At 60.9% G+C, this 207,284-nt stretch carries 193 protein-coding genes, 1 tRNA gene and 3 pseudogenes (1 of these 197 running past the window's edge); 83 read left to right on the top strand and 114 right to left on the bottom strand.

Going from position 1 to position 207,284, the window contains the following annotated elements:
- Positions 1-48 precede the first annotated feature (48 nt).
- Both HU762_RS14270 and HU762_RS14265 read right to left on the bottom strand, forming a co-directional pair.
- Entirely contained in the window at positions 49-192 is a 144-nt protein-coding gene (locus HU762_RS14270; protein WP_186637924.1) for a hypothetical protein, read from the bottom strand.
- Positions 193-569: 377 nt separating this feature from the next.
- A complete protein-coding gene (locus HU762_RS14265; RefSeq protein WP_186637921.1) occupies positions 570-1,511 on the bottom strand; it encodes an alpha/beta hydrolase in 942 nt (313 codons plus the stop codon).
- A gap of 239 nt (positions 1,512-1,750) precedes the next feature.
- Between HU762_RS14265 and HU762_RS14260 the strand changes: the two genes are divergently transcribed.
- Positions 1,751-1,978, top strand: coding sequence for a hypothetical protein (locus tag HU762_RS14260; RefSeq protein ID WP_186637919.1), 228 nt, complete (start codon positions 1,751-1,753; stop codon positions 1,976-1,978).
- Between the two features lie 30 nt (positions 1,979-2,008).
- On the opposite strand, the pseudogene HU762_RS26735 reads toward HU762_RS14260, so the two are convergent.
- The 16 genes and pseudogenes from HU762_RS26735 to HU762_RS14185 all read right to left on the bottom strand — a co-directional run.
- A pseudogene (locus HU762_RS26735) lies at positions 2,009-2,157 on the bottom strand (ChbG/HpnK family deacetylase); the annotation flags it as partial.
- 10 nt (positions 2,158-2,167) lie between these two features.
- The gene (locus tag HU762_RS14255) at positions 2,168-3,304 is read right to left on the bottom strand and encodes a GNAT family N-acetyltransferase (RefSeq protein ID WP_186637916.1); all 1,137 of its coding nucleotides are present in this window, start codon (positions 3,302-3,304) and stop codon (positions 2,168-2,170) included.
- A gap of 5 nt (positions 3,305-3,309) precedes the next feature.
- Positions 3,310-3,999: an N-acetyltransferase gene (locus HU762_RS14250; protein ID WP_186637913.1), complete on the bottom strand. Its 690-nt coding sequence runs from the start codon at positions 3,997-3,999 to the stop codon at positions 3,310-3,312.
- On the bottom strand, positions 3,996-5,891 hold the full coding sequence (locus tag HU762_RS14245) for a hypothetical protein (protein ID WP_238340384.1): 1,896 nt from the start codon (positions 5,889-5,891) through the stop codon (positions 3,996-3,998). The genes HU762_RS14250 and HU762_RS14245 overlap by 4 nt, the downstream gene beginning before the upstream one ends.
- A gap of 107 nt (positions 5,892-5,998) precedes the next feature.
- Positions 5,999-7,303, bottom strand: a complete 1,305-nt coding sequence (locus HU762_RS14240) for an oligosaccharide flippase family protein (RefSeq protein WP_186637907.1) — start codon at positions 7,301-7,303, stop codon at positions 5,999-6,001.
- Positions 7,300-8,316 carry a polysaccharide deacetylase family protein gene (locus HU762_RS14235; protein ID WP_186637903.1) on the bottom strand — a complete coding sequence of 339 codons (1,017 nt, stop codon included), beginning with the start codon at positions 8,314-8,316 and terminating at the stop codon, positions 7,300-7,302. The genes HU762_RS14240 and HU762_RS14235 overlap by 4 nt, the downstream gene beginning before the upstream one ends.
- 9 nt (positions 8,317-8,325) lie before the next feature.
- Entirely contained in the window at positions 8,326-9,462 is a 1,137-nt protein-coding gene (locus HU762_RS14230) for a glycosyltransferase family 2 protein (protein WP_186637901.1), read from the bottom strand.
- Positions 9,455-10,423, bottom strand: coding sequence for a glycosyltransferase (locus tag HU762_RS14225; protein ID WP_186637898.1), 969 nt, complete (start codon positions 10,421-10,423; stop codon positions 9,455-9,457). Before HU762_RS14225 ends, HU762_RS14230 begins: the two co-directional genes overlap by 8 nt.
- The gene (locus HU762_RS14220) at positions 10,420-11,790 is read right to left on the bottom strand and encodes an O-antigen ligase family protein (protein WP_186637895.1); all 1,371 of its coding nucleotides are present in this window, start codon (positions 11,788-11,790) and stop codon (positions 10,420-10,422) included. Before HU762_RS14220 ends, HU762_RS14225 begins: the two co-directional genes overlap by 4 nt.
- Entirely contained in the window at positions 11,787-12,890 is a 1,104-nt protein-coding gene (locus HU762_RS14215) for a glycosyltransferase family 4 protein (protein WP_186637892.1), read from the bottom strand. The genes HU762_RS14220 and HU762_RS14215 overlap by 4 nt, the downstream gene beginning before the upstream one ends.
- Positions 12,887-14,479 (bottom strand): Wzz/FepE/Etk N-terminal domain-containing protein, encoded by a 1,593-nt coding sequence (locus tag HU762_RS14210; protein WP_186637889.1) that lies wholly within the window; start codon positions 14,477-14,479, stop codon positions 12,887-12,889. Before HU762_RS14210 ends, HU762_RS14215 begins: the two co-directional genes overlap by 4 nt.
- Positions 14,480-14,494: 15 nt before the next feature.
- Positions 14,495-15,520: a polysaccharide biosynthesis/export family protein gene (locus tag HU762_RS14205; RefSeq protein WP_186637888.1), complete on the bottom strand. Its 1,026-nt coding sequence runs from the start codon at positions 15,518-15,520 to the stop codon at positions 14,495-14,497.
- Positions 15,521-15,540: 20 nt separating this feature from the next.
- Positions 15,541-16,185, bottom strand: a complete 645-nt coding sequence (locus tag HU762_RS14200; protein WP_186637887.1) for a CpsD/CapB family tyrosine-protein kinase — start codon at positions 16,183-16,185, stop codon at positions 15,541-15,543.
- On the bottom strand, positions 16,186-16,932 hold the full coding sequence (locus tag HU762_RS14195) for a sugar transferase (RefSeq protein WP_186637886.1): 747 nt from the start codon (positions 16,930-16,932) through the stop codon (positions 16,186-16,188).
- On the bottom strand, positions 16,929-17,987 hold the full coding sequence (locus tag HU762_RS14190) for an NAD-dependent epimerase (RefSeq protein ID WP_186637885.1): 1,059 nt from the start codon (positions 17,985-17,987) through the stop codon (positions 16,929-16,931). Before HU762_RS14190 ends, HU762_RS14195 begins: the two co-directional genes overlap by 4 nt.
- Positions 17,984-19,348 (bottom strand): UDP-glucose/GDP-mannose dehydrogenase family protein, encoded by a 1,365-nt coding sequence (locus HU762_RS14185; RefSeq protein WP_186637884.1) that lies wholly within the window; start codon positions 19,346-19,348, stop codon positions 17,984-17,986. Before HU762_RS14185 ends, HU762_RS14190 begins: the two co-directional genes overlap by 4 nt.
- A gap of 377 nt (positions 19,349-19,725) precedes the next feature.
- Here HU762_RS14185 and HU762_RS14180 point away from each other — a divergent pair, with 377 nt between their 5' ends.
- The 6 genes from HU762_RS14180 (at position 19,726) to HU762_RS14155 (ending at position 26,246) form a co-directional block, all read left to right on the top strand.
- A complete protein-coding gene (locus tag HU762_RS14180) occupies positions 19,726-21,420 on the top strand; it encodes a sulfatase-like hydrolase/transferase (RefSeq protein ID WP_186637883.1) in 1,695 nt (564 codons plus the stop codon).
- A 117-nt stretch (positions 21,421-21,537) separates the two neighbouring features.
- Positions 21,538-22,206 (top strand): ABC transporter ATP-binding protein, encoded by a 669-nt coding sequence (locus tag HU762_RS14175; protein ID WP_186637881.1) that lies wholly within the window; start codon positions 21,538-21,540, stop codon positions 22,204-22,206.
- Complete coding sequence (locus HU762_RS14170; RefSeq protein ID WP_186637879.1) at positions 22,206-24,674, top strand: FtsX-like permease family protein; 2,469 nt, start codon at positions 22,206-22,208, stop codon at positions 24,672-24,674. Before HU762_RS14175 ends, HU762_RS14170 begins: the two co-directional genes overlap by 1 nt.
- The gene (locus HU762_RS14165) at positions 24,664-25,734 is read left to right on the top strand and encodes a lipocalin-like domain-containing protein (RefSeq protein ID WP_186637877.1); all 1,071 of its coding nucleotides are present in this window, start codon (positions 24,664-24,666) and stop codon (positions 25,732-25,734) included. Before HU762_RS14170 ends, HU762_RS14165 begins: the two co-directional genes overlap by 11 nt.
- Positions 25,735-25,799: 65 nt before the next feature.
- Positions 25,800-26,042 carry a hypothetical protein gene (locus tag HU762_RS14160; protein WP_186637875.1) on the top strand — a complete coding sequence of 81 codons (243 nt, stop codon included), beginning with the start codon at positions 25,800-25,802 and terminating at the stop codon, positions 26,040-26,042.
- 30 nt (positions 26,043-26,072) lie between these two features.
- Positions 26,073-26,246 carry a hypothetical protein gene (locus HU762_RS14155; protein ID WP_186637873.1) on the top strand — a complete coding sequence of 58 codons (174 nt, stop codon included), beginning with the start codon at positions 26,073-26,075 and terminating at the stop codon, positions 26,244-26,246.
- Between the two features lie 175 nt (positions 26,247-26,421).
- Here HU762_RS14155 and HU762_RS14150 read toward each other — a convergent pair whose 3' ends face one another.
- From HU762_RS14150 to HU762_RS14125, 6 genes are all read right to left on the bottom strand, one after another.
- Positions 26,422-26,940, bottom strand: coding sequence for an Hcp family type VI secretion system effector (locus HU762_RS14150; protein ID WP_186609502.1), 519 nt, complete (start codon positions 26,938-26,940; stop codon positions 26,422-26,424).
- Positions 26,941-27,236: 296 nt separating this feature from the next.
- Positions 27,237-28,613 (bottom strand): VOC family protein, encoded by a 1,377-nt coding sequence (locus HU762_RS14145; protein ID WP_186637872.1) that lies wholly within the window; start codon positions 28,611-28,613, stop codon positions 27,237-27,239.
- Positions 28,614-28,701: 88 nt separating this feature from the next.
- Positions 28,702-29,922 carry a glycolate oxidase subunit GlcF gene (gene glcF, locus HU762_RS14140; protein ID WP_186637870.1) on the bottom strand — a complete coding sequence of 407 codons (1,221 nt, stop codon included), beginning with the start codon at positions 29,920-29,922 and terminating at the stop codon, positions 28,702-28,704.
- Positions 29,923-30,981: a glycolate oxidase subunit GlcE gene (gene glcE / locus HU762_RS14135; RefSeq protein ID WP_186637868.1), complete on the bottom strand. Its 1,059-nt coding sequence runs from the start codon at positions 30,979-30,981 to the stop codon at positions 29,923-29,925.
- Positions 30,981-32,480 (bottom strand): glycolate oxidase subunit GlcD, encoded by a 1,500-nt coding sequence (gene glcD / locus HU762_RS14130; RefSeq protein WP_186637865.1) that lies wholly within the window; start codon positions 32,478-32,480, stop codon positions 30,981-30,983. The genes glcE and glcD overlap by 1 nt, the downstream gene beginning before the upstream one ends.
- A 31-nt stretch (positions 32,481-32,511) precedes the next feature.
- Positions 32,512-33,441 carry an alpha/beta fold hydrolase gene (locus HU762_RS14125; protein WP_186637863.1) on the bottom strand — a complete coding sequence of 310 codons (930 nt, stop codon included), beginning with the start codon at positions 33,439-33,441 and terminating at the stop codon, positions 32,512-32,514.
- A 294-nt stretch (positions 33,442-33,735) separates the two neighbouring features.
- Between HU762_RS14125 and HU762_RS14120 the strand changes: the two genes are divergently transcribed.
- Complete coding sequence (locus HU762_RS14120) at positions 33,736-34,812, top strand: diguanylate cyclase (protein WP_186637861.1); 1,077 nt, start codon at positions 33,736-33,738, stop codon at positions 34,810-34,812.
- A gap of 62 nt (positions 34,813-34,874) precedes the next feature.
- Entirely contained in the window at positions 34,875-36,113 is a 1,239-nt protein-coding gene (locus HU762_RS14115) for a M20/M25/M40 family metallo-hydrolase (protein WP_186637854.1), read from the top strand.
- A gap of 187 nt (positions 36,114-36,300) precedes the next feature.
- Here the strand turns inward: HU762_RS14115 and HU762_RS14110 are convergent.
- From HU762_RS14110 to xthA, 4 genes and pseudogenes are all read right to left on the bottom strand, one after another.
- A pseudogene (locus tag HU762_RS14110) lies at positions 36,301-36,519 on the bottom strand (DUF6124 family protein); the annotation flags it as partial.
- Positions 36,520-36,918: 399 nt separating this feature from the next.
- Positions 36,919-37,269, bottom strand: coding sequence for a DUF6124 family protein (locus HU762_RS14105; protein ID WP_186637852.1), 351 nt, complete (start codon positions 37,267-37,269; stop codon positions 36,919-36,921).
- A 384-nt stretch (positions 37,270-37,653) separates the two neighbouring features.
- Positions 37,654-38,988, bottom strand: a complete 1,335-nt coding sequence (locus HU762_RS14100; RefSeq protein WP_186637851.1) for a phosphate ABC transporter substrate-binding/OmpA family protein — start codon at positions 38,986-38,988, stop codon at positions 37,654-37,656.
- An 85-nt stretch (positions 38,989-39,073) separates the two neighbouring features.
- Positions 39,074-39,886, bottom strand: coding sequence for an exodeoxyribonuclease III (gene xthA / locus HU762_RS14095; protein ID WP_186637849.1), 813 nt, complete (start codon positions 39,884-39,886; stop codon positions 39,074-39,076).
- Positions 39,887-40,062: 176 nt separating this feature from the next.
- Here xthA and HU762_RS14090 point away from each other — a divergent pair, with 176 nt between their 5' ends.
- The 7 genes from HU762_RS14090 to HU762_RS14060 all read left to right on the top strand — a co-directional run bounded on the left by HU762_RS14090 (position 40,063) and on the right by HU762_RS14060 (position 51,261).
- Positions 40,063-40,707, top strand: coding sequence for a GNAT family N-acetyltransferase (locus HU762_RS14090; RefSeq protein ID WP_186637847.1), 645 nt, complete (start codon positions 40,063-40,065; stop codon positions 40,705-40,707).
- 65 nt (positions 40,708-40,772) lie between these two features.
- Positions 40,773-42,500, top strand: coding sequence for an autotransporter assembly complex family protein (locus tag HU762_RS14085; RefSeq protein ID WP_186637844.1), 1,728 nt, complete (start codon positions 40,773-40,775; stop codon positions 42,498-42,500).
- Positions 42,497-46,171 (top strand): translocation/assembly module TamB domain-containing protein, encoded by a 3,675-nt coding sequence (locus tag HU762_RS14080; RefSeq protein ID WP_186637841.1) that lies wholly within the window; start codon positions 42,497-42,499, stop codon positions 46,169-46,171. The genes HU762_RS14085 and HU762_RS14080 overlap by 4 nt, the downstream gene beginning before the upstream one ends.
- A 171-nt stretch (positions 46,172-46,342) precedes the next feature.
- Positions 46,343-46,816 (top strand): MarR family transcriptional regulator, encoded by a 474-nt coding sequence (locus tag HU762_RS14075; protein WP_186609469.1) that lies wholly within the window; start codon positions 46,343-46,345, stop codon positions 46,814-46,816.
- Positions 46,813-48,282 carry an efflux transporter outer membrane subunit gene (locus HU762_RS14070; RefSeq protein ID WP_186637839.1) on the top strand — a complete coding sequence of 490 codons (1,470 nt, stop codon included), beginning with the start codon at positions 46,813-46,815 and terminating at the stop codon, positions 48,280-48,282. Before HU762_RS14075 ends, HU762_RS14070 begins: the two co-directional genes overlap by 4 nt.
- Before the next feature lie 15 nt (positions 48,283-48,297).
- Positions 48,298-49,494 carry an efflux RND transporter periplasmic adaptor subunit gene (locus HU762_RS14065; protein WP_186637837.1) on the top strand — a complete coding sequence of 399 codons (1,197 nt, stop codon included), beginning with the start codon at positions 48,298-48,300 and terminating at the stop codon, positions 49,492-49,494.
- Positions 49,495-49,731: 237 nt separating this feature from the next.
- Positions 49,732-51,261, top strand: coding sequence for a DHA2 family efflux MFS transporter permease subunit (locus HU762_RS14060; protein ID WP_238340383.1), 1,530 nt, complete (start codon positions 49,732-49,734; stop codon positions 51,259-51,261).
- 26 nt (positions 51,262-51,287) lie between these two features.
- Here the strand turns inward: HU762_RS14060 and HU762_RS14055 are convergent, their stop codons facing one another.
- Together HU762_RS14055 and HU762_RS14050 are read right to left on the bottom strand one after the other, a co-directional pair.
- Entirely contained in the window at positions 51,288-52,067 is a 780-nt protein-coding gene (locus HU762_RS14055; protein WP_186637836.1) for a UDP-2,3-diacylglucosamine diphosphatase, read from the bottom strand.
- Positions 52,064-52,567 carry a peptidylprolyl isomerase gene (locus HU762_RS14050; RefSeq protein ID WP_186637835.1) on the bottom strand — a complete coding sequence of 168 codons (504 nt, stop codon included), beginning with the start codon at positions 52,565-52,567 and terminating at the stop codon, positions 52,064-52,066. The genes HU762_RS14055 and HU762_RS14050 overlap by 4 nt, the downstream gene beginning before the upstream one ends.
- 249 nt (positions 52,568-52,816) lie before the next feature.
- Between HU762_RS14050 and HU762_RS14045 the strand changes: the two genes are divergently transcribed.
- Complete coding sequence (locus HU762_RS14045) at positions 52,817-54,514, top strand: glutamine--tRNA ligase/YqeY domain fusion protein (RefSeq protein ID WP_186637834.1); 1,698 nt, start codon at positions 52,817-52,819, stop codon at positions 54,512-54,514.
- A 21-nt stretch (positions 54,515-54,535) separates the two neighbouring features.
- Complete coding sequence (cysS, locus tag HU762_RS14040; protein WP_186637833.1) at positions 54,536-55,918, top strand: cysteine--tRNA ligase; 1,383 nt, start codon at positions 54,536-54,538, stop codon at positions 55,916-55,918.
- A gap of 365 nt (positions 55,919-56,283) precedes the next feature.
- Here cysS and csrA read toward each other — a convergent pair whose 3' ends face one another.
- The gene (gene csrA, locus HU762_RS14035; protein WP_003179932.1) at positions 56,284-56,478 is read right to left on the bottom strand and encodes a carbon storage regulator CsrA; all 195 of its coding nucleotides are present in this window, start codon (positions 56,476-56,478) and stop codon (positions 56,284-56,286) included.
- Positions 56,479-56,725: 247 nt separating this feature from the next.
- Here csrA and HU762_RS14030 point away from each other — a divergent pair, with 247 nt between their 5' ends.
- The gene (locus tag HU762_RS14030; protein WP_186637832.1) at positions 56,726-57,091 is read left to right on the top strand and encodes an SPOR domain-containing protein; all 366 of its coding nucleotides are present in this window, start codon (positions 56,726-56,728) and stop codon (positions 57,089-57,091) included.
- Positions 57,092-57,154: 63 nt separating this feature from the next.
- On the opposite strand, the gene HU762_RS14025 is transcribed toward HU762_RS14030, so the two are convergent.
- From HU762_RS14025 to HU762_RS14015, 3 genes are all read right to left on the bottom strand, one after another.
- Positions 57,155-57,844, bottom strand: coding sequence for an endonuclease I family protein (locus tag HU762_RS14025; RefSeq protein WP_186637830.1), 690 nt, complete (start codon positions 57,842-57,844; stop codon positions 57,155-57,157).
- Positions 57,845-57,849: 5 nt separating this feature from the next.
- The gene (locus HU762_RS14020; RefSeq protein WP_176689649.1) at positions 57,850-58,149 is read right to left on the bottom strand and encodes a DUF1654 domain-containing protein; all 300 of its coding nucleotides are present in this window, start codon (positions 58,147-58,149) and stop codon (positions 57,850-57,852) included.
- 165 nt (positions 58,150-58,314) lie between these two features.
- Positions 58,315-59,403: an asparaginase gene (locus tag HU762_RS14015; protein ID WP_186637827.1), complete on the bottom strand. Its 1,089-nt coding sequence runs from the start codon at positions 59,401-59,403 to the stop codon at positions 58,315-58,317.
- A gap of 319 nt (positions 59,404-59,722) precedes the next feature.
- Here HU762_RS14015 and HU762_RS14010 point away from each other — a divergent pair, with 319 nt between their 5' ends.
- The 8 genes from HU762_RS14010 to HU762_RS13975 all read left to right on the top strand — a co-directional run bounded on the left by HU762_RS14010 (position 59,723) and on the right by HU762_RS13975 (position 67,268).
- A complete protein-coding gene (locus tag HU762_RS14010) occupies positions 59,723-60,169 on the top strand; it encodes a hypothetical protein (protein ID WP_186637958.1) in 447 nt (148 codons plus the stop codon).
- Between the two features lie 133 nt (positions 60,170-60,302).
- Complete coding sequence (locus HU762_RS14005) at positions 60,303-61,262, top strand: sugar ABC transporter substrate-binding protein (RefSeq protein ID WP_186637824.1); 960 nt, start codon at positions 60,303-60,305, stop codon at positions 61,260-61,262.
- 55 nt (positions 61,263-61,317) lie between these two features.
- Positions 61,318-62,871, top strand: coding sequence for a sugar ABC transporter ATP-binding protein (locus HU762_RS14000; RefSeq protein WP_186637821.1), 1,554 nt, complete (start codon positions 61,318-61,320; stop codon positions 62,869-62,871).
- Positions 62,868-63,845, top strand: coding sequence for an ABC transporter permease (locus HU762_RS13995; RefSeq protein WP_186637818.1), 978 nt, complete (start codon positions 62,868-62,870; stop codon positions 63,843-63,845). Before HU762_RS14000 ends, HU762_RS13995 begins: the two co-directional genes overlap by 4 nt.
- Positions 63,846-63,848: 3 nt before the next feature.
- A complete protein-coding gene (locus tag HU762_RS13990) occupies positions 63,849-64,868 on the top strand; it encodes a LacI family DNA-binding transcriptional regulator (RefSeq protein WP_186637815.1) in 1,020 nt (339 codons plus the stop codon).
- Positions 64,869-64,893: 25 nt separating this feature from the next.
- Complete coding sequence (rbsK, locus tag HU762_RS13985) at positions 64,894-65,808, top strand: ribokinase (protein WP_186637813.1); 915 nt, start codon at positions 64,894-64,896, stop codon at positions 65,806-65,808.
- Positions 65,805-66,209, top strand: coding sequence for a D-ribose pyranase (rbsD, locus tag HU762_RS13980; protein ID WP_186637811.1), 405 nt, complete (start codon positions 65,805-65,807; stop codon positions 66,207-66,209). The genes rbsK and rbsD overlap by 4 nt, the downstream gene beginning before the upstream one ends.
- 30 nt (positions 66,210-66,239) lie before the next feature.
- Positions 66,240-67,268 carry a nucleoside hydrolase gene (locus tag HU762_RS13975; RefSeq protein ID WP_186637809.1) on the top strand — a complete coding sequence of 343 codons (1,029 nt, stop codon included), beginning with the start codon at positions 66,240-66,242 and terminating at the stop codon, positions 67,266-67,268.
- A 41-nt stretch (positions 67,269-67,309) separates the two neighbouring features.
- Here HU762_RS13975 and HU762_RS13970 read toward each other — a convergent pair whose 3' ends face one another.
- The gene (locus tag HU762_RS13970; RefSeq protein WP_186637806.1) at positions 67,310-67,507 is read right to left on the bottom strand and encodes a hypothetical protein; all 198 of its coding nucleotides are present in this window, start codon (positions 67,505-67,507) and stop codon (positions 67,310-67,312) included.
- Positions 67,508-67,638: 131 nt separating this feature from the next.
- Here HU762_RS13970 and HU762_RS13965 point away from each other — a divergent pair, with 131 nt between their 5' ends.
- Positions 67,639-67,944 (top strand): hypothetical protein, encoded by a 306-nt coding sequence (locus tag HU762_RS13965; RefSeq protein ID WP_186637804.1) that lies wholly within the window; start codon positions 67,639-67,641, stop codon positions 67,942-67,944.
- Positions 67,945-68,106: 162 nt separating this feature from the next.
- Complete coding sequence (locus HU762_RS13960) at positions 68,107-68,421, top strand: I78 family peptidase inhibitor (protein ID WP_186637801.1); 315 nt, start codon at positions 68,107-68,109, stop codon at positions 68,419-68,421.
- Positions 68,422-68,486: 65 nt separating this feature from the next.
- On the opposite strand, the gene HU762_RS13955 is transcribed toward HU762_RS13960, so the two are convergent.
- Together HU762_RS13955 and HU762_RS13950 are read right to left on the bottom strand one after the other, a co-directional pair.
- Positions 68,487-68,699 carry a cold-shock protein gene (locus HU762_RS13955; protein ID WP_047229330.1) on the bottom strand — a complete coding sequence of 71 codons (213 nt, stop codon included), beginning with the start codon at positions 68,697-68,699 and terminating at the stop codon, positions 68,487-68,489.
- A 289-nt stretch (positions 68,700-68,988) separates the two neighbouring features.
- The gene (locus HU762_RS13950; protein ID WP_186637798.1) at positions 68,989-69,291 is read right to left on the bottom strand and encodes a hypothetical protein; all 303 of its coding nucleotides are present in this window, start codon (positions 69,289-69,291) and stop codon (positions 68,989-68,991) included.
- Positions 69,292-69,665: 374 nt separating this feature from the next.
- Here HU762_RS13950 and thrS point away from each other — a divergent pair, with 374 nt between their 5' ends.
- The 9 genes from thrS to HU762_RS13905 all read left to right on the top strand — a co-directional run bounded on the left by thrS (position 69,666) and on the right by HU762_RS13905 (position 77,130).
- Positions 69,666-71,588: a threonine--tRNA ligase gene (thrS, locus tag HU762_RS13945; protein ID WP_186637795.1), complete on the top strand. Its 1,923-nt coding sequence runs from the start codon at positions 69,666-69,668 to the stop codon at positions 71,586-71,588.
- Positions 71,588-72,139 carry a translation initiation factor IF-3 gene (gene infC / locus HU762_RS13940; protein WP_186637946.1) on the top strand — a complete coding sequence of 184 codons (552 nt, stop codon included), beginning with the start codon at positions 71,588-71,590 and terminating at the stop codon, positions 72,137-72,139. Before thrS ends, infC begins: the two co-directional genes overlap by 1 nt.
- A 60-nt stretch (positions 72,140-72,199) precedes the next feature.
- A complete protein-coding gene (rpmI, locus tag HU762_RS13935; protein WP_003442181.1) occupies positions 72,200-72,394 on the top strand; it encodes a 50S ribosomal protein L35 in 195 nt (64 codons plus the stop codon).
- Between the two features lie 29 nt (positions 72,395-72,423).
- Entirely contained in the window at positions 72,424-72,780 is a 357-nt protein-coding gene (rplT, locus tag HU762_RS13930) for a 50S ribosomal protein L20 (RefSeq protein ID WP_002553161.1), read from the top strand.
- Between the two features lie 109 nt (positions 72,781-72,889).
- Complete coding sequence (pheS, locus tag HU762_RS13925) at positions 72,890-73,906, top strand: phenylalanine--tRNA ligase subunit alpha (protein ID WP_030142134.1); 1,017 nt, start codon at positions 72,890-72,892, stop codon at positions 73,904-73,906.
- A gap of 35 nt (positions 73,907-73,941) precedes the next feature.
- Positions 73,942-76,320, top strand: coding sequence for a phenylalanine--tRNA ligase subunit beta (gene pheT / locus HU762_RS13920; RefSeq protein ID WP_186637793.1), 2,379 nt, complete (start codon positions 73,942-73,944; stop codon positions 76,318-76,320).
- Between the two features lie 3 nt (positions 76,321-76,323).
- On the top strand, positions 76,324-76,626 hold the full coding sequence (gene ihfA, locus HU762_RS13915; RefSeq protein WP_002553164.1) for an integration host factor subunit alpha: 303 nt from the start codon (positions 76,324-76,326) through the stop codon (positions 76,624-76,626).
- Positions 76,607-76,963 carry a MerR family transcriptional regulator gene (locus HU762_RS13910; protein WP_003179985.1) on the top strand — a complete coding sequence of 119 codons (357 nt, stop codon included), beginning with the start codon at positions 76,607-76,609 and terminating at the stop codon, positions 76,961-76,963. Before ihfA ends, HU762_RS13910 begins: the two co-directional genes overlap by 20 nt.
- Positions 76,964-77,053: 90 nt before the next feature.
- Positions 77,054-77,130, top strand: a tRNA-Pro gene (locus tag HU762_RS13905).
- Between the two features lie 100 nt (positions 77,131-77,230).
- Here the strand turns inward: HU762_RS13905 and HU762_RS13900 are convergent.
- The 6 genes and pseudogenes from HU762_RS13900 to HU762_RS13875 all read right to left on the bottom strand — a co-directional run bounded on the left by HU762_RS13900 (position 77,231) and on the right by HU762_RS13875 (position 83,233).
- The gene (locus HU762_RS13900) at positions 77,231-79,234 is read right to left on the bottom strand and encodes a DKNYY domain-containing protein (protein ID WP_186637791.1); all 2,004 of its coding nucleotides are present in this window, start codon (positions 79,232-79,234) and stop codon (positions 77,231-77,233) included.
- Positions 79,235-79,313: 79 nt separating this feature from the next.
- The gene (locus tag HU762_RS13895; protein ID WP_186637789.1) at positions 79,314-80,075 is read right to left on the bottom strand and encodes an SDR family oxidoreductase; all 762 of its coding nucleotides are present in this window, start codon (positions 80,073-80,075) and stop codon (positions 79,314-79,316) included.
- 29 nt (positions 80,076-80,104) lie between these two features.
- Positions 80,105-80,932, bottom strand: coding sequence for a DMT family transporter (locus HU762_RS13890; protein WP_186637787.1), 828 nt, complete (start codon positions 80,930-80,932; stop codon positions 80,105-80,107).
- Positions 80,933-81,007: 75 nt separating this feature from the next.
- Entirely contained in the window at positions 81,008-81,913 is a 906-nt protein-coding gene (gene gcvA, locus HU762_RS13885; protein WP_186637784.1) for a transcriptional regulator GcvA, read from the bottom strand.
- A gap of 71 nt (positions 81,914-81,984) precedes the next feature.
- A pseudogene (locus HU762_RS13880) lies at positions 81,985-82,359 on the bottom strand (LysE family translocator); the annotation flags it as partial.
- A gap of 85 nt (positions 82,360-82,444) precedes the next feature.
- A complete protein-coding gene (locus tag HU762_RS13875; protein WP_186637781.1) occupies positions 82,445-83,233 on the bottom strand; it encodes an SDR family oxidoreductase in 789 nt (262 codons plus the stop codon).
- Between the two features lie 146 nt (positions 83,234-83,379).
- Between HU762_RS13875 and HU762_RS13870 the strand changes: the two genes are divergently transcribed.
- Positions 83,380-83,964 carry a TetR family transcriptional regulator gene (locus HU762_RS13870; RefSeq protein WP_186637779.1) on the top strand — a complete coding sequence of 195 codons (585 nt, stop codon included), beginning with the start codon at positions 83,380-83,382 and terminating at the stop codon, positions 83,962-83,964.
- 222 nt (positions 83,965-84,186) lie between these two features.
- On the opposite strand, the gene HU762_RS13865 is transcribed toward HU762_RS13870, so the two are convergent.
- The 6 genes from HU762_RS13865 to choW form a co-directional block, all read right to left on the bottom strand.
- Positions 84,187-84,450: a hypothetical protein gene (locus tag HU762_RS13865; RefSeq protein WP_186637777.1), complete on the bottom strand. Its 264-nt coding sequence runs from the start codon at positions 84,448-84,450 to the stop codon at positions 84,187-84,189.
- Positions 84,451-84,531: 81 nt separating this feature from the next.
- On the bottom strand, positions 84,532-85,668 hold the full coding sequence (locus tag HU762_RS13860) for a hybrid-cluster NAD(P)-dependent oxidoreductase (RefSeq protein ID WP_186637775.1): 1,137 nt from the start codon (positions 85,666-85,668) through the stop codon (positions 84,532-84,534).
- A 9-nt stretch (positions 85,669-85,677) separates the two neighbouring features.
- A complete protein-coding gene (locus HU762_RS13855; RefSeq protein ID WP_186637773.1) occupies positions 85,678-86,934 on the bottom strand; it encodes an aromatic ring-hydroxylating dioxygenase subunit alpha in 1,257 nt (418 codons plus the stop codon).
- A 139-nt stretch (positions 86,935-87,073) separates the two neighbouring features.
- Positions 87,074-88,012, bottom strand: coding sequence for a LysR substrate-binding domain-containing protein (locus HU762_RS13850; RefSeq protein WP_186637771.1), 939 nt, complete (start codon positions 88,010-88,012; stop codon positions 87,074-87,076).
- Between the two features lie 27 nt (positions 88,013-88,039).
- Complete coding sequence (choV, locus tag HU762_RS13845) at positions 88,040-89,263, bottom strand: choline ABC transporter ATP-binding protein (protein ID WP_186637769.1); 1,224 nt, start codon at positions 89,261-89,263, stop codon at positions 88,040-88,042.
- On the bottom strand, positions 89,260-90,108 hold the full coding sequence (gene choW / locus HU762_RS13840; protein WP_186637767.1) for a choline ABC transporter permease subunit: 849 nt from the start codon (positions 90,106-90,108) through the stop codon (positions 89,260-89,262). Before choW ends, choV begins: the two co-directional genes overlap by 4 nt.
- 241 nt (positions 90,109-90,349) lie before the next feature.
- Here choW and HU762_RS13835 point away from each other — a divergent pair, with 241 nt between their 5' ends.
- Positions 90,350-91,057 carry a TetR/AcrR family transcriptional regulator gene (locus HU762_RS13835; RefSeq protein WP_186637764.1) on the top strand — a complete coding sequence of 236 codons (708 nt, stop codon included), beginning with the start codon at positions 90,350-90,352 and terminating at the stop codon, positions 91,055-91,057.
- The gene (locus HU762_RS13830) at positions 91,047-91,832 is read left to right on the top strand and encodes a pyrroline-5-carboxylate reductase dimerization domain-containing protein (protein ID WP_186637762.1); all 786 of its coding nucleotides are present in this window, start codon (positions 91,047-91,049) and stop codon (positions 91,830-91,832) included. The genes HU762_RS13835 and HU762_RS13830 overlap by 11 nt, the downstream gene beginning before the upstream one ends.
- Positions 91,833-91,986: 154 nt before the next feature.
- Here HU762_RS13830 and HU762_RS13825 read toward each other — a convergent pair whose 3' ends face one another.
- On the bottom strand, positions 91,987-94,023 hold the full coding sequence (locus HU762_RS13825) for an NADH:flavin oxidoreductase (RefSeq protein WP_186637759.1): 2,037 nt from the start codon (positions 94,021-94,023) through the stop codon (positions 91,987-91,989).
- A 200-nt stretch (positions 94,024-94,223) separates the two neighbouring features.
- On the opposite strand from HU762_RS13825, the gene HU762_RS13820 reads away from it, so the two are divergent.
- From HU762_RS13820 to HU762_RS13805, 4 genes are all read left to right on the top strand, one after another.
- Positions 94,224-94,973 (top strand): electron transfer flavoprotein subunit beta/FixA family protein, encoded by a 750-nt coding sequence (locus HU762_RS13820; protein WP_186637756.1) that lies wholly within the window; start codon positions 94,224-94,226, stop codon positions 94,971-94,973.
- The gene (locus tag HU762_RS13815; protein WP_186637754.1) at positions 94,973-95,908 is read left to right on the top strand and encodes an FAD-binding protein; all 936 of its coding nucleotides are present in this window, start codon (positions 94,973-94,975) and stop codon (positions 95,906-95,908) included. The genes HU762_RS13820 and HU762_RS13815 overlap by 1 nt, the downstream gene beginning before the upstream one ends.
- A gap of 211 nt (positions 95,909-96,119) precedes the next feature.
- Positions 96,120-97,019: a glycine betaine ABC transporter substrate-binding protein gene (locus HU762_RS13810; RefSeq protein ID WP_186637751.1), complete on the top strand. Its 900-nt coding sequence runs from the start codon at positions 96,120-96,122 to the stop codon at positions 97,017-97,019.
- Positions 97,020-97,074: 55 nt separating this feature from the next.
- The gene (locus HU762_RS13805) at positions 97,075-98,103 is read left to right on the top strand and encodes an Ldh family oxidoreductase (RefSeq protein WP_186637748.1); all 1,029 of its coding nucleotides are present in this window, start codon (positions 97,075-97,077) and stop codon (positions 98,101-98,103) included.
- Between the two features lie 139 nt (positions 98,104-98,242).
- Here HU762_RS13805 and HU762_RS13800 read toward each other — a convergent pair whose 3' ends face one another.
- From HU762_RS13800 to HU762_RS13765, 8 genes are all read right to left on the bottom strand, one after another.
- Positions 98,243-99,196, bottom strand: a complete 954-nt coding sequence (locus HU762_RS13800; RefSeq protein ID WP_186637745.1) for a helix-turn-helix domain-containing protein — start codon at positions 99,194-99,196, stop codon at positions 98,243-98,245.
- On the bottom strand, positions 99,193-100,554 hold the full coding sequence (gene dddP, locus HU762_RS13795) for a dimethylsulfonioproprionate lyase DddP (protein ID WP_186637742.1): 1,362 nt from the start codon (positions 100,552-100,554) through the stop codon (positions 99,193-99,195). Before dddP ends, HU762_RS13800 begins: the two co-directional genes overlap by 4 nt.
- Positions 100,555-100,653: 99 nt before the next feature.
- The gene (locus HU762_RS13790; RefSeq protein ID WP_186637739.1) at positions 100,654-102,144 is read right to left on the bottom strand and encodes an aldehyde dehydrogenase; all 1,491 of its coding nucleotides are present in this window, start codon (positions 102,142-102,144) and stop codon (positions 100,654-100,656) included.
- 1 nt (position 102,145) lies between these two features.
- A complete protein-coding gene (locus HU762_RS13785) occupies positions 102,146-103,048 on the bottom strand; it encodes a dihydrodipicolinate synthase family protein (protein WP_186637736.1) in 903 nt (300 codons plus the stop codon).
- A 141-nt stretch (positions 103,049-103,189) separates the two neighbouring features.
- Entirely contained in the window at positions 103,190-104,509 is a 1,320-nt protein-coding gene (locus tag HU762_RS13780; RefSeq protein WP_186637943.1) for an FAD-binding oxidoreductase, read from the bottom strand.
- Between the two features lie 205 nt (positions 104,510-104,714).
- Positions 104,715-105,743 carry a glycine betaine/L-proline ABC transporter substrate-binding protein ProX gene (proX, locus tag HU762_RS13775; protein ID WP_186637733.1) on the bottom strand — a complete coding sequence of 343 codons (1,029 nt, stop codon included), beginning with the start codon at positions 105,741-105,743 and terminating at the stop codon, positions 104,715-104,717.
- Positions 105,744-105,799: 56 nt separating this feature from the next.
- Entirely contained in the window at positions 105,800-106,753 is a 954-nt protein-coding gene (proW, locus tag HU762_RS13770; RefSeq protein WP_186637730.1) for a glycine betaine/L-proline ABC transporter permease ProW, read from the bottom strand.
- A 92-nt stretch (positions 106,754-106,845) separates the two neighbouring features.
- A complete protein-coding gene (locus tag HU762_RS13765; protein WP_186637727.1) occupies positions 106,846-108,006 on the bottom strand; it encodes a glycine betaine/L-proline ABC transporter ATP-binding protein in 1,161 nt (386 codons plus the stop codon).
- 332 nt (positions 108,007-108,338) lie between these two features.
- Here HU762_RS13765 and HU762_RS13760 point away from each other — a divergent pair, with 332 nt between their 5' ends.
- The 4 genes from HU762_RS13760 to HU762_RS13745 all read left to right on the top strand — a co-directional run bounded on the left by HU762_RS13760 (position 108,339) and on the right by HU762_RS13745 (position 112,809).
- Positions 108,339-109,307 carry a LysR family transcriptional regulator gene (locus HU762_RS13760; protein ID WP_186637724.1) on the top strand — a complete coding sequence of 323 codons (969 nt, stop codon included), beginning with the start codon at positions 108,339-108,341 and terminating at the stop codon, positions 109,305-109,307.
- A 274-nt stretch (positions 109,308-109,581) separates the two neighbouring features.
- A complete protein-coding gene (locus HU762_RS13755; protein WP_186637722.1) occupies positions 109,582-110,817 on the top strand; it encodes an aromatic ring-hydroxylating dioxygenase subunit alpha in 1,236 nt (411 codons plus the stop codon).
- A 114-nt stretch (positions 110,818-110,931) separates the two neighbouring features.
- Entirely contained in the window at positions 110,932-111,825 is an 894-nt protein-coding gene (locus tag HU762_RS13750; protein ID WP_186637720.1) for a dihydrodipicolinate synthase family protein, read from the top strand.
- 96 nt (positions 111,826-111,921) lie between these two features.
- Positions 111,922-112,809: a DMT family transporter gene (locus tag HU762_RS13745; RefSeq protein ID WP_186637718.1), complete on the top strand. Its 888-nt coding sequence runs from the start codon at positions 111,922-111,924 to the stop codon at positions 112,807-112,809.
- Between the two features lie 49 nt (positions 112,810-112,858).
- Here HU762_RS13745 and HU762_RS13740 read toward each other — a convergent pair whose 3' ends face one another.
- Positions 112,859-114,802, bottom strand: a complete 1,944-nt coding sequence (locus HU762_RS13740; protein ID WP_186637715.1) for a methyl-accepting chemotaxis protein — start codon at positions 114,800-114,802, stop codon at positions 112,859-112,861.
- A 265-nt stretch (positions 114,803-115,067) separates the two neighbouring features.
- On the opposite strand from HU762_RS13740, the gene HU762_RS13735 reads away from it, so the two are divergent.
- Complete coding sequence (locus HU762_RS13735) at positions 115,068-116,111, top strand: GlxA family transcriptional regulator (RefSeq protein ID WP_186637713.1); 1,044 nt, start codon at positions 115,068-115,070, stop codon at positions 116,109-116,111.
- 7 nt (positions 116,112-116,118) lie between these two features.
- On the opposite strand, the gene HU762_RS13730 is transcribed toward HU762_RS13735, so the two are convergent.
- The 3 genes from HU762_RS13730 to HU762_RS13720 form a co-directional block, all read right to left on the bottom strand.
- Positions 116,119-116,325 (bottom strand): hypothetical protein, encoded by a 207-nt coding sequence (locus tag HU762_RS13730; RefSeq protein WP_186637711.1) that lies wholly within the window; start codon positions 116,323-116,325, stop codon positions 116,119-116,121.
- A gap of 232 nt (positions 116,326-116,557) precedes the next feature.
- Complete coding sequence (locus HU762_RS13725) at positions 116,558-116,959, bottom strand: hypothetical protein (protein WP_186637709.1); 402 nt, start codon at positions 116,957-116,959, stop codon at positions 116,558-116,560.
- A 282-nt stretch (positions 116,960-117,241) separates the two neighbouring features.
- A complete protein-coding gene (locus HU762_RS13720; protein WP_186637707.1) occupies positions 117,242-117,964 on the bottom strand; it encodes a pirin family protein in 723 nt (240 codons plus the stop codon).
- 232 nt (positions 117,965-118,196) lie between these two features.
- On the opposite strand from HU762_RS13720, the gene HU762_RS13715 reads away from it, so the two are divergent.
- Complete coding sequence (locus tag HU762_RS13715) at positions 118,197-119,147, top strand: GlxA family transcriptional regulator (protein WP_186637705.1); 951 nt, start codon at positions 118,197-118,199, stop codon at positions 119,145-119,147.
- 182 nt (positions 119,148-119,329) lie between these two features.
- A complete protein-coding gene (locus HU762_RS13710; protein WP_186637704.1) occupies positions 119,330-120,820 on the top strand; it encodes a winged helix-turn-helix domain-containing protein in 1,491 nt (496 codons plus the stop codon).
- Here the strand turns inward: HU762_RS13710 and HU762_RS13705 are convergent.
- Entirely contained in the window at positions 120,767-123,571 is a 2,805-nt protein-coding gene (locus tag HU762_RS13705; RefSeq protein WP_186637702.1) for a winged helix-turn-helix domain-containing protein, read from the bottom strand. The two genes, HU762_RS13710 and HU762_RS13705, sit on opposite strands and share 54 nt — an antisense overlap.
- A 348-nt stretch (positions 123,572-123,919) precedes the next feature.
- Between HU762_RS13705 and HU762_RS13700 the strand changes: the two genes are divergently transcribed.
- The 7 genes from HU762_RS13700 (at position 123,920) to HU762_RS13670 (ending at position 130,426) form a co-directional block, all read left to right on the top strand.
- The gene (locus HU762_RS13700) at positions 123,920-124,741 is read left to right on the top strand and encodes an alpha/beta hydrolase (protein ID WP_186637700.1); all 822 of its coding nucleotides are present in this window, start codon (positions 123,920-123,922) and stop codon (positions 124,739-124,741) included.
- A 60-nt stretch (positions 124,742-124,801) separates the two neighbouring features.
- Positions 124,802-125,749, top strand: a complete 948-nt coding sequence (locus tag HU762_RS13695) for a LysR substrate-binding domain-containing protein (RefSeq protein ID WP_186609342.1) — start codon at positions 124,802-124,804, stop codon at positions 125,747-125,749.
- Positions 125,746-126,159, top strand: a complete 414-nt coding sequence (locus tag HU762_RS13690; RefSeq protein ID WP_186637698.1) for a DoxX family protein — start codon at positions 125,746-125,748, stop codon at positions 126,157-126,159. Before HU762_RS13695 ends, HU762_RS13690 begins: the two co-directional genes overlap by 4 nt.
- Complete coding sequence (locus HU762_RS13685) at positions 126,152-126,790, top strand: antibiotic biosynthesis monooxygenase (RefSeq protein ID WP_186637696.1); 639 nt, start codon at positions 126,152-126,154, stop codon at positions 126,788-126,790. The genes HU762_RS13690 and HU762_RS13685 overlap by 8 nt, the downstream gene beginning before the upstream one ends.
- 118 nt (positions 126,791-126,908) lie before the next feature.
- Positions 126,909-128,747 carry an amidohydrolase gene (locus tag HU762_RS13680; RefSeq protein ID WP_186637940.1) on the top strand — a complete coding sequence of 613 codons (1,839 nt, stop codon included), beginning with the start codon at positions 126,909-126,911 and terminating at the stop codon, positions 128,745-128,747.
- Between the two features lie 43 nt (positions 128,748-128,790).
- On the top strand, positions 128,791-129,420 hold the full coding sequence (gene ycaC, locus HU762_RS13675) for an isochorismate family cysteine hydrolase YcaC (RefSeq protein WP_030141308.1): 630 nt from the start codon (positions 128,791-128,793) through the stop codon (positions 129,418-129,420).
- A 127-nt stretch (positions 129,421-129,547) separates the two neighbouring features.
- Positions 129,548-130,426 (top strand): LysR family transcriptional regulator, encoded by an 879-nt coding sequence (locus HU762_RS13670; RefSeq protein WP_186637694.1) that lies wholly within the window; start codon positions 129,548-129,550, stop codon positions 130,424-130,426.
- A gap of 53 nt (positions 130,427-130,479) precedes the next feature.
- On the opposite strand, the gene HU762_RS13665 is transcribed toward HU762_RS13670, so the two are convergent.
- The 24 genes from HU762_RS13665 to HU762_RS13550 all read right to left on the bottom strand — a co-directional run bounded on the left by HU762_RS13665 (position 130,480) and on the right by HU762_RS13550 (position 158,786).
- Positions 130,480-130,953, bottom strand: a complete 474-nt coding sequence (locus HU762_RS13665) for a hemerythrin domain-containing protein (protein ID WP_186637692.1) — start codon at positions 130,951-130,953, stop codon at positions 130,480-130,482.
- 307 nt (positions 130,954-131,260) lie between these two features.
- On the bottom strand, positions 131,261-132,724 hold the full coding sequence (gene nuoN, locus HU762_RS13660; RefSeq protein ID WP_186637690.1) for an NADH-quinone oxidoreductase subunit NuoN: 1,464 nt from the start codon (positions 132,722-132,724) through the stop codon (positions 131,261-131,263).
- Positions 132,725-132,731: 7 nt separating this feature from the next.
- Positions 132,732-134,264: an NADH-quinone oxidoreductase subunit M gene (gene nuoM, locus HU762_RS13655; RefSeq protein WP_186637688.1), complete on the bottom strand. Its 1,533-nt coding sequence runs from the start codon at positions 134,262-134,264 to the stop codon at positions 132,732-132,734.
- A 39-nt stretch (positions 134,265-134,303) separates the two neighbouring features.
- Complete coding sequence (gene nuoL / locus HU762_RS13650) at positions 134,304-136,157, bottom strand: NADH-quinone oxidoreductase subunit L (RefSeq protein ID WP_186637687.1); 1,854 nt, start codon at positions 136,155-136,157, stop codon at positions 134,304-134,306.
- Complete coding sequence (nuoK, locus tag HU762_RS13645) at positions 136,154-136,462, bottom strand: NADH-quinone oxidoreductase subunit NuoK (RefSeq protein ID WP_003180046.1); 309 nt, start codon at positions 136,460-136,462, stop codon at positions 136,154-136,156. Before nuoK ends, nuoL begins: the two co-directional genes overlap by 4 nt.
- Before the next feature lie 4 nt (positions 136,463-136,466).
- Positions 136,467-136,967, bottom strand: a complete 501-nt coding sequence (gene nuoJ / locus HU762_RS13640; protein ID WP_186609331.1) for an NADH-quinone oxidoreductase subunit J — start codon at positions 136,965-136,967, stop codon at positions 136,467-136,469.
- A 9-nt stretch (positions 136,968-136,976) separates the two neighbouring features.
- The gene (nuoI, locus tag HU762_RS13635) at positions 136,977-137,525 is read right to left on the bottom strand and encodes an NADH-quinone oxidoreductase subunit NuoI (protein ID WP_072392816.1); all 549 of its coding nucleotides are present in this window, start codon (positions 137,523-137,525) and stop codon (positions 136,977-136,979) included.
- 11 nt (positions 137,526-137,536) lie between these two features.
- A complete protein-coding gene (nuoH, locus tag HU762_RS13630) occupies positions 137,537-138,544 on the bottom strand; it encodes an NADH-quinone oxidoreductase subunit NuoH (protein WP_186609329.1) in 1,008 nt (335 codons plus the stop codon).
- Positions 138,541-141,255 (bottom strand): NADH-quinone oxidoreductase subunit NuoG, encoded by a 2,715-nt coding sequence (gene nuoG / locus HU762_RS13625; RefSeq protein WP_186637686.1) that lies wholly within the window; start codon positions 141,253-141,255, stop codon positions 138,541-138,543. The genes nuoH and nuoG overlap by 4 nt, the downstream gene beginning before the upstream one ends.
- 141 nt (positions 141,256-141,396) lie before the next feature.
- Complete coding sequence (gene nuoF / locus HU762_RS13620; RefSeq protein ID WP_186637685.1) at positions 141,397-142,755, bottom strand: NADH-quinone oxidoreductase subunit NuoF; 1,359 nt, start codon at positions 142,753-142,755, stop codon at positions 141,397-141,399.
- The gene (gene nuoE / locus HU762_RS13615; protein WP_186637683.1) at positions 142,752-143,249 is read right to left on the bottom strand and encodes an NADH-quinone oxidoreductase subunit NuoE; all 498 of its coding nucleotides are present in this window, start codon (positions 143,247-143,249) and stop codon (positions 142,752-142,754) included. The genes nuoF and nuoE overlap by 4 nt, the downstream gene beginning before the upstream one ends.
- Before the next feature lie 2 nt (positions 143,250-143,251).
- Positions 143,252-145,036, bottom strand: coding sequence for an NADH-quinone oxidoreductase subunit C/D (gene nuoC, locus HU762_RS13610; protein WP_186637681.1), 1,785 nt, complete (start codon positions 145,034-145,036; stop codon positions 143,252-143,254).
- Between the two features lie 72 nt (positions 145,037-145,108).
- Positions 145,109-145,783: an NADH-quinone oxidoreductase subunit B gene (locus HU762_RS13605; protein ID WP_186609323.1), complete on the bottom strand. Its 675-nt coding sequence runs from the start codon at positions 145,781-145,783 to the stop codon at positions 145,109-145,111.
- Between the two features lie 10 nt (positions 145,784-145,793).
- Entirely contained in the window at positions 145,794-146,207 is a 414-nt protein-coding gene (locus tag HU762_RS13600) for an NADH-quinone oxidoreductase subunit A (RefSeq protein WP_030141323.1), read from the bottom strand.
- A 538-nt stretch (positions 146,208-146,745) separates the two neighbouring features.
- The gene (gene aceA, locus HU762_RS13595; protein ID WP_186637679.1) at positions 146,746-148,071 is read right to left on the bottom strand and encodes an isocitrate lyase; all 1,326 of its coding nucleotides are present in this window, start codon (positions 148,069-148,071) and stop codon (positions 146,746-146,748) included.
- A gap of 457 nt (positions 148,072-148,528) precedes the next feature.
- On the bottom strand, positions 148,529-149,290 hold the full coding sequence (locus tag HU762_RS13590) for a secretin N-terminal domain-containing protein (protein ID WP_186637677.1): 762 nt from the start codon (positions 149,288-149,290) through the stop codon (positions 148,529-148,531).
- Positions 149,291-149,561: 271 nt separating this feature from the next.
- Positions 149,562-149,987, bottom strand: coding sequence for a GNAT family N-acetyltransferase (locus HU762_RS13585; RefSeq protein WP_186637675.1), 426 nt, complete (start codon positions 149,985-149,987; stop codon positions 149,562-149,564).
- Positions 149,980-151,146: a cupin domain-containing protein gene (locus HU762_RS13580; protein ID WP_186637673.1), complete on the bottom strand. Its 1,167-nt coding sequence runs from the start codon at positions 151,144-151,146 to the stop codon at positions 149,980-149,982. Before HU762_RS13580 ends, HU762_RS13585 begins: the two co-directional genes overlap by 8 nt.
- An 84-nt stretch (positions 151,147-151,230) precedes the next feature.
- Positions 151,231-152,601 (bottom strand): adenylosuccinate lyase, encoded by a 1,371-nt coding sequence (gene purB / locus HU762_RS13575; protein ID WP_186609306.1) that lies wholly within the window; start codon positions 152,599-152,601, stop codon positions 151,231-151,233.
- Positions 152,602-152,724: 123 nt separating this feature from the next.
- Positions 152,725-153,348 carry a high frequency lysogenization protein HflD gene (hflD, locus tag HU762_RS13570; protein WP_186637671.1) on the bottom strand — a complete coding sequence of 208 codons (624 nt, stop codon included), beginning with the start codon at positions 153,346-153,348 and terminating at the stop codon, positions 152,725-152,727.
- Positions 153,345-154,469 (bottom strand): tRNA 2-thiouridine(34) synthase MnmA, encoded by a 1,125-nt coding sequence (gene mnmA / locus HU762_RS13565; RefSeq protein WP_186637669.1) that lies wholly within the window; start codon positions 154,467-154,469, stop codon positions 153,345-153,347. The genes hflD and mnmA overlap by 4 nt, the downstream gene beginning before the upstream one ends.
- Before the next feature lie 59 nt (positions 154,470-154,528).
- A complete protein-coding gene (locus HU762_RS13560; RefSeq protein ID WP_186637667.1) occupies positions 154,529-154,975 on the bottom strand; it encodes an NUDIX hydrolase in 447 nt (148 codons plus the stop codon).
- Between the two features lie 204 nt (positions 154,976-155,179).
- Positions 155,180-156,067 carry a hypothetical protein gene (locus tag HU762_RS13555; protein ID WP_186637660.1) on the bottom strand — a complete coding sequence of 296 codons (888 nt, stop codon included), beginning with the start codon at positions 156,065-156,067 and terminating at the stop codon, positions 155,180-155,182.
- A gap of 493 nt (positions 156,068-156,560) precedes the next feature.
- The gene (locus HU762_RS13550) at positions 156,561-158,786 is read right to left on the bottom strand and encodes an NADP-dependent isocitrate dehydrogenase (RefSeq protein ID WP_186637657.1); all 2,226 of its coding nucleotides are present in this window, start codon (positions 158,784-158,786) and stop codon (positions 156,561-156,563) included.
- Between the two features lie 481 nt (positions 158,787-159,267).
- On the opposite strand from HU762_RS13550, the gene icd reads away from it, so the two are divergent.
- Positions 159,268-160,524 carry an NADP-dependent isocitrate dehydrogenase gene (gene icd, locus HU762_RS13545; RefSeq protein ID WP_186609296.1) on the top strand — a complete coding sequence of 419 codons (1,257 nt, stop codon included), beginning with the start codon at positions 159,268-159,270 and terminating at the stop codon, positions 160,522-160,524.
- A 76-nt stretch (positions 160,525-160,600) separates the two neighbouring features.
- Here the strand turns inward: icd and cspD are convergent, their stop codons facing one another.
- Positions 160,601-160,879 (bottom strand): cold shock domain-containing protein CspD, encoded by a 279-nt coding sequence (gene cspD, locus HU762_RS13540; protein WP_272976019.1) that lies wholly within the window; start codon positions 160,877-160,879, stop codon positions 160,601-160,603.
- Positions 160,880-161,104: 225 nt separating this feature from the next.
- On the opposite strand from cspD, the gene clpS reads away from it, so the two are divergent.
- Complete coding sequence (clpS, locus tag HU762_RS13535; RefSeq protein ID WP_053157775.1) at positions 161,105-161,467, top strand: ATP-dependent Clp protease adapter ClpS; 363 nt, start codon at positions 161,105-161,107, stop codon at positions 161,465-161,467.
- Positions 161,468-161,496: 29 nt separating this feature from the next.
- Positions 161,497-163,767 carry an ATP-dependent Clp protease ATP-binding subunit ClpA gene (clpA, locus tag HU762_RS13530; RefSeq protein ID WP_186637654.1) on the top strand — a complete coding sequence of 757 codons (2,271 nt, stop codon included), beginning with the start codon at positions 161,497-161,499 and terminating at the stop codon, positions 163,765-163,767.
- A 210-nt stretch (positions 163,768-163,977) separates the two neighbouring features.
- Here clpA and infA read toward each other — a convergent pair whose 3' ends face one another.
- From infA to trxB, 4 genes are all read right to left on the bottom strand, one after another.
- A complete protein-coding gene (gene infA, locus HU762_RS13525) occupies positions 163,978-164,196 on the bottom strand; it encodes a translation initiation factor IF-1 (RefSeq protein WP_002553999.1) in 219 nt (72 codons plus the stop codon).
- A 158-nt stretch (positions 164,197-164,354) separates the two neighbouring features.
- The gene (locus tag HU762_RS13520; protein ID WP_186609286.1) at positions 164,355-165,062 is read right to left on the bottom strand and encodes an arginyltransferase; all 708 of its coding nucleotides are present in this window, start codon (positions 165,060-165,062) and stop codon (positions 164,355-164,357) included.
- A gap of 57 nt (positions 165,063-165,119) precedes the next feature.
- Positions 165,120-165,800: a leucyl/phenylalanyl-tRNA--protein transferase gene (aat, locus tag HU762_RS13515; protein WP_186637651.1), complete on the bottom strand. Its 681-nt coding sequence runs from the start codon at positions 165,798-165,800 to the stop codon at positions 165,120-165,122.
- Positions 165,801-165,873: 73 nt separating this feature from the next.
- Positions 165,874-166,833, bottom strand: coding sequence for a thioredoxin-disulfide reductase (gene trxB, locus HU762_RS13510; RefSeq protein WP_186637648.1), 960 nt, complete (start codon positions 166,831-166,833; stop codon positions 165,874-165,876).
- A gap of 318 nt (positions 166,834-167,151) precedes the next feature.
- Here trxB and HU762_RS13505 point away from each other — a divergent pair, with 318 nt between their 5' ends.
- From HU762_RS13505 to cysG, 6 genes are read left to right on the top strand one after another with little or no spacing between them, the layout of a single operon-like run.
- Entirely contained in the window at positions 167,152-169,557 is a 2,406-nt protein-coding gene (locus HU762_RS13505) for a DNA translocase FtsK (protein WP_186637646.1), read from the top strand.
- A gap of 57 nt (positions 169,558-169,614) precedes the next feature.
- Entirely contained in the window at positions 169,615-170,238 is a 624-nt protein-coding gene (lolA, locus tag HU762_RS13500; RefSeq protein WP_186637636.1) for an outer membrane lipoprotein chaperone LolA, read from the top strand.
- Between the two features lie 29 nt (positions 170,239-170,267).
- Complete coding sequence (locus HU762_RS13495; protein WP_186637633.1) at positions 170,268-171,593, top strand: replication-associated recombination protein A; 1,326 nt, start codon at positions 170,268-170,270, stop codon at positions 171,591-171,593.
- The gene (gene crcB, locus HU762_RS13490) at positions 171,590-171,964 is read left to right on the top strand and encodes a fluoride efflux transporter CrcB (protein WP_018608522.1); all 375 of its coding nucleotides are present in this window, start codon (positions 171,590-171,592) and stop codon (positions 171,962-171,964) included. Before HU762_RS13495 ends, crcB begins: the two co-directional genes overlap by 4 nt.
- Before the next feature lie 15 nt (positions 171,965-171,979).
- Entirely contained in the window at positions 171,980-173,260 is a 1,281-nt protein-coding gene (gene serS, locus HU762_RS13485) for a serine--tRNA ligase (protein ID WP_186637630.1), read from the top strand.
- Positions 173,261-174,655, top strand: coding sequence for a siroheme synthase CysG (gene cysG / locus HU762_RS13480; RefSeq protein ID WP_186609273.1), 1,395 nt, complete (start codon positions 173,261-173,263; stop codon positions 174,653-174,655).
- A 79-nt stretch (positions 174,656-174,734) separates the two neighbouring features.
- Here the strand turns inward: cysG and HU762_RS13475 are convergent, their stop codons facing one another.
- From HU762_RS13475 to HU762_RS13440, 8 genes are all read right to left on the bottom strand, one after another.
- The gene (locus HU762_RS13475; RefSeq protein WP_186637627.1) at positions 174,735-175,721 is read right to left on the bottom strand and encodes a glutathione S-transferase family protein; all 987 of its coding nucleotides are present in this window, start codon (positions 175,719-175,721) and stop codon (positions 174,735-174,737) included.
- Positions 175,722-175,809: 88 nt separating this feature from the next.
- Positions 175,810-176,811 (bottom strand): glycosyl transferase family protein, encoded by a 1,002-nt coding sequence (locus tag HU762_RS13470; protein ID WP_186637624.1) that lies wholly within the window; start codon positions 176,809-176,811, stop codon positions 175,810-175,812.
- Complete coding sequence (locus HU762_RS13465) at positions 176,808-177,143, bottom strand: TusE/DsrC/DsvC family sulfur relay protein (RefSeq protein ID WP_186637621.1); 336 nt, start codon at positions 177,141-177,143, stop codon at positions 176,808-176,810. The genes HU762_RS13470 and HU762_RS13465 overlap by 4 nt, the downstream gene beginning before the upstream one ends.
- A complete protein-coding gene (gene tusB, locus HU762_RS13460) occupies positions 177,140-177,433 on the bottom strand; it encodes a sulfurtransferase complex subunit TusB (RefSeq protein ID WP_186637618.1) in 294 nt (97 codons plus the stop codon). The genes HU762_RS13465 and tusB overlap by 4 nt, the downstream gene beginning before the upstream one ends.
- Positions 177,433-177,795 carry a sulfurtransferase complex subunit TusC gene (tusC, locus tag HU762_RS13455; RefSeq protein ID WP_186637616.1) on the bottom strand — a complete coding sequence of 121 codons (363 nt, stop codon included), beginning with the start codon at positions 177,793-177,795 and terminating at the stop codon, positions 177,433-177,435. Before tusC ends, tusB begins: the two co-directional genes overlap by 1 nt.
- The gene (gene tusD, locus HU762_RS13450) at positions 177,795-178,187 is read right to left on the bottom strand and encodes a sulfurtransferase complex subunit TusD (protein ID WP_186637614.1); all 393 of its coding nucleotides are present in this window, start codon (positions 178,185-178,187) and stop codon (positions 177,795-177,797) included. The genes tusC and tusD overlap by 1 nt, the downstream gene beginning before the upstream one ends.
- A gap of 101 nt (positions 178,188-178,288) precedes the next feature.
- Positions 178,289-178,624 carry a DUF6388 family protein gene (locus HU762_RS13445; protein ID WP_186637612.1) on the bottom strand — a complete coding sequence of 112 codons (336 nt, stop codon included), beginning with the start codon at positions 178,622-178,624 and terminating at the stop codon, positions 178,289-178,291.
- Positions 178,625-178,626: 2 nt separating this feature from the next.
- A complete protein-coding gene (locus HU762_RS13440) occupies positions 178,627-178,887 on the bottom strand; it encodes a hypothetical protein (RefSeq protein WP_109755533.1) in 261 nt (86 codons plus the stop codon).
- A gap of 142 nt (positions 178,888-179,029) precedes the next feature.
- Here HU762_RS13440 and HU762_RS13435 point away from each other — a divergent pair, with 142 nt between their 5' ends.
- On the top strand, positions 179,030-179,380 hold the full coding sequence (locus HU762_RS13435; RefSeq protein ID WP_186637610.1) for a hypothetical protein: 351 nt from the start codon (positions 179,030-179,032) through the stop codon (positions 179,378-179,380).
- On the opposite strand, the gene HU762_RS13430 is transcribed toward HU762_RS13435, so the two are convergent.
- A complete protein-coding gene (locus HU762_RS13430) occupies positions 179,377-179,805 on the bottom strand; it encodes a GNAT family N-acetyltransferase (RefSeq protein ID WP_186637608.1) in 429 nt (142 codons plus the stop codon). The genes HU762_RS13435 and HU762_RS13430 overlap by 4 nt on opposite strands.
- A 161-nt stretch (positions 179,806-179,966) precedes the next feature.
- Here HU762_RS13430 and ggt point away from each other — a divergent pair, with 161 nt between their 5' ends.
- From ggt to HU762_RS13410, 4 genes are all read left to right on the top strand, one after another.
- Positions 179,967-181,694 carry a gamma-glutamyltransferase gene (ggt, locus tag HU762_RS13425; protein WP_186637607.1) on the top strand — a complete coding sequence of 576 codons (1,728 nt, stop codon included), beginning with the start codon at positions 179,967-179,969 and terminating at the stop codon, positions 181,692-181,694.
- 18 nt (positions 181,695-181,712) lie between these two features.
- On the top strand, positions 181,713-182,246 hold the full coding sequence (locus tag HU762_RS13420; RefSeq protein WP_186637603.1) for a cysteine hydrolase family protein: 534 nt from the start codon (positions 181,713-181,715) through the stop codon (positions 182,244-182,246).
- 179 nt (positions 182,247-182,425) lie between these two features.
- Positions 182,426-183,646: a helix-turn-helix domain-containing protein gene (locus HU762_RS13415; protein ID WP_186637601.1), complete on the top strand. Its 1,221-nt coding sequence runs from the start codon at positions 182,426-182,428 to the stop codon at positions 183,644-183,646.
- Between the two features lie 33 nt (positions 183,647-183,679).
- Entirely contained in the window at positions 183,680-184,312 is a 633-nt protein-coding gene (locus tag HU762_RS13410) for a DUF5074 domain-containing protein (RefSeq protein ID WP_186637600.1), read from the top strand.
- Positions 184,313-184,395: 83 nt separating this feature from the next.
- Here HU762_RS13410 and HU762_RS13405 read toward each other — a convergent pair whose 3' ends face one another.
- Positions 184,396-185,358: a DMT family transporter gene (locus HU762_RS13405; protein ID WP_186637598.1), complete on the bottom strand. Its 963-nt coding sequence runs from the start codon at positions 185,356-185,358 to the stop codon at positions 184,396-184,398.
- Positions 185,359-185,666: 308 nt separating this feature from the next.
- Between HU762_RS13405 and HU762_RS13400 the strand changes: the two genes are divergently transcribed.
- A complete protein-coding gene (locus HU762_RS13400) occupies positions 185,667-186,797 on the top strand; it encodes a HAMP domain-containing sensor histidine kinase (RefSeq protein ID WP_186637596.1) in 1,131 nt (376 codons plus the stop codon).
- Between the two features lie 95 nt (positions 186,798-186,892).
- Positions 186,893-187,981 carry an SMP-30/gluconolactonase/LRE family protein gene (locus HU762_RS13395; RefSeq protein ID WP_186637593.1) on the top strand — a complete coding sequence of 363 codons (1,089 nt, stop codon included), beginning with the start codon at positions 186,893-186,895 and terminating at the stop codon, positions 187,979-187,981.
- A 47-nt stretch (positions 187,982-188,028) separates the two neighbouring features.
- Here HU762_RS13395 and HU762_RS13390 read toward each other — a convergent pair whose 3' ends face one another.
- Complete coding sequence (locus HU762_RS13390) at positions 188,029-188,469, bottom strand: hotdog fold domain-containing protein (RefSeq protein ID WP_186637591.1); 441 nt, start codon at positions 188,467-188,469, stop codon at positions 188,029-188,031.
- A gap of 161 nt (positions 188,470-188,630) precedes the next feature.
- On the opposite strand from HU762_RS13390, the gene HU762_RS13385 reads away from it, so the two are divergent.
- The gene (locus HU762_RS13385; protein WP_186637589.1) at positions 188,631-189,248 is read left to right on the top strand and encodes a TetR/AcrR family transcriptional regulator; all 618 of its coding nucleotides are present in this window, start codon (positions 188,631-188,633) and stop codon (positions 189,246-189,248) included.
- Positions 189,249-189,251: 3 nt separating this feature from the next.
- Here HU762_RS13385 and HU762_RS13380 read toward each other — a convergent pair whose 3' ends face one another.
- The 4 genes from HU762_RS13380 to HU762_RS13365 form a co-directional block, all read right to left on the bottom strand.
- Positions 189,252-189,635 carry a DUF1850 domain-containing protein gene (locus tag HU762_RS13380; RefSeq protein WP_186637587.1) on the bottom strand — a complete coding sequence of 128 codons (384 nt, stop codon included), beginning with the start codon at positions 189,633-189,635 and terminating at the stop codon, positions 189,252-189,254.
- Positions 189,632-191,659, bottom strand: a complete 2,028-nt coding sequence (locus tag HU762_RS13375) for a TRAP transporter permease (RefSeq protein ID WP_186637585.1) — start codon at positions 191,657-191,659, stop codon at positions 189,632-189,634. Before HU762_RS13375 ends, HU762_RS13380 begins: the two co-directional genes overlap by 4 nt.
- A gap of 79 nt (positions 191,660-191,738) precedes the next feature.
- Positions 191,739-192,689 carry a TAXI family TRAP transporter solute-binding subunit gene (locus tag HU762_RS13370; RefSeq protein ID WP_186637583.1) on the bottom strand — a complete coding sequence of 317 codons (951 nt, stop codon included), beginning with the start codon at positions 192,687-192,689 and terminating at the stop codon, positions 191,739-191,741.
- 91 nt (positions 192,690-192,780) lie between these two features.
- The gene (locus HU762_RS13365; RefSeq protein WP_186637581.1) at positions 192,781-193,791 is read right to left on the bottom strand and encodes a LacI family DNA-binding transcriptional regulator; all 1,011 of its coding nucleotides are present in this window, start codon (positions 193,789-193,791) and stop codon (positions 192,781-192,783) included.
- Positions 193,792-193,966: 175 nt separating this feature from the next.
- On the opposite strand from HU762_RS13365, the gene HU762_RS13360 reads away from it, so the two are divergent.
- The 3 genes from HU762_RS13360 (at position 193,967) to HU762_RS13350 (ending at position 197,513) form a co-directional block, all read left to right on the top strand.
- The gene (locus HU762_RS13360; RefSeq protein ID WP_186637579.1) at positions 193,967-195,142 is read left to right on the top strand and encodes a Gfo/Idh/MocA family oxidoreductase; all 1,176 of its coding nucleotides are present in this window, start codon (positions 193,967-193,969) and stop codon (positions 195,140-195,142) included.
- Entirely contained in the window at positions 195,139-196,218 is a 1,080-nt protein-coding gene (locus HU762_RS13355; protein ID WP_186637576.1) for a TIM barrel protein, read from the top strand. The genes HU762_RS13360 and HU762_RS13355 overlap by 4 nt, the downstream gene beginning before the upstream one ends.
- Before the next feature lie 62 nt (positions 196,219-196,280).
- On the top strand, positions 196,281-197,513 hold the full coding sequence (locus HU762_RS13350) for a nucleoside permease (RefSeq protein WP_186637574.1): 1,233 nt from the start codon (positions 196,281-196,283) through the stop codon (positions 197,511-197,513).
- An 18-nt stretch (positions 197,514-197,531) separates the two neighbouring features.
- Here HU762_RS13350 and HU762_RS13345 read toward each other — a convergent pair whose 3' ends face one another.
- Positions 197,532-198,188, bottom strand: a complete 657-nt coding sequence (locus tag HU762_RS13345) for a polysaccharide lyase family 7 protein (protein ID WP_186637571.1) — start codon at positions 198,186-198,188, stop codon at positions 197,532-197,534.
- Between the two features lie 246 nt (positions 198,189-198,434).
- Here HU762_RS13345 and HU762_RS13340 point away from each other — a divergent pair, with 246 nt between their 5' ends.
- Entirely contained in the window at positions 198,435-198,770 is a 336-nt protein-coding gene (locus HU762_RS13340; RefSeq protein ID WP_186609217.1) for a hypothetical protein, read from the top strand.
- 72 nt (positions 198,771-198,842) lie between these two features.
- Here the strand turns inward: HU762_RS13340 and HU762_RS13335 are convergent, their stop codons facing one another.
- From HU762_RS13335 to HU762_RS13315, 5 genes are all read right to left on the bottom strand, one after another.
- Positions 198,843-200,606, bottom strand: coding sequence for an L-lactate permease (locus tag HU762_RS13335; RefSeq protein ID WP_186637567.1), 1,764 nt, complete (start codon positions 200,604-200,606; stop codon positions 198,843-198,845).
- Between the two features lie 230 nt (positions 200,607-200,836).
- Positions 200,837-201,172, bottom strand: coding sequence for a DUF6124 family protein (locus HU762_RS13330; RefSeq protein WP_186637564.1), 336 nt, complete (start codon positions 201,170-201,172; stop codon positions 200,837-200,839).
- A 511-nt stretch (positions 201,173-201,683) separates the two neighbouring features.
- Entirely contained in the window at positions 201,684-202,019 is a 336-nt protein-coding gene (locus HU762_RS13325; protein WP_186637561.1) for a DUF6124 family protein, read from the bottom strand.
- A gap of 564 nt (positions 202,020-202,583) precedes the next feature.
- On the bottom strand, positions 202,584-202,964 hold the full coding sequence (locus HU762_RS13320; protein ID WP_186637557.1) for a RidA family protein: 381 nt from the start codon (positions 202,962-202,964) through the stop codon (positions 202,584-202,586).
- Positions 202,965-203,074: 110 nt separating this feature from the next.
- On the bottom strand, positions 203,075-203,758 hold the full coding sequence (locus tag HU762_RS13315; RefSeq protein WP_186637554.1) for an SOS response-associated peptidase family protein: 684 nt from the start codon (positions 203,756-203,758) through the stop codon (positions 203,075-203,077).
- A gap of 292 nt (positions 203,759-204,050) precedes the next feature.
- Between HU762_RS13315 and HU762_RS13310 the strand changes: the two genes are divergently transcribed.
- The 3 genes from HU762_RS13310 to HU762_RS13300 all read left to right on the top strand — a co-directional run bounded on the left by HU762_RS13310 (position 204,051) and on the right by HU762_RS13300 (position 206,307).
- Positions 204,051-205,226 carry a hypothetical protein gene (locus tag HU762_RS13310; protein ID WP_186637551.1) on the top strand — a complete coding sequence of 392 codons (1,176 nt, stop codon included), beginning with the start codon at positions 204,051-204,053 and terminating at the stop codon, positions 205,224-205,226.
- On the top strand, positions 205,223-205,948 hold the full coding sequence (locus HU762_RS13305) for a ferritin-like domain-containing protein (RefSeq protein ID WP_186637549.1): 726 nt from the start codon (positions 205,223-205,225) through the stop codon (positions 205,946-205,948). The genes HU762_RS13310 and HU762_RS13305 overlap by 4 nt, the downstream gene beginning before the upstream one ends.
- A gap of 71 nt (positions 205,949-206,019) precedes the next feature.
- Positions 206,020-206,307, top strand: a complete 288-nt coding sequence (locus HU762_RS13300; RefSeq protein WP_186637547.1) for a hypothetical protein — start codon at positions 206,020-206,022, stop codon at positions 206,305-206,307.
- Positions 206,308-206,318: 11 nt separating this feature from the next.
- On the opposite strand, the gene galE is transcribed toward HU762_RS13300, so the two are convergent.
- A protein-coding gene (galE, locus tag HU762_RS13295) for a UDP-glucose 4-epimerase GalE (protein WP_186637545.1) crosses the window boundary here: on the bottom strand, positions 206,319-207,284 show its 3' portion. 81 nt of this gene lie beyond the right edge of the window; 966 of the gene's 1,047 nt are visible here — the last part of the coding sequence; the start codon falls outside the window, past its right edge — the gene reads right to left on this strand; its stop codon occupies positions 206,319-206,321.

Raw genomic sequence — 207,284 nt, 5'->3', positions numbered from 1 at the left:
GGGTGGTGTGGGGGTGGTATGGGGGCACGGCGTGCCCCCATTTTTCATTTACTCGGCGTCAAGCTCGGCTTGTTCCGTCGGGCTCAGTTGCAGGCCCTCCAGTAATTGCTCCGGGGCGAGAACATCTGGATTGTCTCGGTCGTTACACAGCTCAGACAGATCGTTAACCATCATGCTGGCGGAATAGCCCATGGGTTCAGTCCCTTTTTCTAAAGTTGATCGAAGGCAATTTGGAAGCGCCAATGCTGCGGCGCGGAGGAACGTTATGAAGCTCACGGAGCCAGGTCAAACATGACGATTTGTAAGCGGGGCCGGTGGCGACCATGGCCAACGCATTCGCTTTCACTGTCGTGCTTGAAAGCCCTGATCCCATGAACTCGGGGCTGGGGCGAGGGCGATTCGGATAAGGATGTGAGACCTAGGCGCGTTCAAAGTGGGAAAAAGCGTAATGAACGGCGAGGTATTTCCTAAAGCGCTGTGATCCACCATTTGGAGGATTGCGCTTGCCGGGATATCAGAGGGGGGAGCTGATGCTTTTTCCTACAAGATTTTGAACGATCCAGCAGGCGTCAACCGGCCTTGGCCGGACTGGCGCCAGCGCGTCCTGCGACTGGCGACGCTGTGGTTTTAATCAATGTATCCAGTGCCTGCCGATAAGTCCGACCCGCCAGGCTCATGCTGTTGTTATGCGTGGCCCCCGGCACCAGCAACAAGTGCTTGGGTTCGCGGGCGGCATTGAACAATTGCTCGCTGAAGCGAGGCGGTACATAGCGGTCGGCGGCGCCATGGACAACCAGCAACGGCATGTTGATCTCGCCGATCTTGTCGATGGAGTCGAACTTCTGCGACAGCAACCAGCGCACCGGCAAGGAGGTGTTCGCCATCGCGGTGGCGACATCGCCAAGGGATGTGAAGGTGGATTCGATGACCAAGCCCCGGGCCGGCACGACGCTGCCATTGCTGGCGGCTTCCTGGCCCAGTTCCGCCGCTAGGTCGACGGCGACCGCGCCGCCCAGGGAGTGACCGTAGATCAACCGCAGCGCCGGGTCCGGTTGCAGCACTTCGAGACGCTCCCAAGCGATTCGCGCGTCCTCATAGACGCTGGCTTCCGACGGCAGGTCGCCCTGGCTCTTGCCGAAACCGCGGTAATCGATCGCCAGCACCGAATAGCCCAGCGCCCTCAGTTGCTGGATGCGAAACAACTGGCCAGTCAGGTTCCAGCGCACACCATGCAGGTACAGGATGGCCGGGGCATTCTTGCGTTCGGCCGGCCACCACCAGCCGTGGAGATTTTCCCCGGCCTTGAAGCTTTTCGGCTTGAGATCGAACTCCTGCACCCCGCTGGGGAGCCCGCTGAACCAGCTCGCCGTCCCCGGCTCGATGCGAAACACCAATTCGCGCTCCTTGTGCTGCAACACGGCGCAGCCCACCGGCAGGCCGACGACCAGCGCAGCCATGAAAGACCAGGCCAGCCAACGTTGCTTTAGGCGAGAGAGAAAAGATGAGGACATCGACGCGATTCGCTACTTGGGGCGGAAGGTGCGTTTTAGCAGATTCCTTCCAGGGTACGCTGGAATTTCGGACGGTGTGCTTGCCACCGTTGCGCAGCCCAGCGGGGCGGTGCGACGTTTCGATAAACCCCCTCACCACAGGGCCTCGTTGTGCCTCCAGACGGTAGGCAACCCGATCGAACTCTCACCGTTTCGCCCGACTCGAAAACTCGACACCCATCAATATCGAGGACGAAGCCATGACGCTTGAGCATTCCAAAGGGCAAACACCTGTCGGCAACGCTGCACCCGCGAAGGACGCCGTCGGCGAGCCGGTGCCGGTGGTGGAGCGCGACGTGCAGCGCCCCGATCCGGCGACCGACAAGGTAGATAAAACGATCACGCCGAAGTCGATCAAGAGCCACGAGCAGGACGCTGAAAAACTGCAGGACAAGGTCAGGCAAGTTGAGAAAAAGCTCGACCGATAAAGAGGGTCAATCAAGCAGGGGGGCAGGGCCAGCCCGCTCGCATGCCTGATCGAAAGCGGGCATGTTGGCCATCGCCGTAACGGAGCTGATCACGCCTGCTTCGAAGGCCCGCGGGATCAGTTCGTTTCACTGAGGCTGAGCCCGAAGTCGTCTGCGTTGATGATCGTTTGGTGAGGCATGGGTGTTCTCCTAGGGCTTGCTGGAAGGCGATGCCGTCGTCGCGGCAGGCTTGGCCTTGCGCTTGCCCAGCCACGGTTTCAGGCTTTTCCAAAGCCGCAAGGCGAAACCCAGGAACAAACCATCAGGTTGCCAGGAATAAAAACTCCAACGCCAATGCTCCAGTTGTCCGGTCATGCGTTCGTGCAATTGATGACTGGAGTTATTGAGACTGACCCGTGACGCATCGATCCACCGCCAGTTTTCTTCCAGCCCCCAACGAATCCACTCTTCGAGCAACACCCGACCACTGCCGAGGTCGGCATGCTGCGGCAGGAAGGCCAGGTTGTAGTCGTACAATCGGCCTTGATCCAACAGGCCGAGGCGATAACTGATGCACTCGCCGTTTAGCTCCAGCGTCACCACCCGCACCAGCCCTTGGGCGGCGAGAGCGGTGAAGGCGTGGTTCATCCACTGCCTGCGCCTGGGGTCGGCAAAGATCCCGACGCCTTCCTCGCCTTTCCAGCTGGCGGCTTCGACATCGGCAAGGGCCCGCAACAATTGCCCCATGCTGATGGCGTCTGGCGTTATCCGGCGGATCTCGGCGCCGCAAGCGGCGATCCGCTTGCGCGCCCGACGCAGCTTGTAGCGTGGGTCGCCAGAGATCTCCTGATGGTCGCTGTCGCTGATCAGGTGCACCGGAACCCGGCAACTGAGTCGCCGCTCTCCGGTGGAACTCAGCGCCATCCAGGCGCTGAGGACGCTTTGTTCACCGACCGGCTCGATCACTTCATTGAGTTGCAGCAACGCGTGGGGCAAGTGCTGACGGATCTGCATCAGCGCCTGGCCCATGCCTTCGGCGTCCACGCGCGCCAGCAGGGCGATGCGGTCGGCCATTGGAAAACCCAAGTGATGCAACACCCGGAACCGCAGCCCGCCGAATCGTTCACGTCCTGATACCAGGGGCAGGCAAAGGCATAAGGTCTGGTCCTCCCAGCCCAGCAACACATGCAATTGCTGCTCGGGCAACAAGGCGAATTCCGCCGCTTGCAGCCAGGCCAGAGTGTTGAACGGTGTGGTGTCGGCCACCTGGGTTCGCAGTTGCTCATAAGCAGAGACCGGAAAGTCCTCCGCGCCCAGGGAACGACACCATTGGAACCGGATCGCCATGGGGATCAGGCCGCCGAAGTCGAGGCAGCCGGCTGGGCCGGTTTACGAAAGGCGTCCAGTGCCGTGCCGGTATAAGACGTGTTGCGCAGGAACCGCCAATGGCCGAGCAAACGGTATAGGTGGGTGATCTGCCCGCGCTCCTGGAAGCCCATGCGGATGTGCATCTTGATCGCCTGGATGTTCTGCAAATCGCAGACATCGACCATGGTGCTGCAACCATGCTCCGCCATGACTTTCCACACCTCCAGCTGCATGTCCGCCGAGATACTGGTACCCCAGTATTTGCGAATCGCTTCACCACCGAACTGAAAATACTCGCCAGGCTTGACCGGAAAGTTGCAGCGGTAGAAATGGCGGTCGAAATAGTCCCGTGTACTGGCCCAGGCGAAGCCCACGGTATCGCCCCGATCATCCAGGTACATCAAGCCTGTGTAGCCTTCGGCCGCCAACTCGCGCATGGTTTCGACGCGGTCGCCGAAGTGCCGGGCAAACGCATCGGCGTTGGCGATTGTGATGAACTCCAGGCGCATCGGTGGGTAGGGCTTGAGGTTATGTGGGGGGAGCGGGGTCCGTATGTCATGCTCCAGCCACACCAGTCTGGTGTGGGCAAATACGTAGCGTCTGCATAGCTGTTTTAGAACGGCGCGCAGACCTTTTTTCTGGATGCGATCACGCAATGTTTGCAGAGCGTTCATGGTGCCTCCTGACGGGTGGCAGGGTTGGGGGAGAGGGGAACTGCCCAATTGAGGGCGAATATGGTTTCCCCTGGCAGGAGAAACCCGACCTGGCCGGTCTTGCAATCAAACGCAACGCTGTGGCTGCGGTTGTCCGGGCCGAAATACATCAGTGTCATGCCTGGCTGAGGGCAGACCGTGCCGTCGAGGCTGACCTGATGGGTTCGCGTGCTTTTGTTCACGCCCAGCAGACCGCGTTGCTTGCCGGTGGCCATGGCCAGTACGTCGACTTCAAAAGCGTCATTGTCCAGGCGCAGCACCTGGTCGAGCCAATGCTGTTGAATGAACTGCTGGGCCAGGCCCACGGGCTTGAGCTCGAAGCGCTCGTTGTCCAATACCCGCACCATGCCCTTGGGGTACTCCGGTTCGTCGGCGGCCATGAACCAGTTGAGCATGTCCAGCCAACCGTCTGCCGAGGCGTTAATGACCACCGACGTCCACCATAGGGCGGCGTAGTGAGTTTCCTGGTCGTAAGGGCTCAGACTCGAGCCGGCGGACATGTTGGTCTGATCCAACAGCAAGGCCTTACGCGGCCGACCCTGACTGTCCAGGCCCACCAGGTGGGCGGCCTGACGGACACTGTCGCGGTAGACCCGGGTTGCCAGCAGATCGCGGATCATCCATTCATGCCAGGCCAGCGCGTCGATCTGATCGTTGGACGTTGCAAGCAGGCGCCGTGCCCAGTCGATCCCGCGCCTGTCAGCGGCATTTTCGGTGAAGGGGCCGTTGGTGAACTGGGAGCTGGCCGGCATGGCGATGCGGATACCGGCACGTGCGTTGGCAGGATCGGCGCGGACCTGGGCAGCCATGCTCTGGAACAGTTGCTGGAAACTGGCGAAGTCTGGGTAATTGAGGTTCGGCTCATCGGCAAAACTAAGGTAATGGAGGCCTTTGCCGCCCAACGCGCGGGTCGACGTGAGCCAGGCTTGCAAGCCGCTGTGACTGGTCCGGTCGGCCTTTAGCTCTACCTCGCGCTGGCTGCCGGCCAAAAGGGTGATGTTTTGGCTGACGGCGAAGCGCTCCTGATATAAACGTCGGAAGGCATCTTCATAAGTACCTCTGGCCGCCGTGATATCGACGAAGCTGTAAAGGCTTGCCGCTTGGGGCTTGAGCGCATCGAGCACGGCGTAGGTGGACGGCGGCAATAACTCGTAGGGCAGGGCGATGCCCAGCTTGGGGGTCGTGCCGAGCGCCTCGTCGTACAATTTCAGGTGGGTCTGGCCTGGATCTTCGCGCAGTGGCAGCAGGTGTGCCGGGTCCTGGGCGAACAGGTTGGCGGTGCCGTCCAGCCAAAACGCGGCCTTGCCGTTGCCCTGCAGATGCAAGCGCCAGACTTGTTCGACGTCAGCTATCGGCAGGGCGACCTGATCGAACTGCCAATAGGCCCGGTATGGCTTGAGGTTCAGTTGCAACTGCTTTCCGTCGTCGACGCGCCGGGCTTGCAGCGCACGTACGCCGCCGTGGAACTTGCCTGCCAGCACCGCCTGTTCGCCAGCCGCTACTTTGAAATACAGCTCGTCGCCGTCATGGGTTTCGGCATTGAAATGCACCTTTGTCGGGGCAAACAAGGCGCGGGTGCGCGCGTCGTGCTCAACGGTGTAGCGACGGAAGCTGTAGCCAGGAATTTCCAGGCGATAACTGGCTGCACCCGGCGGCAGCGGCCACTGGTGTTCGCCACGAGGCTGATCCGCCCTGACCAGGCGCTCACCCGCCAATCGTCCCTGGCCGTCGAGCAGATAAAGGTGTTCGGTATTGGCCTCGGCCTGCCAGGCGGGCACCCAGCGCACGGTGACGGTGTCTTGGCGGTCGGTTTGCAGGTACAGGCTGCCGTCACGGATGCCGGTCCATTGCATGGACGCGCCATGGACCGAGGCCGCCATGAGGAAAAGACATACACCCGCGCCCACCTTCCCTTGGGGGAGGCAGCCTGCTCGCGAAGCGGTCCGACTGGCGACAGTATTCAAGCGGATTTCCCCAGTAGCATCTGACGCATTGGCAGCAAATCGCTGGGCAGGATAATCAGCGTTCGCCACGGCGCCACGCCGCTGAGGCGGCAATACATCAGCAGCAGCCCCAGGGTCACGCTCAGATAGGCAATAGAGGAAGCCGCCGCGGCGCCGACGATGCCGTAGCGCGGGATCAAAACCAGGTTGAGCGCCAGGTTCAACAGCGCCCCTGCGCCCATCAGCAGCGAAACAGTGCCAGGGCGGTTCTTACCCAGCAGGTCCAGGCGCAGGATGCTCGCATAGCACAACCCGAACACCCCCGGCAGCAGCGCAAGCAGGGCCGGGTACGCCGGTTGATAGGCGATGCCGAACAGGGTAACGATCAGCCATTCGCCGACCAGGACCATGCCCAGGCAGGCGCCGAGCATGGCCGTGGCGGTCAGGCGCAAGGCCAGCGGGGTCAGGCGCTTCATGTCGCTGTCCTGCTGCAGCAGACGTTTCATCAGTGGCGTGGTGACCGCTTCCGGCACGATATGCAGCAGTTCGGCCGCCGCGCTGGCCATGGCGTAATGCCCCAGCGCGGTGCTGCCGAGCAGCGCGCCGATGAACAGGTAATCCGAGCGCGTCATCAGTTGCTGGAACAAAAGGTCTGGATGACTGCGGACACCGTAACGCAACAGTTCGACCTGGCCGGTGCGATCCCAATGCAGGGTGAACGCATGATCGCGGCGCAACCACATCCAGCCGGCCAGCACTACCAGGCCCAGGCCCGCCAGCCAGCTGATCAGCGCGGCTTCCAGCGCCGTGTCTTTCCACATCCAGAACAGCGCCACGAACAGCAACAGCGGGACTAGGGATTCCAGCAGCCGCAGGGCGTTGAACGTGCCGACGCCGCCGGAGGCGTTGTGCAGCGTCAGCAGGCTGGTCTTGAGTACCGCCAGCGGCACGGCCAGCAACAGCAGCCAGGCCAGCAGCCCCAGTTGCATGGTGATGTCCAGTTCGGCGCCGAACTCACGCACCAACGTCACCACCAGCAGCGTCAGCAACCCCGCCAGCAGACAGCCGAAGACCAGCACGTGGCTGAGCAACAGGCTCATCGAGCGATGCTGCGCCGCCTGATAACCCACGGCGGAATTCAAGCCCCCACTGGTGATGGCGCTGATCAGGTCCGGCAGGGTGCTGAGCAGCGCCAACAGCCCGCGTTCGCTAGGCCCGAGGATGCGTGCCAGCAACACGTTGCGCAACAGGCGCAGGCCGATCATCGCCAGACTCGTGCCCATGCTCATCACCAAGAGCCTGAGGTAACGTGCACGGTTCATGAACGGGCTCCTCGGCGAATACGCCAGGCCAATAACTCAGGGTGACAGGCGTTGCGCTGGCTGACGCCGAAACGTGGCAGGTTCAGAGGGTCTCGGTCATGGCGGTACAGTCCGGCCTCGGTGCCCAGCGCGAACGGAAAACCGTGGGCCGCCACCTGCTCGCGCACACGGGCGTCATTGTCACCGTTGGGGTAGCAATACACCGGCAGGGGTTGAGCGCAGCCGTTTTCCAAGGCCGTCCAGCTGCGGGTCAGTTCTTCGTGCAGGCGCTGGTCATCCAGCCCGGTCAGAATCGCGTGGCTGGCGCCATGGGGGCCGAAGCGGATCAGGCCGGAATCTTCGAGCATGCGCACTTGGGTCCAGTCCAGCGCCTGAGGTTGGGAACCTTGTGGGCAGACGTCGGTGACGTCGCTCAATATTTTTGGATCGAGGCTCTTGAGGCTTTGCAGGAAGTGCAGCAGTGCCAGGCTGCGGCGCTCGTCGTCGATATCATCGAGCAGCACCGGCAACGGTCGACCGACATGCTGCAAGTGCTCGATCAGCGAGCGCCGCGCCACCTGCCCATGGCTGCCCCACAAGGTTTCACCGATGCTTTCCCACCAGAAGTGCTGGCGGCTGCCGACGAAATCGGTGGATAGGAAAATGCTCGCCGGGACCTGGTACTGGCGCAGCAGCGGAAAGGCGTTCATAGCGTTATCGCGCCAGCCGTCGTCAAACGTCAGTGCCACCCGTGGACGGTTTGGAACGCTTTCCGGGTCGGCCAGCAACAAGCTCATCAATGGCACGCATTCAAAATGCTGCTGCAGCCAGATCAACAAGTGTTCGAACGCTTCGGGTCCCACACACAGCTCGTTGCGATGAGGCAATTCGGCGGCGCGGTCGTTGTTCAGTACCCGGTGCAACATCAGAATGACGCCGGCGCCGCGTAATGCATGGCGACCCAGGGACGTGTTCAGGTACAGCCAGCCGCCGGTGCGCTTGATTGTGGTCTTGATGCGGGTATTGATCGGCATGTAAGGCACTCATCGAGTCTGATCGGGATTCCATTGGTTGTAGCTGTGCCCGCGCACGAACTGCCACAGGCCGGCGACCATGCCGGCCAGGGTCACCAACACGAACGCGGCGAGGCGAAACGGTCTGGGCAAACGATGATGCACATCCAGCAGGCCGGCCACGGCGAAGGCGTAGCCCAGTAGCTGGGCAGACAGGGCCAGGCGATAGAAACCTTGCTCATCGAGCAGCCAGAGGTTGGCCACCAGCAGGGGCAGCAACAGCACCGGCGCCAACCGGCGGATCAGTTTGTGGCTGATCAACGCGATGGCGTACAGGCCATGGCACAGCGGGTTGAGTAGTTCACGTCGGGCCGCCAGACTGATCAGGCCGCCGACGGTGACGCGCTGGCGGCGGCTGAATTGTCGACCGGCCTCGTCCACGCCTTGATCGAGCACCTTGGCGTCGTCGACATAGACGACGCGTTTGCCGGTGACCGGTGCGCAGGTGTTGATAAAAAAGTCGTCGTTGACCAGGGCTGGAATCGGTTGGTACAGCTCACGGCGCAGCGCCTGCAGCGCACCGTCGGCCGAGACCGTGCAACCGGCGCGACTTTCCACCCGGCGCAGCCAGGCTTCATAGTGGCGGTACAAGCTTTCGCCCACGCTCAGGCCTGAGCCCGGGACGGGAATGTTCATATTGCCGACAGTTCCGCCGACTTCAGGATCGGCAAACGGCGCCAGCAGGCGGTCAAGCGTGCCGTCGAGCCAGTGAACATCAGCATCGGTAAACACCAGGATGTCGCCCGTGCAATGACTGACCGCGGCGTTGAGCACGCTGTTCTTGCCTTGGCGCGGCAGGTCGAGCACCTCGATGTGCGGGTCCTCGAAGCTGCGCGCCAGGGCCACGGTCTGATCGGTGGAGCCGTCGCTGGCGACAACGATCTGCAGGCTGGCGGCCTGATAGTCCTGGGCCAGCAGATTGCGCAGTTTGTTCTCGATATGCCGTTGTTCGTTGTGCGCGGCAACGATCACACTGACCCGTTGCGCAGGCAGGGGCTCAGGCCTGAACCTGGGAAAAAATGGCCCGGCAAGTGTCAGCAGCAACGGGTAGCCCAGGTAGGCGTATACCGGCAGTAACAGGCACAACCAGAAAATGAACTCAGCCACGGGCGGGTCTCCTTGCTTTCCAATGACAAAGACTGAGGACGAGCGCGGCGCCGGCCAGGTGCAGGCGCACCCAGTGCAGGCCCCAGAGTTGCAGGGTCAGCCACGGGTTACGGTGCTTGTGGCTCTGGTGCCAGCTCAGCGCCAACCCCGGCACGGTCGTCAACAGCCCCATCATGAGTGCATGTTGAGGCGCGCCAGTGACCAGCGCGAAGATCGCCAGCAAGTCCAGCAGCCAGACAAGCACAGCCAACATCGGGAAGCGCAACAGGCGCAGGCTCAAGCCGTTGGTACGCAGCAATTGCACCAGGCTGCCCTGGCGCCACAGTTCCTTGCCCATCCACTCGCGCCAGTTCATTTCGTAGCCCCAGTGCAGGGCGGTGTATTCATTGACCGACAGTAACCGTGCGCCCTTGGCCGTCAGGCGCAGGGTCAAGTCCTTGTCCTCACCGGTGCGCAGCGTCTCGTTGAACCCGCCGGCCCTGTCGAACCATTGGCGGCGCATCAGCAGGTTGGCGGTGGGCAGCCAATCCACGCGCTGCATGGTATGTCGCAAGGGGAGCGAGGTCCGCCGATGCCAGGCCGTGGCGTACCAGGGCGCCTGCGCGGGGGTGTACAGGTCCAGGCCGAATACGTCGGCGATGTCTGCGGTCTCCAACTCCAGCAAATGCGTCAGCCAGTCCTCGGGCATTTCGATGTCCGCGTCGATGAAGGCCAGCCATTCACCGCTGGCAACCTGTGCGCCGCGATTGCGCAGGGCACCGATCAGCACGCCTGGAACCACCAGCACCTGCGCACCGAACTGCCGGGCAATCTCCGGACCCTGATCCTGCGAGCCGTTGTCGACCACGATCAACTCGCACGCAAGACCGGCGGCATTGGCGGCGCGTTGTGCGGCAAGCAGCGTGCGGCCGATGTGCCGGGCCTCGTTGTACATCGGAATGACGATACTGATGCGGCTCATGAACGGGCCTCCTGCGGCGCGACCTGTTCGGCGTCGTGGCGCAATATGCTGGTCAAGGCGAGCATGATCCACAGCAGCTTGTGGTTCGGCGCGCTGAGGAACATCAGGAACAACGCCAGCGACAGGAAACTCATGCCCAGGTGCGTCAGCAGGTCCGCCTGGGCCCATTCCCGGCGCTGAAGCCAGAGTTGGCGCGTGCGCATCAGGTTGTAGAGGCCCAGCCCAATCATGCCGACAAACATCAGGCCGCCTGGTATGCCGATTTCGCTGAATATTTCCAGGTAGGTGTTATGGGCCTGGCGGTAAAGATCGCCCCGTTTGCGATTGGCCGAGAACGCCTTGGCGTAGCCGGTGGGGGCATAGTGCTCCGGAAACGTCCCGGGGCCTGAACCGAGTATCGGCTTCTCGCGGATCATCTGGCTGCCCACCACAATGTACGAGGCGCGGCGACCCAAGGAGCCGTCCTTGTGGTCGTTGGTGCCGGAGCTGAGGATGCTCAAGGACTGGATGCGCGCCACGTAGCTGGCAGGCATCAAGGTGACTGCCGCCGGCACCATGAGTGCCAGGCCGAGCATCGCGAACCCCAGGTGCCGAGGACGCACGCGTGGGAGCTGCGCCCGATAGTGATACAACCCGATCATCAGGGTCAGCAACAGCACGACCAGTCCTGAACGCGACTCGGTCTTGGTCATCCCCCCCAGCAACAGCATGACCCCGCCACCCCAGAACAACCGGTGCAGCAGTTTCTGGCTGCGTAGGGTCAACAACAATGCCAGCGGTACGGTAAACGCAATCAACAGCGCAAAGCCGTTCGGGTCTTCCAGCAAACCCAAGGCGCGGCCCTGTTCCTGGTATTTGGCTGAAAATATCGCGAGCACGCAGGTCGCGGCGACGCTCACGGTCATCAGCCGGGCGAACATCTCCAGGTTCAGCTCGCGACCGATCAACAAGGTAATCACGAACAGGATCAGCCCTACTGCGAGTTCACGCAGACTGGTCAGGGACAGGCCCATGTTTTCCGAGGTCAACAGGCTCAAGCCATACAACACCATGAAGCCGAGCAACGGTTTCCAGATGTTGCTACGCAGGCGCGTCGCAGGGATCTGGTGCAAGGCCAACTGCAACATCAGGATCAGGATCAGCGCCACGCCGAGGAATTTGCTGCCGGAAAACGCGTTGTCCTTGAACAGGCCTTCGAGCGGCAGCAGGGCGGCAATGCCCAGCAAGCCCCAGCCGGGCTTGCGGTACAGCATGGCGACGCCCACCAGCCCAAGCACCGCGCCCGGTGCGAGAAACGGATAAGGACTGGCCAGCAATGCCAGGCACACCAGCCCCAGCAGACTGACGATCGAGAGCGGGACAATCATGGCCGAGCCTCCCCCGCGGTGCGGATATAGAGTTGCGACCAGCGTTCGGCCAGCGTGCGCAGGTCGTAGCGGTCGCGTTGGGTGCGGCGTGCGTTGTCGGCGAGGATCTGCGCCAGGGGCGGTTCGCTGAACAGCGTTTCGATCTGGCGTGCCAGCTCCTCGCTGTCGGCCGGCGTGGCGAGCAGGCCGTTATGACGGTCCTGCAGGACATCGGGAATGCCGCCGACGCCGAACGCCACCACGGGCACGCCGGCCTGCATGGCTTCGAGCAGGATCATCGGCGTGCCTTCGGTGCGTGAACTGATCACCAGAGCATCGAGTCGGCTCCACCACTCGTTCATGTCCGTCTGGTAACCGGGCAATTCGATGCGCGTGGGCAGCCCTGCCTCGGCGATGCGCTTGAGTAACGGCTGGCGTTCCGGGCCGTCGCCGAGCATGACCGCGTGCAGCGCCGCATGCCGCTGGCACAGCGGGATCATCGCGTCGAGGAACAGGTCCGGGCCTTTCTCGCTGCTCAATCGGCCGACGTAGCCGACCCGCCAGCGTTGCCTGTCGTCGCGATGAAGCAGCGGCGTTGTGACGGCCGGCAGTCCGTTGGGGATCACATCGAGCTTTTCCGCGCTCACGCTGGCCTGGCGGTGCTGCGCCGCGATGCTTTCAGCCACGCACACCACTCGCTTGACCGGCGCGGTGCGGCACAGTTGCAGACTCAACCACGTATAGAACCGCTGCTTGGGGCTGTGTGGTGTAAAGCCGTGCTGCGTGATCACCAGCGGCAGGCGCAACAGGGTCGCCGCGGCCCAGCCGAACAACAGGCCCTTGAAGTTGTGCGTATTGATCAGCGGGCGCTCGGCGCGCCGTTGCCGCAGATGCTGCAACAGTTCGGGCCAACTGGCGCAGTGGTGACAGTCGATCCCGGCCTGGCGGAACCGCGTGATCAAGGTCGGCGGCGCCGCCAGGAACAACACTTGGTGTTGTCCGGGCGTGGCCAGGCAATGATCGAACAGCATCCGCTCGGCCCCATAGAAGCCACCGCTGCCGAGCAGATGAATGATCGACAGGGGGAGGCTGCGGTGGGACGGGCTGAACGGCGCGTTCAATTTTTCACCCAATGGACAAGGCTGGGCAGGCTCCAGTTGCGATGCGGGTTGAGTTGCTCGGGCGACTGCTCGTTGATCACCAGCAGCACCGGTAGATCCAATTGGTGGCCGATTTGCGCCGGATGCTTGAAGCGATGGTCGAAGAACTCACGTACATAGACCAGGGCGATCGCCAACAACAGGCCGCTGAACAAGCCGAACGCGATGATCAGCACCGGCTTGGGAAACGCCGCCGCGGTGGGTTCGAATGGCGGGCTCAAGACTCGGGCGTTGGACAGGTCGTTGTCCAGCGAACGAGCAGAGCTGGCTTCGGCGAACCGCTGGGCATAGGTGGAGAATGCCGCATGCAGCGCGTTGATCTCGGTGTCCATCTGCCGCAGCTTGCTCTGGGTTTCCTGCAACTGGTGGATGCGCTCCTTGAAGGTGGCGATACGTTCGACTTTCTGATTGATCACCGAACTCACCACCGCCAGGTCGGTGGTGCGTTCCTGGATGCGGTTGTTCACCACTTTGAGGAATTGCTGGCGGGTGCGCATGATCTGTTCGCGGGCTAGCAACATCGGTTCGCTGCTGGGCTGGAAGATCGCCAGATCGTTCATGTAGCGGCCGACCTGGCTGGTCAATTGCTCGCCCATTTGCCTGATTTCCCGATCGTCGAAGGCAACGTTATCCACGGTGGTGGTGAAGGTGAACGGGAAGGTGTAGTCGTTGAATCGCGAGCTGTTCGCCGCCGCCAGGGCGGTCTTGAGGTAATCCAGCCAGCGTTGGCCTTGCAGCAGGCGATCCTGGTACTGGTTCAGGGCTTGCTCTTCGGTGTTGATCGCATTCAAGCGGAAAGTGATTTCTTCCTTGGGATCGGAAGAGCCGACGCCTTCAAGCAGCGTCAGGCGGTTGCCCTCCAAGCCGTCAAGGCGGGTCTGGTACTGGACTTTTTTCTGCTCGTAGAACGTCTGGGGCAATTCGATCGATTGCAGGTCCTGCCGACCGGTGAGGTAGTTCTGCAGCAATTGCGCCACGAACCGGGTGCCCTGGGCCGGGTCGCCGAAGCTGTAGACGATGGAGATGACGTTGGAGCCGGGCAGGGTCTCGATCTTGAGGTTTTCGATGGCCTCGTCGGTCAGCGTATCCAGCACGGTGTCGCGTACCGGATCGACCTCAAGCCCCAGGCCGTCGCGCAGCGGGTTGATGACGTACTCACGCAATGGCTGGGTGATGTAGCGCTTGAGCGGTTCGCTCACCCACTTGTTGAGGGCACCCGGGCTTGGGGTGTATTCACCCTGGTCGCGCAGGGTCTGGATGGTTTCGCGAATCAACGCCGGCGAGCGCAGGATGTTGGTCTCGGTTTCCATGTCCGCCAAGGACGGTGGAACGAACGTCGCGCTTTCCTGGTTCAGCGAAGTCGTGGCGTCGCCTTGGGAGAGCTTTTTCGACTGGACGATCACTTGGGCGGTGATATCGAAGCTCTGCTTGAGCATCAACGGCAGCACCAGGGCGATCACGGCGAAAATCAGGAAGACGCGCTTCACCCACTGCTTGTTGGCGAAGAAGATCCTGAAGAACTCGTGCAGATAGTTTTCCTTGGGGTTCATGATCGGTCACCTGGGTCAGTTGCTATCGCTGCTTGAGTTGTCGAGGTCGTAGCCGAAGCTGACGCCAATGCCCTGGAAGAGCACTACGTCGGCCAGTTGCCGGGCCATTTCGCCGGCTTTGGCCAGGCCGGTCTTGGGCACGAACAGCATGTCTTCCGGTTGCAGGTAGGCGATCTGCGAAGCGTCTCCGCTCAGGGCCTTCTCCACGTCATAGTGGCGGGCTTCAACCTGATTGCCGTTGCGGCGCATGATCACCACCGAGTCGAGCCTGGCCTTGACGTTGGTGCCACGGGCGAGGGTCAGGGCCTCGAGTACCGAGATCGGCCGGCGGATCGGATAGGAACCGGGTTGCGCTACTTCGCCCAGGACGTAGATCTCGTTGCCGGCAGTGGACTTGAGCAACACGTCCACAGTCATGTGGCCGGGCAGCTGGGCATAGCGCTCGTTGAGGAAGGTTTCCAACTGGGTGACGGTCATGCCTTGCAACGGCACCGCGCCGATTTCCGGGAAGCTTGCGTAGCCATCGCGGCCCACGATGATTTCCCGGCTCATACCGGTGCTCGGGTGGGTCAAGGTGTTCCTGAGTGCCGTTTCGCCGGCCAGGGGGCTGGTCACCAATACGGTCAATTGGTTGCGATTGGGCTGGAACAGCATTTTCTGGTCATAGGCCCGCTGCACCGCCAGGCGCGCTTCGTCGGTGGTCAGGCCGGAGACTTTCACCGAGGTGTTGGCGCCCGGCAGTTCGATACTGCCGTCGGGCATCACCTGTTGCGTGCCGTTGAGTTGGCTGGCGGCGGTGAAGTTCAAGGCAATCTGGTCGCCTGGCTGCACGCGGTAAGCCTGGGAAGAGGTGGTGTCGATGTGAAAAATCACATCCAGCACGTCCTGGGGCCTCAGGGTCTGTTCGACCCTGGGCATATCGGTGGCCTGGGCGTTCGCCGGCGCGGCCGTGAGAATATGCACCGGCATCGAGCGGGTATCGGTGGTGCTGGAGCAACCGGCAAGCGGCAGCAACAGCAGGACAAGCAGTCTGGCGTTCATCTCGTCATCCTTTTGCAGGCTTACAGGTTGTTGTAGAGCCACTTGGGCATGTAGTACTTGCGGCGGTTGAAGACGCTGCCGACCACTTTCGCGCCGGCTTGGGACAAGCGCTGGCGGGCGGCCTGGGCCACTTCCCAGCGCGTGTCTTCGCCGCGCACCACCAACACCACGCCGTCCACCTGGGTGCTGAGCACCAGCGTGTCGCTGGCCGAATACACGGCGTCGGCGTCGATCACCACGAAGCGGTACTGCGCCGCCAGTTGCCTGAACAGTGGGCGCAGTCGCTCGGGTGTCAGGCGTTCGGCGTTGTGTCCCAGGCGGCCGTTGGGCAGCAGGTCGAAGGGCAGGCTGGAAACCCGCACCACGCAGTCCTGCAACAACGGCGGGGTAAGGCTGTTGAAGAGCAGGTCGCTGAAGCCGCGCTCTTTTTGCAGCGACAGTTGCTGGCTGAGGTTGCGCGGCGATTGGCTGGCGTCGACCAGCAGCACGCGGCCGCTGCTCATTTGCGCCAGTTGCGCGGCCAGTGCCATGGCGCTGGTGCTGGTGCCGGTGCCGGTATTGGCGGCTGTCAGAAGAAGGATCCGCAGATCCGGGTCGAGCACGGTCGAGGTCAGGTTGGTCTCGCTCGGGCTTGCTATGGTCAGGATATTCGTCGAACCGTCCATTTAACTCGCTCCGTGGCCGCTGAAGACTTTGAAGGGGGTGATCATCAGGATCTTCAAATCCAGCAACAGGCTCTGCTCGGCGATATAGCTGAGGTCCAGTTCCACGCGCTGATCGAAGTCGATATTGCTGCGCCCGGAGATCTGCCAAAGGCCGGTCATGCCGGGGTAGATGCTCAGGCGCACGAGATGGCTGTCCTTGTAGCGGTAGGCGTTGAACGAGGTCGGGCGGGGGCCCACCAGGCGCATGTCGCCGATCACCACGTTGATCAGGTTCGGCAGTTCGTCGAGGCTGCTGCGTCGCAGGAACCGGCCAATAGGGGTGATGCGCGGGTCGTTATCGATCTTGAAATCGATGGCGTCGGCGCCGTGTTTGTTGAGGTGGCGCAGCGACTCTTTCAACGCCTCGGCTTCGGCGACCATGGTGCGGAACTTGTACATGCCGAAGACGCGACCGCGGTAACCGGTGCGTTTCTGCACGAACAACACCGGCCCGGGGCTGGAGAATTTCACCAGCAATGCCAGGCCCAGCAACAGCGGGCACAGCAGCACCAGGATCGCCAATGCGCCCAGGCAGGCCACCACGCGGTTGGTGCGCGAGACGGTCCAGGGCCGACCGCTGTCGCGACCGGTCAACCAGCCACGCCCTTGGCGATGGATGGCCGCGTCCAGGCGCCTGCGGTGCTCGGGGTCGACACGCTTGTCGCGTCCGGAGGCGCTGATAGGTATCTGTTGCTCATGTCGGGTCATAGACGCCTCCGCTGAAGTTCTGCCGCACCCAGCACGTGGGCGGGTTGTTGTGGGTAGTAATCGAGGAACCAGTCAACGAAGCGTCCGAGCCCGTCTTCGAGTTCGACGCAAGGCTGGAAACCGGTGGCCCGGGCCAGGTCGCTGGCATCGGCGCAGGTGTTGAGCACGTCGCCTGGTTGCAGGGGCAGCAGCTCGATCCGGGCGGCGCGACCCAGGTGCTTTTCCAACAGCGCCACGTAGCTGCGCAGCGCCACCGGGTGCTGCCCGCCGATGTTGTAGATGCGCCACGGCGCCAGGCTGCTGGCCGGGTCCGGTTGTTCGCGATCCCGGTGCACGGTCGGGTAGGGCGCGCGTTCGAGCAGCCGGGCGATGCTCTCGATGATGTCGTCGATGTAGGTGAAGTCGCGTTCGTGTTCGCCATGGTTGAACAGTTGCAGCACCTGTTCTTCGGCGATGGCTTTGGCGAACTGGATCGGCGACATGTCCGGCCGGCCCCAGGGACCGTACACGGTGAAAAAGCGCAGGCCGGTGCACGGGATGCCGAACAGGTGGCTGTAGCTGTGGGCCATCAGCTCATTGGCTTTTTTGGTCGCCGCGTACAGCGACAATGGATGATCCACGCCGTCCTGGACCGAATACGGAGTGCGCGGGTTGGCGCCGTACACCGAACTGGAAGAGGCGTAGATCAGGTGCTTGACCGGGTGACGGCGGCAACTTTCCAGAATGTTCAGGAACCCGGTGAGATTGCTGTCGACATAGGCATGGGGGTTGTGCAGCGAATAGCGCACGCCGGCCTGGGCGGCGAGGTGAATCACCACGTCCGGGCGATGGGACTGGAACAACTCATCGATCGACGCCGCGTCGGTCAGGTCAATGCGCGCCAAGGGGAACTCGCCGGCCTGGGCTTTCACCCACGCCACGCGGTCGTGCTTGAGCTGCGGGTCGTAGTAGTCGTTGAAGTTGTCCAGGCCGCACACATCATGGCCGTCGCGCAGCAGTCGCAGCACGCAATGGGCTCCGATGAAGCCGGCCGCGCCGGTCACCAGCACGTTCATGCCTGTGGCCCCTGGCCGAGCGTGCTGGGCACGGTGTGCCGCAAGCCGATGCCGCGATACAACAGCCCGGCGGCGGCCAGGTGTTCCGGGTTGTACAGGTTGCGGCCATCAATGATGACTCGGGCGCGCAGCTTACTGGCCAGCAGGTCGAAATCCACCACGCGAAAATTCTTCCACTCGGTACAGATCACCAGCGCGTCGGCGTCCTCCAGGGTGTCGTCGCGGGTGGCGCACAGGTTCAGGTCTTTGCGATAGCCATAGAGGCGCCGACATTCGGACATGGCCTCCGGATCGTAGGCGTGGACGCGTGCGCCTTCGCGCCACAGTGCTTCCATGAGATAGCGGCTGGGAGCTTCGCGCATGTCGTCGGTGTTGGGCTTGAAAGCCAGGCCCCAAATGGCAATGGATTTGCCGGCCAGTCCGTCCGGGAACTGCTGGGTCAATTTTTCGAAAAGGATGTGCCGTTGGCTGTCGTTCACATCGGTGACGCTGCGCAGCAGGCGCAGCGGCATACCGCTTTGCTCGGCAGTGTGCAGCAAGGCGCGCAGGTCCTTGGGAAAGCACGAGCCGCCGAAGCCGCAGCCCGGGTAGATGAAGTGATAACCGATGCGCGGATCGGAGCCGATACCTTTGCGCACGGCCTCGATGTCGGCGCCCAGGCGCTCGGTGAGGTTGGCCAGTTCGTTCATGAAGCTGATGCGCGTGGCGAGCATGGCGTTGGCGGCGTACTTGGTCAGTTCCGCGCTGCGGTTGTCCATGAACATCAGTTTTTCGTGGTTGCGGCAGAACGGCGCGTAGAGCTCACTCATCTGATCCCGTGCCAGCGGATCGGCGGTGCCAATGATGATCCGATCCGGACGCATGCAATCGGCGAGGGCGCTGCCTTCCTTGAGAAATTCGGGGTTGGACACCACGCGCACGTTCAACTGCTTCAGGCCCCGGCGAGCCAGCACCTGGCGGGCGCATTCGGCGACTTTGTCGGCCGTGCCCACCGGTACCGTCGACTTGATGATCAAGGTGCGGTCGCTGTCCATGAAATCGGCGATCTGCCGGGTCACTGCCAGTACATGGGTCAGGTCTGCCGAGCCGTCTTCGTCGGCGGGGGTGCCGACGGCGATGAAAATCAGCTCGCCGTGATTGACCGCATCGCTGGCCTGGCAACTGAACGACAGTCGCCCGGTCTTGATGTTGTCTTCGAGCAGCCCGGACAGCCCCGGCTCGCTGATCGGCGGCACGGCTTGCTGCAGTTGCCGGATCTTGTTCGGGTCGATGTCGACGCACAGAACACGGTGCCCGACATCGGCCAGTGCCGCCGCCTGAATCAGCCCAACGTACCCCGTACCAAATACGCTCACGTCCATTTTTGGCGCGCCTCGTCAACCGTTTGATGTAACTCGGATGAAACTGTTTAGAGGGGTATAGCGCAGCTTCAGAAAAGCGTGTCAGCAAAATGACAGTTGTCAGTGTTGGCAAACTCGACGGATTAGGGCTTTTTGATATCAAGTCATTGACAGACTTGGAAAAGCGCCGATTTTAAAGGGCTAAATCGAAGTGTAAGTAAGCGATGAACGGTATATATCCATAGATTTTCATATTTTACGAGCGTCAAAGGTGTCACTTTTGGGCTAACTTTTTTTTGACGGTCCGATCGTTCATCGTCTTTCTTGCGCTTTGGAAACCCGCTGCTAGTGTGCAGAAAACAAACCTCGTTCCACGCCGCGATTGCGCCGAGAAAGACATGACCCGATACCTCAAGGAACTGCTGCTGGTGCTGTACTTGTTCAGGGGGCATGACTATTACCTTGAGCGTCTGGCGGCGCTGGGTTTTGGTTTTGCGACGGTGCTGTTTGGCGCAATGTTCGTTGCGCTGGTGATTGCGTTGTGGATGACTGCGTACATTCGCCAGGCATTGCTGCGGCATCTGTTTGCCTTGGCGATGTTTGTCTCGGCGGTGTTCTTTGAGGTGTATACCCGGGTCACCGACAGCTACCTGACCTATAGCCAGTTCGTGTCGCTGGTCTATTCGGGAGGGTTCATCGAGGAGGCGGCCTATCAATATCGCGACGTAATCATCAGCGCGGCGGCGGGCGGTTTGTTGCTGCTGTTGGGAATCGGCCTGAAGCCTCGGCGTAGCTTGCCATTGCCCGGTTATGTACCGATCGCCGCACCCTTGCTTGGGGTGCTGTTGCTCAGTGGGGTGCTGTTCGCAAGGGCGGGCGAGGGGGCACGCGGTCTGCCGGTCATGTACACGCCGCTCGCCTATCTGAATCTGTTCGGCTACGAAGCCTTGTACGACACCGTCGGACCCCGCGAACCGGTCAGTCTGGCTCGGCAATCGTCGTCGATCGACCACGATATCGTGCTAATAATCGATGAAAGCGTCGGCGGCAATTACCTCGATATCAACACGCCGTCTGGTGTGCTCAGCGGGCTCAAGACGCCGCCGCCCGGCGTGGATATTTTCAATTATGGCTATGCGGCGTCCGTCGCCAATTGCAGCGCCGACACTAACGTTACCCTGCGTTATGGCGGCACCCGCGCCGACTACATGCGCATCAACAATACGCAGCCGTCGATCTGGCAATACGCTCGCCATGCGGGGTTGCGCACGGTCTATATCGATGCCCAGCGCACCGGTGGAAACTTGCAGAACCTGATGACGAAACTGGAAAAACAGGACATCGATGAGTTCGTCCAATTCGATGCGGCGCGGGTGCGCGACCGTGACATGGCGGCAGCGGCGAAACTGGTGGAGCTGCTGGGCAACGACCGGGCCGAACTGGTTATCGTGAACAAGGTCGGAGCGCATTTCCCGGTTCACGACAAATACCCAGATGACTTCATGAGCTATCGCCCGGCCTTGCCGCGAGGGCAATTTCAGGACGTGTCCGACACCGGCAGCCGGGAGGGTTTCAACGGCCAGCAGGATGACTGGTTGCTGTATCGCAATGCCTACCAGAACACTTTGCTGTGGAATGTCGGTGAGTTTTTCCGCCGGGTCCTCCAGGCCGACTTGAGCCATGCCGTGTTGATCTATACCTCCGACCATGGCCAGGATCTGCACGAACGTGGCAACCCCGGGCTCAACACTCATTGCGGTGGTGACCCGGTGGACGAGGAAGGGCTGGTGCCGTTGGTGGTGATCCAGGGCAGCCAATTGCACACGCTGGATTGGCCCGGTGCCTGGGCGCAGAACAAGGATCGCTCCAGCCACTACAACGTCTTCCCGACGTTGCTGCAATTGATGGGCTACGATGCTGCGGGGATTGTCGCCCGCTATGGAAAATCCCTCAGCCAACCGACTGAAGACGAGTTCACCTTCAACTACCGCTTCAATGCGCGGTTGGGAGCCAAGCCTGCGTGGAAGCACATCGACCTGAGCAACATCGTTACACCGGGGCCAACGAAGGCTGAGGTGGCGGCGGGACGGTGATCGGCGGTTCCTGAGGCACGGCAGTCGCAACAGGTTTGCAGCTACATGTTTATGGAACTCTCGCCGTCGCTCAACCTCCGCTATCCTGACGCCTCTGTCGGTTTGCCGAGTATCTTCATGCTTGAGGTCCGTAACGTCTTCAAAAGCTACGCCACGCCCCAAGGCTCCCTGCCGGTGCTGCAAGGCGTCGACCTGACGCTGGCGCCCGGCAGCAGCCTGGCGCTGATGGGCGAATCAGGTAGCGGCAAAAGCACCTTGCTGCATTTGGTCGCCGGGCTGGACAAAGTGGATCGGGGCAGCATTCGCAGCGGCGAATATCGCCTCGATGGCATGAGCGAACACCAATTGGCGAATTGGCGACGCACGGAAATCGGCCTGGTGTTCCAGCAGTTCAACCTGATCAGCAGTTTGTCGGTGGAGGACAACCTTGCATTCCAGGCGCGTCTGTGCGGCCGTTTCAACGCCGAGTGGCAAACGCATCTGGTGCAACGGCTCGGCCTTGCAGACCTGTTGCGGCGCTATCCCGAGCAGCTTTCCGGTGGGCAGCAGCAGCGGGTGGCCTTGGGCCGGGCGCTGGCTTCCCGACCGCCGTTGCTGCTGGCCGACGAACCCACCGGCAGCCTCGACGAAGCCACCAGCGACGAGGTGCTGCAACTGTTGCTGGAACTGCTGGACGGCACGCCCACCAGTCTATTGATGGTCACGCACAGCCAGCGGGTGGCGGCGCGCCTGGCGCATCGCGTGGTGTTGCAAGGCGGACGCCTGGCGCAGGTGGCCCAGGGGTGATGATCTTTCGCCAAACCCTCAAGGCCTTGCTCAGCCATTGGCGCCGGCACCCGGTGCAATTTTTCAGTGTGTTGACCGGGCTTTGGCTCGCCACCAGTCTGCTCACCGGCGTGCAGGCGCTGAACAGTCAGGCCCGCGACAGCTACGCCCGGGCCAGCCAGCTCATCGGCGGCGAACCCCAGGCCAGCCTCACCGCACCCGGCGGCGGTACGTTTACCCAGCAATGGTTTATCGACCTGCGGCGCCACGGCTGGCCGGTGTCGCCGGTGTTGCAGGCCCGAGTGACGCTCCAGGGCCATGAGGACCAGCGCTTGCAACTGATGGGCATCGACCCGGTGTCGCTGCCTCCCGGTACGGCAGTGGCGGGGCAGGCGCGCGAGATGAGCGAAGTGGTGGCGTTTTTCACCGACCCCGGTCGTACCTGGATCGCTGCGCAAACGTTGCAGGCGTTGGGATTGAGCGAGGGCTCACGCCCGCGGACGGTTGAGGGGCAACTGCTGCCGCCGCTGCATGTGCAGGCGGACATGGCCCCGGGAATGCTGCTGATGGACATCGGTTACGCCCAACAAACCTTGGGACTGGCGGACCAATTATCCCGGTTGCTGCTGCCCGCCACGTTCAACGCGGTCTTGCCTGAGGCGCTCAACGGACGGTTGCAATTCAAGCGCGCCGATGAAGAAAACAACCTGTCGCGCCTGACCGAAAGCTTTCACCTCAATCTCGACGCCCTCGGTTTCCTGTCGTTCGTGGTGGGGCTGTTCATCGTTCATGCCGCCATCGGCCTGGCCCTGGAGCAGCGCCGCGGTCTGCTGCGAACCCTGCGCGCCTGTGGCGTCAGTGCCCGCATGCTGGTCACTGGCCTGGCCTTCGAACTGGGCATGCTGGCCTTGCTCGGTGGGATCGCCGGGGTGCTCAGTGGTTATTGGCTGGCGAGCCTGCTGTTGCCCGATGTCGCGGCCAGCCTGCGTGGTTTGTACGGCGCCGAAGTGGCCGGGCAATTGAGTCTCAGCCCAGGGTGGTGGCTCAGTGGCGTAGGCCTGGGCCTGCTCGGCGCGTTGCTGGCCGGCGCCGACAGTTTGTTGCGTGCGGCGCGCTTGCCCTTGTTGGCCCTGGCCAACCCGCAGGCCTGGCACCAGGCCCATGCACGTTGGCTGCGGCGCCAGGGTTGGGTGGCAATGTTGGCGGCGCTGATTGCGCTTTCGGCGCTGACGTGGGGTAACAGCCTCGGCAGCGGTTTTGTCCTGATGACGGCTTTGTTGCTCGGCGCGGCGCTGGCGCTACCGGTGTTGCTCAATGGTGCGCTGAACGTTTTATTGCGCCGCAGCCGTTCGGTGCTGGGCCAATGGTTTCTTGCCGACTGCCGCCAACAGTTGCCGACATTGAGCCTGGCGTTGATGGCGCTGCTGCTGGCGCTGGCCGCCAACATCGGCGCGGGCAGCATGACCTCGGGGTTCCGGCAGACCTTCAGCGACTGGCTCGAACAACGCTTGAGCGCCGAGCTTTACATCAACCCGCAAACCCCGGCCCAGGCGGGCGAGCTGCACGCCTGGCTCAAGCAACAGTCCGTCGTTGGCGCGGTGCTGCCCAACTGGCAGGTCTCGATTCCTTTGCAGGGCTGGCCCACCGATGTGTATGGGGTGGTTGATCATCCGACCTATCGCCAGCACTGGCCGTTGCTCGAATCGGCTGGCGATCAACCTTGGTCGCAACTGGCCGGCGGCGACACGCTGATGCTCAGTGAACAGCTGGCCCGGCGCCTGAATGTACGGGTCGGCGATGCCGTAACTTTGCCGACCCCGGAAGGGCCTTGGTCGCCGCGCGTCGTTGGGATCTACGCCGACTACGGCAACCCCAAGGGGCATGTGCTGGTCAACGCCCAACACCTGTTGGCGCATTGGCCTGAACTGTCACCGAATCGTTTCAACCTGCGCATCGAGCCCTCGGCGATCCCCTCGTTACTGGCGGCATTGCAGGCCCGATTCCATCTGGACGACAATCACATTGTCGAACAGGCGCGGCTCAAGGGCTGGTCGACCCAGGTATTCGAACGCACCTTTGCCGCCACCGCCGCGCTGAACAGCCTGACCCTGGCGGTGGCCGGGGTGGCGCTGTTCATCAGCCTGCTGACCCAGAGCCAGAGCCGTCTCAGCCAGTTGGCGCCCCTTTGGGCGTTGGGCATAACGCGGCGGCAACTGATGCTGCTCAACCTCGGCCAGACCTGGTTGCTGGCATTGCTGACCTTGGTATTGGCCTTGCCGTTGGGCATCGCCCTGGCCTGGTGCCTGGACGCGGTCATCAACGTCCAGGCGTTTGGCTGGCGACTGCCTTTACGGATATTCCCGTTGCAACTGGCGCAACTGCTGGGCCTTGCCATGCTCGCCACGCTGCTGGCGTCGGCTTGGCCGTTGTATGCGCTTTACCGCACGCAACCGGCGGATTTGTTGAGGACCTTCGCTCATGAAAATTAGAGTCGGCCTGCTGCTGTTGGCGCTGCTCAGTGGCTGCGATGACTCCCAAACCACACAAAAAGGCTTCGCCGGGCTGGGGGATACGGCCATCGCCTACGCGCCGGTGGTGCCGGGGCGGGTCTTCAGTTTTCCGGCTGATCACGGCGTTCATGAGGGGTTTCGCATCGAGTGGTGGTACGTGACCGCCAACCTCAAGGACGCCCAGGGCCGGGATTTTGGCGTGCAATGGACGCTGTTTCGCAGCGCCCTGGACGCCGCGCCCGCCGCCAGCGGCTGGCGCAACCAGACGATCTGGCTCGGTCATGCCGCAGTCACGTCCGCCACCGCGCATCACGCCGCCGAGCGCTACGCCCGGGGCGGGGTGGGGCAGGCCGGCGTGCAGGCGACGCCTTTCGATGCCTGGATCGACGACTGGCAGTTCAGCACGAAAGCCGCAGGGGCCGATCCGCTGGCGGACATGCAACTGGAGGCCGCTGACGCGCGCTTTCGCTACGACCTGCGGCTGACCTCAAGCCGCCCGCTGGTGTTACAGGGCGACCAGGGTTTCAGCCAGAAATCCGAGCAGGGCCAGGCTTCGTATTACTACAGCCAGCCGTTTTTCCAGGCCAGCGGCGAACTCGAAATCGACGGCCAGCGCTACACGGTCAGCGGCCCGGCCTGGCTTGACCGTGAGTGGAGCAGCCAGCCGTTGACGGCGAACCAGACCGGCTGGGACTGGTTTTCCCTGCACCTGGGCACCGGCGAACACGTCATGCTCTACCGCATGCGGCACAAGGACGGTGCGCCATACCTCACGGGTACGTGGATTGACGCCCAGGGCCAGGCGACAACCCTCAACGCTGGTGAAATCAGCCTCACGCCACAAGACACCGTCGAGGTCGCCGGCCGTTCAATGCCGGTGCGCTGGTCCATCAGCATTCCCGGAAAACAGCTCGACATCACCACCCGAGCCCTCAACCCCAACGCCTGGATGGACCTGCGCATTCCCTATTGGGAAGGGCCGGTGCAACTGAGCGGCAGCCATGGCGGCAACGGCTATCTGGAAATGACCGGCTATTGACAATCGCCGGAACTCCCCGCGTAGCTCGCCCCTCATACCTTATGAATGCCTCGCGGGAGCCCGTCATGAGCGATGATCTCAAACCTCCGTCACTGGCCGACTGGCAGCGGCGGTTCGACGACAAGACTAACTTTCAACAGTCGCCGGATGCTCATATCGCCGAGCTGGTGCGCCTGGCCGATGATCTGTTAGGCCAAGGGGCGATTGATCTGAAATGTTGGCAAGACCTCAAGGCCAAGGCCGAGGAACTCCACCAACGCTCGCCGGATGCCAACGTCGCGCAGGAAGTGGCAGACCCTGATGCCTGATTCCAAGGCTGACAACCCAAGGAGTTCACGATGAAGTCCAGCCCCGATCAACCGCAACACAACCCCGACGCCCCGGCCTTGCCCGGCGAAGTGGAACGTGACAACGACGCGCTGCGGCCCAACGACCCGGCCAAGCGCAAACAGCAGCAAGGCGACGCCGAAGCGCAGGAAACCGATGCGCAGAAAACGGCGCGGCGCGATTAAGTTTTTACAGTGAGCGGGTAAGTTGGCTCGCCACGTATTGTGAATAATTATTTAAGCGGCGCTCGGGGAAATACCGTGGAAGCTCCACTATCATTGTCCCCGTTCGCCCAGTGCCTGGCTCTTTACCAGCGCATGGAATGCCGAGGCCGTCGCACTGGGCGAACACCTGCATGGCTTAGCCCGCGACCGGGGAGCGCCAGTCATCGGAGCCTGAGGTGCCACTGACTTCGTGGGTCCAGGTGATCTTGCGGTAGGTGAAGTGGACGTCCTCCAAATGGGTGAAGTGGCTGTTGCCCGGATCCTGGCAATTGAGCATGTAGTCTTTCATGTCGACGATGATCGCGTCCTCCAGGGTGGTGGTGTAGTAGTGCTCCTGGGTGCCCGCCGCCGAGGTGCGGTACCACTGGATTTCAACCTTGGTCAGCCGCTCACCGCTGGTCAGGGCTGCGAGCAGCAGCGGCGAGGCTTTGTCGTAGACCTTGGTGATGACCAAAGGCTTGTGTATGCGCTGGCCGGTTGGCTGGCCGGACTGAGGGTCGCGGGGGATGGTGACCTGGTGCTGGAAGCCCTGCACCATGACTTGGTCTTCATGGCCTTCCTGGTAGGTATTACCCACCGAGTCGGCGGTAAATGCGCCGGCTGTGATCAGGCCTTGTTTGGTACCTTCGATGGACATGTAAGCGGGGGTAGCCAATGGATGCTCTCCTTCCTGGATAACTGAAGCCCGGGGCGCGAATCGCCTCGAGGCGGCTGAGCGTTATCAAGAGCTATGCCATTTATAAAAATATTAGAAAAATCAAAAGCCTACATAGATTTATGATTCAGGCATCAGGCCAGAAGCAGTAAATATGCGTAACGGACTGCGCCGTGCAGGACGATCCATTGCCCAAGCAGCACCGGGGGCCTTATTGCCTGGGCAAAACGGCAAAGTCCGAGGAGTTTTGATGACCCGGTGCGCAGTTTCTTACGCCTTCGTCCTTCGGCCGTTTCCTACGCTTTCAAGGCAAGCAGGCATTCGCCGATGGAGCGCTGTTGCGTCTCGGCATACAACCCCAACTCGTCGATAGTCGCTTGTCCCAGCGCGGCTTCGAACGCGTGTCGATTGGATTGTCCGGCGTAGTGGCTCTGGGCTGTGTCACCCAGGTTCGACTGGAAGATGCCGGCGGCGCTGACCGGCAGGAAATCTTCGTAGACCAAGGGTTCGGCGCGCAGGTATTGCTGCTCCAGCAGGTGTTCCAGGGAGGCCGACTGTTCGATAGTGCCTTTGGCGGCGAGCCCCAGCGGCGTCACGAAATAGCGGAAGTAGGCCAGTGCCTGCCGGCGCAGGTCATCGTGGTTGTCGGGGAACTGGATGAAATGCTCAGCCATCAGCGTGTTGTAGCGTTCGGCATTGGCTTCGTTGGGAAACGCCCCGAGGGCATCGCGCGCGGCGTTCAGCAACTGGTCGTAGAGCGCGCGGCCCTTGGGGGTAAGGGCGGCGCCACGTTGTTCGATCTCGCCAAACCGTGCGCTATGGCTGCCTTGGGACGCGGGCTGGTCGGTGAACGCGACGGGCTCCTCGAGCGCCTTGAAACTGGTCTGGCGCAGCAGGATCGGGCACTGGCGACGGGGCGGTCCTTCGATCACGGCTTTGGGCGTGATGCCATGCACCGGCATCTGGTCCTGGACAATGTCGATGTCCAGGGTGCGCGGCGTCAGATGATTGATATGGGGCCCCTTGAACGCCACCACGTCGGCGATCAGGCGGTGCTGGGCGCTGAGCTGTCGATACTGTTCGGCGGTGACGGTGGCGCTGTGGTGCCAGCGAAAGGTTTCCAAGGCCTGTAGGACGAAGTCCTCAGCCTGGGGTTCGGTCAGGCCACCCTGGCGTTCGGCGAGGTCGATGAGCTCCAGGGCGCTTGGGGTGAAGATTTGCCGTTTAGCCAGCACCGACTCGGCAAAGGCTCGAAGTTCGGTGTTCTCGATCAGCTCCAGGCGCAACAGCGAAGTAAACACTCGGAAGGGGCTGATCTGCAGCGATGTTTCATGCACGGCGCGAAACGCCGTGGAATGCACCGGCACCCCGGCCGGCGTGAGGTCGTAGTAGCCCACCGGCTGCATGCCCATGACCGCGAACAAGCGGCCCAGGGTCGCCAGTTCGGCGGCGGTGCCGACGCGGATGGCGCCGTGGCGCTCCAGGTCCAGGCGCTGCAGTTCGCCGGTATTGCGTAGATGTTCGGCCAGCAGCGGGTCGTCCGCCAGCACCCGGGCGTTGGTGTGCTCCACCAGGTTCATCAATGCGCCGTAGAGCGGCACCTCGTCGCGGTACATGTCGGACATCGCCCTGGAGAAGCGTTGGCGGATCAAGTCGGGGCTGACGAAGCTCATCGTAAGAATTCCTGGCGAAGGCTGTGGGAAAGTTGGACGAAAGATCGCAGCCTTCGCCAGCGCCGACAAACGAAGAATCTTCAGGACTTCATTCTGCCAGGGACTGATCCACCAGCTCGATCCAATGTCGCACGGGCGTGCGACCTGCGCTGTCGAGGTGACTCTGGCAACCGACGTTGGCGGTGACGATCAGCTCCGGGCGGCCGCTTTCCAGCGCGTTCAGGCGGTTGTCGCGCAGCTGTCGGGCCAGGGTCGGTTGGGTCAGCGAATAGGTGCCGGCCGAACCGCAACACAAATGCCCGTCGGGCACCTCGGTCAGGTTGAACCCCAGCCGTGCGAGCAGGGCTTCAACGGTGCCGCCGAGTTTCTGCGCGTGCTGCAAGGTGCAGGGACAATGCACGGCGATGCGCTGGCTCCTGGCGGCGCAGATTTCTTCCAGCGGTTCGTTGCCGAGCACTTGCACCAGGTCCAATGCCCGCTCGCTGACCTGTCGGGCTTTGGCTGCATAGGCGTGGTCGTGTTCCAGCAAATGCCCGTAGTCCTTGATGAACGCCCCACAGCCGCTGGCGGTCTGGACGATCGCTTCGGCACCGTTTTGCAGGTGCGGCCACCAGGCGTCGATGTTGCGGCGGGCGCGGTCCAGTCCGGTTGATTGGGCGTCAAGGTGATAGTCCAGCGCGCCGCAACAGCCGGCTTCTACGCTGGGAATGACGCTGATGCCGAGGCGGTCCAGCACCCGTGCGGCGGCCGCGTTGGTGTTGGGTGACAGGCCCGGCTGCACGCAGCCTTCGAGCATCAGCACCGCGCGAGCGTGTCGCACCGCCGGGCGTTCGCCATGCGGTGCCGCGCCCCGGGGCAACTTGGCAACCAGGTTTGCCGGCAACACCGGACGGAACACTGCGCCCAGGCGCAGCAGCGTCTTGAACCGCTCGGGGCTGCCGGCCAACCCCCGCAGGCCGAGGCGCAGTGCGCGTTGGCTGGGCGGACGAGGCACGGCCGCGTCGACCACGGCGCGGCCGATGTCCAGCAAGTTGTGGTAATCGACGCCGGACGGGCAGGTGGTTTCGCAGTTACGGCACGACAGGCAACGATCCAGGTGCAGTTGGGTGCTCGCGGTGGCAGGCTGGCCTTCGAGCACCTGCTTGATCAGGTAGATGCGTCCGCGCGGACCGTCGAGTTCATCCCCCAGCAACTGATAGGTCGGGCAGGTGGCGTTGCAGAAACCGCAATGCACGCAACTGCGCAGGATCCGCTCGGCTTCTTCGGCACGGGGCAGGCGCTTGCTTTCGTCACTGAACCGAGTCTGCATCTAGAACTCCGCGTACATCCGGCCAGGATTGAACAAACCCTGGGGATCGAGTTGTGCCTTGAGCTGACGGTGATAGCGCAGCAGCGCCGGGGCCAGCGGCTGGAACGGCGTGTTAGTGGCACCTGGACAATAACAGGTGGCATGCCCGCCCAACTCTCGCGCCAGTGTCTGTACCGTGTCGGCATCGGTTTTCAGCCAGCGCTGCGCACCCGCCCAATCGATCAGCTGCGCGCCGGGCAGGGCGAGGGGACCGATATGGTTGGGCAACGACAGGCGCCACAGCGGCAAACCTTCATCGAAGAACGGTAGGCGATGTTCGTTCAGCGCTGTCCAGTATTGATCATCAATGACTTCACCGCCCAGGCGCTGATGCGCCGCGCTGACCGAACCTTCGCCGCCCTCCAGGCGCAAATTCAGACAACCATCCTCATGGCTGGCCGCGCTGAGGGGCAAAGGTTGTCGGCCCCACTCGGCGAGCTTTTCCAGGGCTTCGGCGCTGTCCATCTCCAGGCGAATGCTCAGGTGGTGGCGAGGTTTTGGCAGTACTTTCAGCGAGACTTCGGTGATCACGCCCAGGCAACCGAAACTGCCAGCCAGCAGGCGCGACAGGTCGTAGCCGGCGACGTTTTTCATCACCTCACCGCCAAAACGCAACAACGTGCCATGGCCGCTGATCAGGCGTGTGCCCAGCACATAGTCGCGCACCGAACCGGCCCACGGGCGGCGCGGTCCCGACAGCCCGGCGGCGACCATGCCACCCACCGTGGCTTCTTCGCCGAATCCCGGTGGTTCGCACGGCAGCCGTTGCCCGGCTGCGTCCAAGGCGGCGAGCAGTTCCCGCAACGGGGTTCCGGCCCGGGCGGTGACGACCAGTTCGGTGGGGTCATAGACAACAATGCCGCGATGCACTCGGGTATCGAGCACTTCGCCAGCCACGTCCTGTCCCAGGAAAGCCTTGCTGTTCGAGCCCTGGATGCGCAGCGGCGTGGCATTGGAACGGGCGCGGTTGACCTGCTCCAAGAGCAGGTCGCTGGCGTCACGGTCGACTTCGCCGATCATCAGAAACGCTCCAGTTCAGGAAACGGCAACTGCCCGCCGTGGATGTGCATGGCGCCGAATTCAGCGCAGCGGTGCAGGGTGGGGATGTTCTTGCCAGGGTTGAGCAGGCCGAGGGGATCAAACGCCACTTTCACGGCATGGAACAGGTTCAGTTCGTCGCTGTTGAACTGCGCGCACATCTGGTTGATTTTTTCCCGGCCGACGCCGTGCTCACCGGTGATGCTGCCGCCAACCTGGACGCACAGTTCGAGAATTTTTCCGCCCAAGGCTTCGGCGCGCTCCAGTTCGCCCGGCTGGTTGGCGTCGAAAAGAATCAACGGGTGCATATTGCCGTCGCCGGCATGGAAGACGTTGGCGACCCGCAAACCATACTCGACGCCAAGGCTGGCGATGCGCTGTAGCACTTCGGGCAGGGCGCGTCGGGGAATCGTACCGTCCATGCAGTAATAGTCCGGTGCCAGGCGGCCCACCGCCGGAAACGCATTCTTGCGTCCGGCCCAGAACCGCAGGCGCTCGGCTTCGTCCCGAGCCTGGCGCACCTCGGTCGCCCCGGCCTGTTGCAGGACGTGGCGCACCCGTTCGCAATCGTCCTGGACATCGGCCTCGACCCCGTCCAGTTCGCACAGCAGGATCGCGTCGGCATCCACCGGGTAACCGGCGTGGATGAAATCCTCGGCGGCGCGGATCGCCAGGTTGTCCATCATCTCCAGGCCGCCGGGAATAATGCCGGTGCCGATGATATCCGCCACCGCCCGCCCGGCCTTGTCCACCGAATCGAAACTGGCCATCAACACCTTGGCGACCTGGGGCCGGGGCAGCAACTTGACAGTCACCTCGGTGATGATTCCTAACAATCCTTCGGAACCGGTGAACAACGCCAGCAGGTCCAGGCCCGGCGAGTCCAGGGCTTCGCTGCCCAAGGTCAGGTGTTCGCCTTCGATGGTGAGGATTTCCAGCTTCAACAGGTTGTGCACCGTCAGGCCGTACTTCAGGCAATGCACGCCGCCGGCGTTTTCCGCGACATTGCCACCGATGGAACAGGCGATCTGCGACGAGGGATCCGGCGCGTAGTACAGGCCGAACGGTGCCGCCGCCTGGGAAATCGCCAGGTTGCGTACACCTGGTTGAAGTCGCGCGGTGCGGGCATCGGGGTCGATATGCAGGATCTGATTGAAGCGCGCCATCACCAGTAGCACGCCGCTCTCCAGGGGCAGGGCGCCACCGGACAAACCAGTCCCGGCCCCTCGGGCGACCACCGGGACGTTTTGCCCGTGGCACACCTTGAGCAGGGCCTGTACTTGCTCGACTCGCCGTGGCAACACCACCAGCATCGGCGTGGCGCGATAGGCCGACAATCCGTCGCATTCGTAGGGCCTGAGGTCTTCGTCGCGATGGAGGATTTCCAGGTCCGGGACCTGTGACTGCAAGGTGTGCAGCAGGGCCTGTTTGTCCACTTTGGGCAATGGGCCGTCGAGGTGTTCGTCGTAGAGGATGTTCATTTGGATCGATTCCTCAGATCTTGCAGGGTGCTCATTGCCCCAATCCCTTCAAGAAATCCCGGTACAACGCCGCGGTTTTGCCTGGTCGTTCAACCATCGGCATGTGGCCGACCCCGTCCCAGATCTCCACGCGAAGGTCGGCAATGCCCTTGCTCCAGACCGGTACGCTGCTGACGTCGATCAGTCGGTCCTTGCGTCCCCAGAGCAGCAACGATGGCGCGCGGATGCCAGCCAGGTGTGGCTCCATCGGCGGGCTGGCGCGAAGGTCGACGAAGATTTCCGCCAATTCCTCCCGGCGCTGTTCGTAACGCTGGGCGATCGCTGCCAACACCACGCTGGGCAACCAGGGGGGCGAGGCCATGGTCATGGCGTAGAACGGCGCGAAATCATCCCGCGAATAGACCAGGAACGGGTTGTGCCCGGCAGCCAGGTGACGCTCCATGTCGCTGGGCTCGGGAGCGGTGACGCCGGACGGATCGATCAACGCCAGGGTCAGCACCCGTTCCGGCGAAGTCGCCGCCAGCCATGCCGCGAGATAGCCCCCCATGGAATTGCCGATCACGTGGACCTTGTCCAGGCCACAAGCGTCGAGCAGTTCGATCACCCGTCGGGCCTGGGTCGGGATGTCGTAGCCGCCGCCGGCCTTGAAGCCGGTTTCGCCATGGCCGGCCAGGTCGGGAATCACCACCCGGTATTGGCTGACAAAATGCCGGGCAAAGCGTAGCCAGAGATTCTTGTCGGCGCTGTAGCCGTGCAGCATCAAGATGCTGCCGGACGCTTCATAGGGACCACCCTGCCAGGTCGATACCGTCATTTCACTGATGGGCACGGTGATCTTGTGCAATCGATAGAGGCGTGCTTCCAGGGCCATGCCCAAGTCATACAGCACGTGGCCGATGCCTGGATACGTCAGCCAGCTCCAGGCGATAAACACGGCGAGGACCACCCACAACACCAGCATCTCTTGCCCTCCATGGGTCACGTTAGCGTTTGACCAGCCAGCCTCAGCGACCGATCAGCCTATATAAGTGAAGCTCAAACCTGGGATATAGCGACGACAGGGACGCGTCTGCTTTGATACCCGCTGTGTCGGCCAATGAATTCCCTTTCTCATGTATAGCCAAAATCCGCGGCGAGCCACGTTCGCCGGTAAGAATAAATACCCCTTCTTCAGTGATGGCTATTTGACGGCACCCTGATAGACTCCAGTCATCCCATCCCGGCGCTCCGGGAGTCCTGCGGTGCAGAGGCCTCTATGCAAAAAACGGGAAGAAAGGGACTCTCGCTGGCCAGGAGGCTTTACACGTCGCGCATCCTCGGCCTGGCGCTCGGGTTGTTGGTAGTGAGCGCCGCCGTTTATCCCCTCGATCCGGCGCCTTGGGTTTGGGGCTTCATGCTGTTCAATGGCTTGCTCTGGCCACACGTGTCCTATCAATGGGCCCGCCGTGCGGCGGTGCCGTACCACGCCGAACACCGCAATCTGTTGATCGACGCCTTCCTTGGCGGCTTCTGGGTCGCCGCAATGCAATTCAATCCGCTGCCCACGGCTGTCACGCTGGCGATGATGGCGATGAACAATGTCGCCATCGGTGGCCTGCGTTTCCTGCTGGTCGGCGCCGCAGCCCAAGTGAGCGGCATCGCGCTGGGTGTCTTGATATTCCCGTTAGCCAGCGTGCCCATGACCAGCCCGGCGCAGCTCTACGCCTGTCTGCCGCTGCTGTGCCTTTATCCGCTGGCGCTGGGCTGGATCTGCTTTCGCCAGGCCCACACCCTGGGCCGGCAAAAGCGTGAGCTATTGGCCCTGAGCCGTACCGACAGCCTGACCGGCTTGCTCAACCATGGCGCCTGGAAGGACCGACTCAACGAAGAGTTCCAGCGGCACCTGCGTCATCCAACGGACGCAACCCACGGCGCGATTGCGCTGATCGACATCGATCATTTCAAGGCCATCAACGACACCTACGGCCACGGCGCTGGCGACGTGGTGCTGCGCCAGCTCGGCAAGTTGCTCAGGCAAAACCTGCGGGCCACAGACGTGATCGGGCGTTACGGTGGCGACGAATTTTGCGTGATCCTGCCGGACCTGACCCTGCACAACGCCGTTCAGGCCATGGACGGTTTGCGCGAACGTTTTGCAACGCTTGGCTACGACCAGGATCCGACGTTGAAAGTCAGCCTGAGTATTGGCCTGGCGGCATTCAACCCGGCGTATGGCGACGCGACCGCGTGGCTCAACGACGCTGACCAGATGCTTTATGAGGCCAAGACAGGTGGGCGCAACCGGGTTGTCTGTCAGCGACATCGGCTGATGTTGGAGGCGTCGGCGGTCTAGAGCCTTTGGATATTCTCGGGTAGGGTGCCAAATGACTTCCCCGATGAAACAAGGATGAACTCATGACCGTTACCGCTCTTCGCTCCCGTCTGGCCATCAGTCTCGGCCTGAGCCTGGCCCTTGGCGCCTTCGCCCCCGCTGCCTTCGCGCAGCCCCATCAGCAAGTGCTGGCCGATGCCGAGCAGTACAAGGGCGAGGCCCTGAAACTGTTGGAACGGCTGGTCAATATTGACTCCGGTTCCGGCTATGTGCCGGGTTTGACCCAAGTCGGCGACATTGCGATCGATGAGTTGCAGAAGCTCGGCGCGATCATCGAAAAAGTACCCAATTCGGATGGTACCCAGCATGTCCTGGCGACCTTCAAGGGTACCGGCAAGGCCAGGATCCTCCTGATGGCCCACATGGACACGGTGTTCAAGGAGGGCTCGGCCGCCGAACGCCCGTTCCATATCAAGGATGGCCGGGCCTACGGGCCGGGGGTGATGGACGACAAGGGCGGCATCGTCGCCGGGATTTATGCGTTGAAGGTGCTGAAGAACCTCGACTTCAAGAACTACGCGCAGATTACCTTTCTGCTCGACGCCAGCGAAGAGACCGGCTCGGACGTCGCCACCGACCTGATCAAAAAAACCGCCAAGGCCCATGATGTGACCCTCAACCTTGAACCGGGTCGTCCGGCTGACGGCCTCGTGGTGTGGCGCAAGGGCAGCGCGACGGCGCTGGTGGAGGTCAAGGGCAAGGCGGCGCACGCCGGTGTCGCGCCGGAACTGGGGCGCAATGCGGCGATGGAAGCGGCACACCAGATTCTGCAACTGGGCAAGCTGGGCGACGCGGAAAAGAAGACCACCATCAACTTCACCGTGCTCAAGGCTGGCGACCGGACCAACGTGATTCCTGACCAGGCCACCGCCAAGGCCGACGTACGCGCAGCGGTGCCGGAAGAATTCGACCGTATCGAAAAAGACCTGGCACGGGTTTCCAAGGACAAGCTGATCGCCGACACCGAAGTGACCACCAGCCTGCAACGCGGCTTGCCACCGATGCCGCAGACGGCCGAGTCGGACCGGTTGATGGCGATGGCGCAGGGTATTTATGGCGAACTGGGGCGCAAACTTACCGAGGAAGGCAGTGGCGGGGCGGCGGACGCCAGCCTTTCCGCCGGTGTGGGCACGCCGACGCTGGATGGCTTTGGCATCGTTGGCGGCAACATCCACACACCGGAGGAGTACGCCGAAGTCGAGAGCGTGGTGCCGCGGATCTATTTGTTGTCGCGGATGATCATGGAGTTGGCGGGGCGGTAGCAGATAGCTGTTCTGAAAGGGTAATGCGGTCTGTTGTGGCGAGGGGATTTATCCCCGCTGGGCTGCGCAGCAGCCCCAAAACCAGGCGTGGCGGTGCAACAGACGAACCGTGCCAGCCGGGTTTACGACTGCTTCGCAGCCGAGCGGGGATAAATCCCCTCGCCACAATAGGGATGCGCTATGGCGGCTAGCGTGCTTCGACGTTATCCAGCGCTCGATTCGCCAGCATTGCGCTCAGTTCGATCAGTTGCAGAATGCCCAGGGCGATGTGGCGCCTTGAACCATCCAGGTCGAACGCCAGGTCGCTGGCCATGGCGTTGGCCGAGGCGAGGGTTTCGCTGAGGTTGGCAAGCAGGGATTCGGTTTCGACGCCGTTGATGACGGTGAAGAGTGCGCTTGGATTGGCGCCCGGTGGGTTTGGGGTCGCTTTGAACATAGATGAACTCCTTGGTAATTGGAGCTGCAACCCTTTGCTACCAAACATTGGGTGGCGGCTATACGCAGGTTGGTAGACCGGGTACCAAGGCAAACCCAGCGCGCCATAAGGCGCCCCGCGCACAGCCGCCATAAAAAACATGCGGAGCTGTGCGCCTTAGTTTTACCCGGGCTACCAAACCCGATCGCTGATTCTTCAGCGACCGAGCAACAGTAAAGCCCGACCCCAAGGCGCACAAGCCGGCGGATTCTGGCGTAGTTGTAGGCAATGGCGCAAGACGCGGTGGTTCGGTCTTACGCGGTGGTTGGTGCGATAAACATCCAGGCTTTTGTGGCGAGGGAGCAAGCTCCCTCGCCACGAGGTAAGCGTTTATGCCGACGGGCGTGCTTCGACGTTATCCAGCGCTCGATTCGCCAGCATTGCGCTCAGTTCGATCAGTTGCAGAATGCCCAGGGCAACGTGCCGGCGCGAGCCGTCGAGGTCGAAGGCCAGGTCATTGATCATCGCGTTGGCCGAGGCGAGGGTTTCGCTGAGGTTGGCGAGCAGGGACTCGGTGTCGACGCCGTGGATGATGGTGAAGAGTTGGCTTGGGTCAGCTTCCGGTATGCCGGATTTGGGCTTGAGGTAATAGTCGAGAGCGCGGTCGGCGGCTTTGTCGAATTCTTTTTTGTCGGCGGCGGACGGGTCGGCGTCCGGTGGGTTTGGGGTTACTTTGAACATAATGAAACTCCGATGCGTTGGCTGGAGCCATTACCCTCTCGCTACCAAACGAAGGGTGGTGGCCATACGAAGGTTGGTAGACCGGGCATCGGAGCCGGCGTCTCCGGAGAGACCCTGCGCAGGGCCACCATAAAACGAAGTGCATGATTGCACTTGCAAGAGGTGACGCTATGCACCGACGACCCGGGCTACCAAACCCGATCGCTGATTCTTCAGCGACCGAGCAACAGTAAAGCCCGGCCCCAAGGCGCACAAGCCGGCGGATTCTGGCGTAGTTGTAGGCAATGGCGCAAGACACGGTAGCCCGATCCCACACCGAGGGTAATGCAATAAACATGAGGCTCTTGTAGGGAGGGATTTGTGTTGTGCCGCTGGGCCACACACTCAGTAAACCCAAACCTCTACCCGCCGATTGCGAACCCGTCCTTCGTCTTCATTGTTGGCCGCCACCGGCATCAACGCGCCGAACCCGCGGACCTCGCGCAACGCCACGCCATATTTGACCAGTTCCCGGCGCACTGCCATGGCGCGCAGTTTCGACAGCAGGTCCGCTCGCGCCGGATCGTCCTTGGCGTCGCCAAAACCGACCAGGGTCACGCGCCGGTCGGCTTTGCCGTGCTGCTTTATATAGTCGAGCACGCGCCCCAGGTCTTGATGGGCCTTGTTGTCCAGGCTGGCGCTGCCTTCTTCGAAGCGAAAATTCACGGTCAGGCGTTGGGCATGGCGGCTCAAGGCCTGGTAGCCCTCTGGCATCAGCGCATTCGGGGTGACGGACATGGCGTGGACAGTCTGGGCAATGAAGCCGTTGGCCGCGACGATGGCCTGGCCTTGTTCACTTTGGGTGAAATCGACCAGGGCCTCGGCCCATGGATTGGCTTGCAGCGGCGGCAGATAAAAGAACAAACGCCGGGACAAGGGATAGTCCTCGGTGGCGATCAGGTTGTTCAGCGGCAACATGGGCTGGGAGTCGCCGTCGACAATCGCCAGAGGCTTGGCTTGGCGCACGTAGGGCAAACCGATGAAGCCGATGCCTTGCGGGTCTTGGCTGACAGCGTCCGACAACTGCTCACTGGATTCGAAGCGCTGGGCCGTAGGATCCAGCCTCTTGCCCTGTCGGCTAAGCACCAGCTCCTTGAAGGTGTCATAGGTGCCGGACTGCTCGTCCCGCGCATACAGATGTATCGGCCCGCCAACGCCGCCTACGGCTTCCCAGGTTTTCGCCTCGCCGCTGAAAATGCGCGCCAGTTGAAAGGTGTCGAGCTGACGCAGCGGATTCTGTGGATGGAGAATAATCGCCAGCCCATCGATGGCGATAACCTGCTCGGCCGTCGGACTTTTCAGATCGCCGAGGGCCGACAGGTCCTTCAGCTCGCTGTCCTTGATCGGCCTGGAGGAGGCCGCAAGGTCGGCGCTGGCCTGCTTGAGCGCAGCAAACCCGGTGCTTGAGCCGTGGGCCGCGATGTCGATTTCCACGCGCCGGCCATCCGCGGTTTGCCCGACAATTCGCTGCTCGTTGTCACGGCCGGTTATTTCGGTACTGACATTGAGCAGCCCTTGGGTTTCCATCAGCCCCTTGACCAGGGCTGGCCCCAAGGCCGCGCCGATAGTATTGGAGCCCTGGAGGCGCAGGGCAGGGCCGTGTTCGGGAATGGGCAACTGACCGGCCCATACCAGCAACGGCAGCCAGAGTCCCATGAAAAACACAACGTGCAGCCGCATGCCGGCACCTTCTGAGGCGAGGGAAGTGCCGGAAGATTAAGTCAGTCAGGTTACTGAAACATGACAGGGTTGCGACGCGCCCGGCTCAGCTCAACTGCAACCAGATCGGCGCATGGTCCGAGGGTTTTTCCATGCCCCGCAGTTCGTAGTCCACGCCAGCATCCTGAACCCTTGGCAGCAGGCCCTGGGATGCCAGGATCACGTCGATACGCAGGCCGCGCTTGGGCTCGTCCTCGAAGCCGCGGCTGCGATAGTCGAACCAGCTGAAGCGGTCGGTGACGTCCGGGTTCAGGTGGCGAAAACTGTCCACCAGGCCCCAGTTCTTCAGGCGGGCCATCCATTCGCGCTCTTCAGGCAGGAAGCTGCATTTGCCGGTCTTCAGCCAGCGCTTCATGTTGTCCGGGCCGATGCCGATGTCACAGTCTTCCGGGGAAATGTTCACGTCGCCCATTACCACCAGCGGCTGGTCGTTGCTGAAGCGCGTTTCCAGCAGTTGCTGCAGATCGTTGTAGAAACGCTCCTTGGCCGGGAATTTGGTGGGGTGGTCGCGGCTTTCACCTTGTGGGAAATAACCGTTCATGATGGTCACCGGCACACCGTTGGCATCGGCGAACGTGCCCCAGATGAACCGCCGCTGGGCGTCTTCGTCGTCGCCTTCGAAGCCTTTGTGCAAAGTCAGCGGCGCCTGGCGCGAGAGCAGGGCAACACCGTAATGGCCCTTTTGCCCGTGGTAGTGCACGTGATAACCGAGGGCCTGCACGTCGGCCAGGGGAAACTGTTCATCGTGGACTTTGGTTTCCTGCAACCCGATCACGTCCGGCTGGTGTTTGTCGATCAGTGCCGCCAGCTGATGTGGGCGGGCGCGCAGGCCGTTGATGTTGAAGGAGACGATCTTCATGGTCGGCTGTCCTGGCAAAACTGCGATGCTAGCTGACATGTGGGAGCGGAGCCAGCGTGGCGGTAGGACAAATGCGCTGCTAATGTCCTTGGCTTGTAGGAACGATCGCAACCCTATCGGGTTCGTACCCAATAAGAGCTGGGCCTCACCGAGCCCCGCCCCGGAGATCCAACGCCATGCCTGACACCGCCACCGCTGATGTTCACATGCTCGACAGCGGCTATTCCCGCGAAGCGCGTTCCTTGCTGTACCAGGCCTATCGCCATGAGCCAACCTTCAGCTACCTGTTCGAGTCCGAACGCCCCGGTTACGAACAGCGGGTAAGGGCGACCGTGCGTGAGCTGGTCAAGCAGCATTTCCTCCAGGATCTGCCGGCGATCGGCCTGTTGGTGAACGACCGCCTGGTCGGCATCGCATTGATTGCCCCACCGCAGCGGCGCCTGGGCATTACCGAAAGTTGGGCCTGGCGCCTGCGCATGGTCTTGAGCACGGGGTTTCGCTGCACTCGGCGTTACCTGGAATATCACGCGGCCGTGCTGGCCTGCCTACCGTCGGACTCGGTTCATGTCTTGCCGCTGCTGGGGGTTCATCCGCAGTTCCAAGGCAAACACTACGGCGAACAGTTGCTCGAGGCGGTTCATAACTGGTGCGCGGTGGACGAGCATTCCCAAGGCGTGGTGCTGGACACCGGCAACCCCCGTTACCTGGAATTTTATAAACGCCAGGGTTATGAAGAAATCGGCGAAGTGGCGGTAGGACCGATCCGAGAGCATGTGTTCTTTCATGCAAACCCGCAGGTTCTGCAGAGCGCGACGGCTTAATCGGACGAACTTTTGGGAATCGTCCGGCTCTATCAGGCTCCCCACCTCGTGTTAGCATCCGCGCCATGAATTTCCCAGGACGAATGACCAGTGGCGCGCTCTTGCTGTCCCTCAGCTGCGCGGCGCTGGCCCAAAGTGAATTGGACGTACGGGTCAAACCGTCCAATGACGCACTCAAGGCCAACATAGAAGGTTATATCGGTGGCCTGGGCGATCGTGACGAAGATGCATTACTGCGCTTCAGTCGCGGCGCCGAGGAGCAGGCGCGCAAAGCGGCCCAGGCGCTGGGCTACTACCAACCGCAAATCGACAGCGAGGTGCAGGCTGGCAAGGCCCCGCGCCTGATCCTCACCATCGACCCCGGCGAGCCGGTGCATCTGCGCAACGTCACGATCCGCATTGACGGCCCGGCGGCGTCCCTCAAGGCTTTTCGCGTGCCTGACAACGCGGGCCTCAAGTCGGGCGCGGTGCTCAATCACGGACGCTATGAAGACGCCAAGCGGACGATCCAGAACCAGGCTTCGCGGTATGGTTTTTTCAGTGGGCGATTCGTCAGCCAGGCATTGCGCGTGGACCCGCAAGCCGGCATCGCCGATATCGAACTGATCTATGACAGCGGCCCGCGTTATGCCCTCGGCCCGGTCAGCTTCGAGGGCGACACGCCGTTCGACGAAGACCTGCTGCGGCGCATGGTGCCGTTCAAGGCCGGCGCGCCGTACGATTCCGAACTCATTGCCGAACTCAACCAGGCGCTGCAATCGAGCGGTTATTTCGAGGGCGTCCGCGTGGACGCGGCGCCCACCGCCGCCACCGATAACGTGATCCCAGTGGCGGTCAAGCTCGAGACTCGCAAGCCGCGGACCATGGGGCTGGGCTTGGGTTTTTCCACCGACGTCGGCCCTCGGGCCAAGGCCAACTGGACGCGGCACTGGGTCAATCCCCAGGGCCACAGCTACGGCTGGGAAGCGGAAGTGTCGGCGCCCCGGCAGAATATCGGCCTGTGGTATGACGTGCCGCTGGACCCGCCGCTGACCGACAAGCTGCGCTACGCCGGCGGCTATCAATATGAAGAATTGTCCGGCACCGACACCCTCAGCAAATTACTGACCGTGGGGCCGGAATGGCACAGCAAGTTGCCCAGCGGTTGGCAGCGGGTGGTGTCGCTCAAGTGGCAGCGCGAGGAATATCGCCTTGGCGACGATTCGGGCCTGAGCACGCTGCTGATGCCAGGCGTCAGCTATTCGTACCTGCGCAGTGATAACCGCATCGACCCCCATCACGGCTACCGCCTGCAATTCGACACCAAGGTCGCCAAGGAAGGGCTGGGCTCGGACAACAACCTTTTGTATGGCACCGCCATGGTCAAGGGCCTGACCACCGTGTTCGACAAGCACCGCCTGCTGGCGCGGGCCCAGATCGGCGGCAGCGCCACCAATGGCTACAAGTCCATTCCGCCGTCGCTGCGCTTTTTCGCCGGTGGCGATCAGAGCGTGCGGGGCTACGACTACCAGAGCCTGTCGCCGGAAAACTCCGAGGGTGATCGCATCGGTGGCCGCTACATGGTGGCGGGCAGCCTCGAGTATCAGTATTCCGTTGCGGAAAAATGGCGGGTGGCAACGTTTGTCGACCAGGGCAACTCTTTTAACAGTCTCGATCTGCCCAGCCTCAAGACCGGCGTGGGCGTCGGTGTACGCTGGGTGTCACCGGTCGGCCCGATCCGCCTCGACCTGGCCCATGCGCTGGACGACGACGGCGGCATTCGATTGCACTTTTCCATGGGGCCTGAGCTGTGAAGCGCGGTTTGAAGATAACGCTGCTGGCACTCGTCGGGTTGCTCGCGACGATCGTACTGGCCCTGGGCATCTTGCTCGGTACGGCGTTCGGCAGTCGTTGGGCTATCGGCCTGGTACCCGGGCTGACAGTGGAGAATTTCCAGGGGCGACTGGGCGGGCAGTGGAGCGCCGACCATGTGCTGTGGCAGCAGGACGCCAGCCGGGTAGAGCTGGATCGGCCGGTTTTGGCCTGGTCGCCGTTGTGCCTGCTGCGCATGACGTTGTGTATCGAACAACTCAAGGCCGAGCGGATCGCCCTGCAATTGCCGGCCTCCGCCGATGAACCGAGCGCAGGTCCGATCAGCTTGCCGGATCTGGACTTGCCGTTGGCGATCGAACTGGGTGACGTGCAGATTGGCAGTGTGACGTTCAACGGCAGCGAACAGCTCAAGGGCCTGAAACTGGCGGCTCATTGGACCGCCGAGGGTTTGCAGATCGATTCGCTGCAATTGCAGCGCGACGAACTGAGCCTGAATCTGTCCGGCCTGTTGCAGCCGCGTGGCGATTGGCCGTTGAGCGCTGCTGGCCGGTTGACCTTGCCGGCACCGGGCGCGACGCCGTGGTCGCTGGAGCTGAAAGTCAGTGGCGATCTGCTCAAGACCCTCGACCTCAGCGCCGACAGCCTTGGTTATCTGCAAGGCCATCTGGCCGGCGAGCTGCAACCACTGGCGGACAACCTGCCGGCGAAGGTGCGCATCACCGCCGACGGGTTCAAGGCCAGCGCCGAGCTGCCGGACACGCTGGTGCTCAATCAGCTGGAGCTGACCGGCGAAGGCAATCTGGAAGACGGCTACCAACTCCTCGGCAAGGCGACCCTGCCTGCCGAAAAAGGGCCCGTGGCGTTGGTGCTCCAAGGCAAGGTGGACGCCAACGGTGCACAAATCGCCGGCTTGGATCTAGATGCTGGCGAGCAGCAAAGCGTCAAGCTCTCCGGGCAATTGGATTGGCGCGAAGGCCTGAGCGCCGATGCGAAAGTCGCCTGGCTGGATTTCCCCTGGCATCGCCTCTATCCGCTGATCGACGAGCCGCAAGTCACGTTGCGTCGTTTCAACGGCGAAATCTCCTACACCGACGGCCAATACTTGGGCAATTTCCAGGCAGCGCTGGACGGGCCCGCCGGGGCGTTCAACCTGAGCAGTCCATTCAGCGGCAATCTGGCGCAAATTCATTTGCCGCAGCTCAAGCTCGACGCGGGGCAGGGCAAAGCCGAAGGGCATCTGAACCTGCAGTTTGCCGACGGTATCGCCTGGGACACCGCGTTGCAATTGTCATCCCTCAATCCGGCGTATTGGCTCGCGGAGCTGCCTGGCACCTTGGCCGGACCTCTACGCAGCCAGGGCTCAATCAAAGACGATGCCCTCAGCTTGGACGCCAACCTGGACCTGAAGGGAAAACTGCGCGGCCAACCGGCGCTGTTCCAGGCCACCGCGGCAGGGTCAGGCGAGCAATGGAACCTAAGTGCGCTGGATATCCGCCTGGGCGATAACCGCATCAACGGCAGCGCCAACCTGCAACAGAAACTGACCGGCCAGATCGATATCAAACTCTCGCGGCTGGCCCAACTCTGGCCGCGATTGCGCGGGCAGGTCATGGGGCGTCTCGACTTGGCGGGGACACTCAAGGCCCCTCAAGGCAAGCTCGGCGTACAAGGCACCCAGCTGGGATTCCAGGACAATCATCTGCAAAACCTGAGGGTAGACGCGACGCTCGACAACACCCAACGGGGCAAAGTCGATCTCAAGGCCAGCGGCATCCGGGCCGGTGAAACGTCGCTGGGTGCCTTGACGGTCAGCGGACAAGGCGACATCAAACAGCAAAGACTCAACCTGGATCTACAAGGGCCGCAGCTTGAAACCACCTTGGCCCTGGATGGCGCGCTCGACCAAGGCAACTGGCGTGGACGCCTGTCCAATGGCGACATACAGGCGGGCGGCCAAGCCTGGCGCTTGCAGGCTCCGGCCAAGCTGGAACGTTTGGCCAACGGTACGCTGAACTTCGGCGCCCATTGCTGGCGTTCCGGCCAGGCCAGCTTGTGTGGCGAAGACCAGCGGCTGATGCCGGAGCCGAAGCTGCGCTATCACCTCAAGCAGTTCCCGATTGAAAGCCTGGCCCAGTGGATGCCCAAGGACTTTGCCTGGCAAGGGCGGCTCAACGCCGATCTGCAACTGGACTTGCCGGCCAGCGGCCCGAACGGCCGCGTGCTGGTGGATGCCAGCGGCGGTACCTTACGGATTCGAGACAAAGAGCAGTGGCTGGATTTCCCGTACCAGACCCTGACGCTGAACAGCCGCCTGACACCCACGCGCATCGATACGGACCTGGTTTTTGCCGGGGCGAGGCTCGGCGAATTGACGCTCCAGGCGCGGATCAACCCGTTGCCGGCCAATAAACCCTTGAGCGGTTCGTTTCGACTCAGTGGCCTGGATCTGTCGGTCGCCCGGCCATTCGTGCCGATGGTGGAAACCCTGACCGGTCACCTGAACGGCAGCGGCACCTTATCCGGCGGATTGCTCGCGCCGCAGGTCAACGGCAGTTTGCTGCTCAGCGACGGCGAAGTGTCCGGCCCGGAACTGCCGATCAGCCTCGAAGCCCTGCAACTGCGCGCAATGATCGCCGGCGAAACGGTCAGGCTCGACGGCGGCTGGAAAAGTGGCAAGAACGGGCAGGGCAGCTTGACGGGCACCCTTGGCTGGGGCGAGGCCTTGTCCATGGACCTTGCCCTCAAGGGCTCGCAACTGCCGGTCACCGTGGAACCCTACGCGGTGCTCGATGTGGCGCCGGACCTGAATATCACGATGCAGGGCGAGCGACTTTCGATTGCCGGCAAGGTCCTGGTGCCCAAGGGCGACATCACCATTCGCGAATTGCCGCCATCCACCGTCAAGGTTTCGGATGACACGATCATCGTCGGCCGCCAGACCGAAGAGGGCAAGGCACCGATCGCCATGGCGATGGACATCGACGTGATCGTCGGCCAGGAAAAGCTCGCCTTCTCGGGCTTCGGCCTGACAGCCAACGTGCAGGGCCAGGTGCACATCGGTGACAACCTGGACACTCGCGGCGAACTCTGGCTCAACGACGGTCGCTATCGAGCCTATGGGCAACGGTTGACGGTGCGCCGGGCGCGCTTGTTGTTCGCCGGGCCCATCGACCAGCCCTACCTCGACATCGAGGCGATTCGCCAGACCGATGACGTGATTGCCGGCATTCGCTTGAGCGGCAGCGCCGAGCAACCGACCACGCAGATCTTCTCGGAGCCGGCCATGAGCCAGGAGCAAGCGTTGTCCTATCTGGTACTGGGCCGACCCTTGAGCACCACGGGCGAGGACAACAACATGCTTGCCCAGGCGGCCTTGGGCCTGGGCTTGATGGGCAGCTCCGGCGTGACCACCAGCCTGGCGAACAACCTTGGGATCGAAGATTTCCAACTCGACACCCAGGGCAGCGGCAACGAAACCAGCGTGGTCGCCAGCGGCAACCTGTCGGAAAAACTCAGCCTGCGCTACGGCGTCGGGGTGTTTGAACCTGCCAATACCATTGCCCTGCGCTACAAGCTGAGCAAGAAGGTCTACCTCGAAGCCGCCAGCGGCGTCGCCAGTTCGCTGGATATCTTCTACAAACGCGATTTCTAAAGCCTTTGCGCAAGAACTTCCTGTGGCAGCTCGCTACCACGGATGCGTTCGCGTTGGTCCGGCTATGTATAGGTAGCTAACTATTTGTTTGACATTTGCTGCCTAAGCAGTAATATCTCGACATACATTCACTGCCTAGGCAGCAAACCGTCTTCAGATAACGGTATTCAGATGAAGCATTTCACCCCGGACGAATTCCACAATTGCCATCTCGGCATGCTCCTCGGTCGCGCCGCGTTGCTCAAGGACCGGATCATCGACACCCACATGGAGCCCGTCGGCATCACCGCCGCGCAGTTCAAGGTGCTGATCATCATGGCCCAGCACGGCATCGATACGCCGGTCGAGCTGTGCCGATACCTGTCGCTGGACAGTGGCTCGATGACCCGGATGCTCGATCGCCTGGAGCAGAAGGGCTTTCTGGTTCGGCAGCGCTCGGCAGAGGATCGTCGCCAAGTCCGGCTGGTGTTGACCGACGCCGGCCAGGCCCTCGCCGATCGCCTGCCGTTTATCGGTGCCGACGCCATGAATCAATTGGCGTGCGCCATCAGCCGCGAGGAGCTGCAAACCCTCGAAGACATCCTCAAGAAAATACTGCTCGCCGCCGGTGATCCCATCACCGTCCTGCGATTGGGGGAAAAATGAAACGTCAAACCTTGCGTGCCCGCTTGGGCCTGGTGCTGCTGGCCATGAGCCTCGCCGGGTGCGCCAGCTACAGCGGCCTGGAAACCGAAGGGGTGAGCCTGGAGGCCAAGAGCCTCCAGGCTGGTCAATCGCTGACGGGCGTCACCTTGTCGCCGGCCTCGTGGCCAAAAAGCGATTGGTGGAAAAGCCTCGGCGACCCGCAACTCGACGGCCTGATCCGTGAAGCCCTGCGCGACAGCCCGGACATGCAAATCGCCAGCGCCCGGGCCCACCAGGCCAGCGCTGCTGCCTATGCCGCCAACGCCGCGCGCATGCCGACCCTGGATGCCAGCGGCAGTGTCAGCCGTTCGCGCCTGGCCCGTGACCAAGACCCGCAAGGGCAGGGCGGGGCCTACAGCACGCTGCGTTCGCTGAGCGTGGATTTCAACTACAACTTCGACCTCTGGGGCGGCCAGCGGGCTGCCTGGGAAGCTGCCCTCGGCCAGGCCCGCGCCGCCGAAATCGACCGCCAGGCCGCGCAACTGACCCTGGCCGCCGACGTGGCCCGTGCCTACAGCGACTTGGGACAGGCCCACATCATTTATGACTTGGCCAACGAAGACCTCAAGCGCACGCGACAGATGCTCGACCTGGGCAAGCGCCGTCTCGGGGCGGGGATCGACAGCGAATATCAATTCCAGCAGACCGAAAGCCTGGAAGCCAGCGCCGACGCAACTCTGATTGACGCGGAAAAACGCCTGCAAAGCGCGAAAATCGCCCTGGCCGTGCTGCTGGGCAAAGGGCCTGATCGCGGCAACGAAATCGCCCGGCCCAACGTCCTCCAAGCCAGTGCGGTGGCCTTGCCGTCGAACCTGCCGGCCGAGTTGCTGGGCCGCCGTCCGGACCTGGTCGCGGCGCGCTGGCGGGTCGAGGCAGCGAGCAAGAATATCGAGGCCGGCAAGACCAACTTCTACCCCAACCTCAACCTGAGCGCGGCGGCGGGTGTGCAATCGCTGCTGGGCGACGCCATGTTCGGCTCGGCCAGCCGTTTCTTCAACGTCGCGCCAACCGTGTCGCTGCCGATTTTCGACGGCGGTCGCTTGCGGGCGGACCTCGATGCCCGGGATGCCGACTACGACCTGGCGGTGGCGCAGTACAACAAGAGCCTGGTCGCGGCCCTTGGCGATGTCAGCGACACCATCAACCAGTTGCGCGATATCGGGCGACAGATCGGTGCCCAGCAACATGCCGTCGATATCGCCCAGAACTCTTACGACACCGTGGTCCAGCGCTACGGCTCAGGCATCGGCAATTACCTGGACGTGTTGAGCATCGAGCAGCAATTGCTCCAGGCCCAGCGCCAACTGGCGACCCTCAATGCCGAGCAGATCGATTTGTCGATCCAACTGATGCAGGCCCTGGGCGGTGGTTTCGAGACCCAAACCGTGGCCTCGGCCACACCGGCCACCACCGCGCCGACCCACTGATTCGAGGTACTTGTCATGGCAACTGCCGAAACTACTCAAGAAACTCAACAGGACAGCGGCAACCCGCGCAAGCGCAAGGTGATGCTGCTGGGCCTGGCCCTGATTGTCGTTCTCGCCGGCGTAGGTGTCTGGGCTTGGCATGAACTGTACGGGCGCTGGAACGAAAGCACTGACGATGCCTACGTCAACGGCAACGTCGTGGAAATCACCCCGCAAGTCACGGGCACGGTGGTGAGCATCGGCGCCGACGACGGCGACTTGGTGCGTGAGGGCCAAGTGCTGGTGCAATTCGATCCGAACGATGCCGAAGTCGGGCTGCAAAGTGCCCAGGCCAACCTCGCCCGCACCGTGCGCCAGGTGCGGGGTCTGTACAGCAACGTCGACGGCATGAAGGCGCAGGTGCATGCCCAGGAAGCCGAAGTGCAGAAGGCCCAGGAGAACTATAACCGGCGCCGGAACCTGGCGGCCGGCGGGGCGATCTCCCAGGAAGAACTGTCCCACGCCCGGGACGACCTGACCTCGGCGCAGAACGCCCTGGCCAATGCCCGGCAACAGCTCAAGACCACCAGCGCCCTGGTGGACGATACCGTGGTGTCGTCGCATCCCGACGTGCAAGCCGCCGCCGCGCAATTGCGCCAGGCTTTCCTGACCAATGCCCGTAGTACCTTGATCGCTCCGGTGACCGGTTATGTCGCCAAGCGCACCGTGCAACTGGGCCAACGGGTGCAACCGGGCACGGCGTTGATGGCGGTGATCCCGCTGGATCAGTTGTGGATCGACGCCAACTTCAAGGAAACCCAACTGCGCGACATGCGCATCGGCCAACCGGTGGACATCGAAGCCGACCTCTACGGCAGTGATGTGAAGTTCAGCGGCACGGTCGACAGTCTTGGCGCCGGGACCGGTAGTGCGTTTGCCCTGTTGCCGGCGCAGAACGCCACCGGTAACTGGATCAAGATCGTCCAGCGGGTGCCGGTGCGCATTCATATCAATGCCCAAGAGCTGGCCAAGCATCCGTTGCGGGTCGGTCTGTCGACGCTGGTCAACGTCAACTTGCACGACCAGAGCGGCCCGGTATTGGCCCAGCAGCCGCCGCAGAAAGCTTCGTTCAGCACCCAGGTCTATGACCGGCAGCTGGCCGATGCCGACGCGATGATCACGCGCCTGATCCACGAAAACAGCGCCGCGGCGAGCAAGACCGCGCAGCGCTAACACAGCGCTGCGCAACCCTGTGGCGAGGGAGCTTGCTCCCGCTCGGCTGCGAAGCAGTCGTAAACCGGCGGATGCGGTGTGTCTGATGCTACGCGTTCTACCGATGTTGGGGCCGCTTCGCGGCCCAGCGGGAGCAAGCTCCCTCGCCACGTGTTTGTCGCAGGCCGTAAGGATAGCGTCGCGGTCCTGGCGGGCTTGCTTCGGTTTCACCACCTCTGCTTCATAGGATTTCTTGCAATGAGCAATAACGCGTCCTTCACGCCGCCCAGCCTGTTGCTCAGCACCATCGGGTTGTCGCTGGCGACGTTCATGCAAGTGCTCGACACGACCATCGCCAACGTCGCCTTGCCGACCATTTCCGGAAACCTGGGCGTCAGTTCGGAGCAGGGCACTTGGGTCATTACTTCGTTCGCGGTGAGCAACGCCATTGCGCTGCCGCTCACGGGCTGGCTGAGCCGCCGGTTTGGCGAGGTGAAACTGTTTTTGTGGGCGACCGTGCTGTTCGTCGTCGCCTCGTTCCTGTGCGGAATCTCCACCTCGATGCCAGAGCTGATCGGCTTTCGCGTGGTCCAGGGGCTGGTGGCCGGCCCTTTGTACCCGATGACCCAGACCTTGCTGATTGCGGTGTACCCGCCGGCCAGGCGTGGCATGGCCCTGGCGTTGCTGGCGATGGTCACGGTAGTCGCGCCGATTGCCGGGCCGATCCTTGGTGGTTGGATCACCGACAGTTACAGCTGGCCGTGGATTTTCTTCATTAACGTGCCTATCGGGATTTTCGCGGTGCTGGTGGTGCGCCAGCAGCTCAAGGCGCGGCCGGTGGTGACCAGTCGCCAGCCGATGGACTATGTCGGCTTGATTACGTTGATCATCGGTGTCGGTGCATTGCAGGTCATCCTCGACAAGGGCAACGACCTGGATTGGTTCGAGTCGAATTTCATCATTGTTGGCGCGCTGATTTCGGTCATCGCCCTGGCCGTGTTCGTCATCTGGGAAATGACCGACCGCCATCCGGTGGTGAATCTGCGGCTGTTTGCTTATCGCAATTTTCGTATCGGCACCATCGTGCTGGTGGGCGGTTACGCCGGTTTTTTCGGCATCAACCTGATCCTGCCACAATGGTTGCAGACCCAGATGGGCTATACCGCCACCTGGGCCGGCCTGGCGGTGGCGCCTATCGGTATCCTGCCGGTCCTGATGTCGCCCTTCGTCGGCAAGTACGCGCACAAGTTCGACCTGCGCCTGTTGGCCGGGCTGGCCTTCCTGGCGATTGGCCTGAGTTGCTTCATGCGCGCCGGGTTCACCAACGAAGTGGATTTCCAGCACATCGCCTTGGTGCAGTTGTTCATGGGCATCGGTGTGGCGTTGTTCTTCATGCCGACCCTGAGCATCCTCATGTCGGACCTGCCGCCCCACCAGATTGCCGATGGCGCGGGACTGGCGACATTCCTGCGTACCCTCGGTGGCAGTTTCGCCGCGTCGCTGACGACTTGGATCTGGATTCGCCGGGCCGACCAGCATCATGCCTACCTGAGCGAAAGCATCAGTACCTTCGAGCCGGCCACGCGCGAGACGATCAATCAGCTCGGCGGGGCGAGCACGCCGGTCTACGCCCAGCTCGAGCAGATCCTCAACAGCCAGGCGTACATGCTCTCCACCGTGGATTACTTCACGCTGCTGGGGTGGGCGTTCATGGGGTTGATCCTGCTGGTGTGGCTGGCGAAGCCGCCGTTCGCGGCGAAGGCCGGGCCTGCCGCCAGCGGCCATTGAAACTGAATAGCCGGCCCCGCTAGGGACTACTTGTGGCTGGGGGTGTGGCTGGGGATTGGGTCAGGTGCCGGCAGTTGTGGCGGCGGGGCAAAACCGAACGGCGCCAACGCAAACCCTTGCTCATCGACCTGCAACGCCCAGCCTTGTTTGTCCCAATCCCCCAATACGATGCGCCGGGCGGCCTGTTCGCCCAGTTGCAGCTTGTGGATGGCGGGGCGGTGGGTGTGGCCATGGATCAGGGTCTTCACGCCGTACTGCTGCATGATCCGCGGGATCTCTTCGGGCGTGACGTCGACGATGTCATTGGCTTTCATGCGTGTCTGCGTGCGGCTTTCGCTGCGCAACTTGCGCGCCAGTTGCTGGCGGCTGCCCAGCGGCAGGTGACGCAGGATGAACAGCGTAAGCGGGTTGCGCAGCCAGCGCCGCAGCTTCATATAGCCGACGTCTCGCGTGCAGAGGCTGTCGCCGTGCATCAGCAACACCGATTCGCCGTTGAACTGCACGACACTCGGGTCCTCGAGCAGGGTGCAGCCGGCCGCTTTGCAGAAAGCCTGCCCCAGCATGAAGTCACGGTTGCCGTGCATCAGGAAAATCGCCGTGCCGCTGTCGCTCAGTTCGCGCAGGGCCTGGCAGATGGAACGCTGGAACGGCGTCATGGCATCGTCGCCGATCCAGGCTTCGAAGAAGTCGCCCAGAATGTACAACGCTTGCGCCGAGCGGGCGCGGGTGGCGAGTAAATCCAGAAACGCCCGGGTGATGTCCGGGCGCTCCTCTTCCAGATGCAAATCTGAAATCAGCAATATCACTCAATGATCTCGGCTTTCTCGATGATCACGTCTTCTGCCGGGACGTCCTGGTGGCCGGCCTTGGAAGTGGTGGATACGCCCTTGATCTTGTCGACCACGTCAGTGCCTTCGGTGACTTTACCGAATACGGCATAGCCCCAGCCCTGGACGTTCTTGCCGCTGTGGTTCAGGAAGCTGTTGTCGGCGACATTGATGAAGAACTGCGCGGAGGCCGAATGCGGCTCCATGGTGCGGGCCATGGCAACGGTGTACTTGTCGTTGGAAAGGCCGTTGTCGGCTTCGTTCTGGATGCTTGGGCGCTTGTCTTTCTTTTCCTTCATGCCCGGCTCGAAACCGCCGCCCTGGATCATGAAGTTACCGATGACACGGTGGAAAACGGTGTTTTCGTAATGGCCGGCCTTGACGTACTCGACGAAGTTGGCAACGGTCAGCGGTGCCTTTTCGGCGTTCAGTTCCAGGACGATGTCGCCGTGGTTGGTGGTCAGTTTGACTTGGGTCATGATCGCTACTCTTTCAAGGAATTCGTGGGTTTCGGGGCACAAACGCCCGCAACCGGTCTGGCTGCAATCGGCCAGGTTGGGCAGTTTAGCGTGCCATGCGCGAATTTCGAGGCTGTTTTTCACCTGGCCGTCGATTAAATTCAATCCTTTGCCGGCCTGGCCTGTCAGGTGCTTGACAGCATCGGCTATGATACGGGCTTTGATTTATCAGGCCGCACCCGGCCGCGCACTTGTACGTTCAAGGATCCTATGAGCAAGCCCACTGTCGACCCTACCTCGAATTCCAAGACCGGCCCGGCCGTGCCGGTCAACTTCCTGCGCCCGATCGTCCAGGCGGACCTGGATTCGGGTAAGCACACGCAGATCGTCACTCGCTTCCCGCCGGAGCCCAACGGCTACCTGCACATCGGCCATGCCAAATCCATTTGCGTGAACTTCGGCCTGGCCGAGGAATTTGGCGGCGTCACGCACTTGCGTTTCGATGACACCAACCCGGCCAAGGAAGACCAGGAATACATCGACGCGATCAAGAGCGACGTCCAGTGGCTGGGTTTCCAATGGGCCGGCGAAGTGCGCTACGCCTCGCAGTATTTCGACCAGTTGCACGATTGGGCGGTAGAGCTGATCAAGTCCGGCGACGCCTACGTGTGCGACCTGACGCCGGAGCAGGCCAAGGAATATCGCGGCAGCCTGACCGAGCCGGGCAAGAACAGCCCGTTCCGTGACCGCAGCGTAAAAGAGAACCTGGACCTGTTCGCCCGCATGCGCGCTGGCGAGTTCCCGGACGGCGCCCGTGTGCTGCGCGCCAAGATCGACATGGCTTCGCCGAACATGAACCTGCGCGACCCGATCATGTACCGCATCCGCCATGCCCATCACCACCAGACCGGCGACAAGTGGTGCATCTACCCGAACTATGACTTCACCCACGGTCAGTCGGACGCCATCGAAGGCATCACCCATTCGATCTGCACGCTGGAATTCGAAAGCCATCGGCCTTTGTACGAGTGGTTCCTGGAGAAGCTGCCGGTGCCGGCCAATCCGCGCCAGTACGAATTCAGCCGCCTGAACCTGAACTACACCATCACCAGCAAGCGCAAGCTCAAGCAGCTGGTGGACGAAAAGCACGTCAACGGTTGGGATGATCCACGCATGTCGACGCTGTCGGGTTTCCGCCGTCGTGGCTACACGCCGAAGTCGATCCGCAATTTCTGCGAGATGATCGGCACCAACCGTTCCGACGGCGTGGTGGATTTCGGCATGCTGGAATTCAGCATCCGTGACGACCTGGACCACAGCGCCCCGCGCGCCATGTGCGTGCTGCGACCGCTGAAAGTCGTCATCACCAATTACCCGGAAGGCCAGGTCGAGAACCTCGAGCTGCCGCGCCACCCGAAAGAAGACATGGGCGTGCGCGTCCTGCCGTTCGCGCGGGAAATCTACATCGACCGCGAAGACTTCATGGAAGAGCCGCCAAAAGGCTACAAGCGCCTGGAGCCAGCCGGTGAAGTGCGCCTGCGTGGCAGCTACGTGATCCGCGCCGACGAGGCCATCAAGGATGCCGAGGGCAACATCGTCGAGCTGCGCTGCTCGTACGATCCCGAAACCCTGGGCAAGAACCCGGAAGGTCGCAAGGTCAAGGGCGTGATCCACTGGGTACCGGCTGCCGCCAGCGTCGAGTGCGAAGTGCGCCTTTACGATCGCCTGTTCCGTTCGCCGAACCCGGAAAAGGCCGAGGACAGCGCCAGTTTCCTGGACAACATCAACCCTGACTCCCTGCAGGTTCTCACAGGTTGTCGTGCCGAGCCGTCGTTGGGCAACGCACTGCCGGAAGACCGTTTCCAGTTCGAGCGCGAAGGCTACTTCTGCGCGGATATCAAGGACTCGAAACCCGGTGCTCCGGTGTTCAACCGTACCGTGACCTTGCGCGACTCCTGGGGTCAGTGATCAAGTCTTAAGGGAAACCCTGTGCTTACGATCTACAACACGCTCACCAAGAGCAAAGAAGTCTTCAAGCCGCTGGATGGCAACAAGGTCCGCATGTACGTGTGCGGCATGACCGTCTATGACTATTGCCACTTGGGTCATGGCCGCAGCATGGTTGCCTTCGACCTGGTGACTCGTTGGTTGCGCTTTAGCGGTTACGACCTGACCTATGTGCGCAACATCACCGACATCGACGACAAGATCATCAATCGGGCCAACGAGAACGGCGAATCGTTCGATGCGTTGACCGAGCGCATGATCAAGGCCATGCACGAGGACGAGGCGCGTCTCAACATCCAGAAACCCGACTTGGAGCCGCGCGCCACCGACCACATTCCCGGCATGCGGGCGATGATCCAGACCTTGATCGACAAAGGTTATGCCTACGCACCGGGCAATGGCGACGTGTACTACCGCGTCGCCAAGTTCATGGGCTATGGCAAGTTGTCGCGCAAGAAGATCGAAGACCTGCGCATCGGCGCGCGCATCGAAGTCGATGAGTCAAAAGAAGACCCATTGGACTTCGTACTGTGGAAAGGCGCCAAGCCGGGCGAGCCGAGCTGGGATTCGCCGTGGGGCGCCGGGCGTCCGGGCTGGCACATCGAATGCTCGGTGATGTCCACCTGCTGCCTGGGCGAGACCTTCGACATTCATGGCGGCGGCAGCGACCTGGAATTCCCGCACCACGAAAACGAGATTGCCCAGAGTGAAGCGGCCACCGGTAAGACCTACGCCAACGCGTGGATGCATTGCGGCATGATCCGGATCAATGGCGAGAAGATGTCCAAGTCCTTGAACAACTTCTTCACCATCCGCGACGTGCTCGATAAATACCATCCGGAAGTTGTGCGTTACCTGTTGGTATCGAGCCACTACCGCAGCGCCATCAACTATTCGGAAGACAACCTCAAGGACGCCAAGGGCGCCCTGGAGCGTTTCTATCATGCGTTGAAAGGCTTGCCTGCGGCGGCACCTGCTGGTGGCGAAGCGTTCGTAGCGCGGTTTACCGAAGTGATGAACGACGACTTCGGCACGCCGGAAGCGTGCGCAGTGCTGTTCGAAATGGTGCGTGAGATCAATCGCCTGCGCGAAAGCGATCTCGATGCGGCAGCGGGCCTCGCAGCGCGTCTGAAGGAATTGGCCAGCGTGCTCGGTGTGTTGCAGCTCGAAGCCGACGATTTCCTCCAGGCCGGTGCCGAAGGCCGCGTCGACGCCGCCGAAGTCGAGGCGCTGATCCAGGCACGCCTGGCTGCGCGAACCAACAAGGACTGGGCCGAATCCGACCGCATCCGCGACCAGCTCACCGCTATGGGCGTGGTGCTGGAAGACGGGAAGGGCGGGACGACCTGGCGATTGGCGGACTGATTCCAAAAACACGCAATACCCTATGGGAGCTCGCCAGCTCCCATTTTTTTTGTGTACTGAGTGACAGTCATTTCTTTACGAGCCAGTACTGTCAGGTCGTTTCGACGTTCTCTCTGAGCGCAATCTTCATGCGGGGACTTGATGGTGGTGGCGTGAGCTTGAGCTGATTGGCCACGTACGGCGGCTTCCCCGCCATTAAAACGAAACGTCTGACAGCCATGCTACGAGACATGCCAGTAGTATCGGTTTCACGAGCTGGACGGACATCTAAGGCGGGGGAGGGACGCAGGGTGAGGCACCCGGCCTGAATCTATAGCCAGCCATTGCGACGATGCAAACGGGCTGGCTGCGGACTGCGGCAAGGCTCAGGGCGTTTGCGGCTTGTCAGGGGCGGTGAGGCCGGCCTGGATGCGCTGATAAATTTCCTCGCGATGCACCGCCACGTTTTTCGGGGCGTTGATGCCGATCCGGACTTGTTGGCCACTTACGCCCAGAATGGTGATCGTGATGTCGTCACCAATGTTTATGCTTTCACCGACTTTGCGGGTGAGTATCAGCATGGTGTTCTCCTTGATTGCTTTATAGGGCACCTGATTCAGACAGTGCAGATGTCGGTACTGCTTATAGATTAGTGCTAAGTGTCACAATGTGGGTGCCTCTTTCTGACGTGCAGATACAGCATTAATTCCCAGGGTGCGACTATACAGAGACGCCGGACAGGATTCTCGTGTTTTGCGCACTGTTTAGGGCGTTATTGGCGAGTGTGGGTGCTAAAATCCCCTCTTCATGTCTTCCGGGGGAATCGTTGTGCGTAAATTGGCTTGGGTAATCGCGGTATTGGCGCTGGCGGGATGTGGAGAGGGGCGCGACGTCGAAGCCCCCAAGCCGAAACCGGCGGCGACCTCCACCCCGTCAGCCGCTGCCGCGCCGCAGTGGGCAGTCGAGGTTCGAGGCGAAACCCCCCAGGCCGTGAGCGACCTCACCGGATGGTTGATCGAGCATAGCTTCATGTCCACGGTCGTCAGGGAGGATGGCAAGGACCGGGTCCTGGTCGGACCGCTCAGCTCCAAGGCTGAAGCCGAAGCGAAGCAGGAGCAAGTCACTGCCGCCTTGGTACGCGCGAAGAAGCGCAACATCGAGGCCTTGGTTGTGGATTTCCCGCCAGCACGATAACCCGGCGGATAAACAAAAGGCCCCGGGCGCGTGACGTCCGGGGCCTTTTGGCTGGTGGCTTGGTCAACCGCAGGTTTTCATATCCACCGGGCCGACAAATTCGTTTCCGCGCCCCATGACACACGCCACGCTCTGGTTGCGCTGGCGTTCCCAGGCCTGCACGGGATAAGTCTTGTCCCAGGCTTCGTACAGCCGCCGATCCTGTTTGGAGAGGCGTAGGCCGTACTGTTTGCTCATGTAGAAATACGTCCTGGCAATCATTCCTCGAATCGAAGGGCGGGGCATGACCTTCTTGGCCTTGAAATCCACCTGGGTCAGGCATGAGCCATATTGACCTTTCTGCACCGGTAGCCAGCCAAAGCTGAAGTTGCTGCGATCACCATTGACCTCGCCAATGCTTGGGACCAGGTTGTGAAGATCAGCCTCGGCCCGTTGATAGACCGGGTCGTAGCGGGTGCAATGCTTGCGTCCGCCCTGTTGCCAGCATTGGCGCTGATGGCCGATCTGCCAGGCCGGGACGATGTGCTCCCACTCGATGCGTGCGGCGCGCTTCGCGTTTTTACGCGGTACATAACCGCAAGCCGAGAGGTTCACGCGGTTGCCGGTGTATTTGCAGCCACAATAAAACTCGGTGGATTGTGGTGCATAAAGTTTCCAGGCGACTTTCTTCGCTTCGTTGAAAGTGCGGGGAGCTCCGGCGTGTGCGCCCACGGCGACGAACATGAGCAATAAAGCTAAACAGCGAACACTCATCAGGCTCAATCTTCCTTCGGCACAACCCAGAAAACCTGCACACCACCGTCGTCGCGATAGGCAAGGGTGACGTTGTCGTTCTCGTCGATTTCTTCCAGCAAGCGTTCCCATTCATCTACCGGCTCGTCGGGAAGGCGGAAGATCAGCGCGGCCTTGGCTTTTTGTGCGGTAGGCGAATTGATGATTTTCGAGACCCGCAAGCCGAGCCGTGTATAGGAATCTAAGGGGGTAGTTGCAGCGGAGGGCGTGGCCACAGGATTATCCTTATTAAGCTGTACGTGCATACAGTATTTAACTGTAGGCATTTACGCAACTGCTTAAAATTCAAGAAAATCGTCTGACAGCGCTTTTCGGGTTTTGGTGTAGGAGAACTACATTTTTTTAGCGAGCCAAGTAGGCGCAGGTGCCACCTGCTCGAAGGAAGCGGGTGGCGAAGGGAGGCCCGACCGGAATCGGTCGGGCGGGAACGATCAATATTCCCAGAACATCCGCTGCAATTCCTTGCTGTCCTGGGTCTTGGTCAGGGCGACCATCGCCAAGATGCGCGCCTTCTGAGGGTTCAGGTCGTGAGCCACGACCCAGTCGTACTTGTCGTCAGGCTGTTCGGCGTTACGCAGTACGAACCCACCGGCATTGACGTGGGACGACCGAATGATCTGCACGCCGTCCTTGCGCAGGGCCTGCAGGGAAGGCGCCACGCGCGAAGACACCGAACCGTTGCCGGTGCCGGCGTGAATGATCGCCTTGGCGCCGGATTGAGCCAGGGCCTTGTAGGCCGTGTCGCTGACGTTGCCGTAGGAATAGGCGATTTCCACGTCCGGCAGACTCTTGATGGTCTTGATGTCGAATTCCGAGTCCATGGTGTGACGCTTGGCAGGCAGGCGGAACCAGTAGGACTTGCCTTCCACCACCATGCCGAGCGGACCCCAAGGGCTCTTGAAGGCTTCAGTCTTGATGTTGATCATTTTGCTGACATCGCGGCCCGACTGGATTTCATCGTTCATCGTCACGAGGACACCCTTGCCGCGGGCCTCCTTGCTGCTGGCGACGGCCACGGCGTTGTAGAGATTGAGCATGCCATCCGCCGACATCGCCGTGCCGGGACGCATCGAACCGACGACGATTATCGGTTTGTCAGTTTTTTCCACCAGGTTCAGGAAGTACGCGGTTTCTTCCAGTGTGTCGGTGCCATGGGTGATGACAATGCCATCGACGTCCTTGCTGTCGGCCAGTTCGGCGACACGCCGACCCAGTTGCAACAGGTTTTCGTTGGTAATGCTTTCCGAGGCGATTTGCATCACTTGTTCGCCGCGGACGTTGGCCAGTTGGCTGAGCTCCGGTACGCCAGCGATCAGTTTTTCAATGCCGACCTTGGCCGCCTGATACGTGGCGCTGTTGGCCGAGCTGGCACCGGCGCCGGCAATGGTGCCGCCAGTGGCGAGGATGACCACGTTGGCGAGCTTTTGCTCAGTCTGGGTTTCTTTCGCCTGGACGGCGTTGGGCAGCAACAGCAGAAGGGCCAAGGCGCCCGGAACGAAAGTCTTTAAGGCAGATGTCATTATTCTTCTCTCTAGTCATGATGGATTCATCTAGATGCTCCGGCAGACCTGAATGCCGGGAGCCCAACTGCCAGAGCATGATCCGTACCAGTGCGGCCATGGCGTGTGAGCTGCTGTTAAGCGGTTGATATTTATAACGATGCGTATTGGAGGAGGCGCCTGCGTAAAAAACCGGTGGACGGGTTTCCGAATATTCAACGTGTTTATCGTTCGGTTACCCGAAGGGAGGTTGTCTGAAGGAAAGAGATTTGTTGGTCGCGCTAAAGAAAATGCCCCAGCGGACGATCTTCCTTGTAGGAATTCATTCATGGAGCGACACATGTCCTTTTCAATCGGCTTCCCAAATGCCGCAGCCCTGACCATTGGCGGCAAGTCTGCGAGCACGTTGAAAGCTTTGAGCGAGGCGAGCGCCGATGCAGCCGACAAGGCCCTTGGCGAAACTGAAGAGTCTGGCAAAGTCCGCGCGAACCTGGCTACCGAAGCCGAAAGCAAGACTGAAAAAAGCGCCAGTACCCAAAGCGTCGCGACACAAACGCTGCTCAAGCGTATGCAAGAACTTCAGCAACAACTGCGTGAACAACAGCAACAATTGGCTGCTGCGCAGGCGCGTGCGTATTCGACGCCTGAAGCCAAAACTACCGCTATCATGGCTATTCAGGGGCAGATCGCCGATACCACCGGCGCGCTGCAGCAGGTGACCGGCAGCTTGATCAAGGAATTGGCGAAGGAGTCCAGTTCCGGAGCGCTGGTCAATACCACCGCCTGACGCCCGACATTCCGGCCCCAACCGGAACGTTGACAAAACCGCGATGCTTTACCATAGTTCATTCCACGCAAACGTTTGCGCGGTTGTCGTGCGACGATTTTGCTCACAATAATCATAAAATCGGAGTGAACCCATGAAGCTGCCATTCGCTGGACGCCTTCTCGCCGTTGCCATGCTCGCGGCCGCATCCGCAGCGCTGCCTTTCTCCTCGGCGCTCGCCCAGACCCCCGAAAAACCCAAGGTCGCCCTGGTCATGAAATCCCTGGCCAACGAGTTCTTCCTGACCATGGAAGACGGTGCCAAGGCATACCAGAAGGAACACTCCGCCGATTTCGAGCTGATCTCCAACGGGATCAAGGATGAAACCGACACCGCCAACCAGATTCGCATCGTCGAGCAGATGATCGTATCCAAGGTCGATGCGTTGATTATTGCGCCCGCCGACTCCAAGGCCATGGTGCCGGTGATCAAGAAAGCCGTCGACGCCGGCATCACCGTGATCAACATCGATAACCAGCTCGACCCGGCAGTGGTCAAGAGCAAAAACATCACTGTGCCGTTCGTAGGCCCGGACAACCGCAAGGGCGCTCGCCTGGTGGGTGACTACCTGGCCAAGCAGCTCAAGGCCGGTGACGAGGTGGGCATTATCGAAGGCGTGTCGACCACCACCAACGCCCAGGCGCGTACCGCAGGCTTCAAGGATGCGATGGAAGCGGCGCAGATCAAGGTCGTCTCCCTGCAATCCGGTGATTGGGAGATCGATAAGGGCAATAAGGTTGCCGCGTCGATGCTCAGCGAATACCCGAACATCAAGGCACTGCTGGCCGGTAACGACAGCATGGCGGTCGGTGCCGTATCAGCCGTGCGCGCGGCGGGCAAGGCGGGCAAGGTGCAGGTGGTCGGCTACGACAACATCAATGCCATCAAGCCGATGCTCAAGGACGGTCGCGTTCTCGCGACGGCCGACCAGTTCGCCGCCAAGCAGGCAGTGTTCGGCATCGAAACAGCGCTGAAGATGCTCAAGGGCGAAAAAGTCGACAGCGGCACCAACGGCGTTATCGAAACTCCGGTCGAGCTGGTGACCAAGCCGTAATTCTGGCGACACAACGGCGCTCGCCCGTCCGGGCGGGCGCATTGGAGAGTTTGTTATGTCCGTTCGCGATCCGAACGCTGTCCTTTGCGTCAGCGGTATCGGCAAGACCTATGCGCAGCCGGTACTGAGCGATATCAGCCTGAGCTTGATGCGCGGCGAAGTGTTGGCGCTGACCGGCGAAAATGGCGCTGGTAAAAGTACCTTGTCCAAGATCATCGGCGGGCTGGTCACGCCGACCACCGGGCAGATGCAATTCCAGGGGCAGGATTACCGTCCCGGCAGTCGGGCCCAGGCCGAATCGCTGGGCGTGCGCATGGTGATGCAGGAGCTCAACCTGCTGCCGACCCTTTCCGTGGCCGAAAACCTGTTCCTCGACAATCTGCCCAGCCACGGCGGCTGGATCAGCCGCAAGCAATTGCGCGCGGCGGCAGTCGAGGCCATGGCGCAAGTGGGGCTCGATGCAATCGACCCCGATACGTTGGTCGGTGAGCTGGGAATCGGTCACCAGCAGATGGTCGAGATCGCCCGCAACCTGATCGGCGACTGCCACGTGCTGATCCTCGACGAACCGACCGCCATGCTGACGGCCCGTGAAGTCGAGATGCTGTTCGAGCAGATCTTGCGCCTGCAGGCCCGGGGCGTATCGATCATCTATATTTCCCATCGCCTCGAAGAACTGGCGCGGGTGGCCCAGCGCATTGCGGTATTGCGCGACGGCAACCTGGTCTGCGTCGAGCCGATGGCCAACTACAACAGCGAGCAGTTGGTGACGCTGATGGTCGGCCGGGAGCTGGGCGAGCACATCGACCTGGGCCCGCGCCAGATTGGCGCACCGGCGCTGACCGTCGCGGGCTTGACCCGTTCCGACAAGGTTCGTGATGTGTCCTTCGAGGTTCGCAGCGGCGAAATCTTTGGCATTTCCGGGCTGATCGGGGCAGGGCGCACCGAGCTTTTGCGGCTGATCTTCGGCGCTGACGCGGCGGATAGCGGCACCGTGGCGCTGGGTTCACCGGCCAAGGTCGTCAGCATTCGTTCACCGGCCGATGCGGTGGCCCACGGCATTGCGCTGATCACCGAGGACCGCAAGGGTGAAGGCCTGCTGCTGACCCAATCCATCGCGGCGAATATCGCGCTCGGCAACATGCCGGAGATCTCCAGCGCCGGCCTGGTCAATGGCGGCGCGGAACTGGCGTTGGCGCAGCGGCAGATCGATGCCATGCGCATCCGCAGCTCCAGTCCGACTCAATTGGTCTCCGAGCTGTCGGGCGGCAACCAGCAGAAAGTCGTGATCGGCCGCTGGCTCGAACGCGATTGCTCGGTGCTGTTGTTCGACGAGCCGACCCGCGGCATCGACGTCGGTGCCAAATTCGACATTTATGCGCTGCTGGGTGAGTTGACTCGCCAGGGCAAGGCGTTGGTCGTGGTGTCCAGTGACTTGCGCGAGCTGATGCTGATCTGTGACCGGATCGGCGTACTGTCTGCCGGCCGCCTCATCGATACCTTCGAACGTGACAGCTGGACCCAGGATGATTTGCTTGCCGCGGCGTTCGCCGGCTACCAAAAACGTGATGCGTTGCTCAACGAAGCAGCGCCTAGGGAACTCTCATGAAAACCGCACCTGCCATCGGCAAATCCAATGGCAACTTCTTTGGCCTGGGGACTTACCTGGGCCTGGCCGGTGCCTTGCTGGCCATGATCGCGCTGTTCTCGGTCCTGAGCAGCCATTTCCTGTCCTATGACACTTTCAGCACCCTCGCCAACCAGATCCCGGACCTGATGGTTCTGGCGGTCGGCATGACGTTTATCCTGATCATTGGCGGCATCGACTTGTCGGTGGGCTCGGTGTTGGCGCTGGCCGCATCGACCGTCAGCGTGGCGATCCTCGGCTGGGGCTGGAGCGTTTGGCCGTCGGCCTTGCTCGGCATGGCCGTTGCGGCGCTGGCGGGTACGGTCACCGGTTCGATCACCGTGGCGTGGCGCATTCCATCATTCATCGTTTCGCTGGGTGTGCTGGAAATGGCCCGTGGCCTGGCGTACCAGATGACCGGCTCGCGCACCGCCTATATCGGCGACTCTTTTGCTTGGCTGTCCAATCCGTTCGCCTTTGGTATTTCACCGTCGTTCATCATTGCCTTGCTGGTGATCTTCATTGCCCAGGCGGTGCTGACCCGCACCGTGTTCGGTCGCTACCTGATCGGCATCGGTACCAATGAAGAAGCCGTGCGCCTGGCTGGCATCAATCCGAAACCCTACAAGATCCTGGTGTTCAGCCTGATGGGGCTGTTGGCCGGACTCGCGGCGCTGTTCCAGATTTCGCGCCTGGAAGCGGCGGATCCGAACGCGGGCTCAGGGCTTGAGTTGCAAGTGATTGCCGCCGTGGTCATTGGCGGGACCAGCCTGATGGGCGGCCGGGGTTCGGTCATCAGCACCTTCTTTGGTGTGTTGATCATCTCGGTGCTGGCGGCTGGCCTGGCCCAGATCGGTGCCACCGAGCCGACCAAGCGCATCATCACCGGCGCAGTGATCGTGGTGGCGGTGGTGCTCGATACGTACCGCAGCCAGCGCGCCAGTCGGCGGGCTTGAGCCATGGCAACCATCAAGGATGTGGCGGCACTCGCGGGGATCTCCTACACGACCGTCTCGCACGTAGTGAACAAGACGCGGCCGGTCAGTGACGAGGTGCGGCGCAAGGTCGAGGCGGCGATCGAGCGGTTGGACTACGTGCCGAGTGCCGTGGCGCGCTCGCTCAAGGCCAAGACCACGGCAACCATCGGTTTGCTGGTGCCCAATAGCCTCAACCCGTACTTTGCCGAGCTGGCCCGAGGAATCGAGGACTACTGCGAGCGCAATGGCTATTGCGTGATCCTGTGCAACTCCGATGACAATCCGGACAAGCAGCGCAGCTATCTGCGGGTGCTGCTGGAAAAGCGTATCGATGGATTGATCGTGGCCTCGGCCGGAGGTGATGTCGGCCTCGCCGAGGGGCTGGCCAACGTGCGCACGCCCATGGTGATCGTCGACCGTGGGCTCGATGGCGTCGACGCCGACCTGGTGCGCATCGATCATGAGTACGGCGCGTACCTGGCGACCCGGCACCTGCTGGAATTGGGGCATCGCGACATTGCCTTCATCGGCGGTCCGGCAGATACCAGCGTGGCGCAAATGCGCCTGGCGGGGTACTGCCGTGCGTTGAAAGAGGCGGGGATCGAGTTGCCTGTCGAGCGCATGCTTGAAAGCGATTTCACCAGCACCGGTGGCTACCGTGCCGCGGCCCAGTTGCTTGAGCACCGGCCGCCCAGCGCGATCTTCGCGGCCAACGACATGATCGGCATCGGTGCGCTGCGTGCCGCCGCCGAGCGTAATGTGCGAGTGCCCAGCGAACTGTCGATCATCGGCTTCGATGACATCCAGATGAGCCGCTATGTCTACCCGGCGCTGACAACGGTGGGGCAGTCGATCCTGCAGCTCGGCGAGATGGCGGCGGAAGTGCTGCTGCGACGCATCGCGACGCCGACGCTCGCCACGGACCAGCGGATCGTCACACCCAGCATTGTCTTGCGAGAGTCGACTGCACCGTTGTCCGGTACATTCGCCCAATACCGCTGAAAATCGAATTGATGAGTAATGATGTATGCCAGCAAAAGTAGTGGTGATAGGCAGCCTGAACATGGACCTGGTGACCCGGGCGCCGCGTCTGCCTCGTGGTGGTGAAACGCTGATCGGAGAATCGTTCTCCACTATCCCGGGTGGCAAGGGCGCCAACCAGGCGGTGGCCGCCGCGCGCCTGGGGGCGCAAGTGTCCATGGTCGGTTGCGTGGGCGGCGATGCCTATGGCGAGCAATTGCGCGGCGCGCTGTTGGCCGAGGGTATTGATTGCCAGGCAGTCCGCGTGGTGGAAGGTTCCAGCGGTGTTGCGCTGATCGTGGTCGATGACAACAGCCAGAATGCGATTGTTATCGTCGCCGGTGCCAACGGTGCGCTTACCGCCGAAGTCCTGGACGGTGTCGATGAAGTATTGCAGCACGCCGACGTGATCATCTGCCAGCTTGAAGTGCCGGATGCCACGGTGGGCCACGCCCTCAAGCGCGCCCGTGAGTTGGGCAAGATCGTCATCCTCAACCCCGCGCCGGCTTCCCATACATTGCCGGCGGACTGGTACGCCTGCGTCGATTACCTGATTCCCAACGAAAGCGAGGCAGCGGTGCTGAGCGGATTAGCGGTGGATTCCCTGGAAACCGCCGAAGCCGCCGCGACACAGTTGATCGCCGCTGGCGCCTGCAAGGTGATCGTGACCCTGGGTGCCCAAGGATTGATGTTTGCCAACGGCACGAGCTTCGAACACTTCCCCGCACCGCGGGTCAAGGCGGTCGATACCACGGCGGCCGGCGATACGTTTGTCGGTGGGTTCGCGGCTGCCTTGGCCAGTGGCAAGAATGAGCTCGAGGCCATTCGTTTCGGCCAGGTCGCCGCTGCGTTGTCGGTTACCCGCGCTGGCGCGCAACCCTCCATACCGTCACTGCAGGAAGTACAGGCGTTCGAATCATGAAAAAGACTCCGTTGCTGAACATCGCCTTGTCGCGGCTGATCGCCTCCCTCGGTCATGGCGACAAGGTAGTCATCGGTGACGCCGGGCTTCCCGTGCCGCCAGGGGTCGAATTGATCGACCTGGCGCTGACCCATGGCGTCCCAGACTTCGTCAGTACCTTGAAGGTGGTGCTCAGCGAGATGCAGGTCGAAAGCCACGTACTGGCTGAGGAGATCCTTGATAAACAACCGTCGGCCCTGGCCACGCTGGAGGCGCTGCATGCCGAAGGCGCGTTGGGCGCACGGGAACTGGTCCGCCACGAGCAGTTCAAGATCCTTAGCCGACAGGCGCGGGCGATTATTCGCACGGGAGAATGTTCTCCGTACTGCAACGTGGTGCTGATCGCCGGCGTCACGTTCTAAGTTTTATCCACCCTGCACAAGGAGTGCGCCATGCACCGCTATGCTCAGAAAATGCATCAACTGTTGCGGAGTCTGCTGCTTTTGTCATTGATCACGGCTACAAGCGCCCAGGCGGCGGAGAAAATCGATCTGATCATCGACACCGATCCTGGTGCCGACGACGTCGTTGCGTTGTTGTTTGCCCTGGCGTCTCCCGAAGAGCTGCATATCCGTGCCCTGACCACCGTGGCGGGCAACGTGCGGCTGGACAAGACTTCCCGCAACGCGCGCCTGGCCCGGGAATGGGCGGGGCGCGAGGAAGTACCGGTCTATGCGGGCGCGCCCAAGCCGATGATGCGCACGCCCATCTATGCGGAAAACATCCACGGTAAGGAAGGCCTGTCCGGCGTGACCGTGCATGAGCCGAAGAAGGGACTGGCCCAGGGCAACGCCGTCAATTACCTGATCGATACCCTCAAGGCCGCCAAGCCGCACAGCATCACCATCGCCATGCTCGGTCCGCAAACGAACCTGGCCCTGGCGTTGATCCAGGAGCCGGACATCGTCCAGGGCATCAAGGAAGTGGTGATCATGGGCGGTGCGCATTTCAATGGCGGCAACATCACCCCGGTGGCCGAATTCAATCTGTACGCCGATCCCCAGGCGGCGGAAGTGGTCGCCAAGAGTGGCCTGAAGCTGACCTATCTGCCGTTGGACGTGACCCATAAGATACTCACCAGCGAGGCGCGCCTGAAGCAGATCGCCGCGCTGAACAACAACGCCAGCAAGTTGGTCGGCGATATCCTCAACGAGTACGTGAAGGGCGACATGGAGCACTACGGCATGACAGGCGGGCCGGTGCATGACGCGACGGTGATTGCCTACCTGCTGAAGCCGCAATTGTTTACCGGCCGCTCGGTCAACCTGGTGGTGGACAGCCGCGAAGGTCCGACTTTCGGGCAGACCGTGGTCGACTGGTATGACGGCTTGAAGGCACCCAAGAATGCTTTCTGGGTGAAGGAGGGCGATGCCCAGGGTTTCTTCGACTTGTTGACCGAGCGATTGGCGCGTCTCAAGTAGCCTAGTTTGCAGCGAGCCCGCAGGCAAAGCCTGCGGTGGCCTCAGTCAATCGCTTCGATGACGCTGGGGTAGCGTTCGAAGGCCTGCTGGATGAAGTTCTGCGCCGCTTGCGTGCCCAATTCCTTCACCAGCAGCTCGATGCCGATGATCGCCAACTCTTCCGGGCTGCCCGGGCTGTATGAGCTGTGGCCCTGCGCCCATTTGGCATTGATGGTGGCTTCGATGCTGACGGTGCTCATGTCGGGGCTCGCAGGGTTGTAAGGTCTGTAGGTTGAGTTAACCATTTTTGCGTCGGGTTGGGCAGTGCGACTTAGGCATCAAGAGGGCGCTGTGCGACACTTGTTTTTTTGACTTTTGCGGGAGCCCAGTCGTGCAGATCGACCTGAACGATCCAGATGGACTGACAGTTGAAGCGGTTCGGCAATTGTTGGCTTCTGCCAGTGACGACGAGCACACCCAGCTACGTGTGACCAAGGATGGAATCGCCTATCTTTCGTCGGGCGTCGTGGGTGGCGCCGACATCGACGGGTTGCTGTTTCGGCTGGAAACCTGGGCGAAGGGGTCGGGATATGTCGGAAGGGTCGCGGCCAGCGATGAGGTCTGGGTCACGCAGATCTACAACGCACTCAAGGAAAACTGGCCGAACCCAGCCTTCGATTACATCGACATCTACTGAGCGCATTCATATTCAGTCACGATTGAGCCATGAACAGAAAAGGGAGCTCAGGCAAACTGCCGGTTTTGCGGGTGAGGGCACGATGATGGCCTTGGTGTTGAAACCAAGTTTCGTCTGGGTTGTCGCACGCTCTCTGGTTAATTCATCCTAATAGGAGGCTTCATGCCTTGGAAGCTTGCGTCATTGAGTACTTTGCTGGCCGCTGCGCTCTTGAGCGGTTGCAGCAGCACCTCTGAGTCGACCCCTGAGCCTGTGGCGTCCGATACCGGCGATAGCCGCTGTGAAGCAAAGGCAGCCGAGTTCGCAATCGGCAAGCAGGCTTCGCCCCAATTGCTGGACCAGGCAAGGTCCCGTGCAGGCGCGCAGTATGCGCGTATCCTCAAGCCCAACGACATGGTCACGCTTGAGTACCGTTCCGATCGCCTGAACCTCAATACCGATGCCGGCCTGGTGGTCAATCGAGTGAGCTGCGGCTGAGCGGTTTTCAATAGACCATAAAAAACCCCGTCACATGGACGGGGTTTTTTTAGTCCACCGAGAAATTACTCTGGGCGAACCTGTGCAGCTTGCATACCCTTTTGGCCTTTCTCAGCCACGAAGGAAACGGTCTGGCCTTCTTTCAGGCTTTTGAAACCGTCGCTTTCGATAGCTTTGAAGTGTACGAACAGGTCGTCACCGCCACCTGTAGGAGTGATGAAGCCGAAGCCTTTTTCATCGTTGAACCATTTAACGGTGCCGGTTTGGCGATTAGACATGGTGTATCTCCAAGAAACATATATTTTCAGTGTACTGTGCTGCTCAGGCCAACTGGGCACACCGGGGTATCATAGTCGAAATGTTCGATTTGGGAGCCCCCCGCAGGCGCTGTTTGCCAATCAGTCGTGTTTTCTTTACCGCCTGAACCGCCTGAAAGGCCCGGTTTCAAAGGCTTTCAGTCGAACGTAAAGACGATAAAAAAAGCTGTAAAACCTGTAGAAATCGTTCAAAAAAGGAGCTAATCAGCCCTTTTTATCGCTGCCGAGCCAAATTCAAGCGCTTGTCTTCTCATTTTTTTGCGGGGGGATTGGCCTTGCATTTGGCGATCTGGCCGAGCGCTTTCTGCTGCAATTCGGGGCTGGCCTTATTGTCCATCAGCGCCTGGATATCGCTCGCCGGGTAGGATTTGATCGCGTCGGCGCCACAAGCACAGTGGGCCTTGGCCGCGGCCGCGCCGATCTGCGGGGTCGCCGCTTGAGTGCACTGGGCCATGTATTTTTCGCGCTCGCCCTTGGGCCACTCGGCATGGGCGGTCAATGGAAGCAGCAGGGCGAAGGGGGCGACGACTGCCAGTAGTGTGTTCAGACGCATGCGAAGATGCTCCTTTAGGGTCGGTGTCTTGTTATCTGAGGCGTTGCAAGCGTTTCGGTTCAGCACTCTGGCATAAAAACAGCCAGTTTACGCCCGCTTCAATCCGGACGCGGCGATGACCGTTCATCTGTGCTAGCATGCCGGGCTCGGGTATTTTTCAGGCTCCGCAGGACGACAGGTCCCGGTGGCGGTAAATGTTCGATTAACCCTGATTTGAATCCCAGTCACTCTGGTTCGGTTTTCCCGGTTGGCCGCAAGGCTCCTGCCGCTGTAAGGCAGGCGTTCGTCATTGAATGGCCTGGACTGGATCTTGTACTGGCTCATCCCAACCCACGTGACCTTTGGTAGGGGTCACCACTAGGAGAGGAGGCGCCATGCCAACTATTACTCTTCCCGACGGCAGTCAACGTTCGTTCGATCATCCGGTTTCCGTAGCCGAAGTCGCCGCATCCATCGGCGCGGGCCTGGCCAAGGCCACCCTGGCCGGCAAGGTCAACGGCAAACTGGTCGATGCCAGCGACGTCATTGACAGCGATGCCACGCTGCAAATCATTACGCCCAAGGATGCAGAGGGGCTGGAGATCATTCGCCACTCTTGCGCGCACCTGGTCGGTCATGCGGTCAAGCAGCTGTACCCGAGCGCGAAGATGGTCATCGGGCCGGTCATCGATGAAGGCTTCTATTATGACATCGCCTTCGAGCGTCCTTTTACCCCGGACGACATGGCCGCCATCGAACAGCGCATGCAACAGCTGATCGAGAAAGATTACGACGTCATCAAGAAAGTCACCCCGCGCGCCGAAGTCATCGAGGTCTTCAAGGCCCGTGGCGAGGACTACAAGTTGCGTCTGGTGGAAGACATGCCGGACGAGCAGGCCATGGGTCTGTACTACCACGAAGAATACGTCGACATGTGCCGCGGCCCGCACGTGCCGAACACGCGTTTCCTGAAATCCTTCAAGCTGACCAAGCTGTCCGGCGCCTACTGGCGTGGCGATGCGAAGAACGAGCAGTTGCAGCGCGTCTACGGCACGGCCTGGGCCGACAAGAAGCAACTGGCGGCCTACATCCAGCGAATCGAGGAGGCCGAAAAACGCGATCACCGCAAGATCGGCAAGCGCCTGGGCCTGTTCCACACCCAGGAAGAGTCCCCGGGCATGGTGTTCTGGCACCCGAACGGCTGGACCCTGTACCAGGTGCTCGAGCAGTACATGCGCCAGGTCCAGCGTGAGAACGGCTACCTTGAGATCAAGACGCCGCAGGTGGTCGACCGCAGCCTGTGGGAGAAATCCGGGCACTGGGCCAACTACGCCGACAACATGTTCACCACCCAGTCGGAAAACCGCGACTACGCCATCAAGCCGATGAACTGCCCTTGCCACGTGCAGGTGTTCAACCAGGGCTTGAAAAGCTACCGCGAGCTGCCGATGCGCCTGGCCGAGTTCGGTGCCTGCCATCGCAACGAGCCGTCGGGTGCACTGCACGGCATCATGCGTGTACGCGCATTTACCCAGGATGACGCGCACATTTTCTGCACCGAAGAGCAGATGCAGGCCGAATCCGCCGCCTTCATCAAGCTGACCATGGACGTTTATCGAGACTTCGGCTTCACCGAAGTAGAGATGAAGCTGTCCACTCGTCCGGAAAAGCGCGTTGGCTCCGACGAGCTGTGGGATCGCGCCGAAGCGGCCCTGGCCGCCGCCCTCGACAGCGCGGGCCTTGCGTACGATCTGCAACCGGGCGAGGGGGCTTTCTACGGTCCGAAGATTGAGTTCTCGCTGAAAGATTGCCTTGGTCGCGTCTGGCAGTGTGGTACCCTGCAGCTCGATTTTAACCTGCCGATCCGTCTGGGCGCCGAATACGTGTCCGAAGACAACAGCCGCAAGCACCCGGTCATGCTTCACCGCGCGATTCTCGGTTCCTTCGAGCGTTTCGTCGGGATCCTGATCGAACACTACGAGGGCGCGTTCCCCGCGTGGCTGGCGCCGACCCAGGCAGTGATCATGAATATCACTGATAAACAGGCAGATTTTGCCGCTGAAGTCGAAAAAACTCTCAACCAAAGCGGATTTCGTGCCAAGTCCGACTTGAGAAATGAAAAGATCGGCTTTAAAATCCGCGAGCATACTTTGCTCAAGGTTCCCTTTCTCTTGGTTATCGGAGATCGGGAGGTCGAGATGCAGACTGTCGCTGTGCGTACTCGTGAAGGTGCTGACCTGGGCTCGATGCCCGTCGCCGAATTCGCTGAGTTCCTCGCGCAAGCGGTTTCCCGGCGTGGTCGCCCAGATTTGGAGTAATTATTATTAAGCGTGAAATGAGACAAGATAAACGAGCTGCACCGAAAGCCCCGATCAACGAGAATATCTCGGCACGCGAGGTTCGGTTAATTGGTGCTGAAGGTGAACAGCTTGGGATTGTGTCAATTGAAGACGCGCTTCTTAAGGCTGAAGAGGCCAAACTGGATCTGGTGGAAATTTCCGCCGATGCAGTACCCCCTGTTTGCAAACTGATGGACTACGGCAAATCGATCTTCGAAAAGAAGAAGCAGGTTGCCGCTGCAAAGAAAAACCAGAAGCAGATTCAGGTAAAAGAAATCAAGTTTCGTCCAGGGACGGAGGAAGGGGATTACCAGGTAAAACTGCGCAACCTGGTACGTTTCCTGAGTGACGGGGACAGGGCCAAGGTATCCTTGCGATTCCGCGGCCGTGAGATGGCCCACCAGGAGCTGGGGATGGAACTCCTCAAGCGGGTTGAACAAGACCTGCTCGAGTACGGTTCGGTCGAACAGCATCCTAAGATGGAAGGACGCCAGCTGATCATGGTCATCGCCCCGAAAAAGAAGAAGTAATCAACAGGGCACGGCAGGCCTTCTGATTATGTTTATCAACTGAATGCGGAGTATCCGAACATGCCAAAGATGAAAACGAAAAGTGGTGCTGCTAAGCGGTTTCTGAAAACTGCTAACGGTATCAAGCATAAACACGCTTTCAAGAGCCACATCCTGACCAAAATGTCGACCAAGCGTAAGCGTCAGCTGCGCGGTAGCAGCTTGCTGCACCCGTCCGACGTTGCAAAAGTCAAGCGTATGCTGCGCCTTTGCTAATTTTTGGTTAAGAATAGAGGAAGTAACTCATGGCTCGTGTAAAGCGTGGCGTCATTGCCCGTAAGCGTCACAAAAAAATTCTGAAACTTGCTAAAGGCTACTACGGCGCGCGTTCCCGCGTATTCCGTGTTGCCAAGCAAGCGGTAATCAAGGCAGGCCAATACGCCTACCGTGACCGTCGTCAGAAAAAACGTCAGTTCCGCGCTCTGTGGATCGCTCGTATCAACGCTGGTGCTCGTGTTAACGGCCTGTCCTACAGCCGTTTCATCGCTGGCCTGAAAAAAGCGTCCATCGAGATCGACCGTAAGGTTCTGGCTGATCTGGCAGTGAACGAAAAAGCGGCGTTTGCTGCGATTGTCGAGAAAGCTAAAGCCACCTTGGCTTAAGTACCCCCGGCAGTCACCCGGGCTCACCTCTGTGGGTCCAGGTGCCAAACGTCATAAATAGGGGAAGAGCCTTAAAGCTCTTCCCCTATTTTGTATCTGGAGTCTGTACATGGAAAACCTGGACGCGCTGGTCGCTCAAGCACTAGAGGCTGTGCAAAGCGCTGAAGATATCAATGCCCTGGAGCAAATCCGGGTTCACTACCTTGGCAAGAAAGGCGAGTTGACTCAGGTGATGAAGACCCTGGGGAACCTGCCGGCCGAAGAGCGTCCGCAGGTCGGTGCGCTGATCAACGTCGCCAAGGAACGTGTCACAGAGGTTCTCAATGCACGCAAGGCGCTGTTCGAGGAGGCCGGTCTGGCCGCCAAGCTCGCCGCCGAATCCATTGACGTGACCCTGCCTGGCCGTGGCCAGACTTCCGGTGGGCTGCATCCGGTTACCCGGACCCTGGAACGCATCGAGCAATTCTTCACCCACATTGGCTACGGCATCGCCGAAGGCCCCGAGGTCGAAGACGATTATCATAACTTCGAGGCGCTCAACATCCCTGGCCACCACCCGGCCCGGTCGATGCACGACACCTTCTATTTCAACGCGAACATGCTGTTGCGCACCCATACCTCGCCGGTACAGGTCCGCACCATGGAATCGCAGCAGCCGCCGATCCGCATCGTCTGCCCAGGCCGTGTGTACCGCAGCGACTCCGATATCACCCACTCGCCGATGTTCCACCAGGTCGAAGGCCTGCTGGTTGATCGCGACATCAATTTCGCCGACCTGAAAGGCACCATCGAGGAGTTCCTGCGGGTGTTCTTCGAGAAAGAGCTGGCCGTGCGTTTCCGCCCTTCATACTTCCCGTTCACCGAGCCATCGGCCGAAGTCGATATGGAGTGCGTGATGTGCAGCGGCAAAGGCTGCCGTGTCTGCAAGCAGACTGGCTGGCTGGAAGTCATGGGCTGCGGCATGGTTCATCCGAACGTGTTGCGCATGTCCGGGATCGATCCGGAAGAATTCTCGGGCTTTGCCTTCGGCATGGGCGTCGAACGCCTGGCCATGCTCCGTTACGGTGTGAATGACTTGCGCCTGTTCTTCGACAACGACTTGCGGTTCCTTGCGCAATTTCGCTAGGTCGCAACCCGTAACGAATCTATTAGGAGAGCAGGATGAAATTCAGTGAACAGTGGCTGCGCGGCTGGGTAAGCCCGCAGGTAAGCCAGGACGAGCTGGTTGCTCGCCTGTCGATGGCCGGTCTTGAGGTCGATAGCGTCACGTCGGCCGCCGGTGCATTCAGCGGTGTGGTCGTGGGCGAGGTGCTGAGCACCGAGCAGCACCCTGACGCTGACAAGCTGCGGGTTTGCCAGGTCAGCAACGGCGCGCAAACGTTCCAGGTGGTTTGTGGTGCGCCAAACGTGCGCCCCGGCTTGAAAATTCCGTTCGCGATGATCGGTGCCGAACTGCCGGGCGACTTCAAGATCAAGAAAGCCAAGCTGCGCGGCGTCGAGTCCAACGGCATGTTGTGCTCCCAGGCTGAACTGCAGGTTGGCGAAGGCAATGATGGCTTGATGGAGCTTCCGGCCGATGCGCCGGTTGGCCAGGACATCCGCCAATACCTGGGCCTGGACGATGCGAGCATCGAGGTCGACCTGACACCGAACCGTGGCGACTGCCTGTCGGTGGCCGGCCTGGCCCGTGAAGTCGGCGCCTTGTATGCCGCGTCGGTCACGCGTCCCGTGGTCGCGCCGGTCCCCGCCGTGCATGACGAAGTGCGTCCGGTCGAAGTCCTGGCGCCAGCGGCGTGCCCGCGCTACCTGGGTCGAGTGATCCGTAACGTCGACCTGTCCAAGCCGACGCCGCTGTGGATGGTCGAGCGCCTGCGTCGCTCCGACGTGCGCAGCATCGACGCGGCTGTCGACATCACCAACTACGTGATGCTTGAGTTGGGCCAACCGCTGCACGCCTTCGATCTTGCCGAAATCAACGGCGGCATTCGCGTGCGCATGGCCGACGAAGGCGAGAAGCTGGTGCTGCTCGACGGTCAGGAAGTGACCCTGCGCAGCGATACGCTGGTGATTGCCGACCATACCCGCGCCCTGGCGATTGCCGGCGTGATGGGTGGCGAGCACAGTGGCGTCTCCACGACCACCCGCGACGTGTTCCTTGAAAGCGCGTTCTTCGACCAGATCGCCGTTGCTGGCAAGGCTCGCTCGTACGGCCTGCACACCGATGCCTCGCACCGTTACGAGCGTGGCGTGGACTGGCAGCTCGCCCGTGAAGCCATGGAGCGTGCCACTGGCCTGCTGCTGGAAATCACCGGTGGCGAAGCCGGCCCGATCATCGAGACCGTCAGCGAACAGCACCTGCCCAAGATTGCACCGGTCACCCTGCGTGCCCAGCGCATCACCCAGATGCTGGGCATGGCAATGGACCCGACTGAAGTCGAGCGCCTGCTCAGCGCCCTGGGCCTGACCATCCGCGCGGACGGGGAAGGGCAGTGGCGCGTCGAAGTGCCAAGTCATCGTTTCGATATCAGCCTGGAAGTCGACCTGATCGAGGAGCTGGCTCGCCTGTACGGCTACAACCGCCTGCCGGTTCGCTATCCGCAAGCCCGCTTGGCCCCGCAAGCCAAGGCTGAAGCCCGTAGCGACCTGCCGGAACTGCGTCGCCTGCTGGTAGCTCGTGGGTATCAGGAAGCGATCACCTACAGCTTCATCGATCCACGCCAGTTCGAGCTGTTCAATCCGGGTGTCGCGCCGTTGTTGTTGGCGAACCCGATTTCCAACGACATGGCGGCTATGCGCTCATCCCTTTGGCCAGGCCTGGTCAAGTCGCTGCAGCACAACCTGAATCGTCAGCAGGATCGCGTACGCCTGTTCGAAAGCGGCCTGCGCTTCGTGGGTCAGCTGGACGGCTTGAAGCAAGAATCGATGCTCGCCGGTGTGGTCTGTGGCAGTCGCCTGCCGGAAGGCTGGGCGCAAGGTCGCGACGTCGTGGACTTCTTCGACATCAAGGCCGACGTGGAAGCAGTGCTGGGCTTCGCCGGCGCACTCGACGCGTTCACTTTCGTTCCGGGCAAGCATCCGGCGCTGCACCCTGGGCAAACCGCGCGCATCGAGCGGGACGGGCGTGAAGTTGGCTACGTGGGTGCCATTCATCCTGAACTGTCGAAAACCTTGGGCCTGGATCGTCCGGTCTTTGTTTTCGAGCTGGTCCTGGCTGAAGTCGCCCAAGGAAAAATGCCGAAATTCCAAGAGTTATCGCGCTTTCCTGAAGTGCGCCGTGACCTGGCCCTGGTGGCTGATGTGGGTGTCGCGTCCAGCGCTGTATTGGCGGTAATTCGTGAAAATGCAGGTGAATGGCTGACGGACCTCAGGCTATTTGACGTGTATCAGGGTAAAGGTATTGATCCGCATAGAAAAAGCCTTGCAGTCGGCTTGACCTGGCAGCATCCATCGCGCACTCTTAATGACGATGAGGTGAATACCGCAACGCAGAATATCCTCACCTCGCTCGAACACAGGTTGAACGCCACGTTAAGGAAGTGACGTATGGGGGCTCTGACGAAAGCTGAGATGGCGGAACGTCTGTATGAGGAGTTGGGCCTGAATAAACGGGAGGCCAAAGAATTGGTCGAACTGTTTTTCGAAGAAATCAGGCACGCTCTCGAAGACAACGAACAGGTCAAATTGTCCGGTTTCGGCAATTTCGACCTTCGGGACAAACGTCAGCGGCCTGGCCGCAATCCGAAAACGGGAGAAGAAATCCCGATCACGGCTCGCCGTGTGGTCACCTTTCGTCCAGGGCAGAAGTTGAAAGCCCGAGTTGAGGCTTATGCTGGAACCAAGTCATAACGACGAACTACCCGTCATCCCGGGCAAACGCTACTTCACCATCGGTGAAGTCAGCGAGCTGTGTGCGGTAAAGCCGCACGTGCTGCGCTATTGGGAGCAGGAGTTTCCTCAACTCAACCCGGTCAAGCGCCGCGGAAACCGCCGGTATTATCAGCGACAAGACGTTCTGATGATCCGGCAGATCCGCGCGCTGCTATACGACCAGGGGTTCACCATCGGCGGCGCACGCCTGCGCCTCTCCGGTGATGAGGCCAAAGACGATACAACCCAGTACAAACAAATGATCCGCCAGATGATCGCCGAGCTCGAAGATGTGCTGGTGGTGCTCAAGAAATAAATTTCTGCTTTTAAATACTTCCAGTTTTCAAAAGCTTGCGATATATTCCTGAGCGTTCCGTTGAGAAGCGGAACAAGATACACGCCTAGTCGGGGCGTAGCGCAGTCCGGTAGCGCACTAGCATGGGGTGCTAGGGGTCGAGTGTTCGAATCACTCCGTCCCGACCATATTATTCAATGACTTAGGCCAATGTTCATAGCATTGGCCTTTTTCATGTGCGTGGCTTTTGCGGGACTGTTCATTTCATTGTCAAACCTGCATTGGCCACTACCCCAGAGTTTCCCGATACTGCGCTTCATCAACCTCGGTCAAGGTCGCATAGCCGTCGTAGTGGTAGATTCGATGCCTGTCCCGGGCATAGCGCTCAGTCAGGAATTGGAAGGTGGTCAGGTCGATACGCTTGGTGCTCAGTGGGCGTCGGTGGCAGAACAACTTGCGCGTGCCCAGTTGCAGGAAGTCGGGATGCGGTACGCGGACTTCATCAGGGTCGAATGCCACGTCCAGCGGCTTGCCTTCCGAGAGGATCAGATCAGGGCCGACGGCATAGGTACCTAGAAAGCGCGTATCGCAAGGACATAGCTTTTTCTTCGCCTCGCCGTAGTAATACACCAAGTCCCGGTCCTTGGCCCAACCGTGCCCGCAGGACTCGAAAGTGGCAACTTGCGCCTTACGAATCGGTTCGGGAGGATGATAGAAAACACGGTGGCAGAACACGGTTTTCCCATCCGTCAGGTAGGGTCCACCAAGTGAGCGGAAGTGCTCCACCGGTTCCTGGGAAAACCGTTCTGGCACTTCCGTTTGCGCGTTATGGAACGGGATCAGATACAAGCCCTGGGCATCGCCGCACAGGTGCGTGTCGAGCAATTTGAAACTTGCCGCGTCCAGTCCGTTGATAACGCGCCCGTGGAAATAGACCTGGCGGCCCCGTTCAAAACCGAGACCGATGGTCTCCAGCGGCAGCGTTTCTGCCTGTATCTGCGGTTTTTCAGGCTGCGCCTGCAAGCGGTGCCACCAGTAATCTTTCAGTTGCGGATGGGCCTCGAAGTAGGGTGCCCATTCCTGCTGCATCGCTGCATCGATGATTCCGCCAGAGCCTAGCGGGCCACGCTTGTCACCTGCCAGCACGGGCGAGTAATCCTGATCATTGCGACAGAGCTGGGTCACGACAAAGCTTTCCACGTCGACATCCAGGCGTTTCTGGTGCCGGTAGACGTGCCGGTGATCATGGTAATAATCGAACCCCAAGTGTCGAAAACTCGGGCCATGGGCGTCACGCATGCGCGTGCCGGCGGCGTAGACGTACAGGTCGTCCACGGCAAAATACTCATCCTCGTATTCTCTGGCGCTGACCACGCGACCGTACTCATCGTACGTTGGCTGGCAGCACTTGAGCAGTTGGAAATCGCCAACGTAGCGAATGCTCTTGCCGGTCAGGTAATAGGCGCGGTGCCGGTCCTTGGCGTAGCGTTCGTTGAGCACAGTGAAGGTTGCCAGGTCGGCATTGTCGATGCGGTAGAAGTATTCATAGGAAATGCTCGAGCCTTGCTGCGCTTGGACGATGATCGATTGTCCATCGGTTCCCCAGCGCTGAGCGAGCATCCGAAAGTTGCCAGGGTTTCTGATTGGCAGCGGCGTGCCGTCTTTCTGGTGCAGAGGTTTGTAACCCTTGTAGACCTGATCGTCGATCACTCGATAGGACGGGTGATTGCAATACCGCACCCGCGTCGTGGCGCTGGCGATGAACTGCCCCTGCAGAAAGATATTCACCCCGTCGCTGAACAGGGCGGAAGCTGACGTCACCGAGGCTGGCGACGATGCCAACAGGGCCAGGCTTTCGGGGCGTGCCTCCGGGATTGGGGTGATCGCGTACTCGCCGAACCAATAGGCGCCGGTTTCGTCACGCCAGTACTGATAGCCGAGGCTTTCCAGGCCCTTGTCGAACCGAAACGCCAAGGCTTGGAGCGCATGGTAGCTGTGGCGTTCCCGGTAGGCTGGAAGCAGGTAGTAATCGCGCAGCGCGTTGCGCAAGACCCAACGGTTGCGGCGGTGCCGCCAGGTCGGCTGGCCGGCCAGCAAGGGCGAGGGCGGATAATGTCCATCATTGGCGCATCGCGCCAACTCGCCTGGGCGTGCACCTTCAGGGTTGAGCATGATGTACACGTCGGGTACTTGCCCGTCGCCCAGCAGCACGCCTTCCATGAACGCGAAGCCTTGGTGCCATTCAAGTTCCAGCAGCTCCCAGTCAGCGAAGGGTGCCTCGATGCCTGTCATATCGTTGGGGCCTGAACGCCGTAAGTATTGGCCCGAGAACTAACATTTTTGCGGCGATCTCGCCAGCTTGGCCATCCATTCATTTGCCGCCCGTCACATCAAGGAATGTACCGGTCACGAACGATGCCTCCGCGCTGGCCAGCCACAGAATGGCCCGTGCCACTTCCTCCGGCTGGCCGCCCCGGCCCATGGGAATCGAGTCCTTGACGCGATCGACCCGCCCTGGTTCGCCGCCGCTGGCATGCATGTCGGTATAGATGTGCCCGGGGCGAATGCAGTTGACGCGTATTCCTTCCCGCGCAACCTCTTTGGCAAAGCCGATGGTGAACGTCTCCAACGCGCCCTTTGACGCCGCATAGTCGACATATTCATTGGGGCTGCCGAGGCGCGCCGATGCCGAAGAGATGTTGATCACCACGCCGCCCGGACCGTTGTGCCGATAGGACATGCGCTTCACCGCCTGCTGGGCGCAGAGAATCGGGCCAATGGAGTTGACTGCGAAAATGCGCTGCATGCGCTCGAAGCCGAGGTCCTCCAGGCGTGACTGGGCCGACAGTACCCCAGCGTTATTGACCAGAACGTCGATGCGTCCGAACGCGCGGTCGATAGCCGCGAACAGGTCGGCAACCTGCTTGGGGTCAGCACTGTCGGCCCGCATGGCCAGCGCTCGGCGTCCTAGCGCCTGCACATCCGCCACCACCGCCAACGCCGCGGTCTCGTTGGCGACGTAGCTGATCGCGACGTCGTAGCCTTGTGCAGCGGCTAGCCGCGCAGTGGCGGCACCCACGCCGCGACTGCCGCCGGTTATCAGAATCAGCGGTGCTTGCGAGACGTCAACCATTGAAAATACTCCAGGGCAGATGACTGTAATCAGCCGATGATGAGGATGCCGCTGGCGATCACGGCGCACGCCAGGAGGCGTCGGGTGGTAAGTTTCTCGCCGAGGAACAGGTAGCCGATCAATGCTGCGAACAGCACGCTGGTTTCGCGCAACGCCGATACCGCGCCCAAGGGCGCTGCGTTCATGGCGTAGATGACGATCCCATAGGCCAGCAAAGAAACCAGCCCGCCAGCCAGGGCGGTCAACATGCCGGGCCGCACGGAGAATAAGCTGCGAGCGTCGCGAAGACCGATGTACACCACAGGCATCAGCACGCCCCACAACGCGCACATCCAGACGGTGTAGGAGAGCGGCGCGCCGGAAAGCCTGGCGCCAATACCGTCGGTGACGCTGTAGGCGGCAATGAAGCAGCCGGTCCCCAGCGCATAGGGAAGGCTGGGAACCGACAGTTTGCGTCCCCTGAAAGCCAGCGAGATGATCCCGCCCGACACCAGTGCAATACCGAATAACGTACCGGGGGCGATGGTTTCTCCGGCGAAGATGGCGGCGCCCAGAGTGATCAACACCGGTGACGATCCACGGGATATCGGATAGACCTGCCCCAGGTCGCCGACCCGGTAGCTGCGCACCAGAAACAGGTTGTAGCCGACGTGCAGCAGCGCCGAAAGCAGCGCATAGCCCCAACTGGCAGACGACGGTGGCGGCATGAACGCCGCGGCGATGACACTGGCGATGGCGACAGCGATGCACATTACCGTCATCGACCATAGGCGATCTGCGCCACCGCGCAGCAGTGCATTCCAGCTGGCATGCAGGAGCGCGGCGAAAAGAACCAGGAGAACGATGTGGATAGGCATGCGCCGATGTTAAGCAAACCAGCGACCGGCCTACAGCGAAGTCTCCTCATTGCTTCATGAGTGGATGTTCATGCCCTACTCATAACAGCGTTGGACTTTCAGCGCCTCACTCATCAACCACTGGCGAAAACTCACGATGTGTGGCTGCGATTCGATGCCTTTTGGACAGACGAAATAGTAGGCAAGCGGCGAGGGGAACGACACATCGAACAGCCGCACCAGACGGCCATCGCTGATTTCGGTTTCAACATGCCCGCTGCGCACCAAGGCAACGCCCTGGCCGAGCAAGGCTGCCTCGACCGTCATGTTGGTGTCGCCAAACCTGACGCTTTCCTTGAGCGGCAAAAATTCCAGCCCGACCTTTTCGAACCAAGCCTCCCATTTCGGCACGAGCTCGGCACCGTCTCGAGTCAGCAGCGGGTAATGCAACAATTCGGCGGGGCTGCGCGGTGTCCCGAAGCGCTGCAGCAGATCGGGGCTCGCCACCGGGAACACCTGCTCGCCGAACAGGTACTCCGAATAGAGCCCGGGGTAACTGCCCTTGCCCAGCCGGATCGCGACGTCGGCCTGGGCGTTGGAGAAATGGATGATCTTGTCCGTGGTGTCCAGCGAAACCAACAGCTCGGGGTGCTGGCGGGAAAGATTCGGCAAACGCGGCAGCAGCCATTTCAGCGCGAAGGAATACGTGGTGCTGACTTCGAGTCGGACCCGACCTTTCTGCTCGCGAAGATCGGCCAGGGATGCCTCAAGACTCATGAAGAACTCCCGGACGATGGGCGCCAGCGTAGCCCCCGCCGCCGTGAGGCTTAGTGATTTGCCACGCTCGAACAACTGTAATCCCCAAAGCGCTTCCAGATGCTTGAGCTGGTGACTCACGGCGCTTTGGGTAACGTGCAGCTCGTCGGCGGCAGCGGTAAAGGTCGCGTGCCGGGTGGCTGCTTCAAAGGCACGCAATGTAGCGGTTGGCGGCAGATCTCTCATGTGTACGGTGTCCCGGCGCTGCGTCAGAAATGCGCATCATGAGCGCACGCTCATGATAGTGCATCCTGTCTTCAGCTGTGGATGGGCAGGGACAATCCAAACAGTACAAAAAATCCGCCACAGACTTTATTGAAACGGCGACCGGTGCGAGCCAGCCAAGGTCTGACTCGGTGCGCTGCGCTAGCCACCAGATACTCAACGACGAACTCGACGACGGCGTAGGTCAGCGCGATGGCGATCGTCTGCACGATAATATTTCTGTGCGGATCCAGGAATGGCGGGATGAATGCGGTGAACAGCAGCAGGGCCTTGGGATTGGAAATGGCTGACACCAACCCTTGGCGGAACAGCGACCAAGGTCGGAAGCTGTCTGTGCCGGTTGCCTCGAGACTGACCGGTGGAGATCGCCACAGCCCGAAGCCCAACCAAATCAAATAGAGCCCGCCAGGCTTCAGGCCTAGTTGCGTTGAGGCGGTAGCAGAATCGAAGATCAGTTGGGGAGCCGTTGATTCGGCCCCCGCGACGCAACTGTCAGCCCTGGACCCGATACCGCTCGGCCACCGTCGACTGCTTGATTTGCGCCAACAACCCTTGCCGCGCAGCCTGCAAGGCGTCCCATTGAGCGCCGTCCTGCAAGGGCGGAATGGTCACTGGTTCGCGGCGATCGAATCCGACCAATGCGGCATCGACCAGGTCGCCGACTTCCATGATTTCGCTGAGGCTATTGATGTCGATGCCCGCGCGGTCCCAGATTTCGGTGCGGGTGGCGGCGGGTAGAACGGCTTGTACGTAGACGCCCTTGGGCGAAAGCTCCAGGCTGAGCCCTTGGGAGAGAAACAGCACGAATGCCTTGGTCGCACCGTAGACCGTCATGCCAAACTCCGGTGCCAGGCCTACCACTGAGCCAATGTTGACGATCGCGCCGTCGCCGGCGTGCGCCAAGCGTGGGGCGATGGCGCTGGCCAGTCGAACCAGTGCGGTGGTGTTGAGCGAAACGAGGTGCGCGACGCTGTCGGTGGTCTGTTCGATGAAACTGCCGGATTGGGCGGCTCCGGCGTTGTTGATCAGAATCCCGATGCTGGCGTCGTCACGCAGGCGCGCCTCGACGGTGTGCAGATCGCCGGTTTGGGTCAGGTCGGCCTGGAGCACATCGACGCTGACGCTGTGTTCGCTGCGCAGCTCGGCCGCCAAGGCTTGCAGTCGCGCTTTGTCGCGGGCAACCAGCACCAGGTTGTGCCCGCGTTGCGCAAAGCGCTTGGCATAGACAGCACCGATACCGGTGGAAGCGCCGGTGATGAGAACGGTTGTGGGAGTGGTCATGAGATGAGTCTCTTCAAGGATTCGAGGACAGCGTTGCGTTGGTGGCCTTAGGATGATGATCAGAATCTAAACTGTCAATGAATATGATTACGACCGGCATCTATGTATGATGCAGGCATGATTCGAACGGCTACGAGGTAATAAAGATGAGAGTGACCAAGGCCCAGGCCCAGGCAAACCGGGAGCATATCGTCGAGACGGCTTCGGTGTTGTTTCGCGAGCGAGGCTTTGACGGCATAGGCGTGGCGGATTTGATGGCTGCCGCCGGCTTCACCCATGGCGGTTTCTACAAACATTTCGGTTCGAAAACCGATCTGATGGCTGAAGCGGCCGCGAACAGTCTTTCGCGATCGCTGGCAGGCGCTGGCGAGATGGAAGTGGCTGACTTCTTCCAGATGTATGTCTCCAAGGAGCACCGTGATGCGCGGGGCAATGGTTGCACCCTGGCGGCGCTGTGCGGCGATGCGGCGCGTCAATCCGACGGGTTGAAGGCCACGTTCGCCAGCGGCGTGGAAAGCACCCTGGCTTCACTTGAAGAAAAGCACGACGCCGGGCCGCAAGCGGCCGACGGAGAAGGGCGGGCGGACATGATCAGTCTTTTCGCACAGGCCGTCGGCGCGCTGATGCTGTCGCGGGCCTGCCCGGACGACGCTCCGTTGGCAAATGAAATACTTGAGGTCTGCCGTGCCCGGATCCTGGCGTCCTTGCCAGTGTCAGAAGACAAGCGGTAGGGCCAACGCCTACCGCACTCCAATCAGAAGATGAACTTGAACAGGGCGATGACCACGATCAGGCCGATCAGGAAGATGATCCCAACGGTACCACCAAGAAACTTCAACATAAGAACGCTCTCATCAGATGGGCTTAATTTTCTAGACCCCTGGCGAGCGTGCTCGGTTCGGTAAATTTTCTGGCGTCAATCGCTACGAAGACGTGAAAGGGGAAGGCTTCGTTCAGTGAAGCGCCAGGGACCTAGGAACAGAGACATATTCGAATTTTGATATGGTCTTGATCCAATAACGCCGGTATTCGGTCTTGTCCGGCGCCAGCGGTTTATAGCTTGACCAGGGATGCTCCGCCTTCAAGCGGGCCCGATAAGCCTCCCATTCTTTCTGCTCGGCCACTTCCCTGGCTTTGTTTCTGTCATCGAACCAACCCAGGACATAGGGCTCGCCCTGCTCCGAGCCGTTCGCTATCAGCAGATAAATTTCAGTCATTACGATCCCCATCGTCATCCAGCCACCCAGGTCACTGGGGTCTTGTCATGGGTATCGGCCGCCGGTTCTGGTTTTTGAGGGTTAAAGATCAAGGACCAGGTCGGAAGTGGGCTTGCTGCAGCACAGTAAACGCAGGCCTTTGTCGATTTCCCGTTGCCTGATGCCGCCGTTGTGGTTCATGTCCACCGTGCCCTGGAGCAGGGTGGTCTTGCAGGTGCCACAAACGCCCTGGCTGCAGGAGGAGGGCACGATCGCGCCGGCTTTCTTGGCGGCAGACAGCACGGTCTGATTGGCCGGCATGCTGAACGTCTTGCCTGAACGCGACAGGGTCACGGTGAAGACGTCCTGCTGATTGAGCGAAGCAGCCTGTTCGATCAACGGTTCGTCATTCAGTACGGCAATGTCAAAGCTTTCCTGATGGTAGTGGGCGAAATCGAACGCCGCTTCCCTGAGCAGCGACTTGACCGCGTCCATGTAGCCCTGGGGGCCGCAGGTAAAGATTTCCCGTTCCTTGTAGTCCGGCACGTGCTGGCTCAACAACGATAAGTCGAGCCGGCCTATCGGTTGTTGCCATTGAGTGGTGTCGCCCAGTCCTTCGCAAACACTGATGACCCGCAGCCCCGGCATGGCGGCCTGCATGCGCGTCAACTCTGCGTGGAAGATGATGTCGGTGGGCGTGCGGGCGCTGTGTACAAACACGATGTCGAGGTTGCCGGCCATGTCGCAGGCAGCCCGGGTCATCGACATCAGGGGCGTTACGCCGGAACCGGCGGACAGGTACAACAACTTGGTCGCCGGATGGCCGACCGGCGTAAAGCTGCCCGCCGGGCCGGAGGCCTTCAGGCTGTCGCCGGGCTTGAGATGGTCATGCAGCCAGTTCGACACCGTTCCCCCCGGCACGCGCTTGACGGTAATGGAAAACGCAAACGGCCGGGTCGGGGAGGACGACAGGGTGTAGCAGCGGGCAATGGTCTGCCCACCAATAACTGGCGAGATGGTGATGAATTGACCGGGCTCGAAGCTCAGCGCGCTGAAGTCCACACAGCGAAAAATGAAGGTTTTTACGTCATGTGTTTCCGGGCGCACGGCGCAGCATTGCAGGGTTTTCTGTTCTCCGCTGTGCCATTGCGCGCCGAACGTGCCCCAGGTGGCCGGGTCGGTAAAACGCTGGACCATGCTGGCGCTTGCCGGGCGTGTCGGGTTTTCGTAAGTCGTCATGTTCATTCCTCACACGCCATGGGCGGCCAGACGCGCCGCGTACCAGCGCGAGAACTGGTCGACATAGGTTTCGGTAAAGGCCGAGAACGGCCCGGGCGTGTAGGCAGGGTCCTGAGTGCCGCTATGGGTGATACCGACGAGGTTGGCGTCCTGCAGGTTTGTCGCCGCCCAGACTTCGGTCAGCTTATCCACTTGGTAATCGACGCCTTCGATGGCATCGGCATGGACCAGCCATTTGGTGCGCACCAGGGTCTTATCGGGCGCCAACGGGATGATGTAGGAGACCACGGCATGGTCGCTCATGATGTGGGTCCACGAGTTGTGCGTCCAAAGATGCACGTCGCCCAAGTCGCGGCGCGTGAGGTCGCCAAACAGCCGGGTGCACGCCACGCGGGTGTCCAGGGTCTGGGATTCGCCGTTGCCGGCAATGGCCAGTCGCTGCGAGCGGAACTGGGTCACGGCGTCTTCACCCAGGTGTTCGACGGCCTCGCAGATATAACCTTCGTGCTCCCAGTTGGCCTTGGTCTCGGCATTGCGGCGGTGATACTCCGCCAGCGCCTGGAGTGAATCCTCCCCCAGCCCGTCGGTGCAGAAACCGAAATCTTCGGGCAGGAAAGAGGCGGTCAATTCCGGGTGGGTGGCGGCGCAGTGATAACACTCGCGGTTATTCTCGATCACCAGTTTCCAATTGCCGTTCTCGATGATTTCCGATTCGTAGGCAATCTTGGAGTGGGCAATGTCGTATTGGGCGAAGCGCGGTGTCATGACCTGATCAAGGTACAAGATGTCTTCTGGCGGTTCGTCGCCCAGGCAGACGAAGACATGGGTGCCGATCACCCGAGTGTGCACCGGGATCAGGCTTTTGCATTTGGGGTCGAAAGCCTGGCCCATGTGTGCCGCATGTTTCAGGCTGCCGTCCAGGTCGTAGGTCCACTGGTGATAAGGGCAGACCAGCATGCCCACCGTCGACTTGCCGGCCGGTTTCAAGCGAGCCCCGCGGTGCCGGCAGACATTGCGAAACGCCTGCACATGCTCGTCATCGTCGCGCACCAGGAGGATGGAGGATTTGCCAATGTCGATGGTCGAGACATCACCGGGTTCGGGGACGTCGCTGGTGACTCCCACCAGAATCCAATGCTGGGTGAAAAAGATATCGACGTCGGTTTCAAAAATATCCTGGCGACCAAACAAACCGCCTGGCATGCCATGGCCGGGCGTGCGGTCGGTCAGGAGTTCACGATGGGTCTTCACGGTATTAATTGTCATTATGGGTCTCGCTCAAACGCAAAGTTGATCAGGCGGCGAGTACAGTTTGGAAAGGTGGGATAAGGCCGTCAACGCGCTTTATTTTCACGCTCGCATAACTTTGCGTTATGCGTAAAAATCGCCATAAAAATCCATGTAATCAAGGGTTTAGGTAACTTTCATCGCGCAGCCAATCGATCAGCGCCTGGGTGATGGGCTCCAGTTTCCGACCGCTCGGAATAACCAGGTAATAAGCGTCCTTTGGCTTGACCACGTAAGGCGTAATTCTGATCAGTTCACCACTGTTGAGCCGATGCGCGATCAGTCGACTCCATCCCAGTGCAATGCCGTGGCCTTGGATAGCCGCCTCGATCGCATCGTTATAGGAACTGCAGCGAAATGAATAGGTGAGCTTGGGACGCCCATCGCCGAGTTCCCGGCACCAACGGTTCCAGGTCATCCAGCCTTCCAGGGTGGAATCGGAGTCAATCAGCGCCGTGTCCAAAAAATCGGTGACGGATGAGGGCGCCGCGTTGGCGGCCAGCCAGGCCGGCGAGCAAACGGGAAATACTTCTTCATCGAACAGGAAAAGCGAACTTCCATCCTCCCATTTCCCATTGCCGAAACGGATGGCCAGGTCGACGTCATCCCGGTATGAACTGGGGGAGACCTGTTGGGTCAACAAGCGCAACTTCAGCTTCGGTTGCAGGGTGCGCAGTGCAATCAACCGGGGGAGTATTCTCGAGTGGGAAAACGCTTGCGTGCAGGCGATGGTGATCTCTTGCTCACCAATGCCCTCGGCAATTTTGTCGAAGACACTGGCCATGCGATGAATGGACTCCGCGACGACCAGATGCAACACATAGCCTTCGTGGGTCAGCTTGATCGACCGATGAAGCCGATGGAACAGCTTGGTCTCCAGGGTATCTTCCAACAACCGGATCTGTTTGCTGACGGCCGCCTGGGTCACGCCCAGCTCTTGGGCGGCCAGGGTGAAACTGGCCAGCCGCGCCACGGCTTCGAATTCCAGCAACGCCGTCATCGACGGTATCAGCCGCCGATAGCCCTTGACCTTTTTATCGATATCGCTGGGTTGCATAGGTGTTCCAACGCCGTGCCGGGTGACTCACGCCACCGAAGATTCTCGTGCGGGCTCAGCGGGCACAGGGTGCGACAGGTTGTGCCCCAGCAGTGCCCGATACAGTTCACCGTCGCCCAAGATACCCAGGACGGTACCGGCCTCATCCCGCACGATCAAGGGATGGCCCGTTTCGTAGCGAATCTGCAGGGCGTCGCGCATGGTGGTGATCGGCGGCACGCAAGTCGGTTGTCGCGCCAAGCTGTCGATTCGCTCGGTCGGATTCCATGATTGGACGTGTGCGGCGGTTGCACCTTTTCGAACGTTGGTCAGATGACGCTGCGAATTCACCGCCATCCACAGGTTTTGAGCCGTTTCCAGGCAATATTCGTCGCGGGCGAAAACGCATTGGTCCAGTGGGGTCATCAAGCTTTTCGCGCACAGCACATTCAACGGGTTGGTGTGGGCGACGAAGTTGCGCACGTAGTCGTCGGCCGGGTTGAGTACGATCTCTTCGGGCTTGCTGTACTGGATGATCTTGCCGTCTTTCATGATGGCGATGCGCGTGCCCAGCTTCAAGGCTTCGTCCAGGTCATGGCTGACGAAGACGATGGTCTTGTGCAGTTTGCGCTGCAGATCGAGCAACTCGTCCTGCAGGCCTTGGCGAATCAGCGGGTCGAGGGCCGAAAACGGTTCGTCCATCAACAGGATGTCGGCGTCCATCGCCAATGCCCGGGCCAGGCCGACCCGTTGCTGCATGCCGCCGGACAGTTCGTCGGGCTTCTTGTTGCGCCACTGGGTCAGGCCCACCAACTCAAGCTTCTCATTCACCAGCTTCTTGCGTTCCTTCTCCGCTCGACCCTGCATTTCCAGGCCGAAGCTGATGTTCTCGCGCACCGTCAGCCAGGGCATCAGGGCGAACTTCTGGAACACCATGGCGATGCGCTGGGTGCGCATCATCTTCAGTTCGGCGGGGGTGCAGGAGGCGATGTCGATCTGCCGGCCTTCGTGTTCGACGAACAGCTTGCCGCGACTGACCGTGTTCAAGCCGTTGATGCAGCGCAGCAGGCTGGATTTGCCGGAGCCGGACAGGCCCATGAGCACGCAGATCTCACCTTTGTTGATCTCCAGGTTGGCTTTCTCCACACCGACGATCAAACCGGTTTGCTGCAGAATCTCGGGCCGCGAAAAGCCTTTGTCGAGCAGGTCCAGGGCGGGCTTCGGACGGGCAGCGAAGATGACGTCGACGTCTTCAAAACGGATGATGCTCATACGTCACCTCTTTTCACGGCTTCGCGTTGTTTGCAGATTCGGTCGAGAATAATGGCCAGCAGCACGATCGCCAGGCCGGCTTCAAAACCCATGGCGATATCGGCGGTGTTCAGTGCGTTGACCACCGGTTTGCCCAGGCCATCGGCACCCACCAGCGCGGCGATCACCACCATCGACAACGACAGCATGATGCACTGGGTGATACCGGCGGCGATGCTCGGCATCGCATGGGGCAGTTCAATGCGCGACAGGAGCTGGCGACGGGAGCAGCCGAAGGCTTTGCCGGCGTCCATCAGTTCGGTCGGTACGTCGCGGATACCCAGGTAGGTCAGACGGATGGGCGCGGCAATCGCGAACACCACGGTGGAGATCAGGCCCGGAACCACACCCAGGCCGAAGAGGGTCAGGGTAGGAATGAGGTAGACGAAGGTCGGTACGGTCTGCATCAGATCGAGCACCGGACGCATCATGGTGTAGAACATCGGCTTGTGCGCGGCAACGATGCCCAGCGGTACGCCGATGATCACGCACACGAGAGTGGCGAACGTCACTTGCGCCAGGGTCTCCATGGTTTCCTGCCAGTAGCCGAGGTTGAATATCAGCAAGAATGAGAAGGCGACGAACAGTGTCAGGCTGACCTTGCGCTGGATGTAGTAAGCGAGGAGCGCAAATATCGCGATCAAAGCCAGGGGGTTGAACCAAAGAAGGGCGTGGGTCAGCGCTGTGATGGTCCCGGACAACGCCAGCGATATCGCGTCAAATACGTCTGCGCCATGCTGCGTCAACCAATCGACATACCGGGCAATGATCTCGCCCAAGGGGAGTTTCTCTTGTGTAATCCACATGATGGCGGCTCGTTGTTGTTGTTTTAGAGTCCTTACCTCTTGGAGATATCAACCAGGCGAGCCTCACGGACATGTTGTTTCATGCCTGGGCTTGGCTTGTTTGATTGGAGCGCTGGTTGGATCATCCACGATGCTGGACTCTAAGTGCTCAAGACGGTCAAGTCAACAAAATGTACTCATGTGTACATTAAGAGATCATCAGAGTACATTTCTATCACGTATTTGAAGAAGGAGGCGCACGATGCCGCAGGTAGGGAAGGCCCGTAGTAAGGCCCAGGACGCAGGCTGGCGGGGCTCGCCGGAGGGCTGGCTGGAAGCGGCCTACGAGGCTCTGAAGGAGTCGGGCATCGATGCTGTCCGGGTCATGCCGCTGGCCAAGCGCCTGGGCTTGTCACGCACCAGCTTCTACTGGTTCTTCGAAGACCGCGAGCAACTGCTGGCTGCGTTGCTATCGCGTTGGCGGGAGACCAATACGGGAGGCTTGGTCCGGCAAAGTGAAAGCTATGCCGAAAGCATCTCCGAGGCGATCCTGAATGTGTTCGAGTGCTGGCTTAACCCTCAGCTGTTCGACTCGCAGTTCGAGTTTGCCGTGCGCAGTTGGGCGCTTCAGTCCGCTGAAGTGGCTCAAGAGGTCGCGGTGGTAGATGAGCAGCGAATGAACGCCCTGGCAAGCATGTTCAAGCGCTTTGGCTATGACAGCCAAGGCGCTGATAGCCGGGCCCGAACGATCTATCTGACGCAGATTGGCTACATCACCATGAACACGACTGAGCTGATCACCGTGCGCTTCCAGCGCATTCCTCATTACGTGAGCATCTTCACCGGTAAAGTCCCCAAGCAGCGCGAACTGGATCGTTTCTACGGGAAGTTCGGCTATGCCGAAAAAGAGCCGGGGGTTTTCGTTCCCTTGACCGACACATTCGACGAAGGCACCGCCGATGATCAATGAAACCCTGGGGATCATTGGCGGAACCGGTTGGTTGGGCGGCGCGATCGCCAAGGCAGTGTTGGCGAAGGCACTGCTGCCGGCAGGCAACCTGGTCATTTCCAACCGTTCGGGCAGTCACCCATTGGCACAACAAGGCGCCTGCCTGGTCACGGATAACCAGGACCTGGTCGATCGCAGCGACGTCATCATCATTGCGGTTCGCCCCGAGCATTTCACCAGTCTGAATATCAACGCGACTGGCAAGACTGTTATCTCCCTGATGGCCGGGATCAAGGCACAAGCGATCATCGCGCAGACCTCGGCTGCGGCGGTCGTGCGGGCGATGCCCAACGCGGCGGTGGAAATCGAGCAGTCCTTCACGCCTTGGTATTGTGCTGGAGAGGTAGAGGCGACAACGAGAAGCTTTGTGCAGCGCGTGTTCGAATGCGTGGGTACGGCGGCTGAGGTCCAGGAAGAGGACTTCATTGATTACTTGTCCGCACTCTCGGGCACCGGTCCGGCCTTTCCGGCCTTGTTGATGACTGCGTTGGCCAATCAGGCGATGGCAGCCGGCATCCCTGGCGATATCGCGCAGCTTGCCGCGAAAAATGTCGTGGTCAACAGCAGTCAATTGCTGGCGAGCCGCGACGCCCAGCAAATGATCGATGCTTTGGTCGCCTACCGTGGTGTAACGGCCGCTGCCTTGCTGGCGATGAGTCAGGGGTGTTTCGAAGAACAGATTGGAAGGGCGTTGCAGGAAGGCGCCGCGGTTGCTCGCAAGGGGCTTCAAGCCTGATTCGTGAGTTCTATCTGCATAGAAGACTTTGCGAGCGAGCCTGCTCGCGAAGAGGCCAGCACATCCAACATCTCTGTCGACTGTGAAACCGCTATCGCGAACAAGCTCGCGCACATTTTTGATTTTCATCAGGCACCGATAAAGGACATTGACTTCAGATGTCCTTGACCAGCCGCAACGCATCGTAGATCGCCGCATGGGTATTGCGCGCCGACACCGCATCGCCGATCCGGAACAACTGGAAACGGCCTTCGGGGTTGGTCACGATATTCTGGGTTTTCCCGGCAATCAGATCGTGTTGTTCGACCGCACCGTTGTTGCTCGAATGCGGGCGCAATTCGAAATACAGGTCGTCCAGGGGCAGGGTGCCGTGGTTGACCACTACCTGATCGACCACGCGCTGCTTGTGCACCTGGCCGTAGTCGCTGCCGAAGTTGACCACCAGGCGACCGTCGCGTTTTTCCACGGAGTCAACCCGATAGGTGACAGTGAAAGTGACGTCCAGGTCCTGCAGGCTGCGCATGTACGGCACCAGGTTCATCGCCATCACCTCCGGCGCAAATGACCGGTCTGGCGTGACGATCTCCAGTTTTGCGCCGCTGTTGGCAATCACTTCCGCCGCTTGCAGCGCCGCGTGGTCACCCGCGTCGTCGAAGATCAGCACGTTCTGGCCAGGCTTGACGTCGCCGGAAATGATGTCCCAGGTCGACACCACCAGTTCGTTGCCGTGCTTGAGCACCTCGGTGTGGGGCAGGCCGCCCGTGGCGACGATTACCACGTGAGGTTCCTCGGCCATGACCGTGTCGGTTTCGGCCCAGGTATTGAACTGGAACTTCACACCCAGCCGCTCGCATTGCGCCATGCGCCAGTCGATGATGCTGATCATCTCGCGCCGCCGCTCGCTCTGCGCGGTCAAGCGGATCTGTCCACCGGGCTGATCCGCCACTTCGAATACCGTGACCTCGTGGCCACGTTCGCCAGCCACCCGTGCCGCTTCCAGGCCCGCCGGGCCGGTGCCGATCACCACCACCTTGCGTTTGACTGTCGCCTTGGGGATGTCGTGGGGCATGGTGGTTTCGCGACCGGTGGCGGCGTTGTGAATGCAATACGCGGCGCCGCCCTGGTAGATGCGGTCCAGGCAGTAGTTCGCGCCCACGCATGGGCGGATTTCCTCTTCACGTTTTTCGATGATCTTGCGCACGATGTGCGGGTCGGTCATGTGCGCGCGGGTCATGCCGATCATGTCGACCTTGCCGGAGGCGATGGCGTGCCGCGCCGTGGCAACGTCCGGAATCTTGGCCGCATGGAATGTCGGGAAGCCTGTGGCGGAGCGAATCTCGCCGGCGAAATCCAGGTGCGGCGAGTTGCGCATGCCCTGGATCGGAATCACGTCGGTGAGGCCGGCATCGGTATCGATGTGCCCGCGAACGACGTTGAGGAAGTCCACCAGGCCGCTGTCCTTGAGCATATGGGAAATCTGCAGGCCGTCGCTGGCGCCAAAGCCACCGGGCAGGTCTTCATCGCCGGTGTAGCGCACCCCGAGCAGGAAATCCTCACCGCAGCGCTGGCGGATACCGCGCAACACCTCGAAGGTGAAGCGCATGCGGTTTTCCAGAGAGCCACCGTAAGGGCCATCGAGATCGTTGGTCAGTGGCGACCAGAATTGATCCATGAGGTGCCCGTACGCCTGCAGTTCCAAGCCATCGAGACCGGCGGCCTTCATGCGTTCGGCGGCGTCCACGTAATCCTTGACGATCCGATCGATGTCCCAGTCTTCCATCTTTTTCGGGAAGGCCCGGTGGGACGCTTCCCGGCGATGGGACGGTGAGACGACCGGCAGCCAGTCTGCCTTGTCCCAGCGCGTGCGCCGTCCCAGGTGGGTCAGTTGGATCATCACCGCCGCGCCGTGTTCGTGGCATTCGTCGGTCAGGTCCTTCATCCATTTGACCACTTCGTCCTTGTACGCCAGCACGTTGTTGAACACCGGCGGGCTGTCCCGTGAAACCGCGGCGGAGCCCGCGGTCATGGTCAGCGCAACGCCGGCCTTGGCGCGTTCGACGTGATAAGCGCGGTACAGATCCTTCGGCATGCCGTCGACAGGATACGCCGGCTCATGGGACGTGGTCATGATCCGATTCTTGAGGGTCAGGTGCTTGATCTTGTAGGGCTGCAGCAGAGGATCGCTGGACATGGTGTTGCTCCGGGAACAGAACATCAGGCTTGGTTTTGACATAACGGTAGGTTGAATGTTCATGTGTGTCAACGATTGAGACACAGGTGTACATTTTTCTTGCGTGGCGGAAAAACCAGGATTACCATCCAGTCGAAACAGGGGTGCTCCAGGTCGTCCAGCCGGTCACCCCAGGCATACATCCAGAGTGCGAGGCGGCCATGAAAGTGCTCGTTGCGGTAAAGCGTGCCATCGACCCGAATGTGAAAGTCCGGGTGAAAGCTGACGGTTCAGACGTCGAGCTCAATGGCGTGAAGATGGCCTTGAACCCGTTCTGCGAGATCGCGGTGGAAGAGGCGATTCGCCTCAAGGAGAAAGGGCTGGCATCCGAAGTGGTGGTGGTCTCGGTGGGCACTTCGGCCGCCCAGGAACAACTGCGCACGGCATTGGCACTGGGTGCGGACCGGGCGCTGCTGGTCGAGACGAATGCGCTACTCGAGCCACTCAACGTCGCCAAGTACCTGAGCAAAGTGATCGATCAAGAGAAGCCGCAACTGATCCTGTTCGGCAAACAGGCCATCGACCAGGAAAACAACCAGGTCGGCCAAATGGTCGCGCAGTTGATCGGCAGCGGTCAGGCCACTTACGCCTCTGCAATCAATCAGGTCGACGGGCAATGGGTCGTCGAGCGTGAAGTCGACGGTGGCAGCCAAATGGTCGCGCTTGAAATGCCGGCCGTGGTGACCTGCGACTTGCGCCTGAATCAGCCGCGCTACGCGTCGTTGCCGAACATCATGAAAGCCAAAAAAAAACCGCTTGAAATCGTTTCCGCCGACACCTTGGGCGCGAGCGTGAAGGAACACGCTCGATTATTAGGGGTGGTCCCGCCTGCGGTGCGCAAAGCGGGGATCAACGTCAGTTCGGTGGCCGAGCTGGTGGATAAATTGAAGAACGTAGCGGGGGTGATTTGATGCGCACATTGGTGATCGCCGAGCACAGCGCAGGTCAGTTGACGGCAGGTACATGGAGTGCCGTGACCGCCGCCATCGCCTTGGGTGCCGAGACGGATTTGCTGGTGATGGGCGGGGCGGATGCGGCGACGGTGGTGCAACAGGCGGCACTGGCCCAGGGCCTGGACCGGGTGCTGCTCGCACAAGGGACGATGTTCGAAAACCCCCTGGCGGAAAATGTCCAACCGCTGATCACTTCGCTGGTGGCCGAGGGGTATACGCACGTCGTTGCCGACGCCAGCAGCATGGGTCGCAATCTGCTGCCGAGGGTGGCTGCCAGCCTGGATGTCGGCATGCTGTCCGACGTCACCTACATCGTTTCGGCGGACACCTTCCAGCGACCCATTTACGCCGGCAATGCGATCGCCACGGTTCAGTCCCTCGACCCGATCAAGTTGCTCACCGTCCGCGCCTCGGCGTTCGCCCAAGCCTTGGCCCATGAGCATCCCTGTGAAGTGCTGGCGGTGAAGGGCGGGCAAAGCGCAAGCAACGTGCGCTTCGTCAGTGAACAACTGACCGCCAGCGAAAGGCCCGACCTGGCGAGCGCCCGCGTCGTCGTGTCCGGTGGCCGCGGCATGCAGAGCAAAGAGAATTTCGCCCTGATCGAGCGCGTGGCCGACAAGCTCGGCGGTGCCGTAGGGGCCTCCCGCGCTGCTGTGGATTCGGGATTTGCGCCCAACGATTTGCAGGTCGGGCAGACCGGGAAAATCGTCGCGCCAGAACTTTATATCGCCGCAGGTATCAGCGGGGCCATTCAGCATCTGGCGGGCATGAGTGGTTCAAAAGTCATCGTCGCGATCAACCAGGACGCTGAGGCGCCGATTGCGCAAGTGGCGGATTACATGCTGGTGGCGGACCTGTTCGAAGTACTGCCGGCGCTCGAAAAGGCGTTGTGAACGGGGCTTGAGTGAATCTATTAGCGCATCAACTCCGCCAAAAGGCGGGGGAGGGCCGACCGACCTGGAAACTCGACTGATCTGCCATAACTACAACTGTCCGCGCATCAAATGAAGTCTGCTGCAAGGCGATGCCATTTGGCGCTCCTGATGGGAATGAATGCTTCTACTGCCCTGCCAATAACTACTAATACAGTCTGCGGAGATGCACATGATGACGTTATCCAATAAAACTTTTGTCGGCTGGTTTACGGGCCTTGCATTGGCCTGTGGCAGTCTGATCGCCCACGCCGAGGAACCCACGCCCATTCGTATCGGTTGGGTGAACTGGTCGGATACGGAAATAGCGGTAAAGCTGGCCGATACAGCATTGCGCGACCACTTGAAGCAACCGGTCAAATTGGTGCTCGCCGATATTGGCATTCAGTTCCAGGCCTTGGCCAACGGCAATATCGACCTGATCCCGATGGTTTGGCTGCCGAGCACTCACAAGTCGTTCTACGACAAATACCAGGATAAGCTCGAAGACCTCGGCGTGTTGTATGAAGGTCGGATCGGCATGGCGGTGCCAACGTCCATTCCCACCAGCGAACTGGCCAGTGTCGAAGACCTGAACAAGCCTGAAGTGCGGGAAAAACTCGGAGGCAAGATCCTGACGTCGGAAGTGGGCAACGGGCAGTACAAGCTGACGGAGAAGGCCATCAAGGAGTACAAGCTCGATGGCTACAAGATGGTCGCCTCTTCAGAGTCCGGCATGTTGAGCGAGCTGGATCGCAACCTCAAGCGTGACAAGTGGGCATTGGTCAACGCCTGGAGCCCGCACTGGATGTTCGCCAAGTGGCCACTGCGTTACTTGGATGATCCGAAGCAGGTGTTCGGCGGCGCCGAGCAAATTCACGCGATTGCCCGCAAAGGCTTCAGCGCCGAGCATCCCGATGTCGCCCGGTTCTTCGCCAACTTCAAGATTCCCAAGGCCGACCTTGAGAAGTTGATGGCGAGCGCCCGTGACAGTTCGGCAGACAAGGTCGTTGCAGAGTACTACGCCGCCAACAAGCCTCGTTTCGAAGCGATGTTCGGCAGCCAGACGGCTTCCGCGACACCGGCCCAGTAATGGCCGCTGTCCGATAGTTGTGTTGCCATCCGATGCCCTTGGTGAAGGGTATCGGATGTATCGATCGATTAGTCAGGCGATACCCTTGAAGACCACAACTTATCGTCGCTTAACCCTTAATGAAGCGATCGACTGGGTGGCGCATCTCTGCGAAGCGAAGGGCTGCTCATCAGCGGTTGCGCTCTCATTGGCCCATGCCACCGTGGCTGCGCAAGCGCGCGGTAACCACGCCGTGGGGTTTCGGCACCTCGCCGATTACTTGCCGGGGTTTTCCTCCGGACGTATCAATCCGCGTGCCGAGCCACGCGTCTCCCGCGCCGGCGCGATTATCTTCAAGTCTGATGCCCAAGGCGGAATTGCCCAGCTTGGTGTCGATCGCTGTTTCGATTCGTTGTGCCATGCCGCGCAGGCCAATGGCATGGCCGCGCTCAGCCAATGGAATAGCTTCACCAGCGGCGAGCTGGGCGACTACACGCTGCGGTTTGCCCAGGCCGGGCTGATTGCCTTGGCAGTCGCAAACGGACCGGCGCTGGTGGCCGTTCCTGGCGCCAAGGGCAAGACTTACTCGACCAATCCACTCTCATTTGCCGCGCCCTCGGCCGATGGTATCCCCCTGCAGTTCGACCAGGCCTGCAGTGCTGCGGCGTTCGTGAACATCGCCCACGCCGCTTCGACGGGCAGCGATATTCCCGAGGGCTGGGCGGTGGACCAGCAAGGGCACGGCACACGCAACGCCTTGGCGGCGCTGGGCGGTGCGCTGCTGCCTTTTGGTGGTCACCGAGGGGCCAATCTGATGCTCATGGTCGAGGTTCTGGCGGCGGGGCTCACGGGGGCCAATTGGTCGTTGGATGCGCCGGATTTCAACCAGGGAAACCAGACGCCCGGCTGTGGCCTGTTGCTCCTGCTTCTGGCGCCGGATTTCTTTTCGCCGGGATTCGAGCAGCGGCTTGCCAGTCAACTGGCCCGCCTGACGCAGATGCATGTCCACAGGCCGGGATGGGAACGGCAACACGCAACGGTCGCCGCGCAGGATGATGGGATCAGTGTTCCCGTTGATTTGCTGGAACAGTTGAGCCGTCTGTAGCCTAGTTCGATACGTCGCTCGGAAATGGGAGGCGAAACGAGATGAACAGCACTGAAGGTCCAGCCTCTGGTTGGAAATCGGTAGCCTTCGTGCAACAGGCGAGATTGCGCCGTGAAGCCTGGCGCCTCATCGGCCGACGCTATATTTCATAACGACTTTCCTTTGATGGCGGACAACCGAAGAGCGTGCTGTAGCACTTGCTGAAATGAGGGGTGGAGACGAAACCGCAGGCAATGGCGACGTCAGTGACGGTCAACCTGGAGTTCTGTAGCAGGCGCCGTGCTTCGGTCAGCCGAAGTTCCAGATAATACCGTTGGGGGGACATATTGATTTGTTTTCGAAACAGACGTTGGATCTGGCGCTTGGAAAGTTGAACGCATTGGGCGAGCAGATCCAGGCCCAGTGGTTCTTCAAGATTGCACTCCATCAATGCAATGACTTCTCGCAGGGACGCGCTGACTTTGCGGTCCAGCACCTTGGCCGAGGTACGGAATCGAGATTCATGGTCCAGCAGATCAAACACCGCATCCGCGACTTTCTGGTCGAGGGCAGCGTAAAGCCACTTCATCATGATTTGAAAGGCACCGGCTGGGTTTGATGCCGTGAACCGGTCCCTGTCGAACACTACTGTGTCGAGCGTCACGGTGGTCTTCGGCGAACACTCTGACAGGGCCATTCGTTGTTCGGCATGAATAGCGCATCGGTAACCATCCAGCAGTCCGGCCTTGCCCAAGTACCAGGCGCCGTTCCATAACCCGCCGAGCGCAATGGGCAGGTTCGCCAGCTTGGTCAGCAGCGTTACCAGCCCGCCGGAAAGTACCCTCGGCGTGCGTAGCCCGCCGCAGACAATCATCAAGTCCAGCGCCGCGATCCTGATATCGGTCAACGGTGTGTCTGGCCTGATGGGGATTGCCAGGTCGCTGATCACTTCAGAGTCGTTGCGACTGAAGGTATGGATTCTTATCGACCCGGGCTGGATGAGGTTGGCGGTCACCAGCACGTCCAGGCAATGAGTGAAACAGGTCAGGGAAAAGTTATCGAGCAACAGGAATCCCACGCTCGATGTTTTCTGGGCTTCAGTCAGCTGGTTCATGAGTTGTGCTTCGTATCCCGCAGGAAACTCTCATCGAAAGGGTAGTGGGTGAGTAATTCATAACCGGTCTGAGTCACCAGCAATTGGTTCTCCAGTTTGATGCCATCCCGTCCGCCCACCTCACCCACGTACGCTTCGACGCAAAGAGTCATGCCCGGCTGCAGTTCGCCCTCGTATCCGTAGGATTCCGAGTCCTCTGGGTAGCGAATGCTCGGGTATTCGTCACACAGGCCGACGCCGTGATAAAGCACGCCATAGCGTTGGGCCCGGCACGGTTCGGGCAACCGGTGCGCCCTGGCGGTCAGCTCGGTGAAGCGTACGCCTGGCTTGATCAACTCGGTGTTATGGACGATATGGTCGTGGGCGATCCGGTACAGGCGCTTCTGTTCGGCCGTAGGTTCCAGTGCCCCACAGATCCAGCTGCGGGACATGTCCACGCACATGCCGTAGGTGCCGATCAGATCCGTGTCGAAGGACAGCAAGTCACCGTCGCTTAACACCCGTGGGCCTGACTCTTGGAACCAGGGGTTGGTGCGAGGACCGGAACTGAGGATACGCGTCTCGATCCATTCGCCACCGCGGCGGATATTGCCGGAGTGCAAGGCGGCCCAGACATCGTTTTCGGTCGCGCCGGCACGCATTGCCCGGTGCATTTCGGCCACTGAGGCTTCGCACGAAGCCACCGCGCAGCGCATCGCCTTGATTTCATCCGGGCCCTTGATCATGCGCGCGAATTCGGTGACTTCCTGGCCGCTGCAAAGCTCGATCGCCAGGGCATCCAATGCGCGCACGCCGGCGACTTCGACTCGATCGACCGCAAGGCGGCGGTTGGCTCCGGCGTGTTGGCGCAGCAATTCGTCGATTTGCGCGGCGAAATGCCTGGCGTGCCGATCCGTGTGCTCACCGGTCTCGAAAAAGAAAAACGATGCGCCGCTGCGCAACTCCGTAACCAGTGGCAGGTGGGCGGAAAGGTGATCGCAACCATGAAAGTCCCACAGGACGACATGCCCGCTGGCGGCGACAAAGCATGCTCGTGCGGGGTTATGGGTCGTCCACAGCTGCATGTTGGTGGTATCGGTCGCATAGCGGATATTCAGTGGGTCGAATAACAGAATGCCGCCCAGGTCACGGGCGACCAATTGATCCACGATCCGTTGCAATCGGTACGTACGCAAGGTAGGTAAATGGGGCGGCTCCAGGCCCAAGCTCTCCCACTCGGCAAAAGCCAGCGGAGTAGGGCCGATTTCGACACGGTCGTTGTCATTGACGGAGCCGTCTTTTTTTAATGCAGTTGCGCGCTGCCTGGCGGGGTCGATGCGCCGAGCATTGGCTGGAACTGAAAAAGGTGAAGTGGTCATGAAGGGATCCATACGCTTTAACACCTAATCCGATCACCGCTTGCGTGGAGCGGTGACCGGTGTGCTGAACGCTGTCAGTACAGCCCGTGCTCGATCAGGTTACGAAGCATCGATCCAGATGGTTTTCAGCTCGGTGTACTGATCGTGTGCCCAGACGGATTTGTCGCGTCCGCCAAAGCCAGACTCCTTGTAGCCGCCGAACGGCGTGGAGGCGTCGCCTTCACCGAAACAGTTGACCGTGACCACGCCCGCACGAATCTCCCGCGACAGGCGCAAGGCGTTACGCAGGCTGCCGGTATAGGCGGATGCCGCCAGGCCGTAGACCGTGTCATTGGCAAGTTCGATGGCTTCGTCGATCGTGCTGAAGCTGGTGACGCTCAATACCGGCCCGAAGATCTCCTCGATAAACAGGCGACTGTCACGTTCGACGCCATCGATGATGGTCGGCTGCACGAACACGCCGGACTCGGTTTCGCCACCTTGCAGCACATTGAGTTTGTGCTCGGCTGCGTATTCCAGATACGAACGTACCTTGTCGAAATGGGTTTTGCTGATCATGGCGCCAAGGCGATTTTCAGGATCCAGCGGGTCACCCATTTTCCAATCGCGCAGATGCTTGCCGATCAGTTGCAGCAGTTCATCCTTGACGTCTTTATGGACGATCAGCCGTGAGGAGGCCGAGCAGTTTTCACCCATGTTCCAGAAAGCGCCGGCCGTCACATACTGGGCAACCTGATCAAGGTCTTCGCAGTCATTCATCACCACGGCAGGGTTTTTACCCCCTAGTTCCAGCACGACGCGCTTGAGGTTCGACTCGGACGCGTACTTGAGGAACAACCGGCCCGTGTCGGTAGAACCGGTGAAGCTGACCATCGCCACATCCATATGCCGACCGATTGCCTCGCCAGCCTCCCGGCCGCCGCCAGGGGTAATGTTGAATACGCCTGCCGGAATACCGGCCTGATGGGCCAGCTCGGCAACACGCAGCGCGGTCAGGGTGGTTTCCTTGGCCGGTTTGACCACGATGGAACAGCCAGCGGTCAAGGACGGACCAATCTTCCAGGCCAGCATCAACAAGGGGAAGTTCCACGGCAGGACCAGGCCGACGACACCGATCGCTTCGCGCACCACCAGGGTGACCGCACCGTGGCCGGTCGGCGCGGTGCTGTCGTATACCTTGTCGATCAACTCCGCATGCCAGCGCAGGGTATGGATCGTGTCGGGTACATCGACGTTCTGGCATTCGCTGACCGGCTTGCCGCTGTCCAGGCTTTCCAGCACGGCGAGCTCGTGGGCGTTGTCTTCCAGTAATTGGGCGAAACGCAGGAGCACCTGCTTACGTGCGCCGGGTGACAGCTTATGCCAGCGACCATCCTCGAAGGCTTGCTTGGCGGCGGCTACGGCAACATCGACGTCACGGGTATCGCACGCCGCGATCTCCGCAAGCTGTTCACCCGTGGCAGGGTTCGTCGTGATAAAGGTTTTTCCAGAGAGGGCATCGCGGAACTCGCCGTTGATGAACGCCTGGGTAGGAAATTTCAACTGGGCGGCGATGGCCGCGTACTGTTCTTTGCTCAGTAAATCAGCCATTTCAGACACCTCCAGTGATCTGCGCGATGTTGCGCTTGAGCTCGGTGACGACGCCTTGCAGCGCCTGCTTTTCCTCAAGGTCCAGGCCGTGCAGGGGCGCGCGCAGGCCACCGGTGCTCAAGCCGTTCAGTTCACACCCGTACTTGATGGACTGGACAAACTTTCCGCCTTCCAGAAAGTCCATCAGCGGCATCATCGCCGCCATGATGCGGCGGCCTTTGTCGAAGTCTTTCTCGACAACGCAGGCCTCGTACAGCGCGACGTGTTCGTGGGGAATGAAGTTGGATCCGGCACACACCCAACTGCGGGCGCCCCAGGCGAAAAACTCCAGGGCTTGATCGTCCCAGCCACAAGACAGGGCGATGTGTGGGTATTTGCAGGCCAAACGGTGCATCTGGGCCGTGTCACCGGAGCTTTCCTTGATGGCGACGATGTTCTTCACATCGCGGACCTCATCAAAGAACTCCTCGCCCATGCTCACGCTCATGCGGCCTGGATAGTTGTAAAGCATGATGGGGAGGTCGGCGGCGCGGTCCACGGCCTTGACATGCAGGGCGATCTCTTTTTGTGTCGGCAGTGCATAGGGTGGCGAGCCAACCAACAACGCATCGGCCTTGATGGCCTTCGCTGCTTCGGCGTAGGCGACCGAGTCTTCAGTGCGGATGGCGCCGGTACCGACGATCAGCGGCAGACGACCGCGCAGGACATCCTTGGCCTGGGCGGCCAGGTCGAAACGCTCCTGGGCGGTGTGGGCATAATATTCGCCGGTTGAGCCGCCGATTATGATGCCGTGCACCTTGGAGTCGACCAGATACTCCAAAACTTCGGCGAAGGCTGTCTTATCGATACTGCCATCAGAGGTCAGAGGCGTAACGGCCGGTGTGTAAATGCCTTCAAATTTCATCAATCTCGCTCCAATTAGTGTCACTGCCTATCAAGCGGCGCTAGCTCGATAGAGTCAGCGCAGCCAATTTTTAAACCAAGGGAGGCCGCTTGCTGAAAGTCGAACGAACGACTTCAACTTCTTTAAATTTGGCGGCCCAGGTCAACTTTCTTTACCCGCTCGGTACTGCCCCCATCGCAAACTTATATTGACGCCTGCGGAAACTAGCGGCGCGGGTGGGTTAGGGCAGGGGCCGGGTGATTTCAAGACGAAATCAATGAGCTCGGATTGTTCTCCAGCCAGCCAATCAGCCAAGAGTTTGCCGGTCGCCGTCCCTCGGGTAACACCTAATCCGTTGCAGCACAGCGCCCCATAGACGTTGGGTGAAAGTTCGCCGAAATAACCCATATGGTTCCGTGAAAGAGCCAGTGCACCGCCCCAGGTATATTCGAAGTTCATTTCAGGCAGCATGGGAAAGCGTCGTTCGAAAGAGGCCTGATGCCTGGCGACAAAGCGTTTCAGATATTTTGAGTCGCTGCGGCCATCCGGGTTAAAGCTGAAACTGTTACGGATCAAAAGACGGTTATCCGGTGTGCGACGTACCGTGGTACCGAATGGATCCGCGGGAATGACACCCCAATAAGGCCGGCCACCGAGGCGAGCTTGTTCTTGCTCGGTCATGGGGCGGGTCAGGCTGGCATAGGTAAACACCGGTAGCATGCGGCCCTTCAGGAAGCCGAAACTCATGCCAAAGGCATTATTGGTCAGGATCAGTTTGTCGGCGGTGATTGAACCCGCAGCGTGCGTGAGCACGGTCTTCGTGCCGTACTCCACATGGGTGACCGCGGTGTTTTCATACAGCGTCACGTTACTGGGGAGACTGTCGGCCAAACCTTTGACCAGCGCCGAAGGCTGAAGCAAAGAAGTCCCCGGCGTAAATAACGCTTTGCGGTAAAAATGCGTGCCGATATGTTCGGGCAGTTCGCTAGCCTCGATCATCTGGTAGGGCTGATCGAGTTTATCGAGTCCGCGGCGGTAGGCCTCCAGGACGGCGATGCCTCTGGGTTCAACGGCCGCCTGATATTTGCCGCAATGCTTCATTTGGCAATCGATGCCGTGGCGTTCAACCAACTCTTTTAAATAACTCAAACCACTGAGATTAAGTTTCAGCGTTGTTTTGGCCGTGGCGATATCGCCAATGTAGTCCTCAGCGGCGATGTCATGTGGCAGGTCGATAGCGAACCCGGCATTACGACCGGAAGTTCCAAAGCCCACTTCCTGAGCGTCGATCAACACGATCTGATCGTCGGGGAAGTGAGTGGCGAGTTGACGGGCGGCGGCAAGCCCTGTGAAGCCGGCACCGACAATGACCCAACGGGCGCTGCTATGACCTTGATGGGCGGGCCTGATCTGGCGCCCCCTGCTCAAGTGATACCACCCGCAAGATTGATCATCGGCAGGTAACGAAGAGACTTTTAACATTTCAAGATCCTGTTCATTCAACCGATCCGACGCCAGTCATGCAAAAAAGGGTGCTCGATAATTTCACGTGAGCTGAGTAATCAACGGACGTAAGTGTCAAGACTTGCAGTTTCAATTAACTGTGTTGTGAGGCGAAGTGCTGCGACGAACGCAATGTCATTAAAGGACGGGGCAGTCAGCGACGTGCCCCACCTCGATAGGCTTATTATTTGCTAGCTTGTGTCGCCGCGGCGCGAGCTGATTGCAACCATGCGTCAAACTGCTGCCGATGGGCGGCTACCCAGTCTTTGGCATGACGACGGATATCAGCCGGCTTTTTCTCGCCCTGTTGCATTTTCAAGTTCTGGGCACTTTCGTCGGCGGTGGTAATTTGCATCACCGAGAGGAACTTCAAGGCCGCCGGATTTTTCGCGGCGAAGTCTTTGTTCAACACGGCCTCGACTTTATCTACCGCAAAGCCGAGGTTCTTGCCGTTGTACATCGTGTTGACATCGTTATTGCCATCAGGCAAGTCGGTTTTCGGTACTTCCAGCCATACCACATCCTTGTCTTCGACCAAAACAGTGGCGATCCACTGTGGGACCCAAGTGAAGTAAAGAATCGGCTGCCCTTCCTTATAACGAGTAATGGTGTCGGCCATCAGTGCGAAATAAGAACCCTGGTTGACGTTTATCGATTTTTCCAGGCCGTAAGCCTTCATGTGATGAGCGATAACCAGCTCGCAGCCCCAGCCAGGATTGCATCCCGTCATGTCCGCTTTGCCGTCGCCGTTGGTGTCGAACAGTTTGGCGATTTCCGGTTTTTTCAGGTCGGTGATGTATTTGATGCCATGGGCTTCAGCGGTCTTTTTGTCAATCAAATAGCCTTGGAGTACGCCGGGCATAATGTCGCCCGCCTTGACCATGGCCTTATCGCCCCCGGCCTGCTGGTAGAACTTATCGTGCAATTTGTCCCACAAGTGCACCGTAAAGTCCGCATCACCACTACCCAGGGCCATCATCATGACGCCGTACTCGGTCTCCTTGGGTTCCTGCACCTTGTAACCCAGCTCTCGAAGACCTTCCATTGCCACTTCACCGCGGAATCGTTCCTCAGCGATAGAAGGGAAGATGGGGGTAACCTTTACACCGTCGCCCGGTTGGTTGGCCGAGGCGTTCGCGCACAGGGACGTAGCCACAATGGCGAGGGCTGTAGCGCAATTGAGAATGCTGCGGGAAAGCTTGAATTCAGACATTTTCGCGTACCTTTTTTTGGTTTTATCTTCGTGTGCGGCAGATCGAATACGAGGGTTTAAGCTGTCTTGCCCCTTCCCACCGGTTGTTTCGCCCCAAACAAGCGCAGAACAACGCCGACAGGACCTGTGTGATACCAGCGCAGGCTTGGGTCGGCCCCGGTGCGAGCGCCCATGGCCTGGGTCAGTCGGTCAAGGAAGATGGCGAGCAGCACCAAGCCAGTCCCGCCGACCGTAGCCAAGCCCATGTCCAGGCGACCGATGCCGCGCAGGACCATTTGGCCAAGGCCGCCCACCGAGATCATCGAAGCGATGACCACCATCGACAGCGAGAGCATCAGGGTCTGATTGAGTCCGGCCATGATGGTGGGGGTCGCCAGTGGCAACTGAACGCGGGTCAGCATCTGCCGAGGCGTGCAGCCAAAAGCGCGGGCTGCTTCTATTTTGTCTTCCGGTACCTGGCGGATGCCCAGGTTCGTCAGGCGCACTAACGGGGGGAGGGCGAAGACAATGGTCACAAGGATGCCCGGCACGTTGCCGATGCCGAACAGCATGACGACAGGGACCAGATAAACGAACGCCGGCAAGGTCTGCATGGCATCGAGTACGGGGCGCAAGATCCTCTCCAGGTTGTCGCTACGGGCGCAGAGAATACCCAGGGGTATACCTAGCAAGGCGCAAAAGAATACTGAAGTCAGTACCAGCGCCAGCGTGGTCATCGACTCGGACCAGACACCGATAAGGCCCAGCAGTGTGAGCGTCACAAAACACAGCAAAGCCATGCGTTTACCGGCCAGCTGCCATCCCAGCAAGGAAGACAGAATGATCCCAATGCTGGGTGGGATGCTTTGCAACGTGTATTCGACGCCGTTCAGTACTTGGTCAATCGGCCAGCGGATGGCGCGGAACACATCGCGAAAGTTGTGCACCAGAAAATTCAGGGTGCTTTCCACCCAGTCACCCAATGGAATGGTCGCGACTTGGAACGGATCGAGAAAACTGAACTCGGACATCAGGCTTACCTCTTCATCATCACCGCAGCGGCGTTATGAAGGCCGCAGGTACTTCAGGTCAGGGACGCGCCAGCGTAGAGGGCGCGCCTGTATTAATGGCGGCTCAGCGTTTGCAGTAACTCACTCTTTGACAGGGTCCCGGCGAGCGCCCCCGAACGGTTGAGTACAGGGACCGGATAGGGCAGGTTGGCTGCGATTTCCAGGACTTCGTGCAGGGGGGTATCGGTAAATACGGGATGCTGTTGGTGCTGGGTGTAATGCGTGCTGCCACCTGCGCCACTGGCATCGATATCCACGACCCCGAGCAGTTGCCCGCCTTCATCGATCAAGTAACCAAACGGTAGGCCGGCCTTGAACTGTGGCGCTTGGCCGTTCAGCTTGCGAACCCATTCAGGATCGAGCTTGGCCACGTCGCCTGCCTTGAGAATCCGGGAGCTGTCGAATCCTTTGAAGAACGTGCGTACATAGTCATTGGCCGGTTGACTGATCAACTCTTGAGGTGTGCCGATCTGTACCACTTGGCCGCCCTCCATGATCGCGATGCGATGACCGATACGAACGGCTTCCTCAATGTCGTGGGAAATGAAGATGATGGTCCGCTTTTGCTCGGCTTGCAGGCGAATGAGCTCTCCCTGCATCTCGCTGCGGATAAGCGGGTCCAAGGCGGAAAAGGCTTCGTCCATCAGCAGGATGGTCGGGTCGTTGGCAAGCGCGCGGGCCAGGCCTACCCTTTGCTGCATACCACCGGAAAGTTGATGCGGATAACTGTGCTCCTGTCCGGCAAGACCGACTTGACTGAGGGCCTCCCTGGCGCGGCTATGGCGTTCCTCTTCAGCGATGCCGGAAATCGCCAGGCCGAAGGCGGTGTTTTCCAAGACGCTCATGTGCGGCATCAAGGCAAAGGATTGGAACACCATGCCCATCTCTTTACGGCGGACATCCAGAAGGGCTTTATCAGCCAGCCCGGTAATTTCGCGACCGTTCAGATAAATGCTGCCGGAGGTGGGCTCGATAAGGCGGTTGAACAAGCGCACCATCGTCGACTTGCCAGAACCCGAGAGCCCCATGATCACAAAGATTTCGCCACGCTTGACGGCAAAGCTGGCGTCGAAAACACCAATAACCTGGCCGGTTTTCTCAAAGACATCTTGTTTGCAGGCGCCGGCGGCAAGCATTTTCATCGCCACGTCGGGTTGTGCGCCAAATATTTTAAAAACGTTCTTAACAGAAATGATTTCGTCTGAACTAGTCATCGCGTCCCTCCTTTGCGTGTAACGCTACAAGCGCGCGAAATCGAATTGAGTTCGAGCGTTGATAATTTAGGCGGGCAGGAATAAATGATAGATGTGCGCATGACATTGACCTTGTTTTTATTGTTTGCCCTTGGGCTCGGGCTTTTTTTCAATTTATAAGTATCCCGGTCTTAAATCCAACAACATTTACAGGGCTTTATGGATAACCTAACGTTATCGAGGCCTGTCGAAACGACCGCCTTGGCGCGATCACGACGCTTTGTATGGCCTGGGCCAGGCTATTGAGTTACGCTCCGCGGCTTTCGCGGAGGAAAGGAGTGTGAGGGCTTACCATGCTCAGCAGACACGTTGACCCCGATACATTACTGCTCAGAATGCCTTCCCTCAGGGCTGTCAGGGCATTCGTCGCCGCCGCTAAATATGAAAGCTTCACGCGGGCAGCGGAGGCACTCTGTGTATCGCAAGCCGCGATCAGTCGGCAGATTCGCGAGCTTGAGGAGTCGTTGGGTGCTCAACTGTTCATGCGTGCCGGGCGCACGGTAGAACTAACCGCCGAGGGAAAGATCTTTTTTGAGGCAGCGCAACTGTCGTTCGTTAATATTGCACAGGCGGCTGAAAGGATTCGTACCGCGCCGACGCAGAAACATATCCTGACGGTTTGTTGCTCTCCCGCGTTCTCTGCATTGTGGCTATCGGAACACCTTCCAGAGTTTCGGGCGACTAATCCGGATATTGAGTTCAATCTGATCACGACGCAGAACTTTGTGAATATGGAGCCTGGCATAGAACCGGACATCATCATCTCGAAGATTAGCAAGGTGGGGGATGGGTATAAGAGTTATCAGTTGTGCCACGATATTATCTATCCTGTGTGCTCTCCAACGTTTTTGGACGCGCATCCCGAACTGACCTCACTTGAAGGAGTGCGTGATTCTTCGCTACTCAATCTAAGTCCCTACGGACGGTCGGGTGTGGCTGAGCATGTGGACTGGGGGGTGTGGTTGGCGTTTCTGAACGTCGATATCGATGAGCGTCCTGGCGACTGCCCGCCTATTTTTCATGCCAATGATTACAACCTGATCATGAGCATGGTCATGACCCACCAAGGCGTCGCACTGGGCTGGAACCAGCTTGTCGGGGCAATGGTCGAGAGAGGGCAGCTCGTTCGCCCCGTCGAGCATCAGGTGACGCTTCGAAACAGTCTTCATTATGTTGCCTGTAATGAAAGGACTGAATATGAAGATGCCTGTCGGAGAGTGCGAGACTGGATCCTTTCGAAGTTTTCCAGATTGGCCGTATGAGTTTTCTCCCATGTAGGCTCCTCTTGGCCGGTAGCGAAATGTAAACAGGGTATTGTCTGGGGTCGCTGGGTCATAACGTCAAGTTATCAGTTGAACAACGAAAATGTAGTTTTGCCGACCGGATTGGCTATCGTACCCTTCGTGTTAAACATGGCTGATACATGCGTGTTCAGCGGCTGCGTTGGGCGATTTTCAGCGCAGGATCCGTTGGCCATGACAGCGTTTTCTGGGCGTACTTGCCGTTAACCGCCAGGTTGATGTGCAGAGGATAATAATGAATATCAAAGCATCCGTGATCGACCTGATTAAAAAGCGCAAGGCCCGCCACGCGCTTCCCCGTGAACTGTATATTGAGCCCGATGTTTTTCGTCAGGATCTTGAGCAGATCTGGCACAAGGATTGGATTTTTGCCGGGCATACCTTTGAGCTTGAAAAACCCGGCCAATACTTGACATTGCAGATCGGCGACTATCCAGTCTTGGTCATCAGGGATAAGAGCGGCCAGGTTCGGGCTTTTCACAACGCTTGTCGTCATCGTGGCTCTAAAGTTTGTGAGCACGCCCAGGGCAAAGTGGCCAAGCTTGTTTGTCCTTATCATAAGTGGACTTTCGAACTGGACGGCAGTCTTTTGTTTGCCGGTAATATGGGTGCCGATTTCGACAGGACGCAATACAACCTGAAACCTGTTCATTGTGAAATTGTTCATACGTACATTTATGTCTGCGTCGCTGACGAGGCGCCCGAGTTCGAAAGTTTCAGGCGCTCGGTAAGTCCTTTCATAGCCCCGCATTTCCTCGATAACTGCAAGGTGGCTTTCGAGTCAAACCTCATAGAAAAGGGTAACTGGAAGCTCGTGTTTGAAAACAACCGCGAGTGTTTCCACTGTGACGGTACGCATCCCGAGTTGATGAACTCTTTTGTCGAGAACCTTTCGGTGGCAGGCGTCGGCGGCGAAGATGATCCCGAACTGACCGCACACTGGAATCGCTGCGAAATCGCCGGTATGCCCAGCAAGCTGGTCATGGACCCGAATGGCCGTTTTCGTATGACACGCATCCCACTTTCCGCGGGCGCGGTGAGTTACACCATGGATGGTAAACCGGCTGTGGCGGGACGCCTGGATAAAAGCGGCGAGCCGGATATTGGCGCCTTGCTCTACTTTAACTACCCGTCCACCTGGAACCACTTTCTCGGCGATCATGCATTGAGCTTCCGGGTATTGCCGATCGGCCCCGGCGAAACGCTTGTGACGACCAAATGGCTCGTACCCAATACCGCCGTTGAAGGTGTTGACTACGAGATTGATCGGCTGACGAAGGTTTGGCTTGCCACCAACGATCAAGACCGTCGTTTGGTGGAAGGAACGCAGGCCGGTGTGACCTCACCGACTTACGAGCCGGGACCCTTCTCGGACATTGCGGAAAATGGTGTATGCCAGTTTGACGATTGGTACTGCGAAACCATGCTGACGCGCCTCCAGACCCAGATTCCACTTAAATCGGTGGGTTGATTTCCCGGCGACGATGGGCGGCGCTTTCTGCGTCGGCCATTGCTATTGCATGCAAACAGCCCGAAAGGGCTGTTGGTGCGTCTGATCAAGAAGAATAATAAGGGGCTCGATTCAATGTCCGCATTCGCTTTTTCCGGCCTCAACCTGGCCGTTACCACGCCGTTCGATGCCCAAGGCAAGATTGACTATCCACGCTTCGAGACGTTGCTCGAAAGCTATCTGGCTGCTGGCATACAAGGCTTTGTCCTGAGTTCCGGGACGGGCATGCACGTTTACCTGAGCCAGGACGAGTCCAGGCAACTGGTTGCCTTTGGTGCCAAGGTCATCAATGGGCGTGCGCGTGTCATCGTGCAAACCTCTGCCTTGTTGGCGGAGGAAGTGGTGCAGCGCACCCGCCATGCCGCTGAATGTGGCGCCGATGGCGTCATGGTGCTGCCACCGTTTTTCGAAGGCCCCACCGACGACCAGGGCATCGTCGATTTCTACTCGACGGTGTCCGAAGCCGGGTTGCCGATCATTGGTTACAACGTGCCTCAGGCGGTGGGCGTGGAAGTGACCCCGTCGCTGTTTCGCCAGTTGAGCCAGATTCCAAACTTCGTCTCGGTCAAGGACAGCAGTGGTGATCTTGCCGCCCAGGCCTCGCTGATCCGCACGGGCTTGCCGACGATGAATGGCGCCGACGCGCTGGTGCCTTACGCACTCTTCGCCGGTGCCGCGGGCCTGATCTGGGGTGGGGCGAACATGGCTCCGCGATCTTGTGTTGCGGTGGTGAAGGCTGCCCTGGAACAGGATTGGGCGCGAGCCCGGGAGATCTGGCGGTCGATCGAGCCGATAATGTCGTTGATCTGGAAGGGTGATTATGTACAGTCGGTCTATGCCGCTGCCGAGATCACTGGTTATGGGGCGGGGAATCCTCGTCGTCCCTTGGCGCGTTTGTCTGCTGGTAAAGTCGACGTGCTCAAAGTTGCTCTTGAGCCCTTGATCGCGCTCGAGTCTGACCTCGCCTGACGATGGCGCCCGGGCTTACGACTAGGCGAATGGCGTGTCGGGCGTGAATGATGCCTGTCGTCACGAAGCCGCAGTCTCCTCGAAATGGAATGGTCTATGAGCAGTCAGTTGGACACCGCGGCACGTGCTTACGAGGTACCCAGGCCTGGGCTTGGCATCATCTTGTGTTTGTTGTCCATGCTGATCTTCGCGGGCCAGGATGGCGTAACTAAAGTGCTGGTCAAAGACCTGCCGGTCGCGCAGCTGGTCATGGTGCGTTATTGGGTGTTCCTGGCATTTGCGGTGGGCTATAGCGTCTATCAGGGCACTCTGCGCACAGCCTGTCGAAGCCGGCACCCTTACCTGCAGATCATTCGTGCGCTGATCGGGGTGGGTGAAATCGCGTTGTTTGGCCTGGGGCTGCGCTACCTCGGGTTGGCTGAGATGCATGCGCTGTATGCGGTGTTTCCCTTGATGACCTTGGCGCTGGCCGGCGCGTTGCTGGGCGAGTTCATTGGCGTGCGTCGATGGATTGCCGCTGCCACCGGCTTCATGGGAACGTTGATTATCCTTCGACCCGGTAGCGGAGTTTTCGAACTGGCGGCACTGATCCCTTTGGTGGCGGCCCTGGGGTTCGCGCTGTTCAACGTACTGACACGCCGTATCAGCCGGGACGATTCGTTTGCGACGAACCTGCTTTACATGGGCTCCATCGGCGCCTTCGTCATGACGGTATCAGGCCTTCCAGGATGGGTGGCGCCGACGTCGATGCAATGGGGCCTTATCGCGGTGCTTGCCACCACCGGTGTCGTGGCCCAGCTGCTGCTTATCCAAGCGCTCAGATACGCAACGGCCGCGACGCTGCAACCGTTCAATTACACGCTGCTGGTGTTTGCCACGTTGATCGGCTTGTTCGTATTCGGCGAACTTCCGGATACCTGGACCATCGTAGGGGCGTGCACGGTGATTGCCGCTGGTCTGTACGCGATCCGGGCGAAAGGGTAGTGCGCAGGAATGATCGGGGCTTGAGCCGTCCTTGGCTCAGCGATGTCGATTAGAACTTGAAGCGCCCAACCAAGCCCTTGAGCTGCGCGGAAATATCCGTCAAACGCCCCGAGCCGGTTTGCGCCGTGTGGGCGAACTCCTCGACCAGCTGCGCGTCGGAATGGATCTGCGCGATGTGCCGGTTGATGTCTTCGGCCACTTGGTGCTGTTCTTCCGCGGCCGTGGCGATCTGGGTGTTCTGGTCGCGAATCGAGTCCACCGACGTGCGGATCTTGTCGAAGCTGTCGCGGGCCTGCTGGATGCGTTCGACGCTGGTTTGTGACACTTGCAGACTGTTCTGCATCTGTTGGGTCACTTCCTGGGTGCGCCGCGCGAGGTTGCCGAGCAGGCTGTCGATCTCACCGGTGGAGTCGGCGGTGCGCCGTGCCAAGGCCCGCACTTCGTCGGCCACGACGGCAAAGCCGCGACCCTGATCGCCTGCACGCGCCGCCTCGATGGCCGCGTTGAGGGCCAGCAGGTTGGTCTGCTCGGCGATCGAGCGAATAGTGTCGAGGATGGTGTTGATGTTCTTGCTGTCCTGTTCCAGTGCCTGCATGGTCTGGGTCGACTTCTGCAGGTCCTCGCTCAGTTTCAATACGCTGCCGGTGGCTTCGCCAATGTGATGCTGGCCGTCGTGCACGTCGCGGTAGCCGGTGTCCGCGCTGACGGCGGCCTGGCTGCAAGAGCGGGCCACTTCGTTGGCGGTGGCGACCATTTCGTTGAACGCGGTGCTTACCAACTCCACGGCCTGGCGCTGGCGCCCGGCGGCATCGTTCATGTTCTGGGCGACGTGGCTGGTATCGGCTGCGGCAGTTTGCAGGTCGGAAGAGGCGCTGCCGATGCGCTGCATCAGTTGCGCGATCATGCCCAGGAACTGGTTGAACCAACCCGCCAGGGTGGCCGTTTCGTCCTTGCCCTGCACCGATAGTTTGCGAGTGAGGTCACCTTCACCTTCGGCGATTTCCTGCAGGCCATTGGCAACACCGCGAATCGGCCGGACGATGACGCTGGCGAAACTGGCGCCAACGATGGCGAAGATCACGGCCAGCGCGGCGGCGATGGCGGCGATCAACCAGGTCAGGCTCGAGGCCTCGGCCATCACTTCGTCGCGCTTGATCAGGCCGATGAAGCGCCAGCCCAGGCTTTTGGAGGTCACGATGTTAGCCATGTAAGGCACGCCATCGATTTCGATCTCGGTGGCGCCATCGCTGCTCTTGGCCAGCGCGGCGTAATTGGGACCGAGATCGGCCAGCGGCTTGAAGTTATGTTTGGCCTCGGCGGGGTCGACCAGCACGTTGCCGCTGGCTTCCACTAGCATCAGGTAGCCGCTGTCGCCCAGCTTGATGTTCTTGACCAGTTCGGTCAGCTGCTTGAGCGATACGTCGAGGCCGACCACGCCGACCAGTTTGCCGCTGGTGTCGGCGACGGTGTGCACGATGCCGATCAACGACACGTCGTCCGGCGCCCAGTAATAGGCGTCGGTCTTCACGGTGGTGCCAGGCGCCGCAATGGCTGCCTTGTACCAAGGGCGCGCGCGCGGGTCGTAATTGGAAATCTTCGGATCATCCGGCCAACTGGCGTAGCCGCCGTCCGCAAGGCCCAGGGACAGGTAGGCGGTGGTTGGATGGCTCTTGGCGAACTGGTCGAAAATCTCCAGCAGTTGTTTGTTGTTTTCGGTAAGCGGGATCTGCGCGGCGTCAGCGCCGGAGTAGTTCTTCAGGTCCTTGGTCGCGACGATCCGCGGGTCCTTGGCGAAGAATTCGACGTTCTGCATGATGCCGTCGAAGAACTGCTTCATGCCGTTGTCGATCTGGCGGATTTCGCGGCCGCTGCTGTCCAGGAAGTTGGCTTGTGCCGCGTCGCGCAGGTTCAACACCACGAGCACCGCCACCAGGATAACCGGGAGGCAGGCAATGGTCGCGAACGCCCATGTCAGCTTCTGTTTGATATTCATGACTTCTCCCGCAGGTATTTATCGGTATTGGAGCGGCGGAAACATTAGCGAGCGTTGCGAACGTGGAAGGAAAAGCGCCCATGCCTACTCTCAGGCTATCGACCAATGTCGTATTCCCTTGAGGTCGCCACCTGTCGGAGGTCGTTAACACTGACAGTGATGTCGCGCAGGCGATGGTTGCCTTGGCGGTTAATCGGGAAGATGGCTTGGCTCGGGCAATCCGCCCGGGTCCGGTCCAGATCGCCTTCCTGTCTCACGAGGCCCCATGCCCAGCGCATTCGAAAGCGTACTCAAGAACAAGAACATGGCCTATCGCCCTCAAGGGGCTGCGCCTGTCGGACAAGCGCCGGTGCGCGTCGCGTTTGTGCTGATGGACAACTTTTCCATGATGTCGTTTACCGGCGCGGTGGACGCATTGGTCACCGCCAACCTGATGAGCGACATGCCGCTTTATGAAGTGCTGACGGCGGGCGCTTCGGGCGGGCAGGTGACGAGTGACCTGGGCATCGTCATTTCCACCGACATCGAACTGGCTCAGTTACCCGATAACCTCGACGTGCTGATTGTCGCCGGGGGCTTTCGCGTGAAGTTGCAAGGCACGCCGCTGTTGCGGCGCAAGCTGCGCGCCCATGCAACGTCCGGGGCCATAGTGGGTGGGTTGTGGAACGGCGTGTTTTTTGTGGCGGAGGCGAACCTGCTCGACGGTTTCGAATGCGCGGTCCATCCGGAAAGTCGGGCGACGATGGCCGAGATGTTCCCCCATGTGAAAGTCACCAGCCGCGCCTATGTGGTGGACCGCGAGCGGGTCAGTTGCGCGGGCGCCAACAGTTCGCTGCGCATGATGCTCCAGCTGATCCGTCGCACGGGCGGGGAGGCGTTGGTGGGGGCAATCGAGGAGATTCTTCGTTGCGACGAATCAGGCGATGACGCCACGGACCTGCCGCCGATCTTCGTCGAGACGGATCCGACGCTGCCGGAAAGTCTCAAGCTGGCGTTGGAGCTGATGTGGCAGAACGTCGAGGAGCCGTTGACGATCGATGAGCTGGCGGCTTGCGTCAAGGTTTCCAAGCGCCAGTTGGAGCGGCGGTTCTGCCGGTTCCTCGGTGCGACGCCAACACGCTATTACTTGGAGCTGCGCCTGACTCGGGCGCGCCAGCTCATCCAGCAAACCAATCGATCGGTGACCGAAATCGCCGTCGCAACGGGCTTCGTCAGCTCCCCACATTTTCAACGACGCTTCCGGGATTTTTTTGGCGTTCCGCCCGGCAGCTACCGCACGGCATTCGGGCGAAAGCAAGTATCGCAGTGAGCGGCCTTCAGGCCGGGCGCGACTTCTGAACGAGGTACAACGCTATACAGCCCGTGGCACACAGCCAGATGATCGAGCCGCAGGCGGCCGCTATCAAGGAAAAATCAGAATCCAATTCGAGCATCCCTGGCACCGCGTAGGCGAACCAAAGGAGCGAGATCAAGACATAGGCCAGCGACGACATCAGGAGTTCGAATATCTTTTTAGCGTGCATCAAAGTTCCCCGCCCGCCGACAAGGGCAGGTGTTTCAGGCTATCAGTCAGGTTGGCTTTTTTTCTGTCTGGGCAGAAATAAAAGAGGTCTCAAGTCGTTGATGGCGCATCGCTGCAAGGCTTGCCGATCAACTACGCAGACATTCCATGTCAGAGAGCTTGCAGGAAACTTCGCTCTGTAATGACATCCGCACATGTGCGAATGGCGACGCCGCAGGCTAGTGGCGTTGGGTTCAGCTTTTATCGTCCGACGGTTGGTCGGCCGGCACTTCTTCCGTCTGTGTGGCGGTCAGGGTTGTGCCTTTGCAGAGTATTTTCCCCACTTCATCAGCGATCGAACCCTCGACGATTCGTCCTTGCATCTGATCGAATTCGGCTTTTTCCAAACCTTCGAGACTGCTGTACATGCCCATATGGCGGACGTTTCCATCGGTGCAATCGAGTTCCAGCTTGGTGTAATTGGTGAAATAGGCACCGGTTCTTTTTACAGTCGCCTGGACAGCCGTCCCACTTTCAACAAACGAGACGATGGCGTACTCGGCATTCGAGTCATCGTAGGCGTATTGAATTTTCTGTACGTCTGCATTCGCTTGGCATACTGCGAAAGCAATGCCCATCGAAATAACCTTTTTCATTTCTTTTCTTCCGTGAAATGAGCTGTACTCAAGCGCTGATGGCCAAGTGCAATCATTTTGCTTGGCTTGTGACAGCGAGTCAATATGGCAGTGTGATGACAAATCCTGGGCCGTTGGTCGGGCAGGGTAAGTGCCTCGGAACTTTAAGCCTTCGCCGTAGACGCCGCAATACGGGAAGCGAAATCATATCGCGGCGTGTGCGCTGGAGAACGAGTGAGGCGATGAGTCCCAGCGGGAGCGAGCGGCTCCCACCGGTTCATCGATAGCGTCACGACGTGGGCCTCATGGCATTTGCGGCAGTTCCTGCGGGCGCAGGTCAAACACCAGCACCTCGGCGTCGTCGCCATTGGCCAGCGTCAACACCTGCTCATTGCGCACTCGTACGCCATCGCCTTCTTGCAACGCCACGCCATTGAGCTCGACGCTGCCTCGGGCCACGTGCACATAGGCGTAGCGATCAGTGGCCAACGTCAGTGTGGCGCTTTCCTCGCCATCGAACAGCCCGGCATACACCCGTGCGTCCTGACGAACATGCAGCGAACCTTCGGCGCCGTCGGGGGAGATGATCAGTTGCAGGCGGCCGCGTTTCTGTTCGGTACTGAAATGTTCCTGCTGGTAGCGCGGCGTGGCACCCACGACATTGGGCACGATCCAGATTTGCAGGAAGTGCACCGGTTCGTCGGCGCTGTGATTGAACTCACTGTGGGCCACGCCACTGCCGGCGCTCATCAGTTGCACATCGCCCGGGCGAATCACCGAGCCTGTCCCCAAGGTGTCCTTGTGCTCCAGCGCGCCTTCGAGCACATAGGAGAAGATTTCCATGTCCCGATGCGGGTGTTGGCCGAAGCCTTTGGCCGCGGCGACGCGGTCGTCGTTGATCACCAGCAGGTCGGAAAAACCCTGTTGGTTGATGTCGCGGTAGTTGGCGAACGAAAAGGTGTGGAACGAAGTCAGCCAGCCGTGACGGGCGATACCACGTTCAGTCGCTTTGCGAAGGGTCAGCATGAGGATTCTCCTGGTTTCAGTGGGCGGTGGCCGTGGCCGTTCGCCGGGTACAGAAGAAGGTTAATGGTTATCCGGCGGTTCAATAAGCGGTTGAATGGCGAAATACTGTCCGTTCTGAGTGGACAATCTCGCCGACGGTGCTTCGCTTCGTCATAATGCCAGCCGTCCCGTTGTTCCCCTGTGGCCCAGTGTCAGCTGGCAGCAGTGTCCTCTCGATTCTGGCGTCTTATCCATGAAAACCGTTGCGATGGTGTTATTCCCCGATTTCCTGCTGCTCGACATGGCCGGGCCTCTCGAAGTGTTTTCCATCGCCAATCGTTTTCTCGGGCCGGATCAACGCTATCAGTTGCTGACCCTGGGCACCGAGCGAGGCCCGCTGCGGGCCTCCAATGGCGTGACGGTCCAGGCCGACATCCATATCGACCAGGCTTGGGCTGCCTACGACATATTGTTGGTGCCGGGCGGCCCTGGCGCCTACAACGATCGGCATCCAGGCTTGCACACCTGGTTGCGGGCCTCGGCCCAACGGGCCACTCGCTACGGTTCGATCTGTACCGGCGCCTTTGTGCTCGGTGAAGCGGGCCTGCTGGACGGGCACCGCGTCACCACCCATTGGCACTACACCGAGCGGCTGATCCAGCGCTTCCCCCAGGCATTGGTCGAGACCGACAAGATCTTTTTGCAAGACCGGCGCCTGATCACGTCGGGCGGCGTCACGGCCGGCATCGATATGGCCTTGTCCATCGTCGCCCAGGACCATGGGCGCAAAGCCGCGCTGGATATCGCCAAGGTATTGTTGGTGGTGATGCAGCGTCAGGGTGGGCAGGCGCAGTTCAGTCCGTCGGTAGCGGTGATCGCGACCCAGGATTCGCCGGTGACACGCGTACAGAACTACGTGATGGAGCATCTGGAAGAACCCTTCACCGTCGAACGCATGGCGGCCCTGGCCGCCATGAGCGCCCGGCATTTTGCCCGGGTATTCGTCCGGGAAGTCAAGATGACGCCCATGGAGTTCCTGCAGGGCGCGCGGATCGATCGGGCGCGGCAGTTGCTTGAGTCCACCGACTTGCCGCTCAAGACCGTGGCCTTTCGCAGCGGGTTCGGCAGTGTCCGGCACATGCGCCTGCTGTTCAGTGAAAAATTCGGCCTGACCCCGGTCCAGTACCGACAGCAGTTCAGTTGAGCCTCCAGTGTCCGTCCTGGGCACCGTCATGTCCGTGATGAGTCCTGTGCCAGCATTGTTCTCTCGCCGATGACTGCCAAGATAACGCGAACCCTCTGGAAAGGATGCGCAAGAGCCAGGGCAGACGTGTGCGGTGTTGTGCAACGACCTGCCTGGACCGGTCATCTGGCGCAGGATCGCTTATGAACAGTTTCGTCAAACCCTGCACCGAGCCGACGGTGTGCTTCGGTCCGTTTGTCTTCCATCGCCAGCAGCGACTGGTTACCCGTGACGCAAGTCCCTTGGCGCTGGGCGGTCGCGCGCTGGATATTCTGCAAGTGTTGGTAGCGCACGCCGGTGCCTTCGTCAGCAAGCAAACGCTGATTGCCCGCGTCTGGCCCGACAGCGTGGTTGAAGACATCAATCTGCGGGTGCATATCGCGGCGCTGCGGCGAGCGTTTGGCGAGGGCCGTGACGGCCAACGCTACATCCTCAATCACCCCCGCCAGGGCTACTGTTTTGCCGTGCCGCTGGCGTTGGAGTCAGTTGCGCAACCACCCGGCACGCCGCCGTCCGCGCGGCACAATCTGCCCGCGCGCCTGAGTCCGGTGATCGGTCGCGACAAAGTCCTGGGCCGCTTGCTGGTCGAAGTGCCCCGCCAGCCGCTGACCACCGTCGTCGGCCCGGGTGGTATCGGCAAGACCACCGTGGTGCTGCGCGCAGCAGAGCTGTTGCTGGAGCACTTTGCCGACGGCGCCTGGTTCATTGATATGGCTACCATCAACGACGCGGCGCAGGTCCCGATGCGGATTGCCCAAGCCCTTGGCCTGGCCGGCTGCGCCTTGGCCCAGCAACTGCAACCCTGCCGGATGTTGCTGGTGCTCGATGGTTGCGAACACCTGATCGGCGCCTGCCGGGAACTGGCCGCGACGCTGCGGGCAGCGGCGCCGGGCGTATCGCTGCTATTGAGCAGCCGCGAAGCCCTCGATCTCGCTGACGAAAATGTCCTGCAATTGCCCGGCCTGGCGGCGGCCTCGTCCCGCGAGCCTGGGCATCAGATACTGGCCTGTCCGGCGGTGCAGTTGTTGATCGATCGAGTCGGCGCCCGCCAGCAGGATTTCAAGCCGAGTGAGCGCGACCTGATCCCCCTGGCGCGGATCTGTCGGCGCCTGGACGGGTTGCCGCTGGCGCTGGAATTGGCAGCGGCGCAAGTGGACGTGCTGGGCGTGGCCGGGGTTCTCGAGCAGTTGGACCACGGTCTGTCGCTGCTGAGCCATGGGCGTCGCACCGCCGAGGCGCGTCACCGAAGCCTGGAAGCGGCCCTGGATTGGAGTTTCGAACGCTTGAGTGACGATGAACGAACGGTTTTCCAACGCCTCGCGGTGTTCGAAGCGCCGTTCACGCTCAAGGCGGTGATGGCCGTGGCCAGTTGCGTGGACGTGAAAACCGCTCGATTGCCCTGGCTGTTGTCACGGCTGGTCGCCCAGTCGCTGGTGATGGTCGAGCAACGTGCCGAAGGGACTCGTTACCATCTGCTGCGCACCACCCGCGCCTATGCCTCGGAAAAGCTGCGCGGCAGTGGGCAATGGCAGCTCGTGCATCGGCGCTACGCGCTGCAACAAGCGTTGCAGGTGCGCCGGTCACGACCCGAGGCGCCGGGCCAGCGACTGGAGCAGCGCGTCGGCTTCTTTTAGATCGGGCGTGTCGAAACCTTCGGAGAAGCGCCGATAGACGCGGGCGAGCACATCCTCGGCGGCCTCGTCCTGGCCCTGGCGCTGCCACAGTCGGGCCAGCGACAGGGCGCTGCGCAATTCCCAGGCGAGCGCGCCTTGACGCCTGGCCACGTCCAGCGCGGCCAGCAGCAGCGCTTCGGCTTGGCTTTCGACAGGCGGGTCATTCTGCGCCAGCAAGACGTGAGCGGTGGCCCGCAGGATCTCCGCCGAGCACCAGCCTGCGGCGCCGCTGTGGGCGCGCTCGATCTGCCGCGGGCTGACGGCCTCTGGCCGCAGCGTCACGACGATGTCCTCGATCAGGCTGGTGTTGTACGTCGCCAGGGGCGCGTCATCGAATGCGCGTTCGTAATGGCAGGCCCAGTCATGGAACAGCATCACCGAATGCTTCCTGGCCTGGCACTTCAAGAGATCGAGCCGTTCCCGGGCGATCAAGTGATCGCCAGCGTAATGGGCGATCACGCAACCGGCTGTCGCCAGGGTGTAGCAGATCGAGGTTCCGTGGTTGATCTGCAGGGCGATTTGCAGCGCCAGGTCGGCGGTGCGCCGGGCTTTTTCGGCGAACCCTTGCAGCCAGAGAATGCGCGCCAGGATGGTCAGCGCCGCCACGCTCTGTTCGTATTGCACGCCGAAACCGTGGGTGAAGCGGCTCGGGTGGCCGTTTTGGGCCAGGCGCTGGATGACCTGCTCGGCGTGGTGCCGCGCCGCGCCCTGATCGCCGGTGAAATGCAACGCCAGCACCCGCAACCGTTGGGCGCTCAAGGACAGGACCGGATCGCCCGGCAGCCCCAGCCGGTCGAAGGCCAGCCATTGTTCCAGCGCCTCCTGGTAGCGACCGCGGCTGAGGTTGACCGTCATTTGGCCCGACACTGCCCGCAGCTCGCCGGGTAAATCGTGGCATTGCCAGGCCAATTGCCGGGCCGCGACGAACGCCTCGACGGTGGCAGGTGTGCCGCCCTCGGTGTGGTAGTTGAAACTGGCGTGGGCCAGCTCCAGGGCGAGGGTCAATTTCGGGCACGGCGAGGGACCGGCCCTGAGCAATTGCCGGGCCTTGCTGACGTAAAGGCCATGCTCTCTGAGCAGCGACAGCTCTTGCCAGAGGGGCAGGGTGCGGGCGGTCAGGCGGATCGCCACGCTGTGGGAACCGTGCGGGCCCAGCCCTCGGTCCAACGCCGCGCGAATGTCGTCACGGTAGGCCGCGTAGCGTTCGATCCAAAGCCGCGTGGGCGTGGTGTCCCAATCTTTCTCGGCCTGCTCCATGAGCGTCAGGCAGCGCTCGGCGTGGCGCTCCTGGCTGGCGGCGAGTTCGCCTGCGTCGATCAGCTTCTCCAGGGCGTAGCTGCGGGTGGTGTCCAGCAGGCGATAACGCACCTCTTCGTCGCCGATCTCGACATTCAGCAGGGATTTGGCGACCAACTGACTGACCGACACCAGTACCTGGCTGGGCGCGACATGCTGGCCGACAATGACCGCCGCGGCCGAGGCGAGATTGAAGCTGCCCATGAACACGGCCAGGCGTCGCAAACAGGTCTGCTCGCAAGCGGTCAACAGCGCGAAGCTCCAATCCAGCGTGGCGCGCAGCGTCTGCTGGCGCGGTGCGCTGGCGTGAATGTCATGGTCGAGCAGGGCGACATTGTCCTGCAATTGCCGGCAAAGCTCTTGCAGTCCAAAGCGCCCCACCTGAGCCGCGGCAAGTTCGATCGCCAGGGGAATGCCATCCAGCCGCTGGCAGATGTCCACCACCATCGGCACTTCATGATCGGTCAGCTCGAAATCGTCCTGGCTGGCTATCGCCCGCTCGGCGAACAGTTGCAGCGCCGGGTAAGCCAGGGCTGGATAACCTTCAATGGCCATGCCCCGTGGCGGCAGCGCCAGTGAGTCGAGGCGTTGCACGTGTTCGCCTTCGGCGCGCAGGCCTTCGCGGCTGGTGGCCAGGATATGCAAATGCGGTGCGCCACGCAGCAAGGTCTCGCAGATCAGGGCAACGGCGTCGATCAGGTGTTCGCAGGTGTCGATCACCAGCAACAAGTGGCGCTCCTTGAGGGGCCGGATGACGGTCTCAAGCGGCTCGCCGTCTTGCAGCGATAGATCGAGCAGGGCGCAAAGGTTGGGCGCGATCATGGCCGGGTCGTTGAGCGAGGCCAGGTCCAGCAGATAAGTGCCGTCACGGTAATGGCCGATCAGCCGTTCGGCGACCCGCAGGGCGACGGTGGTCTTGCCAATGCCGCCACTGCCCACCAGGGTGATGAAGCGTTTTCGCGGCAGTTGCGCCACCAGCGCCTCGACCATGCCCTGGCGGCCGATCATGCGGGTGCGGCGCGGCGGCAGATTGCGCGCCAGCGAAGGGTGCGGGATATGCGCCAGTTGCTCGGGCGATTCGAACGTCACCGGCGCGACAAAACTGTAGCCGCGCTGCGCCACGGTGACGATGTAGCGCTGGCCGGCCTGCCCATCGCCCAGGGCCTTGCGCAGTGCCGCCACGTGAACCCGCAGATTGGTGTCCTCCACCACGCTCTTGGGCCAGACACGAGCGATCAGTTGCTGCTTGCTCACCACTTGGCCGGCGTGTTCGAGCAGCACTAGCAGAATCTCCACCGCCCGCCGCCCCAGGCGCAACGGTTGCCCGCCCTCCAGCACCAGGCGCTGGCGCGGATGGACCCGATAAGGGCCGAAATGCAGCGTCTGTTCGACGGGCAGGCTGAGGTATTGGCTCATGGTGTGCTCAATTGTTCTGTTCCCCTGGTCATGGGCTGTACCTGAGCATATTCCTCAGGTTTTGCGCCCAGCGCAACGGTAAGGAGCTTCCATGGACCGATGGGTAAACGCCGATTCCCGTGGCGAGGGAGCTTGCTCCCGCTGGGTCGCGAAGCGGCCCCAAAAGCCCGTTTCCCCATAAATCTGGCACACCGAGGTGACAGTTCGGGGGCTGCTACGCAGCCCAGCGGGAGCAAGCTCCCTCGCCACAAAAGCGCCTCGATTGCGGAAAAATTAACAACGTTTAACTCACGCCAACGCCCCCTGTGACCGGACCATGAGCCTCCACCCACCTCAAGGAGTCATGTCATGAGCACGTTCATCACCCGCGACGGCACAGAGATCTACTACAAGGACTGGGGCAGTGGCCAACCGGTGGTCTTCAGTCATGGCTGGCCATTGAACTCCGACAGTTGGGAGGCACAGATGATGTTCCTGGCCTCCAACGGCTATCGGGTGATCGCCCATGACCGTCGGGGCCACGGACGTTCCAGCCAGCCGTGGGACGGCAATGACATGGACACCTACGCCGATGACCTGGCGGAGCTGATCGAGCGCCTGGACCTGAAGGACGCGGTGCTGCTCGGTTTCTCCACCGGCGGTGGTGAAGTGGCGCGCTACATTGGTCGTCACGGCGCCGCCCGAGTCGCCAAGCTTGGCCTGATCTCGGCGGTTACACCGCTGATGCTCAAGACCCCGGCCAACCCCGGCGGATTGCCCATCGAGGTGTTCGACGGCTTCCGCCAGGCCTCACTGGCCGATCGTTCTCAGCTATACAAAGATGTGGCCAGCGCGTTTTTCGGCGCCAACCGTCCGGGCGCCAAAGTCTCCCAGGGCATGATCGACTGGTTCTGGATGCAGGGCATGCTCGCCGGCCACAAGAACACCTACGACTGCATCAAGGCGTTCTCGGAAACCGACCTTTCCGAAGACCTGCGCAACATCGACGTGCCGACTCTCGTGGTGCATGGCGATGACGACCAGGTGGTGCCGATCGAAACCGCCGGCATCGCGGCCGCCAAGCTGCTCAAGAACGCGCAGTTGCTGGTCTACCCAGGTGCGCCCCACGGCCTGACCGACACCCACAAGGACCGCTTGAACGCGGACCTGCTGGCGTTCATCCAGGGCTGAGGCGTACCGGCGCAGACCTGCGCCTGCGCCGGTACTCGGCATCCAACAGGAACGACACCCATGAACCGCAACGATTTACGCCGCCTCGACATGAACCTGCTGGTGATCTTCGAGGCGCTGATGTTCGAGAAGAACCTGACCCGCGTCGCCGAAAAGCTGTTCATGGGCCAGCCGGCGGTGAGCGCGGCGCTGGGGCGCCTGCGGGATCTGTTCGATGACCCGCTGTTGATCCGCCATGGCCGCGGCATGGAGCCCACGCCGCGAGCCCTGGCGATCCTGCAGGAGCTGCAACCGGCCATGGACACGATCTCCGGCGCGGTCAGCCGGGCCAAGGCGTTCGACCCGTCCACCAGTTGCGACGTGTTTCGCATCGGTCTGTCCGACGATGCCGAATTCGGCCTGTTCCCGCCCTTGCTGAGCCAACTGCGCGAAGAGGCCCCAGGCATCATCGTGGTGGTGCGGCGGGCCAATTTCCTGTTGATGTCGTCGCTGCTGGCCAGCGGCGAAATCAGCGTCGGCGTCAGTTACACCACCGACCTGCCGGCCAATGCCAAGCGCAAGAAACTGCGGGACATCCCCTGCAAGGTCTTGCGTGGCGACAAGCGTCCGGAGCCGCTGACGCTGGATGAATACTGTTCGCGTCCCCACGCCATGGTTTCGTTCTCGGGCGACCTGAGCGGCAACATCGACCTGGACCTGGCGCGCATCGGCCGGGCCCGCAAAGTCGTGCTCGCGGTGCCGCAATTCAGCGGCTTGCGCGCACTGCTGGCCGGCACCGAGCTGATCGCCACCGTGCCGGACTACGCCGCCTGCGCGCTGGTGGAAGGTTGCGCCTTGCGCGCCGAAGACCCGCCGTTCGAGATCAATGCCGCCGAGTTGTCGATGGTCTGGAGCGGTGTGCATGACAACGACCCTGCCGAACGCTGGTTGCGCTCGCGCATCGCCACGCATATGTCCCAACCGCTGCCGGCAGCCGCCTCGACGGACCCGGCCGGAGCTCACCGATGAACACCTTTGACGAACGCCGCATGCAGGACCTGGGCTTGCTGTTCCTGCGCCTGAGTGGCGCGCTGTTTCTGCTGTGGGTCCATGGCCTGCCAAAACTTTTGAATTACAGCACCGAGCTGAGCCGCATCGAAGACCCGTTCCACCTTGGCGCCGCCCCGACACTGATATTGGCGATCTTTGCCGAAGTGCTCTGCCCGTTGCTGATCATGGCCGGCGTGCTGGTGCGCCTGGCGTGCCTGCCCATCCTGTTTCTGCTGGCGGTCGCGCTGCTGGTGGTGCACCCGCAGTGGAGCCTGGAGGAAGGGCAGTTCGGCTGGTTGCTGCTGATTGTATTTACCAGCGTGTTCATTGCCGGCCCCGGACGCCTGGCATTGAACACGCGTCTTGATGGAGTGCTTCGCCATGTCTGAATCCCGAACGCTGGAATCCACCGCGAGCCCGGCGGTGCCCGGTTTCGATGAAATCGTCACCTTGGTGGTCAAGCACCGCATCAAGGCTGGGCAGAACGATGCCTATGAGGCCTGGTTGCGGCGCATCGTCACCGTGGCTGGTCAGTGGCCGGGGCACTTGGGCGTCGATGTGGTCCGGGGCAAGCAGGATGGGTTATCGCTGTTTACCTGCGTGCTGCGTTTTCGCTCCACCGAGGCCATGCAGCGCTGGCTGGACTCTCCTGAGCGCCGTGAATTGGTGGCCGAGGCTGCGCCACTGTTGGCCGACGGCGATCAGATCGAGGTCGGTTCCCACAAGGAATTCTGGTTCGCCCCGCTGGCCGATGCCTCGATGCCGCCGCCGCGCTGGAAGCAATCGGTGGTGACGCTGCTGGTCATCCTGCCGCATACCTTGCTGGTGCCGTTGCTCTGGGGCCCGTTGCTGCAACTCAACGCCTTCCTGTCCAACTACGTGGTCGCGACGTTCCTGATCACCGTGACCATCGTGCTCTCGGTGGTGTACGTGTGCATGCCGCTGGCGACCCGTCTGTTCGCGCCGTGGCTGGAAGCGTCCAAGACCCACGAGCACCTGGAGCCCGGCCATGGCCAATAAAGACGACCCGACCGATCCGCTGCGCCGCCAATTACTGGCCGCCGGATCCTTGCTCAGCGCGGCGGCGGCTTTCTGGCCACGCCTGTCTCTTTCATCTTCCCATTCAGAAGGAAATCCAATGAACGCCGATCTGATTCTGTTCAATGGCCAGTTCCACACCGTCGACCGCGAGAAACCTCGTGCCAGCGCGGTTGCCATCAGCCAGGGGCGCTTCGTTGCCGTGGGCACCGACGCCGAGGCCATGGCCTTGCGCGGCAGCGGCACGCAGGTCATCGACCTCAAGGGTCGCACCGTCATTCCCGGGCTCAACGACTCGCACTTGCACTTGATCCGGGGCGGCTTGAACTACAACCTGGAGCTGCGTTGGGAAGGTGTGCCTTCCCTGGCCGACGCCTTGCGCATGCTCAAGGACCAGGCCGATCGCACGCCGACGCCGCAATGGGTACGGGTGGTGGGGGGCTGGAATGAATTCCAGTTCGCCGAAAAGCGCATGCCGACCCTGGAAGAACTCAACCAGGCGGCGCCCGATACGCCAGTGTTCGTCCTGCACCTGTATGACCGCGCCTTGCTCAATCGCGCCGCGCTGCGCGTCGCCGGTTATACCCGCGACACGCCGAACCCGCCCGGCGGCGAGATCGTTCGCGATGCCAACGGGAATCCGACCGGCATGCTGGTGGCGCGGCCCAACGCGATGATCCTGTACTCGACGCTGGCGAAAGGGCCGAAGTTGCCGCTGGAATATCAGGTCAACTCCACTCGCCAGTTCATGCGCGAACTCAATCGCCTGGGCCTGACCAGCGCCATCGACGCCGGCGGCGGTTACCAGAACTACCCGGACGACTACGAAGTCATCGAACAATTGGCCCGCGAACAGCAGTTGACGGTGCGCATCGCCTACAACCTGTTCACCCAGAAGCCCAAGGAAGAGCTCACCGACTTCAAGAACTGGACCGGCAGCGTCAAGCTGCACCAGGGCGATGACTTCCTGCGGCACAACGGCGCCGGGGAAATGCTGGTGTTCTCGGCGGCGGATTTCGAGGACTTCCTCGAACCGCGTCCGGACCTGCCGCCAGGCATGGAGCAGGACCTGGAGCCGGTGGTCCGCCATCTGGTCGAGCAACGCTGGCCGTTCCGCCTGCACGCCACGTATGACGAATCCATCAGCCGCATGCTCGACGTGTTCGAGAAGGTCAACCGCGACATTCCGTTCAACGGCCTGCCCTGGTTCTTCGACCATGCCGAGACCATCACGCCGAAAAACATCGAGCGTGTACGGGCGCTGGGCGGCGGTATTGCGATCCAGGATCGCATGGCCTTCCAGGGCGAATATTTTGTCGACCGCTACGGCGCCAAGGCCGCCGAAGCCACGCCGCCGATCAAGCGCATGCTCGCCGAAGGCGTACCAGTGGGCGCCGGCACCGACGCCACCCGCGTATCGAGCTACAACCCGTGGACCTCGCTGTACTGGATGGTCAGCGGTCGTACGGTTGGCGGTCTTTCCTTGCACGAAGAGGGCCTGCCACGCCTCACCGCGCTGGAACTGTTCACCCACGGTAGCGCCTGGTTCTCGTCGGAGCAGGGCAAGAAGGGCCAGATCAAGGTCGGCCAACTGGCGGACCTGGCGGCCCTGAGTGCGGACTTCTTCAGCGTCGAAGAAGAAGCCATCAAATGGATCGAGTCGGTGCTGACCGTGGTAGACGGCAAGGTGGTCTACGCCGCTGGCGACTTCGAAAAACTCGGCCCGGCCAGCGTCCCGGTGCTGCCGGACTGGTCGCCGGTGGTCAAGGTCCCCGGCCATTGGCGCCCGACCTCGCCGTTGCAGGCGCAAGTGCACCAGTGCAGCGGCCCGTGCAAGGTGCATTCCCACAGCCATGAACGGGCGCGGTTGTCGAACGTGCCGGTCAGCGACTTCCAGGGTTTCTGGGGCGCGTTTGGCTGTTCGTGCTTTGCGTTCTGAGTGACATACCCGCTTCCCTCTATTCATCCAAAGGAGTCATCCCATGAGCAACGTTCCCGCCTACAACCGCCTGAACAAAGACGACGCGGTGGTCCTGCTGGTCGATCACCAGACTGGCCTGATTTCCCTGGTCCAGGATTTTTCGCCCAACGAGTTCAAGAACAACGTACTGGCGCTGGCTGACCTGGCGAAGTTCTTCGGCCTGCCGACCATCCTCACCACCAGCTTCGAACAAGGCCCCAACGGCCCGATCGTGCCGGAGCTCAAGGAAATGTTCCCGGACGCGCCGTACATTCCGCGCCCAGGCCAGATCAATGCCTGGGACAACGAAGACTTCGTCAAGGCGATCAAGGCCACCGGCCGCAAGCAACTGATCATCGCCGGCGTAGTGACCGATGTCTGCGTGGCGTTCCCGACCTTGTCGGCACTGGCTGAAGGTTTCGACGTATTTGTCGTCACCGATGCCTCGGGCACCTTCAACGAAACCGTGCAGCAAGCCGCCTGGGTGCGCATGACCGCTGCTGGCGCGCAGATGATGAACTGGTTCTCGGTGGCGTGTGAGCTGCATCGCGACTGGCGCAACGACATCGAAGGCCTGGGCAACCTGTTGTCCCAGCGCATTCCGAACTACCGCAACCTGATGAACAGCTACTCGGCGCTGACTGCCAAGTAAGTTGTCGACTGGCTGAAGGATGCCCGCCGATGTGCGGGCATTTTTCTTTCTGGCCGACAACCGCAGGTTTTGTATTCGGTTTGAAATCTCCCTATAAAGGCGGTGACTGTCCACCCCTGGAATGACAATGAACCCCTTCGAAGAAATGCGCATCTTTGCCCAGGTCATGGAGTCCGGCAGTTTCACCGCCGCGGCGGACAAGCTCGGGCTTTCCAAGCAGTTCGTCAGCCGCAAGCTCATGGAACTGGAGCAGCGGCTCGGGGTGCGCCTGCTCAATCGTTCGACGCGCCGGCTAGACGTCACCCCCTTGGGCCAGCGTTACTACGAGGCGGCTCTGCGCCTGCTCAGTGAAGTCGAACAGGTGGAGCAGGGCATCAGCGGCCAGACCAGCGAGCCGCGCGGGACCATTCGGCTCAGCGCGCCGTTGTCCTTCGCCGTGGCGCACTTGGGCAGTCTGCTGCCGCTGTTTTTGCAACGCTATCCGGGCGTCAGCGTCGAGGTGGACCTGAGCGACCGTTCGGTGGATCTGCTGGGGGAGGGCTATGACCTGGCGCTGCGCATCGGCGTGCTGGAGGATTCGACATTGATTGCCCGGCGTATCGCCACCGTCGAGCGGGTGTACTGCGCGAGCCCGGCTTATCTGGCGCAGCGCGGGAAGCCGACGCACCCTGAAGACCTGCGCAATCACGACTGCTTGCCCTACGGTCACAGCCGTCAGGTGCAATGGCGATTCGAAAGCGGTGCAAAACCGATGGCGTTGGAAGTAGCGGGGCGGATGCGGGCCAATAACGGCGACTTGCTCAGGGATGCGGCCATCGCCGGAATGGGCATTACCTACCTGCCGACGTTTATTCTCGCCGACGCGCTGAAGGATGGCCGCCTGGTCAAGGTGCTGGAGGGTTTCGAAACCGAGCCGTTGGCGCTGTCGGCGGTGTATCCGCAACATCGCCAGGGCTCCCGCCCAGTACAGGCGTTGGTTGAGTTCCTGCGCGAGCAGATGCAATAAAGGCGTGGACGCATTCAGCCGTCCTGGGACGGCTGAAGCTTAAAGGCGCTTGATCAAGCGGCCAGGTTGGCGCTGAACTCTTTCTTGTACTGGGCTTTCACGGCTTCCATCTGATTGCCCAGCTCATCGAGCTTGGCCTTGCCGAGGATTTTCTTGGCTTTAGGAAACATCTCGGTTTCTTCTTCCTCGATGTGATGCTCAAGCAGCTCCTTGACCACTTTCACGCGACCGGCAAATTCTGGCTGGGAAGGGTCGGTGTTCTTCAGGTCTGGCAGCACCAGCGAGTCCACGGTGCGGTGTTCTTCCTTGGCCTCGTAATACATCTCGGCCTCTTCCTTGTCACCCGCCGCTTTGAAGGCCGGATAGAGAATTTCTTCTTCCAGGCGTGTATGGATAGACACTTCCATTTCAAGCTTGGCCAACAGTTCGGTGCGTTTCTTGAGCGCGCGGTCGGTGGACTCGCTCAATTGGGACAGGATGCCCTTTACGCGTTCATGGTCGGCTTTCAACAGGTCGATGGCGTTCATATGTAGCTCCTGGCAATTCACGGATGCGGGCAGGCTTCAAGCGCCGACGCCGCGTACCAGGTAGATTGCATCGGCCGTGCCAGCCGAGACGCTTTAAAAAAGCTTTTATAAACAGTGAGTTAACTTCCCGTTGATTTTCGCCGTCGTGCAGGCTGCATGAGACGGGGTGAAACGGCGTTGCACTTTGCGCTGCGGTGATCGCCAAGGGCAAAAACCGTCGCAGGAGATCCTCACTGCCGATTCAAAAGACAAAAAAAATGCCCGTATCTCAGGATACGGGCATTTTTGTTCGGTGACGCTCAGGCAATCAGCCCGTCAACCCAGCCTGCTGAACCAAAGTCAGCAACGGCTGCGGGTACACGCCGAGGAAGAACGCCAGCACGGCGATGGCCAGCAGCATCACGCCGCCTGCCTTTTGTTCCCAGTGCAGCTCGGCGTCGTGGCGACGCAGGTTCGGTTCCATCAGGTACAGGGTGACCATCACGCGCAGGTAGTAGAACACGCCGATGGCACTGCCCAGCACCAGGGAGCCGACCAGCCACCATTGGTGGGCTTCGACGCCGGTGGCGATGATGTAGAACTTGCCGATGAAGCCGGCGGTCAGCGGGATGCCGGCCAGGGACAGCATCATCACGGTCAGCACGGCGGTCAGGTACGGACGGCGCCAGAACAGGCCGCGGTATTCGTACAGGGCGTCGGCGTCGCGGCCGTTGTACGGCGAGGACATCAGGGTGATCACGCCGAAGGCGCCGAGGCTGGTGATCACGTAGGTGACCAGGTACACGCCGATGGCTTCCACGGCCAGGCCTTTGCTGGCGATCAGGGCGATCAGCAGGTAGCCGAAGTGGGCGATGGACGAGTAACCCAGCAAACGCTTGAGGTTGCTCTGGGTCAGCGCCAGCAGGTTACCGAACAGGATCGACGCGATGGCGATGATGGTCAGCACGTTGCTCAGCACACCGCTGCTGGCCACTGGCGAGATCTGGAACAGCCGCACCATCACTGCGAACACGGCCACTTTCGACGCGGTGGCCAGGAACGCCGCCACGGGAGCCGGGGCGCCTTCGTAGACGTCCGGGGTCCAGAGGTGGAAGGGCACCAGCGACAGCTTGAACGACAGGCCGATCAGCATCATGCCCAGGCCCAGTTGCGCGAGCGGGCTTGGCAGGCCGGTGGCCGCCAAGGCCTGGCCGATGCCGACAAAGCTCAGGGTGCCGGCTTCGGCGTAGAGCAGGGCCATGCCGAACAACAGGAACGCGGAACCGGCCGCCGACAGCACCATGTACTTGATGCCGGCTTCCAGGGAGCGCTTGTTGAAGAAGGCGTAGGCCACCAAGCCGTAGACCGGCACCGACAACAGCTCCAGGCCAATGAACAGGCTGGCCAGGTGCTGCGCGCTGACCAGGACCAGGCCACCGGCGGCGGCCATCAGGATCAGCAGGTACAGTTCTTCGCGGTTGCCTGGGTAACCCGAACCGCCATCACCCAGGTAGGCATGGGCGAGCGTAACGCAGGCGAGGGTGGCGACCAGGATCAGCGCCATGTAGAGGCAGGCGAAACTGTCGATCTGGATCAGCGGCGTGACCGCTAATGGCGCGACTTTCAGGGCCGGCAGAATCGACAGCAGGGCCAGGTTCAGCCCCGCCACCGACAGCAGGAAGGTCTGCGAGTGATTGCGCCGCCAGGCGATCGCCAGCATCACCACGATGATCGTGGCGCTGGTGATCAACAGCGGCGCAAGCGCGATAAAGTGTTGAATCGTGAATTCCATAGCGCTCTTACCGGGCCGAAGCGAGTTGAGAGAAGGCGGTGCCGAGCCACTGCTGCACGCCATGCATCGTGGCGGCAGAGGTGTCGAGGAACGGTTGCGGGTAGACGCCGAGGTAAACCAGCAGCACCGCAAGGCCGAGCACCATGATCAGTTCGCGACCGTCCATGCCACGCAGCACTTCATCCGACTTGGCCGGGCCGAAGTAGGCGCGGTGGATCATGATCAGCGAGTAGACCGAACCGAACACCAGGCCGGACGTGGCGATAGCCGTGATCCATGGGGCGCTGACGAACGAGCCGATCAGGATCAGGAACTCGCCGACGAAGTTGCCGGTGCCCGGCAGGCCCAGGGAAGCGGCCGCGAAGAACAGGCTGATGGCCGGCAGGTAGGCGATGCGCGACCAGATGCCACCCATTTCACGCATGTCGCGGGTATGCAGGCGCTCGTACAACTGACCGCTGAGGATAAACAGTGCCGCCGCCGACAGGCCGTGGGCCAGCATCTGGATCACCGCGCCTTGCAGGGCGAGCTGGCTGCCGGAGTAGATCCCGATCAGCACGAAGCCCATGTGCGAGACGCTGGAGAAGGCGATCAGGCGCTTGATGTCGCTCTGGGCAAACGCCAGGAACGCACCGTAGAAAATCCCGATCAGGCCCAGGGTCATGGCAATCGGCGCGAACTCGGCCGAGGCATTCGGGAACAGCGGCAGGGCGAAGCGCAGCAGGCCGTAAGCTGCCGTTTTCAGCAGGATACCGGCCAGGTCCACGGAACCTGCGGTCGGTGCCTGGGCGTGGGCGTCGGGCAGCCAGGAGTGGAATGGAACCACTGGCAGCTTCACCGCAAACGCGATGAAGAAGCCCAGCATCAGCACGTACTCGGTGGTGCGCGACATCTGCACTTTCAACAGGTCGGCGTAGTTGAAGGTAATCACGCCGGTGTTGTTGAAGTTCACCAGCACCAGGCCAAGGATCGCCACCAACATGATCAGGCCGGAAGCCTGGGTGAAGATGAAGAACTTGGTCGCCGCGTAGATCCGGGTTTTCTTGCCGTCCGAAGAACTGTGACCCCAGAGCGCGATGAGGAAGTACATCGGCACCAGCATCATTTCCCAGAAGAAGAAGAACATGAACAGGTCCAGCGCCAGGAACACGCCGACGACACCGCCCAGGATCCACATCAGGTTCAGGTGGAAGAAGCCGACGTGACGCTGGATCTCTTTCCAGGAGCAGAGTACCGAGAGGATACCCAGCAGGCCGGTCAGCAGGATCATCAGCAGCGACAGGCCGTCGAGGGCCAGGTGCACGCTGATGCCAAAGCGCGCGATCCAGACATGCTTGAATTCAAGCGCCCAGGTCGGGTCGGCGCCAGGGGCCGGTGCAAATGAATAGTCGCCGGTCGCCCACAGCCAGAGGCCGAGCGCGAGTTCCAGGGACATGGTCAGCAGCGCAATCCAGCGCGGGAGGGTGGAGCTGGAACGCTCCGCCATCCAGCACAGCAGGCCGCCGATGAAGGGGATCAGGATTAGCCAGGGCAGAATCATGACGGGCTCGTTTCCTTTCGCAAGTTCGCAAGGTTCATATCAGACCGCTACCAGCACGATGGCGCCGATAACCAGCACGGCGCCAGCCGCCATGGAAGCCGCATACCAACGCAGTTGACCGGTCTCGGTACGGCTCAGGGCGGTGTGGCCGCCCTTGGCCATGCGCGGGATCAGGCCAATGGTCTGGTCGAGCGGGTCTTTGCGCAGAATGTGGCTGATCGCAAGGTATGGCTTGACGAACAGTTTGTCGTAGATCCAATCGAAGCCCCAGGCAGCGAACCACCAGGCCGACAGGAAACGCCCGATGCCGCTGTTGGCGATCGCGGTGACGAAGCGGCGCTTGCCGAGGAACAGCAGGGCGGCCAGCAGGATACCCGCCAGGGCGATGGCGCCCGAGGCGATTTCCAGGCTGTGCTTGGCCTCGCCGCCGGCATGGCCGACGCTTTGCGGCAGCACATCGGCCAGCGGTGGGGTGATCATGGCGCCGACGAAAGTCGACAGCACGATCAGTACCGACAGTGGCAGCCAGTGGGCGATGCCGTGGCCAGCGTGGGCTTCGGTCTTGGCTTCGCCGTGGAACGCGATGAAGATCAGGCGGAAGGTGTAGAGCGAGGTCATGAACGCACCCACCAGGCCGGCATAGAGCAGACCCTGGTTACCGCTGGCGAATGCTTCCCAGAGGATCTCGTCCTTGGAATAGAAACCTGCGGTGACCAGTGGCAGGGCCGCCAAGGCCGCGCCGCCGACGATAAAGCTGGCGTAGGCCAACGGCAGTTTCTTCCACAGGCCGCCCATCTTGAAGATGTTCTGCTCGTGGTGGCACGCAACAATCACCGCACCCGATGCCAGGAACAACAGCGCCTTGAAGAAGGCGTGGGTCATCAGGTGGAAGATCGCGCCTTCCCAGGCACCGACGCCCAGGGCCAGGAACATGTAGCCAATCTGGCTCATGGTCGAGTAGGCGAGGATGCGCTTGATGTCCGTCTGGACCAGGGCGGCAAAACCAGCCAGTACCAGGGTCACGCCGCCGACGACGCCGACCAGGTGCAGGATGTCCGGCGCCAGGGCGAACAGGCCGTGGGTACGGGCGATCAGGTAGACACCGGCGGTCACCATGGTCGCGGCGTGGATCAGTGCCGAAACCGGGGTAGGACCCGCCATCGCGTCAGCCAACCAGGTCTGCAGCGGCAGTTGCGCGGATTTACCAACAGCGCCGCCCAGCAGCATCAGGGTCGCCAGGACGATCCAGAAGTCGCCGGCCTTGAAGTGCTCCGGCGCACGTACCAGCAGTTCCTGGATGTTCAGCGTGCCCAGTTGCTGGAACAGGATGAACAGGCCGATGGCCATGAACACGTCGCCGATCCGGGTCACGATGAATGCCTTGAGCGCGGCGTTACCGTTGTTGCGGTTGCTGTAGTAGAAACCGATCAACAGGTACGAGCACAGGCCCACGCCTTCCCAGCCGAAGTACAGGAACAACAGGTTATCGCCGAGCACCAGGAACAGCATGCTGGCGATGAACAGGTTGGTGTAGGCGAAGAAGCGCGAGTAACCGGCTTCACCACGCATGTACCAGGAGGCGAACAGGTGGATCAGGAAACCCACGCCGACCACCACGCCAAGCATGGTCACCGACAGGCCGTCCAGGTAGAGGGCGAAGTTCGGCGTAAAGCCTTCCACCGCCATCCACTGCCACAGCACCTGCACGTACCGGCCACCTTCCGGTGGGGCGACGTTGAACTGCCAGATCACGTAGGCCGCGACGATGGCGGACAGGCCGATGGAGCCCACGCCAACCAGCGCCGACAGGTTTTCCGACCAGCGTCCACGGGAGAACGACAGCAGCAGGAAACCGATGAGGGGAAATACGAAAGTCAGGAAGAGAAGGTTCATCCGCGCATCTCGCTGGCAGCGTCAATATCGAGAGTGTGGAAGCGGCGGTACAGCTGCAACAGGATCGCCAGGCCGATACTGGCCTCGGCGGCCGCCAGGCTGATCACCAGGATGAACATGATCTGTCCATCCGGTTGCGCCCAGCGAGCGCCCGCGACAATGAACGCCAGGGCGGAGGCATTCATCATGACCTCCAGGCTCATCAGCACGAACAGAATGTTGCGGCGGACCATCAGGCCGACCAGACCGAGACAGAACAGGATGCCGGCAACCGCCAGACCATGCTCGAGAGGGATAGCAGGCATGTAATTACTCCTTCGCCTCGTTACGGCCCAAATGGAACGCCGTGACGACTGCGGCAAGCAGCAGCATCGAGGCGAGTTCGACCACCAGCAGGTACGGACCGAACAGGCTGATGCCCACGGCCTTGGCGTCTACGGTGGTGTGGCCGATGGCCTGGCCGCTCTGGTGGGCGAACAGCACATACAGCAGTTCACCCAGCAGCAGGGCGGCGAGAATCACCGGCCCTGCCCAGATGCCGGGCTTGAGCCAGGCGCGTTCCTGCTGGATTGCCGCAGGGCCGAGGTTGAGCATCATCACCACGAACACGAACAGCACCATGATGGCGCCGGCGTAGGCGATTACTTCCAGGGCACCGGCAAACGGTGCACCCAGGGCGAAGAAGGTCATGGCCACGGCGATCAGCGAAATGATCAGGTAGAGCAGGGCGTGCACGGGGTTGGTGTTGGTGACCACACGAAGTGTGGAGACCACCGCGATACCCGATGCGAAATAGAAAGCGAATTCCATCTTTCTTCCTTAAGGCAGCAAGCTCTTCACGTTGATCGGTTCGGCTTCGTTCTGCGCGGCGCCTTTCGGCTTACCGGCAATGGCCATACCTGCAACACGATAGAAGTTGTAATCAGGGTTTTTACCGGGACCGGAAATCAGCAAGTCTTCTTTCTCGTACACCAGGTCCTGACGCTTGAAGTCGGCCATTTCGAAATCCGGCGTGAGCTGGATCGCGGTGGTCGGGCACGCTTCCTCGCACAACCCGCAGAAAATGCAGCGCGAGAAGTTGATACGGAAGAAGTCCGGGTACCAGCGACCGTCTTCGGTCTCGGCTTTCTGCAGCGAGATGCAACCGACCGGGCACGCCACGGCGCACAGGTTGCAGGCCACGCAGCGCTCTTCGCCGTCGGGGTCGCGGGTCAGGACAATGCGCCCGCGATAACGCGGCGCCAGGTAGACCGCTTCTTCCGGGTACTGCAGGGTGTCGCGCTTGCGAAAGCCATGGCCGAAGATCATGACCAGGCTTCGCAGTTGGGTACCGGTACCCTTAACGATGTCGCCAATATATTTGAACATGGGTCAAATCCTCACTGAACCGCGGCCGCAGGCGCGTTCATCAAAACGATCGCAGCGGTCACCAGCATGTTGATCAGGGTCAGCGGCAGGCAGAACTTCCAGCTGAAATCCATCACCTGGTCGTAGCGCGGACGCGGGATCGAGGCGCGCAGCAGGACGAACAACATGATGAAGAACGCAGTTTTCAAGGCGAACCAGACGAAGGACAGTTGCGGCAGGATGCCGAACGGACCGTGCCAGCCACCGAAGAACAGCGTCACCAGCAGCGCCGAGATCAGGATGATGCCGATGTACTCACCGACGAAGAACATGCCCCATTTCATGCCGGCATATTCAATGTGGTAACCGTCGGCCAGTTCCTGTTCCGCTTCCGGCTGGTCGAAGGGGTGACGGTGAGTCACGGCCACGCCAGCGATGAAGAAGGTACAGAAACCGAAGAACTGCGGAATGATGAACCACAGGTTCTGGGCCTGGTACTCGACAATGTCGCGCATGTTGAACGAGCCGGCCTGGATCACGATGCCCATCAGCGACAGGCCCATGAACACTTCATAGGACACGGTCTGGGCCGAGGCCCGCAGGCTGCCGAGCAGGGCGAACTTGTTGTTGCTCGACCAACCGGCGAACAACACCGCATACACCGACAGGCCAGCCATGGCGAAGAAGAACAGCAGGCCGATGTTCAGGTCCGCCACGCCCCAGGTCGGGGTGATCGGGATGACCGCGAAAGCGATCAGCAAGGCGCTCATGGCCACGACCGGTGCCAGGGTGAAGATCACCTTGTCGGCAAACGGCGGGGTCCAGTCTTCCTTGAAGAACATCTTGATCATGTCGGCGGCGATCTGGAACATGCCGAACGGGCCGACGCGGTTAGGACCGTAGCGGTCCTGCCACCAGCCCAGCAGGCGACGTTCGACGAAGCTCAGCAACGCGCCGCAGACCACCACGGCCAGCAGGATCACGATGGCCTTGAGGACCGTCAGGATCACCGCGATCACTTCAGGGGTGAACCAGCTCATTGCGCTGCCTCCTGCAGACCGTCGACGGTTTTACCGAAAATCGCCGGTGGAATACCCGCCAGGCCGGCCGGCAGTGCCACCAGGCCGGCGCCCAGTTCTTCATTGATGCGCAGCGGCAGACGCAGGGTCTGGCCGGCCACGTTCAGGCTCAGCAGGGCGCCGTCATTGACGCCCAGGCGATCGGCTTCGGACTTGGCCAACGACACGTAGGCCGCCGGGATGCGTTCCTTGACCGGCTCGGCCTTGGAAGAGTTTTCTTCGCTGCCGAACAGATGATGGAACGGCACGACCTGCCAAGTACCAGGTGCCGGGTTGAAGGCGCGCGGCACGCTGGCGAACCAGCCGAGGCCATCGCCCTGGGTTTCGATCAGGCGGGTGCCCGGATCACCGGCGCGCAGGTGACCACCGACTTCGTCCTGGAACTTGTTCCAGGCTTGCGGCGAGTTCCATCCTGGCGACCAGGCGAACGGCACTTGCGAGCGCGGTTCGGCGGAGCCCGAGTAACCTTCCATGGAGAAGGCGAACGCGGTGTCCTTGTCTTGGGAAGTACGCGGTTCGTGAACGCTGATGTTGGCGCGCATCGCGGTGCGGCCGGAATAGCGCAGCGGTTCACGGGCCAGTTTCAACCCCTTGATGCGGAACGCGGCGGACGGCGCGGCGTCGACGATGCGGTTCAGCTGCGGGCTGCTCGAGGCAACAGCGGCGGTGACGTGGTCCAGTTGCGTCCAGTCGATCGGCTGGTTCAGCAGGGTGGCGCGCAGGGCGTGCAGCCAGCGCCAGCCTTCGTGGATCAGGATGCTGGCGTCCAGGTAAGTCGGGTCGAACACCTGGAAGAAGCGCTGGGCGCGACCTTCCTGGCTGACCAGCGTACCGTCGCCTTCGGCGAAGCTCGCCGCCGGCAGCACGAGGTCGGCGCGGTCGGTGGTGGCGGTCTTCTGATGGTCAGCGACGATCACGACCTTGGCGGCGTTCAACGCGGCATCGACCTTGGCCGTGTCAGTGCGGGTGAACAGGTCGTTCTCCAGCACCACAATGGCGTCGGCGTTGCCGTCGATCACGGCTTGCAGGGCTGCGTCAACCGATTCGCCACCGAGCATGGCCAGGCCAAGGCTGTTGGCTTCCGGCACGATCAGGCTGATGGAGCCGTTCTTCTCACGCAGCTTCAGGGCCTTGGCGATGTTGGCCGCGGCTTCGATCAGCGCTTTGGAACCCAGGGAGGTGCCGGCGATGATCAGTGGGCGCTTGGCCGCCAGCAGGGCGTCGGCAATGCGTTGGGCGAGGGCGACTGCTTCGCTGTCCAGGCCGTCGACGGCCGGGGCGCTGGTGTCCAAGGCGTGGGCCACGGCGAAACCGATGCGGGCCAGGTCGTCCGGGGCGGCGTGGACGCATTCTTCGGCCACGTCGTCGAGCTTGGTTTCAGCGAGGCTGGCGATGAACAACGGGTTCAGCGCGTCCTGGCCGATGTTCTTCACGGCGGCGTCGAGCCACGGCTGCACGCGCATGGCGTCGGCCATGTCCTCGGCCTTGCCCTTGACCGACTGGCGCAGGGCCAGGGCCATGCGGGCGGCGGTCTGGGTCAGGTCTTCGCCAAGGACGAACACCGCGTCGTGGTCTTCTATGTCGCGCATCGTCGGCACGGGCAGCGGGCTGTCCTTGAGCACTTGCAGCACCAGGCGAATACGTTCCAGCTCGCCGGCTTCGATGCCGCTGTAGAAGTGCTCGGTGCCAACCAGCTCACGCAGGGCGTAGTTGCTTTCCAGGCTGGCCCGTGGCGAACCGATGCCGACGATGTTGCGACCGCGCAGCAGTTCGGCGGCCTTGTCCAGGGCTTCGTCCAGGCTCAGCTTGGCGCCGCCCGCGAGCAGCGGCTGGCGTGGGCGATCCTTGCGATTGACGTAGCCATAGCCGAAACGGCCACGGTCGCACAGGAAATATTGGTTCACCGAACCGTTGTAGCGGTTTTCGATGCGACGCAGTTCGCCGTAGCGTTCGCCGGGGCTGATGTTGCAACCGCTGGAGCAGCCATGGCAGATGCTCGGCGAGAACTGCATGTCCCACTTGCGGTTGTAGCGCTCGGAGTGCGTCTTGTCGGTGAACACACCGGTCGGGCAGACCTCGGTGAGGTTGCCGGAGAACTCGCTTTCCAGGGTGCCGTCTTCAACGCGACCGAAATACACGTTGTCGTGGGCGCCGAACACGCCCAGGTCGGTGCCGCCGGCGTAGTCCTTGTAGAAACGCACGCAACGGTAGCAGGCGATGCAGCGGTTCATTTCGTGGGAAATGAACGGGCCGAGGTCCTGGTTCTGGTGCGTGCGCTTGGTGAAGCGATAACGGCGCTCGTTGTGGCCGGTCATCACGGTCATGTCTTGCAGGTGGCAATGACCGCCTTCTTCACAGACCGGGCAGTCGTGAGGGTGGTTGGTCATCAGCCATTCGACGACGCTGGCGCGAAACACTTTCGCTTCTTCGTCGTCGATGGAGATCCAGCTGCCGTCGGTGGCAGGGGTCATGCAGGACATGACGATCCGACCACGCTTGTCGTTTTCGTCGGTGTACTGCTTGACCGCGCACTGGCGACAAGCGCCAACGCTGCCAAGGGCGGGGTGCCAGCAGAAATAAGGAATGTCGAGGCCCAGCGACAGACACGCCTGTAACAGGTTGTCTGCGCCATCGACTTCGAGCTCTTTGCCGTCTACGTGGATAGTGGCCATGGTTCAAAGTTCTTCGTTGGCCCGGTGTCAGCGGGCGTGGCTAATGGAATCTTGTTATTCGTCCGAATCCAAACAGCCTGGGTAAAAGGCGTCATCGGACGAAAGGCGCAGGGCACGGACCCTGCGCCTTTTAAAGCGTCGTTACGCGCCGACCATGGTCGGCGTGACCACCTGGTTGAGATCGCCCGCGCGGGTGGGCGCGATGCCGGCCTCGAATTCAGGGCGGAAGTATTTGATTGCGCTGCCCAACGGCTCCACGGCACCCGGTGCGTGAGCACAGAAGGTCTTGCCTGGGCCGAGGAAACCCACCAGACCCAGCAGGGTCTCGATGTCGCCGGGCTGGCCTTCGCCGTTTTCAATGGCTCGCAGCAGCTTGACGCTCCACGGCAGGCCGTCGCGGCAAGGGGTGCAAAAACCGCACGACTCACGGGAGAAGAACTCTTCCATGTTGCGCAGCAGCGAGACCATGTTGACGCTGTCGTCCACCGCCATGGCCAGGCCGGTACCCATCCGGGTGCCGACCTTGGCGATGCCGCCGGCGTACATTTGGGCGTCCAGGTGCTCCGGCAACAGGAAGCCGGTGCCGGCGCCGCCAGGCTGCCAGCACTTGAGCTTGTAGCCGTCGCGCATGCCGCCGGCGTAGTCCTCGAACAACTCGCGACCGGTGACGCCGAATGGCAATTCCCACAGGCCAGGGTTCTTGACCTTGCCGGAGAAGCCCATGAGCTTGGTGCCCATGTCTTCACTGCCGTCGCGGGCCAGGGATTTGTACCAGTCCACGCCGTCGGCAATGATTGCCGGCACGTTGCACAGGGTCTCGACGTTGTTCACGCAGGTTGGCTTGCCCCACACGCCGACGGCGGCGGGGAAGGGCGGCTTGGAGCGTGGGTTGGCGCGGCGGCCTTCCAGGGAGTTGATCAGCGCGGTTTCTTCACCGCAGATGTAGCGCCCGGCACCGGTGTGGACGAACAGCTCGAAGTCGAAGCCGCTGCCCAGGATGTTCTTGCCCAGCAGGCCCGCGGCCTTGGCTTCTTCCACCGCACGGTTCAGGTGCTTGGCGGCGGTGGTGTATTCGCCGCGCAGGAAGATATAGCCACGGTAGGTCTTCAGGGCACGGGCGCTGATCAGCATGCCTTCGATCAGCAGATGGGGCAGTTGCTCCATCAGCATGCGGTCTTTCCAGGTGTTGGGTTCCATCTCGTCCGCGTTGCACAGCAGGTAGCGGATGTTGATGGACTCGTCCTTGGGCATCAGGCCCCACTTCACCCCAGTGGGGAAGCCCGCACCGCCGCGGCCCTTGAGGCCGGCGTCTTTCACGGTCTGGACGATGTCGTCGGCGGCCATGTCGGCAAACGCTTTGCGCGCGGCGGCGTAGCCATTCTTCGCCTGGTATTCGTCCAGCCACACCGCTTCGCCGTCGTCACGTAGACGCCAGGTCAGGGGATGGGTTTCGGCCGAACGCTGGATGCGGTTGGCGGGCCCGAAGGAAGTCAGGGTCATACGTAGCCCTCCAGCAGTTTGGCGACGCCGTCAGGCTTAACGTCACCAAAGGTGTCGTCGTCGATCATCAGCGCCGGTGCCTTGTCACAGTTGCCCAGGCAGCACACCGGCAGCAGCGTGAAGCGGCCGTCGGCGGTGGTCTGGCCCAGGCCGATGCCCAGCTTGCTCTGGATCTCGTCGACCACCGACTCATGGCCGCCGATGTAGCAGACCATGCTGTCGCAGACGCGAATGATGTGGCGGCCTACTGGCTGGCGGAAAATCTGGCTATAGAAAGTAGCCACGCCTTCGACGTCGCTGGCCGGGATGCCGAGGATCTCGCCGATGGCGTAGAGCGCGCCATCAGGCACCCAGCCACGTTCCTTCTGGACGATCTTCAGGGCTTCGATCGACGCCGCGCGCGGGTCTTCGTAGTGATGCAGCTCGTGCTCGATGGCCGAGCGCTCGGTTTCGCTCAGGGCGAAACGGTCAGTCTGGATAAGCGTGCTGTTCATGCTTAGCGGTCCACGTCGGCCATAACGAAATCGATACTACCCAGGTACGCAATCAAGTCCGCGACCATGCTGCCTTTGATCACCGAAGGGATCTGCTGCAGGTGAGGGTAGCTTGGGGTGCGAATCCGGGTGCGGTAGCTCATGGTGCCGCCGTCGCTCGTCAGGTAATAACTGTTGATGCCCTTGGTCGCTTCGATCATCTGGAAGGATTCGTTGGCCGGCATGACCGGGCCCCACGAAACCTGCAGGAAGTGCGTGATCAAGGTCTCGATGTGTTGCAGCGTGCGCTCTTTTGGCGGCGGCGTGGTCAGCGGGTGATCCGCCTTGTACGGGCCTTCCGGCATGTTGCGCATGCACTGGTCGATGATCTTGATGCTCTGGCGCATTTCCTCGACGCGAACCATGCAGCGGTCATAGGCATCGCCATTGGCCGCCAGCGGCACTTCGAACTCGAAGTTCTCGTAGCCGGAGTAGGGGCGCGCCTTGCGCAGGTCGAAATCCAGGCCGGTGGAGCGCAGGTTCGGGCCGGTGACGCCCCATTCCAGCGCTTCCTTGGTGTTGTAGGCGGCAACGCCGACGGTACGGCCCTTGAGGATGCTGTTCTGCAACGCAGCCTTGGTGTATTCGTCCAGGCGCTTGGGCATCCACTCGACGAAGTCCTTGACCAGCTTTTCCCAACCGCGTGGCAGGTCGTGCGCAACACCACCGATGCGGTACCAGGCCGGGTGCAGGCGGAAACCGGTGATGGCTTCGATCACGGTGTAGGCTTTCTGGCGGTCGGTGAAGGTGAAGAACACCGGCGTCATGGCGCCCACGTCCTGGATATAGGTACCCAGGAATAGCAGGTGGCTGGTGATACGGAAGAACTCGGCCATCATGATGCGAATCACGTTGACCCGGTCCGGCACCGTGATACCCGCCAGTTTTTCCACCGACAGGACGTACGGCAGGTTGTTCATCACGCCGCCGAGGTAATCGATGCGGTCGGTGTACGGGATGTAGCTGTGCCAGGACTGGCGCTCGCCCATCTTCTCGGCGCCACGGTGGTGGTAGCCGATGTCCGGGACGCAATCGACGATTTCTTCACCGTCCAGTTGCAGGATGATGCGGAACGCACCGTGGGCCGAAGGGTGGTTCGGACCCAGGTTGAGAAACATATAGTCCTCGTTGGCGCCCGAACGCTTCATGCCCCAATCTTCGGGCTTGAACCGCGCCGACTCTTCCTCGAGCTGTTGCTTGGCCAGCGTCAGGCTGTAGGGGTCGAACTCGGTGGCGCGGGCCGGGAAGTCCTTGCGCAGCGGGTGACCTTCCCAGGTCGGCGGCATCATGATGCGGGTCAGGTGCGGATGGCCGGGGAAGTCGATGCCGAACATGTCCCAGACTTCACGCTCGTACCAATTGGCATTCGGCCAGATGCCGGTCACGGTCGGCACGCTGAGGTCGCTTTCGGACAAGGCGACTTTGATCATCACGTCACTATTACGCTCCACCGACAGCAGGTGGTAGAACACGGTGAAGTCGACGCCGCCCGGCAACCCTTGGCGCTTGGTGCGCAGGCGCTCGTCCACGCCGTGCAGGTCATAGAGCATGACGTACGGCTTGGGCAGGTTACGCAGGAATGTCAGGACTTCGATGAGTTTGGCGCGGGCAACCCAAAGCACCGGCATGCCGGTGCGGGTGGCCTGGGCGGTGAACGCCTCGGCGCCAAAGCGGTTGTTCAGTTCGACGACCACATCCTGGTCGTCTGCCTTGTAAGGCGGGATGTACAGAGCACTGCCTGTAGTCATGGTTATTTATCGCTTTCGGTCAACGTAAAGAATGAAGCCAGGTTCTCGTTTCTTCTACAGAACAGAGCTGGATCAGACTTCGTCGGGGCTGCGCAGGTTGGTGACTGCGATTCGCTGTTCGCGGCGCTGTTCCTTTTGCGACGGCATGTCGGCGCGGTAGACGCCTTGATCACCGACGACCCAGGACAGTGGGCGACGCTCCTGGCCGATCGATTCCTGCAGCAGCATCAAGCCTTGCAGGAACGCTTCGGGGCGGGGCGGGCAGCCGGGCACATAGACATCCACCGGGAGGAATTTATCGACTCCCTGGACCACGGAATAAATGTCGTACATGCCGCCGGAGTTGGCACAGGCGCCCATGGAAATGACCCACTTGGGTTCCAGCATCTGTTCATACAGGCGCTGGATGATGGGGGCCATTTTCAGGAACGGCGTACCGGCGATAACCATGAAATCCGCCTGGCGCGGCGATGCCCGGATCACCTCGGCGCCAAAGCGCGCGATGTCGTGGGGCGCCGTGAAGGCAGTGGTCATTTCCACGTAGCAGCACGAAAGGCCGAAGTTGTACGGCCACAGGGAGTTCTTGCGACCCCAGTTGACCGTGCTGTTCAGCACGTCTTCGAGCTTGCCCATGAAGATGTTCTTGTGGACTTGATCTTCTAACGGATCGGAGACGGTTTCCCGCTTGCCGATCGGATATTGCTCGTTAGGAGCATCGGGGTCGATCCTGGTGAGATTGTATTGCATTGCCAAAGCCTCATTGTTTCAGCTTCGCCTGCCGCTTACGCCGAGCTTCCGGAGCCCAATCAAGCGCCCCCACCCGGTAAAGGTAGACAAGACCTGCCAACAGAATTGCTATGAAAACGAGAGCTTCGACGAATCCGGTCCAGCCGCTTTCGCGGACGGACACAGACCATGCAAAGAGAAAAAGGGCTTCGATATCGAAGATCACGAACAGCATCGCGACCAGATAGAATTTGGCTGAGAGCCGCAAGCGGGCGCCACCGGTAGGCAGCATGCCGGACTCGAACGGTTCATTCTTGCTGCGGCCCCAGGCTTTTGACCCGAGCAGGCTCGATACGCCGAGCATGAAGGCACACAGGCCGACAACGCCCAGAAGGAAAATGGCAAAGCCCCAGTTGTGGGCCATGAGTCCTGTCGCTTCGGGCATGCTGGAAATCCTTAACAGAGAGCAAAGGTCTCTGAGCTTGAAAAGAAATAACGCAGTGACGATATGTCGCAGCAATCAATCGCGGTGATTTTATGGCTAAACACCGGGCAAGTAAAATTCCAATGGCGAAATTATTTATTGGAATAAGGACATAGCGTGCCTCCGTGACCCCGCAGCCCCGACGGGGCGGGGATTGGCTGTTGTTCGGTGATGAGTATTTTGTTCGGGATGTAACAATGAAAACGCCTTTCAAATGATAATTATTATTGTTTGGACGGTCTTTGTCCTGTGCAGTCCGTTCAACGACTGAGAACTTGTCTTATATAGCAGCGACAGCAATTGTCAGCGCCGGCCGTTTCACTCTTTTTCAGACTGTCCGATACTGCGTTCGATCAATTTTTTGCTCGATGCGCGCCCAGGGGGTGATGTTTATCCTCCAAGCGTAGGCGAAAAAAAGCCCCGAACCAGTCGGGGCTTCAAATCGTCGGCTTTGCGGTTAGCTTTTATTCGGTCCGCAAGGGCCGTTTACACGTTTTGATCAGTGGAACTGCTCTTCTTCGGTCGACCCGGTCAGTGCGGTCACCGACGAGGTGCCGCCCTGGATCACGGTGGTCATGTCGTCGAAGTAGCCGGTGCCGACTTCCTGCTGGTGGGCCACGAAGGTGTAGCCTTTGGAAGCGTCAGCGAACTCTTGTTCTTGCAGTTTCACGTAGGCAGTCATGTCGTTGCGGGCGTAGTCGTGCGCCAGGTTGAACATGCTGTGCCACATGTTGTGAATGCCGGCCAGGGTGATGAACTGGTGCTTGTAGCCCATGGCGGACAGCTCGCGCTGGAACTTGGCGATGGTCGCGTCGTCCAGGTTTTTCTTCCAGTTGAAGGAAGGCGAGCAGTTGTACGACAGCAGTTGGTCCGGGTATTCCTTCTTGATCGCTTCGGCGAAGCGACGGGCTTCGTCCAGGTCCGGCTTGGCGGTTTCGCACCAGATCAGGTCGGCGTACGGGGCGTAGGCCAGGCCGCGGGCGATGGCCTGGTCAAGACCGGCGCGCACCTTGTAGAAGCCTTCCTGGGTACGTTCGCCAGTCACGAATGGCTGGTCGTACGGGTCGCAATCGGACGTCAGCAGGTCGGCCGCGTTAGCGTCGGTGCGCGCCAGGATGATGGTCGGCGTACCGGCAACGTCGGCAGCCAGACGGGCAGCGGTCAGCTTCTGCACGGCTTCCTGGGTTGGCACCAATACTTTGCCGCCCATATGGCCGCATTTTTTCACCGAGGCCAGCTGGTCTTCGAAGTGAACGCCGGCGGCGCCTGCTTCGATCATGCTTTTCATCAGCTCGTAGGCGTTCAGTACGCCGCCGAAACCGGCTTCGGCGTCAGCCACGATCGGCGCGAAGTAATCGATGTAGCCTTCGTCGCCCGGGTTCTTGCCGGCTTTCCACTGGATCTGGTCGGCGCGACGGAACGAGTTGTTGATGCGCTTGACCACGGTTGGAACCGAATCCACCGGGTACAGCGACTGGTCGGGGTACATGGATTCGGCGGAGTTGTTGTCCGCCGCCACTTGCCAGCCCGACAGGTAGATCGCCTGGATACCGGCTTTGACTTGCTGCACAGCCTGGCCGCCAGTCAGGGCGCCCATGCAGTTGACGAAATCTTTTTCGGGGCGGAAGGCTGGCTTGGCGCCCTGGGTGACCAGGTTCCACAGCTTCTCGGCGCCCATTTTCGCAAAGGTGTGCTCAGGTTGAACCGAACCACGCAGACGGACGACGTCAGCAGCGGAGTAATTGCGCTTCACGCCTTTCCAGCGCGGGTTTTCAGCCCAGTCTTTTTCAAGGGCTGCAATTTGCTGTTCGCGTGTCAGTGCCATGGAGATAAACCTCGTCGCATAGGTCTGGGGTGGAAAATTCCTGCTCCTGCCGACCAGGGGGTTGGCGTACAAGTCGGTTCAGGCGGGGAGGCGACGGGATGAACGATGGGCTCGAGGGGAAAGTGAGCAGGTAGAGGCGAACTGCGGGCGCATTCGGGCGTCGTGGGCCTTGATACGAACTCAGAGTGATGCCGGGTTACCTAGTTACGCTTCCGTCCCTCGGGACAACTTCGTTCCAGTCGCAACCTCGTCAAACACACCTTGTGGGCGGTACAGACACGAATCGGCTCGCAGGGTAGTTGCAAGCGTCGACCCGAAGGCCCTTGCCAGGGCCCCTGATTAGCGGGAGCGAGGCCATCATGCCTTCGGTTTTTTGGCTCGTCAAACGTTTTGTAGTGCTTTTTTTCAAGCACTACATCTTTGGTCTAATACGACTCATCAGTCAGTTTTTGGTGCTTTAGTTCAGGGTGTCGACCTTGACCCGCAAAATCATGTCGTCCCGGCCTTGGGTCGAGTAGCTGCGGGTCAGGCCCTGTTTATCGGCTTGCGTCTGGCGATTTACGCCGGCCAGGGTGATCCATTCGCCCAGGCGACCGCTGACGGTTGTGTCGGTACTTTGTACGTTCACTACATCGGGACGTTCCTGGCTCATGCGGTCACGGTTGGTACTGATGTTCAGATGAACGGTCTCGCCAGTGACGCTGGCCGTCACATAAAAACCTTGGGTGACGTTGCGGTATTCGGTCTGGCTTTGCAGGCGGCCGTAACTGTCGGTCTGGTTGCTGGTGAACGGCACGCTCTGGCCGACCTGGATCAACGCCGGCTGGCCTTCGCTGGCCTGGATCTGTTGCACGCCACCGTCACGGCTGGCCGTGCCGCGGTTGATGATGCGGGTCTGGCTGGGGGCGGCGCCGTTGATGGAATAGCCCTGGTCGCCCTGCAGATTGTTCTCGTTGGTGTCCACGGTGATCAGCAAGCGCTTGGGGGCGGTGTCCAGTTGGGCCAGGAATTGCCGAAGCTCGGCGATCTTGCCGGGCTCGGCGTTGACGATCAACTGGTTGCCGTAGGCGCTGACCTGACCGTCCTTGCCGATGAAATTCTGCGCCACCGGCAGCAGATCCGCGCTGGTTCGGTAGTTCAGCGGCACGATTTCGGTGGCGGCCATGACTGACAGGCTGCAACCGAGCAGCAAGGTGGTCAGCAGGGTACGTAGGGACATGTCCATTTCTCCGCGAGACAAAGGCTAGATATTGCCAGTTTGTCGGCCCCGGATGGGGCAAGTTGAATGGTAGACGGCAAAACGCCCCGGCATCGATGGATGGCGGGGCGTTTTTGGGCGTTGCATCATGTTGTTGCATGCTGCCTTTGTGGCGAGGGAGCTTGCTCCCGTTGGGCTGCGCAGCGGCCCTCGTTTTTTTGGGGTCGCTGCGCGACCCAGCGGGAGCAAGCTCCCTCGCCACAGAGTATTGTGTTGCTGCTTCCAGCGGTGTTCAGGCCGAATGACGGACCATGTCCACATGAGGAATTCCGGCCTCCAGAAACTCCTCGCTCACCACCGTAAACCCCAGTCGCTCATAGAACGGCGTGGCATGCACCTGCGCGCTGAGCATCTGTTGCTGGAGACCGCGTTTCTCGGCCTCGGCGATCACCGCGTGCATCAGCGCATCGCCCACCTTCAGGCCGCGCCAATCCTTGAGGACCGAAACGCGTCCGATGTGGCCGTCGACCAGGAGGCGTGCGGTGCCGATGGGAAAGTCGCCTTCGTAGGCCAGAAAATGTACCGCTTCCTGGTCATCCGAATCCCACTCCAGCTCCGGTGGCACGGATTGCTCGGCAATGAACACCGTTTCACGAATGCGCCGGATCTCGGCGTTATCCTTTTGCCAGTCTGCGACACGAACGTGAATTTTATTCATCGGCGAACCCCAGGCTGCCTTGTTTGACCAATTCGCAGATCAGGCCGCGACCGTCTTCATCGGCCAGCCATGGCCCGAGGTTCTCGATGTGCAGCGCGTCGGCGGCGCAAATCATCTTCAACAGGTCACGCAGCTTGCCCGGCAGGTAACGGCTCTGGCCGCTGGCGAACAACAGCAGGTCATCATCGACTTCCGACCAGGCGAGGCGGGCGCTCGGGTTGCGGATGATCACCGCGCCCTGTTCCAGGCCGGCCAGCAGGTCGTCCTCTTCCATCTCCGGACCGACCACCAGTTCCGGGTAGCGCGGCTCGGTCATGAACTGGCCAAACCAGGTCAGCAACAGGCGTTCGTCGCTCATGTGCTCGGCCAGCAGACCCTTGAGTCGGTCGAGGGCGTCGTGCTGGATCTGATGCGGATCGGCGACAGGGCGCGCATCGGCGTCGGTGTAGCGCTCTTCGTCAGGCAGGAACTGGCTGAGGAAGTCGGTGAAATGTGTCAGGACCTCGGCCGCGCTCGGCGCGCGGAAACCCACCGAGTAAGTCATGCAATCATCCACGGCGACGCCGCAATGGGCCAGGCGTGGCGGCAGGTAGAGCATGTCCCCCGGTTCCAGGACCCACTCGTCGGTGGCTTCGAAATCGGCGAGGATGCGCAAGTCCGCGTGCGGCAGCAGCGGGCTCTCGGAGTCGCACATCTGGCCGATTTTCCAGTTGCGCTTGCCATGGCCTTGCAGCAGGAACACGTCGTAGTTGTCGAAATGCGGGCCTACGCCGCCACCGGGGGCGGCGAAGCTGATCATCACATCATCGATGCGCCAGCTCGGCAGGAAGCGGAAATGTTCAAGCAGTTCGCTGACTTCCGGGACGAACTGATCGACAGCCTGTACCAGCAGGGTCCACTCGCGCTCCGGCAGCTTGCTGAATTCGTCCTCGGCGAACGGGCCGCGACGAAGCTCCCACGGACGCTCGCCGTGCTCGATCACCAGGCGCGACTCGACCTCTTCTTCAAGCGCCAGGCCAGCCAACTCGTCGGCGTCGATCGGGCTTTCGAAGTCAGGGATTGCCTGACGGATCAGCAGCGGTTTTTTCTGCCAGTAGTCGCGCAGGAACTCCCGTGCCGTGATGCCGCCCAGGAGTTGCAGTGGAATATCAGGATTCATGTGTAACCTATTGAAAAAATATACTTTTCAGACGCGAATAAAAACGCCCGGCGCGGCCGGGCGTCTCAAAGATGAAGCGGTGTATCAGATGCGCTTGGCTTGTGCCGCTGCGTTGCCGATGTAACTGGCCGGTGTCAGCTTCTTCAGCTCAGCCTTGGCCTCGGCAGGCATGTCCAGGCCATCGATGAAAGTCTGCAGCGCTTCAGGGCTGATGCCCTTGCCACGGGTCAGTTCTTTGAGCTTTTCATACGGGTTTTCGATGTTGTAGCGACGCATGACGGTCTGGATCGGCTCGGCCAGGACTTCCCAGCAGGCGTCCAGGTCAGCGGCGATTTTCTGCTCGTTCAGTTCCAGCTTGCTGATGCCCTTGAGGCTGGCCTCGTAGGCGATGACGCTGTGGGCAAAACCCACGCCCAGGTTGCGCAGCACGGTGGAGTCGGTCAGGTCGCGCTGCCAGCGGGAAATCGGCAGCTTGCTCGCCAGGTGTTGAAACAGCGCGTTGGCGATGCCCAGGTTGCCTTCGGAGTTTTCGAAGTCGATCGGGTTGACCTTATGCGGCATGGTCGAGGAACCGATTTCGCCGGCAATGGTGCGCTGCTTGAAATAACCCAGGGAGATGTAGCCCCAGATATCACGGTCGAAGTCGATCAGGATGGTGTTGAAGCGGGCGATCGCATCGAACAGCTCGGCGATGTAGTCGTGCGGCTCGATCTGCGTGGTGTACGGGTTGAAGCTCAGACCCAGTTCGTCTTCGATGAAGGCGCGGGCGTTGGCTTCCCAGTCGATGTCCGGGTAGGCCGAGAGGTGGGCGTTGTAGTTGCCCACGGCACCGTTGATCTTGCCCAGCAATGGCACGGCAGCAACCTGGGCGATCTGGCGCTCCAGGCGGTACACCACGTTCGCCAGCTCCTTGCCCAAGGTGGTCGGCGAGGCCGGTTGACCATGGGTGCGCGAGAGCATCGGCACGTCGGCGAAGCGGATTGCCAGCTCGCGGATGGCCTGGGCGGTCTGGCGCATCAGCGGCAGCAGCACGTCGTCACGACCTTCGCGCAGCATCAGGGCGTGGGACAGGTTGTTGATGTCCTCGCTGGTGCAGGCAAAGTGAATGAACTCGCTGACGTTGGCCAGCTCCGGCAGCTTGGCGGCCTGCTCCTTGAGCAGGTATTCGATGGCCTTGACGTCGTGGTTGGTGGTGCGCTCGATTTCTTTGACGCGCTCGGCGTGCTCCAGCGCGAAATTGTCGGCCAGGGTGTTCAATACCGCGTTGGCTTCGGCGGAAAAGGCCGGGACTTCGCCAATGCCAGGGTGGGCGGCCAGGCGCTGGAGCCAGCGCACTTCAACCAGGACGCGGGCACGAATCAGGCCGTACTCGCTGAAAATCGGGCGCAGGGCCTGGGTTTTGCCGGCGTAGCGGCCGTCTACAGGGGAAACCGCAGTGAGCGAAGAGAGCTGCATGGGGTGTTCTCGGACAGTCGGGCAACGAAATGGGGCGCGTATCATACATGAAAACCAGCGCCGGTCCGTCGCCAACTGACCGGCGTGTTACGCGTAATAAGCTAAAAAACAGGTTGAGGCGACTTATTCGTTGCGCATCAACGGGTAAAGCTCTTTCAACAATTTGCGTCGGCTGATCACCAGTTGCCAGCGATGACCACCGAGCTGTCGCCATAGCCGTGCCGAGCGAATCCCGGCCAACAGCAGGGCGCGAATCTTCGAGGCGTTGTTCGGTTGCTGCAGGTTGCGCATGTCGCCATGGACCTGGATGCGCTGGCGCAAGGTGCTCAGGGTGTCCTGGTACAGCGCACCGCAGGCGGCGATGACGTTTTCGTGGGACGGCCCGAAGTGCTCGACCTGGGACTGGATCTGCGGCAGGCGCTTGCCAATGGTTTCGAGCAGATCGTCGCGCTTGGCCAACTGGCGTTCCAGGCCCAGCATCGACAGGGCGTAGCGCAGCGGTTCGCGTTGCAGGGTGCTGGGGTCGCGCTCCAGGGCGCCGATCAAGGCGCGATAGCCTTCGCGCAGGTTCAGGTCGTCGCCGCCGTAGACTTCCAGCGTGTCCTTGGGATCGCGCACCAGCAAGCTGCCGAGCATGCAGCCCAGGCCGGCTTCGGTGGCCTGGCCGGTCTTGGCAATCCGGTCCACCAGCACGGCGGCGAGAAACACGCCGCCCAGTGCCGTCAATTGCTCCTGGGTCGGCGTCATGCCTTGTTGCTCCAAGGCTCGGCGACTTCGATCACGCCGCCGCCCAGGCAGATGTCGTCGTCATAGAACACCACGGACTGGCCGGGTGTGACCGCGCGCTGCGGATCATCGAACGTGGCGCGATAACCGCTGGCGGTTTTTTCCAGGGTGCAGGGCTGGTCGCTCTGGCGGTAGCGAACCTTGGCCGTCAGGCGGCGCGGCTCGCTGAGGTCGATCGGGTTGACCCAATAGATGTCGGAGGCGAGCAGGGCGCGGGAGAACAGCCACGGATGGTCGTTGCCCTGGCCGACGATCAGCTCGTTGTGCTCCAGGTCCTTGACCAGCACGTACCACGGCTCTTCGCCGGCATCTTTCAGCCCGCCGATGCCCAGGCCCTGGCGCTGGCCGATGGTGTGGTACATCAAGCCATGGTGACGACCGATGACTTCGCCTTCCGTCGTCTTGATCTCGCCCGGCTGGGCTGGCAGGTATTGCTTGAGGAAATCGCTGAAGCGACGCTCGCCGATGAAGCAGATCCCGGTCGAATCCTTTTTCTTGGCGGTGGCGAGCTGGTGTTTCTCGGCGATCGCGCGCACTTCGGGCTTTTCCAGTTCCCCCACCGGGAACAGGGTCTTGGCGATCTGCTCGCCGCCGACGGCATGCAGGAAGTAGCTCTGGTCCTTGTTCGGGTCCAGGCCCTTGAGCAGTTCGGTGCGGCCGTCGATATCGCGGCGGCGCACGTAGTGGCCGGTGGCGATCAGGTCGGCACCGAGCATCATGGCGTAATCGAGGAACGCCTTGAACTTGATTTCGCGGTTGCAGAGGATGTCCGGGTTCGGCGTGCGCCCAGCCTTGTATTCGGCCAGGAAATGCTCAAACACGTTGTCCCAGTATTCGGCGGCGAAGTTGGCGGTGTGCAGCTTGATGCCGATCTTGTCGCAGACGGCCTGGGCGTCTGCGAGGTCGTCCATGGCGGTGCAGTATTCGGTTCCGTCGTCTTCTTCCCAGTTCTTCATGAACAGGCCTTCCACCTCGTAACCCTGCTCGATCAGCAGAAGGGCGGAAACGGAAGAGTCCACGCCGCCGGACATGCCGACTATGACGCGCTGTTTAGGGGTATTCGAAGAGGCTGGATCACGCATAGGAATTCAATGTGTGTCTTGAAAAAGGACGCGATTCTATCAGGCCCGGGCGCGCAAGGCTAAAGAGAAGGGCGGATCAGCGACAGGCTGTGGCGGTGGCCGGCCAGAAAATCGTCGATACAGCGGATAATCAGCTCGCTACGCCAGCGGTCGCGCTGTTCGAGCAGTTCGTCGCGGGTCAACCAATGGGCGCCGAGGATGCCGTCGTCCAGTTGATATTCCGGGTGGTGTTTCAAGGCCTTGGCGGCGAAGCAGACTCGCTGGTAGGTCACGCCGTTGCTCGGGGCTGTGTAGAGGTAGATGCCGGTGACGCTGGTGGGCTCGACGTCCCAGCCGGTTTCTTCGAGGGTTTCGCGTATGGCGGCTTCGATGAGGGTTTCGTTGGGGTCCAGGTGGCCGGCGGGTTGGTTGAGTACCGCGCGTCCGCCTTTGGATTCTTCCACCATCAGGAAGCGGCCGTTGTCTTCGACGAGGGTGGCGACGGTGACGTGGGGGTGCCAGTTCATAAGGTTCTTCTTTTCTCAGATTGGGTGCCGACCCGGTGGAAGTAAGCTTGTTCGTGATAGCGGTGGGTCGGTCAATATTAAATGAACGACGGATCGCAGTCCCGAACAAACTCCCACACGGGTGCTTACGTTCTCCTTGTTAACGACGCGGGTCTTAGATGTAAATACCAGTACCCCTTCGATGGCCTATGGTCCGGGCGCTCCTTAAAGAGCCATGCATATCGCATTCGGAAAGGATCTGTCGAGGTATTCAAAATCTCGGATGTCACAAAGTTTGCTCGTGAATGATTCGATGGTGATGGTTACCTGCTTCCTTGATGTGTCGTGGTCGAATTTGACGACGGCGGTTGCTTCCGAGAAGCCGTCCTTTATAGTCAGGGTTGTTACGCCAGGTGGATAACCCTTGTCCGGCGTGAGGTAGAAGTCGGTGCCCGGTCCTGGAAAACCCCTGCCGTGTCGGTCAACTTTATTCATTTGTCCTGGAGGCGATTCTTGATATACGTCACCCCCCGAAAAATAGAGGTTGACGTTGGATAAGAAAGAGAATTTATCCGTGGTTCCGATAACAACTTGGGAGGCTTTTTCTTTGGGAGCAGGATGTACGGGGTCGTTTGAAGGATGTTGAATGACCGGGTGGCCAATCAGATGCTCGAGCTGCCTGTTGGCCTTATCTGTCTTTTGGCTGGCTTCTGTACCTGGTTCTAGCATTTCCAACTGAATGAGCATTGAAAAGTCATCGAAGATGAAAGGGGGAGTGCTAATGCGGGCACCTGGAGAGCTGGTTGAGTAGATGACTTGATTTCCGAACTTATTTAAGTTGAATCTGTACACGGTGTGGGGGCTTTTAAATATTAGCTCTTGGGAGGAGGTGTTGTAGCTATAGGTTTGTCCATGGTCGTTTTGGCGAGTATCTATAGAGCAGTGTATGGAGAACGTATCGGTGAATTCCTCTGCTTTAAGGTATTCAAAAGGTTCATTAAGGCCCAACCTCCTACACAGGGCGGGAGATCCTACTACTAGACGTTGATTGCTCCAATTTATAATGGTGAAAGGTATTTGAGCGTTCCTGGGAACTTGCGCATTTTTTTTCATGGTGGGTTTCCTCTGGGTGTGCGAGTCAGGCGATGAGTTTTCAGCGCGTACTGTAAAAACTCAAACCTTGTACAAGGATTGATATCGCTGCATAGGCGATCAACCAACTCATCCAAACCTTCAATAGGGCATGCTCACAAAGTTTTTTGATTGAAAACCATACGCTTCAAAAAAAGTAGAAATATTTGAAACCTGTTCGTTCGTGAGGGTTGGTTTTAGCGAAATCACAGTCGTGGGGAAGACAGCTACCGGACTGTATTATTGGTATGTGTCTATCTCCGTCACGGTGAGGGTAGCGAAGGATTCAGCCGTTGTGGCCTGTCAGAGTTGACAGTGAGCTATATTCTTTCGCGATCAAAATGCATGGCATAAGGGATAAATACAGAGGTTGGAGCCATGCCAGAATGGTGATTTGCGTTTTTGTAACTAAATCCATATTTAAAAAACACAAACCCCGGCACAAGGCCGGGGTTCGTGGTGCTTCCTTACAGCCTTACACCAGCGCAGCAATCGCCGCGTTGAAGGTGGTGCTTGGGCGCATGGCTTTGCTGGTCAGCTCAGGGTTGGCGAAGTAGTAACCGCCGATGTCCACTGGCTTGCCTTGGACGGCGTTGAGCTCGGCAACGATTGTTTCTTCGTTGTCGGTCAGGGTCTTGGCCAGGGTCGTGAACTGAGCCTTGAGGGCTGCGTCGTCGTCCTGGGCGGCCAGTGCCTGGGCCCAGAACAGGGTCAGGTAGAAGTGGCTGCCGCGGTTGTCGATGCCGCCGACCTTACGTGAAGGCGACTTGTTGCGGTCCAGGAACTCGCCAGTGGCCTGGTCGAGGGTCTTGGCCAGCACCAGCGCTTTAGGGTTGTCGTAGGTCGCGCCCAGATGTTCCAGGGAGGCGGCCAAGGCCAGGAACTCGCCCAGGGAATCCCAGCGCAGGAAGTTTTCTTCCAGCAGTTGCTGGACGTGCTTGGGTGCCGAACCGCCGGCGCCGGTTTCGAACAGGCCGCCGCCGTTCATCAGCGGCACGATTGACAGCATCTTGGCGCTGGTGCCCAGTTCCATGATCGGGAACAGGTCGGTCAGGTAATCGCGCAGCACGTTACCGGTCACCGAAATGGTGTCCTTGCCTTCGCGGGTACGGCCCAGGGTGAACTTCATCGCGTCGACAGGCGACATGATGCGGATGTCCAGGCCGGAGGTGTCGTGGTCCTTCAGGTAAGCCTGGACCTTCTCGATCATCACGCCATCGTGGGCGCGCATCGGGTCCAGCCAGAAGATCGCCGGGGTGCTGCTGGCGCGGGCACGGTTGACGGCCAGCTTGACCCAATCCTGGATCGGCGCGTCCTTGGTCTGGCACATGCGGAAGATGTCGCCAGCCTCGACGTTCTGCTCCAGCACGGTGCGACCGTTGTTGTCCGAGACACGGACTACACCGTCAGCCTTGATCTGGAAAGTCTTGTCGTGGGAGCCGTACTCTTCGGCTTTCTTGGCCATCAGGCCGACGTTCGGCACGCTGCCCATGGTGGTTGGGTCGAACGCGCCGTGTTGCTTGCAGTCTTCGATCACCGCCTGGTAGATGGTGGCGTAGCAGCGATCCGGGATCACGGCCTTGGTGTCGTGCAGCTGGCCGTCGGTGCCCCACATCTTGCCGGAGTCACGGATCATGGCCGGCATCGAGGCGTCGACGATAACGTCGCTCGGCACGTGCAGGTTGGTGATGCCTTTGTCGGAGTTGACCATCGCCAGCGCCGGACGAACGGCATAGACCGCCTGGATGTCGGCTTCGATCTGCGCCTGCTGCTCGGCCGGCAGGGCCTTGATGCGGGCGTACAGGTCGCCGATGCCGTTGTTCAGGTTGAAGCCGATCTGCTCCAGTACCTGGGCGTGCTTGGCCAGCGCGTCCTTGTAGTACTCGGCGACGATCTGGCCGAACATGATCGGGTCGGAGACCTTCATCATGGTGGCTTTGAGGTGGACCGACAGCAGGACGCCTTTTTGCTTGGCGTCTTCAATTTCAGCGGCGATGAAGTTGCGCAGGGCGTTTTTGCTCATGACTGCGCAGTCGAGGATCTCACCGGCTTGTACGGTGGTCTTTTCCTTCAGGACGGTGGCAGTGCCGTCCTTGGCGATCAGCTCGATTTTCACGCTGCCCGCGGCGTCGATCAGGGCGGCTTTTTCGCTGCCGTAGAAATCACCGGTGCTCATGTGGGCCACGTGGGACTTGGAGTCGGCAGCCCAGGCGCCCATCTTGTGCGGATGCTTGCGGGCATAGTTCTTGACCGACAGCGGCGCGCGGCGGTCGGAGTTGCCTTCGCGCAGGACCGGGTTCACGGCGCTGCCCTTGACCTTGTCGTAGCGGGCGCGGACTTCTTTCTCGGCGTCGGTGCTGACGGTTTCCGGGTAGTCCGGCAGCGCATAGCCCTGGGCCTGCAATTCCTTGACCGCGGCCTGCAGTTGCGGCACTGAGGCGCTGATGTTCGGCAGCTTGATGATGTTGGCTTCAGGCGTGACGGCCAGGTCGCCCAGTTCGGCGAGGTGGTCGGCTACGGCTTTGTCACCCAGTTGCTCGGGGAAGCTGGCCAGGATGCGCCCTGCGAGGGAGATATCGCGGGTTTCCACGGCGATATCGGCCGAAGCGGTAAAAGCTTCGACGATCGGCAGCAGCGAATAGGTGGCGAGGGCAGGCGCTTCGTCGGTGAAGGTATAGATGATCTTCGAGCGGGTGGGCATATTCGGATTAACTCTCTTCTTTGCTAAAGCATGCGCAGAAACTCGAGGGGCGCCGGGTAAGCGCGTTCGTTCAAAGTCATCCGTGAGCCGAATGTCGAGGTTTCTTCGCGGTGATGTTGGGTGCATCAGTCGAGCGTCAAGCGGTTGGGCCGCGGTAACGGACCGGCTTTCAAGCAGGCGGAAAGTCTCGTGATAGAGCCATCAGCCGTCGTGACCCTGTGGTCAGCGGCGGCATTATACATAGGTAGCTGGCGATCTGCCGACGGTTCATAGACTTCCGTACACGTCCATTGGTCTAAACGTCGCAGGTCGCAGGGCTGGGCTATGCTCAAGTTTGGCGCTTTTCCCTTGGTTTTCAGGCTTGTACGCGGCGAAGTTGATTAATTTGCCCGGCATGGGCCGAACGTAGGGTTTGCGTGCCGATACAACTGGGGTACGCTCGAACGCAGCCAGATGTTCAATCCAAGCAATGGAGTTCAGCATGGGGTATCAAAAGATTCAGGTTCCGGCCGTCGGTGACAAAATCACCGTCAATGCAGACCATTCTCTTAATGTTCCCGACAACCCGATCATCCCCTTCATCGAAGGCGATGGCATTGGCGTTGATATCAGTCCGGTCATGATCAAGGTCGTCGACGCAGCGGTTGAGAAGGCTTATGGCGGCAAGCGCAAGATTTCCTGGATGGAAGTCTACGCGGGTGAAAAAGCTACCCAGGTCTACGACCAGGACACTTGGCTTCCCCAGGAAACCCTGGACGCGGTCAAAGACTATGTGGTTTCCATCAAGGGTCCGCTGACCACCCCGGTCGGTGGTGGTATCCGCTCGCTGAACGTAGCGCTGCGCCAGCAACTCGACCTTTATGTCTGCCTGCGCCCGGTGCGCTGGTTCGAAGGCGTGCCCAGCCCGGTCAAGAAGCCTGGCGACGTGGACATGACGATCTTCCGCGAGAACTCCGAAGATATCTATGCCGGTATCGAATGGAAAGCCGGTTCGGCCGAGGCCACCAAGGTCATCAAATTCCTGAAAGAAGAAATGGGCGTCACCAAGATCCGCTTCGACGAAGATTGCGGTATCGGTGTCAAGCCGGTTTCCAAGCAGGGCACCAAGCGCCTGGCGCGCAAAGCCCTGCAATATGTTGTCGACAATGACCGCGATTCGCTGACCATCGTGCATAAAGGCAACATCATGAAGTTCACCGAAGGTGCCTTCAAGGAATGGGCCTACGAAGTAGCAGCCGAGGAATTCGGCGCCACCCTGCTCGACGGCGGGCCGTGGATGCAGTTCAAGAACCCGCGGACCGGCAAGAATGTCATCGTCAAGGACGCCATCGCCGATGCGATGTTGCAGCAGATCCTGCTGCGTCCGGCCGAATACGACGTGATCGCGACCCTGAACCTGAACGGTGACTACCTCTCCGACGCCCTGGCGGCGGAAGTGGGCGGTATCGGTATTGCGCCGGGCGCCAACCTGTCAGACACCGTGGCGATGTTCGAAGCCACCCACGGCACCGCGCCCAAGTATGCAGGCAAGGACCAGGTCAACCCGGGTTCGCTGATCCTGTCGGCGGAGATGATGCTGCGCCACATGGGTTGGACCGAAGCGGCCGACCTGATCATCAAGGGCACCAACGGCGCGATTTCGGCCAAGACCGTGACCTATGACTTCGAACGCTTGATGGACGGCGCCAAGCTGGTGTCTTCTTCTGGCTTCGGCGATGCGCTGATTTCGCACATGTAAGCGCGTCCAGGCCACAAAGAAAATGCCCGGTTCGAGTGATCGAACCGGGCATTTTTCATGACGTTGGGGCAGGGCTTCAGTGGTTTTCGGTGACGCGGGTCCGGACGACTACCGGGGCGGCATCGGTCTGCACGTCGACGGGGACAATGGCAATGGCGTGCACGCCCCTGGGTCCCTGGATTTTATCGAATGTCACGGCTTGCCCGGCCTTCAAGGTTTTATAACCGTCCATCTGGATCGCCGAAAAATGTGCAAACAGGTCTTCGGTTTGGTTTTCTTCGTTGATGAAGCCATAGCCCTTGGCATTGTTGAACCATTTTACCTTTCCCTTGAATCGCATCCCGGTGCCCGACATACCAATTTCCCTCTGCAACACACCCCGGCAACGGAGTATCATCCTGATCATCCGCCGTCGATCAATGGAAATCGGATTGACTTCGCGGACCTTTTTAACCCACGGTGGGCTCTATTGGTTGTAACACCGATTTCCCGATAGTCAAGGTGATCGGGCAGTAGCGGTTGAAATCGCCTGCAAGTGGCCCCATCACTGTATTCGCTAACTAAACGAACCTTTCTTTCCATGCATGCAATCAGCCAGATTCGACTAACATTCAATCAGGATCGCCCGGATCAACATGACGACGATTCCGCAGGCATTGCTGTTCAGGAAGCAAAGCCGGCGTTACAGGCACCACCGATGTACAAGGTGGTTTTGTTCAACGATGACTACACACCGATGGATTTCGTCGTCGAAGTGCTCGAGGTGTTTTTTAACCTGAATCGCGAGCTGGCGACCAAGGTCATGCTGGCCGTCCATACAGAGGGACGGGCAGTATGTGGAGTGTTTACCCGCGACATCGCCGAGACGAAGGCCATGCAGGTCAACCAGTACGCCCGGGAAAGCCAGCATCCGCTACTCTGTGAAATCGAGAAGGACGGTTAACGCCGACCACTTGGGTATGAGGTGAAGCTATGTTAAACCGCGAGCTCGAAGTCACCCTCAATCTTGCCTTCAAGGAGGCTCGTTCGAAGCGTCATGAGTTCATGACCGTCGAGCACCTGCTGCTGGCCCTATTGGATAACGAGGCTGCCGCCACCGTTTTGCGTGCCTGCGGCGCAAACCTCGATAAACTCAAGCATGATTTGCAGGAGTTCATCGACTCCACCACGCCATTGATCCCCGTCCACGATGAGGATCGCGAAACCCAGCCAACCCTGGGCTTCCAGCGTGTCCTGCAACGTGCTGTCTTTCATGTACAGAGCTCGGGCAAGCGTGAAGTGACCGGAGCCAACGTGCTGGTCGCGATCTTCAGTGAACAGGAAAGCCAGGCGGTTTTCCTGCTCAAGCAGCAGAGCGTTGCACGTATCGATGTCGTCAACTACATCGCCCATGGCATCTCCAAAGTGCCGGGGCATGGCGATCATTCCGAGGGTGAGCAGGATATGCAGGACGACGAGGGCGGTGAGTCTTCTTCTTCGGGCAATCCGCTGGATGCCTATGCCAGCAACCTGAACGAACTGGCGCGCCAGGGGCGTATCGACCCGCTGGTCGGGCGCGAGTCGGAAGTCGAGCGTGTCGCGCAGATCCTGGCTCGGCGTCGCAAGAACAACCCGCTGCTGGTGGGCGAGGCGGGCGTCGGCAAGACCGCGATCGCCGAAGGCCTGGCCAAGCGCATCGTCGACAATCAGGTGCCGGACCTGCTCGCCAATAGCGTGGTGTATTCCCTCGACCTCGGCGCCTTGCTGGCCGGTACCAAATACCGCGGTGACTTCGAGAAGCGCTTCAAGGCGTTGCTCGGCGAGCTGAAGAAGCGTCCCCAGGCGATCCTGTTCATTGACGAGATCCATACCATTATCGGTGCGGGGGCGGCGTCGGGTGGCGTGATGGATGCATCCAACCTGCTCAAGCCGTTGCTGTCGTCGGGCGATATCCGCTGCATTGGCTCGACCACGTTCCAGGAGTTCCGCGGGATCTTCGAGAAGGACCGTGCCTTGGCGAGGCGCTTCCAGAAGGTCGATGTGTCGGAGCCGTCGGTGGAAGACACCATCGGTATCCTGCGCGGGCTCAAGGGCCGCTTCGAGCTGCATCACGGCATCGAATACAGCGATGAAGCCCTGCGCGCCGCCGCCGAACTGGCCTCGCGCTACATCAATGACCGGCATATGCCGGACAAGGCCATCGATGTGATCGACGAGGCGGGCGCCTACCAGCGCCTGCAGCCGGTGGAGAAACGCGTCAAGCGCATCGAAGTACCGCAAGTCGAGGACATCGTTGCGAAAATCGCGCGGATTCCGCCAAAACACGTCACGAGTTCCGACAAGGAATTGCTGCGTAACCTGGAGCGCGACCTGAAGTTGACGGTGTTCGGCCAGGATGCGGCCATCGACTCGCTGTCGACCGCCATCAAGCTGTCCCGCGCCGGTCTCAAGTCGCCGGACAAACCGGTGGGTTCGTTCCTGTTCGCCGGTCCTACCGGTGTCGGCAAGACCGAGGCGGCGCGGCAATTGGCCAAGGCGATGGGCATCGAGCTGGTGCGCTTCGACATGTCCGAGTACATGGAGCGTCACACCGTTTCGCGTCTGATCGGTGCGCCTCCAGGTTATGTCGGTTTCGACCAGGGCGGCTTGCTGACCGAGGCGATTACCAAGCAACCGCACTGCGTGCTGTTGCTCGATGAGATCGAGAAGGCGCATCCGGAAGTCTTCAACTTGCTCCTGCAAGTCATGGATCACGGTACGCTGACCGATAACAACGGGCGCAAGGCGGATTTCCGCAACGTGATCATCATCATGACCACGAATGCCGGTGCCGAGACCGCGGCGCGCGCTTCGATCGGTTTCACCCATCAGGACCACTCGTCCGATGCGATGGAAGTGATCAAGAAGAGCTTCACGCCTGAATTCCGCAACCGCCTGGACACCATTATCCAGTTCGGTCGCCTCAGTCATGAAGTCATCAAGAGCGTGGTGGACAAGTTCCTTACCGAACTTCAGGCGCAGCTCGAAGACAAGCGCGTATTGCTGGAAGTCACCGATGCGGCTCGTAGTTGGCTGGCGGAAGGTGGTTACGACGTGACGATGGGCGCGCGGCCGATGGCTCGCCTGATCCAGGACAAGATCAAGCGTCCGCTGGCCGAGGAAATCCTCTTCGGCGAACTGGCCGAGCATGGCGGTGTGGTCCACATCGACATCAAGGACGGCGAGCTGACGTTCGACTTCGAAACCACGGCCGAAATGGCCTGACCGTTAGCTGTATCAAGCAAAAGGCGCCGAAAGGCGCCTTTTTGCTGTGTGTTGGGATCGTTCCCACGCTCCGCGTGGGAGCGCCTCAACGGACGCTCCGCGTTCGGCTTTTGGGACGCAGAGCGTCCCTGGCTGCATTCCCACGCGGAGCGTGGGAACGATCCACAAACAAAAACGCCCGACATGAGCCGGGCGTTTTGTATTGACTTGTTAGCGAGCGCGGTAAGTGATGCGCCCTTTGCTCAAGTCATAGGGCGTCAGCTCGACGCGCACTTTGTCACCGGTAAGAATACGAATGTAGTTCTTGCGCATCTTGCCGGAGATATGCGCGGTTACGACGTGCCCATTTTCCAACTCCACACGAAACATGGTGTTGGGCAGGGTGTCGACGACAGTGCCTTCCATTTCGAAGCTGTCTTCTTTCGACATGCAGTAAAGCCCTCGGTATCCAGTGAATGGCCCGGTGCAACTGCGCCAGGCAAAAGCGGCGTGCATTGTGCCCGAAAAAGGGGGGGCAAGCCAAGGGGTTCTTGGGAGGTTCATCAATGAGGCTGGCGCCGGGACCGAGCAAGAACCCGCGAGCTGCCTTAGTTCAAGACAACCCACCGCTGGTTGATCAGCAATTCAATGGGCCGATATTGGGTCTTGTAGTTCATTTTTTTGCAGTTCTTGATCCAGTAGCCCAGGTAGACCGCTTCCAGGCCCAGGCGCCGGCATTCGTTGATTTGCCAAAGGATTGCGTAGCGTCCGAGGCTGCGTTTTTCTTCGTCGGGCTCGTAAAAGGTATACACCGCGGACAGCCCGTTGGGCAGCAGGTCGGTGACGGCGATGGCCATCAACTTGCCTTCGAGGCGAAACTCATAGAACCGCGAAAATGGCAGGTCGCGTACCAGGAAGGTCGAGAATTGGTCCCGGCTGGGTGGGTACATGTCGCCGTCGGCGTGGCGCTGTTCGATGTAACGCTGGTACAGGTCGAAGTATTCTTCGCTGAACTGTGGCTTGGCCGGCCGAACCTGCAGGTCGGCGTTGCGCTTGAAAATGCGCTTCTGCTGGCGATTGGGCGTGAATCGAGCCACCGGGATGCGCGCGGGAACGCATGCATTGCAATGCTGGCAATGGGGCCGGTAGAGATGATCGCCACTGCGACGAAAACCCATCTCCGACAAGTCTGCGTAGACATGCACATCCATGGGCTGGCTAGGGTCGAGGAACAGCGTCGTGGCCTGCTCCTCAGGCAGATAACTGCAGGAGTGGGGTTGAGTGGCATAGAACTTCAAGCGCGCCAACTCAGTCATGATCGACCCTCGGAAATAAACTTCAATTGAAGTGTAAGCCAGGAGCGCGAATATCGCTCAGCAAACCCAGGAGGCACGGTTGGGCTGATCCAGGTGGGCCTTCAGGTAACCGGCGAACGCTGCGCGCGGAATCGATCGCGCACCCAGGCTGTGCAGGTGCTCGGTGGGCATCTGGCAGTCGATCAGCACGAAACCCGCTTCCTTGAGATGTTGGACCAGGGTTGCGAAGCCGAATTTCGACGCGTTGTCGGCCCGGCTGAACATCGACTCGCCAAAAAACAGTTGCCCCATCGCCAGGCCGTACAGGCCGCCCACCAATGCGCCCTGATCCCAGACTTCCACCGAGTGGGCGAAGCCGCGCTGGTGCAATTCCAGATAAGCGGTCTGCATGGCGTCGGTGATCCAAGTGCCGTCGGCATAATCGCGGGGTGCGGCGCACGCCTTGATGACAGCGGCGAAATCCCGGTCGAACGTCACTTCATAGCGTTGCTTGCGCAACAGCTTGTTCAGGCTGCGCGAGACGTGCAGTTCGTCGGGAAACAGCACCGTACGCGGGTCCGGCGACCACCAAAGGATTGGTTGGCCCTCCGAGAACCAGGGAAAGCAGCCGTGACGATAGGCCTGGATCAACCGATCGGCAGACAGGTCCCCGCCGGCAGCCAGCAGGCCATTGGGGTCGCGCATGGCCTTTTCCAATGGCGGGAAATCGAATGTGTTGCGTTGTAACCAAGTGAGCATCGTTATCCGGGCGTGCAGAAGGGTAGGGTGGCCGGGCCCCGAAGGGATCGGTGCCCGGCCTAGAGGTTAACCGTCAAACGGTCGGAATGTCATCGAGATACTTCTCTGCATCCAGTGCGGCCATGCAACCGGCGCCGGCCGACGTAATGGCTTGTCGATAGACATGATCGGCCACGTCGCCAGCGGCGAAAATGCCTTCGATGTCGGTGGCGGTGGCATTGCCCTCGCTGCCGCCGCGTACGATCAGGTAACCGTCGCGCATCTGCAACTGGCCTTGGAACAAGTCGGTATTGGGTTTATGTCCGATGGCAATGAACACCCCGGCCAGGGACAGCGTGCTGGTTTCGCCCGTCTCGCTGTGCCGCAGGCGCGCGCCGGTCACGCCGCTGGCGTCACCCAGCACTTCGTCCAGGTTCTGGTTCCAGTGCAGCCGGATGTTGCCGCTGGCGGCTTTGTCGAAGAGTTTGTCCTGGAGTATTTTTTCCGAGCGTAGCTTGTCCCGTCGGTGAACCAAATGCACTTCCTTGGCGATGTTGGACAGGTACAAGGCTTCTTCCACTGCGGTATTGCCGCCGCCGATCACCGCCACTACCTGGTTCTTATAGAAGAAACCGTCGCAGGTCGCGCAGGCTGAAACGCCTTTGCCGGCGAAGGTTTCCTCCGAGGGCAGGCCGAGGTATTGGGCAGAGGCGCCGGTGGCGATAATCAGTGCGTCGCAGGTGTAGGTGCCGCTGTCGCCGACCAGTTCGAACGGACGCTGCTGCAACTTGGCGGTGTGGATATGGTCGTAGACGATCTGCGTGTCGAAGCGCTCGGCGTGCCGTTGCATGCGCTCCATCAGCACCGGTCCGGTCAGGCCCTCGACGTCGCCGGGCCAGTTATCGACTTCCACCGTGGTCGTGAGCTGGCCACCGGCCTGCATGCCGGTAATGACGACGGGTTTGAGATTGGCACGGGCGGCGTAGACAGCTGCGCTGTACCCCGCGGGGCCGGAACCGAGAATAATCAGGCGTGAATGCTTCGCTTCGCTCATAAAAACACCTCATAAGCCTTTGTCACAAAAGAGAATGCATGCTCAAATTGGCGCCCATCAACCCCTGTTTCTGGCTATGCTGTCGCCGAGCGTACGAGCAATGCCTCGGGCGTGACAAACCCGTACAATGCTTGAGTTTTGAACGCAGGAGCGGCAAAAGATCAAATCTTCGGCAACACCTGCGGTTTTCCGGACGCATGCCACAGTGGTAAAAGTAGTACCGGTTGTGCACATTCACTTTTTTACCTGCTCGTCATGGGCAGTTTTTTATAGTCATTCAACAGATGGACGCGCCATTGGCGCAGGAAAAGAAGCGTTTTGAAGAAATCCACCGCAGCACCCAAGACAATCGTTCCGCTCTGGCGCCAACAATTGCACTACCGGCTCAAGGAAGGTGCGTTGATCGCCATCGGTGCCTTGTGCCTGTTCCTGATGATGGCCTTGCTGACCTACGGCAAGGACGATCCGGGCTGGAGCCATAACAGCAAGATCGAAGACGTGCAGAATTTTGGCGGTCCGGCCGGTTCCTACAGCGCCGACATCCTGTTCATGGTGCTGGGCTATTTCGCCTACATTTTCCCGTTGCTGCTGGCGATCAAGACCTACCAGATTTTTCGCCAGCGCCATGAGCCGTGGCAGTGGAGCGGCTGGCTGTTCTCCTGGCGCCTGATCGGCCTGGTGTTCCTCGTGCTGTCGGGTGCCGCGCTGGCCCATATCCATTTCCATGCACCCACCGGCTTGCCGGCCGGGGCGGGCGGCGCGCTGGGGGAAAGCCTCGGCGACCTGGCCAGGAATGCCCTGAATATCCAAGGCAGTACCTTGCTCTTTATCGCCCTGTTCCTGTTCGGCCTGACGGTGTTCACCGACCTGTCGTGGTTCAAGGTCATGGACGTCACCGGCAAGATCACCCTCGACCTGATCGAGTTGATCCAGGGCGCGTTGAACCGCTGGTGGACGGCGCGCAACGAGCGCAAGCAACTGGTGGCGCAACTGCGTGAAGTCGACGACCGCGTCCACGACGTGGTGGCCCCGACGACGCCGGACAAACGCGAGCAGGCCAAGGTCAAGGAACGCCTGATCGAACGCGAGCAGGCCCTGAGCAAACACATGTCCGAGCGGGAAAAACAGGTGCCGCCGGTCATCACCATGGCCCCGACCAAGCCGCCCGAGCAAAGCAAGCGCGTGCAGAAGGAAAAACAGGCGCCGCTGTTCGTCGACAGCGCGGTGGAAGGCACCTTGCCGCCGATCTCGATCCTGGACCCTGCCGAGAAGAAGCAACTCAATTATTCTCCCGAATCCCTGGCGGCCGTTGGGCACCTGCTGGAAATCAAGCTCAAGGAGTTCGGGGTCGAGGTCTCGGTGGATTCGATCCATCCAGGTCCGGTGATTACCCGTTACGAAATCCAGCCGGCCGCCGGCGTGAAAGTCAGCCGCATCTCCAACCTGGCCAAGGACCTGGCGCGTTCCCTGGCCGTGACCAGCGTCCGGGTCGTGGAAGTGATTCCCGGCAAGACCACCGTGGGCATCGAGATTCCCAACGAAGACCGCCAGATCGTGCGTTTCTCCGAAGTGCTGTCCACCCCTGAGTACGATAACCACAAGTCGCCGGTCACCCTGGCCCTGGGCCACGACATCGGCGGCAAGCCGGTCATCACCGACCTGGCGAAAATGCCTCACCTGCTGGTGGCCGGTACCACCGGTTCCGGTAAGTCGGTGGGGGTGAACGCGATGATCCTGTCGATCTTGTTCAAGTCCGGCCCGGAAGACGCCAAGCTGATCATGATCGACCCGAAGATGCTCGAATTGTCGATCTACGAGGGCATTCCGCATTTGCTGTGCCCAGTGGTCACCGACATGAAGGACGCGGCCAATGCCCTGCGCTGGAGCGTTGCCGAGATGGAGCGCCGCTACAAGCTGATGGCAAAGATGGGCGTGCGCAACCTGTCGGGCTTCAACGCCAAGGTCAAGGAGGCCGAGGAAGCCGGTACGCCGTTGACCGACCCGTTGTATCACCGCGAAAACATCCACGACGAAGCGCCATTGCTGCACAAGCTGCCGACCATCGTCGTTGTGGTAGACGAATTCGCCGACATGATGATGATCGTCGGCAAGAAGGTCGAAGAGCTGATCGCCCGTATCGCCCAGAAGGCCCGTGCGGCCGGTATCCACTTGATCCTCGCGACCCAGCGGCCATCGGTGGATGTGATCACCGGTCTGATCAAGGCCAACATTCCGACGCGCATGGCATTCCAGGTGTCGAGCAAGATCGACTCACGGACGATCATCGACCAGGGCGGCGCCGAACAACTCCTGGGCCACGGCGACATGCTCTATATGCCGCCCGGTACCAGCCTGCCAATCCGCGTGCACGGTGCGTTTGTTTCCGATGACGAAGTGCACCGCGTGGTAGAGGCCTGGAAGCTGCGCGGCGCGCCTGAATATAACGACGACATTCTTGCCGGTGTCGAAGAAGCCGGTAGCGGTTTTGAAGGCAGCAGCGGTGGCGGCGACGACGACGCCGAAACCGACGCGCTTTATGACGAGGCGGTGCAGTTCGTCCTGGAAAGCCGCCGGGCTTCGATTTCCGCCGTACAGCGCAAGCTGAAGATCGGTTACAACCGCGCCGCACGCATGATCGAAGCCATGGAAATGGCCGGTGTGGTGACGGCGATGAACACCAACGGCTCGCGCGAAGTACTGGCGCCGGGCCCGATGCGCGACTGATGACCCGGGCGGCGTGGTGACACGTCGCTCGCCCCCCACGAATTCATGAGGACTCCCATGCGCCTGATTCGCATGCTGCTTTTGCCCGTATTGGCCGTGACCACTTTGTCGGCCCATGCCGGCGAAAAGGACGTGGCCCGCCTGACCCAGTTGTTGGGCGGCTCCCAGACCCTGACCGCGCGCTTCTCGCAATTGACCCTCGATGGCAGTGGTACTCAATTGCAGGAAACGGCGGGTGACATGGCCCTGCAGCGTCCAGGGCTGTTCTACTGGCACACCGATGCGCCTGCCGAACAGCTGATGGTGTCGGATGGCAAGAAAGTCTCCCTGTGGGACCCGGACCTGGAACAGGTGACGATCAAGACCCTCGACCAGCGCCTGACCCAGACGCCAGCGCTGCTGCTCTCCGGTGACATCTCCGAGATCAGCCAGAGCTTCGACATCACCTCCAAGGAAGCGGGCGGCGTGATTGACTTCACCCTCAAGCCCAAGACCAAGGACAGCCTGTTCGACAGCCTGCGCCTGTCGTTTCGCAACGGCCTGGTCAACGACATGCAACTGATCGACAGTGTCGGCCAGCGTACCAACATCCTGTTTACCGGGGTCAAGGCCAATCAGCCGATCGCCCCGTCCAAGTTCAAGTTCGACATCCCCAAGGGTGCCGACGTGATCCAGGAATAACCCTACGCCTGGAGGTTGCATAAGCAGTGATGGACCTGTTTCGAAGCGCCCCGATTGCCCAGCCACTGGCCGCCCGCCTGCGGGCGACCAACCTGGATGAGTACGTCGGTCAGGAGCATGTGCTCGCCCGGGGCAAGCCCCTGCGTGAGGCCCTGGAACAGGGGGCCTTGCACTCGATGATTTTCTGGGGGCCTCCCGGCGTGGGCAAGACCACGTTGGCGCGGTTGCTCGCGGAAGTCTCGGACGCGCATTTCGAAACCGTGTCGGCGGTGCTGGCCGGGGTCAAGGAGATCCGTCAGGCGGTGGAAATCGCCAAGCAGCAAGCCGGCCAATACGGCAAGCGCACCATCCTGTTTGTCGATGAAGTGCATCGCTTCAACAAGTCCCAGCAGGACGCCTTCCTGCCCTACGTCGAAGACGGCACGCTGATTTTCATCGGCGCGACCACCGAGAACCCCTCGTTCGAGCTCAACAACGCCTTGCTGTCCCGGGCGCGGGTCTATGTCCTCAAGAGCCTCGATGAGGCAGCGATGCGCAAGCTGGTGCATCGCGCGTTGACCGAAGAGCGCGGCCTGGGTAAGCGTCAGCTCAGCCTCAGCGATGAAGGCTTCCAGATCCTGTTCAGCGCCGCCGACGGCGATGGCCGGCGCCTGCTCAATTTATTGGAAAACGCCTCGGACCTCGCCGAAGACAACAGCGAGATCGACGTCGAGCTGCTGCAAAGCCTGCTGGGCGATACCCGACGCCGTTTCGACAAGGGCGGCGAGGCGTTCTATGACCAGATTTCGGCGCTGCACAAATCCATACGCGGCTCCAACCCCGACGCCGCTCTTTATTGGTTCGCCCGGATGATCGACGGCGGCTGCGATCCGCTGTACCTGGCCCGACGCGTGGTGCGCATGGCCAGCGAAGACATCGGCAATGCCGATCCGCGGGCCTTGAGCCTGTGCCTGGCGGCCTGGGACGTACAGGAACGCCTTGGCAGTCCGGAAGGCGAGCTCGCTGTGGCCCAGGCCATCACTTATCTGGCCTGCGCGCCGAAAAGCAATGCCGTCTACATGGGCTTCAAGGCGGCGATGCGCAGCGCCACCGAACACGGTTCCCTCGAAGTCCCGTTGCACCTGCGCAACGCGCCTACCAAGCTCATGAAGCAACTGGGCTATGGCGAAGAATACCGTTACGCCCACGACGAGCCCGACGCCTACGCCGCCGGCGAAGACTATTTTCCCGAAGAACTCGAGCCCCAGTCGTTCTATCAACCGGTGCCCCGTGGCCTGGAATTGAAGATCGGCGAGAAGCTCAATCATTTGGCACAGCTGGACCGACTGAGTCCACGGCAGCGGAGAAAACCTTGATCCCCTTGATTCTTGCGGTCTCTGCCGGTGGCGTCGCCGGCACGCTGTTGCGTTTCGCCACGGGCAACTGGATCAATGCAAATTGGCCACGGCACTTCTATACCGCGACGCTGGCCGTTAATATCGTGGGCTGTCTGCTGATCGGCGTTCTTTACGGCCTTTTTTTGATTCGTCCCGAGGTGCCCATCGAGGTGCGCGCGGGATTGATGGTCGGCTTTCTTGGCGGCCTGACGACTTTTTCATCCTTCTCACTGGATACGGTGCGCCTGCTGGAAAGCGGGCAGGTGCCGCTGGCCCTGGGCTACGCGGCCATCAGCGTGTTCGGCGGGCTGCTCGCCACCTGGGCCGGCCTGTCCTTGACCAAACTTTGATAACGAGAGACCGACATGCTCGATTCCAAACTGTTACGTAGCAACCTCCAGGACGTAGCGGACCGCCTGGCATCCCGCGGCTTTGCCCTGGACGTCGCGCGCATCGAAGCGCTGGAAGAACAGCGCAAGACCGTCCAGACCCGCACCGAAGCCCTGCAGGCTGAACGTAACGCGCGCTCCAAATCCATCGGCCAGGCCAAGCAGCGCGGTGAAGACATCGCGCCGCTGATGGCCGATGTCGAGCGCATGGCGGGCGAGTTGAGTGCCGGCAAGACCGAACTGGACGCGATCCAGAGCGAGCTGGATTCGATCCTGTTGGGCATCCCGAACCTGCCTCACGAATCGGTGCCGCTCGGCGAAGACGAAGACGGCAACGTCGAAGTGCGCCGCTGGGGCACGCCAACCACCTTCGATTTCCCGGTACAGGACCACGTGGCGCTGGGCGAGAAATTCGGCTGGCTGGACTTCGAGACCGCGGCCAAGTTGTCGGGCGCGCGTTTCGCCCTGCTGCGCGGGCCGATCGCCCGTCTGCATCGCGCACTGGCGCAGTTTATGATCAACCTGCACGTCACCGAGCACGGCTATGAAGAGGCCTACACGCCGTACCTGGTCCAGGCGCCTGCGTTGCAGGGCACCGGCCAGTTGCCGAAGTTCGAGGAAGACCTGTTCAAGATCAGCCGCGAGGGCGAGGCCGACCTGTACCTGATTCCGACCGCCGAAGTCTCGCTGACCAACATCGTGGCCGGCGAGATCGTCGACGCCAAGCAACTGCCGATCAAGTTCGTTGCCCACACGCCGTGCTTCCGCAGTGAAGCCGGCGCATCTGGCCGTGACACCCGCGGGATGATCCGCCAGCACCAGTTCGACAAGGTCGAGATGGTCCAGGTCGTCGAGCCGTCGAAATCCATGGAAGCCCTGGAAAGCCTGACCGCCAACGCCGAGAAGGTCCTGCAATTGCTGGAACTGCCGTATCGCACCCTGGCGCTGTGCACGGGCGACATGGGCTTCAGCGCGGTGAAGACCTACGATCTGGAAGTCTGGATCCCGAGCCAGGACAAGTACCGCGAGATTTCGTCGTGCTCCAACTGCGGCGACTTCCAGGCCCGCCGCATGCAGGCGCGTTTCCGCAACCCGGAAACCGGCAAGCCGGAACTGGTCCACACCCTCAATGGCTCCGGCCTGGCGGTGGGTCGTACCCTGGTGGCAGTGCTGGAAAACTACCAGCAGGCCGACGGTTCGATCCGTGTGCCCGAGGTGTTGAAACCCTACATGGGCGGCATCGAGGTCATCGGCTAAATGGACTATTTGCCACTGTTCCACAACCTGCGCGGCAGCCGCGTGCTGGTGGTTGGCGGCGGGGAGATTGCCTTGCGCAAGTCCCGCTTGCTGGCCGATGCCGGCGCGTTGCTGCGGGTGGTCGCACCCGACATCGAGCCGCAGTTGCGGGAGTTGGTCAGTGGCAGCGGCGGTGAGTGCATCCTGCGCGGTTACGTGGAAGCGGACCTGGACGGCTGCGGCCTGGTCATCGCCGCCACCGATGACGAGCCGCTCAACGCCCAGGTCTCGGCCGATGCTCACAAGCGTTGCGTGCCGGTCAACGTCGTGGACGCGCCGGCGCTGTGCAGTGTGATCTTTCCGGCGATCGTCGACCGTTCGCCCTTGGTCATCGCGGTGTCCAGTGGTGGTGATGCTCCGGTGTTGGCGAGGCTGATCCGCGCCAAGCTGGAGACCTGGATTCCGTCGACCTACGGGCAACTGGCCGGGCTGGCGGCGCGTTTTCGCAATCAGGTCAAAGGCTTGTTTCCCGACGTGCAGCAGCGTCGGGCTTTCTGGGAAGAAGTGTTCCAGGGTCCTATTGCCGACCGTCAATTGGCGGGGCAGGGTGCCGAAGCCGAGCGCCTGCTGCGGGAGAAAATCGACGGCCAGGCACCAAACGCGGCGGGCGAGGTGTATCTGGTGGGTGCCGGGCCGGGCGATCCGGACCTGCTGACCTTCCGCGCCTTGCGCCTGATGCAGCAGGCGGACGTCGTGCTTTACGACCGCCTGGTAGCCCCGGCGATCCTTGAGCTGTGCCGACGCGACGCCGAACGCATCTACGTGGGCAAGCGCCGTTCCGAACACGCCGTGCCCCAGGACCAGATCAACCAGCAATTGGTTGATTTGGCCCGGCAAGGCAAGCGTGTGGTTCGGTTGAAGGGTGGCGACCCTTTCATCTTCGGCCGCGGCGGCGAAGAAATCGAGGAACTGGCGGCCCATGGCATTCCGTTCCAGGTTGTCCCAGGCATCACCGCTGCCAGTGGATGCGCGGCCTATGCCGGGATCCCGCTGACCCATCGCGACTATGCGCAGTCGGTGCGTTTCATCACTGGCCATCTCAAGGACGGCACCAGCGACTTGCCATGGGCGGACCTGGTCTCCCCGGCGCAGACGCTGGTGTTCTACATGGGGTTGGTGGGGCTGCCAGTCATTTGCGAGGAGCTGATCAAGCACGGCCGCGCGGCGGACACGCCGGCAGCGCTGATCCAGCAAGGCACGACGTCAAACCAGCGGGTCTTCACTGGCACCCTGGCGGACTTGCCACGGCTGGTGGCCGAGCACGAGGTCCATGCGCCGACGCTGGTGATCGTTGGGGAAGTGGTGCAACTGCGCGAGAAACTGGCATGGTTCGAAGGGGCTCAGGGGCAGGTCTGAAGAAGCGGTTGATCGTTCCCATTTGATCGTTCCCACGCTCCGCGTGGGAACGCCGCCTGGGACGCTCCGCGTTCCGTTCTCAATCCCCGATCCCGCGCCAAATACCTTTTCCACTCAACCGTTCCCGATCATGGGCAACCGTGAAATCCTGCTTCGGCCCCTTGGGCACGATTCCATTGGGATTGATGGTCTTGTGGCTGCCGTAGTAATGACTCTGGATATGCGTGAAATCCACGGTTTCAGCGATCCCAGGCCACTGGTACAACTCCCGCAGCCAGTTCGACAGGTTCGGGTAGTCGGCAATGCGTCGCAGGTTGCATTTGAAGTGGCCGTAGTACACCGCGTCAAAACGGATCATCGTCGTGAACAAACGGATATCCGCTTCAGTCAGGTATTCGCCGGCCAGGTAGCGGCGGGTTTCAAGCAGGGCTTCCAATCGATCCAGTTCGGCAAAGAGTTGGTCGAAGGCTTCTTCGTAAGCGGCCTGGGTGGTCGCGAACCCGGCGCGGTAGACGCCGTTGTTTACCGCCGGGTAGATCCGCTCGTTCAACCCATCGATTTCCCGGCGCAGGTGCTCGGGATAGAGGTCCAGGTCGTTGCCGGTGAGGTCATCGAAAGCGCTGTTGAACATGCGGATGATTTCCGCTGATTCGTTGTTGACGATCCGCTGTTGCTGTTTGTCCCACAGGGCCGGCACGGTGACGCGACCGGTGTAGTCCGGCGTGTCGGCGGTATAGCGCTGATGAAGAAATTGCAGATGGTCGAGTTTGTCGCCGGTGGAGCCGTGAGCCTGGTCGAAGGTCCAGCCGTTTTCCAGCATCAGGTAGCTGACTACCGAGACATCGATCAGGTCTTCAAGGCCTTTGAGCTTGCGAAAGATCAGCGTGCGATGCGCCCAAGGGCAGGCGAGGGACACATACAAGTGATAGCGCCCGGCGTCGGCGGCAAAACCGTTCTTGCCGTCAGCGGTGATCCAGTGACGGCGTTGCGCCTGCTCACGTTGGAAACTGCCGTCTTTGCTTTCGTACCACTGGTCTTGCCAGCGGCCCTCGACCAACAAACCCATCTCGATGTCCTCGCTCAATACTGTTTGGAGACGAGTCTATTCCGATAGGTTCGAACTAAAAGCGCAAAGGTTGGGCGTTGATGATCGGTTAAATCGATCTATCCCGTGCATCCCAATACTGCCGGGCGCGGTCGAAAGCCGCTTCGCGAGTCAGCCCCAGGCCGCGCAAGGCCAAGGCCATGGTGGCGATCAGCGCCAGTTGCGGGTAGCTGTCCTCGACGTCACCGCGCCAGATCGCTTTCAAATGCTCGGGGTCGAGGGTCTCCGGCTTGACGTGGCGCTGCTCGGCCAGTCGCGGCCATTCTTCATCCCAACTGGCGCCGCCGGTGGTGCCGTACAAATGACTGTCGGCGTCCGGGTTGATTTCGATCTCGCCGCCGTCGCCCTTGATCACGATGGCGGTATCGCCCAGTAATCCGCTGGCATCGCGATGCACAGCCTGGTAGCCGGGATGGAAGATGCTTTGCAGGCCGCAACGCGCACCCAGCGGGTTGAGGATTCGTGCCAGGGAGTGGATCGGCGAGCGCAGGCCCAAGGTATTACGCAGGTCGATCATTCGTTGCATTTGCGGGGCCCAGTCCACCAGCGGCATGAACGCCAGGCCACCGTTGTCCAGCGCCATGCCGACCTGCTGCCAATCGCGGCACAACGCAATATTCAAGAAACCGAGCAGCTGTTCGGTGTAGAGCCTGCCCGCCGTGTGAGCGCCACCGCCGTGCATGAAGATCCGCACGCCGTTCTGCCCGAGGCATTTGGCCGCCAGCAGATACCAGGGCAGGTGGCGCTTCTTGCCGGCATAGGTCGGCCAGTCGAGGTCAACCGCCAAGGCCGGAACCACCAGGCGTTGGCGCAAGGCTTCGGTGAAGCCGGCCATTTCCTCGGCGCTTTCTTCCTTGTGCCGCAACAGCATCAGGAACGCGCCGAGCTGGGTCTCTTCGACTTGCTCATCGAGCACCATGCCCATGGCTTCGCGGGCTTCTTCGCGGGTCAGGTTGCGCGCGCCGCGCTTGCCTTTGCCAAGGATGCGCACAAATTGGGCGAACGGATGTTCGGCCGGGGTCTCGAGGGTCAGCGCTGGAAAGTCGGTCATAAGCAATTCGTCGGTTTGGGCAGGCCCGCCAGCTTGGCGGCGAGTTTGGCGGGAGTGCCTTTGAACAATCGATTCAGGTGCAGACTGTTGCCCTTGTCCACGCCGAGTTTCAGCGCGGTGTACTTGATCAGCGGCCGAGTCGCGGGGGAGAGCTGGAATTCATCATAGAAGGCCCGCAGCAATTCGAGGACTTCCCAGTGCTCGGGGCTCAGCTCGATGCCTTCGGCGGCGGCCAGGGCCGTGGCGACGTCGGCCGACCAATCGCATCGGTCGGCAAGGTAGCCGTCCTTGTCCAGCGCGAGGGTGCGCGCGCCCACGGTCAACGCATTCATAGCCAACTGTTGACCTTGTCATGCTGGATCGACAGCTCGACAAATGCAGGGTAGTCGATGGCTTCGGCCCAGTCTGGAACGGGCAGGGCACGGGCCTGGGCGTCTTCCGCGAGTACGAACACCTTGCGGCTGCCGGACTGCAACGTTTCAAACGGCACGGTGCCAGGTTGCAGCGCATACGTCGCGTCGCCGCACAGCAGCAACGCGTCCTCGCTTCCGAGCACCCGCAGGCAGCTGGCGAGGCGGTTATCGCCGAAGGGCGAATGAGACAATACATGCAAAGTCGACATCAGAGGGTGATCACCTGGTCGTATCGGTCAATGAGCGCGGCGACGTCCGGCGTGCTCAGTACTTTCACCTCGCCCAGCGCCAGGGCATCGGTGGCAACGCCGCGTTCGGCGGCGCTGTCGGCGCAGAGGAACAGGTCTTCGACACCGAACATCGGCAAGGCCTGCAGGTTGGCACTCAGGTCCTTTTGCTGGACGGCCTTGGCGTCCTGGCGGGCGACGAGCTGGAACACGCCGTCATCGAGAAACAGCAGGCCGATGGGCAGGTCGAACGCGCCGCCGGCCAGCACAACGTCTAGCGCTTCCCGGGCGCCAGGGCCGGACCATGGCGCCTGACGGCTGATCAGCAATAAAGACTTGGCCATCACGCGCCTCCAAAACAGATCAAGCGGTCGGCGTCCTGGATTGCATCGTGCAACTGGCCCAGCCCGGACAAGGCCCACGGTGCCTCGACGCTGGCCGCCGAACGCTGGTAGCGCTGGGCTTCCTCGTCATTGAGCACGCCACGTCGCAATGCCGCCGCGATGCACACGACGCCATCCAGTTGGTTGTCGCTGACGAAGGCTTGCCATTGCCGGGGCAGGTCTTGCTCATCCTGGGGGGTGACGATGCTGTTGGCGGCGTTATAGACGCCGTCCTGGTAGAAAAACAGCCGCACGATCTCATGCCCACCGGCCAGCGCGGCCTGTGCAAACAGCAAGGCGCGGCGCGAGGAGGGCGCATGGGCGGCGGAAAACAGCGCGATGGCGAACTTCATGACAGACCCGATCTGTAGTACTGCGGCCATGATAAAGCTTTATGGGCGGTGGGGCGATTATGAGGCTTCAATACAGGATCTGGATCAGACTAATTGTGGGGTCAGTGCTTGGCCTTTAAGCCATTGAGCTCGCAATACTCCGCCCATTCCATCCCCGCCATCTCCGCCACTTCCCGGTGCACTTCCAGGCGCTGGGCCTGGTATTCCTGGGGCGAGGCAGCGGTGAGCTGCAAGGTCAACTCCCAGGCAAATAGGCCCAGGCGCTCGGCCTCGGCTTCGAACGCTTCATGCAGTCGCTCGGCGCGGTATTGCGCCGCCGTCTCGCCTTTGACCTGAGCCAGCAGCGGGTTGAGATGGTCCAGCTCGACGCGCAGCTCGGGGCGCTGGTCGAGAAAGATTTCCAGGGCTCGTTCGTGTTGCTGTTCGGTTGCCGCCATGATCACTCCTTCGGGGATGAAGATTGCTTCTTGCTGGCCTTGGCCGCCGCCGCCAGGCATTCGAGGGCGAACTGTTCGGTGTAGGTCATCTGGATCGGCGTGGTTTCGCCCTTGACGGTGCGTTCGCCATCGAGAATGTAGCGGATGCGCTTGTCGGTGACGCCGATTCGCTTGGCGATCCAGGAGGGTGTCTGGCCGATCTGGCTGATCAGTTTGTCGGCGTATTCGGCGGTGGGTTTGTAGAACTCAGCGTTGGGTGTCATGGAATGTTCCGCGATGGCTGGTGGCGATGGCGCGACAGGTTGCGCGAATCGTGGGGCGCTGTCGCGTGTAAATTTTAGTAAAGCAGCACGAAGGCGTGGGCCGCAGTGCTAAAGTCCGTTTTTTTTCTGATGAGTGAACGCAATGCGAATGCTGATGGTGGCCGTGGCCGCAACCCTGCTGGTCGGCTGCGCAGGTTCGGCGATGGAGCAGGCCCGGACCCAAGCCCCCTACAAGACGCTGACCTCGGACAAGCCTGAACTGAACGTCGCCCAGTGCGTGAAATTTGCCTGGGAAGACGAAGCGGTGTTCGGCGTCGATGCCGGTGCCTACCTGCAGCCGGGCAAGAAAGGCGGCTCGACGGTCTACACCCGTTCGGCCGAATCATTTGTCGATATACAAGCCAGTGCCACGGGCACGGCATTGAACTACTACGCCAAGCAGGACGATTTCGTCGCCAAGCGCCGGTTGGCGGCGCTGGCGACGTGTCTCTAGTCGACGGTCAGGCGCTTCTGGAAGAAGAAGCGCTGATGCCCAGGCGGGTAGTCGTCAATCTGGCCGCACTCTGTAAAGCCGTGCTTGCGGTAGAAATCCGGGGCCTGGAAATCGAAGGTGTCGAGCCAGATACCCACGCAGTTCTTCTCCCTGGCCAGCGTCTCGGCCATCTGCATCAGCCCTGAGCCCGTGCCTTGGCCCCGGGCCTGTTCCGGCACCACCAGCAATTCGATATAAAGCCAACGAAAGAACACCCGGCCATACAGCCCGCCGACGATTTCGTCGTGCTCGTCCCGCACCAACCAGGCGACAAGTTCCGGGGCGCTTCCGCCGGTCTGGGCGGTGTTATAGGCCCGTAGCGGAGCGAGGATGGCCTGGCGTTCCGCGTCGGTGGGGGCGTCCGTGCGTTCGATTCGCAGCGTCATCGGCGATGTCCTTGTTCAATTTAAACCAGCGCACGAGCCTATCTCAAAGGGTACTTTGCCGTCACCCGGTCGTCGGCGGACAAGCGCATTGGGTAAACCGAGCCATACTGCCTAATGCTTTTGAAGCGATCCCGACCCTTAGAACAAGAAGAGACCGACTCATGAAGTTCCAATCCCTGGCCCGAACCCTCATCGCCACTTCGCTCACCCTCAGTTGCTTCCATGTGCAAGCCGCGTCCCAGGCCCCGGTTGCCGCCGAGAACGGTATGGTGGTGACGGCCCAGCATCTGGCGACTCACGTCGGCGTCGACGTGCTCAAGAACGGTGGTAACGCCGTGGATGCGGCGGTGGCGGTGGGCTATGCGCTGGCGGTGGTCTATCCCGCGGCGGGTAACCTGGGCGGGGGCGGTTTCATGACCCTGCAAATGGCCGATGGCCGCAAGACCTTCCTCGATTTCCGCGAAAAAGCCCCGCTGGCCGCCACGGCTGACATGTACCTGGACAAGGACGGCAACGTCGTTCCCGAACTCAGCACCCGCGGCCATTTGGCGGTAGGGGTGCCTGGCACCGTGTCCGGCATGGAGCTGGCGTTGAAGAAATACGGCAGCAAACCCCGCGCCGAACTGATCGCCCCGGCGATCAAGTTTGCCGAGGAAGGTTTCGTCCTGGAACAGGGCGATGTCGACCTGTTGGAAACCGCCACCGAGGTGTTCAAGAAGGACATGCGTGATTCCGGCGCGATCTTCCTGCACAACGGCGAGCCGATGCAGGCCGGGCAAAAACTGGTGCAGAAAGACCTCGCCAAAACCCTGCGGGAAATTTCTACCAAGGGCGCCGACGGCTTTTACAAAGGTTGGGTGGCCGACGCTCTGGTGACCTCCAGCCAAGCCAACAAGGGCATCATCACCCAGGCTGACCTCGACAAGTACAAGACCCGTGAGCTGGCGCCGGTGGAGTGCGATTATCGCGGCTACCACATCATTTCCGCGCCACCGCCCAGTTCCGGCGGCGTGGTGCTGTGCCAGATCATGAACATCCTCGATGGCTACCCGATGAAAGACCTGGGGTTCCATTCGGCCCAAGGCATGCACTACCAGATCGAAGCCATGCGTCACGCCTACGTCGACCGCAACAGTTACCTCGGCGATCCGGACTTCGTGCAGAACCCCATCGATCATCTCCTGGACAAGAACTACGCGGCGAAACTGCGGGCCGCGATCGAGCCGCAGAAAGCCGGCGACTCCAACAAGATCAAACCCGGCGTGGCGCCCCACGAGGGCAGCAATACCACTCACTACTCGATCGTCGACCAGTGGGGCAACGCCGTTTCCGTCACGTACACCCTCAACGACTGGTTCGGCGCCGGCGTGATGGCGAGCAAGACCGGGGTGATGCTCAACGATGAAATGGACGACTTCACCGCCAAGGTCGGCGTGCCCAATATGTACGGCTTGGTGCAGGGTGAGGCAAACGCCATCGCGCCGGGCAAGGCACCGCTGTCGTCCATGAGCCCGACCATCGTCACCAAGGACGGCAAGACCGTAATGGTCGTCGGTACGCCCGGCGGCAGCCGCATTATCACCGCCACCTTGCTGACCATTCTCAACGTGATCGACTACGGCATGAACCTGCAGGAAGCGGTGGATGCGCCGCGCTTCCATCAACAATGGATGCCGGAAGAAACCAACCTGGAAACGTTCGCCGCCAGCCCCGATACGCTCAAGCTGCTGGAAAGCTGGGGCCACAAGTTTGCCGGCCCGCAGGACCCCAACCACATTGCTGCGATCCTGGTGGGCGCGCCGTCGCTGGGTGGCAAGCCCGTGGGCAAGAATCGCTTCTACGGCGCCAACGACCCGCGCCGCAATACCGGCCTGTCGTTGGGCTACTAACCGTTCGCAGAGGGACACATGAATACCGCATTGCTGATCATCGACGTCCAGGAAGGGCTGTGTGCCGGCGAAGAAGAATGCTTTGACAGACCACGCCTGATCCAGACCATCAACGACCTCAGCGCCAGGGCTCGGGCCGTCGGCTTGCCGGTAATCCTGATCCAGCATGAAGAGCTGGAGGGATCGCTGACCTACGGTGCCGCCCCCTGGCAGTTGGCGGATGGCCTGGCTACCGGGGCGGACGACCTGCGGGTGCGCAAGACCACTGCGGACGCGTTCTACCAGACCGATCTGCTGGCCCTGTTACAGGCCCGGGGCATTGATCGCGTGGTGATTTGCGGGCTGCAAACCGATCACTGCATCAATGCCACCGTGCGTCAGGCTCATACGTTGGGGTACGAGGTTGTCTTGGCCGCCGACGCCCATTCCACGGTGGACAACGGCAGCCTGCCGGCCGAGCAGATCATTGCCGATCACAACGACCGGTTGGGGCGGCTGAGCAGTGCGGTCTCGCGGATCGATGTGATATTGGCGGCCGGGATCCGCCTGTAGCCGATATCCACTGTTGGGTCAGGGCCGGCAGGGCAGTTCAGGATGCGGGCAGGCTTGTGTGGCGAGGGAGCTTGCTCCCGCTCGAGCGCGAAGCGGTCGCAAAATTTTCGGGGCGCTGCGCACCCCAGCGGGAGCAAGCTCCCTCGCCACACCGACCATTGCCACAAAGACCATCGTTTATGGATTACGAAATCAACGCAGCAGCGCAAGCATTGGCGGCGGGGGACCCGGTCGCCGCGCTCAATCGCGTCGCGCTGCGCAATGATGCCCCGGCTCTCGCGCTGCGTGGCATTGCCATGGCGCAGTTGGGCGACCTGGCCAACGCCAGGGCCCTGATGTGTCGTGCGGCGGCTGCCTTTGGGCCCAAGGAAGCCGTGGCCCGGGCAAGGTGCGTGGTCGCCGAAGGCGAAATTGCCTTGGCGTCCCGTGACCTGACGTGGCCGACGACGCGCCTCGACGCCGCGCGGGCGGTGCTCCAAGCCCATGGCGACCGGGCGAACGTCGGGCACGCCCATGCCATCGAGATCCGCCGCCTGCTGTTGCTCGGTCGACTCGATGAGGCCGAGCGCAGGCTCGCTGATCTGGATCTGTCCTGCCTGCCTTGGGCATCACGGGCAGCCTGCGAGCTAGTGGCTGCGGGCATTGCCATGCGCCGGCTAAAAACGCAAACCGCCCGTGCCGCTCTCGAAAGGGCTGGGCAAGCGGCACGGCAAGCGGGCATCGGTGCGCTGAACGCGGAAATTGAAAGCGCCTGGCAAATCCTCCAAACGCCTGCGGCGCGCCTGATTGCTCGAGGCCAGGAACGCTTGCTCATCCTGGAGGAGGTTCAAGCGATGCTGGACAGTGCGGCGCTGGTGGTGGACGCGTGTCGGTACGGAGTCAATGGCGCGGGTATTGTGGTCTCCCTTTCACGGCGCCCGGTGTTGTTTGCCTTGGCGCGAGGGCTAGCCCAAGCCTGGCCCGGCGACGTGTCGAGGGAAGCACTCATGGCCCAGGCCTTTGGCTTGAAACTGACGGACGAGTCCCATCGCGCCCGGTTGCGGGTCGAGATGGGACGGTTGCGGGCGGCGCTTCGCCCGATGGCTGGGGTGCTCGCAACGAAGCGCGGCTTTACCTTGGCGCCGCATCATGCCGACGAGGTCGTGGTGCTGGCGCGGGTTGTCGAGGAACCCCACGGCGCAGTGCTGGCACTGCTGGCGGACGGTGAAGCGTGGTCGAGTTCGGCCTTGGCGTTGGTTCTGGACGTCAGCCAGCGCAGCGTCCAGCGGGCCTTGGAAACCCTCGCCGCTAGCGGCAAGGCGCAATCGATTGGCCGCGCCAGGGCTCGTCGCTGGACCGCGCCGCCGATGCCTGGATTCGCGACGGTATTGTTACTCACCGCGTTGCCAGCCGATCGTTAGGATGCAGTCACACCCACCGACGAGGCGAGCGAGATGAAACAGTCAAAAGCACAAATCCTGCGTGAATACGGCCCTTTTCCGGGCGTCGATTGCGTGCACGGCGTAAGCCATGATGGCGAGCGCGTCTGGTTTGCTTCAGGCGAGAAGCTGCACGCCCTCGATCCTGCCAGTGGCGAGACCGTGCAGTCGCTCGATGTCCCAGCCAATGCAGGCACGGCGTTCGACGGTGAACATCTGTTCCAGATCGCTGGCGACAGCATCCGCAAGATCGACCCGCGCACCGGCCAGATAATGGCGACGATTCCGGCCCCCAACAGCGGTGACGATTCGGGACTGGCGTGGGCCGAAGGGTCGCTCTGGGTCGGCCAGTACAAGGCGCGCAAGATCCTGCAGATCGACCCGGCCGACGGGAAGATCCTGCGCACCATAGAATCCAACCGCTTCGTCACGGGCGTGACTTGGGTCGATGGAGAACTGTGGCACGGCACTTGGGAAAACGACGAGAGCGACCTGCGGCGCATCGATCCGCAAACCGCGCAAGTGCTCGAAAGCGTGAGCATGCCGCCGGGGACCGGCGTGTCGGGGCTGGAATCCGACGGGGCAGACCGATTTTTCTGTGGCGGGGGTGGCAGTGGCAAGGTGAGGGCGGTGCGTCGGCCGGTTTGAGAGTGGCAGACTCGCCGCCGATCCCGTGGCGAGGGAGCAAGCTGCCTCGCCACAATGTTTTTCAGGCCGCTCAACGGTGCGGGTCAATCGCGAGCAGCCACCGCCACCGTGGCCCGCTCAACCTTGCGCCAGGTCAGCAACACAATGCCCGCTACCACGATCGCGCCGCCAAGCACTTGGCCCGGATTGAGCATCTGGTCCAGCGCCAGCCAGCCGATCAGCAAGGTCGCCAGCGGTTCGATGTTCATCACCGGCGCGTTGCGTGGCATGTCCAGGCGCGGTACGCAAATGAACAACACGATGAACCCCGTGCCGTAAAGCACCACCAGGGTGGCCAGGGCGAACCAGCCGGTGCTGGTGGCTGGCAGGTCGAGGCCGCCAGGCAGTGCACCGGTCAGCCCTGCGAGGTTGACGCTACTGAACACGATGAAAATCGTCAGCAGGCTGCGCACCGAACCGCGGACTTGGGACAACTTGTGGTCGGTGATCCACAACGCGCAAGCGAAGACGCACGCGGCGCAGAACGCCAGGCCAACGCCCAACAGCCACTGCGGGCCGACGTCGGCCTGGGACGACAACCGCGCCGGCACTTCCAGCACGAATACCAGGCCGACCAGGATCATGCCCATCAAGGCCGCCGTGCGGGCGGTGGGGCGTGGACCACCGAGCGCCCAGGTCAGCAGCGCCAACAGGATCGGGAACAGGTTGCCGACCAACAAGGCCAGCGCCACCGGCACCCGGGCGACGGCCGAGTACAGGCACAGACTCTGGGCCGCGATCAACAGCCCGAGGACTAATTGCCAGCGCCAGGCACCAGCGGGCAGGCGCAGGCTTTGACGTTGCCACAAGACCATCGCCGCCAGCACCAGCAACGTCCCACCCGAGCGCAGCAGGATCGCCAACAACACGCCGGCACCGTCATCGAAGGCCGCCCGCGCGGCGACATGGTTGCCGGCGAACGCACACCCCATGCAGAGCAGAATGAGCACGGCGATATGGCGCGGGAATGGAGCAGGGGCATCGGATGCAGCGATGGAGCGGGTCATGGCAGGAATCTCAAAGGCAGTCCGCCGAAGCAGCGAGGCCTCGGAAGGTTCTATTTTTAGTTATAGGTTGTCGTACAACTCAAGGGTGTTTGTACCGGATCAAGCAGACAGAGACAAGCCTCAGTGCCAGAGCTTGCGGCAGTTGCGTGGCGAGGAGCTTGTTCCCGTTCGGCGGCGCAGCCGTCGCAAGCCTGTCAGGCCAGGCGATTCCGGACGTTGGCGTACATCCGGCGCCGATTTGCTGTAAAACAACTGACCGCTGCGTTGTTTCCGGCACCGGTCCTTTTGACCTTCTCGCGGAGCAACCCATGCGCCTGGCTGATTTCATTGTCGACAACATAGAACCGATCCTTCAGGCCTGGGAGGATTTCGCCAGGACTATCACGCCTGCGTCGATTGGCATGGATTCGGTGGCGCTGCGCGACCATGCCGAGCAGATGCTGCGAACCATCGCCGTTGACCTGCGCACCAAGCAGACTCCCGAAGAGCAGATCGCCAAGTCCCTGGGCGACGCTCCGGCGGCAGAGGCCGAAACCGCCGCTGAAACCCACGCCGTTATCCGCCAGTCGTCCGGGTTCACCGTCGAACAGATGGTCTCGGAATACCGCGCGTTGCGCACCAGTGTGCTCATGCTATGGATGCCGCACGCCCAACTGGACCAAGCACAGGCGATGTCCGATGTCATCCGTTTCAACGAGGCCGTCGACCAAGCCCTGGCAGAATCCGTCGTCAGCTATTCGGCGGCAGTCGACGCGGCGCGCAACCTGTTCCTCGGAATCCTCGGGCATGATCTGCGCAGCCCATTGGGCGCCATCCTGCTCGGTTCCGAAGTGCTCCTGCGCGCGGGTGACTTGCCGGCCAAAGCGACCAAGATTTCGTCGCGCATCTACACCAGCGTCAAGCGGGCCAACAAGATCGTCGGCGATCTGCTGGACTTCACGCGCACCCAGTTGGGTGCTGGAATACCGGTGCAGCGCTTCAAGGGTGACCTGGTGGCGGCATGCGAAGGCATGGTGGAGGAAGCACGCGCTTATCATCCGGAAAGCACGATCAACTTCGAGACCCGCGGTGCGCTCGAAGGGTTGTTCGACCCGTCGCGGATGGAACAGGTGTTTTCCAACCTGATCGGCAACGCGGTCCAGCATGGCGCGGCGGGTGCACCGATCACTGTTTCGTTGAGCTGCGAAGGGGATGAAGCCGTTATCGCAATCAACAACCAGGGCAAGCCCATCGAGAAGGACGCTATCGACAGCATTTTCAATCCGTTGGTCCGGCAGCTGCGCAGCGGTGATATGCAATACGGACCCACGGCGGGTTTGGGGCTGGGCCTTTACATCGCCTCGGCGATCGTGTCGGCGCACCAGGGTACGATCGAAGTCCATTCGAAGGTGCGCGGGGGCACTACGTTCACCGTTCGGATTCCCCTTCACTCGAAATGAAGAAGGTGGTTGATCGCGAGATATTTACTTGTACGATGTCCTATCACGAGCTAAAACTGACGTTCCCGTCCAATAATAATTAACGGAGACGTACGATGGATGCTTCGCAACCTGCAACCGCCGATCAAGGGCGCCGGATTTTCCTGAAAAAGTCCCTGGTGGTCTCGGCCGCCGCCGCGACCCTCGGGCACTTGCCCGGGCTCGCCCAGGCCGAGCCGCTGAGCCAGCGTTACCCCGATCCCTTGGTCAACATTCTCGACCCCAGCTTCATGGACCTGCGCATCTTCAACGCCAGCGTGGAGAAGCTCGCCACTGGGCTGCGCTGGGCGGAAGGGCCGGTGTGGATCGGCGACGGTCGCTACTTGCTGGTCAGCGACATCCCCAACAACCGCATCATGCGTTGGGACGAGGTCACCGGTGGGCTGTCGGTGTACCGCGAGAACTCGAACTTCTCCAACGGCATGTGCCGTGATCGCCAGGGCAGGCTGCTGGTCTGTGAAGGCTCGACCACCTCAAGCGAAGGGCGGCGAGTCACTCGCACCGAACACAACGGGACCCTCACCGTGTTGGCCGACAGTTTCGACGGCAAGCCGCTGAACTCGCCCAATGACATCGTCTGCAAACGGGACGGCTCGGTCTGGTTCACCGACCCACCGTTCCAGACCGGCAATAACTATGAAGGGCACAAGGTCACCCCGGTGCAGCCTCACGCGGTGTACCGCATCGACGGCGAAACCGGCAAGCTCAGCCGGGTGATCGACGACCTGGCGGGGCCGAACGGCCTGTGCTTCTCGCCGGATGAAAAAACTCTCTATGTGGTCGAAGGCCGGGCCAAGCCCAATCGCCTGGTCTGGGCGATCACGGTCAAGGACGACGGCACCCTGGGCGAGCGCCGCAAGCATATCGAAGGGTTGGACTACGCGGCCATCGACGGGATCAAGTGCGACGAGGGCGGCAACCTCTGGTGCGGTTGGGGCGGTAATGGCGACCCCAAGGCCGACCTGGAAAAACTCGACGGCGTGCGGGTATTCAACCCTGAAGGCAAGGCCATCGGGCACATCTCCTTGCCGGAGCGCTGCCCTAACGTCTGCTTTGGCGGACGGGAGGGCAACCGGCTGTTCATGGCCGGCAGCCACTCGTTGTATTCGTTGTTCGTGAACACCCGGGGCGCGACCTTCGCCTGATTTCCTCGGTACGACGATGAGGCGGGGCGTCCTGGACGCCCCCCACTTCACGCCAACTTCACGTTCATGGTGATCTGCGCCGTGAACACCTTCTTGCCGTCGACGTCATGGATGTCCACCGGCACGATCTTGTCGCCTTCCGTTGCCCAGTCCAGGGCGTCGCCATCCGCTACCGCCGTCACGTCGCTCTTGGCCTTGGCCAGGTACTGCACGGTCATGCCTTTAGGAATCCAGCGGGCGCCCGCCGGAATGGACACGTTGGTCATCATGCCGGCGGCCAGCTCGGCGGCGTTGCACATGGCGATGGCATGGACGGTGCCCAGGTGGTTGGTGATTTCCTTGCAAAACGGCACCTGCACCGTTGCCGCGCCCGGGCGAAGCGCCGTGACCAGCGGGTTGATCGTCGAAAAGTAGGGCGCCATCTGGCAGGTCATTTTGCTGAATGCATCGGGACCCGCGCTGTTGAACATACCGAGAACCTGGTTCATGTGAAGCCTCGCTGACAAGAGAATTTGCGGAATGATGTTCCGTTACAGAATAATATTCTGTGACGGAACGGTATTCTGTTGTCGGCGAATCTGTCAAGCTGCGCACCATTCGTCACAGGCGGAACGTGCCTGATCTTCCAACGAACCGGTTTATGCCAAGCATGCAAACAGCAGATCTACTCGAACGCGCCTTCCCCGGCAGAAGGGCCGAACTCAAGCGCGACATCTTCAGAAAGGCCTTGGCGCTGTTCAACGAGCAGGGCATCGAGGCAACCACCATTGAAATGATCCGCAACGAATGCCAGACCAGCGTCGGCGCGATCTATCACCATTTCGGCAACAAGGAAGGCTTGGTGGCGGCGCTGTTTTTCACCGCGATGCAAGACCAGATGCGTCTGCGCGAGCACTGCCTGGCCGAGGCGACGACCGCCGAGCAGGGCGTGCAAGCGCTGATCTACAGCTATGTCGATTGGGTTGATGGCCAACCCGAATGGGCGCGCTTCCAGTATCACGCCCGCTTTGCGGTGACCAAGGGACCGTTCAAGGATGAACTCGCCAACCGCAACACCACACGCAACCGCCAGCTCTGGCAGTGGCTGAGCACAGCGCAGCAGGGCGAGGCGCTCCAGCGTTACCCCGCCGAGCTGATGTTCTCGCTGATCATTGGCGCGTCGGAAAGTTACTGCCGGGCCTGGCTGTCCGGGCGTGTGCCCACCAGTCCCAAGGTCCACCGGGAATTGCTGGCGCAAGCGGCGTGGCGGTCGATCGTCGGCGCCTGAGGACTACAACGTGCAGCTCCAGAGTTCCACCGCCGGTTGTTCGGTGCTTGGCGCTCCCAACCAATGACTCATCGGCTGGCAATGGCCGGCGTGACAGAGTTGGTAATCCCCGGCCTGGGGCGTGCGCCCCAGCTTCAACGGTTGCAGCGGCGGCAGTTGGCGATGGAAGCGCCAACTGCCGTTTTCCAGCCGGGCGCCCTCGGGAATATCCATGCCGGCACCATTGCCCTTGACCCTGGCCTCGCCCAGCACCAGGCCCGCGTCGGTGACGCGATAATCCTCCTCCCAGCGAACCTTTTCGATGGTGTGATTCCACGCCAGCGTAAAGTCGCTCACTTGCACTTGCGCCCAGATCGCCCCGGACAGGCCCAGGCACAAGCCAATCACGCCAACGCCCGCCCGACGCGGCGCGCCCGCCAGAGGTGCTGGCCGATCAACAATGCACCCAGGACAAAGCCGATTTCATCGGTCAGCGGCAGCGCCACCACCAGCAGGGCACCGGCGGCGAAACACATCAGCCGTTCCCAAATGGGCATCTTCTGTTGCAGGTAACCGGTGGACGCCATGCCCCACAGGCCGACGGCGAGCAGCGTCTTGACCAACATGTAGGCGGTCATCCACAGGTTGTCGCCTTGCAGCATCAGCGCTGGGTTGTAGACCGTCATGAACGGAATGACGAAGCCGGCGAGGGCGATACGCACCGCCCAGAAGCTGATCTTCAGGCCACTTTCCCTTGCGATGGGGGCGGCGGCGAAACAAGCCAGGGCCACCGGCGGCGTCAGGTCGGCGAGGATGCCGAAATAGAACACGAACATGTGCGACACGATCAGCGGCACGCCCAGCTCCAGCAGGGCGGGCGCGGCAATCGAACTGGTGATGATGTAGTTGGGAATGGTCGGGATGCCCATGCCCAATACCAGGCAGGTGAGCATGGTGAGAATCAGCGAGAGCAGCAGGTTGTCCTTGCCGATGGCCAGGATGTAACCGGCGAAGGTGGACGCTACGCCAGTCAGGGAAACCACCGCGATGATGCTGCCGACCAGGGCACAGGCGATCCCCACCGGGACTGCGTGACGGGCGCCGTCGACCAAGGCATGCAAGCAGATGACCAGGGTTTCCCGGGTGCCTTGCATGAACCAGCAAGCCACCACCAGCGCTGCGATGACCGCAAAGACAATGCCGATGCCCAATTGGAAGAACCCGACGCAAAAAATGCCCAGCGCGATCCAGAATGCGCAGCGCAGGGCATAGTTCGAGACTTTGAGAATGATCGCCGAGCCGAGGATCACGATTGCCGTCAATGCCAGCCCGACCATGCCGGAAAACAATGGCGTGCGTCCGGAAAAGAGCAGGTAGACCAGCACCGCCAGGGGGATCAGCAAATACCAGTTTTCCTTGACCGCGCCCCAGGCGCTGGGGCATTGGTCCTTGGGCAGGCCCTTGAGGTCGGAGCGCTTGGCTTCCAGGTGCACCATCCAGAACACCGAGCCGAAATACAGGCACGCGGGTATCAGCGCGGCCTTGGCAATCTCCACGAACGGCACGTTGATGGTCTCGGCCATGATGAACGCCACCGCGCCCATCACCGGCGGCATGATCTGGCTGCCCATGCTGGCCGTCGCTTCCACACCACCGGCGAACGCAGCCTTGTAGCCGAAGCGCTTCATCAACGGAATGGTGAACTGCCCGGTGGTCACGACGTTGGCGATGCCCGAGCCGGTGATGGTGCCCATCAATGCCGACGACACCACGGCGACCTTCGCCGGACCGCCGAGTTTGTGGCCGAACAGGCCCATGGAGAAATCGGTGAACAGCTTGATCATCCCGGCTTTTTCCAAGAAGGCGCCGAACAGGATGAACAGGAAAATATAAGTGGCCGATACGTACGTTGGCGTGCCGTACAGCCCTTCGGTGCCGAACGCCAATTGGTTGATGATCTGGTCAACCCCATACCCGCGATGGGCCAGCTCACCCGGCAGGTATTCGCCGAACAAGCCATAGGCCAGGAAGAGGCCGCAGATGATCGGCAGCGCGATGCCCATCACCCGCCGCGCCGCTTCGAACACCAACACGATCAGGATAATGCCGATCACCATGTCGGCCGTCGTCAGGTCGCCGGAGCGCTGGATCAGGTCGGCCTCGAACACCCATTGATAGAGCGCCGTCGCCACGCCCGCCAGGCTCAAAGCCCAGGCCAGCGGCTGCCAGGGCCGTTGCTTGCCATAGGCCGGGTAGCTCAGGAACACCACCCACAACAAAAAGCCTACATGCACCGCCCGCAGAACGATGCTCGACACTGGGGAAAATGCCGCGGTGATGATTTGAAACACGGAAAACAGCAACGCCACATAGAACAGCGTCTTGGGCCAATCCCGCGGGTCCGTGGCGATGCCGTGCTGGTCTTCACTCATAAGGTGCCTGCCTGTTGTCTGTAGCCGGTGCGAAACACGACACGGCAACGGCGGCCAGCGCCGTTACCGTCCCAGGGGACTACAGCGCGCCCACTTCCTTGTAGTAGCGTTCGGCGCCAGGGTGCAGGGCTATCGGCAGGTTCTTCGCGGCGGTTTTCAGGGAAATGTCCTTCGCCGCCGAATGGGACGTGCCCAGGCGATTGAGGTTGTCGAACAGCAGCTTGGTCATCTGATAGGCCACTTCGTCCGGGACATCCTCGCGGGTCACCAGGATATTGGTGATGGCCACGGTGGGCACGGCGTCTGTTTGTCCGTCGTAGGTGTTGGCCGGGATTTGTGCGCTCAAGTAGGCCGGGTTGCCGATTTTCGCCACGACATCGGTGGGGATCGACACGTAGTTCAACGCCATGGTCGACGCCAGGTCACGAATCGCGGCCATGCCCAGGCCGGACGATTGCAGCGTGGCATCCAACTGGCGGTTCTTGATCAGGTCCACCGACTCGGCGAATGGCAGGTATTGCACCTTCATATCGCTGTAGGTCAGGCCCGCCGCCTTGAATATCGCCCGGGCGTTGAGCTCGGTGCCGGATTTCGCTGCGCCGACCGAAACGGTCTTGCCCTTGAGGTCGGCCAGGGTCTTGATGCCCGATTCCTGGCTGGCAACGATTTGTATGTAGTTGGGGTAGGCGCCAGCGATGGCCCGCAGCTTGGTCAAGGGCGCCTTGAAGCCGGCGTCTTCCAACCCATTCTTGGCGTCCGCCACCGAGTCGCCCAAGGCAAACGCCAACTCCCCACGTCCGGCTTGCAGCAGGTTCAGGTTTTCCACCGAAGCCTTGGTGGCCTGGACCGACGCCTTGGAATCCTTGATGCCGCTGCTATAGATCTGGGAAAGCCCGACGCCAATCGGGTAATACACACCGCTGGTGCCTCCGGTCAGGATATTGATGTACACCGGGGCGGCATGAACGGTGGTAGTGATCATCAAGGCTGCGGTGGCGGCCAGGAGCGTGAAGCGCTTGTTGATTCGCATGGAGACTCTCCGTCTTGTTATGGCTTTTGCAGAGTCTTTCCACTGTAGTCGAAACGGGCCTGATGGCGAGTCGGCAAGTCCGATGTCTTGATCAAGCCATGCTGGAGCCTGGCGCTGCGCTGCTGCCGCGCACGGTCAGCTCGAACGGCAACAGCACGTGCCGCTGTGGGATAGGGGTTTTCTCGATCAGGGCGATCAGCATCTCTACGGCTTTGTGACCAAAGGTTTCAGCCGGTTGGGAAATGGTGGTCAAGGGTGGATCGCAATACGCGGCGAAGGGGATGTCATCGAAGCCCACCAGGGAAATGTCCTCGGGCACCCGCAAGCCCATCTGTTTGATGCGCTTGAGCGCGCCGATGGCCATCTCGTCGTTTTCGCAGAACAGCGCGCTGGGGCGCTCGGCCAATGCGAGCATGGTTGCGGCACCGTCGTATCCGGCCTTGAGGGTGAAGTCACCGTGGCAGATCAACTCAGGATCGATGGCGATGCCGGCGTTGCGCAGGGCATCCCGATAACCGGCCACGCGGTCGAGGGTCAACGGACTGCTGCGGGGGCCTTTGATAATGCCGATGCGGCGGTGGCCGAGCCCGATCAAGTGATCGGTCATGGCCTGGGCGGCGCTGCGGTTGTCGAGGCTGATGGTCGGGTAGGGTGCGTCCTTGACCACTTCGCAGGCATTGACCAACGGCAACGCGTCGGTGCCAGGAGGGAGTGATATGAAAGGGTCGCACGCGCGCAGTTGAATCACCCCGTCAGCCTGGTGGGCATAGACCAGCGCGGCAAATTCCTGCTCGATGGCTTCCCGGCCCTGGGTGTCGCACAGCAGCAGTCGATAGCCGGCCGCTTGCGCCGCCTGTTGGGCGCCGCTGATGACCCGGGCGAAAAAGGTGTTGGCGATTGCCGGGACCAGGATCACCAGGTTACCGGTGCGCCGGGAGCGAAATTGCACCGCCATCAGGTTCGGCCGATAACCGGCCTGCACCACCGCCGCGTTGACCTTGTCCCGGGTCTCGGGCAGCACGCGCTCGGGGGACTTCAGTGTTCTGGACACCGTGGCCACCGAAACACCGGCCAGCCGGGCCACCTCACGGATATTCGACAAGATCACCTCGATTCAGCGCCTGCAGAGGCAGGCATGGCCGCGAGCTTACCCTAGGTTCGACGCCTGACAAATGCTCTCGGTGTCGCTTGCGGTTTGACACGCGGCAAAACCGAGCCTAGATTTCTCGTCATGATGTAACCGGTTACATCTTCAGTCCGGACAGAAGAGAGTCGCGATGAATCCTGTAGCACCGAAAATAAGAATGGGCTTCGTCGGCGGCGGAGCGGGGGCGTTCATCGGCCAGGCCCATCGCCAGGCCGCGGGCCTGGACGGCGGTTTCGAACTGGTGTGCGGCGCGTTCAGCCGCGACCCCGACAATAACCGTGAGACCGGCGGCGTCCTCGGGCTGGCCGCGTCCCGTTGCTACCACGACTGGCAACAGATGCTCGACGCCGAAGCGCTGCTGCCGCTGGACCAGCGCATGGAGCTGCTGGTGATCGTCACGCCCAATCACCTCCACGCGCCCATCGCCAGCCAGGCGTTGAAGGCCGGTTTCCACGTGTTCAGCGAAAAGCCCGCGGCGCTGAATCTCAAGGAATTGCTGGTGCTCAAGAACGACCTGCAAGGCAGCCGCTGCCTCTACGGTCTAGCCCACACCTACTTGGGTTATCCGATGGTGTGGCAGGCGCGGGAGATGGTGCGCTCGGGCGTGATCGGCCAGGTGCGCAAAGTGTTCGTCGAGTATCCCCAGGGCTGGCTCAGCCAGGATCTCGCCGCCCGAGGCAACAAACAGGCGGAGTGGCGCGACGATCCCGCACAATCCGGGCTGGGCGGTTGCATCGGCGACATTGGTACCCATGCGTTTTCCCTGGCGGAGTTCGTCGTGGACCAACCTGTCCAACAACTCTGCGCCGCCCTGGGCACGCATGTACCGGGCCGGCAACTGGACGACGACGCCGCGATGCTGCTGAAGATGGGCGGGGACGTCAGCGGCGTGTTGATCGCCAGCCAAGTCTGCACCGGTGAAGAAAACCCCTTGAAGCTCCGCGTCTATGGCGACAAAGGCGCGCTGGAGTGGCGCCAGGAAGAACCGGCGAGCCTGATCCATCGCGCCTTCGATCAGCCTTTGCGCATCCTGCGTAGCGGCATCGGCCAACCTTGGCTGTGCGAGGCGGCGACTCGTCGCATGCGACTGCCAGCGGGGCATCCGGAGGGTTACCTGGAAGCCATGGCCAACCTTTATGGCGATTTCGCCCGGGCCATTCGTGGTCGAATCGAAGGTCCTGACGTGCCTGGCGTACCCGGCATCGAAACCGGCTTGCGCGGCATGGCATTCATCGAAGCCGCCATTCTCAATCACCGTGGCGATGCCAAGTGGACCGCGGTGCAAACTGGAGAGTCGCTGCTGTGAATACTCCCGACGAAACACTGAGCGGCCTGCGCGGCCCGGCTATTTTCCTGGCGCAGTTCATGGCCGATGAAGCGCCGTTCGACACCTTGGCCAACATCGCCCAATGGGCCGCCTCCCAAGGCTACAAAGCCATTCAACTGCCGACCCTGGGCAGCCGTTACATCGACTTGGCCCGAGCTGCCGAGAGCCAGGATTATTGTGACGAACTCAAGGCCACCTGCGCCCAGGCCGGTGTGCAGATCAGTGAGCTCTCGACGCACCTGCAAGGGCAACTGGTGGCGGTGCACCCGGCGTTCGACGCGCTGTTCGACGACTTCGCACCGGCCCACCTGCGCGGCCAACCCCAGGCGCGCACCGAGTGGGCCATCGAGCAGCTGAAACTGGCCGCTCGTGCCAGCCAGCGCCTGGGACTCACGGCGCACGCGACGTTTTCCGGAGCACTGTTGTGGCCCTATATGTACCCGTGGCCGCAGCGACCGGCGGGCCTGGTCGAGCAAGGTTTCGCCGAGCTGGCCCGGCGCTGGCTGCCGATCCTCGACTGCTTCGACGCGGCCGGCGTGGACCTGTGCTACGAAATCCACCCCGGTGAAGACCTGCACGACGGCGCCTCGTTCGAGCGTTTCCTCGAGGCCGTCGATCACCATCCGCGCGCAGCGATCCTCTACGACCCCAGTCATTTGTTGCTGCAACAGATGGACTACCTGGGCTTCATTGATCGCTATCACGAACGCATCCGCATGTTCCACGTCAAGGACGCCGAATTCCGCCCCGATGCCCGTTCCGGAGTCTACGGCGGCTACCAGGGCTGGGTGGATCGTCCCGGCCGGTTCCGCTCGTTGGGCGATGGCCAGATCGATTTCAAATCGATCTTCAGCAAGCTGACCCAATACGATTTCAACGGCTGGGCGGTCCTGGAATGGGAGTGCTGCCTGAAGGATTCGCAACAGGGCGCCGCCGAAGGCGCGGCGTTCATCCAGCGGCACATGATCAGCAAGACCCGCAAGGCGTTCGATGATTTTGCCGGTGTCACGGCGGATGAGGATTCCAATCGGCGGTTGTTGGGCCTGTCGAGATAACCGGCCCACAGGAAGCTGCACAAGATTATTTTCACAAGAACAACAATAAAACGGTGACGGTCATGACCACGATGAATGCACGCCTGAGCGTGATGATGTTCCTGCAGTTCTTTATCTGGGGCGGCTGGTTCGTCACCCTGGGGACTTTCCTGTCCAACACCCTGGGCGCCAGCGGTGGACAGATCGGCATGGCTTTCGCCACCCAATCCTGGGGCGCAATCATTGCGCCGTTCGTGATCGGCCTGATCGCCGACCGCTACTTCAATGCCGAGCGCATCCTGGCGGTGCTGCACCTGATTGGCGCGGTATTGCTGTATCAGCTGTATTCGGCGGCGGATTTCAGCGCGTTCTACCCCTTTGTGCTGGCGTACATGGTGATCTACATGCCGACGCTGGCCCTGGTCAATTCCGTGGCGTTCCGGCAGATGCGCGACCCGGCGCTGGAGTTCTCGCGCATTCGGGTCTGGGGCACGCTCGGTTGGATCGTCGCCGGCGTGGTGATCAGTTTCGTGTTCGCCTGGGACTCGCGCGAAGCGATTGTCGCGGGTGGCCTGCGCAATACATTCCTGATGGCGGCCATCGCTTCGCTGGTCCTCGGGCTCTACAGCTTCACGCTGCCCGGCACGGCGCCGCTCAAGGAGCAAGCGAGCGCCGGCGGCGTCAAGCAATCGCTGGGGCTCGATGCATTGGGGTTGCTCAAGGACCGCAGCTACCTGGTGTTCTTCATCGCGTCGATCCTGATCTGCATCCCCTTGGCGTTCTACTACCAGAATGCCAACCCGTTCCTCGCCGAAACCGGCATGACCAACCCGACGGCGAAGATGGCCATCGGGCAGGTGTCAGAGGTGCTGTTCATGTTGCTGCTGCCGCTGTTCATCCAGCGCTTCGGCATCAAGTTGGCGCTTTTGGTGGGCATGTTGGCCTGGGCGTTGCGCTACGTGCTGTTTGCCTATGGCAACAATGGCGACCTGGCCTTCATGCTGTTCACCGGCATCGCGCTGCACGGCATCTGCTACGACTTCTTTTTTGTCACGGGACAGATCTACACCGACGCCAAGGCGCCAAAACACCTGCGCAGCTCGGCCCAGGGGTTGATCACCCTGGCGACCTATGGCGTGGGAATGTTGATCGGCTTCTGGGTGGCGGGGCAGGTGACCGATCACTTTGTGGTAGAGGGCGGCCACGATTGGAACAGCATCTGGCTGTTCCCGGCCGGTTTTGCGCTGGTGGTGCTCGTGTGTTTCCTGCTGACCTTCAGCGGCCGGCAAGTGGCCGTGGCGCCGTCCAAGGCTTGAGTACAGGAAGAACGTCAGTCACTTGTGACTGACGTTCAGCTTGGTGTAGGTCACCTTTCCGCCTTCATTGGAGTAACCCTTGTTATCCAGGGTGTACACGCCGGCCTTGAAGTAGAAGTCGTAGCCTTGCCAGGACTTGTCCAGCTTCACCTGTTTGCCACTCTTGCCGATCAGCATCGTGAGCTGGCCTTGCTTGTCCATTTGCAGGGTGTACGAGAACGATTTGTTCAACGGCACCTTGGGCACGGTCAAGATCACCGGGCTTTTCTTGTCCTTGGGCTTGAAGCGGTATTCCACGTCGATGTTGCCGACGCCCTTTTCGTAGCGGTAAACCAGTTTCAACAACGGCGTCGGGGCGTTCTTGGCGTGAATCTGCGCCACCACCACACGGCCTTCCGAAGGCACTTGGTTTACCGTCAGTTCGCCCTTGAGGGTGTTGATGCCGCTGTTGTAGCGCCAATTGCGGTGTTTTCCGTCTTTGCTGGTTTCGCGAAGCTCGGAACGCGGGTAATTGCTGTTACCGGTATGGGAGCCGGTGACGGGCGCCCAGAAGACGATCCTCTGGCCGTTATTGTCGAAATACTTGTTTTTCAAACTCGGCATGGCTTTGGTCGCCACGACCTGCGCGGGCGTTTGCACCGGCAGGGTAACGCTCCAGACAGTCACGTCAATCATGATGAAACCCTCCAACGGGACCAGCCGTATCTGGCGGTCGTCAAGACAGTAAATTGCCTTCCGTGGCGCAGTTTTCATGCTATCGACGGGAGTCTGCTTCGCTGGAGGCCCAACTGACGGATGGCTCTGCAATGAGCCTTCAGGCCCCTAAACAGGCGGAATGACGTTGTGTCTTTTTGTTGCTGATCGGTTAGAGTACGCGCCGCCCGAGAGATGGATCCCGGGCGTTTTCCTATGGAGCGTCAAATGAACCACTTCAGCAAAGTTGTCGCCTGTGCCCTGTTCGGCCTGGCCCTGGCGGGCTGCACCGGCACCCCGATGAAAACCAAGCAGTACGACAGCAGCCAATACACCGTGGTCGGCCACAGTGAAGCCAAGGCCACTGGCCTGCTGCTGTTCGGTGTGATCCCGATCCGCCAGAACAACCGCTTCGTGCGCGCCCAGGATGCGGCGATCAAGGCCAAGGGCGGCGACGCCATGATCAACACTCAGGTCCAGGAAAACTGGTTTTGGGCCTGGGTCCTGACCGGCTACACCACCTCGGTGTCGGGTGACGTGGTCAAGCTGAAGAACGTTCAGTAAGCCTGACCTGGTAAGTACGCTTACCCGTGGCGAGGGAGCAAGCTCCTTCGCCATAAAAGCTTGTTCAAGCCGTTACTTTCCTCCCACCACCATATGACTGAACGGCTCGACATACGCCTGCAACGTCACCAAGCCGCCCACCAGAATCGCCAGCACCACCGAGTGGAAAAACACGTAGCGCAGGATTTCCCCTTCGTGGCCGTACCAGCGCGTTGCGGTAGAGGCGACCACGATCGACTGGGCGTCGACCATCTTGCCCATGACCCCGCCTGAACTGTTCGCAGCGGCCATCAACACCGGGCTGATGCCCAACTGCTCCGCCGTCACCCTTTGCAAACCGCCGAACAGCACGTTGGACGCCGTGTCCGAACCGGTCAGCGCCACGCCGAGCCAGCCCAGCAGGGTGCCAAACATCGGGTAGAAAATCCCCGTCGCGGCGAAGGCCAGGCCCATGGTGGCGTCCAAGCCCGAATAGCGCGTGAGGAACCCCAGCGCCAGCATCGCCACGATGGTGATCAACGAATAACGCACCACCCACAGCGTTCGTAGGTACTGGCGCGCCAGTTGCGGGATGGAATAGCCCATCAGCAAACCGCCGAGAATTGCTGCCAGGAAGATGCCGCTGCCGGTGGCGGTGAACCAGTTGAATTTGTAGACCGCTTCCTCGGTTTTAGACTGGGGCACCACGGGCGGGACCTTTTCGATCTGCTGGTGGATCGTGCCGAACGTCACCAGCGGCGAGAAGATCGGATTCGCCTCGCGCATCGGCTTGCCCTGGGGATCGAGCCGGGCCGATTGGGTCTGAGGGTCGATGGCCGGGCGTGTATCGAACAGGTTCTTGAAGCCTTGGGTGCCCCAGGCAAATACGAACACCGTTAGGATGATCCATGGCATCCACGCGCGCAGCACGGCGGGACGGGCGTCGCTGCCGAAAGCGCCGGTGGCGACCGGTTGCTGTTGCTCGCTCGCCTCGATCTTCGAGTCATCATGCCGACCGGTCAACGCCGCCGAGGTGTGGATCGTGGCCGGTCTCCAGACCTTGAGGAAACCGGTCAGGCACGCCATGGAAATCAACGCGGCGATCACATCCACCAGCATCGGCCCGTGGTAGTTCGACACCAGGAACTGCGGGATGGCGAAGCTGACGCCGGCCACCAGGATCGCCGGCCAGACCTCCAGCATCTTGCGCCAGCCGGCAAACGCCCAGATCAGCCAGAACGGCACGATGACCGAGAAGAAGGGCAGTTGCCGGCCGACCATCATCGACAGCTCCATCTCATCCAGCCCGGTCACCTTGGCCAGCGTGATGATCGGTGTGCCCAGGGCGCCGAACGCCACCGGCGCGGTGTTGGCGATCAACGCCAGGCCCGACGCGGCGAGGGGCGAAAAACCCAGCCCGATCAGGATCGCCCCGGTCACCGCCACCGGCGTGCCGAAGCCCGCCGCGCCCTCGAAGAACGCGCCGAAACAAAAGGCGATCAGCAGCAACTGCAGACGCCGGTCGTCGGTGATGCGCGCCAGGGAATCCTGCAAGACCTTGAACGAGCCGTTCTCGGTGGTCAGCCGGTGCAGGAAGATGATGTTGAGCACGATCCAACCGATGGGTAGCAGCCCGTTGGCCGCGCCATACAACGCCGCCGAACCGGCCATGTCCGCGGGCATGCCGAAAGCGAAGATCGCAATGAGTAACGCCGAAGCCAGGGCATACAACGCCGCCAGGTGCGCCTTGATATGAAAGAACGCCAGGGACGCCAGCATCACCACCACCGGGACCGCCGCCAAGAGTGTCGACAGCACCGCATTACCGAAGGGATCGTAGACTTGTTGCCAGACCATGTTCCACCTCTGCTTTTTATTGTTGGAAGTGCAGGCCCCGGGGGGATTGGCAGAGAAGTATAGGCGGGGATTTGGTAAGCGATTGCCTGCCAACCCCCCGTGGCGAGGGAGCTTGCTCCCGCTGGGTGGCGAAGCCGCCCCAAAAATTTCTGCCTTGGCAAAAAGTTTGGGCCTGCTGCGCAGGCCAGCGGGAGCAAGCTCCCTCGCCACAGGGGGCTGAGCAACGGCGACTAGCGGGCTTCGACGTTATCCAGCGCGCGGTTGGCGAGCATTGTGCTCAGCTCGATCAGCTGCTGGATGCCCAGGGCAATGTGTCGTCGCGAGCCGTCCAGGTCGAACGCCAAGTCATTGATCATGGCATTGGCCGAGGCCAGGGTTTCGCTGAGGTTGGCGAGCAGGGCTTCGGTGTCGATGCCGTCGATGAGGGTGAAGAGTTGGCTTGGGTCCGCTTTCGGTTTGCCGGATTTTGGCTTGAGGTAGTAATCGAGGGCGCGGTCGGCGGCTTTGTCGAACTCTTTTGAGTCGGCTGGATCGGTGTCGGGTGGGTTGGGTGTTGGTTTGAACATAAATGAAACTCCAGATAAAAAATTGGAGCCATCACTCTCGCTACCAAACGAAGGGTGGTGGCCATACGAAGGTTGGTAGACCGGTTACCTGGCAACCCGGCGCGTCCGAGAACGCCCTGCGCATGACCACCATAAAACAGAGGACGTAGAAGTCCTTCGCATCAGGAGACACGTGCGCCAGGAAACCGGGCTACCAAACCCGATCGCTGATTTTCAGCGACTGAGGAACAGTAAAGCCCGACCCCAAGGCGCACAAGCCGGCGGATTCTGGCGTAGTTGTAGGTAACGGCGCAAGACGACGTAGCCTGATGCAGAAGGATCTTACAACTGAATAAACACAGTCCCTGATGCGCTGGGAGTTTGGCTTGGCAATGCATCCGTGGCGAGGGAGCTTGCTCCCGCTGGGTGGCGAAGCCGCCCCAGGAATCTCTGTCGAAATAAAGAACTTGGGGCCTGCTGCGCAGGCCAGCGGGAGCAAGCTCCCTCGCCACAGGGGGATGAGCAACGGCGGCTAGCGGGCTTCGACGTTATCCAGCGCGCGGTTGGCGAGCATTGTGCTCAGCTCGATCAGCTGCTGGATGCCCAGGGCAATGTGTCGTCGCGAGCCGTCCAGGTCGAACGCCAAGTCATTGATCATGGCATTGGCCGAGGCCAGGGTTTCGCTGAGGTTGGCGAGCAGGGCTTCGGTGTCGATGCCGTCGATGAGGGTGAAGAGTTGGCTTGGGTCCGCTTTCGGTTTGCCGGATTTTGGCTTGAGGTAGTAATCGAGGGCGCGGTCGGCGGCTTTGTCGAACTCTTTTGAGTCGGCTGGATCGGTGTCGGGTGGGTTCGGGGTTACTTTGAACATAGATGAAGTCTCATGTGGAATTTAGAGAAGCCATCACCCTCGCTACCAAACGAAGGGTGGCGGCCATACGAAGGTTGGTAGACCGGTCCACATGAACACCGGCGCGCCCGAAGACGCCCTACGCATGGCCACCATTCATGCAAATGCGCAAGGGCACTCGCAGAAAGTGAAGCTGTGCGTCATATGGAAAGCCGGGCTACCAAACCCGATCGCTGATTTTCAGCGACCGAGCAACAGTAAAGCCCGACCCCAAGGCGCACAAGCCGGCGGATTCTGGCGTAGTTGTAGGTAACGGCGCAAGACGACGTAGCCTGATGCAGAAGGATCCTACAACTGAATAAACACAGCCCCGTTGGGCTGGAGTTCGGATTAACAAAACACCGATGTTGAACCGGGAACCAGCCTTAACAAAGCACCCGTGGCGAGGGAGCTTGCTCCCGCTGGGTGGCGAAGCCGCCCCAAAAAATTTCTGCCTTGGCAAAAAGCTTGGGCCTGCTGCGCAGTCCAGCGGGAGCAAGCTCCCTCGCCACGAGAGCGTTTCGCAAGGCCACAAATACTGTGCACTCAGCCCTTCGCCGCCATCGCCGTCACTTCCACCCGCATCCCCTCGACCGCCAACGCCGCCACGCCCACGGCGGCGCGCACAGGCCAGGGCTTGGCGAAGAAGCGTTTGTACACCTCGTTGAAAGCCGCGCGATCGGCCATGTCGGTGAGGTAGATGGTCAAGTGCAACACGCGGTCCATGGAACTGCCGGCGCGTTCCAAGGCGGTCTTGAGCGCTTGCAACGTGCACTCGCTCTGCAGGGTGATGTCACCCAGCTCCAGGCTGCCGTCGGCGCGGGTCGGGATCTGCGTGGAAACCAGCAAGCCGCCGAAACCGGCGACGTCGGAGGAGATGGAGTCTGCGTCCGGGTCGGGGGTGAACGTGATGTCTTGGTTCGCCATGGAAGTCTCGTGCTCGAAAAGAAAGGAGGCCAGTCGCTTCAAGGCGACTGGCCTGCCAGTTTAACGCCGATCTTCGGGCTGTCAGCCACTTCCTCCGGTTCGAGCCGCCGTCACCGCCGGCCCTGGACCATCCGCTTGGCGGTCAGCACGTGTTCCAGTTGCGGTTCAGTGACCGCTACATGCGCGGCCATGTGCCGGGCCTGCTCCCAATCCAGGTCGGGGCGCAACCATTCGAGTGCATTCTCGCCCGTGAAGGCCAGCAGCCGCTGTTGTTGATTGGCAACATCGCCGTAGGTCACCAAGGCCAGTCCGTCACAGCCGTTCGGCCTTTCGCTGGCCTGGGCCAGGGCCGCGAGAAAAATTGGCGATGATTGTCTTGAGGTCGTATAGCTCAGGCGCTTGGCCTGGTGTTGCGCGGCCGTGTCCGAAGCTTCGTACCAGCCGTCCACCGCCACCAACACGCGACCGTCGCGCTTGATCCGGTCAAACACTTTGGAGCGCATCACCAGGTGCAGGGGCAGGTGGGTCAGCGGCGGCATCGTGCCCATCGACCAGACCGGCGACCACCCCCAGCGAACCTTGATGCACTCCAACCGCCCGCCACGGTTGCGGATGGCGCTGACCTGCATGTTCGGCTTGATCACGGTTTGTCGGTCATGAAGCGTGGGCTCCGCCGCGGCGTGAAGACAGTCAGCCGACAGGCTTGGGGGGTGGCTGGCGCCGAACGTATCCCGCTGGGCAAAAAACGCCAGGGAATCCTTGGAAGAAACTGGTTGAACGAAACATTCACACATCACGAAAACTCCAGGCAGACATAGGCAACACCCCGCCGTGACAGCCGCTGGTCCGAGCCATGATCGGTTGGCTGCGGCGGTGTTATGTACCTCCGAGCCGGGGCGTCAAAGCTTGGTTCGAAAATCCTGATCCTGACCGGATGAGCGGAAAATCAAACGGCATTTCATCCATTTATCCGACCGCTCATCGTCTCGGTGCAGAGCCGCGCATTTTCCCAGGGTGGTTCGTTTTGCTACCCGATGCCGCGTATCGACGGCGTATCGCGTGGCCTCTGATGAAGGAGATTGACCCATGACCCATATCGATAATCTGCTGGATAACAAAGGGACTCCCCTCGATAAGCAGACCTTTACCTGGCGCGACCTGGCCGGCAAACCCATCAGCAAGCTGGACGACGATGCGTTCACGCGGGTGCGGGTGATCCTGATGAACGGCGTTGAATCCGACGCGCTTCGGCTCAAGCATTTTGGCGCGCGTTTTCACAAGGAACTGCAATTGCCCCTGGCTCAGGTCAGGCGTGCCGAGCAGCACCAAATGACCGCCATCAATTGGTTGCTGTCGGCGGACCACTCACCTCTTGAAACCACCGTGGCGTATGAGCAGGTCGCGATCGAAGTGACTGCCGCCGTTGCCCAGAACGAACCTGATCCTTACCAGGCGCAAACCTATCGCTTTGGCCTGCTGGAAGATTTTGACCACCTCTACCGCTACGCCGCGATGCTTGATCGGCTGGAAGGCAAGGATGCCAACAACATCCTGCAAGGCTACACGGACATCGTGCCCGGCCGGCCGACCAGCGAGCATCACCGTGCCCCCGGCGATGACCTGCGCGACAACTACAAGAAAGAAAACGCCGCGCTGATCACCAAGATTCACGCCGCATTGATTACCGGCGCGGAGTACCAGACCCACGATTACTACATGAACATCGGTCCGTTGTTCGCCGATCCGGTGGCGCGCGCGTTGTACGCCGAAATTGCCTCGGTGGAGGAGCAGCACGTTACCCAATACGGCTCGCTGCAGGACCCCAGCGAAAGCTTCATGGAGAAGTGGCTGGTGCATGAAGCGATGGAGGTCTACACGTACGCCAGTTGCGCCGAGCAGGAAGAAAATCCCCGGATCAAGGCGATGTGGGAACGCTTCGTCGACTACGAACTGGGCCACTTGAACCTTGCCTGCGAGCTGTTCAAGAAGTACGAACGACGCGACCCTGCCGAAGTGCTCGGCGGTCAGTTGCCCCGCATGATCGAGTTCAAGAGCCAGCGTGATTTCGTGCGCGAGACCCTGTCGCGTGAAGTGGATTTGCGCGCCCACGGCATCGACTACGTGCCCAAGGAACGCGAAGGTCATGCCTCGCTCGACTACCGTGCCCAACTTAACAGCGAAGGCGTGCCCGCCAACATCGCCTCCGCCGGCTACACCTTCAAACCCGGCACTGAACTCAACCCAGTGGGAGAAGAACAATGAGCGAACGTCAAGTGACCATCGGCATGAATCGTACCGGCGTGCAGATGTCCCCCGAAGACACGGCTCGCCAACTGGAAGCCACCCGACTGTTCCCGGCGGACGTGCCCGGCGATATGAGCGATTACACCGCCGAACGCGAGCGCGCCATTCGCGAGGCCGACCTGATCGGCTCGGTGCCGGCCCCCGGCTCGGTCAAAGGCATGGTCAAGACCGCGTTGGACAAAACCATCGGCAAAGCCCCGGAAGTGCTGCTGGATAAACTGGGCGAGCGCCTGGCCTTCGAGCGCACCGGCGTGCGCTTGTACGAAGCGATGGTCGCCAAGGCGACGTCCGCGCCGGGAGCCGATCCGACGTTGGTGGAGACCTTGCGACAGATCCAGGCCGAGGAGCTCGAACACATGAACATCGTGCGCGAAGCCATCGAAACCCTCGGCGGCGACCCAACAGCCATGACACCCTGCGCGGACGTGGCGGGCGTCAAGGCCATGGGTGTCCTGCAGGTATTGACCGACCCACGCACGACAGTGTCGCAATCGATGAGCGCGATCCTGACCATCGAACTGGAAGACAACGCTGCCTGGGAATTGCTGATCGAGCTGGCGAAGAAGGGCGGTCATCCGCTGATTGCCAAGCGCTTCGGCCACGCCTTGGCACAAGAAGAAACGCACCTGGCGACGGTGCGCAACTTCATCAAGCAAGACCTGCTCGCGCAAGTGAGCTGATCCTGCTTTACGCCTGGTTCCACCCTGCCACTGCGGGGTGGGCCTTGCTCACTTTTAAAGGACAACCGCCCGTGAGTGAAACTGATCTTGAGATGGAATTGAAAGCCTGGCGATTGTTGCTTGAGGACGATGCGTATCGCCTGGACTTTCCTGAGGATTATTACGACACGTTGATTCGGCGTGCTGATGAATTGGTGCTTCACGAATTTATCAGCCTGGAGGATTGGCAGTTGCTCAAGGACGCCGCGGACCAGGCTTATCGGCTGACGGTTGAGATGCTTTCGCGCAACCAGCGCGATTGTTTGAATGTGGGGGGGATGCGGTTGCCTCGGATATGCACACCACCCACGCGTCCCTGAGCTAAACCACCTCACCCCTGCTCAATACTCCGCAAAACCACCTCCCGCGGCTCGATCCGAGGAAAATTCAAGCACTGCCAGCGCCACGCATCTTGCAGCATCCGCTCAAGCCCATGACGCGCCGCCCAACCCAATTGCCCGGCCGCTTTCCCCGGATCCGCCCAGCAACGAGCAATATCACCAGGTCGCCGCGGTTCGAAAGCCAGCGGCACCGTCACCCCAGTGACCCGCTCGAAAGCACTGACCACCTCCAACACCGAATAACCGCGCCCGGTGCCCAGGTTCCAGATATGCACCCCAGTCTGCTCGCGCAAGAACTCCATGGCTCGCAAATGCCCCTCGGCCAAGTCCATCACATGGACATAGTCCCGGATCCCGGTGCCGTCTGGCGTCGGGTAGTCGGAGCCGAAAATCCGCAGCACATCGCGCTCGCGATTGGCTACCTGCAACAAGTAGGGCAAGAGGTTGTTGGGCGTCTGCGTTGGCGTCTCTCCCAACTGACCGGAAAAGTGCGCGCCGATGGGATTGAAGTAGCGCAGTAACCCCACGGACCAGCGCCCATCGGACGCCGCCATGCTTCTCATGACGTGCTCGGCCATCAACTTCGACTGGCCGTACGGATTGGTTGGCTGACCCGTTGGGCACGTTTCGGCGATGGGCATCTGGGCGCAGTCGCCATAGACCGTCGCCGATGAGCTGAATACCAGCTTGAACACGCCCGCGTCGGCCATGGCCTGGCACAGCGTGACGCTGCCGCTGACGTTCGTTTCGAAATACCTCAACGGCTCGCGCACACTTTCACCCACGGCCTTGAGCCCGGCGCAATGGACGACGGCCTCGATGGGGTACTCCTTGAAGACGTTATCCAATGCCCGACGGTTGCGCACATCGGCGTGGATGAAGCCCGGCTCACGGCCCACTACCTTCGCAATGCGCTGCACTGTCGTTCGGGAGCTGTTGCAGAGGTTGTCGAGGAT

Origin of the sequence: Pseudomonas sp. SWRI92, assembly GCF_014268685.1 — a bacterium.
GTDB lineage: Bacteria > Pseudomonadota > Gammaproteobacteria > Pseudomonadales > Pseudomonadaceae > Aquipseudomonas > Aquipseudomonas marvdashtae.
This window is presented reverse-complemented; position numbering and strand designations above follow the sequence as displayed.

Excerpts from the sequence above, each read along its gene's own strand:
- HU762_RS14090 (WP_186637847.1), top strand. The coding sequence starts at position 40,063 with ATGCCTGACACCGCCACCGCTGATGTTCACATGCTCGACAGCGGCTAT.
- HU762_RS14060 (WP_238340383.1), top strand. The coding sequence starts at position 49,732 with ATGAGCAATAACGCGTCCTTCACGCCGCCCAGCCTGTTGCTCAGCACC.
- glcD (WP_186637865.1), bottom strand. The coding sequence starts at position 32,480 with ATGAACATCCTCTACGACGAACACCTCGACGGCCCATTGCCCAAAGTG.
- HU762_RS14175 (WP_186637881.1), top strand. The coding sequence starts at position 21,538 with ATGCTTGAGGTCCGTAACGTCTTCAAAAGCTACGCCACGCCCCAAGGC.
- HU762_RS14165 (WP_186637877.1), top strand. The coding sequence starts at position 24,664 with ATGAAAATTAGAGTCGGCCTGCTGCTGTTGGCGCTGCTCAGTGGCTGC.
- HU762_RS13685 (WP_186637696.1), top strand. The coding sequence starts at position 126,152 with ATGTCTGAATCCCGAACGCTGGAATCCACCGCGAGCCCGGCGGTGCCC.
- HU762_RS13805 (WP_186637748.1), top strand. The coding sequence starts at position 97,075 with ATGTATCGATCGATTAGTCAGGCGATACCCTTGAAGACCACAACTTAT.
- HU762_RS14025 (WP_186637830.1), bottom strand. The coding sequence starts at position 57,844 with ATGAGTGTTCGCTGTTTAGCTTTATTGCTCATGTTCGTCGCCGTGGGC.
- rplT (WP_002553161.1), top strand. The coding sequence starts at position 72,424 with ATGGCTCGTGTAAAGCGTGGCGTCATTGCCCGTAAGCGTCACAAAAAA.
- HU762_RS14220 (WP_186637895.1), bottom strand. The coding sequence starts at position 11,790 with ATGATTGTCCCGCTCTCGATCGTCAGTCTGCTGGGGCTGGTGTGCCTG.
- nuoK (WP_003180046.1), bottom strand. The coding sequence starts at position 136,462 with ATGCCTGCTATCCCTCTCGAGCATGGTCTGGCGGTTGCCGGCATCCTG.
- HU762_RS13385 (WP_186637589.1), top strand. The coding sequence starts at position 188,631 with ATGCAAACAGCAGATCTACTCGAACGCGCCTTCCCCGGCAGAAGGGCC.
- HU762_RS13670 (WP_186637694.1), top strand. The coding sequence starts at position 129,548 with ATGAACCCCTTCGAAGAAATGCGCATCTTTGCCCAGGTCATGGAGTCC.
- gcvA (WP_186637784.1), bottom strand. The coding sequence starts at position 81,913 with ATGAGAGATCTGCCGCCAACCGCTACATTGCGTGCCTTTGAAGCAGCC.
- HU762_RS14005 (WP_186637824.1), top strand. The coding sequence starts at position 60,303 with ATGAAGCTGCCATTCGCTGGACGCCTTCTCGCCGTTGCCATGCTCGCG.
- serS (WP_186637630.1), top strand. The coding sequence starts at position 171,980 with ATGCTCGATTCCAAACTGTTACGTAGCAACCTCCAGGACGTAGCGGAC.
- HU762_RS13400 (WP_186637596.1), top strand. The coding sequence starts at position 185,667 with ATGCGCCTGGCTGATTTCATTGTCGACAACATAGAACCGATCCTTCAG.
- HU762_RS13310 (WP_186637551.1), top strand. The coding sequence starts at position 204,051 with ATGACCCATATCGATAATCTGCTGGATAACAAAGGGACTCCCCTCGAT.
- tusC (WP_186637616.1), bottom strand. The coding sequence starts at position 177,795 with ATGGCCAAGTCTTTATTGCTGATCAGCCGTCAGGCGCCATGGTCCGGC.
- trxB (WP_186637648.1), bottom strand. The coding sequence starts at position 166,833 with ATGAGCGAAGCGAAGCATTCACGCCTGATTATTCTCGGTTCCGGCCCC.
- HU762_RS13815 (WP_186637754.1), top strand. The coding sequence starts at position 94,973 with ATGCGCACATTGGTGATCGCCGAGCACAGCGCAGGTCAGTTGACGGCA.
- HU762_RS13470 (WP_186637624.1), bottom strand. The coding sequence starts at position 176,811 with ATGACCGACTTTCCAGCGCTGACCCTCGAGACCCCGGCCGAACATCCG.
- HU762_RS14235 (WP_186637903.1), bottom strand. The coding sequence starts at position 8,316 with ATGCCGATCAATACCCGCATCAAGACCACAATCAAGCGCACCGGCGGC.
- HU762_RS14155 (WP_186637873.1), top strand. The coding sequence starts at position 26,073 with ATGAAGTCCAGCCCCGATCAACCGCAACACAACCCCGACGCCCCGGCC.
- rbsK (WP_186637813.1), top strand. The coding sequence starts at position 64,894 with ATGCCAGCAAAAGTAGTGGTGATAGGCAGCCTGAACATGGACCTGGTG.
- clpS (WP_053157775.1), top strand. The coding sequence starts at position 161,105 with ATGCATGCAATCAGCCAGATTCGACTAACATTCAATCAGGATCGCCCG.
- tusB (WP_186637618.1), bottom strand. The coding sequence starts at position 177,433 with ATGTCGACTTTGCATGTATTGTCTCATTCGCCCTTCGGCGATAACCGC.
- HU762_RS13495 (WP_186637633.1), top strand. The coding sequence starts at position 170,268 with ATGGACCTGTTTCGAAGCGCCCCGATTGCCCAGCCACTGGCCGCCCGC.
- HU762_RS13345 (WP_186637571.1), bottom strand. The coding sequence starts at position 198,188 with ATGATTGACGTGACTGTCTGGAGCGTTACCCTGCCGGTGCAAACGCCC.
- HU762_RS13860 (WP_186637775.1), bottom strand. The coding sequence starts at position 85,668 with ATGACGACTTACGAAAACCCGACACGCCCGGCAAGCGCCAGCATGGTC.
- icd (WP_186609296.1), top strand. The coding sequence starts at position 159,268 with ATGGGGTATCAAAAGATTCAGGTTCCGGCCGTCGGTGACAAAATCACC.
- HU762_RS13700 (WP_186637700.1), top strand. The coding sequence starts at position 123,920 with ATGAGCACGTTCATCACCCGCGACGGCACAGAGATCTACTACAAGGAC.
- HU762_RS14065 (WP_186637837.1), top strand. The coding sequence starts at position 48,298 with ATGGCAACTGCCGAAACTACTCAAGAAACTCAACAGGACAGCGGCAAC.
- nuoN (WP_186637690.1), bottom strand. The coding sequence starts at position 132,724 with ATGGAATTCACGATTCAACACTTTATCGCGCTTGCGCCGCTGTTGATC.
- nuoC (WP_186637681.1), bottom strand. The coding sequence starts at position 145,036 with ATGACTACAGGCAGTGCTCTGTACATCCCGCCTTACAAGGCAGACGAC.
- HU762_RS13820 (WP_186637756.1), top strand. The coding sequence starts at position 94,224 with ATGAAAGTGCTCGTTGCGGTAAAGCGTGCCATCGACCCGAATGTGAAA.
- HU762_RS14200 (WP_186637887.1), bottom strand. The coding sequence starts at position 16,185 with ATGGACGGTTCGACGAATATCCTGACCATAGCAAGCCCGAGCGAGACC.
- HU762_RS13755 (WP_186637722.1), top strand. The coding sequence starts at position 109,582 with ATGAATATCAAAGCATCCGTGATCGACCTGATTAAAAAGCGCAAGGCC.
- HU762_RS13835 (WP_186637764.1), top strand. The coding sequence starts at position 90,350 with ATGCCGCAGGTAGGGAAGGCCCGTAGTAAGGCCCAGGACGCAGGCTGG.
- HU762_RS13550 (WP_186637657.1), bottom strand. The coding sequence starts at position 158,786 with ATGCCCACCCGCTCGAAGATCATCTATACCTTCACCGACGAAGCGCCT.
- HU762_RS13395 (WP_186637593.1), top strand. The coding sequence starts at position 186,893 with ATGGATGCTTCGCAACCTGCAACCGCCGATCAAGGGCGCCGGATTTTC.
- choW (WP_186637767.1), bottom strand. The coding sequence starts at position 90,108 with ATGTGGATTACACAAGAGAAACTCCCCTTGGGCGAGATCATTGCCCGG.
- HU762_RS13690 (WP_186637698.1), top strand. The coding sequence starts at position 125,746 with ATGAACACCTTTGACGAACGCCGCATGCAGGACCTGGGCTTGCTGTTC.
- HU762_RS13585 (WP_186637675.1), bottom strand. The coding sequence starts at position 149,987 with ATGAATAAAATTCACGTTCGTGTCGCAGACTGGCAAAAGGATAACGCC.
- HU762_RS13465 (WP_186637621.1), bottom strand. The coding sequence starts at position 177,143 with ATGAATGCGTTGACCGTGGGCGCGCGCACCCTCGCGCTGGACAAGGAC.
- HU762_RS13865 (WP_186637777.1), bottom strand. The coding sequence starts at position 84,450 with ATGACTGAAATTTATCTGCTGATAGCGAACGGCTCGGAGCAGGGCGAG.
- HU762_RS14195 (WP_186637886.1), bottom strand. The coding sequence starts at position 16,932 with ATGACCCGACATGAGCAACAGATACCTATCAGCGCCTCCGGACGCGAC.
- nuoH (WP_186609329.1), bottom strand. The coding sequence starts at position 138,544 with ATGAGCTGGTTCACCCCTGAAGTGATCGCGGTGATCCTGACGGTCCTC.
- HU762_RS13760 (WP_186637724.1), top strand. The coding sequence starts at position 108,339 with ATGCTCAGCAGACACGTTGACCCCGATACATTACTGCTCAGAATGCCT.
- HU762_RS14160 (WP_186637875.1), top strand. The coding sequence starts at position 25,800 with ATGAGCGATGATCTCAAACCTCCGTCACTGGCCGACTGGCAGCGGCGG.
- nuoJ (WP_186609331.1), bottom strand. The coding sequence starts at position 136,967 with ATGGAATTCGCTTTCTATTTCGCATCGGGTATCGCGGTGGTCTCCACA.
- HU762_RS13680 (WP_186637940.1), top strand. The coding sequence starts at position 126,909 with ATGAACGCCGATCTGATTCTGTTCAATGGCCAGTTCCACACCGTCGAC.
- HU762_RS13410 (WP_186637600.1), top strand. The coding sequence starts at position 183,680 with ATGAAACAGTCAAAAGCACAAATCCTGCGTGAATACGGCCCTTTTCCG.
- HU762_RS14210 (WP_186637889.1), bottom strand. The coding sequence starts at position 14,479 with ATGAACCCCAAGGAAAACTATCTGCACGAGTTCTTCAGGATCTTCTTC.
- HU762_RS14265 (WP_186637921.1), bottom strand. The coding sequence starts at position 1,511 with ATGTCCTCATCTTTTCTCTCTCGCCTAAAGCAACGTTGGCTGGCCTGG.
- HU762_RS13665 (WP_186637692.1), bottom strand. The coding sequence starts at position 130,953 with ATGAACGCCATCGACCTGTTGAAAGCCGACCATGAACGCGTAAAGGGC.
- HU762_RS13440 (WP_109755533.1), bottom strand. The coding sequence starts at position 178,887 with ATGACACCCAACGCTGAGTTCTACAAACCCACCGCCGAATACGCCGAC.
- HU762_RS14250 (WP_186637913.1), bottom strand. The coding sequence starts at position 3,999 with ATGAACGCTCTGCAAACATTGCGTGATCGCATCCAGAAAAAAGGTCTG.
- HU762_RS13600 (WP_030141323.1), bottom strand. The coding sequence starts at position 146,207 with ATGCCCGAAGCGACAGGACTCATGGCCCACAACTGGGGCTTTGCCATT.
- HU762_RS13870 (WP_186637779.1), top strand. The coding sequence starts at position 83,380 with ATGAGAGTGACCAAGGCCCAGGCCCAGGCAAACCGGGAGCATATCGTC.
- HU762_RS14070 (WP_186637839.1), top strand. The coding sequence starts at position 46,813 with ATGAAACGTCAAACCTTGCGTGCCCGCTTGGGCCTGGTGCTGCTGGCC.
- HU762_RS14105 (WP_186637852.1), bottom strand. The coding sequence starts at position 37,269 with ATGTTCAAAGTAACCCCAAACCCACCGGACGCCGACCCGTCCGCCGCC.
- HU762_RS13360 (WP_186637579.1), top strand. The coding sequence starts at position 193,967 with ATGAATCCTGTAGCACCGAAAATAAGAATGGGCTTCGTCGGCGGCGGA.
- HU762_RS14085 (WP_186637844.1), top strand. The coding sequence starts at position 40,773 with ATGAATTTCCCAGGACGAATGACCAGTGGCGCGCTCTTGCTGTCCCTC.
- HU762_RS13740 (WP_186637715.1), bottom strand. The coding sequence starts at position 114,802 with ATGAATATCAAACAGAAGCTGACATGGGCGTTCGCGACCATTGCCTGC.
- HU762_RS13790 (WP_186637739.1), bottom strand. The coding sequence starts at position 102,144 with ATGGCTGATTTACTGAGCAAAGAACAGTACGCGGCCATCGCCGCCCAG.
- infA (WP_002553999.1), bottom strand. The coding sequence starts at position 164,196 with ATGTCGAAAGAAGACAGCTTCGAAATGGAAGGCACTGTCGTCGACACC.
- HU762_RS13890 (WP_186637787.1), bottom strand. The coding sequence starts at position 80,932 with ATGCCTATCCACATCGTTCTCCTGGTTCTTTTCGCCGCGCTCCTGCAT.
- proX (WP_186637733.1), bottom strand. The coding sequence starts at position 105,743 with ATGTCTGAATTCAAGCTTTCCCGCAGCATTCTCAATTGCGCTACAGCC.
- cspD (WP_272976019.1), bottom strand. The coding sequence starts at position 160,879 with ATGTCGGGCACCGGGATGCGATTCAAGGGAAAGGTAAAATGGTTCAAC.
- HU762_RS13975 (WP_186637809.1), top strand. The coding sequence starts at position 66,240 with ATGCACCGCTATGCTCAGAAAATGCATCAACTGTTGCGGAGTCTGCTG.
- HU762_RS13350 (WP_186637574.1), top strand. The coding sequence starts at position 196,281 with ATGACCACGATGAATGCACGCCTGAGCGTGATGATGTTCCTGCAGTTC.
- HU762_RS13330 (WP_186637564.1), bottom strand. The coding sequence starts at position 201,172 with ATGTTCAAACCAACACCCAACCCACCCGACACCGATCCAGCCGACTCA.
- HU762_RS13420 (WP_186637603.1), top strand. The coding sequence starts at position 181,713 with ATGAATACCGCATTGCTGATCATCGACGTCCAGGAAGGGCTGTGTGCC.
- clpA (WP_186637654.1), top strand. The coding sequence starts at position 161,497 with ATGTTAAACCGCGAGCTCGAAGTCACCCTCAATCTTGCCTTCAAGGAG.
- HU762_RS14100 (WP_186637851.1), bottom strand. The coding sequence starts at position 38,988 with ATGCGGCTGCACGTTGTGTTTTTCATGGGACTCTGGCTGCCGTTGCTG.
- rpmI (WP_003442181.1), top strand. The coding sequence starts at position 72,200 with ATGCCAAAGATGAAAACGAAAAGTGGTGCTGCTAAGCGGTTTCTGAAA.
- HU762_RS13715 (WP_186637705.1), top strand. The coding sequence starts at position 118,197 with ATGAAAACCGTTGCGATGGTGTTATTCCCCGATTTCCTGCTGCTCGAC.
- HU762_RS13435 (WP_186637610.1), top strand. The coding sequence starts at position 179,030 with ATGCGAATGCTGATGGTGGCCGTGGCCGCAACCCTGCTGGTCGGCTGC.
- HU762_RS13580 (WP_186637673.1), bottom strand. The coding sequence starts at position 151,146 with ATGAATCCTGATATTCCACTGCAACTCCTGGGCGGCATCACGGCACGG.
- HU762_RS14145 (WP_186637872.1), bottom strand. The coding sequence starts at position 28,613 with ATGAGCTTCGTCAGCCCCGACTTGATCCGCCAACGCTTCTCCAGGGCG.
- glcF (WP_186637870.1), bottom strand. The coding sequence starts at position 29,922 with ATGCAGACTCGGTTCAGTGACGAAAGCAAGCGCCTGCCCCGTGCCGAA.
- purB (WP_186609306.1), bottom strand. The coding sequence starts at position 152,601 with ATGCAGCTCTCTTCGCTCACTGCGGTTTCCCCTGTAGACGGCCGCTAC.
- aceA (WP_186637679.1), bottom strand. The coding sequence starts at position 148,071 with ATGGCACTGACACGCGAACAGCAAATTGCAGCCCTTGAAAAAGACTGG.
- HU762_RS14045 (WP_186637834.1), top strand. The coding sequence starts at position 52,817 with ATGAGCAAGCCCACTGTCGACCCTACCTCGAATTCCAAGACCGGCCCG.
- HU762_RS13475 (WP_186637627.1), bottom strand. The coding sequence starts at position 175,721 with ATGGGTTTGTTGGTCGAGGGCCGCTGGCAAGACCAGTGGTACGAAAGC.
- HU762_RS13765 (WP_186637727.1), bottom strand. The coding sequence starts at position 108,006 with ATGACTAGTTCAGACGAAATCATTTCTGTTAAGAACGTTTTTAAAATA.
- HU762_RS13970 (WP_186637806.1), bottom strand. The coding sequence starts at position 67,507 with ATGAGCACCGTCAGCATCGAAGCCACCATCAATGCCAAATGGGCGCAG.
- HU762_RS13730 (WP_186637711.1), bottom strand. The coding sequence starts at position 116,325 with ATGCACGCTAAAAAGATATTCGAACTCCTGATGTCGTCGCTGGCCTAT.
- HU762_RS13725 (WP_186637709.1), bottom strand. The coding sequence starts at position 116,959 with ATGAAAAAGGTTATTTCGATGGGCATTGCTTTCGCAGTATGCCAAGCG.
- proW (WP_186637730.1), bottom strand. The coding sequence starts at position 106,753 with ATGTCCGAGTTCAGTTTTCTCGATCCGTTCCAAGTCGCGACCATTCCA.
- HU762_RS14255 (WP_186637916.1), bottom strand. The coding sequence starts at position 3,304 with ATGGCGATCCGGTTCCAATGGTGTCGTTCCCTGGGCGCGGAGGACTTT.
- HU762_RS13605 (WP_186609323.1), bottom strand. The coding sequence starts at position 145,783 with ATGCAATACAATCTCACCAGGATCGACCCCGATGCTCCTAACGAGCAA.
- HU762_RS13305 (WP_186637549.1), top strand. The coding sequence starts at position 205,223 with ATGAGCGAACGTCAAGTGACCATCGGCATGAATCGTACCGGCGTGCAG.
- aat (WP_186637651.1), bottom strand. The coding sequence starts at position 165,800 with ATGCTCACTTGGTTACAACGCAACACATTCGATTTCCCGCCATTGGAA.
- HU762_RS13785 (WP_186637736.1), bottom strand. The coding sequence starts at position 103,048 with ATGAAATTTGAAGGCATTTACACACCGGCCGTTACGCCTCTGACCTCT.
- nuoL (WP_186637687.1), bottom strand. The coding sequence starts at position 136,157 with ATGAACCTTCTCTTCCTGACTTTCGTATTTCCCCTCATCGGTTTCCTG.
- HU762_RS13705 (WP_186637702.1), bottom strand. The coding sequence starts at position 123,571 with ATGAGCCAATACCTCAGCCTGCCCGTCGAACAGACGCTGCATTTCGGC.
- HU762_RS13430 (WP_186637608.1), bottom strand. The coding sequence starts at position 179,805 with ATGACGCTGCGAATCGAACGCACGGACGCCCCCACCGACGCGGAACGC.
- lolA (WP_186637636.1), top strand. The coding sequence starts at position 169,615 with ATGCGCCTGATTCGCATGCTGCTTTTGCCCGTATTGGCCGTGACCACT.
- HU762_RS13590 (WP_186637677.1), bottom strand. The coding sequence starts at position 149,290 with ATGTCCCTACGTACCCTGCTGACCACCTTGCTGCTCGGTTGCAGCCTG.
- HU762_RS13375 (WP_186637585.1), bottom strand. The coding sequence starts at position 191,659 with ATGAGTGAAGACCAGCACGGCATCGCCACGGACCCGCGGGATTGGCCC.
- HU762_RS13325 (WP_186637561.1), bottom strand. The coding sequence starts at position 202,019 with ATGTTCAAAGTAACCCCGAACCCACCCGACACCGATCCAGCCGACTCA.
- cysG (WP_186609273.1), top strand. The coding sequence starts at position 173,261 with ATGGACTATTTGCCACTGTTCCACAACCTGCGCGGCAGCCGCGTGCTG.
- HU762_RS14190 (WP_186637885.1), bottom strand. The coding sequence starts at position 17,987 with ATGAACGTGCTGGTGACCGGCGCGGCCGGCTTCATCGGAGCCCATTGC.
- HU762_RS14115 (WP_186637854.1), top strand. The coding sequence starts at position 34,875 with ATGACCGTTACCGCTCTTCGCTCCCGTCTGGCCATCAGTCTCGGCCTG.
- HU762_RS13335 (WP_186637567.1), bottom strand. The coding sequence starts at position 200,606 with ATGGTCTGGCAACAAGTCTACGATCCCTTCGGTAATGCGGTGCTGTCG.
- HU762_RS13405 (WP_186637598.1), bottom strand. The coding sequence starts at position 185,358 with ATGACCCGCTCCATCGCTGCATCCGATGCCCCTGCTCCATTCCCGCGC.
- HU762_RS13895 (WP_186637789.1), bottom strand. The coding sequence starts at position 80,075 with ATGGTTGACGTCTCGCAAGCACCGCTGATTCTGATAACCGGCGGCAGT.
- xthA (WP_186637849.1), bottom strand. The coding sequence starts at position 39,886 with ATGAAGATCGTCTCCTTCAACATCAACGGCCTGCGCGCCCGCCCACAT.
- HU762_RS14075 (WP_186609469.1), top strand. The coding sequence starts at position 46,343 with ATGAAGCATTTCACCCCGGACGAATTCCACAATTGCCATCTCGGCATG.
- HU762_RS14000 (WP_186637821.1), top strand. The coding sequence starts at position 61,318 with ATGTCCGTTCGCGATCCGAACGCTGTCCTTTGCGTCAGCGGTATCGGC.
- HU762_RS14185 (WP_186637884.1), bottom strand. The coding sequence starts at position 19,348 with ATGGACGTGAGCGTATTTGGTACGGGGTACGTTGGGCTGATTCAGGCG.
- HU762_RS13735 (WP_186637713.1), top strand. The coding sequence starts at position 115,068 with ATGCCCAGCGCATTCGAAAGCGTACTCAAGAACAAGAACATGGCCTAT.
- HU762_RS14180 (WP_186637883.1), top strand. The coding sequence starts at position 19,726 with ATGACCCGATACCTCAAGGAACTGCTGCTGGTGCTGTACTTGTTCAGG.
- HU762_RS14245 (WP_238340384.1), bottom strand. The coding sequence starts at position 5,891 with ATGCAATGGACCGGCATCCGTGACGGCAGCCTGTACCTGCAAACCGAC.
- HU762_RS13960 (WP_186637801.1), top strand. The coding sequence starts at position 68,107 with ATGCCTTGGAAGCTTGCGTCATTGAGTACTTTGCTGGCCGCTGCGCTC.
- HU762_RS14050 (WP_186637835.1), bottom strand. The coding sequence starts at position 52,567 with ATGACCCAAGTCAAACTGACCACCAACCACGGCGACATCGTCCTGGAA.
- HU762_RS13955 (WP_047229330.1), bottom strand. The coding sequence starts at position 68,699 with ATGTCTAATCGCCAAACCGGCACCGTTAAATGGTTCAACGATGAAAAA.
- HU762_RS13990 (WP_186637815.1), top strand. The coding sequence starts at position 63,849 with ATGGCAACCATCAAGGATGTGGCGGCACTCGCGGGGATCTCCTACACG.
- HU762_RS13830 (WP_186637762.1), top strand. The coding sequence starts at position 91,047 with ATGATCAATGAAACCCTGGGGATCATTGGCGGAACCGGTTGGTTGGGC.
- pheS (WP_030142134.1), top strand. The coding sequence starts at position 72,890 with ATGGAAAACCTGGACGCGCTGGTCGCTCAAGCACTAGAGGCTGTGCAA.
- HU762_RS13320 (WP_186637557.1), bottom strand. The coding sequence starts at position 202,964 with ATGGCGAACCAAGACATCACGTTCACCCCCGACCCGGACGCAGACTCC.
- pheT (WP_186637793.1), top strand. The coding sequence starts at position 73,942 with ATGAAATTCAGTGAACAGTGGCTGCGCGGCTGGGTAAGCCCGCAGGTA.
- HU762_RS14120 (WP_186637861.1), top strand. The coding sequence starts at position 33,736 with ATGCAAAAAACGGGAAGAAAGGGACTCTCGCTGGCCAGGAGGCTTTAC.
- HU762_RS13520 (WP_186609286.1), bottom strand. The coding sequence starts at position 165,062 with ATGACTGAGTTGGCGCGCTTGAAGTTCTATGCCACTCAACCCCACTCC.
- HU762_RS14125 (WP_186637863.1), bottom strand. The coding sequence starts at position 33,441 with ATGCTGGTGTTGTGGGTGGTCCTCGCCGTGTTTATCGCCTGGAGCTGG.
- nuoF (WP_186637685.1), bottom strand. The coding sequence starts at position 142,755 with ATGACCCTGACTTCCTTCGGGCCCGCCAACCGCATCCAGCGTTCGGCC.
- HU762_RS14240 (WP_186637907.1), bottom strand. The coding sequence starts at position 7,303 with ATGAACCGTGCACGTTACCTCAGGCTCTTGGTGATGAGCATGGGCACG.
- HU762_RS13950 (WP_186637798.1), bottom strand. The coding sequence starts at position 69,291 with ATGCGTCTGAACACACTACTGGCAGTCGTCGCCCCCTTCGCCCTGCTG.
- nuoI (WP_072392816.1), bottom strand. The coding sequence starts at position 137,525 with ATGTTCAAATATATTGGCGACATCGTTAAGGGTACCGGTACCCAACTG.
- thrS (WP_186637795.1), top strand. The coding sequence starts at position 69,666 with ATGCCAACTATTACTCTTCCCGACGGCAGTCAACGTTCGTTCGATCAT.
- HU762_RS14225 (WP_186637898.1), bottom strand. The coding sequence starts at position 10,423 with ATGAGCCGCATCAGTATCGTCATTCCGATGTACAACGAGGCCCGGCAC.
- HU762_RS14270 (WP_186637924.1), bottom strand. The coding sequence starts at position 192 with ATGGGCTATTCCGCCAGCATGATGGTTAACGATCTGTCTGAGCTGTGT.
- glcE (WP_186637868.1), bottom strand. The coding sequence starts at position 30,981 with ATGATCGGCGAAGTCGACCGTGACGCCAGCGACCTGCTCTTGGAGCAG.
- HU762_RS13850 (WP_186637771.1), bottom strand. The coding sequence starts at position 88,012 with ATGCAACCCAGCGATATCGATAAAAAGGTCAAGGGCTATCGGCGGCTG.
- HU762_RS13340 (WP_186609217.1), top strand. The coding sequence starts at position 198,435 with ATGAACCACTTCAGCAAAGTTGTCGCCTGTGCCCTGTTCGGCCTGGCC.
- hflD (WP_186637671.1), bottom strand. The coding sequence starts at position 153,348 with ATGACGCCGACCCAGGAGCAATTGACGGCACTGGGCGGCGTGTTTCTC.
- nuoE (WP_186637683.1), bottom strand. The coding sequence starts at position 143,249 with ATGAACAGCACGCTTATCCAGACTGACCGTTTCGCCCTGAGCGAAACC.
- rbsD (WP_186637811.1), top strand. The coding sequence starts at position 65,805 with ATGAAAAAGACTCCGTTGCTGAACATCGCCTTGTCGCGGCTGATCGCC.
- ihfA (WP_002553164.1), top strand. The coding sequence starts at position 76,324 with ATGGGGGCTCTGACGAAAGCTGAGATGGCGGAACGTCTGTATGAGGAG.
- HU762_RS13810 (WP_186637751.1), top strand. The coding sequence starts at position 96,120 with ATGATGACGTTATCCAATAAAACTTTTGTCGGCTGGTTTACGGGCCTT.
- HU762_RS13995 (WP_186637818.1), top strand. The coding sequence starts at position 62,868 with ATGAAAACCGCACCTGCCATCGGCAAATCCAATGGCAACTTCTTTGGC.
- HU762_RS13445 (WP_186637612.1), bottom strand. The coding sequence starts at position 178,624 with ATGGCGGCAACCGAACAGCAACACGAACGAGCCCTGGAAATCTTTCTC.
- HU762_RS13555 (WP_186637660.1), bottom strand. The coding sequence starts at position 156,067 with ATGAAAAAAAATGCGCAAGTTCCCAGGAACGCTCAAATACCTTTCACC.
- HU762_RS13750 (WP_186637720.1), top strand. The coding sequence starts at position 110,932 with ATGTCCGCATTCGCTTTTTCCGGCCTCAACCTGGCCGTTACCACGCCG.
- HU762_RS13710 (WP_186637704.1), top strand. The coding sequence starts at position 119,330 with ATGAACAGTTTCGTCAAACCCTGCACCGAGCCGACGGTGTGCTTCGGT.
- HU762_RS13910 (WP_003179985.1), top strand. The coding sequence starts at position 76,607 with ATGCTGGAACCAAGTCATAACGACGAACTACCCGTCATCCCGGGCAAA.
- HU762_RS14260 (WP_186637919.1), top strand. The coding sequence starts at position 1,751 with ATGACGCTTGAGCATTCCAAAGGGCAAACACCTGTCGGCAACGCTGCA.
- HU762_RS14205 (WP_186637888.1), bottom strand. The coding sequence starts at position 15,520 with ATGAACGCCAGACTGCTTGTCCTGCTGTTGCTGCCGCTTGCCGGTTGC.
- HU762_RS13855 (WP_186637773.1), bottom strand. The coding sequence starts at position 86,934 with ATGACAATTAATACCGTGAAGACCCATCGTGAACTCCTGACCGACCGC.
- HU762_RS14020 (WP_176689649.1), bottom strand. The coding sequence starts at position 58,149 with ATGCCTACAGTTAAATACTGTATGCACGTACAGCTTAATAAGGATAAT.
- HU762_RS14015 (WP_186637827.1), bottom strand. The coding sequence starts at position 59,403 with ATGACATCTGCCTTAAAGACTTTCGTTCCGGGCGCCTTGGCCCTTCTG.
- mnmA (WP_186637669.1), bottom strand. The coding sequence starts at position 154,469 with ATGCGTGATCCAGCCTCTTCGAATACCCCTAAACAGCGCGTCATAGTC.
- nuoG (WP_186637686.1), bottom strand. The coding sequence starts at position 141,255 with ATGGCCACTATCCACGTAGACGGCAAAGAGCTCGAAGTCGATGGCGCA.
- HU762_RS13315 (WP_186637554.1), bottom strand. The coding sequence starts at position 203,758 with ATGTGTGAATGTTTCGTTCAACCAGTTTCTTCCAAGGATTCCCTGGCG.
- HU762_RS13560 (WP_186637667.1), bottom strand. The coding sequence starts at position 154,975 with ATGAACTGGCACCCCCACGTCACCGTCGCCACCCTCGTCGAAGACAAC.
- csrA (WP_003179932.1), bottom strand. The coding sequence starts at position 56,478 with ATGCTGATACTCACCCGCAAAGTCGGTGAAAGCATAAACATTGGTGAC.
- HU762_RS14170 (WP_186637879.1), top strand. The coding sequence starts at position 22,206 with ATGATCTTTCGCCAAACCCTCAAGGCCTTGCTCAGCCATTGGCGCCGG.
- nuoM (WP_186637688.1), bottom strand. The coding sequence starts at position 134,264 with ATGATTCTGCCCTGGCTAATCCTGATCCCCTTCATCGGCGGCCTGCTG.
- HU762_RS13825 (WP_186637759.1), bottom strand. The coding sequence starts at position 94,023 with ATGTCCAGCGATCCTCTGCTGCAGCCCTACAAGATCAAGCACCTGACC.
- dddP (WP_186637742.1), bottom strand. The coding sequence starts at position 100,554 with ATGACCACTTCACCTTTTTCAGTTCCAGCCAATGCTCGGCGCATCGAC.
- choV (WP_186637769.1), bottom strand. The coding sequence starts at position 89,263 with ATGAGCATCATCCGTTTTGAAGACGTCGACGTCATCTTCGCTGCCCGT.
- ggt (WP_186637607.1), top strand. The coding sequence starts at position 179,967 with ATGAAGTTCCAATCCCTGGCCCGAACCCTCATCGCCACTTCGCTCACC.
- HU762_RS13900 (WP_186637791.1), bottom strand. The coding sequence starts at position 79,234 with ATGACAGGCATCGAGGCACCCTTCGCTGACTGGGAGCTGCTGGAACTT.
- HU762_RS13875 (WP_186637781.1), bottom strand. The coding sequence starts at position 83,233 with ATGACCACTCCCACAACCGTTCTCATCACCGGCGCTTCCACCGGTATC.
- HU762_RS13390 (WP_186637591.1), bottom strand. The coding sequence starts at position 188,469 with ATGAACCAGGTTCTCGGTATGTTCAACAGCGCGGGTCCCGATGCATTC.
- HU762_RS13415 (WP_186637601.1), top strand. The coding sequence starts at position 182,426 with ATGGATTACGAAATCAACGCAGCAGCGCAAGCATTGGCGGCGGGGGAC.
- HU762_RS13370 (WP_186637583.1), bottom strand. The coding sequence starts at position 192,689 with ATGCGAATCAACAAGCGCTTCACGCTCCTGGCCGCCACCGCAGCCTTG.
- HU762_RS13720 (WP_186637707.1), bottom strand. The coding sequence starts at position 117,964 with ATGCTGACCCTTCGCAAAGCGACTGAACGTGGTATCGCCCGTCACGGC.
- tusD (WP_186637614.1), bottom strand. The coding sequence starts at position 178,187 with ATGAAGTTCGCCATCGCGCTGTTTTCCGCCGCCCATGCGCCCTCCTCG.
- ycaC (WP_030141308.1), top strand. The coding sequence starts at position 128,791 with ATGAGCAACGTTCCCGCCTACAACCGCCTGAACAAAGACGACGCGGTG.
- HU762_RS13695 (WP_186609342.1), top strand. The coding sequence starts at position 124,802 with ATGAACCGCAACGATTTACGCCGCCTCGACATGAACCTGCTGGTGATC.
- HU762_RS13745 (WP_186637718.1), top strand. The coding sequence starts at position 111,922 with ATGAGCAGTCAGTTGGACACCGCGGCACGTGCTTACGAGGTACCCAGG.
- HU762_RS13780 (WP_186637943.1), bottom strand. The coding sequence starts at position 104,509 with ATGTTAAAAGTCTCTTCGTTACCTGCCGATGATCAATCTTGCGGGTGG.
- HU762_RS14010 (WP_186637958.1), top strand. The coding sequence starts at position 59,723 with ATGTCCTTTTCAATCGGCTTCCCAAATGCCGCAGCCCTGACCATTGGC.
- HU762_RS13800 (WP_186637745.1), bottom strand. The coding sequence starts at position 99,196 with ATGAACCAGCTGACTGAAGCCCAGAAAACATCGAGCGTGGGATTCCTG.